The 179,276-nt window shown below is 69.1% G+C and carries 181 protein-coding genes and 2 pseudogenes (1 of these 183 running past the window's edge); 109 read left to right on the top strand and 74 right to left on the bottom strand.

The annotated features are described in order from the left end of the window. Nucleotides 1-455, top strand: a pseudogene (locus BLW75_RS05340) (glycine dehydrogenase (aminomethyl-transferring)); the annotation flags it as partial. Between the two features lie 3 nt (nt 456-458). Here BLW75_RS05340 and BLW75_RS05335 read toward each other — a convergent pair. After that, nucleotides 459-821: a nuclear transport factor 2 family protein gene (locus BLW75_RS05335; RefSeq protein WP_034306467.1), complete on the bottom strand. Its 363-nt coding sequence runs from the start codon at nt 819-821 to the stop codon at nt 459-461. 114 nt (nt 822-935) lie between these two features. Between BLW75_RS05335 and BLW75_RS05330 the strand changes: the two genes are divergently transcribed. After that, complete coding sequence (locus BLW75_RS05330) at nt 936-1,754, top strand: helix-turn-helix domain-containing protein (protein ID WP_034306470.1); 819 nt, start codon at nt 936-938, stop codon at nt 1,752-1,754. Between the two features lie 48 nt (nt 1,755-1,802). Further along, complete coding sequence (locus tag BLW75_RS05325) at nt 1,803-2,627, top strand: aldo/keto reductase (protein ID WP_034306473.1); 825 nt, start codon at nt 1,803-1,805, stop codon at nt 2,625-2,627. A 324-nt stretch (nt 2,628-2,951) separates the two neighbouring features. On the opposite strand, the gene BLW75_RS05320 is transcribed toward BLW75_RS05325, so the two are convergent. The 5 genes from BLW75_RS05320 to BLW75_RS05300 form a co-directional block, all read right to left on the bottom strand. After that, nucleotides 2,952-3,638 (bottom strand): hypothetical protein, encoded by a 687-nt coding sequence (locus tag BLW75_RS05320; RefSeq protein WP_241783302.1) that lies wholly within the window; start codon nt 3,636-3,638, stop codon nt 2,952-2,954. A gap of 93 nt (nt 3,639-3,731) precedes the next feature. Continuing rightward, the gene (locus tag BLW75_RS05315) at nt 3,732-4,643 is read right to left on the bottom strand and encodes a 3-methyladenine DNA glycosylase (protein WP_034306477.1); all 912 of its coding nucleotides are present in this window, start codon (nt 4,641-4,643) and stop codon (nt 3,732-3,734) included. Continuing rightward, the gene (locus BLW75_RS05310; RefSeq protein ID WP_034306479.1) at nt 4,640-5,683 is read right to left on the bottom strand and encodes a hemolysin family protein; all 1,044 of its coding nucleotides are present in this window, start codon (nt 5,681-5,683) and stop codon (nt 4,640-4,642) included. The genes BLW75_RS05315 and BLW75_RS05310 overlap by 4 nt, the downstream gene beginning before the upstream one ends. Next, nucleotides 5,680-7,026 (bottom strand): hemolysin family protein, encoded by a 1,347-nt coding sequence (locus tag BLW75_RS05305; protein ID WP_034306481.1) that lies wholly within the window; start codon nt 7,024-7,026, stop codon nt 5,680-5,682. The genes BLW75_RS05310 and BLW75_RS05305 overlap by 4 nt, the downstream gene beginning before the upstream one ends. 158 nt (nt 7,027-7,184) lie before the next feature. Further along, nucleotides 7,185-7,781, bottom strand: coding sequence for a TetR/AcrR family transcriptional regulator (locus BLW75_RS05300; RefSeq protein WP_034306484.1), 597 nt, complete (start codon nt 7,779-7,781; stop codon nt 7,185-7,187). Between the two features lie 202 nt (nt 7,782-7,983). Here BLW75_RS05300 and BLW75_RS05295 point away from each other — a divergent pair, with 202 nt between their 5' ends. The 5 genes from BLW75_RS05295 to pip all read left to right on the top strand — a co-directional run bounded on the left by BLW75_RS05295 (nt 7,984) and on the right by pip (nt 12,212). Beyond that, complete coding sequence (locus BLW75_RS05295; protein WP_034306486.1) at nt 7,984-8,382, top strand: hypothetical protein; 399 nt, start codon at nt 7,984-7,986, stop codon at nt 8,380-8,382. A 2-nt stretch (nt 8,383-8,384) separates the two neighbouring features. Beyond that, nucleotides 8,385-9,011, top strand: a complete 627-nt coding sequence (locus BLW75_RS05290) for a DUF3558 domain-containing protein (protein ID WP_034306488.1) — start codon at nt 8,385-8,387, stop codon at nt 9,009-9,011. Continuing rightward, nucleotides 9,008-10,360, top strand: a complete 1,353-nt coding sequence (locus tag BLW75_RS05285) for a hypothetical protein (RefSeq protein ID WP_091596817.1) — start codon at nt 9,008-9,010, stop codon at nt 10,358-10,360. Before BLW75_RS05290 ends, BLW75_RS05285 begins: the two co-directional genes overlap by 4 nt. Before the next feature lie 24 nt (nt 10,361-10,384). Then, nucleotides 10,385-11,116, top strand: a complete 732-nt coding sequence (locus BLW75_RS05280; RefSeq protein WP_091596898.1) for an ESX secretion-associated protein EspG — start codon at nt 10,385-10,387, stop codon at nt 11,114-11,116. A 148-nt stretch (nt 11,117-11,264) separates the two neighbouring features. Then, on the top strand, nt 11,265-12,212 hold the full coding sequence (gene pip, locus BLW75_RS05275) for a prolyl aminopeptidase (RefSeq protein ID WP_198935662.1): 948 nt from the start codon (nt 11,265-11,267) through the stop codon (nt 12,210-12,212). A 68-nt stretch (nt 12,213-12,280) separates the two neighbouring features. Here pip and BLW75_RS05270 read toward each other — a convergent pair whose 3' ends face one another. Then, the gene (locus BLW75_RS05270) at nt 12,281-13,471 is read right to left on the bottom strand and encodes a Glu/Leu/Phe/Val family dehydrogenase (protein WP_034306495.1); all 1,191 of its coding nucleotides are present in this window, start codon (nt 13,469-13,471) and stop codon (nt 12,281-12,283) included. 161 nt (nt 13,472-13,632) lie between these two features. Here BLW75_RS05270 and BLW75_RS05265 point away from each other — a divergent pair, with 161 nt between their 5' ends. From BLW75_RS05265 to BLW75_RS05235, 7 genes are all read left to right on the top strand, one after another. Then, nucleotides 13,633-14,556 carry a LysR family transcriptional regulator gene (locus tag BLW75_RS05265; RefSeq protein WP_034306498.1) on the top strand — a complete coding sequence of 308 codons (924 nt, stop codon included), beginning with the start codon at nt 13,633-13,635 and terminating at the stop codon, nt 14,554-14,556. A 130-nt stretch (nt 14,557-14,686) separates the two neighbouring features. After that, entirely contained in the window at nt 14,687-15,949 is a 1,263-nt protein-coding gene (locus BLW75_RS05260; RefSeq protein ID WP_034306500.1) for a glutamate-cysteine ligase family protein, read from the top strand. Then, the gene (gene egtB / locus BLW75_RS05255; RefSeq protein ID WP_034306502.1) at nt 15,946-17,295 is read left to right on the top strand and encodes an ergothioneine biosynthesis protein EgtB; all 1,350 of its coding nucleotides are present in this window, start codon (nt 15,946-15,948) and stop codon (nt 17,293-17,295) included. Before BLW75_RS05260 ends, egtB begins: the two co-directional genes overlap by 4 nt. A gap of 5 nt (nt 17,296-17,300) precedes the next feature. Beyond that, nucleotides 17,301-18,065: an ergothioneine biosynthesis protein EgtC gene (gene egtC / locus BLW75_RS05250; RefSeq protein WP_034306505.1), complete on the top strand. Its 765-nt coding sequence runs from the start codon at nt 17,301-17,303 to the stop codon at nt 18,063-18,065. Then, nucleotides 18,062-19,039: an L-histidine N(alpha)-methyltransferase gene (gene egtD / locus BLW75_RS05245; protein ID WP_034306507.1), complete on the top strand. Its 978-nt coding sequence runs from the start codon at nt 18,062-18,064 to the stop codon at nt 19,037-19,039. Before egtC ends, egtD begins: the two co-directional genes overlap by 4 nt. 46 nt (nt 19,040-19,085) lie before the next feature. Further along, on the top strand, nt 19,086-19,508 hold the full coding sequence (locus BLW75_RS05240) for a nitroreductase family deazaflavin-dependent oxidoreductase (RefSeq protein ID WP_034306510.1): 423 nt from the start codon (nt 19,086-19,088) through the stop codon (nt 19,506-19,508). 156 nt (nt 19,509-19,664) lie between these two features. Then, nucleotides 19,665-21,272, top strand: coding sequence for an alpha/beta hydrolase (locus BLW75_RS05235; RefSeq protein WP_034306513.1), 1,608 nt, complete (start codon nt 19,665-19,667; stop codon nt 21,270-21,272). A gap of 206 nt (nt 21,273-21,478) precedes the next feature. On the opposite strand, the gene BLW75_RS05230 is transcribed toward BLW75_RS05235, so the two are convergent. From BLW75_RS05230 to BLW75_RS05220, 3 genes are read right to left on the bottom strand one after another with little or no spacing between them, the layout of a single operon-like run. Next, nucleotides 21,479-21,826 carry a darcynin family protein gene (locus BLW75_RS05230; protein WP_034306515.1) on the bottom strand — a complete coding sequence of 116 codons (348 nt, stop codon included), beginning with the start codon at nt 21,824-21,826 and terminating at the stop codon, nt 21,479-21,481. A 15-nt stretch (nt 21,827-21,841) separates the two neighbouring features. Further along, nucleotides 21,842-22,732 carry an SDR family oxidoreductase gene (locus BLW75_RS05225; RefSeq protein WP_034306517.1) on the bottom strand — a complete coding sequence of 297 codons (891 nt, stop codon included), beginning with the start codon at nt 22,730-22,732 and terminating at the stop codon, nt 21,842-21,844. A 13-nt stretch (nt 22,733-22,745) separates the two neighbouring features. Then, the gene (locus tag BLW75_RS05220) at nt 22,746-24,164 is read right to left on the bottom strand and encodes an MFS transporter (RefSeq protein WP_034306873.1); all 1,419 of its coding nucleotides are present in this window, start codon (nt 24,162-24,164) and stop codon (nt 22,746-22,748) included. A gap of 144 nt (nt 24,165-24,308) precedes the next feature. Between BLW75_RS05220 and BLW75_RS05215 the strand changes: the two genes are divergently transcribed. Together BLW75_RS05215 and BLW75_RS05210 are read left to right on the top strand one after the other, a co-directional pair. Next, entirely contained in the window at nt 24,309-25,262 is a 954-nt protein-coding gene (locus BLW75_RS05215) for a LysR family transcriptional regulator (RefSeq protein WP_034306519.1), read from the top strand. Nucleotides 25,263-25,397: 135 nt separating this feature from the next. Beyond that, nucleotides 25,398-25,868 carry an MgtC/SapB family protein gene (locus BLW75_RS05210; protein WP_034306522.1) on the top strand — a complete coding sequence of 157 codons (471 nt, stop codon included), beginning with the start codon at nt 25,398-25,400 and terminating at the stop codon, nt 25,866-25,868. Between the two features lie 15 nt (nt 25,869-25,883). On the opposite strand, the gene BLW75_RS05205 is transcribed toward BLW75_RS05210, so the two are convergent. Next, the gene (locus tag BLW75_RS05205; RefSeq protein WP_034306525.1) at nt 25,884-26,687 is read right to left on the bottom strand and encodes an alpha/beta fold hydrolase; all 804 of its coding nucleotides are present in this window, start codon (nt 26,685-26,687) and stop codon (nt 25,884-25,886) included. Nucleotides 26,688-26,761: 74 nt separating this feature from the next. Then, on the bottom strand, nt 26,762-29,569 hold the full coding sequence (gene acnA, locus BLW75_RS05200) for an aconitate hydratase AcnA (RefSeq protein WP_034306527.1): 2,808 nt from the start codon (nt 29,567-29,569) through the stop codon (nt 26,762-26,764). 341 nt (nt 29,570-29,910) lie between these two features. Between acnA and BLW75_RS05195 the strand changes: the two genes are divergently transcribed. The 5 genes from BLW75_RS05195 to BLW75_RS05175 all read left to right on the top strand — a co-directional run bounded on the left by BLW75_RS05195 (nt 29,911) and on the right by BLW75_RS05175 (nt 34,926). Continuing rightward, entirely contained in the window at nt 29,911-31,266 is a 1,356-nt protein-coding gene (locus tag BLW75_RS05195) for an NlpC/P60 family protein (RefSeq protein ID WP_034306529.1), read from the top strand. A gap of 2 nt (nt 31,267-31,268) precedes the next feature. Next, nucleotides 31,269-31,811, top strand: a complete 543-nt coding sequence (gene mobA, locus BLW75_RS05190) for a molybdenum cofactor guanylyltransferase (RefSeq protein ID WP_034306531.1) — start codon at nt 31,269-31,271, stop codon at nt 31,809-31,811. A 116-nt stretch (nt 31,812-31,927) separates the two neighbouring features. After that, nucleotides 31,928-32,998: an AAA family ATPase gene (locus BLW75_RS05185; RefSeq protein ID WP_034306533.1), complete on the top strand. Its 1,071-nt coding sequence runs from the start codon at nt 31,928-31,930 to the stop codon at nt 32,996-32,998. A gap of 66 nt (nt 32,999-33,064) precedes the next feature. Further along, entirely contained in the window at nt 33,065-33,949 is an 885-nt protein-coding gene (locus BLW75_RS05180; protein WP_225950060.1) for a DUF58 domain-containing protein, read from the top strand. Continuing rightward, nucleotides 33,946-34,926 carry a VWA domain-containing protein gene (locus BLW75_RS05175; RefSeq protein ID WP_034306538.1) on the top strand — a complete coding sequence of 327 codons (981 nt, stop codon included), beginning with the start codon at nt 33,946-33,948 and terminating at the stop codon, nt 34,924-34,926. The genes BLW75_RS05180 and BLW75_RS05175 overlap by 4 nt, the downstream gene beginning before the upstream one ends. Before the next feature lie 122 nt (nt 34,927-35,048). Here the strand turns inward: BLW75_RS05175 and BLW75_RS05170 are convergent, their stop codons facing one another. Further along, entirely contained in the window at nt 35,049-35,510 is a 462-nt protein-coding gene (locus BLW75_RS05170) for a tRNA (cytidine(34)-2'-O)-methyltransferase (protein WP_034306541.1), read from the bottom strand. 71 nt (nt 35,511-35,581) lie between these two features. Between BLW75_RS05170 and BLW75_RS05165 the strand changes: the two genes are divergently transcribed. Beyond that, nucleotides 35,582-37,216, top strand: a complete 1,635-nt coding sequence (locus BLW75_RS05165) for an alkaline phosphatase D family protein (RefSeq protein WP_143055295.1) — start codon at nt 35,582-35,584, stop codon at nt 37,214-37,216. Here the strand turns inward: BLW75_RS05165 and BLW75_RS05160 are convergent. The 6 genes from BLW75_RS05160 to BLW75_RS05135 all read right to left on the bottom strand — a co-directional run bounded on the left by BLW75_RS05160 (nt 37,204) and on the right by BLW75_RS05135 (nt 43,806). Beyond that, nucleotides 37,204-37,635, bottom strand: a complete 432-nt coding sequence (locus BLW75_RS05160; protein WP_034306546.1) for an acyl-CoA thioesterase — start codon at nt 37,633-37,635, stop codon at nt 37,204-37,206. The genes BLW75_RS05165 and BLW75_RS05160 overlap by 13 nt on opposite strands. 356 nt (nt 37,636-37,991) lie before the next feature. Next, on the bottom strand, nt 37,992-39,257 hold the full coding sequence (locus BLW75_RS05155; protein ID WP_034306548.1) for an alpha/beta hydrolase family protein: 1,266 nt from the start codon (nt 39,255-39,257) through the stop codon (nt 37,992-37,994). A 166-nt stretch (nt 39,258-39,423) separates the two neighbouring features. After that, nucleotides 39,424-40,365: a TAXI family TRAP transporter solute-binding subunit gene (locus tag BLW75_RS05150; RefSeq protein ID WP_034306551.1), complete on the bottom strand. Its 942-nt coding sequence runs from the start codon at nt 40,363-40,365 to the stop codon at nt 39,424-39,426. After that, a complete protein-coding gene (locus BLW75_RS05145) occupies nt 40,362-41,765 on the bottom strand; it encodes a sensor histidine kinase (RefSeq protein ID WP_034306553.1) in 1,404 nt (467 codons plus the stop codon). The genes BLW75_RS05150 and BLW75_RS05145 overlap by 4 nt, the downstream gene beginning before the upstream one ends. 3 nt (nt 41,766-41,768) lie before the next feature. Next, a complete protein-coding gene (locus BLW75_RS05140) occupies nt 41,769-42,431 on the bottom strand; it encodes a response regulator transcription factor (protein ID WP_198935663.1) in 663 nt (220 codons plus the stop codon). 16 nt (nt 42,432-42,447) lie between these two features. Next, entirely contained in the window at nt 42,448-43,806 is a 1,359-nt protein-coding gene (locus tag BLW75_RS05135) for an MFS transporter (RefSeq protein ID WP_034306557.1), read from the bottom strand. 190 nt (nt 43,807-43,996) lie between these two features. On the opposite strand from BLW75_RS05135, the gene fabG reads away from it, so the two are divergent. Both fabG and fabI read left to right on the top strand, forming a co-directional pair. Next, nucleotides 43,997-44,701: a beta-ketoacyl-ACP reductase gene (fabG, locus tag BLW75_RS05130; RefSeq protein WP_016334125.1), complete on the top strand. Its 705-nt coding sequence runs from the start codon at nt 43,997-43,999 to the stop codon at nt 44,699-44,701. Nucleotides 44,702-44,751: 50 nt separating this feature from the next. Beyond that, nucleotides 44,752-45,519: an enoyl-ACP reductase FabI gene (gene fabI / locus BLW75_RS05125; protein ID WP_034306560.1), complete on the top strand. Its 768-nt coding sequence runs from the start codon at nt 44,752-44,754 to the stop codon at nt 45,517-45,519. A 65-nt stretch (nt 45,520-45,584) separates the two neighbouring features. On the opposite strand, the gene BLW75_RS05120 is transcribed toward fabI, so the two are convergent. From BLW75_RS05120 to BLW75_RS05110, 3 genes are all read right to left on the bottom strand, one after another. Beyond that, nucleotides 45,585-45,989, bottom strand: a complete 405-nt coding sequence (locus tag BLW75_RS05120) for a nuclear transport factor 2 family protein (protein WP_034306562.1) — start codon at nt 45,987-45,989, stop codon at nt 45,585-45,587. Between the two features lie 7 nt (nt 45,990-45,996). Next, nucleotides 45,997-47,178 (bottom strand): Cmx/CmrA family chloramphenicol efflux MFS transporter, encoded by a 1,182-nt coding sequence (locus BLW75_RS05115; RefSeq protein WP_034306565.1) that lies wholly within the window; start codon nt 47,176-47,178, stop codon nt 45,997-45,999. Between the two features lie 73 nt (nt 47,179-47,251). Beyond that, complete coding sequence (locus BLW75_RS05110) at nt 47,252-47,836, bottom strand: TetR/AcrR family transcriptional regulator (RefSeq protein WP_034306568.1); 585 nt, start codon at nt 47,834-47,836, stop codon at nt 47,252-47,254. Between the two features lie 85 nt (nt 47,837-47,921). Here BLW75_RS05110 and BLW75_RS05105 point away from each other — a divergent pair, with 85 nt between their 5' ends. After that, the gene (locus tag BLW75_RS05105; protein ID WP_034306569.1) at nt 47,922-48,968 is read left to right on the top strand and encodes a ferrochelatase; all 1,047 of its coding nucleotides are present in this window, start codon (nt 47,922-47,924) and stop codon (nt 48,966-48,968) included. Nucleotides 48,969-49,255: 287 nt separating this feature from the next. On the opposite strand, the gene BLW75_RS05100 is transcribed toward BLW75_RS05105, so the two are convergent. Further along, nucleotides 49,256-49,828 (bottom strand): TetR/AcrR family transcriptional regulator, encoded by a 573-nt coding sequence (locus BLW75_RS05100; protein ID WP_034306572.1) that lies wholly within the window; start codon nt 49,826-49,828, stop codon nt 49,256-49,258. A gap of 86 nt (nt 49,829-49,914) precedes the next feature. Between BLW75_RS05100 and BLW75_RS05095 the strand changes: the two genes are divergently transcribed. After that, a complete protein-coding gene (locus tag BLW75_RS05095; RefSeq protein ID WP_034306574.1) occupies nt 49,915-50,799 on the top strand; it encodes an alpha/beta fold hydrolase in 885 nt (294 codons plus the stop codon). Further along, a complete protein-coding gene (locus tag BLW75_RS05090) occupies nt 50,796-51,416 on the top strand; it encodes a VC0807 family protein (RefSeq protein ID WP_034306577.1) in 621 nt (206 codons plus the stop codon). The genes BLW75_RS05095 and BLW75_RS05090 overlap by 4 nt, the downstream gene beginning before the upstream one ends. Nucleotides 51,417-51,420: 4 nt before the next feature. On the opposite strand, the gene BLW75_RS05085 is transcribed toward BLW75_RS05090, so the two are convergent. Further along, a complete protein-coding gene (locus tag BLW75_RS05085) occupies nt 51,421-52,218 on the bottom strand; it encodes a hypothetical protein (protein ID WP_034306580.1) in 798 nt (265 codons plus the stop codon). A gap of 131 nt (nt 52,219-52,349) precedes the next feature. Here BLW75_RS05085 and BLW75_RS05080 point away from each other — a divergent pair, with 131 nt between their 5' ends. The 4 genes from BLW75_RS05080 (at nt 52,350) to mshC (ending at nt 57,799) form a co-directional block, all read left to right on the top strand. After that, a complete protein-coding gene (locus BLW75_RS05080) occupies nt 52,350-53,747 on the top strand; it encodes an ATP-binding protein (protein ID WP_034306583.1) in 1,398 nt (465 codons plus the stop codon). Beyond that, a complete protein-coding gene (locus BLW75_RS05075; protein ID WP_034306585.1) occupies nt 53,744-55,702 on the top strand; it encodes a vWA domain-containing protein in 1,959 nt (652 codons plus the stop codon). Before BLW75_RS05080 ends, BLW75_RS05075 begins: the two co-directional genes overlap by 4 nt. 19 nt (nt 55,703-55,721) lie before the next feature. Further along, nucleotides 55,722-56,486, top strand: coding sequence for a MerR family transcriptional regulator (locus tag BLW75_RS05070; RefSeq protein ID WP_034306587.1), 765 nt, complete (start codon nt 55,722-55,724; stop codon nt 56,484-56,486). Nucleotides 56,487-56,560: 74 nt separating this feature from the next. Further along, a complete protein-coding gene (gene mshC, locus BLW75_RS05065; RefSeq protein ID WP_034306590.1) occupies nt 56,561-57,799 on the top strand; it encodes a cysteine--1-D-myo-inosityl 2-amino-2-deoxy-alpha-D-glucopyranoside ligase in 1,239 nt (412 codons plus the stop codon). 53 nt (nt 57,800-57,852) lie between these two features. Here mshC and BLW75_RS05060 read toward each other — a convergent pair whose 3' ends face one another. Beyond that, complete coding sequence (locus BLW75_RS05060) at nt 57,853-59,460, bottom strand: ABC-F family ATP-binding cassette domain-containing protein (RefSeq protein WP_034306593.1); 1,608 nt, start codon at nt 59,458-59,460, stop codon at nt 57,853-57,855. Nucleotides 59,461-59,606: 146 nt separating this feature from the next. After that, on the bottom strand, nt 59,607-60,077 hold the full coding sequence (locus BLW75_RS05055) for a MarR family winged helix-turn-helix transcriptional regulator (protein ID WP_034306596.1): 471 nt from the start codon (nt 60,075-60,077) through the stop codon (nt 59,607-59,609). Between the two features lie 151 nt (nt 60,078-60,228). Between BLW75_RS05055 and BLW75_RS05050 the strand changes: the two genes are divergently transcribed. The 3 genes from BLW75_RS05050 to BLW75_RS05040 are packed head-to-tail and all read left to right on the top strand — an operon-like array spanning nt 60,229 to nt 62,888. After that, on the top strand, nt 60,229-60,807 hold the full coding sequence (locus BLW75_RS05050) for an ArsR/SmtB family transcription factor (protein WP_034306598.1): 579 nt from the start codon (nt 60,229-60,231) through the stop codon (nt 60,805-60,807). Further along, the gene (locus BLW75_RS05045; RefSeq protein ID WP_034306600.1) at nt 60,804-62,048 is read left to right on the top strand and encodes an MFS transporter; all 1,245 of its coding nucleotides are present in this window, start codon (nt 60,804-60,806) and stop codon (nt 62,046-62,048) included. The genes BLW75_RS05050 and BLW75_RS05045 overlap by 4 nt, the downstream gene beginning before the upstream one ends. 15 nt (nt 62,049-62,063) lie before the next feature. Beyond that, complete coding sequence (locus BLW75_RS05040) at nt 62,064-62,888, top strand: metallophosphoesterase family protein (protein ID WP_034306603.1); 825 nt, start codon at nt 62,064-62,066, stop codon at nt 62,886-62,888. Between the two features lie 58 nt (nt 62,889-62,946). Here BLW75_RS05040 and BLW75_RS05035 read toward each other — a convergent pair whose 3' ends face one another. Next, nucleotides 62,947-63,846 carry a PAC2 family protein gene (locus BLW75_RS05035; protein ID WP_034306604.1) on the bottom strand — a complete coding sequence of 300 codons (900 nt, stop codon included), beginning with the start codon at nt 63,844-63,846 and terminating at the stop codon, nt 62,947-62,949. A 178-nt stretch (nt 63,847-64,024) separates the two neighbouring features. Between BLW75_RS05035 and BLW75_RS05030 the strand changes: the two genes are divergently transcribed. The 5 genes from BLW75_RS05030 (at nt 64,025) to hisG (ending at nt 67,947) form a co-directional block, all read left to right on the top strand. Continuing rightward, nucleotides 64,025-64,705: an HAD family hydrolase gene (locus tag BLW75_RS05030; RefSeq protein ID WP_091596808.1), complete on the top strand. Its 681-nt coding sequence runs from the start codon at nt 64,025-64,027 to the stop codon at nt 64,703-64,705. Nucleotides 64,706-64,761: 56 nt separating this feature from the next. Beyond that, entirely contained in the window at nt 64,762-66,225 is a 1,464-nt protein-coding gene (locus BLW75_RS05025) for an AlkA N-terminal domain-containing protein (RefSeq protein WP_034306607.1), read from the top strand. Between the two features lie 16 nt (nt 66,226-66,241). Continuing rightward, the gene (locus BLW75_RS05020; protein WP_034306609.1) at nt 66,242-66,733 is read left to right on the top strand and encodes a methylated-DNA--[protein]-cysteine S-methyltransferase; all 492 of its coding nucleotides are present in this window, start codon (nt 66,242-66,244) and stop codon (nt 66,731-66,733) included. A gap of 72 nt (nt 66,734-66,805) precedes the next feature. Beyond that, entirely contained in the window at nt 66,806-67,069 is a 264-nt protein-coding gene (locus tag BLW75_RS05015; RefSeq protein WP_034306611.1) for a phosphoribosyl-ATP diphosphatase, read from the top strand. 32 nt (nt 67,070-67,101) lie between these two features. After that, nucleotides 67,102-67,947 carry an ATP phosphoribosyltransferase gene (gene hisG / locus BLW75_RS05010; protein WP_034306613.1) on the top strand — a complete coding sequence of 282 codons (846 nt, stop codon included), beginning with the start codon at nt 67,102-67,104 and terminating at the stop codon, nt 67,945-67,947. 58 nt (nt 67,948-68,005) lie between these two features. On the opposite strand, the gene BLW75_RS05005 is transcribed toward hisG, so the two are convergent. The 3 genes from BLW75_RS05005 to BLW75_RS04995 form a co-directional block, all read right to left on the bottom strand. Next, the gene (locus BLW75_RS05005; RefSeq protein ID WP_034306615.1) at nt 68,006-68,941 is read right to left on the bottom strand and encodes a ParA family protein; all 936 of its coding nucleotides are present in this window, start codon (nt 68,939-68,941) and stop codon (nt 68,006-68,008) included. 67 nt (nt 68,942-69,008) lie between these two features. Further along, nucleotides 69,009-69,794: a thioesterase family protein gene (locus tag BLW75_RS05000; protein ID WP_034306616.1), complete on the bottom strand. Its 786-nt coding sequence runs from the start codon at nt 69,792-69,794 to the stop codon at nt 69,009-69,011. A 27-nt stretch (nt 69,795-69,821) separates the two neighbouring features. Continuing rightward, on the bottom strand, nt 69,822-70,715 hold the full coding sequence (locus BLW75_RS04995) for a RecB family exonuclease (protein ID WP_034306618.1): 894 nt from the start codon (nt 70,713-70,715) through the stop codon (nt 69,822-69,824). A 128-nt stretch (nt 70,716-70,843) separates the two neighbouring features. On the opposite strand from BLW75_RS04995, the gene BLW75_RS04990 reads away from it, so the two are divergent. Further along, nucleotides 70,844-71,995: a M50 family metallopeptidase gene (locus tag BLW75_RS04990; RefSeq protein WP_091596805.1), complete on the top strand. Its 1,152-nt coding sequence runs from the start codon at nt 70,844-70,846 to the stop codon at nt 71,993-71,995. Between the two features lie 96 nt (nt 71,996-72,091). Beyond that, nucleotides 72,092-72,916 carry a tRNA (adenine-N1)-methyltransferase gene (locus BLW75_RS04985; protein ID WP_034306621.1) on the top strand — a complete coding sequence of 275 codons (825 nt, stop codon included), beginning with the start codon at nt 72,092-72,094 and terminating at the stop codon, nt 72,914-72,916. Nucleotides 72,917-73,025: 109 nt separating this feature from the next. On the opposite strand, the gene BLW75_RS04980 is transcribed toward BLW75_RS04985, so the two are convergent. Together BLW75_RS04980 and BLW75_RS04975 are read right to left on the bottom strand one after the other, a co-directional pair. Next, nucleotides 73,026-73,481, bottom strand: a complete 456-nt coding sequence (locus BLW75_RS04980) for a hypothetical protein (protein WP_091596802.1) — start codon at nt 73,479-73,481, stop codon at nt 73,026-73,028. A gap of 7 nt (nt 73,482-73,488) precedes the next feature. Next, nucleotides 73,489-74,310: a hypothetical protein gene (locus BLW75_RS04975; RefSeq protein ID WP_034306622.1), complete on the bottom strand. Its 822-nt coding sequence runs from the start codon at nt 74,308-74,310 to the stop codon at nt 73,489-73,491. Between the two features lie 362 nt (nt 74,311-74,672). Here BLW75_RS04975 and arc point away from each other — a divergent pair, with 362 nt between their 5' ends. Beyond that, nucleotides 74,673-76,475 (top strand): proteasome ATPase, encoded by a 1,803-nt coding sequence (gene arc / locus BLW75_RS04970; RefSeq protein ID WP_034306623.1) that lies wholly within the window; start codon nt 74,673-74,675, stop codon nt 76,473-76,475. A gap of 55 nt (nt 76,476-76,530) precedes the next feature. On the opposite strand, the gene BLW75_RS04965 is transcribed toward arc, so the two are convergent. Next, complete coding sequence (locus BLW75_RS04965; protein WP_034306625.1) at nt 76,531-77,442, bottom strand: DMT family transporter; 912 nt, start codon at nt 77,440-77,442, stop codon at nt 76,531-76,533. Nucleotides 77,443-77,585: 143 nt separating this feature from the next. On the opposite strand from BLW75_RS04965, the gene BLW75_RS04960 reads away from it, so the two are divergent. From BLW75_RS04960 to BLW75_RS04950, 3 genes are read left to right on the top strand one after another with little or no spacing between them, the layout of a single operon-like run. After that, a complete protein-coding gene (locus tag BLW75_RS04960) occupies nt 77,586-77,930 on the top strand; it encodes a hypothetical protein (RefSeq protein WP_034306627.1) in 345 nt (114 codons plus the stop codon). Then, nucleotides 77,927-78,880, top strand: a complete 954-nt coding sequence (locus BLW75_RS04955) for an aldo/keto reductase (RefSeq protein ID WP_034306628.1) — start codon at nt 77,927-77,929, stop codon at nt 78,878-78,880. The genes BLW75_RS04960 and BLW75_RS04955 overlap by 4 nt, the downstream gene beginning before the upstream one ends. Before the next feature lie 54 nt (nt 78,881-78,934). After that, a complete protein-coding gene (locus BLW75_RS04950; RefSeq protein ID WP_034306629.1) occupies nt 78,935-79,540 on the top strand; it encodes a hypothetical protein in 606 nt (201 codons plus the stop codon). Here the strand turns inward: BLW75_RS04950 and BLW75_RS04945 are convergent. After that, nucleotides 79,537-80,055: an NUDIX hydrolase gene (locus tag BLW75_RS04945; protein ID WP_034306630.1), complete on the bottom strand. Its 519-nt coding sequence runs from the start codon at nt 80,053-80,055 to the stop codon at nt 79,537-79,539. The two genes, BLW75_RS04950 and BLW75_RS04945, sit on opposite strands and share 4 nt — an antisense overlap. 43 nt (nt 80,056-80,098) lie before the next feature. Between BLW75_RS04945 and dop the strand changes: the two genes are divergently transcribed. The 4 genes from dop (at nt 80,099) to prcA (ending at nt 83,621) form a co-directional block, all read left to right on the top strand. Further along, complete coding sequence (gene dop / locus BLW75_RS04940; RefSeq protein ID WP_034306632.1) at nt 80,099-81,601, top strand: depupylase/deamidase Dop; 1,503 nt, start codon at nt 80,099-80,101, stop codon at nt 81,599-81,601. Between the two features lie 97 nt (nt 81,602-81,698). Then, nucleotides 81,699-81,893 carry a ubiquitin-like protein Pup gene (locus tag BLW75_RS04935; protein ID WP_034306633.1) on the top strand — a complete coding sequence of 65 codons (195 nt, stop codon included), beginning with the start codon at nt 81,699-81,701 and terminating at the stop codon, nt 81,891-81,893. A gap of 77 nt (nt 81,894-81,970) precedes the next feature. Next, on the top strand, nt 81,971-82,807 hold the full coding sequence (gene prcB / locus BLW75_RS04930; protein WP_034306635.1) for a proteasome subunit beta: 837 nt from the start codon (nt 81,971-81,973) through the stop codon (nt 82,805-82,807). 52 nt (nt 82,808-82,859) lie between these two features. After that, nucleotides 82,860-83,621 (top strand): proteasome subunit alpha, encoded by a 762-nt coding sequence (prcA, locus tag BLW75_RS04925; RefSeq protein ID WP_034306636.1) that lies wholly within the window; start codon nt 82,860-82,862, stop codon nt 83,619-83,621. Nucleotides 83,622-83,890: 269 nt separating this feature from the next. Here prcA and BLW75_RS04920 read toward each other — a convergent pair whose 3' ends face one another. After that, a complete protein-coding gene (locus tag BLW75_RS04920) occupies nt 83,891-85,369 on the bottom strand; it encodes a bifunctional phosphatase PAP2/diacylglycerol kinase family protein (RefSeq protein ID WP_034306638.1) in 1,479 nt (492 codons plus the stop codon). A gap of 147 nt (nt 85,370-85,516) precedes the next feature. On the opposite strand from BLW75_RS04920, the gene pafA reads away from it, so the two are divergent. The 4 genes from pafA to BLW75_RS04900 all read left to right on the top strand — a co-directional run bounded on the left by pafA (nt 85,517) and on the right by BLW75_RS04900 (nt 89,287). Beyond that, nucleotides 85,517-86,875, top strand: coding sequence for a Pup--protein ligase (gene pafA / locus BLW75_RS04915; protein ID WP_007035399.1), 1,359 nt, complete (start codon nt 85,517-85,519; stop codon nt 86,873-86,875). Nucleotides 86,876-86,954: 79 nt separating this feature from the next. Next, nucleotides 86,955-87,998 (top strand): WD40/YVTN/BNR-like repeat-containing protein, encoded by a 1,044-nt coding sequence (locus BLW75_RS04910; protein ID WP_034306641.1) that lies wholly within the window; start codon nt 86,955-86,957, stop codon nt 87,996-87,998. Between the two features lie 12 nt (nt 87,999-88,010). Further along, nucleotides 88,011-88,352, top strand: a complete 342-nt coding sequence (locus BLW75_RS04905; RefSeq protein WP_034306643.1) for an ArsR/SmtB family transcription factor — start codon at nt 88,011-88,013, stop codon at nt 88,350-88,352. Between the two features lie 71 nt (nt 88,353-88,423). Continuing rightward, complete coding sequence (locus tag BLW75_RS04900) at nt 88,424-89,287, top strand: TIGR03620 family F420-dependent LLM class oxidoreductase (protein WP_034306645.1); 864 nt, start codon at nt 88,424-88,426, stop codon at nt 89,285-89,287. A gap of 396 nt (nt 89,288-89,683) precedes the next feature. On the opposite strand, the gene BLW75_RS04895 is transcribed toward BLW75_RS04900, so the two are convergent. The 3 genes from BLW75_RS04895 to BLW75_RS04885 are packed head-to-tail and all read right to left on the bottom strand — an operon-like array spanning nt 89,684 to nt 91,807. Then, nucleotides 89,684-90,382, bottom strand: a complete 699-nt coding sequence (locus tag BLW75_RS04895) for an SDR family oxidoreductase (RefSeq protein ID WP_034306647.1) — start codon at nt 90,380-90,382, stop codon at nt 89,684-89,686. Further along, a complete protein-coding gene (locus tag BLW75_RS04890; protein ID WP_034306648.1) occupies nt 90,379-90,831 on the bottom strand; it encodes an SRPBCC family protein in 453 nt (150 codons plus the stop codon). Before BLW75_RS04890 ends, BLW75_RS04895 begins: the two co-directional genes overlap by 4 nt. Nucleotides 90,832-90,868: 37 nt before the next feature. After that, the gene (locus BLW75_RS04885) at nt 90,869-91,807 is read right to left on the bottom strand and encodes an NADP-dependent oxidoreductase (RefSeq protein ID WP_034306650.1); all 939 of its coding nucleotides are present in this window, start codon (nt 91,805-91,807) and stop codon (nt 90,869-90,871) included. A 105-nt stretch (nt 91,808-91,912) separates the two neighbouring features. On the opposite strand from BLW75_RS04885, the gene BLW75_RS04880 reads away from it, so the two are divergent. The 7 genes from BLW75_RS04880 to BLW75_RS04850 all read left to right on the top strand — a co-directional run bounded on the left by BLW75_RS04880 (nt 91,913) and on the right by BLW75_RS04850 (nt 96,848). Continuing rightward, on the top strand, nt 91,913-92,344 hold the full coding sequence (locus tag BLW75_RS04880) for a winged helix-turn-helix transcriptional regulator (RefSeq protein WP_034306653.1): 432 nt from the start codon (nt 91,913-91,915) through the stop codon (nt 92,342-92,344). Nucleotides 92,345-92,353: 9 nt separating this feature from the next. Continuing rightward, nucleotides 92,354-93,334 carry a helix-turn-helix transcriptional regulator gene (locus tag BLW75_RS04875; protein WP_034306655.1) on the top strand — a complete coding sequence of 327 codons (981 nt, stop codon included), beginning with the start codon at nt 92,354-92,356 and terminating at the stop codon, nt 93,332-93,334. Then, complete coding sequence (locus BLW75_RS04870) at nt 93,331-94,308, top strand: helix-turn-helix transcriptional regulator (RefSeq protein WP_034306658.1); 978 nt, start codon at nt 93,331-93,333, stop codon at nt 94,306-94,308. The genes BLW75_RS04875 and BLW75_RS04870 overlap by 4 nt, the downstream gene beginning before the upstream one ends. A 9-nt stretch (nt 94,309-94,317) precedes the next feature. Then, nucleotides 94,318-94,527 carry a bacteriophage holin gene (locus tag BLW75_RS04865; protein WP_005150907.1) on the top strand — a complete coding sequence of 70 codons (210 nt, stop codon included), beginning with the start codon at nt 94,318-94,320 and terminating at the stop codon, nt 94,525-94,527. A gap of 38 nt (nt 94,528-94,565) precedes the next feature. Beyond that, the gene (gene tatA / locus BLW75_RS04860) at nt 94,566-94,898 is read left to right on the top strand and encodes a Sec-independent protein translocase subunit TatA (protein WP_034306661.1); all 333 of its coding nucleotides are present in this window, start codon (nt 94,566-94,568) and stop codon (nt 94,896-94,898) included. A 95-nt stretch (nt 94,899-94,993) separates the two neighbouring features. Further along, nucleotides 94,994-95,965: a twin-arginine translocase subunit TatC gene (tatC, locus tag BLW75_RS04855; RefSeq protein ID WP_034306663.1), complete on the top strand. Its 972-nt coding sequence runs from the start codon at nt 94,994-94,996 to the stop codon at nt 95,963-95,965. A gap of 7 nt (nt 95,966-95,972) precedes the next feature. Beyond that, nucleotides 95,973-96,848, top strand: a complete 876-nt coding sequence (locus BLW75_RS04850) for a diacylglycerol/lipid kinase family protein (protein ID WP_034306665.1) — start codon at nt 95,973-95,975, stop codon at nt 96,846-96,848. Here BLW75_RS04850 and BLW75_RS04845 read toward each other — a convergent pair. Further along, complete coding sequence (locus tag BLW75_RS04845) at nt 96,832-97,419, bottom strand: hypothetical protein (protein ID WP_034306668.1); 588 nt, start codon at nt 97,417-97,419, stop codon at nt 96,832-96,834. The two genes, BLW75_RS04850 and BLW75_RS04845, sit on opposite strands and share 17 nt — an antisense overlap. A gap of 112 nt (nt 97,420-97,531) precedes the next feature. On the opposite strand from BLW75_RS04845, the gene BLW75_RS04840 reads away from it, so the two are divergent. The 5 genes from BLW75_RS04840 (at nt 97,532) to BLW75_RS04820 (ending at nt 104,577) form a co-directional block, all read left to right on the top strand. Beyond that, entirely contained in the window at nt 97,532-100,309 is a 2,778-nt protein-coding gene (locus tag BLW75_RS04840) for a DEAD/DEAH box helicase (RefSeq protein WP_034306670.1), read from the top strand. Between the two features lie 553 nt (nt 100,310-100,862). Beyond that, nucleotides 100,863-101,639 carry a DUF4333 domain-containing protein gene (locus BLW75_RS04835; protein WP_034306672.1) on the top strand — a complete coding sequence of 259 codons (777 nt, stop codon included), beginning with the start codon at nt 100,863-100,865 and terminating at the stop codon, nt 101,637-101,639. A 41-nt stretch (nt 101,640-101,680) separates the two neighbouring features. After that, on the top strand, nt 101,681-102,880 hold the full coding sequence (locus BLW75_RS04830; RefSeq protein WP_034306675.1) for a GNAT family N-acetyltransferase: 1,200 nt from the start codon (nt 101,681-101,683) through the stop codon (nt 102,878-102,880). A gap of 34 nt (nt 102,881-102,914) precedes the next feature. Next, entirely contained in the window at nt 102,915-103,313 is a 399-nt protein-coding gene (locus BLW75_RS04825) for a DUF4333 domain-containing protein (protein ID WP_091596799.1), read from the top strand. Between the two features lie 43 nt (nt 103,314-103,356). Continuing rightward, complete coding sequence (locus BLW75_RS04820; protein WP_034306677.1) at nt 103,357-104,577, top strand: GNAT family N-acetyltransferase; 1,221 nt, start codon at nt 103,357-103,359, stop codon at nt 104,575-104,577. A 49-nt stretch (nt 104,578-104,626) separates the two neighbouring features. Here the strand turns inward: BLW75_RS04820 and BLW75_RS04815 are convergent, their stop codons facing one another. The 3 genes from BLW75_RS04815 to BLW75_RS04805 all read right to left on the bottom strand — a co-directional run bounded on the left by BLW75_RS04815 (nt 104,627) and on the right by BLW75_RS04805 (nt 107,147). Then, nucleotides 104,627-105,595, bottom strand: a complete 969-nt coding sequence (locus BLW75_RS04815; RefSeq protein WP_034306680.1) for a pirin family protein — start codon at nt 105,593-105,595, stop codon at nt 104,627-104,629. After that, nucleotides 105,592-106,536: a 5'-3' exonuclease gene (locus BLW75_RS04810; RefSeq protein WP_034306683.1), complete on the bottom strand. Its 945-nt coding sequence runs from the start codon at nt 106,534-106,536 to the stop codon at nt 105,592-105,594. Before BLW75_RS04810 ends, BLW75_RS04815 begins: the two co-directional genes overlap by 4 nt. A gap of 74 nt (nt 106,537-106,610) precedes the next feature. Then, nucleotides 106,611-107,147 carry an NADPH-dependent FMN reductase gene (locus BLW75_RS04805; protein WP_034306685.1) on the bottom strand — a complete coding sequence of 179 codons (537 nt, stop codon included), beginning with the start codon at nt 107,145-107,147 and terminating at the stop codon, nt 106,611-106,613. 118 nt (nt 107,148-107,265) lie between these two features. On the opposite strand from BLW75_RS04805, the gene BLW75_RS04800 reads away from it, so the two are divergent. From BLW75_RS04800 to BLW75_RS04775, 6 genes are read left to right on the top strand one after another with little or no spacing between them, the layout of a single operon-like run. Then, the gene (locus BLW75_RS04800) at nt 107,266-107,844 is read left to right on the top strand and encodes an ArsR/SmtB family transcription factor (protein WP_034306687.1); all 579 of its coding nucleotides are present in this window, start codon (nt 107,266-107,268) and stop codon (nt 107,842-107,844) included. Further along, nucleotides 107,841-109,091: an MFS transporter gene (locus BLW75_RS04795; RefSeq protein WP_034306688.1), complete on the top strand. Its 1,251-nt coding sequence runs from the start codon at nt 107,841-107,843 to the stop codon at nt 109,089-109,091. The genes BLW75_RS04800 and BLW75_RS04795 overlap by 4 nt, the downstream gene beginning before the upstream one ends. Before the next feature lie 10 nt (nt 109,092-109,101). Next, on the top strand, nt 109,102-110,244 hold the full coding sequence (locus tag BLW75_RS04790) for a M24 family metallopeptidase (protein WP_034306691.1): 1,143 nt from the start codon (nt 109,102-109,104) through the stop codon (nt 110,242-110,244). After that, nucleotides 110,241-110,693: an Lrp/AsnC family transcriptional regulator gene (locus BLW75_RS04785; protein WP_016334198.1), complete on the top strand. Its 453-nt coding sequence runs from the start codon at nt 110,241-110,243 to the stop codon at nt 110,691-110,693. Before BLW75_RS04790 ends, BLW75_RS04785 begins: the two co-directional genes overlap by 4 nt. A gap of 45 nt (nt 110,694-110,738) precedes the next feature. Beyond that, nucleotides 110,739-110,966, top strand: coding sequence for a hypothetical protein (locus BLW75_RS04780; protein WP_034306693.1), 228 nt, complete (start codon nt 110,739-110,741; stop codon nt 110,964-110,966). Beyond that, nucleotides 110,953-111,252: a hypothetical protein gene (locus tag BLW75_RS04775; RefSeq protein WP_005150941.1), complete on the top strand. Its 300-nt coding sequence runs from the start codon at nt 110,953-110,955 to the stop codon at nt 111,250-111,252. The genes BLW75_RS04780 and BLW75_RS04775 overlap by 14 nt, the downstream gene beginning before the upstream one ends. On the opposite strand, the gene BLW75_RS04770 is transcribed toward BLW75_RS04775, so the two are convergent. Beyond that, the gene (locus BLW75_RS04770) at nt 111,249-112,322 is read right to left on the bottom strand and encodes a GDSL-type esterase/lipase family protein (RefSeq protein WP_091596893.1); all 1,074 of its coding nucleotides are present in this window, start codon (nt 112,320-112,322) and stop codon (nt 111,249-111,251) included. The two genes, BLW75_RS04775 and BLW75_RS04770, sit on opposite strands and share 4 nt — an antisense overlap. A 121-nt stretch (nt 112,323-112,443) precedes the next feature. Further along, nucleotides 112,444-114,000 (bottom strand): FAD-dependent oxidoreductase, encoded by a 1,557-nt coding sequence (locus BLW75_RS04765; protein ID WP_034306887.1) that lies wholly within the window; start codon nt 113,998-114,000, stop codon nt 112,444-112,446. Nucleotides 114,001-114,075: 75 nt separating this feature from the next. Here BLW75_RS04765 and BLW75_RS04760 point away from each other — a divergent pair, with 75 nt between their 5' ends. Further along, nucleotides 114,076-114,684 (top strand): TetR/AcrR family transcriptional regulator, encoded by a 609-nt coding sequence (locus BLW75_RS04760; RefSeq protein ID WP_034306695.1) that lies wholly within the window; start codon nt 114,076-114,078, stop codon nt 114,682-114,684. Between the two features lie 7 nt (nt 114,685-114,691). On the opposite strand, the gene BLW75_RS04755 is transcribed toward BLW75_RS04760, so the two are convergent. The 5 genes from BLW75_RS04755 to BLW75_RS04735 form a co-directional block, all read right to left on the bottom strand. Next, on the bottom strand, nt 114,692-115,333 hold the full coding sequence (locus tag BLW75_RS04755) for a maleylpyruvate isomerase family mycothiol-dependent enzyme (RefSeq protein ID WP_034306698.1): 642 nt from the start codon (nt 115,331-115,333) through the stop codon (nt 114,692-114,694). Between the two features lie 16 nt (nt 115,334-115,349). Continuing rightward, nucleotides 115,350-115,874, bottom strand: coding sequence for a hypothetical protein (locus tag BLW75_RS04750; protein WP_241783307.1), 525 nt, complete (start codon nt 115,872-115,874; stop codon nt 115,350-115,352). Nucleotides 115,875-115,993: 119 nt separating this feature from the next. Then, complete coding sequence (locus BLW75_RS04745; protein ID WP_241783309.1) at nt 115,994-117,391, bottom strand: M20/M25/M40 family metallo-hydrolase; 1,398 nt, start codon at nt 117,389-117,391, stop codon at nt 115,994-115,996. Further along, nucleotides 117,384-118,211, bottom strand: a complete 828-nt coding sequence (locus tag BLW75_RS04740; protein WP_034306700.1) for a M55 family metallopeptidase — start codon at nt 118,209-118,211, stop codon at nt 117,384-117,386. Before BLW75_RS04740 ends, BLW75_RS04745 begins: the two co-directional genes overlap by 8 nt. A 42-nt stretch (nt 118,212-118,253) precedes the next feature. Continuing rightward, on the bottom strand, nt 118,254-118,862 hold the full coding sequence (locus BLW75_RS04735; protein WP_034306702.1) for an Rv1733c family protein: 609 nt from the start codon (nt 118,860-118,862) through the stop codon (nt 118,254-118,256). 274 nt (nt 118,863-119,136) lie between these two features. On the opposite strand from BLW75_RS04735, the gene abc-f reads away from it, so the two are divergent. Next, the gene (gene abc-f, locus BLW75_RS04730; protein ID WP_034306704.1) at nt 119,137-120,759 is read left to right on the top strand and encodes a ribosomal protection-like ABC-F family protein; all 1,623 of its coding nucleotides are present in this window, start codon (nt 119,137-119,139) and stop codon (nt 120,757-120,759) included. Here abc-f and BLW75_RS04725 read toward each other — a convergent pair. Further along, entirely contained in the window at nt 120,743-122,008 is a 1,266-nt protein-coding gene (locus BLW75_RS04725) for a glycoside hydrolase family 1 protein (RefSeq protein ID WP_091596882.1), read from the bottom strand. The genes abc-f and BLW75_RS04725 overlap by 17 nt on opposite strands. Nucleotides 122,009-122,189: 181 nt before the next feature. On the opposite strand from BLW75_RS04725, the gene BLW75_RS04720 reads away from it, so the two are divergent. Together BLW75_RS04720 and BLW75_RS04715 are read left to right on the top strand one after the other, a co-directional pair. After that, the gene (locus BLW75_RS04720; protein ID WP_034306707.1) at nt 122,190-123,035 is read left to right on the top strand and encodes an LLM class flavin-dependent oxidoreductase; all 846 of its coding nucleotides are present in this window, start codon (nt 122,190-122,192) and stop codon (nt 123,033-123,035) included. A gap of 191 nt (nt 123,036-123,226) precedes the next feature. Then, nucleotides 123,227-123,769 carry a CGNR zinc finger domain-containing protein gene (locus BLW75_RS04715; RefSeq protein ID WP_241783311.1) on the top strand — a complete coding sequence of 181 codons (543 nt, stop codon included), beginning with the start codon at nt 123,227-123,229 and terminating at the stop codon, nt 123,767-123,769. Here BLW75_RS04715 and BLW75_RS04710 read toward each other — a convergent pair. Beyond that, nucleotides 123,758-124,510, bottom strand: coding sequence for a PIG-L deacetylase family protein (locus BLW75_RS04710; protein ID WP_034306712.1), 753 nt, complete (start codon nt 124,508-124,510; stop codon nt 123,758-123,760). The genes BLW75_RS04715 and BLW75_RS04710 overlap by 12 nt on opposite strands. Before the next feature lie 177 nt (nt 124,511-124,687). On the opposite strand from BLW75_RS04710, the gene BLW75_RS04705 reads away from it, so the two are divergent. Then, a complete protein-coding gene (locus tag BLW75_RS04705) occupies nt 124,688-125,767 on the top strand; it encodes a glycoside hydrolase family 5 protein (protein WP_034306714.1) in 1,080 nt (359 codons plus the stop codon). A 72-nt stretch (nt 125,768-125,839) separates the two neighbouring features. Here the strand turns inward: BLW75_RS04705 and sigJ are convergent, their stop codons facing one another. Genes sigJ through BLW75_RS04685 form a run of 4 tightly spaced genes read right to left on the bottom strand, consistent with a single transcriptional unit; the run spans nt 125,840 to nt 129,847 of the window. Then, nucleotides 125,840-126,727, bottom strand: coding sequence for an RNA polymerase sigma factor SigJ (gene sigJ / locus BLW75_RS04700; RefSeq protein ID WP_034306898.1), 888 nt, complete (start codon nt 126,725-126,727; stop codon nt 125,840-125,842). A gap of 19 nt (nt 126,728-126,746) precedes the next feature. Further along, on the bottom strand, nt 126,747-127,559 hold the full coding sequence (locus BLW75_RS04695; protein ID WP_034306716.1) for a tyrosine-protein phosphatase: 813 nt from the start codon (nt 127,557-127,559) through the stop codon (nt 126,747-126,749). A 30-nt stretch (nt 127,560-127,589) separates the two neighbouring features. Then, complete coding sequence (locus BLW75_RS04690) at nt 127,590-128,669, bottom strand: (4Fe-4S)-binding protein (protein WP_034306718.1); 1,080 nt, start codon at nt 128,667-128,669, stop codon at nt 127,590-127,592. Further along, nucleotides 128,666-129,847 carry a thiolase family protein gene (locus tag BLW75_RS04685; protein WP_034306900.1) on the bottom strand — a complete coding sequence of 394 codons (1,182 nt, stop codon included), beginning with the start codon at nt 129,845-129,847 and terminating at the stop codon, nt 128,666-128,668. The genes BLW75_RS04690 and BLW75_RS04685 overlap by 4 nt, the downstream gene beginning before the upstream one ends. An 89-nt stretch (nt 129,848-129,936) precedes the next feature. Between BLW75_RS04685 and BLW75_RS04680 the strand changes: the two genes are divergently transcribed. Next, nucleotides 129,937-130,383, top strand: a complete 447-nt coding sequence (locus BLW75_RS04680; RefSeq protein WP_034306720.1) for a winged helix-turn-helix transcriptional regulator — start codon at nt 129,937-129,939, stop codon at nt 130,381-130,383. Between the two features lie 46 nt (nt 130,384-130,429). Here the strand turns inward: BLW75_RS04680 and BLW75_RS04675 are convergent, their stop codons facing one another. Beyond that, a complete protein-coding gene (locus BLW75_RS04675; RefSeq protein ID WP_034306722.1) occupies nt 130,430-131,008 on the bottom strand; it encodes a DUF2867 domain-containing protein in 579 nt (192 codons plus the stop codon). Beyond that, a complete protein-coding gene (locus BLW75_RS04670) occupies nt 131,005-131,289 on the bottom strand; it encodes an antibiotic biosynthesis monooxygenase (protein WP_034306725.1) in 285 nt (94 codons plus the stop codon). Before BLW75_RS04670 ends, BLW75_RS04675 begins: the two co-directional genes overlap by 4 nt. Nucleotides 131,290-131,382: 93 nt before the next feature. Between BLW75_RS04670 and BLW75_RS04665 the strand changes: the two genes are divergently transcribed. Next, nucleotides 131,383-131,949, top strand: a complete 567-nt coding sequence (locus BLW75_RS04665) for a TetR/AcrR family transcriptional regulator (protein WP_034306728.1) — start codon at nt 131,383-131,385, stop codon at nt 131,947-131,949. Beyond that, entirely contained in the window at nt 131,939-132,388 is a 450-nt protein-coding gene (locus BLW75_RS43135; RefSeq protein ID WP_241783313.1) for a hypothetical protein, read from the top strand. Before BLW75_RS04665 ends, BLW75_RS43135 begins: the two co-directional genes overlap by 11 nt. Here the strand turns inward: BLW75_RS43135 and BLW75_RS42710 are convergent, their stop codons facing one another. The 3 genes from BLW75_RS42710 to BLW75_RS04650 are packed head-to-tail and all read right to left on the bottom strand — an operon-like array spanning nt 132,389 to nt 134,102. Continuing rightward, nucleotides 132,389-132,535: a hypothetical protein gene (locus BLW75_RS42710; protein WP_167373469.1), complete on the bottom strand. Its 147-nt coding sequence runs from the start codon at nt 132,533-132,535 to the stop codon at nt 132,389-132,391. It abuts the gene before it with no gap. Next, entirely contained in the window at nt 132,532-133,755 is a 1,224-nt protein-coding gene (locus BLW75_RS04655) for a hypothetical protein (RefSeq protein ID WP_034306730.1), read from the bottom strand. The genes BLW75_RS42710 and BLW75_RS04655 overlap by 4 nt, the downstream gene beginning before the upstream one ends. Then, nucleotides 133,752-134,102, bottom strand: a complete 351-nt coding sequence (locus tag BLW75_RS04650; protein ID WP_034306733.1) for a cupredoxin domain-containing protein — start codon at nt 134,100-134,102, stop codon at nt 133,752-133,754. The genes BLW75_RS04655 and BLW75_RS04650 overlap by 4 nt, the downstream gene beginning before the upstream one ends. Nucleotides 134,103-134,213: 111 nt before the next feature. On the opposite strand from BLW75_RS04650, the gene BLW75_RS04645 reads away from it, so the two are divergent. The 6 genes and pseudogenes from BLW75_RS04645 (at nt 134,214) to mptB (ending at nt 143,326) form a co-directional block, all read left to right on the top strand. Further along, nucleotides 134,214-136,004 (top strand): hypothetical protein, encoded by a 1,791-nt coding sequence (locus BLW75_RS04645; RefSeq protein ID WP_241783315.1) that lies wholly within the window; start codon nt 134,214-134,216, stop codon nt 136,002-136,004. Nucleotides 136,005-136,252: 248 nt separating this feature from the next. Further along, nucleotides 136,253-137,680: pseudogene (locus tag BLW75_RS04640) on the top strand (ABC transporter substrate-binding protein); the annotation flags it as partial. Nucleotides 137,681-138,148: 468 nt separating this feature from the next. Continuing rightward, complete coding sequence (locus BLW75_RS04635; RefSeq protein WP_034306741.1) at nt 138,149-139,180, top strand: ABC transporter permease; 1,032 nt, start codon at nt 138,149-138,151, stop codon at nt 139,178-139,180. Continuing rightward, nucleotides 139,177-140,082 (top strand): ABC transporter permease, encoded by a 906-nt coding sequence (locus BLW75_RS04630; RefSeq protein WP_034306744.1) that lies wholly within the window; start codon nt 139,177-139,179, stop codon nt 140,080-140,082. Before BLW75_RS04635 ends, BLW75_RS04630 begins: the two co-directional genes overlap by 4 nt. Then, nucleotides 140,079-141,749, top strand: a complete 1,671-nt coding sequence (gene nikE, locus BLW75_RS04625) for a nickel ABC transporter ATP-binding protein NikE (protein ID WP_034306747.1) — start codon at nt 140,079-140,081, stop codon at nt 141,747-141,749. The genes BLW75_RS04630 and nikE overlap by 4 nt, the downstream gene beginning before the upstream one ends. Before the next feature lie 14 nt (nt 141,750-141,763). Then, nucleotides 141,764-143,326, top strand: a complete 1,563-nt coding sequence (gene mptB, locus BLW75_RS04620; RefSeq protein ID WP_034306749.1) for a polyprenol phosphomannose-dependent alpha 1,6 mannosyltransferase MptB — start codon at nt 141,764-141,766, stop codon at nt 143,324-143,326. Nucleotides 143,327-143,504: 178 nt separating this feature from the next. Here mptB and BLW75_RS04615 read toward each other — a convergent pair whose 3' ends face one another. The 4 genes from BLW75_RS04615 to BLW75_RS04600 all read right to left on the bottom strand — a co-directional run bounded on the left by BLW75_RS04615 (nt 143,505) and on the right by BLW75_RS04600 (nt 147,544). Then, a complete protein-coding gene (locus BLW75_RS04615; protein WP_034306751.1) occupies nt 143,505-143,921 on the bottom strand; it encodes a TIGR03668 family PPOX class F420-dependent oxidoreductase in 417 nt (138 codons plus the stop codon). Between the two features lie 123 nt (nt 143,922-144,044). Beyond that, a complete protein-coding gene (locus BLW75_RS04610) occupies nt 144,045-144,671 on the bottom strand; it encodes a class I SAM-dependent methyltransferase (protein WP_034306754.1) in 627 nt (208 codons plus the stop codon). A 48-nt stretch (nt 144,672-144,719) separates the two neighbouring features. Next, complete coding sequence (locus tag BLW75_RS04605) at nt 144,720-145,607, bottom strand: S66 peptidase family protein (protein ID WP_034306756.1); 888 nt, start codon at nt 145,605-145,607, stop codon at nt 144,720-144,722. Next, nucleotides 145,604-147,544, bottom strand: coding sequence for a S9 family peptidase (locus tag BLW75_RS04600; RefSeq protein WP_034306759.1), 1,941 nt, complete (start codon nt 147,542-147,544; stop codon nt 145,604-145,606). Before BLW75_RS04600 ends, BLW75_RS04605 begins: the two co-directional genes overlap by 4 nt. Before the next feature lie 121 nt (nt 147,545-147,665). Between BLW75_RS04600 and BLW75_RS04595 the strand changes: the two genes are divergently transcribed. The 7 genes from BLW75_RS04595 to BLW75_RS04565 all read left to right on the top strand — a co-directional run bounded on the left by BLW75_RS04595 (nt 147,666) and on the right by BLW75_RS04565 (nt 153,494). Next, nucleotides 147,666-148,241 carry a DUF3090 domain-containing protein gene (locus BLW75_RS04595; protein ID WP_034306761.1) on the top strand — a complete coding sequence of 192 codons (576 nt, stop codon included), beginning with the start codon at nt 147,666-147,668 and terminating at the stop codon, nt 148,239-148,241. Between the two features lie 4 nt (nt 148,242-148,245). Continuing rightward, entirely contained in the window at nt 148,246-149,028 is a 783-nt protein-coding gene (locus BLW75_RS04590; protein WP_034306762.1) for an SCO1664 family protein, read from the top strand. Continuing rightward, on the top strand, nt 149,013-149,906 hold the full coding sequence (locus BLW75_RS04585) for an aminoglycoside phosphotransferase family protein (protein ID WP_034306765.1): 894 nt from the start codon (nt 149,013-149,015) through the stop codon (nt 149,904-149,906). The genes BLW75_RS04590 and BLW75_RS04585 overlap by 16 nt, the downstream gene beginning before the upstream one ends. A gap of 97 nt (nt 149,907-150,003) precedes the next feature. After that, on the top strand, nt 150,004-150,819 hold the full coding sequence (locus BLW75_RS04580) for a DUF3097 domain-containing protein (protein ID WP_034306768.1): 816 nt from the start codon (nt 150,004-150,006) through the stop codon (nt 150,817-150,819). A 95-nt stretch (nt 150,820-150,914) separates the two neighbouring features. Then, nucleotides 150,915-151,346 carry an NfeD family protein gene (locus tag BLW75_RS04575; protein ID WP_034306770.1) on the top strand — a complete coding sequence of 144 codons (432 nt, stop codon included), beginning with the start codon at nt 150,915-150,917 and terminating at the stop codon, nt 151,344-151,346. A gap of 59 nt (nt 151,347-151,405) precedes the next feature. Then, nucleotides 151,406-152,749 (top strand): SPFH domain-containing protein, encoded by a 1,344-nt coding sequence (locus BLW75_RS04570; protein WP_198935668.1) that lies wholly within the window; start codon nt 151,406-151,408, stop codon nt 152,747-152,749. 262 nt (nt 152,750-153,011) lie between these two features. After that, complete coding sequence (locus tag BLW75_RS04565) at nt 153,012-153,494, top strand: pyridoxamine 5'-phosphate oxidase family protein (protein WP_034306775.1); 483 nt, start codon at nt 153,012-153,014, stop codon at nt 153,492-153,494. Here the strand turns inward: BLW75_RS04565 and BLW75_RS04560 are convergent. From BLW75_RS04560 to BLW75_RS04550, 3 genes are read right to left on the bottom strand one after another with little or no spacing between them, the layout of a single operon-like run. Next, nucleotides 153,484-153,858, bottom strand: a complete 375-nt coding sequence (locus BLW75_RS04560; protein ID WP_034306777.1) for a MerR family transcriptional regulator — start codon at nt 153,856-153,858, stop codon at nt 153,484-153,486. The two genes, BLW75_RS04565 and BLW75_RS04560, sit on opposite strands and share 11 nt — an antisense overlap. Continuing rightward, entirely contained in the window at nt 153,855-155,303 is a 1,449-nt protein-coding gene (locus BLW75_RS04555) for a DHA2 family efflux MFS transporter permease subunit (protein WP_034306779.1), read from the bottom strand. The genes BLW75_RS04560 and BLW75_RS04555 overlap by 4 nt, the downstream gene beginning before the upstream one ends. After that, entirely contained in the window at nt 155,300-155,884 is a 585-nt protein-coding gene (locus BLW75_RS04550; RefSeq protein WP_034306781.1) for an NADPH-dependent FMN reductase, read from the bottom strand. Before BLW75_RS04550 ends, BLW75_RS04555 begins: the two co-directional genes overlap by 4 nt. Before the next feature lie 293 nt (nt 155,885-156,177). Between BLW75_RS04550 and BLW75_RS04545 the strand changes: the two genes are divergently transcribed. The 4 genes from BLW75_RS04545 to BLW75_RS04530 are packed head-to-tail and all read left to right on the top strand — an operon-like array spanning nt 156,178 to nt 157,943. Further along, on the top strand, nt 156,178-156,564 hold the full coding sequence (locus tag BLW75_RS04545) for a VOC family protein (RefSeq protein WP_034306783.1): 387 nt from the start codon (nt 156,178-156,180) through the stop codon (nt 156,562-156,564). Beyond that, entirely contained in the window at nt 156,564-156,881 is a 318-nt protein-coding gene (locus tag BLW75_RS04540; RefSeq protein ID WP_034306786.1) for a metalloregulator ArsR/SmtB family transcription factor, read from the top strand. The genes BLW75_RS04545 and BLW75_RS04540 overlap by 1 nt, the downstream gene beginning before the upstream one ends. Beyond that, complete coding sequence (locus tag BLW75_RS04535; RefSeq protein WP_034306788.1) at nt 156,878-157,324, top strand: SRPBCC family protein; 447 nt, start codon at nt 156,878-156,880, stop codon at nt 157,322-157,324. Before BLW75_RS04540 ends, BLW75_RS04535 begins: the two co-directional genes overlap by 4 nt. A 46-nt stretch (nt 157,325-157,370) precedes the next feature. Beyond that, complete coding sequence (locus tag BLW75_RS04530; protein ID WP_034306790.1) at nt 157,371-157,943, top strand: TetR/AcrR family transcriptional regulator; 573 nt, start codon at nt 157,371-157,373, stop codon at nt 157,941-157,943. Here BLW75_RS04530 and BLW75_RS04525 read toward each other — a convergent pair. After that, a complete protein-coding gene (locus BLW75_RS04525; RefSeq protein WP_034306792.1) occupies nt 157,934-158,704 on the bottom strand; it encodes an SGNH/GDSL hydrolase family protein in 771 nt (256 codons plus the stop codon). The genes BLW75_RS04530 and BLW75_RS04525 overlap by 10 nt on opposite strands. A gap of 39 nt (nt 158,705-158,743) precedes the next feature. Further along, on the bottom strand, nt 158,744-159,511 hold the full coding sequence (aztA, locus tag BLW75_RS04520; protein WP_091596794.1) for a zinc ABC transporter ATP-binding protein AztA: 768 nt from the start codon (nt 159,509-159,511) through the stop codon (nt 158,744-158,746). 47 nt (nt 159,512-159,558) lie between these two features. Here aztA and aztB point away from each other — a divergent pair, with 47 nt between their 5' ends. From aztB to aztD, 4 genes are read left to right on the top strand one after another with little or no spacing between them, the layout of a single operon-like run. Beyond that, nucleotides 159,559-160,410, top strand: coding sequence for a zinc ABC transporter permease AztB (gene aztB, locus BLW75_RS04515; protein ID WP_034306795.1), 852 nt, complete (start codon nt 159,559-159,561; stop codon nt 160,408-160,410). Next, nucleotides 160,407-161,603: a WD40 repeat domain-containing protein gene (locus BLW75_RS04510; RefSeq protein ID WP_034306797.1), complete on the top strand. Its 1,197-nt coding sequence runs from the start codon at nt 160,407-160,409 to the stop codon at nt 161,601-161,603. Before aztB ends, BLW75_RS04510 begins: the two co-directional genes overlap by 4 nt. After that, nucleotides 161,600-162,499, top strand: coding sequence for a zinc ABC transporter substrate-binding protein AztC (gene aztC / locus BLW75_RS04505; protein ID WP_034306799.1), 900 nt, complete (start codon nt 161,600-161,602; stop codon nt 162,497-162,499). The genes BLW75_RS04510 and aztC overlap by 4 nt, the downstream gene beginning before the upstream one ends. A gap of 26 nt (nt 162,500-162,525) precedes the next feature. After that, complete coding sequence (gene aztD, locus BLW75_RS04500) at nt 162,526-163,698, top strand: zinc metallochaperone AztD (protein ID WP_034306803.1); 1,173 nt, start codon at nt 162,526-162,528, stop codon at nt 163,696-163,698. Between the two features lie 194 nt (nt 163,699-163,892). On the opposite strand, the gene BLW75_RS04495 is transcribed toward aztD, so the two are convergent. The 3 genes from BLW75_RS04495 to BLW75_RS04485 all read right to left on the bottom strand — a co-directional run bounded on the left by BLW75_RS04495 (nt 163,893) and on the right by BLW75_RS04485 (nt 166,894). Then, on the bottom strand, nt 163,893-164,921 hold the full coding sequence (locus BLW75_RS04495; protein WP_091596790.1) for an IS30 family transposase: 1,029 nt from the start codon (nt 164,919-164,921) through the stop codon (nt 163,893-163,895). Between the two features lie 174 nt (nt 164,922-165,095). Further along, nucleotides 165,096-165,731 carry a response regulator gene (locus tag BLW75_RS04490; protein ID WP_091596785.1) on the bottom strand — a complete coding sequence of 212 codons (636 nt, stop codon included), beginning with the start codon at nt 165,729-165,731 and terminating at the stop codon, nt 165,096-165,098. After that, a complete protein-coding gene (locus BLW75_RS04485) occupies nt 165,728-166,894 on the bottom strand; it encodes a sensor histidine kinase (RefSeq protein WP_034317368.1) in 1,167 nt (388 codons plus the stop codon). Before BLW75_RS04485 ends, BLW75_RS04490 begins: the two co-directional genes overlap by 4 nt. A 167-nt stretch (nt 166,895-167,061) precedes the next feature. On the opposite strand from BLW75_RS04485, the gene BLW75_RS04480 reads away from it, so the two are divergent. The 7 genes from BLW75_RS04480 to BLW75_RS42705 all read left to right on the top strand — a co-directional run bounded on the left by BLW75_RS04480 (nt 167,062) and on the right by BLW75_RS42705 (nt 177,109). Beyond that, the gene (locus BLW75_RS04480) at nt 167,062-168,144 is read left to right on the top strand and encodes an ABC transporter permease (protein ID WP_034317369.1); all 1,083 of its coding nucleotides are present in this window, start codon (nt 167,062-167,064) and stop codon (nt 168,142-168,144) included. Next, the gene (locus BLW75_RS04475) at nt 168,141-168,824 is read left to right on the top strand and encodes an ABC transporter ATP-binding protein (RefSeq protein ID WP_034317370.1); all 684 of its coding nucleotides are present in this window, start codon (nt 168,141-168,143) and stop codon (nt 168,822-168,824) included. The genes BLW75_RS04480 and BLW75_RS04475 overlap by 4 nt, the downstream gene beginning before the upstream one ends. Nucleotides 168,825-169,284: 460 nt before the next feature. Then, nucleotides 169,285-170,553, top strand: a complete 1,269-nt coding sequence (locus BLW75_RS04470) for an aspartate kinase (protein ID WP_091596782.1) — start codon at nt 169,285-169,287, stop codon at nt 170,551-170,553. Further along, on the top strand, nt 170,550-174,584 hold the full coding sequence (locus BLW75_RS04465; RefSeq protein WP_034317372.1) for a Pls/PosA family non-ribosomal peptide synthetase: 4,035 nt from the start codon (nt 170,550-170,552) through the stop codon (nt 174,582-174,584). The genes BLW75_RS04470 and BLW75_RS04465 overlap by 4 nt, the downstream gene beginning before the upstream one ends. Next, on the top strand, nt 174,581-175,951 hold the full coding sequence (locus BLW75_RS04460; RefSeq protein WP_034317374.1) for an aspartate aminotransferase family protein: 1,371 nt from the start codon (nt 174,581-174,583) through the stop codon (nt 175,949-175,951). The genes BLW75_RS04465 and BLW75_RS04460 overlap by 4 nt, the downstream gene beginning before the upstream one ends. A 75-nt stretch (nt 175,952-176,026) precedes the next feature. Then, nucleotides 176,027-176,833, top strand: a complete 807-nt coding sequence (map, locus tag BLW75_RS04455; RefSeq protein ID WP_034317376.1) for a type I methionyl aminopeptidase — start codon at nt 176,027-176,029, stop codon at nt 176,831-176,833. A gap of 126 nt (nt 176,834-176,959) precedes the next feature. Further along, nucleotides 176,960-177,109 carry a hypothetical protein gene (locus BLW75_RS42705; protein WP_167373467.1) on the top strand — a complete coding sequence of 50 codons (150 nt, stop codon included), beginning with the start codon at nt 176,960-176,962 and terminating at the stop codon, nt 177,107-177,109. Nucleotides 177,110-177,123: 14 nt separating this feature from the next. On the opposite strand, the gene BLW75_RS04450 is transcribed toward BLW75_RS42705, so the two are convergent. Next, a complete protein-coding gene (locus tag BLW75_RS04450) occupies nt 177,124-177,798 on the bottom strand; it encodes a hypothetical protein (protein WP_034317382.1) in 675 nt (224 codons plus the stop codon). A 265-nt stretch (nt 177,799-178,063) separates the two neighbouring features. On the opposite strand from BLW75_RS04450, the gene BLW75_RS04445 reads away from it, so the two are divergent. Continuing rightward, nucleotides 178,064-178,429 carry an ArsR/SmtB family transcription factor gene (locus BLW75_RS04445; RefSeq protein ID WP_034317612.1) on the top strand — a complete coding sequence of 122 codons (366 nt, stop codon included), beginning with the start codon at nt 178,064-178,066 and terminating at the stop codon, nt 178,427-178,429. A gap of 393 nt (nt 178,430-178,822) precedes the next feature. Here the strand turns inward: BLW75_RS04445 and BLW75_RS04440 are convergent, their stop codons facing one another. After that, nucleotides 178,823-179,276: the 3' portion of a helix-turn-helix domain-containing protein gene (locus BLW75_RS04440; protein WP_034317615.1), read on the bottom strand. The gene runs 518 nt beyond the window's last position; only the last 454 of its 972 coding nucleotides appear in the window; the start codon falls outside the window, past its right edge — the gene reads right to left on this strand; its stop codon occupies nt 178,823-178,825.

Raw genomic sequence — 179,276 nt, 5'->3', positions numbered from 1 at the left:
AGGGACTCGTGGCGCACGAGTGCATCCTCGATCTCCGCGCGATCACCAAGCGGACCGGCGTCACGGTCGACGACGTGGCCAAGCGGCTGGCCGACTACGGGCTGCACGCGCCGACGATGTCCTTCCCGGTCGCGGGGACGCTCATGGTCGAGCCCACCGAGAGCGAGGATCTCGGCGAACTCGACCGATTCTGCGACGCCATGATCGCGATCCGCGCCGAGATCGAGAAGGTCGCGGCGGGGGAGTGGCCGGTGGCCGAGAGCCCGCTGCGCAACGCCCCGCACACCGCGCGCTGTCTCGCGGGCGAGTGGGATCGGCCGTACAGCAGGGAGATCGCGGTCTTCCCGGCCGGGTTCACCGCGTCGAAGATCTGGCCCCCGGTGCGGCGGATCGACGGGGCCGCGGGCGACCGTAACCTCGTCTGCTCCTGCCCGCCACCGGAGGCCTTCGCCTGAGGATCAGCCGGGCATCTTGTCGAGAAAGCCCAGCACCTGCTTGATCCGCCCGTCCTCGACGGTGATGACGTCGAAGCCGATCGCCAGCGGCTCTTCCGCGCCCTCCGGGCCGAGGTACCACTGGAACCGCGCGATGTCGTGGTGCGCGTCAGGGGCGGACGGCAGGCTGAACTTCAGACCGGCGAACTGCGCCTGCGCGCCGGCGATGAAGCCGTCGACACCGTCGTGGCCGGTGACCGCGCCGAGCGGGTCGGTGTAAGCGGCGTCCTCGGTGAACACTTCGGCGATGAGCGCGCGGCGCTTGTCCGCGTCGGTCTCGTTCCACACGGCGATGTACTGCTCGGCGACGCGCTGGATGTCCGACATGGTGTCTCCTCGTTTTCCTGTGGGGTAACCGATGCCGCGACTCTGTCGGCTGAAGCGGGGCCCGTCGATTACGCGGGAGGTAATGGCGGCGCGACATCCGCGGTGCGTAGGTTCGTGATCGTGACGACCACAGTGACCGCGGGCCGCCCCGTCGGCGAGCTCCTCCGCGAATGGCGCGACCGCCGCCGGATCAGCCAGCTGGACCTCGCCATCTCGGCGGACATCTCCACCCGGCATCTGAGCTTCGTGGAGACCGGCCGGTCCAAGCCCAGCCGCGACATGGTGCTGCGGCTCGGCGAGCACCTGGAGGTGCCCTTGAGGGAACGAAATCAGCTGCTACTGGCGGCGGGTTACGCGCCCGCGTACGCCGAAAGCGGCCTCGGTGCCCCGGAAATGGCGGCGGTCCGCAAGGCGGTCCGGCAGCTGATGACCAGCCACGAGCCGTACCCGGCCGCCGTCGCCGACCGCTGGTGGAACCTGGTCGACGCCAACGCGAGCATCTCGATCATGACCGGCCTGGTCTCGCCCGCCTTGATGACGCCACCGGTCAACGTCCTGCGGGTGACACTGCATCCGGAGGGGATGGCGCCGCACGTGGTGAACCTGGGGGAGTGGCGCGCCCATCTGCTCGGCAGGCTGCGGCGGCAGGTGACCCAGACAGCCGACCCGGCGCTGACCGAACTCCTGGAGGAACTGGTCTCCTATCCGTGTGCGGACCCCGTCCCCGAGGTGGAGGTCCCCGGACCAGGTGACATCTTCGTCCCGCTGAAGCTGCGGCACGAGGACGCCGAACTCACGTTCTTCAGCACGGTCTCCACCTTCGGGACGCCCCTGGACGTCACGGTCGCCGAGCTGGTGATCGAGTCCTTCTTCCCGGCGGACGCGGACACGGCGGAATATCTGCGCGCGTACGCGGCGCGCGGGGTGGAATGATGCCGGGCAAGAAGTCCCGCCACAGACTCCAGTGAGGATTCCGCTTCCATGGCCGTGCCTTCCGTCGTCCTGAACAACGAGGTAGCCATCCCCCAACTCGGTTTCGGCGTCTGGCAGGTCCCCGCGGGCGACACGGCCAAGGTCGTCCGGACCGCCATCGAGGCCGGATACCGCAGCATCGACACCGCCGCGTCGTACGGGAACGAAGCCGGTGTCGGCGAGGCGATCCGGTCGGCGGGAGTACCCCGCGACGAACTGTTCCTCACCACGAAGCTGCCGAATCCGGGCCACGGTTACGACGAGGCGCTCCGCGCGTTCGACGCGAGCATCGCGGAACTGGGCCTGGACCGCGTGGACCTGTACCTGATCCACTGGCCGATGCCTGCCCGCGGGAAGTACGTCGAAACCTGGCGGGCCCTGGAAAAGCTCTACGCGGACGGCCGGGCGCGCGCCATCGGGGTGTCGAACTTCCACGTCCCGCATCTGCGGCGGCTGTTCGACGAGACCGGGATCGTGCCCGCGGTCAACCAGGTCGAACTGCACCCGCGGCTGCAGCAGAAGGCGCTGCGGGAGTTCCACGCGGAGCACGGCATCGTCACCGAGGCGTGGAGCCCGCTCGCGCAGGGATCGCTGCTCTCGGACCCGACGCTGAGTGCCCTCGCCGCCAAATACGGCAAGAGCCCCGCGCAGCTGGTGCTGCGCTGGCATCTGCAGCTCGGCACGGTCGCCATCCCGAAATCCGTGACCCCGTCCCGGATTCGCGAGAATTTCGACGTATTCGACTTCGAACTGGCCGAAGACGATCTCGCGGCCCTCGCCGAGTTCGACGACGGCACCCGCACCGGCCCGGACCCGGACACCTTCGGCTCGTGAGTGGTGAGGACGGTTCTAACCGTCCTCACCACTCACGAGACACGGGGATGAGCGGGCGGCTCCTTCACGTCATTCCCACGACCGCGAAACTCCAGTGCGCGGCTGGCTGGAGTCCTTCTTGCGGCTGGCGGGGTCGCCGCGTCCCGGGCGGATGAGCGGAACATTGGGGGACCCTGGGTCCCTTAGGGAGTCCTTCACGAATAGGCCGCGGCCAAGTCCTGAGCGCGGTTGGCCCTAACCGTCCTTATCGCTCACGAGAGTCGCGAGGTACGGGAAAGGCCCCTTCCCGAGCGGTGAAGGGGCCTTTCCCGTAGATCCGAGGCCTCAGGTGGCCTTGATGCCCGCGGCCGCGAAGTCGGCCTGCTGGGCGGGCTGCTGAAGGTACTGACGGAAGGTCTGCGAGGCGCGCATCTGGACCTCGTCGATGGTCTTGCCGGCCAGCCCGACGAGCGGGTAGTCGGCCGAACGTGCCGTCGCGACCGACTGGGCGGGGGAACCGACCAACTCGGGCTTGGCGGTGTTCAGCTCGGTCACCCAGTAGGTGGACTCGGGGATCCAGGCGGCGGGGAGGCCGCCGATGGAGTCCAGGTTGGTCCGGCCGACGAGGCCGTCGAGCACGGAAGCGGAGGACAGCGCGTCGACCTGGATGACCACGCAGTGGTCGCGGACCACGGTCGCGGCGTTGTTCCACCGCTCGGCCGCCGCTCGCACGGGCTTTTCGATGCTGGGAGTGACGATGATCCGCATCGGGGTGTCGCCGGCGCTGCACGCCTTGGCCTGGGCTTCGGCACGGGTGTTGAGCTCACCGTCGGCCCAGTTCCAGCCGAAGACACCGATCGCGACCAGGACCACGAGGACCAGGCAGGCGATCGGCCACTTGGCGATCCGGCGCCGCGGGGCCTTCTTCCCGACGATCCGGTGTGAACCGGTCGCCTCACCGCGACCCTGAGGCCGCTTCGGCGGATCGAGGGGATGCGGCACCGGCTCCTCGGCCACGCTGTGTCGCCCCATCGTTGTCCTTTCGAAACGTGCGCGCTCGCGCTGCGTATGCAATCAAACCGTTATCACTCTAACAGGGGAGGATGTTACGGGGAATGCGACGACTCACAGTTGTTTTCCGCGTGTCGCGGGCACTCTCTTTAACTCGGCGAGGAGCCGTTGGCAATGCGCTATCAGGTGCTCACGCAGCGGCGCCGCCCGGCGGGCGAAAGCGGCCTGCGCCCGGGCGTACTCGGCCCGGCCTTCCGGGCTCTCGATCCGGACGGGCGAGTATCCGAACTCCGCCAGATCGTACGGGCTCGCCCGCATGTCCAGTTCCCGGATGTCCGCCGCCAGCTCGAAGCAGTCCCCGACCAGCTCGGAGGGCACGAACGGGTCGAGTTTGTACGCCCACTTGAAGAGATCCATGTTGGCGTGCAGGCAGCCCGGCTGCTCGAACTCGGTCTGGTTCTCTCGCGCCGGCCGCAGCGTGTTGCGAGGCCGGGCGGGCTCGGTGAAGAACCGGAACGCGTCGTAGTGCCCGCACCGGATCTCCAGCGACTCGACCACGCCGTCGGTGCCGGCCGAACCGAGCCGGAGCGGAAGTTGTGAGTGACGAACGTCATCCGCCGATTCCCGGTAAACCATTGCCCATTCATGCAATCCGAAACAACTGAGTCTCGGAGAGCGGGACGCGGTCGCGGAAAGCAGCCCGAGAACGAATTCCGCGGTCTTGGCCCGGCACTCGGAGAAGCCCGCCGGATCGAGCATGACGCCGTCCGGCGTCGCCAGGTAACCCTTCCGCTCCAGGAACCGCCGGGCGGACGCACCTTCGAGCACCACCCCTGGGCCCGGCTGCCAGCGTTCGAGATGCCCGGGCCGGTGCGAGTAATAGGTGAAGAGGAAATCGAGCACCGGATGCTTCTCGCCCCGCGAGCGGCGGCGCTGGTGCGGTGTCGTCCAGCGCCGCATCCGCGTGACGTGCTCGTCCTCCCGGGCCCGCCAGACGGGCTCGGGGAGGACGATCGGGCCGGTCATGACATGACGTGGGTACCGTCGCGGACGGTACCCACGTATTCCTCGACGAGGTCCTCCAGCGCGACGACGCCGACCGCGGTCCCCGCCGGACTCAACGCCCGCGCCAGGTGGCTGCCTTCCTTACGCATCGCCGACAACGCCTCGTCGAGCCGGGCGTCGGCGTGCAGTTCGGTGAGCGTCCGCGTCTTGTCCGCCGGCACCACGGTGGTCGGGTCCTCGCCCACGAGGTCGAGGATGTCCTTGACGTGGATGTAGCCGGTCAGTGTCCCGTCGTCGGTGCACACCGGGAAGCGGGAGAACCCGGTCGAGGACACCGCCCGCTCGACGTCGCCCAGCGTGGGCGAGCAGGGCAGCGTGGTCAGCTGAGCGGTCGGGACCAGGACGTCGGCCACCGTCTTCTCCACCGAGGACAGGGTCTTACTCAGCCGCTGGTGCTCGGAGTGCTCCAGCAGCCCTTCGCGCCGCGACTCACTGAGCAGTTCCGCGAGTTCGTCGGAGGTGTAAGCGGTTTCGAGTTCGTCCTTCGGCTCCACCTTGAACACCCGCAGCAGGGAGTTCGCCACGAAGTTCAGCAGCCAGATGAACGGGTTGGCGAGCTTCACCCACGCCACGTGCACCGGGACCAGCCACAGCGCCAGCCGCTCCGGTTCGGCGATCGCGAGGTTCTTCGGCACCATCTCGCCGATGAGGACGTGCAGGATGGTGATGAACGCCAGCGCGATCGCGAACGAGATCGGGTGCAGGAGGACCTGGGGAATCCCGAACAGCTCGAAGAACCCGGCCAGCTGGTGCGCCACGGCGGGCTCACCGAGCCGTCCCAGCAGCAACGAGCAGATCGTGATGCCGAGCTGTGCGCCCGCCAACATGAGCGAGACGTTCTTGCTCGCGTTGATGACGATCCTGGCGCGGGTCTTTCCCTGCTCCAGCAAGGCTTCCAGCCGGTCGCGCCGCGACGAGATGAGCGCGAACTCGGCGCCGACGAAGAACGCGTTGGCCAGCAGCAGGACCACGACGAGGAAGATGTTGAACCAGTCGTTCATCGTGCGGGCTCCTGCTCGGCGGCCGTGGCGGTCTCGCTGACCCGGCGGACTTCGACCTCGGCGATGCGGAGGCGGTCCATTTTGGTCACCGTGAGCCGCCAGGCGTCGAGATCGGTGGCGTCGCCGGGGGAGGGGATCCGGCCGAGCCGCTCGAGGATCAGCCCGGCGATGGTCTCGTAGTCGCCGTCGGGCATCCGGAACCCGGTCTCGTCGGTGACCTCGTCGGCGCGAAGCTGCCCGGACACGAGCCAGTTGTCGGCACCGACCTGCTGAGAGGACGGCGCTTCCCGCTCGTCGTGCTCGTCGCGGACGTCGCCGATGATCTCCTCGACCACGTCCTCCAGGGTCACCAGCCCCGCGGTGCCGCCGTACTCGTCGACGACGATCGCGAGCTGGAACCGGGAATCACGCAGCCGGTTGAGCAGCGAGTCACCCGGCAGGGATTCGGGCACCGTCGGGATCGGCCGCATGACCGAACCGATCCGGACCGTGGCGCGCTGCGCGGCCGGAACGGTGAACGCCTGCTTGATGTGCACCGCGCCCTGTACGTCATCGAGATCCTCGGTGTAGACGGGAAAGCGCGAAAAGCCGGTGCGGCGGGAGATCTCGATGAGGTCGGCGATGGTGTCGTCCACGGTCAGCGATTCGAGCTGGACGCGGGGCGTCATCAGCTCGTCGGCCGTCCGCTCGCCGAAACGCAGCGACTTGTCCAGCAGCTCGGCTGTCGATGTGTCGAGCGTGCCACTTTCCGCGCTGGACCGCACGATCGAGCCGAGTTCCTGCGGCGACCGGGCCGACCGCAGTTCCTCCTGCGGCTCGACGCCGAACTTGCGGACGAGGAAGTTGGCGCTGTTGTTCATCAAGGTGATGAGCCAGCGGAACAGCGACGAGAACCGCGAGTGGTACCCGGCGACGGCGCGCGCGGTCTGCAGCGGCCGGGCGATCGCGAGGTTCTTCGGCATCATTTCGCCGAGGATCATCGACAGCGACGTGGCCACGATCAGCGCGACCGCGAGCGACACGCCGTCCGCCACGCCTTCGGAGAACCCGGCGGCGGTGAACAGCGGGTGGAGCAGGTCACCGATCACCGGCTCCGCGAGATAACCGGTGATCAGGGTGGTGATGGTGATCGCCACCTGTGCGCCGGAAAGCTGGAACGAGAGCGTGCGGTGCGCCTTCTGCACGGTGTGCGCCCGCTTGTCGCCGACCTGGCGGACGTTCGCGTCGACCGTGCTGCGCTCGAGCGCGGTGAGCGAGAACTCGGCGGCGACGGCGAGGCCGGTGCCGACGGTCAGCAGGAGGAACAGGAGAATGCCGAGAACGGCGAGCAGGATTTCCATCATTTCCTGCCGGCGGGGTCGGCGGGAAGAGCCGCGGAACAGCCGGGTGTGCCACCCGGCTCGATACTGTCACCAGGTGACTGCGCGTCGCGCACGAAAAGAGTCACTCCTCGATCGGAAACCAACAGATACCGCCGCTGTACTGCGACGATAGGACAATCTTAACGCGTTCCCCCGGTCGCGTGGGCCCGGTGCCGCCGCACGCTCTCCTCGACCAGGTCGAGGACGGGGCCGAGATCGTCACCCGGCTGGCCCATCGCGAGGTGCGAGACGAGACCTTCGAGAACGAGCTCGAGGTACGCGGTCAGAACGTCGACGTCGACGTCGTCACGCAGGATCCCGGCGTCGCGCTGACGCAGCAGACGGCGGCGGGTCGCGGCGGTCAGCTGATGGGACCGCTCGGCCCAGCGGGCGCGGAACTCGGGGTCGGTGCGCAGCCGCCGGGAGACCTCCAGCCGCGTGCCGAGCCAGTCGGCGGGGTGCTCGCTGCGGTTCGTCAGCAGCTCACGCATCACCTGGACGAGACCCTGCTCGGCGACGACGTCGGCCATGCGCACCGCGTCGTCCTCGGCCAAGGCCAGGAAGAGTGACTCCTTGTCCCGGAAATGGTGGAAGATCGCACCACGGGAAAGACCGGTGGCTTCCTCCAGCCGCCGGACGGTGGCACCCTCGTAGCCATAGCGTGCGAAGCACACGCGAGAGCCGTCGAGGATCTGGCGCCGGCGTGCGTCGAGGTGATCCTGGCTGACCCGTGGCATCCTGGAATCCTGTCACCGAGGACCCGCTCAATGCAATCCGTACGTACGTACTGTGACCGGTTCGCGGGATGATCGGCCGGCGCGGGAACCGAACGGCCTCGCGACACGTCGGACTTCTCGGCCGGATCGGCTGACACGCCGTCCGCCGCTTGGCTACGCTTTGTCCGTCACGGTGCGTGAATGCTGAGGGGAAGGTGCGGGCGTGAACATCATCGGCGACGCCGCGAGCGCGATCAAGGCCGTCTGGGGTGACCTGACCACGCCGAAGGAGCCGACCGTTTACGGCGGTGGCGGCGGTGGCGGCGGCGGGTTCGAGATGAGCCCCGAGGAGTTGAAGACCGTCATCGGGCTGTGGGAAGACGAGCTGGAGAAGGTCGTCAAAGACGGCGACAAGATCGACGAGATTCTCGCCGATCTGATGCCCCCGGGCCAAGACGAGGCCAGCACCAGCTATGTGAACTCCGGTGTCGACTCCTTGTTGTCCCTGCAGAAGCAGAACGACTCCATGAAGGTGTACATCGAGGGCTACATCGAGAAGCTGGAGATCGCCCGCACGAAGACCATGGCGACCGACCAGGCCAACACCCTGCGCGCGACCTGAGGATGCCGAACGTGTTGAGGAATCGCGTCGCCGCAGCGACGCTCGTGCTCGTTTCCGTCGCGGTCGCGGGTTGCTCGGGGGAGAACCCTGGGACACCGTCGCCCAGCACCGGATCGGCTTCGCCGCCGGCCTCGTCGGCCGCGCCGGAGGATCCGAACGTCCCGAAGGTGGCCGATCCGCTGGATGCCTCGGCGTACGTCGGTGACGCGTGCAAGCTGCTTCCGGCCGCCGCGGCCGCGGAACTGGGGTTCACGGAGCCCGGCGAACCGGGGAGCGAGACCGGTAACCCCAGTTGCAGCTGGGGGATCCGCGGTAAGGCCGACAGTCTGCAGATCATCCTCGGTAGCGGAAACCGCGAAAAAGGCATGGGTGGTCTGGCCGGTCTGCACAAGGCCAAGGAAGCCGGGCAACTGAGGTTCCTGGAGCCCGGCCCCGAGGTCGACGGCTATCCGACCGTCTACTACGGAATCCAGGACAGGCGTGCCGGCGGCACTTGTGACCTCGCGGTCGGCGTCGCCGACGATCTGGCGATCAGCACCCTCGCCAAGGGTTACGACAACGAACAGGATTCGTGTGGGACCGCGCAGAAATTCGCGTCGGCCGTGATCAAGACACTCAAGGGGGCATGAGGGTGGACGGCAAACAGATCTACGAGAACTTCACCAAGGGCGACACCCGTAACCTGCGTTCGGCGGCCGATCGCATCGCCGAACTCTCGGACGCCTATGTCGAGCGCGGCATGGGCATCAAGTCCCTGCAGTCGCGGATGGCGTCCTCTTGGACCGGGTCCGCCGCGGACGCGGCCAACGCCGGCGCGGGCCCGCTCGAGCAGGCCTTCAAAGAGACCGCGGAACCGCTGTTCACCACGAAGGCCTCGGTCACCATGCAGGCTGACAGCTTCGATGATTCCGGGCAGACCGTCGTCCCCGTGCCGCCGAAGCCGGACAAGCCCAACCCCTGGACCACCGGCTTGAAGGGCGCGATCCCGATCGCCGGGCCGTTCATGGTCAACAACGACATCAAGAACTACCAAGAAGGCGTCGCGAAGCACGAGGCGGCGAACCAGAACAACGTCCGCGTGATGGACCAGTACGACTCGGTCACCAGCAGCACCAGCTCCAGCCTGCCGACCGATTACGGCGTGCTGAAGAACGACGGTGCGAACGTCAGCGTCAAGACCCCCGGCGTCACGCCCCCGGTCGTGATCCCGCCGTACATCCCGGTGAAGCCCGGCAAGAACGGCGGCGGTGACGACAACGACGGCACCGACACCAGCGGCACGGACGACAACGGCACCAACCAGAACCAGAACAGGCCGGGCGGCGACCAGAACCAGAACCAGAACAGGCCGGGTACCAACGAGGACCGTCCGGTGCCCCCGAGGGACAAGCCCGACGGCAACATCACGACGCCGACGCGGAAGCCGCCGGGCACCGGGGACGACGACACCACGCGCCCGACCGGCGGCGGCAAGGGCAAGCCGGGCCCGACGACCGAGATCCCGGGCAGGACCCCCGGACGCGGGCCTGGTGACTCGGACAACGTCATCGGCCTCCCGAACGGGCCGGGCCAGAACTACAACCCCGGCGGAGGCACCGGCCAGAACCCGCCCGGGGGCACCAGCGGACGCAACGTTCCCGGCCCCAACAGCGCGGCGGGAAGGCTTCTCGGCGGCGAGGGCGGCACCGGTGGCCGCGCCGGCGGTCCCGGTGGACCCGGTTCCGGCGGTCTGGGCGCGGGCCGGGGTTCCGGCATGGGCGGGCTCGGCGGCCTGGGCGGCGGAGACCTGGCCGGTGGACGTGGTGGCGGCGGCCGCGGCGGTGCCGGCGCGATGGGCGGCCCGATGGGGGCAGGCGGCAGGCGTGCCGATGGTGACGAGGACGACGAGCACCAGCGTCCCGACTACCTGATCGAGGCCGACCCCGACGCGATCTTCGGCACCGACCAGCGGACCAGTCCGCCGGTCATCGGCGAGTAGCGGATGACCGTGAGAACGGGCCGGGTGGACGTCCCGGTCGAAGCACTGGCGGTACTCGCCGAACGCGAACGCGTCGGCGACCTGCACATCACGTTGCGTCCCGAACCGCGCTGGCTGTCCAGGACGGCCCGCGCGGAGGCGGACAAGCGAGTGGAAGCGGCGTTGGCGCAAGCCGGGCTGCTGGACTCGAGCGGCCGCGCGTCGGTCGACTTCTTGGACTGGCTTCCGGTGCTCACCAAACCGGCCATCGAGTACTACGGCTGGGTGAACGCCGGAGGCGAGACCTACGGCGTCCTCGCCGCGTCGCTGGGACTGCAGGCGGTGCTGGCCGTGGCGTCCGGCGACTGGGTCGGGCTCCAGGAGATCGATCGGCGGCGGCTGCCGGAAACGCTGATCGAACAGTTGCCGCCCGTCCCGGCGGGCGGCGGCAGGCTTCGGACGGTCCGCGCGTACGAGCTCGAAGAGGCGGCCCGGCGCGGCCCGGACACGCATTCGCTGCCGCCGGTGATCGCCGACATCGTCAGCCTCGTGCAGCGGCCGGTCGAGGGGAGCGGTGAGCTCTACGTCGGCAAGCGGGACGAAATCGGCAGGCACGTGGCCGTCGAGGATCCGCTCCACTTCGCCGACACGGACTGGGGCCGGTACCTCAGCTACACGACCGGGCACGGCAACGACGCGGTGGTCCACATCGGACCCGCCGGTCCGACGGAGCTTGCCGACGCGCTCCGGCATGTCGCCGGGACCCTGCCAGGCTAGCCACAGACAAGTACGTGAAGGCCCCCTTCACTGCGCTAGACGCAGTGAAGGGGGCCTTCACGTACTTAAAAGCACGCGCGCCCCGGAACCCCTCCCGGCTATTGTGACAGTGCTGTTGTATTTCTGGCGGGGTCTGGAGGACGAGAACGTGACACGGCTGTATCCGGAAATCGAACCGTACGACCACGGGATGCTCGACGTCGGCGACGGGCACCTCGTGTACTGGGAGGTCTGCGGGAACCCCGACGGCAAACCAGCCGTCACGCTGCACGGCGGCCCGGGGACCGGGTGCAGTACCGGGCTGCGCCGGTACTTCGACCCGGCCAAGTACCAGGTCGTGCTGTTCGACCAGCGCGGCTGCGGCCGGAGCACCCCGCACGCGGGCGAACCCGAGGCCGACCTCTCCGCCAACACCACCGACCATCTGCTCGCCGACATGGAACTGCTTCGCGAGCATCTGGGCATCGAGAAATGGCTGCTCTTCGGCGGCTCCTGGGGTTCGGTGCTCGCGCTGGTGTACGCCGAGCGGCATCCGGACCGGGTCTCGGAGATGGTCCTGATGGGCTTGGCCACCGGCCGCCGGAGCGAGACCGATCTGCTCACCCGCGGCCTCGGCGGTGTCTTCCCCGAGGCGTGGGCGAAGTTCCGTGACGGTGTTCCCGAAGAGGATCGCGATGGCGACCTGGCGGCGGCCTATCTGAAGTTGCTGATGGACCCGGATCCGGCGGTGCACGAGAAGGCCGCGGCGGATTGGTGCGCCTGGGAGGACGCGATCGTCCCGACTTCCCCGCCCTACAAGAGCTTCGAGGCGCCGGAGTTCCGGCTCGCCTTCGCCAGGCTGGTGACGCATTACTGGAGCCAGGGGTCCTTTTTGGACGAAGGCGTGGTCCTTCGGGAGGCCGGAAAGCTGGCCCACATCCCGGCCGTGCTCGCGGAAGGAAGCCTCGACCTGGGCAACCTCATCGGCACCCCGTGGGAACTGGCCCACGCGTGGCCCGGCAGCGAGCTGGTGATCATCGACGAGGTCGGCCACAGCACCCAGGACGAGCCGATGCGCGAAGTCCTCATCGGCGCGACGGACCGCTTCGCGTCCTGAGCGAAGGATCGCGCGTGAGGCCCCCTTCCCTCGGCTCAGCCGAGGGAAGGGGGCCTTCACGCGCAATCTCAGGGGATGACCAGGGCGGGGGCGGGTTCAGGTGCAGTGGCGGCGTCCGAATGGGTGGTTTCGGCGAGTCGCAGGCCGGTGGTGCGCGGGGCGATCCGGTCGAGGTTCCACGAACTCAGCAGCAGCGCCACCTTCGCCCGCATCTCGGTCCGCAGGCGCAGGAACGAATCGGCCGGATCGGCGCCGACCTCGCCGAGCAGGAGCCACCAGGCCCAGGCGGCCGCGCCCGCGTTCGCGACGAAGTCCGGGATCACCGGAATGCCACGGGCCGCCAATCCGGCTTCGGCGTCGGGGGTGGTCGCCGCGTTGGCGGCTTCGATGACGACCTTCGCCTTGACCGCGCCCTGGTTCCCGGCGCGCAGCGCGTAGGAGATCGCCGCCGGGACGAGGATGTCGGCGTCCGTCGCCACGATCTCGTCGCGCGGGAGCAGCCGGACGTCGGCGGGGAGCCGGCCACGGTCGATTTCACCGTAGGAGTCCCGCAGCTCCAGCAGCGCCGGGATGTCGAGACCTTCGGGCCGGTACAGCGTCCCGGCCGCGTCGGCGACCGCGACGACCTTCATGCCGGCTTCGTGCAGGTACCAGGCTGCGCCGCCGCCCATGGTGCCGATGCCCTGGATGGCGACCGTGGTCTTCTCGGCCGCCCATTCCCAGGCGTCGGCGACACCGAGGCAGGCCTGCGCGACTCCGTAGCCGCCGATCACGTCGCCGAGCAGGAGCCCGCCGGGGACGGGGGTGCTCAATCCGGCCTGCACGCGGCGAAGGGTGCGCGCCGGGTCGGCCGAACGGCGGATCGCCGCGTGATACGACTGCTCCAGCCCGAGCTTCGCGAACACCTCGTCGATCAGGTGCTGGGGGACGCCGAGGTCTTCGGCGGTCACCCAGTGGTTGTCGATCCACGGCCGCAAGAACGCGCAGAACCGTTCCAGCACACCGAAAGCGCGCTCGTCCTTCGGGTCGAAGTCGATGCCGCCCTTGGCCCCGCCGACCGGCAGGCCGAAGGTCGCGGTCTTGTTCGCCATCCCCCTCGCCAGGTCCTCGACCTCCGACATCGTGCAGCCCGCGCGCATCCGGGTCCCGCCGGTCGCGATGCCGGAGACCAGGCTGTGCACTACGAGGTAGCCGGTGGCACCGGTGACGGGGTCGGTCCAGATCAGCCTCATCAGCGGTTCGGCGTTCCTCGCGGCCATGCGGCCACCTCCTTCGGGATTCGGGGTCGTCCTGCGCCGCTTCCGAGGGTGCGCCCTGCCGGGCACGGGCGTCCATTTACCGAATCTGAACGATGTCGTGCAGAGAAACTGGTGTAACGCGCCATCCGGCGTCCACGACCGCACCCGATTACGTTGGGGTCATGGAGCTTTCGTTGCACCGCCTGAGGATGCTCCGCGAGTTGAGCCGGCGCGGCACGGTCACAGCGGCCGCCGCTTCGCTGCATTACACCGCTTCGGCGGTATCGCAGCAGCTGGCGCAACTGGAGCGAGACGTGGGCGCGAAGCTGTTCGAACGCTTCGGCAGACGGGTGCAGCTGACCGAACTGGGGCTGTTGCTGACCGAGCACGCCGAGGAGATCCTGGGGTCCGTCGAGCGGGCGACGCTGGCCTTGGAGGAGGCGCAGGAGACCGTTTCGGTACGGCTCATGGCCGGGGTCTGGGCGTCGGTCGCTTCGGGGCTGCTTCCGCACGCGCTGGCCGCACTGGCGGGTGAACATCCGGGGATCCAGGTCCGGACCCGGGAGCTCGCCCCCGAGGACACGGCCGACGCCGTCCGGGACGGCGAACTGGATCTGTCGTTCGTGATCGACTACTCCGACGCGCCGATGCCGTGGGACGCCGGTCTGGAACGCGCGGTGATCGCGGTCGAACGGCTGCACGCCGCGGTGCCGGCCGGCGCCGTCCCCGCGGGGAGCGCGTCGCTGCTCGAACTGGCCGAGCACCCATGGATCCTCGCCAGCCCGAAGAGTCACTTCGGCCGCGCGGTGCGCACGGCATGTCATCGTCACGGGTTCGAGCCGAAGATCAACCACGAGGTGGAGGAGCAATCGACGGCGATGGCGATGGTCCGGGCGGGGCTCGGGGTGACCCTCGTTTCGGATCTCGGGCTCGGCCTCCGGCCACCGGGGATCGACGTCGTCGCGTTGACCACACCGTTGCTCCGGACGGTTTCGATCGCCTATCGGACGACCTCGTCACGACGGTCGGCCCTGCAGCTGGTGATCGAGGCGGTCCGCAATGCGGCCGCCGCGCTGGGGCTGGGGACGGAGCCCGCTTTGCCCTGAATCGTCCGGTCCTAAGAGGTGGTCGGGTGATCCTGCCCCGCAAGAACCGGCCTGAATTTGTCGGACCCCGCGTGTAGCGTCCGAAGTCAAGGTATCTCAGTTATCGGACAACCGACTGGACGGCGGAAAGATGACTACTGTTCATGATTTCCCCGAGAAGTCCGGGAGCGCGTCGAACGCGACGGCGAAGGTCCTCTCGGACCGCGCCGAGGGCGAGGCGTATGTGGCTTCCGTGTGCTTCAAGCACGGGCCACCGAGACTCCTCGGCGTAGAGCTGGAATTCACCGTGCACTACGCCGACGAGCCCGCCCGGCCTCTCGATCCCGACGATCTCGCCACCGCGCTCGGCCCGCACACGCCGCGGACCCTGCGCCCCGACAGCCCCGCCCTCCCGCTTCCGGCAGGTTCACCGCTGAGCCTCGAGCCCGGATGCCAGGTGGAGATCTCCGCTCAACCACAGACCACGCTGCGCCATCTGGACGCCGTCGTCTCGGCCGATCTGGCCCACCTCGAAAATCTTCTCGCCGCACAAGGCCTGTACCTGGGGGACTCCGGGATAGACCGGTATCGCGCCCCCGCCCGCAAACTGGGCACACCGCGCTACGCCGCGATGGAACGCCGCTTCGCGCCGATGGGCTCCGGGGGCGCGACCATGATGTGCAGCACCGCCGGCCTGCAGGTCTGTGTGGACACCGGTGAGGCGGGCGACCTGGCCGACCGCTGGGCCGCGGTCCACGCGCTCGGTCCGCCCCTGCTGGCCACTTTCGCCAACTCCCGGGTCCACGCCGGACGTGACACCGGCCACGCGTCCGCGCGCTGGCTGGCCGTGATGGAGACGGAACGGGTCCGCACCCGGTCGGCGGAACCGGGCAAGGATCCGGCGGGGGAGTGGGCACGCAGGATCCTGGACACGCCGTTGATGGTCCTTCCCGGCCGTGACGACCGCTGGGACGCGCCCGATTCCCTGACCTTCGCCGACTGGATCGACGGGCGGGGCGAGGCCGCCGGGCTCGACAGGCCGACCGAAGAAGACCTGGCCTATCACCTGACGACGTTCTTCACCCCGGTCCGTCCACAGGGCTATCTGGAGATCCGGTACCTGGACGCCCAGCCCGCCGCCAAGTGGCGGCACCCGGTCGCCCTGCTGGCCGCACTGCTCGCCCGGCGGTCCACAGTGGACAAGGTGCTCGAACTGTGCGAACCGGTCACGGGCGGCTGGGAGCGCGCGGCCCGGTACGGCCTGGCCGATCCGGCGATCGCCACCGTCGCGAGCAAGGTGGTGGACCTCGGCTGTGCCGAACTCGGCACCACCGGTCTGCCGCCGGAGACCATCACGGAGATCAGCGAGGGCGTGCAGTCCCTCGTGCACGGTTCGAGGAGCCACCAGTCATGAGCGTGGAAAGTACCGAGACCAACCCGCTTCGCGCGCTGAGCCCGCAAGACCTGCGGGCGCACGCGGCCGAGGCGCTCACCAGGGCCCGCGAGCGCAGTGTCGCGCTGACGGACGTGGACGACGAAGACCTGGTCCGCCAGCATTCGAAACTGATGTCGCCACTGGTCTGGGACCTGGCGCACATCGGCAGCCAGGAAGAGCTCTGGCTGGTGCGCGACGTGGGCGGCCGGGAGGCACTCCGGCCCGACATCGACGACATCTACGACGCGTTCCAGCACGCCCGCGCGGATCGTCCGGCGCTGCCGCTGCTGGGCCCGGAGGAGGCGCGCAGATACGTCCGCGAGGTCAGGGAGAAATCCTTCGACATCCTGGAAACCGTTCCGCTGCAAGGCAGGCGGCTCACCGAAGACGCCTTCGCCTTCGGCATGATCACCCAGCACGAGCAGCAGCACGACGAGACGATGCTGGCCACTCATCAGCTCCGCAAGGGTGATCCGGTGCTGCACGCGCCCGCGCCGCCGCCGTCGCGGTCCGGGCCACTGCCCGCGGAGGTGTTCGTACCCGGCGGCGTCTTCACCATGGGCACCTCCGCCGAGCCGTGGGCGCTGGACAACGAGCGTCCGGCACACGAGGTCGCGGTGGAGGCGTTCTTCATCGACACCGCACCGGTCACCTGCGGGGCGTACGCGCAGTTCCTCGACTCCGGGGGTTACCAAGACCCGCGGTGGTGGAGCGAGCGTGGCTGGGCGTACCGGAGCGAGCACGGCATCCAGGCGCCGCGCTTCTGGAAACGAGAGCAGGACGGCTGGTGGCGGACGCGGTTCGGCGTCTACGAGAAGGTGCCCGCCGCGGAACCCGTCGTCCACGTCTCTTTCCACGAGGCCGAGGCGTACGCCGCCTGGGCAGGCCGCCGCCTGCCGACGGAACCGGAGTGGGAGAAGGCCGCCCGCTTCGACCCGGCCACCGGCCGGTCGCGCCGGTTCCCCTGGGGCGACGAGGAACCCACTCCCGACCACGCGAACCTCGGGCAGCGGCATCTGCGGCCCGCGGAGGTCGGCGCGTACCCGGCGGGTGCCTCGCCACTGGGCGTGCACCAGTTGATCGGCGACGTGTGGGAGTGGACCAGCAGCGGCTTCGAAGCGTATCCGGGATTCGCCGCGTTCCCCTACAAGGAGTATTCGGAGGTGTTCTTCGGCGGGGACTACCGGATCCTGCGTGGTGGCTCGTTCGGGACGGACGCGGCGGCGATCCGCGGCACGTTCCGCAACTGGGATCACCCGATCCGGCGGCAGATCTTCTCCGGGTTCCGCTGCGCCCGGGACGCCCGTCCGAGCGAGGTGGCCTGAGGGGCATGTGCCGTCACCTCGCGTATCTCGGCGAGCCGCGTTCGCCCGCCGAGATGCTCTTTCACGCCCCTCATTCGCTGCTCGTGCAGTCCTACGCCCCCCGTGACATGCGGGGCGGCGGTTCGGTCAACGCCGACGGGTATGGCCTCGGCTGGTACGCCGACGGCGCCGGACCGCTGCGGCTGCGCAGGTCCGCTCCTTTGTGGACGGACGGGGATCTGCCCGCACTGGCCGGATCGGTCCGGTCGCACGCCTTCCTGGCGGCGGTCCGGAACGGCACGACGGGGATGCCCGTGGTCGAGGCGGCGAACGCGCCGTTCACCGGCGGTGGTTATCTCTTCAGCCACAACGGGCTGGTGCGGGGCTGGCCGGACTCGATGTCCGAGCTCGCCGCGAAACTGCCGATCACCCGGCTGCTGACGTTGGAAGCGACCACGGATTCGGTACTGCTGTGGGCGTTGCTGAGTGAGCGGCTGGAGGCGGGCGAAGACCCGCTCGCGGCCGTCACGTGGCTCACCGGAGTGGTCGAGGAGGCGGGGCCGGGTTCGCGGCTCAATCTCCTGCTGACCGACGGCCGGACGCTCATCGGTACCGCGTGGACGCATTCCCTGTCCTATCGGGACATCGGAGACGGTGTGCTCGTCGCGTCGGAACCGTGCGACGACGATCCCGGCTGGACTCCCGTTCCCGACCGCCACGCCGTCCGGGTCACCGGCGCGGGCGTGGAAATCCTTCCCCTCGAAGCCGATCGGAGCCCTGAGGCACGATGACCGAAGTCGACCTCGACGTACACCACAGCGAATCGGATATCACCGAACAGCTGCGCGCGGATGTCCGCGCCGGCCTGGAGGCGGACCAGAAGTGGTTGTCGCCCAAATGGTTCTACGACGCACGCGGCAGCGAACTGTTCGAGAAGATCACCGCCCTCCCTGAGTACTATCCGACCCGGAGCGAGCGGGAAGTCCTCGCCGCGCGCGGTGGCGAGATAGCCGAAAGTTCGGGCGCGCACACCCTCGTCGAACTCGGTTCCGGATCGAGTGAAAAGACGAGGCTCCTCCTCGACGCGCTCACGAGCCATGGCACGTTGAAGGAGTTCGTCCCGCTCGACGTCTCCGAGACCGCGCTCGCCGAAGCCGCGGAAGCCATCACGGCCGACTACCCGTCCCTCGAGGTCCGGGGTGTGGTCGGCGACTTCACCCGGCATCTCGATCTGCTGCCGGGCGACCGGCCACGGCTCGTGGTCTTCCTCGGCGGCACGATCGGCAATTTCCTCCCCGCCGACCGCGCCACCTTTCTGCGTTCGGTCCGCGAAGTGCTCGACGAGGGGGAGTGGTTCCTTCTCGGGACAGATCTGGTGAAGGACCGGGAAACCCTGGAACGCGCGTATGACGACGCGGCGGGGGTCACCGCCGAGTTCAACCGCAACATGCTCCGCGTGATCAACAACGGTCTCGGCGCGAACTTCGACCCGGCCGCGTTCGACCACGTCTCGTATTGGGACGAGGAGAACGAATGGATCGAAATGCGCCTGCGCGCCCGCGAGCCGCAGACCGTCGACATCCCGGGCGCCGGCCTGCAGGTGAAGTTCGCCGAGGGAGAATACGTGCGCACCGAGATCTCCGCGAAGTTCCGGCGGGAGGGGATCGCCGCGGAACTGGCCGACGCCGGTTTCTCGGTGGAGAAATGGTGGACGGACTCGGAATCGCGGTTCGGGGTGAGCCTGGCAAGATCTGTCCGTGACTAACCCTCTGACGTCGCTCGCCCGCGCGCTCGGCACGAAACCGTGGCTGATGGGGCTCGCCGGCGGGATCATCTGGGTGGACAAGAGACTCCACCGGCTCTTCAAGGGGAAGGTGAGCCTGGTCGCGCTGGCCGGGCTCCCTTCCCTGCGCCTGACCACGACCGGCCGCAAGAGCGGGCTGCCCCGCAGCACCAATCTCCTCTACTTCCCGCACGGTGGAGACTTCGTGCTCGTCGGCTCCAATTGGGGGAGGCCGAACGATCCCGCGTGGACGCACAACCTGCGGTCGAATCCCGGCGCGGTCGTCGCGCTGGCGGGCAAGGAGATCCCGGTCAGGGCCAGGGAACTGCGCGGAGACGAGTACAAAGCGATGTGGAAACTGCTGCTGGAGTTCTGGCCCGGTTACTCCATGGAGGAGCAAGCCGCTTGCCGTGTGTTACCGATTTTCGAGTTGAAGACAACCACTCGATAGGTCCGTACCATCCTTTCGGCCGGTGACTGGGTTACCGGCTTGTGCGAGGCTCGCTTGGTGTTACGCGCCGTGACGTCGACGGCGCGCCGAGCGACGTGGCCCGCCACGTCGCCAGCTGAGGGAGGAGTCGTTTTGCCGAGATCCACAAGGAGGCCGGTGCGCGGTTTCGCACTGGTAGGGGCACTCGTGGCCGGCGCCGCGCTGACCGGGGCCTCCGGGACGGCGGTCGCCGCCCAGGAGGCCGGGACGCTCGCCGCCCAAGTCGGCGCGACGGCGCCGGTGAACTGGGGTGCCTGCACCGCGGACCAGATCCGCGGTGTTCCCGCCGACCAGGCCAAGTTCTACAGCTGTGCACGGTATCGCGTGCCGATCGACCACGACAACGCGGCGCTCGGCACCATCGACATCGCGATGCTGAAGCGGGCGGCGAAAACGCCCGACAAGAAGGTCGGCTCGCTGTTCCTCAACCCGGGCGGTCCCGGTGGTTCCGGGTTCCGGATGCCGATCGGCGCGGCGAACTACTTCCAGCCTCAGGTGCTGGACCGGTTCGACCTGATCGGGTTCGATCCGCGCGGGGTCGGGGCCAGCAATCCGCTCAAATGCTTCACCACGCAGGAAGACGCGGACGACGTCTTCTCCGGGCAGATCCCCGTGCCGCTGACCCGGCAGGAGATATCCGGGACGCTGGCGTCGTACCGGGACTATGGCCAGTTCTGCAAGAACAACGCGGGCGCGCTGCTGAACCACATGTCCACCAAGGACGTCGTGCGTGACCTCGACAAGATGCGGGCGGCCGTCGGCGACCAGAAGCTGACCTTCGTCGGCTTCTCGTACGGGACCCTGATCGGGTCGACGTACACGTCGATGTTCCCGAAGCAGAGCCGGGCGATCGTCATCGACGGCAACGTCGACCCGGCGCTGCGCACCAGCGACGGTGTGCAGTACGACCGCGAGCGCGCTCGCGGGTTCGAGATCGCGCTGGACGCCTTCCTGCGCAAGTGCGCGCAGGTCGGGCCGAAGTGCTCCTTCAGCGCCGGTACGCCGCGGGCGAAGTTCGACGAGATCCGCGGCTACCTGCGTCAGCAGCCGATCAAGCTGCCGGACGGGAGCAGCTACGACATCAACGCGTTCACCAGCACGGTGGCCGGGGTGCTGTACTCGCCGACGTCGTTCCCGCCGCTGGCCGACGATCTGCAGGCGCTGTACAACATCGTCCGCCCGTCCGCCGCGCAGACGCAGACGGCGCGGGCCATCGAGCTGAAGGTGCTGCGCTCGGGGGCGAACGGGCGCGCGGACGCGAACCCGGACAGCCCCTACACCGGCGACGACTCCTACTTCGCCGTGAACTGCTCGGACAAGAAGATCACGATCAAGCAGGAGAAGGTCCCGGAGATCGCCGCGAAGTGGGAGAAGGAATCGCCCACTTTCGGTCGCTACCAGGCGTTCTCGGACATCGCGGGCTGCCCGGTGTGGCCGGCCAAGAAGCCGGACGTCTACCGCGGCCCGTGGCGGGCCAAGACCGACACCCCGGTCCTGGTCATCGGCAACTACTACGACCCGGCGACCCAGTACCTGTTCTCGAAGCGGATGGCCGACCAGCTGGGCAACGCCCGGTTGCTCTCGGTCGACGCGTTCGGGCACTGCATCCTCGGCGACTCGCTCGGGGTGGACAAGGTGACGGCCGACTACCTGATCGATTTGAAGGTCCCGGCCAACGGCCAGGTGTTCCAGCCGAACGTCCAGCCGTTCGAAACCACTGCCTGATCAAGGCGAATGACCATGAAGGCCACCGTCCCGGCGGTGGCCTTCATGGCGTCCGGGGACCGGTCCCCAACACCCGGCCCTAGGGTTCCGGACGGGGAGGGCCGGACAGGCCGGACGACTGCTCGTCCAGGCCGTCCGGGTGGGTAACCAGGGCACCGGCTTCGGCGTGGTCGCGGCCGCCGGTGCGCCTGGCTCACCCACCGGCTTCAGACGTTGACGCTCGCGTAGGCGTCCAGACCGTAATTCGCCGCGTACGCGTTCTCGACTCCGACCAGGAGGTCGACGATCTCGAAGTACCGGTCCCAGAAGGGCGTCTCACGCAGCGCCTCGATGAGCAACTGGTACGAGTGATGGTCTTCCGCTTCCCATACCCACACGTCGGTCACTCGCGTGGAGTAGAACTCGGTGTCGAAGAACCGGGACCGGACGCCTTTCACCTTGCTCTCGATCACCGGGAGGATCTCGGTTTTGAAGGCCTCCACACGTTGCTCGACGGTGAGGCCGAGCCACTCCGGTGTGGTCTTGACGAGCATGAACGCGGCCACTTCGGACATGGTGTTCCCTTTCGTTCAGGCGTAGGCGCCGGCTTCGATGTCCTCGGCCAGGCTCGGTCCATACGGGGACCACTCGAGGAGTTCTCGGGTGCGCGCGCTGGACGCGGACATGTCGAGCGCGAAGAACCGGCCGACGAAGCCGAAGTGCTCAGTGGCGTTCTCCGGTGCCACGGACGCCACCGGAAGGCCGAGCGTGCGCCCGACGGCTTCGGCGATCTCCCGGCTCGTGACGGCTTCTTCCGCGACCGCGTGGAGCAGCGAGCCGGTGGGTGCGCCTTCCAGCCCCAGCCGGACGAGCCGGGCGGCGTCGGTGCGGTGCACGGCGGCCCAGGCCGTGGTGCCGTCGCCGAGGTAGCCGGAGACGCCGTGCTTGCGAGCGGCCGCGACGATGGCGGCGAGGAATCCGTGGTCGCCCACGCCGTGCACCGATGGCGCGAACCGGGCACTGATCACCCGCATGCCCTTTTCGGCGTATTCGAGGGCGAGGTTCTCGGCGCCGCCGCGATGGGAATCGGGGCCGACGGCGGGGGAGAGGTCGGTCTCGGTGGCGGGACGCCCCTTGGCCAGGGAGGAGAGGCCCGCGGCGAGAACGAAGGCCCGTCCGGTTCCGGTCAAAGTGTCGGCGAAGGTCTCGACGGCCGCCCGTTCGGCCCGGTTGGATGCGGCGGGGTCGCCCCAGTCGTGTTTGTTCGCCAGGTGGATGACGGCATCGGCCTCTTCGGCGCCCGCGCGGAGGCCGTCGAGATCGTCCAGGTCGCCGCGACGGACCCGGGAGCCCTTCCGGTCGAGTGCGGTGGCGGAGGCGTCCGACCGGGCGAGGCCGGTGACCTCGTGACCGGCATCGAGCAACTCGTCCACGACGGCCGAGCCGATCCAGCCGGTCGCCCCGGTGATGAACACCCGCATGGGAAAGCTCCTTCTACTTGGGGTTACGGGAAAGCCTTGATTGCAGGACGACGAGGGCCCCGAGGACGAGCACGCCGACGCCGATCACCCGGAGGGCCGTGCCCGCGCCGGTGACGAACGCGGAGATCACTTCGGGAGAGCGGCCGGGGACCGCTGCGAGCGCCTGCGCCACGGTGTGCGGATCGTGGTCCGCTCGGACATCGGATGGCAACGCGGCGACGAATTGTCCCGTGAGGACGGTGCCGATGACCGCGACACCGAGCGCGCTGCCGAATTCCCGGGTGGTGGCCTGCAGCCCGGCACCGACCCCGGCCTGTGCGGGAGGCAGCGAACCGGAGATCGCGGCGGACAGTGCCGGAAGGGCCAGCGTGACACCGATGCCGGTCACCACCAGCCAGGCCGCGTAGACCGGATACGGCGTCGAAGCGTCGCTTGTGGACAATCCGACCAGGCCGCCGCCGCAGAAGACGAACGCCATGGCGATGACAGCGTCGACTCCGAGGCGCTGGACGAGTTTGCCGACGTGCCGTGCGCCGAGGATGACCGGGACGGTCAGCGGGATGATCCCGAGCCCGGTCAGCAGCACACCGAACCCTTTGCCGTACTGGAGAAAGGACGCGTTGACGTAGAACAGCGCGAACATCCCGAAGAAGATCGCGGTCATACCGAGACAGGCACTGCGCAGCGCGGGCACACGGAACAACCGGGGATCGAGCAAGGGGTGCTCGGCCTTCAGTTCCACGAACGTCCACAGGGCGAAAAGCACGACCGCACCGGCGAATCCGCACAGGACGAGTGGGCTGCCCCAGCCCGCTTCGGGGCCCTCGACGATACCGAGCAGCAACGCGACCGACGCGCCGACGAGCAGGACGGCGCCGAGCGGACTGAGCGGGCGGTCGTGCCTGGGAGACACCGGCGCGATCCGGGCGACGAGCGCGACGAGCGTCAGCGAGACCGGGACGGCGGCCGCGAACAGCCAGCGCCACGATCCGCCCGCCAGTACCGCGCCGCCACCGGCGTTGCCCACCACGCCACCGATGCCCGTCATCGACGCCCAGGTCGCGATGGTGACGCCCTTGCGTTCGGCGGGGACGGCGTGCAGCAGGACGGCGAGCGTGTTGGGCAGCACCGCGGCGGCCCCGATCCCCGTGATCGCCCGGCCCGCCAGCAGGAAGGGCACGGTGGGGGCGAGCGCCGACAGCAGCGCGCCGAGCGCGAACAGTGCCAGACCGGCGAGCAGGACACCTTTGCGGCCGAAGCGGTCGCCCGCCGCTCCGCCGGGGATCACGAGACAGGCGAAGAAGACGACGTAGGTGTCGACGATCCAGATCAGCGCCGACGCGGACGGGCGGAGGTCGCTCGCGGCCAGCATCGGGACGGCGAGGTTGATCGCGGCGACCATGCCGACCATGAGCACGACACAGGCGCACATGACGGCCAGCAGGCCGCGCCGGTCCGTTGCGGCTTCGGGGACGTCGCGGACTTGAAGTCGGAGTGGCATGTCCACGACGCTAGGGGCCAGCCGGTTCTTCGCGCGACGCAACTTCGACAACTCAAAGTTGCGTACGATGCAACTATGGCCGACCAGCTGGACCTCAATCTTCTGCGAGTGTTCGACGCGTTGCTGCGGGAGGGCAGCGTGACCGCGGCGGCCGAACGGCTGCATCTGTCGATCCCGGCGGCCAGCCGGGCGCTGGGCCGGTTGCGGCGGGCGATGGGCGACCCGATCCTGGTGCGCGCCGGCCGCGGGATGGTGCCGACGCCGTTCGCGCTCCGGACGGCCCCGCGGGTCCGGTCCCTGCTCGACGAGGCGTCGGCCCTGATCAGCGCCGACCGCGAGCTGGCGATCGGCGACCTCGAACGCACCTTCACCATCCGCATCAACGACGGCGTCGCCGCGACCTTGGTGACGGCCGCCGCCGAAGCGACCGCCGCGGTCGCGCCGGGCGTCGTCTTGCGCTTCGTCGCCGAGGGCAGCGAAAGCGCCGAGGCGTTGCGAGACGGTTCCGTGGACCTGGACATCGGCGCGGGCGACATCGCCACGCCCGACATCCGATCGACGCTGCTGTACCGCGAACGCGTGGTCGCGATCGTCAGGGCGGACGGGCCGCTCGGCGGCGTGCGCCGCCCGACACTGCGGCAGCTTTGCCGGTATCCGCACGTTTCCGCTTCACGGCGCGGCCGGGGCAGGGGACCGCTCGACGACGCGCTCGAGACGGCCGGTCTCCAGCGCCGGGTCGCGGCGGTCGTCCCCACCTCCGCCGTCGCCGCGTTCCTGGTCGCGTCGAGCGACTACATCGGCCTCGCGCCTCAGCGGCTCGCCGAACAGTACGGCCAGTCGCTCGGCATCCGCTGGTTCCCGATCCCCGCGGATCTCCCGCCGATCGAGGTCTGCCAGCTCTGGCACGCGCGGCTCGACGCCGACCCGGCCCAGCGCTGGCTACGTGACACGATCCACGCCGCGCTCGGCTCGTCCGGTGGTAAAGTCTCGAAGGTTGATCAACACCGATCGAGTACGAAAGCGAGGTGAGCGGCACATGCCGGAAGACAGTCCTGGACCGGCCGGACGTGGTCGCCGTTCACCCGTGTGCGCGGTGCGCTGACCTGCTCCGGCCTCCTTTCCCTGTCTGGCTTTGTGTACGCACGCCAGAAAAGAGCCGGAATCATGAACACCTTCGAAATGCTGCTCAGGGTCGGCACCGGCGTCGGCCTCGGCGCCGTCATCGGCATCGAGCGCCAGTACCGCGCCCGGATGGCCGGACTCCGCACCAACGCCCTCGTCGCCGTCGGCGCGACCCTCTTCGTCCTGTTGTCCGCCCACGGTTTCGGCGGGCTGAACACCAGCGGTGACGCCGACCCGACGCGCGTCGCGGCCCAGATCGTCTCCGGTATCGGTTTCCTCGGCGCCGGGGTGATCCTGCGGGACGGGCTGAACGTGCGCGGACTCAACACCGCGGCCACCCTGTGGTGCTCGGCTGCCGTCGGATCCCTTGCGGGAGCGGGGCTTTACGGCGTCGCGCTCGCCGGGACCGTGGTGATCGTCGGGGTCAACGTGCTGTTGCGCCCGCTCGGCCGCGTCGTCGACCGCCGCCCGGAACACCGGGAAGACGACCTCGTGAGTGGTAAGGACGGTTAGAACCGTCCTTACCACTCACGAGCAGGCCAGGAAATCCAGTACCGTCCGGGAGAATTCGGCGGGTTTCTCCAGATTGATCATGTGCGCGACCCCGGGGACGACCAGTTTCCGGGCGTCGCGTGCTTCGCTTTCGATCTGGCAGGCGAGGGCCAGGATGTCCGAGGAATCCAGATCTCCCACCAGGGTCAGAGTGCGTGGGGTCAGCTCGCCAAGACGTTCGACGGCCCGTAGTTCGTCCATCAGCGTGAAACCCGAGAGGCCGTGCCGTACGACCGTCTGCGTGTACATCTCCTGGCACAGCCGCCGGACTCGCTGATCGACGTCCGCGGGTGCGCGCCGCGGCCCGTCCACCCACATGCGCAGGATGCATTCGATGGCACCGGGGAGATCGCCCCTGGAGCCGGCCTCTTCGAGCTTCTTGTTCTGTTCCAAGACAAAAGGATCCTTCGTCACCATCGCGCTGAGGCCGGTGGCGACGAGCACGAGGTTCTCGACCAGATCCGGGTAGGTCAGCGCGAAATCGACCGCGATCCGGCCGCCACCGGACAAGCCGACCAGAGACGCGCGGGGGAGTCCCAGCGCGGTCATCAGTTCGCGGAGATCCTCGTAGTGCTTGAACCGCTGCGTCGGTGTCGAGGAATCGCCGTGCCCGCGCGCGTCGTACCGGATGGCGGTGTGGTGTGGTGCGAGCGCCGTCATCTCGGCGTCCCACATCCGGGAGTCGAGGATCCCGCCGTGCAGCAGGATCACCGGATCGCCGTCACCCCGGGCCTCGTACGCCAATTCGCCGTTTTCGACCTGAACTCTCCCCATGGTCATGCCCGCACGGTACCGAAGAACGACGAAGGCCCCTTTCCCCAAAGTGCGGGGAAAGGGGCCTTCGTTTGCCGTGCTTACGCCTGGGTCATCTTCCGCAGGACGTACTGCAGGATGCCGCCGTTGCGGTAGTAGTCCGCCTCACCCGGGGTGTCGATGCGGACGTCCGCGTCGAACTCCACCTTGGTGCCGTCGGTCTTCGTCGCGGTGACGTGGACCGTGCGCGGGGTCTCGCCGTCGTTCAGCTTCGTGATGCCCGAGATGTCGAACGTCTCGGTGCCGTCGAGGCCGAGCGACGAGGCCGACTCGCCCGCCGGGAACTGCAGCGGGATGACACCCATGCCGATCAGGTTCGACCGGTGGATGCGCTCGAACGACTCGGTGATCACCGCGCGCACGCCCAGCAGGCGCGTGCCCTTGGCCGCCCAGTCGCGGGACGAACCGGAGCCGTACTCCTTGCCGCCCAGGACGACCAGCGGGATGTCCTGCGCCGCGTAGTTCTGCGCCGCGTCGTAGATGAACGCCTGCGGGGCGTCGTCCTGGGTGAAGTCGCGGGTGTAGCCGCCCTGCACGTCGTCCAGCAGCTGGTTGCGCAGCCGGATGTTCGCGAAGGTGCCGCGGATCATGACCTCGTGGTTACCGCGACGCGAGCCGTAGGAGTTGAAGTCCCTCTTCTCCACGCCGTGCTCGGTCAGGTACTGCGCGGCCGGGGTGCCCGGCTTGATCGCGCCGGCGGGGGAGATGTGGTCGGTGGTGACCGAGTCGCCCAGCTTCGCCAGCACGCGCGCGCCGGAGATGTCGGTGACCGGGGCGGGCTCCGCCTGCATGCCCTCGAAGTACGGGGGCTTCCGGACGTAGGTGGACTCCGCGTCCCAGTCGAAGGTCTTGCCCTCGGGGGTCGGCAGCGACTTCCACCGCTCGCCACCGTCGAAGACGTCGGCGTAGTCCTTGGTGAACATCTCCTGCGTGATCGCGTAGTCGATGGTCTCCTGGATCTCCTTGGCCGACGGCCAGATGTCCTTCAGGAAGACGTCGTTGCCGTCGGTGTCCTGGCCGAGCGGCTGGTTCTCGAAGTCGAAGTCCATCGTGCCGGCGAGCGCGTACGCGATGACCAGCGGCGGCGACGCGAGGTAGTTCATCTTCACGTCGGGGTTGATGCGGCCTTCGAAGTTCCGGTTGCCCGAGAGCACCGAAACCGCGGTGAGGTCGTTCTCCTGGATCGCCGCGGAGATCTCGTCCGAGAGCGGGCCGGAGTTGCCGATACACGTCGTGCAGCCGTAGCCGACCAGGTGGTAGCCCAGCTTCTCCAGGTACGGCCAGAGGCCGGCCTTGTCGTAGTAGTCGGTGACGACCTGCGAACCCGGCGCCATCGAGGTCTTGACCCACGGCTTGACCGCGAGGCCCTTGTCGACCGCGTTCCTGGCGAGCAGCGCCGCGCCGAGCATGACCGACGGGTTGGAGGTGTTGGTGCAGGAGGTGATCGAGGCGATCACCACGGCGCCGTGGTCGAGGATGAACTCGCCGCGGTCGGAGGTGCTGACCTTGACCGGGTTGGTCGGGCGGCCGCTGTGGCCGTTCGCCGCCGACTGGATGTCGACCGAGCCCTCGTCCTTGAACGACAGGGCGGCCGGGTCGCTGGCCGGGAAGGACTCCTCGACGGCCTCGTCCACGTTGGTGTGCGGGACCTCTTCGCCGCCGACGTAGTCGTGGATCGACTTGCGGAACGAGTTCTTCGCGTCGGTGAGCTCGATGCGGTCCTGCGGGCGCTTCGGGCCGGCGATCGACGGGACGACCGTCGACAGGTCCAGCTCGATGTACTCGGAGTACTCCGGCTCGTGCGACGGGTCGTGCCAGAGGCCCTGCTCCTTGGCGTAGGCCTCGACGAGCGCGACCTGCTCCTCGGAGCGGCCGGTGAGCTTGAGGTACCGGACGGTCTCCTCGTCGATCGGGAAGATCGCCGCGGTGGAGCCGAACTCCGGGCTCATGTTGCCGATGGTGGCGCGGTTGGCCAGCGGCACCGCGCCGACGCTCTCGCCGTAGAACTCGACGAACTTGCTGACCACACCGTGCTTGCGCAGCATCTCGGTGATGGTGAGCACGACGTCGGTGGCGGTCACGCCGGTCGGGATCTCGCCGGTGAGCTTGAAGCCCACGACACGCGGGATGAGCATGGAGACCGGCTGGCCCAGCATGGCGGCCTCGGCCTCGATGCCGCCGACGCCCCAGCCCAGCACGCCGAGGCCGTTGACCATGGTGGTGTGCGAGTCGGTGCCGACGCAGGAGTCGGGGTACGCCTGGCCGTTGCGGGCCATCACCGTGCGCGCCAGGTGCTCGATGTTGACCTGGTGCACGATGCCGGTGCCCGGCGGGACGACCTTGAACTCGTCGAAGGCGCCCTGGCCCCAGCGAAGGAACTGGTAGCGCTCGCGGTTGCGCTCGTACTCGATCTCGACGTTGCGCTCGAAGGCGTCGGCGCGGCCGAAGACGTCGATGATCACCGAGTGGTCGATGACCAGCTCGGCGGGAGCGAGCGGGTTGACCTTGTCCGGGTCGCCGCCGAGGTCGGTGACGGCCTCGCGCATGGTGGCGAGGTCGACGACACACGGGACACCGGTGAAGTCCTGCATGATCACGCGGGCGGGCGTGAACTGGATCTCGATCGACGGGTCGGCCTTGGCGTCCCAGTTGCCGAGCGCGCGGATGTGGTCGGCGGTGATGTTCGCGCCGTCCTCGGTCCGCAGCAGGTTCTCGAGCAGGATCTTCAGGCTGTAGGGAAGGCGCTGGGAGCCCTCGACCTTGTTCAGGCGGAACACCTCGTACGAGGCGTCGCCCACCTTCAGCGTGTCTTTGGCGCCGAAGCTGTCCTTGCTGGCGGGTGCGGTCACTTCTAACTCCAGTGGCGGGTCAGTTCGGTGAGTTCTCCAGGCCGTTCGGGTCGGCCGGGAGCGAGTCTTGCGCACCCCCACCGTAGGTCCGGACGCGGGATGGCACACCTCGTTCGTCTCCTCAAACAGTACGCCCGTCCTTTTTACCTGGCAAGCCGACACGCGCGTCACGAAGGTCTCATCCACCTGCGGCCGTTCGAGTGACGAAGCGTTCGTCTGTTCGTCCCCCGTTGAGGGGAAATGGTGCCTACGGTGTGTAAGTTCCTGGTGGTGCTTCTGGTAATGCTGTGACGGCAGTGGCACAGTGAGTTCATTGTTCAAGATCAGGAGGTGGGTGGATCGTGCGTGGTGAAGCCGGGTCTGGGGCCGGTGCCCGCCGTGGCGCGACCATCGGCGCGCTGGGGATCGCCCTGTTGCTCGGGGTGACGGGTACCGCCATCGCGGTACCGCCGCCCCCGCCGAATCCCAGCGACTCCGAGATCAACTCCAGCAAGGCCGAGGCCAACGCCAAGGCGGGTGACGTCGGCAGGCTCACGAACCAGCTGGCCCAGGCCGAGTCGAAGCTCGCGCAGCTCAACGACGACGTCCAGCTGAAGATGGAAGAGGCCAACAAGGCGAGGGTCGACGCGGAGACCGCGCAGGACGAAGCCGCGCAGGCCGATCGCGACGCGAAGGCCGCGCGCACCGAATCCGACGCGGCGCAGGCAGCCATCGACAAGGCCCGCGCGGACCTCGACCGGTTCGCCGCCGCCAGCTTCCAGCAGGGCAGCACGGTCGGCTCGGTTTCGGCGTACCTGACGGCCAACAGCCCGAAGGAACTGCTGGGCCGCGCCCAGATGCTCGACGCGGTCGGCGGCAGCAGGCTCAACGCGCTCGACACGATGAAGCGCGCACAGACGGACAAGTCCAACAAGGACGCGACCGCGCGCAAGAAGCTGGAGATCGCGCAGGAGCGCAAGCGCGCGGCCGAGGCGGCCAAGCACGAGGCCGACAACGCCCAGAGCGCCGCGCAGCACGCGCAGGACACCCAGGCCGCGCAGAACGACAAGCTCGAAGCCGACAAGGCGAGCGTCGAGAAGCAGCTCTTCGAAGCTCAGCAGAAGGTCAGCGGCCTGCAGGGGCAGCGGCAGCGCTACGAGGATTGGAAGGCGCAGAAGGCCCGCGAGGACGAAGAGCGTGCCCGGCAGGCCGCTCTCGCCGCGTCGAGGCCCAGCCCCAGCCAAGGTGGCGGTGGCCGTCCGACGGGCAGGCCCGTCCAGTCGGCCCCCGCCGGGGCGAGCGTCGAAGCCGTGGTCCAGCGGGCTCTGTCCCAGCTCGGAGTGGTGTACGCCTGGGGCGGTGGCAACACGTCCGGTCCGACGCGCGGTATCCGCGACGGGGGCACGGCGGACCGTTACGGCGACTACAACAAGATCGGTTTCGACTGCTCGGGCCTGATGATCTACGCGTTCGCCGGGGTGAGGTCGCTCCCGCACTACAGCGGCTACCAGTACAACGCCGGGCGGAAGGTGCCGCTCTCGCAGATGCGCCGCGGCGACATGCTCTTCTGGGGCGGCAGCGCGCGGGGCATCCACCACGTCGCCATGTACCTCGGGAACGGGCAGATGGTCGAGGCGCCGCAGTCCGGTCTGCGGGTCCGCATCGCGCCGGTGCGCTACGGCGGCATCATGCCGTACGCGACCCGCTTGATCGGCTGAGCGTGCCCTACGCGGGGATCGTGCTGGCGGGCGGTGCCGCGCGCCGCCTGTCCGGTGTGGACAAACCCGCGCTCCCCGTCGGCGGGAAACCGTTGCTGGCCAGGGCTTTGGCCGCGCTCGCGGGCGCGCATCCGGTGATCGTCGTCGGCCCGGAACGGCCGGGATTCGGCGACGTCGTCTGGACCAGGGAGTCCTCGCCCGGAACGGGACCGGTGGCCGCGCTGGCCGCCGGGCTCGCGTTGGTGCGCACCGAGTTCGTCGTGGTGCTGGCCGGTGATCTCGCGGGCGTCCGGAAGTCCACTGTGGACCGGCTGCTTGCCGGGATCGGCACGGCTTCGGGTGCGGTGCTGGTCGACGCCTCGGGGGAGCGGCAGTGGCTGCTCGGCGCCTGGCGCGCGGAGGCACTGCGCTCGGCGTTGCCGGAGACGGTGGAGAACGCGTCGCTGCGGCGGACGCTGGGCGGGCTGGAGATCGTCGAGGTGCCCGAGGAGCCGGGCGAAAGCGACGACATCGACACGCCGGAAGATCTGGACCGGCTCTCCTAGAGCTTCACAGCCGTCATACCGCTGATCGGGTTGGCTACCGTCACGAACGGCTGTGTCACCGACCACTACGGTCACATCCGGACGCATGTACGCAAGCGGGGAACACAGGAGGCACAGTGACCGAGCCCGGCTACGCCGACGGCGCGCAGCAGCAGCCCGGAACGCCGGCGCGGGACGCCCAGTTGCTTGAGCGGACCGTGTTCGAGGTCAAGCGGATCATCGTCGGCCAGGACAGGCTGGTCGAGCGGATGCTGGTCGGCCTGCTGGCCAGGGGGCACCTCCTGCTCGAAGGCGTGCCCGGTGTCGCGAAGACCCTCGCCGTCGAGACCTTCGCGCGCGTGGTCGGCGGTTCGTTCTCGCGGGTGCAGTTCACCCCGGACCTCGTCCCCGCCGACATCCTCGGCACCCGGATCTACCGCCAGGGCGCCGAGCGGTTCGACGTCGAACTCGGCCCGGTGGTGGCGAACTTCGTGCTCGCCGACGAGATCAACCGCGCGCCGGCGAAGGTGCAGTCGGCGATGCTCGAGGTGATGGCCGAGCGGCACGTGTCGATCGGCGGCCAGACCTTCCCGATGCCCGACCCGTTCCTCGTGCTCGCCACGCAGAACCCGATCGAGAACGAGGGTGTGTACCCGCTGCCCGAGGCGCAGCGTGACCGGTTCCTGTTCAAGATCGTCGTCGAGTACCCGACGGCGGAGGAGGAGCGGGAGATCATCTACCGGATGGGCGTCACCCCGCCCACCCCGCAAGAGGTGCTGACCCCGGCGGAACTGGTGCGGCTGCAGAACGTCGCTTCGCAGGTCTTCGTGCACCACGCGCTGGTCGACTACGTCGTCCGGCTCGTGCTCACCACCCGTACGCCGAACGACCACGGCCTCGCCGACGTCGCGGGCTGGGTGTCCTACGGCGCCTCGCCGCGCGCCAGCCTCGGCATCATCGCCGCGGCCCGCGCGCTGGCACTGGTCCGCGGCCGGGACTACGTGCTGCCGCAAGACGTCGTCGACGTCGTTCCCGACGTGCTGCGTCACCGGCTGGTGCTGTCCTACGACGCGCTGGCCGACGGCGTGCCCATCGACCACATCATCACGCGGGTGCTGCAGACCGTGCCGCTGCCGCAGGTCTCGGCCCGTCCGCAGGGCGGCGCCGGGCAGGGCGGCCCGGTCCCGGCCGGCGCACCGGTCAGGTAGGGAAGCGTGAAGAACGAGAAGGGCGAACGTCCTTCCTGGGCTCCGCCGGTACTCCGCGGGGAGCGGATGGAGGCGGGCCTGCGCACGCTCGAACTCGACGTGCGCCGCCGTCTCGACGGCCTGCTGCAGGGAAACCATCTCGGCCTGGTGCCGGGGCCCGGTTCGGAACCGGGGGAGGCCCGGCCGTACCAGCCCGGTGACGACGTCCGTCGCATGGACTGGGCGGTCACCGCGCGGACGACGAGCCCGCACATCCGGGAGACCGTCGCCGACCGTGAGCTGGAGACGTGGCTGGTGGCGGACGTGTCCGCGAGCCTCGACTTCGGCACCGCGCTGTGCGAGAAGCGCGACCTGGTCGTCTGCGCGACGGCCGCGGTCGCGCATCTCACCGGCGGTGGCGGCAACCGGATCGGCGCGCTCGTCTCCAACGGGGCCGGCAGCATCACGCGGATCCCGGCGCGCGGCGGGCTCCCGCACGCGCGAGGGCTGGTCCGCAAGATCGCCGAGACCCCGCGTGCCGAAGAAGGTGTCCGCGGGGATCTCGCCGCGGCGCTGGAGAAGCTGCGGCGCCCGCCCCGTCGCCGCGGGCTGGCCGTCGTGATCTCCGACTTCCTCGGCGACACCGAATGGCAGCGGCCGTTGCGCGCGCTCGGCGGGCATCACGATCTCATCGCCATCGAAGTCCTCGACCCGCGCGACATCGACCTGCCCGACGTGGGCACCGTCGTGCTGGCCGACCCGGAGACAGGGAAACAGCGCGAAGTGCACGCTTCGGCCTTGCTGCGCAAGGAATTCGGCGCCGCGGCGCACGCTCACCGGCAGGAGGTCGCGGCCGCGCTGCGCCGCGCCGGTGCCGCGCATCTGGTGCTGCGCACCGATTCGGACTGGATCGCGGACATGGTCCGGTTCGTGGTGGCCCGCAAGCGCCGCTGGTCCGGAGGTGTCGCGTGAGCCTCACCGGATTCGCCTCGCCGTGGTGGTTCCTGCTGCTGCTGGTGGTCGCCGCGGTGGCCGTGGGCTACGTGCTTTCCCAGCGCGCGCGGCGCAAGCGCACCATGCGGTTCGCCAACCTGGAACTGCTGGAGAAGGTCGCGCCGAAGAGCCAGGGATGGGTGCGGCACGTTCCCGCCATCCTGATCGTGCTTTCGCTGCTGGTGCTCACCGTCGCGCTCGCCGGGCCGACGGCCGAGCAGAAGGTGCCCCGCAACCGGGCCACCGTGATGCTGGTGATCGACACCTCGCTGTCGATGGAGGCGACCGACGTCGCCCCGACCCGGCTGAAGGCGGCCCAGGAGTCGGCGCGTTCGTTCGCGCAGAACATGACCCCCGGCGTGAACCTCGGGCTGATCTCCTTCGCGGGGACGGCGACCGTTCTGGTCGCGCCGACCACCGACCGCGGCGGCGTGGTGAAGGCGATCGACAACCTCAAGCTGGCGCAGTCGACGGCCACCGGTGAAGGGATTTTCGCCGCGTTGCAGTCGATCGAAAGCTTCTCGGCGATCGTGGGCGGTGCGGAGGGCCCGCCTCCCGCCCGGATCGTCCTGATGAGTGACGGAAAGCAGACCGTTCCGGACGACCTGTACGCCCCGCGCGGCGGTTACACGGCGGCGCAGGCGGCGAAGCAGGCCCAGGTGCCGATCTCGTCGATCGCGTTCGGGACCACGCACGGTTCGGTCGACATCGACGGCAAACCGCAGGAAGTCAAGGTCGACGTCGAGTCGCTGGAGGAGATCGCGCGGCTTTCGGGCGGCGACTTCTACAAGGCGGCCAGCGCCGAAGAGCTGAAACGCGTGTACGACGACCTCGGTGAGCAGATCGGGTACGAGCTCAAGGACGCGGACGCGAGCCGGCCTTGGGTGATCCTGGGGACGCTGGTGCTGATGATCGGTGCCGCGGCTTCGCTGTTCTTGGGGCAGAGACTGCCGTAGCGCGCTTTCGGTCGAGAGCGCGGGAGCCGCGTTGCGAAAGCCACTTTCGCAACGTTGAAGGTTGCGGAAGTGGCTTTCGCAACGCTGGCTCGGATCACCCTTCATTGCAGTGGGGCTGCGTCTCAGGGGGTCGCGAAGCCGTTCTGCCGCCAAGCCTCGTAGACACTGATCGCCGCGGTGTTCGACAGGTTCAGCGACCGGCTCGACGGCAGCATCGGCAGCCGCACCCGGTCGGTCACCTGCGGAGACTCCTGGATTTCGGCGGGCAGCCCGGCCGACTCCGGCCCGAACATCAGCACGTCCCCGGGCTGGTACGCGACGTCGGTGTGCAGCCGCGTCGCCGAAGCGCTGAACGCGTAGACCCGGGCGGGCAGCAGGGCCGCCCAGGCCGCGTCGAGATCCGCGTGCACATGGACGCGCGCGAGGTCGTGGTAGTCGAGCCCGGCTCGCCGCAGCTGCTTGTCCTCCAGCGTGAAACCGAGCGGCTCCACCAGGTGGAGTTCGCAGCCGGTGTTCGCGGTCAAGCGGATCGCGTTACCCGTGTTGGGCGGGATTTCGGGGCGGTAGAACAGGATGCGGAACACGAGGGTTGATCGTCTTTCGTTCACGGGCGCTTCGCCTGAGCGCGGCCGGGTGGCCATCAAGCCGGACGAGCATGAGGCCCGCCCGTGACCATCCCACCACAGGAGGGCTTCATGCCTTCGCTCCCTCACCCCTGTCGCGGCGTCGCTTCCTCGGATATGGCTCCGCCGGCGCGGCCGCAGTCCTGCTGGGGACCGGTGCCTGGAACGCCGCCGGCGCGATGCCGCTCGCCAGCGGTGCCGGTAACCCGTTCACCCTCGGTGTCGCGTCGGGCGACCCGTTGCCCGGCGGTGTCGTGCTCTGGACCAGGCTCGCGCCGAAGCCGTACGAGGCCGACGGCTTCGGCGGTATGCCGCGGACGCCGGTCCGCGTCGAGTACGAGGTGTCGCTCGACGAGCGTTTCCGCGCCGTCGTCCGCCGCGGATCCGTGGTCGCCACGCCCGAACTCGGTCACTCCGTGCACCCCGAGGTCCACGGCCTCGCACCGGACCACGAGTACTTCTACCGTTTCCGCACGGGTGGCGAGATCTCGCCGGTCGGCCGCACCCGGACGGCTCCGGTCGCGTGGTCGTCGCCGCGCGAGCTGAACTTCGCGTTCGCGTCCTGCCAGAACTGGGAGGCCGGGCACTTCACCGCGTACGACCACATGGCGGCGGAGGATCTCGACCTGGTCGTGCACCTTGGCGACTACCTCTACGAAAGCGGTGTCACGGGGGTCGGCCGCGGGACGCCGGTGGGGCCGCAGTTCAAGGGCGAGACCTTCGACCTGGCCCGCTACCGGCTCCAGTACGCGCTCTACAAATCCGAAGCGCCGCTGATGGCCGCGCACGCCGCCTTCCCGTGGATCCACGTCAACGACGACCACGAGGTGGAGAACAACTGGGCGGGCGACATCTCGCAGATCGACAAGGAACCGGACCAGGACCGCGCGGTGTTCCGGCAGCGGCGGGCCGAGGCGTTCCAGGCGATGTACGAGCACCTGCCGTACCGCATCGCCCAGCTGCCGAAGGGGCCGGACGCGCGTCTCCACCGGCGGCTGAGCTACGGCACGCTGGCCGACTTCACCATGCTCGACACCCGGCAGTACCGCGACGACCAGCCGTGCGGTGACGGCCAGTCGGCGAACTGCACGGAACGGTTCGACGAGAACCGCACCCTGCTCGGCTCGGAGCAGCGGAACTGGTTGCTCGACGGCTTCTCCCGGTCCCGCGCGCGGTGGCAGATCCTCGGCAACCAGGCGCCCATGGGTCAGACCGACACCGACGCGGGCGAGGCGACGAACGTCCACCTCGACCCGTGGGACGGCTACGTCGCCGACCGCGACCGTGTGCTCGCCGCAGCGCAGGACCGCGGGGTGCGGAACCTGGTGGTCATCACCGGCGACCGGCACCAGAACTACGCCTGGGACCTCAAGCGCGACTTCACCGACCCCGACTCGCCCACCGTGGCGAGCGAGTTCGTCGGGACGTCGATCACCAGCGGCGGCAACGGCGCCGACATGACGCCGGCCGGTGAGAACCTGCTGAAGGCCAACCCCCACATGAAGTTCTTCAACAGCCAGCGCGGGTACGTCCGGGTCAACGTCAACCGGCAGCGCTGGCGGAGCGACTTCCGGGTGGTTCCGTTCGTCAACACCCCTGGCGCACCGATCAGCACGCGCGCCAGCTACGTCGTCGAAGACCGGCGGCCCGGCGTTCAGTCCGCCTGAGCGGGCAGGAGGGCGGCGTACACCTCGCGCACCGACGCGGGTGGCGCCGCCTTCTTGAGCGTCTTCGGATCGACGAAGACGTACCGGGTCTTCACCTCGGTGCACAGGTCACCGTCGCGGGTGATCTCGAAGTCGATGACCAGCGAGGTCGTGCCGAGGTGGTCCAGATACACGGCGACGACCAGTTCGTCGTCGTAGCGGCAGGGCGCGCGGTAGCGGAGGTTGGATTCGGCGACGACGACGTCGACACCGCGGGCCAGCGCCTCCTGGTGGGAGCCGAAGAGGGTCTTCTCCACTTCGAACATGGCCATGTCCACGTAGGCGAGGTAGTTGGCGTTGAACACGATGCCCTGCCCGTCGCATTCGTGGTAGCGCACGCGCAGCGGCATTTCGACGATCGGTTTCCGTGGCTCGGTCACGGTTCCAACCTACGTGAAGACATGAACGCCCGAGGCCGGGTTCTCTTGAGGGGTGAGGCAATCGCGGCGTAGGGGTCAGGGTGCGCATCGCTCCGTGAAGGCCTCCTTGCCTACCTTGAGGGTAGTGAAGGGGCCCTTCGCTACCTGCCGGCCCGGTGATGCCGGGGCCGCGGTCCCGTGTCGCGAAAGCCACTTTCGGGACACCAGACCTCCCGAAAGTGGCTTCCGCGACACGCCAGACTTGACTTACCCCTCCATATCCCTCTTCGTGAAACGCCCGCATCGGCACGCTCGTCCCGAAAACGTCCCCTGTGGACGGTGCAGGCCACTGTGACGAGCCCTTGGTGTTCTGCGGCTCAGTCGATGAAGTCGATATTCGGGTGGCGCGGCGACTCGCCGTCGAACAGGTGCCGGTCACGGCCCTTCAGGTGCAGATCGAAGAACGCGCCGATGTAGTCTCGTTGCGCGGCCAGCGATCGGCGCGGATCGATCGTGCCGATGACCGCCTCTCGCTTTTCCGGTGCCACCCGCGAGCCGAGCTGCGGCACCATGATCTGCAGATCGCTGTACGCCATGTGCGTGCTTCCGCCGCGCAGCAGCAGGTCCCGCTTCCAGCCCCGCTGGTTGGCCCAGAAGTCCGCCCAGCTGCGGTCGAACTCGGGCTGCCGGTGCGTGTGCTCCAGCGGCTTCCCGTTCTGGTCGACGCCCTCGGCGCCCATCAGCAGGAAAGGCCGGTCGAGTCCGCGTTTCGTGACTTCACCGGGCACGTAGGCACTGCCCGGCGGGTAGCCGAACGCGGTCGCCATCGCGCCGTCCAAGTTGATCCCGGCGTCGATCCTGCGGTCGTGCACCATCGTTTCGCCAGAGGTGAATCCGCCGTAGGAGTGCCCGTAGGCGCCGACCCGGGACAGGTCGAGCGACCAGCCGAGGCCGCGGGGGAGCTGCCGCTTCTCCGCATCGGGATTCTCGCCACGGGCGATCTTCGCGAGCTGGTCCAGAACGAATCGGAAGTCACCGACGCGTGCGTCGAGCGCCTTCTTCATGAACTCGGGTCCCTCGCCCGGCGGGAGAGCCGTTTCGAGCCGACCGCCGGGGAATTCGACAGCGCCGCTCTCGTAGGTGTGCGACAGCGAGACGACGACGTAGCCGCGACTGGCCAGATCGTCGACGATCGCCGAGTACGTCTCCCGCGGCCCGCCGAAACCGGGGGAGAAGAGCGCGACCGGCTTGGGCGCGCCGTGCGCCGCGGGGACGCCGATCTCGGCCCGCCGCTTCGCCGATGCCCAGTCGATGGAGCCGACCGGGAGACCGAGGTAGTCCTCGCCGGACAGTGCCTGGTCGATGACAGCGCTCATCCCTGGCGTGAGCCACGGAGCGCGCGGTCCGTCGGCGAACCGGTCCGCCGGATAGGTGACGGTGACCATGAGTTCCCGGCGCCGTTCCGGTTTCCACGGATCGGGCCGGGACTGGTCGACGAGGTGGAGGTCGGTCGTGCCGACCTCGTGGTGGCCGGTGAGGGCCGGCGCGGTGAGCTTGGCCTGGTCGGCCGCGACGGCGGGGGCCGCCGTGGCGAGCCCGCCCGCGAGCGCGAGGCCCGCGATCAGCGCCGAACCCCGCGCCACCCTGGTGTGTCTCGATGACACTGTCCCAACTGGCCCCTGTTGCGACGACCGCATGAATGCGCCCACTGCTGGAGTCCTTCCGGATCGGGGCGGCCCGATGGCCGCCTGGTTCCGACCATGGCAGCGCCCCGGTGCGACGCGCATCCCTCTCAAGATGGAGCCCGGATCACCCGTGCAGGGCACGGTAGGCCGAGGCGGCTCCGGGGTGCAGCGGGACCTTGCCGGTGCCGATCAACGTCCGGACGTCGAGGAATTGCGTTCCCACCGCGGCCGCCGGGACGAGATCGGCGGCATGCCCGGCCAGCACCCGCGCCACCGCGGCCGCGACGTCGTCGGGCAGTGAAGGAGCCGCCAGCAGCAGGTTCGCGACGCCGATCGTCCGCAGCTCGCCGACCCCCTGATAGGCCTGTGCCGGTACGTGGACCTGGTCGTACACCGGGCCGTAGCCCGCGCGGAGGGCGGGGAGATGAGCGTCCAGCGGAAGGAGGGTGATCGGAGTGGTCCGGTTGAGCTCGGTGAGCGCGGGGGTCGGGATCCCGCCGGACCAGAGCAGCGCGTCGACCTCGTGCGCCGCCAGCGCGTTGATCGCTTCACCCAAGAGCAGGTTCTTCGCCTTCACCGGGACTTCGGCGCGGGCGAACAGACGGGTGCTGAACACCGCGACGCCGGATCCGCTCGCGCCCATCGCCACCGGCCGCCCGGTCAGATCGGCGACCGAGCGCACTCCGCCGTCCGCCCGGACCACGAGCTGGTGGTAGTTCTCGTAGACGCGGCCGATGGCCGAGAACGCGATCGGGACGGAGAACGGATCCGCGCCGGCGAACGCGGACTCGGCGACGTCACCGAGGACGAGCCCTAGATCGGCCCGGCCGTCCCGCAAGCGCCGAAGGTTCTCGACGCTGGCCTCGGTGGCGACGGCCGTCGCGCGGAGCCGCGGTTCCGCCAGGCGCAGCTGGTGGGCCAGGAGTTCCGCGAAGGCGAGATAGAACCCGCCGCTCTCGCCCGCCGCGATGACGACCTCGCGGTCCGGGCCCCGGTAGCCCGCGGTCGAACAACCCGCGAGCGTCGCCAGCCCGGCGAGAAGAGCGGTGCGCCTGGTGACGGTCACGGCTTTTCCCCTGTCGCGAGAGGCAGTTCGACGCGGACTTCGAGCCCCTGTGGTTTCGCTTCGCGCAATTCGAGGGTCCCGCCCCGGGCGAGCACGTGCTGACTCGCGATCGCGAGCCCGAGGCCCGTTCCGCGCGGCGCTCCGTCACCGCCGGCGCGCCAGAACCGTTCGGTCGCGCGTTCACGGTCCTCTGTGGACAGCCCAGGACCGTTGTCGGAGACGAAGAAGGTCACCGTCGTGTCTCCGGTTTCGTAGCCGGTGGTGATCGTCGCGCCGCGTCCCGCGTAGTGCACCGCGTTGTCCAGCAGGACGTCCAGGACTTGGGCCAGCTCGCTTTCCGCGCACCGCACTGGCACCGGCTCGTCGTGGCCTTCCGCCGCCGCGAGGTGCACTCCCGCGTCTTCAGCCGAAGGACGCCACGCGTCGACCCGTTCGGCCAGTACGGCCGGGAGGTCGCAGGGTTCGTCGCCGGACTCGCCCGCGGCGAGCCGGGTCGCTGCGCTTTCGGCGAGCGCCAGCGCGAGAAGACCGTCGAGCAGGGACTCCAGCCGCTCGACCTCCGCGACGGTCGCGCGGTAGGCCCGCTGGCCGTCCCCGCCGACCTGCGCGGCCAGTGAGTCCACGCGCAACCGCAGGGCGGCCATGGGATTGCGCAGCTGGTGCGACGCGTCCGCGACGAGCCGACGCTGCTGTTCGGATGCTTCGACGACGGCATCGGACATCCGGTTGAACGACGTCGCGAGGGAACGCAGCTCGCGGGGCCCGGCCCGGTCGGGGACCTGGGCGCGATGCCCCTCCGTCACCGCTTGCACGCCGGTCTCCAGTTCGTGCAGCGGACGCACCATCCAGCGGGCCAGCAGGACCGCGAGCAGCACGAACACCGCCGCGACCAGCACCGCGCCGGCGACGATCGCGGCCCAACCAGCGGCGACGTCGGCCGCCGCCGTGGTCACCGAAGCGCGAAGCACGACCACGCCCGCCACCCGGGTCCCGGTGCCCACCGGACGGGCGAAATGGACCGGATCCGCCGACCACGGGCTCAGCTGTTCCGGCCCCTTCGCGGGCTGATTGCGCAGTGCCGCCTCGACGAGCGAGCGGACCACTGGTTCCGCGGCCGTCATCCCGCCGGTCTCCACCAGCGGCACTCCGCGTGCGTCGACCACCACGACGGCCTCGCCGTATAACGACGAATACCGCTCGGCATCGACCGCCAGCGGGGTCGGGTCGGCGGCGTCGACGGCTTGCTGTGCCAGGACGACGAACCGGTCGACGTCGGCGTTGCGGGCGATCACCAGCTGCTGGGTCCGCTGCGCGGCGGTCGACCCGAACAGCGGGATCGCGAACGCGGCGACCACGGTCAGCGCGAGCGCGACGAGGACGACCAGCAGCCGGGTGCGCACCGGTCAGTCCCGGCCGAGCCGGTAGCCGAATCCCCGGATCGTGGTCAGCAGTCCCGGCCTGTCGAGCTTCGCGCGCAGCTGGGTCAGATGCACGTCGAGCGAACGGGAGACGGCCAGGTACGCGTCGCCCCAGACCTCGTCCATCAGCTGCTGACGGCTCACCGCCGTGCCCGGCCGGGCGGCGAGCACGGCCAGTACGGCGAACTCCTTGGCGGTGAGCCCGATGTCGTTCCCGTCGACCAGCACGCGCCGCGCGCCGAGGTCGATCTCGACGTCCTCGACACGGACGACGCCGTCCCGCGGTGCGGCGGAGACGGCCGCGCGGCGCACGACCGCGTCCATCCTCGCCAGCAGCTCGGCCAGCCGGACGGGTTTGGTCAGGTAGTCGTCGGCGCCCAGCCGCAGCCCGCGCACCACGGACCGTTCGTCCCCGCTCGCGGTGAGCACGAGCACCGGCACCGGCGAGACCTGCCGGACCTTCCTGAGCACGTCCAGTCCGTGCATGTCGGGCAGGTTGAGATCCAGCAGGATCACGTCGGCCGCACGATGCCGGTGCAGCGCGTCGCTTCCGCGGATCGCGTGGGAGACGGTGTGGCCGCGCGTTTGCAGCGCTTCGGCGATCGCGTCGGCGACACCGGTGTCGTCCTCGACGAGCAGCACCCGCACGGCCACACCTTCCCGCCTAGCCTTCGCGGCCGGACACGAGCTCGGGCTCGGGCTGCTTCTTCTTGTCCAGCTCCGAGGTCTTCGAGGTTTCCCGCATTGTGCCGTACACGATGAGCGACACGAGGACACAGCCCGCGACGTAGTAGAAGAACACCGATTCGTGACCGGCCCCCTTGAGCGCCTGCGCGATGAGCTCGGCGGTGCCGCCGAAGATCGCCACGGTGAGCGCGTAGGGGAGGCCGACGCCGATCGCGCGGATCTTCGTCGGGAACAGCTCGGCCTTCACGATCGCGTTGATCGAGGTGTACCCGGTGACGATCACCAGGCCGGCCAGCATCAACAGGAAGGCGAGCACCGGCTCCTTCGTCCCGCCCATCAGCGTCATGATCGGGACGGTCAGCAGGGTGCCCGCGATCCCGAAGAACATCAGCAGCGGGCGACGGCCGATCCGGTCGGACAGCTTGCCCGCGAACGGCTGCAGGATCGCGGCGACGAGGATCGCGCAGAACAGGATCAGCGTCACCGTCCGGCGCGGGATACCTGCGGTGTTCTCCATGAACTTCTGGCTGTAGGTGGCGAAGGTGTAGAACGACACCGTGCCGCCGAGGGTGAGGCCGACGACGAGCGCGATCTCCTTGGGGTACTTGATCAAGGCCCGCAGCGTGCCCTTGTCGCCCGCGTCCTTGCCGGTGCCGGAGGCCTTGGTCTCCTCGAAGCTGGCCGACTCGTCCATTCCGCGGCGCAGGACCATCACCACGACGGCGGCGAGCGCGCCGACGACGAAGGCGATCCGCCAGCCCCACGAGGTCAGCTGCTGTTCGGTCAGAATGGCCTGCAGCAGCAGCTGGAGGCCGAGCGCCAGCAACTGGCCGCCGTACAGCGTCACGTACTGGAAGCTGGAGTAGAAACCGCGCTTGCCCGGAGTGGCCACTTCGGACAGATAGGTCGCGGAGGTCGAATACTCGCCGCCGACCGAGAGCCCCTGGATGAGCCGGGCCACCAGCAGCAGGATCGGCGCGGCGATCCCGATCGTGGCGTAGGTCGGCGTCAGCGCGATCATCAGCGACCCCGCCGCCATCAACGTGACGGAAAGCACGAGTGCGCTTCGTCGCCCGAACCGGTCGGCGAACCGGCCCAGCATCCAGCCGCCGAGCGGCCGCATGAGGAAGCCGACGGCGAACACCGCCGCGGTGCCGAGGAAGGCCGCCGTCGTGTCCTTGGTGGGGAAGAAGGACTTGGCGAAATACGTGGTGAAAGCGGCGTAGGCGTACCAGTCGTACCACTCGACCAGGTTGCCGATCGAGCCGCGCAGCACGTTGCCGACGACTCGACGTTCGCTCACGGGCGGCGTGGATTCGCCGATCCGGGTTGTCATCTTTGACCTCCTGTGTTCCGGCTCACGGTGAACAATCCGTGACGACCGGGCAAGGTTTCGGCGCGGTTCCTAACATCCGCTTAGGACGGTCGCGGTTACCCGGAGGTAGGGGTGGCGCGGCTCCGGCGCGAACCTGGCGAGCCGATAACCTCATGCCGTCAGCGCGACAGGACGAGGCGAGGAGAGCTCTGTGGGACGGTCGGTACTGGTCACCGGCGGCAACCGCGGCATCGGTTTGGCGATCGCGAAGGACCTCGCGGCGCAGGGGCACAAGGTCGCGATCACGCACCGCGGTTCCGGCGCGCCCGAAGGCCTCTTCGGGGTGCAGGCCGACGTCACCGACGCCGAGCAGATCGACGCCGCCTTCAAGCTCGTCGAGGAGCACCAGGGCCCGGTCGAGGTCCTCGTCGCGAACGCCGGCATGACCGACGACACCCTCCTCATGCGCATGAGCGAGGAGCAGTTCACCCGCGTGGTCGACGCCAACCTCACCGGCGCGTACCGGGTCGCCAAACGCGCTTCCCGCGGCATGCTGCGCGGCAAGTGGGGGCGCTACATCTTCATCTCGTCCGTCGTCGGGCTCACCGGGTCCGCCGGTCAGGTCAACTACGCGGCGAGCAAGGCCGGTCTCGTCGGTCTCGCCCGTTCGCTCGCGCGTGAGCTGGGCTCGCGCAACATCACGTCGAACGTCATCGCGCCGGGCTTCGTCGCCACGGACATGACCGACGAGCTCGGCGAGGACCGCAAGAAGGAGATCCTGGCCCAGGTTCCCTCCGGCCGGTACGCCGAGCCGTCGGAGATCGCCGCCGCCGTCCGCTACCTCGCCTCCGAAGAGGCCGGTTACGTCAACGGCGCGGTGCTGCCGGTCGACGGCGGCCTCGGCATGGGCCACTGACGTCCCCGTTTTCCCGTACCGATCGCAAACCACTCCGGACTGGAGGTCCCGTGCCAGGACTGCTCGAAGGCAAGCGCCTGCTGATCACCGGCGTCATCACCGACGCCTCGCTCGCGTTCCACGCGGCCAAGATCGCGCAGCAGGAGGGCGCGAAGGTCGTGCTCACCGGCTTCGGCAGGCTGTCGCTCGTCGAGCGCATCGCCAAGCGGCTCCCCGAGGAGGCGCCGGTGCTGGAGCTGGACGTCACCAACCAGGAGCACCTCGATTCGCTCGCCGACCGCGTGCGTGAGCACGTCGACGGCCTCGACGGCGTGCTGCACTCGATCGGGTTCGCCCCGCAGTCCTGCCTCGGCGCGCCGTTCCTGGACGCCCCGAGCGAGGACGTGAAGGTGGCCGTCGACGTCTCGGCGTACTCCTTCAAGGCGCTTGCCGTGGCGACGCTGCCGCTGCTCTCACGCGGTTCGTCGATCGTCGGCATGGACTTCGACGCGCGCGTCGCGTGGCCCGTCTACAACTGGATGGGCGTCGCGAAGGCCGCGCTGGAATCGGTGAACCGGTACCTGGCGCGCGACCTCGGCCCGAAGGGCATCCGGGTCAACCTGGTCAGCGCCGGTCCGATGAAGACCATGGCGGCGAAGTCGATCCCCGGTTTCTCCGAGCTGGAAGAGGGCTGGGGCGACCGCGCGCCGCTCGGCTGGGACAGCTCCGATCCGGACCCGACGGCGAAGTCCGTCTGCGCCGTGCTGTCGGACTGGCTGCCCGCCACGACCGGCTCGATGATCATGGTCGACGGCGGAGTGCACGCCCTCGGCATCTAGGTCTCTCGACGCGCGTGAAGGCCCCCTTTCTCGGCTCAGCCGAGGGAAGGGGGCCTTCACGCGTATCAGGGCAGGACGGCGTTGGCGACGTGCCACGAGTCCTCGAGCATCAGGTACTTGGTGATCAGGCCGTCGTCGTCCACTTCGAACTCGATCGTGAAGGCCGTCTGGATCACCTTGCCGGTGCTGCGGATCGTCGAGCGCAGGCGGCCGATCGCGACCGCGTGCGGCCCGTCGACGAGGACGCGCTCGACGTCGAACCGGTCCTTGACGAGCCCCTTGTCGAGCAGCTCGTAGAACTCGCGGATCTCCGCCCGGTTCCGGCGCGGGCCGATCCACGGGACCAGCTCGGTCGCGCCGGGGATGTCCCACGCGACGCTGTCGGCGAACAGTTCCGTGGCTCCGTCGGTGTCCCCTGTGGACATTCGGCGGAAGAACTCGTCAAGAGTGGTTCGGGTTCGTTCGGACATGATTCTCCTACTGGGTAACGGGTTCGCGGAGGAGGCGGGTGTCGTCGGTGCGCTGGACACCGGCGGCGAAGGTGAGTGCGACGACGGTGGCGGCCCCGAGGCCGACGCTCACCCACGCGACGCTGGGGTAGCCGAGACCGGCGTCGATCGACTCGCCGCCGAGCCACGGGCCGAGGGTGTTGCCGACGTTGAACGCGGCGGTCGTGCTCGCGCCGACGAGCGTGGGCGCGTTGCCCGCCACGGCGAAGGCCCGGACGTTCAAAGCGGGATTGACCCCGAATCCGGCGACGCCGAACAGGAACACGGCGAGGATCGCGACCGGGGTCGCCGGGCCGGAGAGGGCGAGCAGGACCAGGGCGAGCAGGGCGACGGCGAGGCCGCCGTAGAGAGTCGCGAAAGGCCTCGCGTCGGCGAGCCTGCCGCCCGCGGTGATGCCGATCAGCGCGCCGAGCCCGAAGAGCGACAGGACTCCCGGTACCCAGCTTTCCGGCAACCCGGCGACTTCGGTCAGCAGGGGCGCGAGGTAGCTGAAGGTCGCGAAGATCATCGCCTGCGCCAGGGCGATCACACCGAGTGCCAGCCAGAACCGGCCGCCTCGGTAGAGCCGCAGTTCGGTCGCGACGTCGGTCTTGTCCGCACCGTTCTGCGTCTCCGGGACCAGGGCGAAGACGCCGATCAGCGCGATGACGGTCAGTGCCGTGACCGCCCAGAACGCCGCCCGCCAACCCGCGTGCTGGCCGAGGAAGGTCCCGGCGGGGACGCCGGCGATGTTCGCGACGGTGAGTCCGCCGACCAGGATGGCCAGCGCGCGGCCACGGCGCTCGACCGGCACCAGCGCGACGGCGGTGGCCGCCGCGACCGCCCAGAATCCGGCGCAGGCGACCGCGCTGACGACGCGGGTCGCGAAGAGCAGGGCGTAGCCCGAGCCCAGCGCGCCGACGACATGCGAGATCCCGAAGACGACCAGCAGGGCCATCAGGGTGGCGCGCCTCGGCACCCGCAGGGTCGCGATCGCGAGCAGGGGAGCGCCGACGACCATGCCGATCGCGAAGGCCGAGATGAGTAGCCCGGCCTCCGGGATGCCGACGTTCAGATCGGCCGCCATCCCCGGCAGCAGGCCGGTGATCATGAACTCGGACGTGCCGAGCGCGAACACGCTCAGTCCGAGTACGCAGACTGCCAAAGGCACGGGACGTTCCTCCAGTTTTGTATTGATCAGTCCAAAATGTGGGCAGTGTCGCGCACGGGGATCGTTCCGGGTGCTACTTCGCGGCGATCGCGTCCAGCGCGATGGCGGCGACGGACTCCATGGCCGCCCGGCCGGCGCCTCGGCGGGACATCAGCCGGAGACCGGCGACGGTGCTGTGCGCGAACTCGGCGAGCGCGCCGGGGTCGCGATCGCCGTCGATCGTCCCGTCGAGTTGTCCTTCCTTGGCGCAGGTCGAAAGAAGGGCGAGATGACGCCGGGTGTCGGCCTCGATCCGAGCCTTGATCTCGGGGTCGCGATCGCCGAACTCGGCCACCGTGTTGACCACGAGGCAGCCCCGGCCGTGGTGCGCGACCTCCTCGTCGATCGTGTACGAGAACAGCGCGCGGAACCGCTCGATGCCGGTCCCGGATTTCTCCAGCAAGGCCGTCCTTGCTGCGATCCCGCGTTCGGCGTAGTGATCGAGCGCGCGCACGAACAGTTCGTGCTTGCTGGTGAAGGTGTTGTAAATGCTGCTGCGGCCCAGGCCGGTGGCTTCGCAGAGGGCCTGTGTCGACGTGCCCTCGTAGCCGCGTGCCCAGAACGCGTCCATGGCGCGCCCGACCGCGGCGCGCTCGTCGAATTCCTTCGGCCTGGCCATGGGCATGACCGTACCAGGTTTTGGATCGATCGGTTCAAAATGGGCCGGGTCAGCGTGCGGGGCGCCACAGCGGCAAGATGGCAGGGTGGGTTACGACGCGCTGCTTTGGCTTTCGTTCGGTGGTCCCGAGGGGCTCGACGAGGTGATGCCGTTCCTGGAGAACGTCACGCGGGGCCGTGGGGTCCCCCGGGAACGGCTGCTCGAGGTCTCTGAGCACTACCAGCACTTCGGCGGGGTCTCGCCGATCAACCGGCTCAACCGGGACGCGATCTCCGCGGTGGAGAAGCAACTCGCGGCCGCCGGGATCGACCTGCCCGTCCACTTCGGCAACCGCAACTGGCGGCCGATGGTCGAGGACACCCTCGCCGAGATCACCGAGGCGGGTGCCCGGCGTGTGCTGGTCTTCCCGACGAGCGCGTACGGCGGCTATTCCGCCTGTCGCCAGTACGACGAGGACATCGAGCGTGCCCGCGCGGCGGTCGGCGACGGTGCGCCGGAACTGGTGAAGCTGCGGCAGTTCTTCGACCACCCGCTGTTCGTCGCCGCCTTCGCCGACGCCGTCCGTGCCGCGCACGCGAAACTGGGGAACCGGCCCGGAACCCGCACGGTGTTCTGCGCCCACTCGGTTCCCGAGTCCGCCGACACCGCGTCCGGCCCGCCGTCGGAAGGCGGACGGCGCTACTCGCGCCAGATCGCCGAGGCCGCGCGGCTCGTCGCGGCCGAAGCGGGGATCGAGAGCTACGACGTCGTCTGGCAGTCGCGCTCCGGCCCGCCGCAGGTGCCGTGGCTGGAGCCGGACATCGTCGACCACATCGACGCGCTGCACGCGGAAGGCGTCACCTCGGTGGTCGTCTGCCCGGTCGGCTTCGTCTCCGATCACCTCGAGGTGATTTGGGATCTCGACAACGAGGCCGCGGAGCGGGCCGCCGAGCACGGCATGGGCTTCGCGCGTGCCGCGACGCCGGACACCGACCCGCGCTTCGCCGAACTCGTCGTCGAGCTGATCCGGGAGCACACCGAGGGACTGCCGGCGCGGAAGCTGTCGCCGTTCCCGTCGGCGGGATGCACGGTCAACGGGGCGCCTTGCGCGATCGGATGCTGCGAGCCCGCGAAAAGGCCCGCGCGCCCGTAAGTACCGGTCTCGTGAGTGGTAATGACGGTTCTAACCGTCATTACCACTCACGAGACGCGCCCCACCGCTGCCCCTCCTCCGGCAGTACGTGAAGGACCCCTTCACTGCGCTAGACGCAATGAAGGGGTCCTTCATGTACTTGGCGAGGTGTGAAGGGGACCTTCAGCTGTGCCTGCTGGGACAGGTGGTGTTCGGATGGCGATCACGGACCTTCGACCAACGGCCACGACCAGTAGCTGCGAAGACCCCTTGGTTCTAACCGGCCTTACCACTTACGAGGCCGATCGTCATCGGGCCGCGATCCGAGACAGGTGCAGGTCGATGAGGGCGATGGCCTCGTCGCCGGACTTGTAGCCGAGCAGTACCGCGTCGCCGAGGCCGGCCACCAGGGCGAGCAGGAGATCGGCCTCGGTGGCCGGGTCGGTGGTAAGCAGGAGGTCGCCGGTGTCCTGGCCGGTGACGAGCAGGGCCGCCACCGCGTCGCGGAGCTGACCGTGTCCGGTCCGGAAGTGTCCGGCGATCTCCGGATCCTTGAGCGCGCGCACCACGAAGGCGTTCGCGACGAGCGCGTGGTCCCGGCCCGCCTCATCGAGAGGCAGTAGAGCGACGAGCAGATCCCGGACGCGCGGCTCAGACGGGGAGGCGATGCGCTCCTCGATGCCGCCTCGCAGGGTGGTCGTCGCGTAGCGCAGCATCTCGTCCCTCGACGCGAAGTAGTGCTGGACGGACCCCTTCGAGATGCCGGCTTCGGCCGCGACCTCGTTCAGGCTGACCCCTTCGAGTCCTCGGTCGGCCGCGATGCGCCGAACGGCCGCGGCGATCTGCCGCCGCCGGTCCTCGTGATCGACTCGTTTGGGCACCGCACTCCTTTTGGCAGTCCGATCGGATTGCAAACCTCTCACCAACTGTTTACAATCCGATCGTACCGTAAAAAGGAGGGGTGAGAATGAAGGTGGGCGGATTCGCCTCGCCGGAGGCACGCGCCGAGTACGAGGCCGTCTACGAACGAGGTATGGCGGCTTTGCCCGCACCGACCGGGATCCACGACGTCCGGACGGCGTTCGGGGTGGCGCGCGTGTACCGGTTCGGGCGGCCGGGTGCGACGCCGATCGTGCTGCTGCCCGGCCGCGCGGGGACCGCGGTGATGTGGGAACCCAACCTCGCCGCGCTGCTCGCGCACGGCGAAGTGTTCGCGGTGGACCTCATCGGCGAAGCGGGCCGCAGTGAACAGACCGCCCCGATCCGCGACGGCGCGGACCAGGCCGCGTGGCTGAGCACGGCGCTCGCCGAACTCGCCCTGCCGTCCGTGCATCTGATCGGGTACTCGTTCGGTGGCTGGCTCGCGACCAACCTCGCGGTGCGGGCACCGGAACGGCTGAAATCGCTCACCGTGATCGACCCCGTGCTGACGTTCGGCGGGCTGACCGTGGGACTGGTCGTCCGCGCGACGCTCGCCGCGATCCCCGGGATCAGCCGATGGGCCCGGCCGTCGTTCCTCGACTGGATCTCCGGCGGCGCGGAAGTCGATGCCACGGATCCGGTCGCGCGGGTGATCGACGAGGGGATGCGGACCTACCGCATCGCCCTGCCGTCGCCCAGGTTGTTCACCGACGAGCAGCTGCGCTCCCTGCGCCTGCCTGTGCTGGCCCTCATCGCCGGCCGCAGCGTCATCCATCGCCCGGAACGCGCGGCGGCCCGCGCCCGTGAGTTCCTGTCGCGGGGACAGGTCGAGCTGTGGCCCTCGGCGACCCACGCCATCGCCGGGGAATCCGCGGCCGAGGTCAACGCGCGCGTCCTGAAGTTCCTGGCCGAATACGAGACGGACTCGTGAGCGCGCGCGGCAAGAACCCCACGTTGTCCTTGCTGCTCTGGGACGTCGCGCTCCCGCTGGCCGCCTACTACGGGCTCCGGCTCGCCGGGCAGAGCGAGCAGGTCTCGCTGCTGGCCGGGGCGGGGGTGGCGGCGGCCCGGATCACGTGGGTCGCCGTCCGGGACCGGGCCTTCGACGGGTTCGCCGCGTTGCTGGCCGGTGTGCTCGGCGTCGGCCTGGTGCTATCGCTGGTCACCGGGGACGCGAAATTCCTGTTGTTGAAGGAATCCTTCGCCACCGCGACCGCCGCGATCGTTCTGCTGCTCAGCTGCTTCAGCCGTACACCCATGGTGCTCGTCGCCGTTCGGGCCGGCTCCAACGCGGCGAAACGCGCGGAGATCGACCGGTTGAGCGACGAGGTCCCCGGTTTCCGGCGGGCGTTCACCCTGATGTCGGCGGTGTGGGGCGTGGCGCTGCTGCTGGAGGCCGCGATCCGGGTGCCGCTGGTCTACACCCTGTCGGCCGACGTGATGAACGCGCTCAGCGTGGTGCTGCTCCTCGCCGTCATCGGCGGGCTTTCGCTGTGGTCCGTCCGTTATGCCGAGAAAGTCCTGAAAAAGCACACGGTGGCCACGTAGCGACCTACGGGTGCCTGTCCGCCTGCTCGGCGAACACTCGCACCGCTTCGTTGATCGCCGCGTACCGGGCGTTGCGGACCGCTTCGGTCAGCGGCCGCAACGCGTCCGCCCGCCGGAGCGCCGCCGACGAAGAGAGCGCGCCGCCCGGATCGTCGGATTCGGCGATAGCGAGGATCGCCGCGATCTCCTGGGAACGCTGGAGCACTCGCAGCGCTCGGCTGGGCATCCCGGCGGGCCACGGCGCGTCGGTGGCGGCCCGGAGCCGCGCCGAGAGTTCCGCCCGCACCCCTGGCCGCTCGCTGGCGACGTCCAGCGCCTGCAACGCGCCCGCGCTCGCGCGGATCGCGTCGGTCAGGCCGTGTTCGGCCTCGCCCAGCGGGCGGTACTCGAGGACACCCGGCATGGGCACCGAGTACACCGTCCACCGCATGAGCCCTTCGGCGATCGCCTCGGGGACCACGCCGTAACCGAGGTCCGGCAGCAGGACGGCCTCGCCGATCCGCAGCGCGGCCTCGGTGAACGGCCCGCCGCCGCCCAGGCCGCGGACGTCGCCGGGTACCGGAAGCAGCAGCTGCATGCTCTTGGCGCCCTGCCCGCGCAGAGCGAGCAGCAGCTGGACCGGGGTCGCCGCCCGGTTGAACGCGAGCGGCAGGTCGAACGCTTCGGCGGCCGCCGCGTCCGCGGCGACGAAGTCGTGGGCTTCGCCCCAGACCTGCAGGGCGTCAAGGACGTCGTCGGAGGCGGCGGCTCCGTTCAGCCACGCCGAAGACCAGACCGCGAGGGTCGCACTAGGACGGCACACTGGATTGATTTTAGTCGTGTTCCGGCGAAACCCGGCTATGGGAGGGTTAACCCCGGCTTGCCGTTCGCGATCACCGGAGCTGGAGTTGCTTCACGTCGACAGGGCCAGACTCGCGACGTAGCGTCGAACGGGTGAACGATGTTCCCGCAAACCTGCCCCGGACCGCCGGGGACCTTCGCGCGGCGGGTCACCTGCCGCGGTCGATCAGTCAAGAACTGCACGACAACCTGCTTGCCAAGCTCCGTGCGGGGGAAGACGCCTGGCCCGGGATCGTCGGGTTCTCGCGCACCGTGCTGCCGCAACTCGAACGCGCGCTGCTGGCCGGGCACGACGTCGTCCTCCTCGGCGAACGAGGCCAGGGCAAGACCCGGCTGCTGCGCACCCTCGCGGGGCTTCTCGACGAATGGACGCCCGTCATCGAGGGTGCCGAGCTGGCCGAGCATCCGCTCGACCCGATCACCCCGGAATCGCGCCGCCGCGCCGCCGAGCTCGGCGCCGCGCTGCCGGTGACCTGGCGTCACCGCGACGAGCGGTACACGGAAAAACTGGCCACACCGGACACTTCGGTCGGCGACCTGATCGGCGACGTCGATCCGGTGAAGGTCGCGGAAGGCCGCAGCCTCGGCGATCCCGAGACCATCCACTTCGGACTCGTCCCGCGCGCCCACCGCGGCATCGTGGCGATCAACGAGCTGCCGGACCTCGCCGAGCGCATCCAGGTCGCACTGCTCAACGTCATGGAGGAACGCGACATCCAGGTGCGCGGCTACACGCTTCGCCTCCCGCTGGACGTACTGCTGGTGGCGACGGCCAACCCGGAGGACTACACCAACCGCGGCCGCATCATCACCCCGCTCAAGGACCGGTTCGGCGCCGAGATCCGCACGCACTACCCGCTCGACGTCGAGTCGGAGATCGCCGTCGTCCGGCAGGAGGCGCATCTGGTCGCCGAGGTCGGCGAGCCGCTGCTGGAGGTGCTGGCCCGGTTCGTGCGGAACCTCCGCGAATCGCCGGTGATCGACCAGCGGTCGGGCGTCTCGGCCCGGTTCGCCGTCGCCGCGGCGGAGACGGTCGGTGCGGCCGCACTGCGCCGGTCCGCGCTGACCGGGGAGGAACCCGCCGTGGCCCGCCCGGTCGACCTCGACGCGGTCCCCGGCGTCCTGCGCGGCAAGCTCGAATTCGAGCCGGGGGAGGAGGGGCGCGAGACCGAGCATCTCGTGCACCTGCTGCGCCGGGCGGTCGCGGAGACGGCCCGCTCGCGGTTCGCCGGACTGGACCTGCTGCCACTGGCCGACGCCGTCGAATCCGGGCATCTGGTGTCCACGGGAGAACGCGTACCCGGCAAGGACGTCCTCGCCGCATTGCCCGAATTGCCCGTACTTCACGACGTCGCCGCGCGGGCGGGCGTCGGCCCGGACGAACCGGCGGGGCGGATCGCGGCCGCGGTCGAACTGGCGCTGGAATCCCTGTTCCTGTCGAGGAAACTCGCCAAGGACTCCGACGACTCGACGACCGTCTACGGCCGATGAGTTTTCTCCCGGAAGGTTATTCGTACGGGCCCTGGGACAACGGCCCGGATCCGCTGGCACCGCCGGCGGACCTGCGTGACGCGCTCGACGAGATCGGCCGCGACGTCATGGCGGGTGCCTCGCCCCGGTCCGCGCTGGAAGAACTGCTGCGGCGCGGCACCCCGCGCACCGCCGGGCTCGACGAATTGACCCGGCGGCTCTGGCAGCGCCGGTCGGAGATCCAGCGGCGGCACCGGCTCGACGGCACGCTCCAGGAGGTCCAGCGGCTGCTCGACCAGGCGCTGGAGGCCGAACGGCGCGAGCTGTTCCCTGATCCGGACGACGACGCCCGCTTCCGTGAGGCACAACTGGACGCGTTGCCGCCGGGGACGGCGGCGGCCGTGCGCGAGCTCGCCGAGTACGACTGGCGCTCGCGGGAAGGCCGGGAGAACTACGAGAAGATCCGTGATCTGCTCGGCCGTGAGCTGCTGGATTCCCGTTTCGAGGGAATGAAGGAGGCGCTGCGGAACGCCGGGCCGGAAGAGGCCGAGCGGGCGAACCGGATGCTCGCCGACCTCAACGAGCTCCTGGCCGCGCACGCGCAAGGCCGCGAGGACGTCCCGGAGCGGTTCGCGGAGTTCATGCGTGAGCACGGCGAGTTCTTCCCGGAGAATCCGAAGAACGTCGAGGAGCTGATCGACGTTCTCGCCGCCCGCGCCGCGGCCGCGCAGCGGATGCTCAACTCGATGACGCCGGAACAGCGGGCCGAGCTGGCCGAACTTTCGCAGCAGGCGTTCGGCGACCCCCGGCTCGCGCAGCAGCTGTCCACTTTGGACGCCCAGTTGCGAGCACTGCGGCCGGGCGAGGACTGGACGTCGTCGGAACGGTTCCGGGGCAACGACCCACTGGGCCTCGGCGAGGGCGCCCGGGCGATGTCCGATCTCGCCGAACTGGACGCGCTGGCCGAACAGCTCGGCCAGTCCTATCCCGGCGCTAGGCTGGAGGACATCGACGTCGAGGCGCTCGAACGGCAGCTGGGCCCGGACGCCGGTGTGGACGCGCGACGGTTGTCCGAACTGGAACGCGAACTCCGGCGCCAGGGTCTCTTCGAACGTGCTCCCGATGGCACGCTCCGGTTGTCGCCCAAGGCATTGCGGCGGCTGGGGGAGACGGCGCTCGCCGACGTCGTGAACGCGTTGCGCGGCAAGACCGGCCAACGGGAGACGGAGTCCGCCGGAGCCGCGGGCGAGCCGACCGGCGCCACCAGGCCGTGGCGGTTCGGGGACATGCAGCCGTGGGACGTCTCCAGGACGGTCCGCAACTCGGTCCTGCGTTCGGTTTCGGTGGGCGAGCGGCGGGTCCGGATGGACGTCTCCGACGTCGAGGTGGTCGAGACCGAACATCGGTCGCGCGCGGCGGTGGCGCTGCTCGTGGACACGTCGTGGTCGATGGTGCAGGAGGGCCGCTGGCTGCCGATGAAGCGGACGGCACTCGCGTTGCACCAGCTGATCAGCACCCGGTTCCGCAACGACGCGCTCCAGCTGATCACCTTCGGCCGGTACGCGACGTCGGTCGAGTTGGCGGAGCTGGTCGGCCTGGAGGGCGCTTGGGAACAGGGCACCAACGCCCACCACGCGCTGCTCCTGGCCGGACGGCATCTGCGGCGGCACCCCGACGCGCAGCCGGTGGTCCTGATGGTCACCGACGGCGAACCGACGGCGCATCTGGAACCCGACGGCACGGCCGAGTTCGACTATCCGCCGCGGCCGAGGACCCTGCTCAAAACCCTGTCCGAAGTGGACAGGATGGCGAAGCTGGGCGCCTCGGTGACGGTGTTCCGGCTCGGGGACGATCCGCGCCTGACGGAGTTCGTCGACGTCATCGCGCGCCGCTCTGGCGGCCGGGTCGTCGCTCCGGATCTGGACGGGCTCGGCGCCGCCGTGGTCGGCGACTACCTACGGACCAGGAAACGCTGAACTCGCTTAGGCTGGCCCGATGGGGTACTCGGTCGGAAAGGTCGCGGCGCTGTCGGGGGTCACCGTGCGCACGCTGCATCACTACGACGAGATCGGGCTGTTGAGCCCGAGCGGGCGGACGGCGGCGGGCTACCGGAGCTACAGCGACGACGACCTCGACCGCCTGCAGCGTGTCCTGTTCTATCGCGAACTCGGGTTCGGCCTCGAGACGATCGCGAAGGTGATCGACGACCCGGCGGTCGACGCGATGGAGCATCTTCGGCGCCAGCGGGCGCTGCTCGCCGACCGGATCGGCGAGCTGACCCGGATGGCCGAAACCGTCGAGCGGGTGATCGCGGCGAAGGAGGCCGGCGCCGCGCTGACCGCGGAGGAGCGGTTCGAGGTCTTCGGCGAGTTCCGTGAGCCGGAGGGCTACGCGGAGGAGGCCGTCCGCCGGTGGGGTGACACCCCGCACTGGCGGGCGGCGGCCGTCCCGCGGTCCAAGCAGGAATGGATCGAGGCGGAGAAGCTCCGGGAGGACTGGGTACGGCGGCTTCTCGCCCTCTTCGACTCCGGCGCGCCCGCCGTCGGCCGTGAGGCGATGGAACTCGCCGAGGAGCATCGCCGGATGCTCGCGGCGTTCATGGGGGACTGCGACCTCGCGACGCACCGCGAGCTCGCCAAGCTGTACGCGACCGAGCCGGTCCAGCTCGGCTTCCTGGTGCGTGAGCCGGACCAGCGACCGGGCCTCGGCGAGTACATCCGCGACGCCGTCCACGCCAACGCCGAACGGGTCACGGGATAGCGAATCGGTTACTCCGGCCGTGTCCGGCTCCCACCGGACGGGAACGGCGTGGCGGCTCCGCTTACAGTCGGAGTATGCAGACTTGGTCATCGGTCGACGTGCCCCGTATCCCCGGCACCCCCCGTCCGCTGCGGCTCCACGACACGGCGACGGGGCAGATCCGCCCCACGGCGCCCGGGTCGACCGCCCGGATGTACGTCTGCGGCATCACGCCGTACGACGCCACCCATTTGGGGCATGCCGCCACGTACCTGACATTCGACCTGGTGAACCGCTTGTGGCGGGACGCCGGGCACGACGTCCACTACGTGCAGAACGTGACGGACATCGACGAGCCCTTGTTGGAGCGCGCCGAACGGGACAAGGACGACTGGATCGTCCTCGGCATGCGCGAGACCGCGCTGTTCCGCGAGGACATGACCGCGTTGCGGGTGCTGCCGCCGCGGCAGTTCGTCGGCGCGGTCGAGAGCATCCCGGAGATCGTCGAGGTCATCGCCAAGCTGGTGGCCAACGGCAGCGCCTACCGCGCGGACGACGCGGAGTACCCGGACATCTACTTCGAGCACAACGCGACCGGGCATTTCGGTTCGGAGTCGAACTACGACGCCGAGACCATGGCGAAGTTCTTCGCCGAACGCGGCGGCGACCCGGACCGTCCCGGCAAGCGGCACCCGCTGGACGCGTTGCTGTGGCGGATGGCGCGGCCGGGTGAGCCGTCGTGGGAGTCCGAACTCGGCGCGGGGCGGCCGGGCTGGCACATCGAGTGCAGCGCGATCGCGGTCAACCGGCTCGGCCTCGGCTTCGACGTCCAGGGCGGCGGCTCCGACCTGATCTTCCCCCACCACGAGTACAGCGCCGCGCACGCGGAGGCGGTCGCGGGGGACAGGCCGTTCGCGCGGCACTACGTGCACGCCGGGATGATCGGCCTCGACGGCGAGAAGATGTCGAAGTCGCGCGGGAACCTGGTGTTCGTTTCGCGGCTGCGTGCCGACAAGGTCGACCCGGGCGTGATCCGGCTCGCGCTGTTCGCCGGCCGCTACCGCGAGGACCGTCCGTGGACCGCGCAACTGCAAGCGGACGCCGAGACACGCCTCGCGCGCTGGCGCGAAGCCGTCTCCCTCGGCGACGGCCCGGCGGCGGAGGACACGGTCGCGCGTTTGCGTGATCACCTCACCGACGACCTCGACACGCCCAAGGCGCTCGCGGCCGTCGACGCCTGGGCCGAGCAGGCGCTGACCCGCTCCGGCACCGACCCGGCGGCTCCCGGCCTGATCCGCAACGCCGTCGACGCGCTGCTCGGCATCGAGCTCTGACGAACAGTGTCCGGGGCGGGAACTTCCCCGTCCCGGACACTGTGTATAACGCCCTACACGGCGACGCGTCCGGCCTCCAAGCGGAGGTGCTCGCCCGCCCAATCACGCCGCAGCCACCGATCATGCGATGCGATGACGACGGCACCCGGCGCCGAATCGAGCGCGGTGAACAACTCCTCGGCCAAGGTGAGCGAGATGTGGTTCGTCGGCTCGTCCAGCAGGAGTACCTCTGGCGGGTCGGCGATCAGCAACGCCAGCGCGAGCCGGCGCCGCTGCCCGACCGACAAGGCGCCCACGCGGGTTCCGAGATCGCGAGGGGCCAGCAAACCCAGGCTGCGCAACGGGGGAGCGTCCTCGCCGAGGGCTTCGGCGTAGGTCCGCTGCGCGGTCTTCTCCGGCTCGGCGAACGCGACGTCCTGGGTCAGCATGCCGATCCGCACGCCGCGTCCGGAAAGGACGGTGCCGGAGTCTGGCGTCAGCGAGCCGGCGAGGACGGACAGCAGCGTCGACTTCCCGGCGCCGTTCCCGCCGGTGATCAGGAGCCTCGACGTCGTGGTGACGTCCAAGGTCGACAACCGCAGCCGTCCGGCGATCTCGATGTCCCGCACGGAGATCGCCGTCTTGCCCTCTCCGGGCTCGCCGGTCAGCTCGCCCTGGAAGCGCAGCGGCGCGGGCGGTTTCCGCACCTGGTCGCGTTCCAGTTCGGCCAGCCGCAGCTGGGCGTTGCGGACCCGGCGTGAGATCTGTTTCTGCACCCTCCCGGTCTTGAAGTCGTAGAGCATTTTGGCGTTGTCGCGCTGCGGGCGGTTGTGGGCGACGTTGCGCGCGGTGACGGCCACCGATTCGCGCAGTTCTTTGAGCTCGTCCTGTTCCTCGGCGTAGCGCTGCTCCCAGCGCGCCCGTTCCGCCCGTTTCTGGTCCAGATAGTCGGAATACGTGCCGCCGTACCGGGTCGGGCCACCCAGTGCCGGGTCGAGGTCGACGATGTCGGTGCACACCGCGTCGAGGAACACGCGATCGTGCGACGACAGCACGAGGACGCCGGTCAGCGAGGCGAGATGCTGTTCCAGGAACTCCATCGCCGCGTCGTCGAGGTGGTTCGTCGGTTCGTCCAGGACGAGCGTGCCCGGCCGCCGGATCAGCAGCGCCGCGAGGCCGAGCCTCGACCGTTGCCCGCCGGACAGTGTGCCCAGTTCGCGCGCCGGGTCGATCCCGGCGAGCCCGAGACCCGCGCACACGACCTCGGCCCGCCGGTCGGCGTCCCACAGGTCGTGCGCCTGGGCCCATTCGAGGACGGTGCCGTACTCGTCGAGCACGGCGGCATCGTCCGGGCGATCGGTGAGCGCCGCGGTCAGTGCGTCGAGTCTCGCCGACGCCTGCCGGATCTCGGCGAGCGCGTCGTCGATGACGTCGGAGAACCGTGCGGTGAGCGGGAAAGGCAGCTCCTGCAAGAGGAATCCGAGGTCGTCGCCTCGCAGCACCTCACCGCTCTGCGGCTCTTCGACCCCGGCCAGCAAGCGCAGGAGCGTGGACTTGCCGACGCCGTTCTCGCCGACCAGGCCGAGCCGCTGTCCTGCCGAAGCGGTCAGGTTGACGCCGTCGAGGACGACGCGGGCACCGTAGGAGTGGACGAGGTCCTTGGCGATCAGGGAAAGAGACATACGACATCACCGTGTTTCTCGGACATGAGGATCCCCGCCGGGCCTCGTGGCATACGGGAGCGATGCTCGACCGGAGCCGCCTCGGAGCGGGAAGGTGCGATGTCAGTTGTCCATGATGGGAGCAGTCTAACGCAACCTATGTAGCGTTAGTCAACCCCTTTTTCGGATCGCAGGCGAGCGGCCTCCTGCTCGGCGAACGCGCGCCCGTCGGTCATGACGCCGAGAAGCGCCGTCAGCTGCCGGCGGTCGAGCCTGCCGAGGCGGTCACCGAAGAAGCGGGCCATGGGGGAGTAGAGGTCGGCGACCTCGGCCAGCCGGTCGGGTAGCGGGCGGATCACGAGACGGCGCCGGTCGGCGGGATCGGGGACGCGTTCGACCAGACGCCGTTCCTCCATGCGGTCGAGCATCCGGGTCACCGCCCCCGTGGTCATGCCGAGCGCTCGCGCCAGGCCGGTCGGCGAAGTCGTGGCGCCGCTGATGACCAGCTGGAGCCCGTGCAGTTCGGTCGCGCTGATCCCGAGCCGTTCCGCCATGGCCGTCTGGAACAGGACGGTGGCGCTGACGAACCGGGGGATCTCTAAGGCGGCCGAGGTGGCGAGTTCTCGCTGGTCAGGCATGTGCTTCCTTGCTCAGTAGTTGAACGGTGCAGTTACTGCGCTAGGCAGCAACTGCTTCAGCAAGGGTATAGAGGCTTACTTGACATCCCATCGGCCACCTGTAAATCTGAAAGAGAACTTTCGAAAGACTACTTTCAGATTGGATCGGTCGATGACCGGGTTGCCGCCGCGCAAGCGGATCGAAGACGTCGAGCTGATGCGGGCGCTGGCGCATCCGCTGCGGTCGGCGCTGGTGGACCACCTCATGGCGGTCGGTCCTCGGACCGCCAGCGAATGCGCGGCGGCCGTCGGCTCGACGGCCTCGAACTGCAGCTGGCATCTCCGCCAGCTGGCGCAGCACGGTCTCGTGGAGCGGGTCGAGGGGGAGGACGGGCGGGAGCGCCCGTGGCGGGCGTGCCAGGTCGGCATCGAGTTCGGCGACGACCCGGAGCTGCACGGGGCGCAACTGGCGGTCGTGGGCACCACCCTCGCGCGGGAAAAGGAGCTGACCGAGCGTTATCTCGACGCCGCCGACCGGCTCGACAAGGAATGGCGGGACGCGTCGGGGATCAGCAACTACTCGCTGCGGGTGACCGCGGCGGAGCTGGACGAGCTGGTGCGGGGGATCGACGCGCTCGTGCGGCCCTATGTCGGCGCGATCCGTGAAGACGCTCCCGCCGAGGCCCTCCCGGTCCACTTGGGACTGCGGGCGTTCCTCCGCATCGACGCCGAGGGGAAGCCGAGCAGATGAAACCGTTGAGAGAACCCGCCTTCGCGCGGTTGTGGATCGCCGCCTTCTTCTCCGAGACCGCCGAGTGGATGCTGCAGATCGCGTTGCCGGTGTTCGTCTTCCAGGCCACCGGTTCGGCGGCCACGACGGCGTTGAGCATCGTCCTCGGCCTGGTGCCCGCGGTGCTGCTGAGCCCGGTCGCCGGCGTGATCGCGGATCGGTGGAACCGGCGGCTGGTGCTGTGCGTGGTGTGCGCGGGGCAGGCGTTCGTGGCGCTGCCGCTGCTGTTCGTCGCGTCCGGCGGTCCGGTGTTCGTGATCTACGGGGTGATGGCCGCGCAGGCGGGTCTGGCCTCGTTGTTCGAACCCGCCCGCAACGCGCTGGTGCCCGAACTGGTCGCGCCCGGCGAGCTGATCGGCGCCAACGGCCTGATGAGCATCAACGGCAGCGTCGCGCGCCTCGCCGGCGGCTGGGCGGGCGGCCTCCTGCTCGGGTTCGGCGGCCTGGGCTGGGTCGTGGTGGCCTATCTCGGCGTGCTGGTGATCGGCTCGGCCCTGCTGGCGCGCCCGTTCCCGCGCGTCGCCGCGCCGAAAGCGGCCGGACCGCATGAGCCGGTGCTGCGAGCCTGGATCGACGGGCTTCGCGAGATCGGCCGCGAAGGGCGCCTTCGCCTCGCCGGTGTCGTCGTGGTGCTGACGTCCCTGGCGCAGGGGATGTTCCTGGTGCTGTTCGTGGTGTTCGTACTCGACATCCTCGACGGCACCGAAGGCGACGTCGGCCTGTTGCGCGGCGTGCAGGCCCTCGGCGGGCTGGCCGCGGGATTCGCCGTCGCCACCATCGCCCGCAAGGTCGCGCCCGCCGCTCTGCTCGGCTGGGGCGGTCTGGCGCTCGGCCTGCTGTCGGCCGTGATCTGGAACCTGCCCGCGCTCACAGTGTCGCTGCCGCTGGGTGTCTTCATCGGACTCTTCGGTGTGGTCGGCGCTCCCGGAGTGCTCGCGGGCTCCGGTCTGCTCTCGCTGGTCCAGACCGCCGCGTCGCCTGAGCGGTCCGGCCGGGTGCTGAGCACCGTCTTCGCCGGGACGGCGGGGTTCACGGCACTGGGCGCGTTGCTGACAGGAGCCCTGCTCGACGTGCTGGGCACCGGCGTCCTGCTGAACGTCCAAGCGGGTCTGCACACCGTCTCGGCACTGGTCGTGCTGGGCGTGTCGGCGTCGGGCAGGTTACGCCGTGACGCGATTCCGGCGGTTCCCCGGTCCGGGTGAAGCTACGGTGGTGGAGTGCCGCATCTCTTCGCCACCAGCGACCTCCACGTCACCCATGAGGGCAACGCCCCGCTCGTCGACGAGGTCGTCCCCCGTACCCCCGACGACTGGCTGCTCGTGGCCGGTGACGTCGCCGAACGCGCCGAATCCGTGATCGGGGTGCTCAAGACCTTGCGTGAACGCTTCGCGAAGGTCGTCTGGGTGCCCGGAAACCACGAGCTGTGGACCACCCAGAAGGATGAATGTCAGCTGCGGGGACAGGCACGCTACGAGCACCTGGTCGAGCGCTGCCGCGAGATCGACGTCCTCACCCCGGAGGACCCGTATCCGGTGTGGGAACACCAGGAGAAGCCGCTGACGATCGCCCCGCTGTTCGTGCTGTACGACTACAGCTGGCGCACCCCCGCCGCCGACGGCCTGCCGATGCTGGCGGCCATCGAGCAGGCGCGTGAGGCCGGCGTGCTGTGCACGGACGAGTTCTTCCTGCACCCGGACCCCTATCCCAGCAGGCAGGCGTGGTGCGCCGACCGGGTGAAGATCAGCACGGAACGGCTGGAGGCGATCCCCGAGGACCACGGGACGATCCTCATGTCGCACTGGCCGCTGCACCGTCACCCGACCGAGCCGCTGTACTTCCCGGAATTCGCGCTCTGGTGTGGGACGACGGAGACCGAGGACTGGCACCGGCGTTTCCGGGCGGAGGTCGCCGTCTACGGGCACCTGCACATCCCGCGCTCCACGGAGGCGGATGGAGTGCGCTTCGAAGAGGTTTCGCTCGGTTACCCGCGTGAGTGGCGGAAGCGGTCGCGCGGGCCGATCCCGCTGCGGCGCATCTTCTGACGCCTCGTGAGTGGCTAGGACGGTTCTAACCGTCCTAGCCACTCACGAGACCGGTGGTTCAGCCGCGTCCGGGACCGTCCTGGCCGGGACGCCGCCGCCGCAGGTACCGCTCGAACTCGGCCGCGATCTTGTCCCCGCTCACGTCGTCCAGCGTGAACTCGGTCTCCGCGTCGCCGCGCTCCTCGAGCCCCCGGACGTACTCGCTGATCTCCTCGTCCTCCTCGGCCATCTCGGTGACCGTCCGCTGCCACTCCTCGGCCTGCTCGGGCAGGGCGCCGAGCGGGATCTCGACGTCGAGGACGTCTTCGAGCTTGTGCAGCAGCGCCAGCGTGGCCTTGGGCGACGGCGGGTGCGAGACGTAGTGCGGCACGGCCGCCCAGATCGACACGGCCGGGACGCCCGCCTGCACGCAGTAGTCCTGCAGGACTCCCACGATGCCGGTCGGTCCCTGGTAGTTGTTCAGCTCCAGGCCGAACTGCGAAGCGGTGTCCTTGTCGTACGCCGTCCCGGTGACCGGGACAGGACGAGTGTGCGCGGTGTCGGCTAGGAGCGCGCCGAGGGTGACGACCGTGGCGACTTCGAGTTGCTGGATGTGCTCCAGCAGTTCGCCGCAGAAGGCGCGCCACCGCATGTTCGGTTCCGGCCCCTGGACCAGCACGATGTCGCGGCTGAAGCCTTCCGGGCGGCACACCGAGAGCCGCGTGGTCGGCCAGTCGACCCTTCGGGTGACGCCGTCCACCATGCGTACGGTCGGTCTGCTGACCTGGAAGTCGTAGTACTCGTCAGGACTCAGCTCGCTCAGCGGTGTCGCATCCCAGTTGAGCTGGAGATGCTCGACCGCCCGGCTGGCCGCGTCACCTGCGTCGTTCCATCCTTCGAAGGCGACGATCATGATCGGCTTGGTGTCATCCGGGTGGTCGCGGCCGGGCCGCTGGGTCTCGTCGACGGGCTCACTCACCGGACCAGCCTACGACCAGGCGACCGTGTGGCGTTGGGCATGTCCGGTGGCGTTTCGCTGGGAGGAACCGTACCCAACCGTCGTACAGGACATTTCGGGCAGCCACCTCGCCGCCGACGTGAATCCGTCTCGGCTACCGTGGGCCCGGAGAAGGTCCATCCGATCGTGAGGGGGAACCGTGACCGAACCGTCCACACTGGACGGACTCGCCGCCGTGCTGTGGGATATGGACGGCACGCTGGTCGACTCGGAGAAGCTGTGGGACGTCGCGCTCTACGAGGCCGTCGAAAGCCTCGGCGGCACCCTGACCGAGGAACAGCGCCTGAGTCTCGTCGGGTCCAATATGGACGACACGGCCGCGTTCCTCCTCGAGGTCTGCGGCAGGCCTGTCACACCCGAGTCGATCACGGAGATGGGGGAGTGGATCCGCCGCCGCACGGCGAATCTGTTCGACGGCCCGCTCCCGTGGCGCCCCGGCGCACAGGAACTGCTCGAACTGTTGCGCGACAACGGTGTCCCGATGGCCCTGGTCACTTCCACCGAACGGTCGCTGACCGAACTCGCGCTCAACACCATCGGCCGCGAGCACTTCGCCGCCACGGTCTGCGGCGACGAAGTCGATGGTCTGAACAAGCCGAACGCCAGGCCGTATCAGCTGGCCGCGGAGTTGCTGGGAGTCCCGGCATCCCGGTGTGTCGCGATCGAGGATTCACCGCCGGGCGCGGCTTCCGCGGCCGCGGCGGGCTGCACGGTGGTGGTGATCCCGAACGACGTCGACGTCGAACCGGGTGAACGGCGCGTGTTCCGCTCGTCGCTGGTGGGTCTCGACGTGCCGTCGCTGACCGCGCTCCTGCCCTGACCGCCATGTCGCATTTCCGCTAGACCCCGCCCCGTGCGGTCGGTGATGCTTGCCGGGTGCATGAGAATTTCGAACGCTGCGTCTGGGCGGTCCAGTCGAAGGACGCCCGGTTCGACGGCTGGTTCTTCACCGCGGTCCTGACGACGCGGATCTACTGCCGGGCCAGTTGCCCGGTGGTCCCGCCCAAACCGGAGAACATGACGTTCTATCCGAGCGCGGCGGCCGCGCAGGAGGCCGGGTTCCGCGCCTGCAAGCGCTGCCGTCCGGACGCGAGCCCGGGCTCGCCGCAGTGGAACGAGCGCGCGGACCTGGTGGCCAGGGCGATGCGGCTGATCGCCGACGGCGTCGTCGACACCGACGGCGTGAGCGGGCTGGCCGCCCGGCTGGGCTACAGCGTCCGGCAGGTGGAGCGCCATGTGCGCGCCGAACTCGGCGCCGGTCCGCTCAGCCTCGCCCGCGCCCAGCGGGCGCAGACCGCGCGGCTGCTCATCGAGACGACCGGTCTGTCGATGATCGACGTCGCCCTCGCCGCGGGCTTCGGCAGCGTCCGCACCTTCAACGACACGGTGCGAGAGGTCTTCGCCCTGTCGCCGACGGAGTTGCGGGCCCGGGTCCGCACGGCGCCTGCCATCGCGCCCGGAACGCTGAGCCTGCGCTTGCCGTACCGGAAGCCGTTGTTCCCGGACAACCTGTTCGGGCATCTGGTCGCGACAGGCGTCCCCGGCGTCGAAGAATGGCGCGACGGCGCGTACCGCCGGACGCTGCGGCTCCCGCACGGCCCCGCCGTCGTCGCGCTCAAGCCGGGGGACGGCTACATCGGCTGCCGGCTCACGCTCTCGGACCTGCGGGATCTCTCGACCGCGATCAGCCGTTGCCGTCGCCTGCTCGACCTCGACGCGGACCCGGTCGCGGTCGACGAGGCTTTGGCGACGGACCCGTTGCTCGAGCCGCTTGTGGCCGCCGCGCCGGGCAGACGGGTGCCGAGGACGGTCGATGGTGACGAGTTCGCCGTCCGCGCCGTACTGGGCCAACAGGTGTCCACCGCCGCGGCCCGCACCCACGCCGCCCGCCTGGTCCTCGCGCACGGCGCCCCCGTCGACGACCCGGACGGCGGCCTCACGCACCTCTTCCCGGACGCCGCCGCGCTCGCGGACATCGATCCGGAAAGCCTCGCGATGCCGCAGAGCCGCAAGCGGACTCTGCTCGGTCTCGTGGCCGAGCTGAACGAAGGCGACCTCGACCTCGGCGCGGGAAGTGACTGGCAGCGAGCCCGCGAGCGGTTGCACGCGCTGCCCGGTTTCGGCCCGTGGACCGTCGAGAGCATCGCGATGCGCTCGCTCGGTGATCCGGACGCCTTCCTGCCGACCGACCTCGGCGTCAAGGTCGCCGCGAAGGGGCTCGGGCTGGGCCCGGCCGCGTTCGCCACGCACGCCGAACGCTGGCGTCCGTGGCGCGCCTACGCCGTCCAACACCTCTGGGCGACCGGAGATCACCCGATCAACCGGCTGCCCGCCGCCTGAATTTCCGAGGAACGCCATGCGCACGCACACCGTCATCGACAGCCCGTACGACAAGCTGACCCTGGTCGCGGAAGGCGAAAGCCTCTGCGGGGTGTACATGGTCCAGCAGCGGCATCGCCCGGCCGAGGAGACGTTCGGCCATCCGGACCCGGGTTCACGGATCTTCGTGGACACCGAGAAACAACTGAAGGAGTACTTCGCCGGTCAGCGGACGAATTTCGATCTTCCGCTGAGCTTCGGCGGCACCGCGTTCCAGCAGATGGTCTGGGAAGGACTGCTCGGGATCCCGTATGGCGAGACGGTCTCCTACGGCCAGCTCGCCGACCGGCTCGGCAGGCCCAGCGCGTCGCGCGCGGTCGGGCTCGCGAACGGGAAGAACCCGATCAGCATCATCGTGCCGTGCCATCGGGTGATCGGTTCCAACGGCGATCTCACCGGTTACGGCGGCGGCGTCCAACGGAAGCGGCAGCTGCTCGACTTCGAGCGAGGTGGCGCGGCGCTGTTCTGAAGTGTGACGCGACCGGCACCACACCGGCCCGGGGCAGCGCGGCGCGGGCGCGGATGGAAGGATCTCCAGACTGTGAAGACCTTCGATGAGCTGTTCGCCGAGCTTGCCGACCGCGCCCGCACGCGGCCCGACGGTTCCGGCACCGTCGCCGCGCTCGACGCGGGAGTGCACGCGCAGGGCAAGAAGGTGCTCGAAGAGGCGGGCGAGGTGTGGATCGCCGCCGAGCACGAATCCGACGACAGGCTCGCCGAGGAGATCTCACAGCTGCTGTACCGCGTACAGGTGCTCATGCTCGGCCGAGGACTGTCGACAGAGGACGTGTACCGGTACCTGTGACGCCTTCGCGTCCGGAGAACCAAGGAGAAGCAATGCTGCGTGTCGCCGTGCCGAACAAGGGAGCCCTCGCCGCCGCCGCGTCGGAGATGCTCGGAGAGGCCGGCTACCGCAGGCGACATGAGGCTCGCGACTTGACCGTGCTCGACACGGTCAACGAGGTCGAGTTCTTCTTCTTGCGCCCCAAGGACATCGCGATCTACGTCGGGTCCGGCGAGCTGGATCTCGGCATCACCGGCCGCGACCTCGCACTCGACTCCGGCGCCCCGGTCGAAGAGATCCTCGGCCTCGGCTTCGGCGGTTCCACCTTCCGGTACGCCGCGCCCGCGGGCCGGGAGTGGAAGGCCGAAGACCTGCACGGCAAGCGGCTCGCGACGTCGTACCCGCGCCTCGTGCGCGAGAACCTGAAGCAGCACGGGGTGGAGGCGGAGGTCATCCGCCTCGACGGCGCCGTCGAGATCTCGATCCAGCTCGGCGTCGCCGACGCCATCGCGGACGTCGTCGAGTCCGGCCGTTCGTTGCGCCAGCACAACCTCGTGGCCTTCGGGGATCCGATCTGCGTGTCGGAGGCGGTACTGCTGCAGCGGGCCGGCACCGAGCACACCCGGCCGAAGGACCAGCTGAAGGCACGGCTCCAGGGTGTCGTCTTCGCCCAGCACTACATGATGCTGGACTACGACTGCCCGCGGTCCCTGCTGGACGCGGCCATCGCGATCACGCCGGGGCTCGAGTCGCCGACCGTCGCGCCGCTGGCGGACGAAGACTGGGTGGCCGTGCGGGCGATGGTGCCGCGCAAGGAGGTCAACCGGATCATGGACGAACTCGCGGAGACCGGCGCCAAGGCCGTCCTGGCTTCGGACATCCGGGCCTGCCGCCTCTGAGGCGTCGTGAGTGGTAAGGACGGTTCTAACCGTCCTTACCACTCACGAGCTCAAGGTGTCAGCGGGGACGGTTGGGCTTCTTGGGCATCAGGTCGTAGAGCTTCTTGCGAGCCCCGTTGTCCTTCGCGCTGCGCGTCACCGACACCTCGGTGATGAAGTCCTCGAAGACGAACTCCTCGTCCGCGGGCACGATCGCCGCGGCCGGATGGTTCTGCAGGTAGCCGTCCAGTGTCGCCGCGATCTCCCGGAACGACAGCGCCTGCAAGGTTTCCGGCGCGTACGTCGTCACCGGGACGCCGTGCGCGGCGGCCTCGTTCATCACGACGCCGAGCGGGACGTGCGACAGCATCGGGATCCCGAACGCGTACAGCTCCTGCAACGCCGCCGCCGCGTAGTGCGAGATCGGGCGGCGGTACAGACCGGGTACGAGGCCGTAGTAGGCGATCGGCGGACGGCCGACGGTCTGTTCGACGTAACGCACCTGGTCCGCGAGCAGGCGCAGCGCGCGGATACTCGTCCGGTCCGGCTGCACCGGCACGAGGATGCCGTGTGAAGCGGCGAGCGCGTTGTTGGTCAGGACGTCGAGCGCGGGCGGGCAGTCGATGATGATGTGGTCGTAGTTCGCGAACTGGATGACCCTGGCCAGCTGCCAGCCGGGTACGCGGAACTGGTCCAGCCGCCGGATCAGGTCGAACATGCCCGGTGAGGTCGGGATGACGTCGAACGCGCCGCCTCTGCCGAGGTTGCTGCGCGGATGCCGCACGGCGAGTTCCTCGATGGGCCCCTTCCACACCTTGGTCAGGGCTTTGGCCAGGCTGGGCATGTCGTGCGCCACCTCGTCCAGCCCGAGGAGTTCGGTGGTCGCGTGGCCCTGTGGGTCGAGGTCGATCAGCAGCACCCGGCGACCGCGTTCGGCCAGTGCGGCCGCCGCGCCCACGCTGAGTGAGGTCTTGCCGACCCCGCCTTTCTGGTTGACCACCGAGGTGATCTGCATGCCGAAGCGCTCCCTGTGTCTGTTGTTCCGGGAAGGCTATTGGAAACCCGCCGAGAAAGCGCGTCTATCAGCCCGCCTGTCGCGGTCGCACCAGGAGAGCCTGAGCGCCGGAGGCGAGCGGGCCCGAGGCGTCGTGCAGCGTGGTGGTCGCCGTCCCGATGCCGTTCGGGCCGACCAGGGTGGCCGCGTCGACGCCGATCCAGTCGCCCAGCGGCGGGCGGCGGAGGTGCACCGTCAGCTCGGAGTTGATGAACCACCACTCACGCGGATCCAGGAAGTTCGAGATCCCGTTGCCCGAGTCCGCCAGGACGAACAGCCGCTGCAGCGGGCTCGGCTTCTCCCCGTCGACGAGCGCCACGCGCTGACGGCCCCAGACGGTCGCCGGCCCCGCCGCGTCGAGCGCGCCCTTGACCCGCCGCCACTCGACGGCGTCGAGGTACCCGCCGTGCCAGCCCTCCGGCCAGGAGGACGCCGGCAGCCCCTCCGGCGAGGGCAGCGCCGGGCCTTCCGCGGTGGCCACCGCCGTGGTGTCCGAAGTCGCGATCCGCCACGCCGACGCACGGGCGACGACCCGCTCCCCATGGGCGAGCTCGGCGACCAGCCATTCGACCGACCGGCCCGGCCGCTCCACCCACGCCCGCACCGAAAGCTCCTTCAGCGGCGCGGGCCCGAGGATCTCGACCGTCACCCGTGCCAGCTGGCTCGCGTGCGGCGCTTCGACCTCTTCGAGCGCGCGGACCAGCAACGCCGAGGGCGGCCCGAAGTGCTGTGCGTCCGGGGTCCAAGGGCCTGCGGTATGCGGGGTCGGGAGAAAGACGCCGTCACCCGACGGCATGTAGAAGGCTTCTGTCACAAGGGCACTCTAAGGGCAAAGAGCACTCTAATCCGCACGGTCCAATACGGACTCTTCGCCGGGATCCGGCTCCGGCCAGCCGGGATACGGCGGGGGAGTGCCGCCGTACTGCGGGCAGAGCGCCTGGTGATCACACCACGCGCAGAGTTTGCTCGGATTCGGGCGGAAATCACCGGTCTTGCCCGCTTTGAGGATCGCCTGCCAGATCGCCTCCAGCGTGCGCTCGAAGCGGATCAGCTCACCCTCGTCGGGCGTGTAGGCCAGGGACTGCCCGTCGGTGAGGTACATCAGTTTCAGCTGGCGTGGCACGACGCCGCGAAGCCGCCAGAGGACCACGGCGTAGAACTTCATCTGGAACATCGCCTTGGCCTCGCCGATCTCGCGGGGCGCGGCGCCGGTCTTGTAGTCGACGACCCGGATCTCGCCGGTAGGCGCGACGTCCAGCCTGTCGACGTAGCCTCGAAGCAGAACTCCTGAGCCCAGCTCGATCTCGACGTGCAGCTCGCACGCCTCGGGCTCCAGCCGGCGCGGATCTTCGAGGCCGAAGTAGGTGTCGACGAGCTGCTCGGCCGACGAGAGCCACGACGTGACGGCGTCGGGATCGTCCTGGTCGAACAGCTCGATCCATTCCGGACGTTCCGCGGACAGGTCCTCCCAAGCCGGCGCGAGCAGCTCTTTGGCCTGCGGAGGAGTGCGATCGGCTTGGGGAAGGGAGAACAGGCGCTCCAGCACGGAATGCACCAGCGTGCCGCGCAGCTGGGCCTTCGTCGGGATCTCGGGCAGTCTGTCGACCGCGCGGAAGCGGTAGAGCAGCGGGCACTGTTTGAAGTCGCTGGCACGCGACGGGGACAGGGCCGGCCGACGGCGCGGGACTTCGGCGCCGGGCGGCGGATCGGCGGTGACCGTGTCGGTGTCGGGCATGGGAGGAGCGTATCGCCGGGCACCGACGGTTTCGGGACCGCAACGCACCGGAGCGGCATGACCGACACCACCCGGACGGGAAGGGCGGGTTACCGGCACCCCACACCTGGGCATCTACGCTCTGACACATGGCGGTGACGGGTGAGCAGGGCCCGCCTCGACGAGGCGTGGCACCAGAGGGCGGGCTCCTGCTGTTCCGCGTCTCCGGGATCCCCGTGCTGCTGGCCCCTTCGTGGTGGGTCGGCTCCCTGATCATCGTGGTGCTCTACACACCGTTGGTCGAGCGGTTCCTGCCCGGCGCGACGACGCTGACCTCGTGGCTGCTGGCGGCCGCGTTCGCGGTCCTTCTCGGACTTTCGGTGCTCGCCCACGAACTCGGGCACTGCCTGGTCGCGCTGCGGCTCGGCATCCCGGTCCGGCGCCTGCGGCTGTTCCTGCTCGGCGGCCTTTCCGAGGTCGCCAGGACACCCCGCGAGCCGAGGCAGGAAGGGCTCGTCGCCGCCGCGGGACCGATCGTTTCGCTGCTGCTGGGCGGTTTCTGCGGTCTGCTCATGTTCGCCGTCCCGCCGGAAAGCGCGGCTTGGCTGCTCATCGCCGAATGCGCGGTCGCGAACTTCGCCGTCGGGATCTTCAATCTCCTGCCGGGGCTTCCGCTCGACGGCGGCAGGCTGGTCCGCGCCGGGGTCTGGGCGGCGACCGGCCGCCGTGAGCGGGGCACGCGGGCGGCGGTCGTCGGTGGCGGTGTCGTCGCCGCGGGACTGGTCGTCTGGGCGCTGTGGGGGCTGGCCGCGGGCAGTGAGGACCGCTGGCTCCGGCTCGGTGTCTGCGTGGTGACGGCGTGGTTCGTGATCCTCGGCGCCCGAAGCGAACTCGCCGCCGAAACACGCCGCGGCTGGCCCGAAGGTGTGCGGCTGAGCGAACTCGTCCGCCCTGTTCTCCAACTTCCGGCGGAAAGCCCCGTCTCGGACGCGCTGGCCGCTTCGGCGGGCCGCGGGGTGGTCCTGGTTCGTGCCGACGGCGTCGCGGCGGGCCTGCTCGACGAGACGGCCGCGGCACAGCTCGCCGGAACGTCGCCGCACGCGCCCGCGGAGATGGCCGCGGAGCCGATCCGCGCCGACACCGTGCTGCTTTCGTCGGAGTCGGGGGAGGAGATCGCCGAGCGGGTCCGGGAAACGGCCGCGTGGCAGTTCCTCGTGGTGGACGACGAAGGCAGGCCCGCGGGGGTGCTCAGGCGCGAAGACCTGCGCGCCGCGCTGACCCGGAGCCGACCCCCGGCGTAGCGCGGTGCGGCCACCTGCGAGGATCGGTCGTCCCGTCCGAGGTACTCCTTCCCGCCGAGGACGGCATGGCTCAGCATTCGCGCGTATGGAGGTTCAGTGTCGGTCCGAGGGCCGTTTCGTGTTGGTGACCGGGTTCAGCTGACCGACTCCAAGGGGCGGCACTACACCATGGTCCTCGCCGAGGGACAGCAGTATCACACCCATCGCGGTGCGCTGGCGCACGACGACGTGATCGGTGCGCAGGAGGGTTCGGTCGTCACTTCGGCCGGCGGCAGCCACTATCTGGCGCTTCGCCCGCTGCTGCCGGACTACGTGTTGTCGATGCCGCGAGGCGCGCAGGTGATCTACCCGAAGGACGCCGCGCAGATCGTGATGTGGGGCGACATCTTTCCGGGCGCCCGAGTGCTCGAGGCGGGTGCCGGCTCCGGCGCGCTGACCTGTTCGCTGCTGCGGGCGGTCGGTGCGGAAGGGACCGTGCAGTCCTACGAGATCCGGGACGACCACGCCGAACACGCCGAGCGGAACGTCGAGAAGTTCTTCGGCCACAAGCCGGACAACTGGTCGCTGACGGTCGCGGACCTGTCGACGCACACCGGCGAGGTCGACCGCGTCGTCCTCGACATGCTGGCGCCCTGGGACCAGTTGGAGACGGTCGCCGCGCATCTGGTGCCGGGCGGCGTGCTCACGGTCTATGTGGCGACGGTCACACAACTTTCGCGGATCACGGAAGCCTTGCGGGACCAGCAGTGCTGGACCGAGCCGGAATCGTGGGAGACCCTCATGCGGCCCTGGCACGTCGTGAGCCTCGCGGTGCGGCCGGACCATCGGATGGTCGCGCACACCGCGTTCCTGCTGACGGCGCGCCGCCTGGCGGACGGCACCGTTTCGCCGCGGGTGCACCGCCGCTCCGGCAAGGGCTGATCGGACGGCTCCCGGCAGACCTGGCAGTACGTGAAGGCCCCCTTCACTGCGCCAGGCGCAGTGAAGGGGGCCTTCACGTACTGCGGACCCGAAACGCCACCCCGGAATGTCAGGGCACGCACCATTTCCCGCCCTGCTTCTTGAGCGGAAACGGCGTGTCCTTCTGCCCGCCGACGCCTTCGACGTGGACGGTCACGGTGGCGGAGTCGCCGCTGACCACCGGCGGATCAGGGACGGTCGCGGTCACCTTGCCCGCCGCCGACCATTTCCGGCCGAGTTCGGCCAGATCGGCCGACGACTGCTGGACGCAGGTGAGTTTCCCGAACGCGGTCGCGTCGTGGTTGACGATGGCCGCGGCGATCGCCTTGCCGACCACCTCGACCGCCGCCACGTCCGGATCCACCGGAACCGGACGGGACGAAGCGGGCGGTGGTGCAGGCGTGCCGGTGTTCGACGCGGCCGGGTCGGAGCCGGAGGGGGCCACCAGGAGCAGCCCCACCACGACCCCGGCCGCGACCGCGCCACAAACCACCGCCACGGCGGTCAGCTTGTGGCTCACCGTCACGGACAGGTCACTTCTTGTCGGCCTTGATGTCCTTGAGGCACCACAGGTTCGATTCCTTGGCCGCCGTGATCGTGCCCTCCGCCATCTTGGTGCCCTGGGTGGCGCGGTAACGGCCGGTCGCCCGGTCGCCGCTTTCCTTGGCGGGCTCGGTGATCTCGAGCTTGATGGGGTCGAGCGGCTTGCCCTCGTCCTTGGTGTTCTCGCTACGGCAGATCAGGTCGAGGAACGTCTTCTTGTCACCCGCGCTGTAGGAGGTCGCGGCGCTTTCGAAGACTTCCTGCGGCGTGGCCTTGCCGCCGGGCGCCGGACCTGAGCTCTTGGTCGACGACGTGCTGGGCGAGCTGGACCTCGTCCGGGTCGAGCTCGGCTTCTGCGACGACGAGGACGGCGCTGCCGACGGGGCGGCGCTGCTGGTGGGCGGCGCGGCGGTCGGGTTGTCGTCACCCGAGTTCAGCGCGATGACCAGTGCGGTGACACCACCACCGACGAGAACGACCGCGCCGATCGCGATGCCGACGATCAGGCCGGTCTTCTTTTTCTTGGGTGGCTCTCCGCCGCCGAACCCGCCTTCCTGCGGGTAGGCGTTGTAGCCGCCCTGCTGCCCGTACGGATCCGGCTGGCCGAACTGCTGCGTGCCGCCGGGGTATCCCTGCTGGGGCTGAGGACCGCTCTGCGGATAGCCGCCTTGCTGCTGGCCGTACGGGTCCTGTCCGTACTGGCCGCCACCGGGGTATCCCTGTTGCGGCTGGGGGCCGCTCTGCGGGTACCCGCCCTGTTGGCCGTACGGATCTTGTCCGTAGCCGCCGGGCTGCTGCGGCGGGTAAGTCATGGCTGGTGCCCCCTAGCTGTTCTGCGAAAATGCTCAACATGACCTGCGGGTCCGCCTCCCCGGCGAACGTCGCCCGATGCTAGCCATCGAGCCGGATCGCCGCTCGATTAGGGCCGAACTGATACCGGAATCCCGTTTGCACCCGGACGGAGCCGGGTATTCCGCCGCAGGTCAGGCCAGGTGGACGGATTGTGACCATGAGTGCGCCGGACCCGGCACCGGGATGGCCTCTTGCGCGGCGCGAAGGTACGTGCTGGCGGGCCGTCCGGAACGCGACGCGCCGATCTTGTGATGCGGAAAGGCCTTTTATTGTCGGTGATCGCCGGTACCGTGGAATGAAAAGCACTCCGAGGAGGTGCCCGATGCATCATGACCTTCCCGGAGGTCGGCGCGAGGAGGCCGACCCTTCAGAAACGACCGGAGCTGGAATCACGTCCGACGAGCAGGCACGTCAAGTCCGCTTCCTCGAGGAGGAAGTCGCCCTGCTGCGCCGGAAGCTCACCGATTCGCCACGTCAGAACCGAGTGCTGGAGCAGCGACTCGCCGAGGCGTCGGAACGAGTGAGCCAACTCACGGAACGCAACACGAAACTGGTCGAGACGCTCCGCGAGGCGCGTGGCCAGTTGCTCGCGTTGCGAGAGGAGGTCGACAGGCTGGCCCAGCCTCCGAGCGGTTACGGCGTGTTCGTCACCGCGTACGAGGACAACACGGTGGACGTGTTCACCGCGGGCCGCAAAATGCGGGTTTCGGTCTCACCCGCGGTCGAGGTCTCGTCGCTTCAGCGCGGACAGGCGTTGCGGCTCAACGAGGCACTGACCGTCGTCGAGGGCGGTGACTTCGAGCGGATCGGCGAGGTCTGCGCGCTGCGCGAGGTGCTGGCCCCGGACGTCGAGGGCGGCAGCCCCCGTGCGCTCGTGGTCGGGCACGCGGACGAGGAGCGGGTCGTCCTGCTCTCCGATCCGCTGGCCGAACAGCCCCTCAAGCCGGGCGATTCCCTGCTGGTGGACTCGAAAGCCGGTTACGCCTACGAACGCGTGCCGAAGGCGGAGGTCGAGGATCTCGTGCTGGAGGAGGTGCCCGACGTCCGGTACGAGGACATCGGTGGCCTGACCCGGCAGATCGAGCAGATCCGCGACGCCGTCGAGCTTCCGTTCCTGCACGCTGATCTCTACCAGGAGTACCAGTTGCGTCCGCCGAAGGGCGTCCTGCTCTACGGGCCTCCTGGCTGCGGTAAGACCCTCATCGCCAAGGCGGTGGCCAACTCGCTCGCCAAGAAGGTCGCGGAAGCCCGCGGCGACGCGGCGGACGGGAAGTCCTACTTCCTGAACATCAAGGGTCCGGAACTGCTGAACAAGTTCGTCGGGGAGACCGAGCGGCATATCCGCCTGATCTTCCAGCGGGCTCGGGAAAAGGCCTCCGAAGGCACCCCGGTGATCGTGTTCTTCGACGAGATGGACTCGATCTTCCGCACCCGCGGTTCGGGCGTGTCCTCCGACGTGGAGACCACGATCGTCCCGCAGCTGCTTTCGGAGATCGACGGTGTGGAAGGCCTGGAGAACGTCATCGTCATCGGCGCCTCCAACCGCGAGGACATGATCGACCCGGCGATCCTGCGGCCGGGCCGGCTCGACGTCAAGATCAAGATCGAGCGTCCGGACGCCGAAGGCGCGAAGGACATCTTCTCCAAGTACCTGTCCGATGGCCTGCCCATCCACGCGGACGACCTCGCCGAGTTCGGCGGGGACCGCAGGGCGACGTTCGACGCGATGATCCAGCACACGGTCGAGCGGATGTACGAGGAGACGGACGAAAACCGGTTCCTCGAGGTCACCTACGCCAACGGTGACAAGGAAGTCCTGTACTTCCGCGACTTCAACTCGGGCGCGATGATCCAGAACATCGTGGACCGGGCGAAGAAGTCGGCGATCAAGTCGGTGCTGGAGACCCAGCAGCCCGGCCTGCGCGTGCAGCACCTGCTGGACGCGATCGTCGACGAGTTCGCGGAGAACGAGGACCTGCCCAACACCACCAACCCGGACGACTGGGCCCGGATCTCCGGCAAGAAGGGCGAGCGGATCGTGTACATCCGCACGCTCGTCACCGGCAAGAACCAGGATTCGGGGCGGGCGATCGACACCGCCACGAACACCGGTCAGTACCTGTAGGGCAAGCCGAAAGGGCCCTTCGCCGCAGCCTTCTGCGGCGAAGGGCCCTTTCGCGTCACGCGGGTACGGGTTCCCGGACTTTCTTGCGCACGCTCAGCCGCCCGTGAGCGGCCAGGATGCCGAGGACGACGAGCAGCGCGCCGACAGGCTGGTTCCACGCCAAGGGTTCGTCGAGGACCAGTACACCGAGCAGCACGCCGACGACCGGTGTGAGGTAGGTCACCGCCGACGCGTTCGACGCGCCCCACGCCGCGATGATCGAAGCGTTCCAGGCGTAGGCGAGGCCGGTGCCCAGTGCGCCGAGCGCGATCATGCTGAGCACGATCGGCGTGTCCAGGCGGACCGGGGTCGTCGCGATGAACGGCGCGAGCACCAGCATCACGACGGCGCCACAGCAGACCTGTCCGAGTGCGACAGTGGGCGCGTCGAGGTTCCGCCAGGAGATGAACCGTCGCACGTAGACGAACGAGATGCCGTAGCAGGTCGTCGCGCCGAGGCAGGCCAGCTGCGCGGTCAGTTCGTGGGACACGTCGATCCCTCGCCAGACCCCGACGATGGTGAGCACGCCGAGGAAACCGAGGATCAGGCCCGTCGTGCGGGCCTTGGTGAACCGTTCCGACGGCAGGGCCGCGGCGGCGATGAGCATCGTGATCAGCGGGGTCGTCGCGTTGAAGATGCTGGCGAGCCCGGACGAGATGTACTGCTCGGCCCACGAGAAGAGCAGGAACGGGATGACGCACAGCAGTACGGAGACCACCGCGAGATGGCCCCAGAGCGCCGGGTCGCGGGGGAGCGGCTTACGGCGCCACGCGGCGATGGCGATCAGCGCCACGGCACCGAGGCAGATGCGCGAGAGCGCCACCTGAGCGGGCGACAGGCCGGTGAGACCGACCTTGATGAACAGAAAACTCGCACCCCAGACGACCGCGAGCGCCGCGAACCGGATCGCGATACCGAAACGTCCCAATTGTCCTTCTCCTGAATCCTCAAGCAAGGGTTCAGTGAAACCCGGAAGCCCGTTGCGCTCCAGCGGTTTTCGGACGATGTGTCCCAAGACTTGCGCGCGGCGGTCACTCGAACTGTCTGTATAACGGCCTATACTCTCGGGCTGTGAACGAATCTTCCGGGCGCCCGCGCGCGCCGATCACCGAAGCCGATGTCCTGGCCTGGCTGGAAACAACGGCCGCCGCCGTCCGGGCGGGAGAGGTGAGCGCCCCCGAGCTGATCGAGATCCTGGGGGAGTTGCGCCGTGCGTCCGCGGCCTGCGCCGACGCGTCGGACTGGGCGCTGCTCGCCGCCAGGGAGGAGGGCGCCAGCCTTCGCCAGATCGCGCCGGTCTTCGGCAAGGGTTACGTTCGGGCTCCGGCGGCGCGTCTCGAAAAACTCCATCGGCAGGCGCAGAACTCGAGTCAGTGGCTCGCGATCCTCCGCCACAAGAACGAAGGAGCCCGGTGACAGACTCGGAAACCCCCGTCGGCGACCGGATCGCCGTCGGGCTGGCGGCGCTCGGCCGGCCCGCGTACATCAACCTCGGCCGGGTCGACGCGCTGCCGCCCGGACGCGGGTTCGAGGCGATGCGCGCGGCGACCTACGACGTCATGGACGACGCGTACCGCGCGGGCGTCCGCTGGATCGACGTCGCCCGTTCGTATGGTTCGTCAGAGGAGTTCCTCGCCGGCTGGCTCGCCGGCCGCGGCCACCCGGACGTCACCGTGTCGAGCAAATGGGGCTACCGCTACGTGGGCGAGTGGAAGCTCGACGCGGAGGTGCACGAGGTCAAGGAGCACACCGCGGCGCGGTTCGCCGAACAGTGGTCCGAATCCGTCGGCCTGCTGGGGAAGGCGATCTCGCTCTACCAAGTCCACTCGCTCACTGTGGACAGTCCACTGTTCACCGACGACCGCCTGATCGGCGCGCTGGCGGAACTCGCCGCGGACGGGGTGCCGGTGGGGTTCTCGACGTCCGGACCGTCGCAGGCGGACACGGTCCGCCGGGCGTTCGAGCTGGAAGTGGCCGGAACGCCGGTCTTCAGCACCGTGCAGTCGACCTGGAACCTGCTCGAACCGTCCGCCGGCCCGGCGCTCGCCGAAGCGCACGCCGCCGGAAAACGGGTACTGGTCAAGGAAACCGTCGCGAACGGACGCCTGGTGGTCGAGCCGCCGTCGCCGCTCGCGCGGATCGCGCGGGAGCACGGCGCGGGTCCGGACGCGGTGGCCATCGCGGCGGTGCTGGCGCAGGACTGGCGTCCGATCGCGGTCATCGGCCCGTCGAGCACCGCTCAGCTCGCGGAGAATCTCGTTGCCGCGAAGGTGAAACTCATCGAAGACGAACTCGCGGAGCTGGCCGCGCTCGCGGAGGAACCGGTCGCCTACTGGCGGCACCGATCCTGCCTCGGCTGGCATTGAGGGGCTGGACTAGTCTCGCGGCAAACGTCAGGCGGAAGCCGGGAGGGCTCGAGGGTGCGTCATCGGCAGGTGCTCGCGGTGGCGACGGTCGCGCTGTTCGGTCTGTCGGGGTGCGCCGACCGTCCCAACGACCTCGACACCTACTACGACGATCCGACGCCGACACCCACGGTCGAGCCGTCGCAGCCTTCGGTGAAGCCGCAGGCCAACCCGGTGCCGCCGTCGTCGACCCGGGCTCCCGTCCCCGCGGCCGTTTCCGCCGCGTTGCTGACCGACGAGGACGTCGCCGAGGAAGAGGTCGTTCCCGGCGAGAGCAGGATGTCCGGCTGTCTGACCGGTCTCACCCGGGACACGAGCCGCTCGATCGCGTGGTCGTATCCCAGCGGATCGACGCTGGAACATCAGGTCACCGAGTACACCGGTCGCGCCGCTTCGGACGTCGTCCTCCGGGCGGACTGTGACGGCAAGAAGGTCACTCTCGCGAAGCAAACCGGCATAGAGGTCCAGCGTGCGTGGTGCGACGGCACGACCTGCACGGTGTTGCTCGCCAAGGGGAAGCTCGTCTCAGCCCTCAGTGTCACGGCCGGAACCGAGGCGAGGGCGACGGAGGCGGCGAAGCGGCTGCTGCCGATCGTCGCACAGCGCCTCCGTTCGGCCTAGCGGGCGTTCTCGCGCCGGAACCACTCCAGCGCGCCGAGACGGCCGTCCGGGATGAACCGGCTCTCCGGATCGTCGAGCCACGAACGCAATTCGGCCAGCGTCAGCCAACGTCCTTCGACGACTTCGGACGGCTGATGGACGAAGGGGCCGTCCCAACGTGTCTCGAACGCGAAGTTGTGGCAGCGGATCGTGTCGTCGTCGGTGACGTGGACGAAAAGCGGCCGTAGTTCCGCTCCGTGAACACCCAGTTCTTCAGCGAGTTCCCGGCGCGCGCACTCCTCCGGTGTCTCACCCGCGGCGACGATGCCGCCCGCCCAGCAGTCCCAAGTGGAGGGATAGACGTCCTTCGTGGGAGTGCGCAGGTGCACGTAAACCGAGCCTCCGTCACTCGAACGGACCAACACCACACCCGCCGCGTGCCAGAGTCCTTCGGCGCGGACCCGGGAGCGAGTGGCCGCTCCCACCACGGTTCCGCCGAGGTCATAGAGCGCAACGAGTTCGTCACTGCCTGACATGGGGGGCATCGTCGCACGGCCCGGACCCCGTAGGGTGGTGGGTATGCGGCGGATCATGGGAACCGAAGTCGAGTACGGCATCGCGGTGCCGGGCGACGCGACGGCGAACCCGGTACTCACCTCGACCCAGGTCGTGCTGGCCTACGCGGCAGCGGCGGATGTCCCGCGGGCAAGGCGGGCACGGTGGGACTACGAGGTCGAATCGCCCCTGCGCGACGCGCGCGGGTTCGATCTGACCGGCCCGAGCGGCCCGGGACACGACCCGGACGTCGAGGACCTCGGCGCGGCGAACGTGATCCTGACCAACGGAGCGCGGCTGTACGTCGACCACGCGCACCCCGAGTATTCGGCGCCCGAGGTGACGAACGCGCGCGACGCGGTCATCTGGGACAAGGCGGGCGAACGGGTCATGGAGGAGGCGGCGCGCAAGGCCGCCACGGTGCCGGGACAGCCGCCGTTGCAGCTGTACAAGAACAACGTCGACGGCAAGGGCGCGAGCTACGGCACGCACGAGAACTACCTGATGCAGCGGTCGACCCCGTTCACCGCGGTGATCGCGGGGCTGACGCCGTTCTTCGCGTCCCGTCAGGTGATCACGGGTTCGGGCCGTGTCGGTGTCGGGCAGCAGAGCGAAGAAGCGGGTTTCCAGCTCTCGCAGCGCTCGGACTACATCGAGGTCGAGGTCGGCCTGGAGACCACCCTCAAACGCGGGATCATCAACACCCGCGACGAGCCGCACGCCGACGCGGACAAGTACCGCCGTCTGCACGTCATCATCGGCGACGCGAACCTGGCCGAGTACTCGACGTACCTCAAGGTCGGCACGACGGCGCTGGTGCTGGACCTGATCGAAGCGGGCATCCGGTTCGACGACCTGAAACTGGACGAACCGGTGCGGGCCGTCCACCAGATCAGCCACGACCCGACGCTGAAGGCGAAGGTGTCGCTGGCCAACGGGCGCAAGTACACCGGGCTGGACCTCCAGTTCGCCTACCACGAGATCGCGGCGGCGAACCTGGAGCGCACCGGCGCGGACGAGGCCTCCAAGGAGGTCCTGCGGGTCTGGGGCGAGATCCTGGACGCCCTGGCGCGGGACCCCCAGGAATGCGCGGACAGGCTGGACTGGCCGGCGAAGCTGCGGTTGCTCGAGGGTTACCGCGCGCGGGACCAGCTGGCCTGGGGTGCGCCGCGGCTGCGGCTGGTCGACCTGCAGTACTCGGATGTCCGGCTGGACAAGGGCCTGTACAACAGGCTCGTCACCAGGGGTTCGATGAAGCGCCTGGTGACCGAGGAGGAGGTGCTGGAGGCGGTCACGACCCCGCCTTCGGACACCAGGGCCTACTTCCGGGGCCGCACGCTGGAGAAGTACGCCAACTCCATCGCCGCGGCGTCGTGGGATTCGGTCATCTTCGACGTCGGCAGGGAATCGCTGGTGCGGATCCCGACGTTGGAGCCGTTGCGGGGCACGAAGGCCCACGTGGGGAAGTTGCTGGACGACTCCGCGACCGCCGAGGAGCTGGTGGAGGCGCTCACCGGTTCGGACTAGCGGGATTTCCTTTCATCGGGGTTAAGCGATCACGGATCCCGCGGATTGTCGGGACCGCTGGGTAGGCTAGGAAACATCGGCCACACCGGGAGGCGAGATGGCTCAGGAAAAGATCGAAAAGCACGGCGGCGGCGACTCGGACGAAGAGTTCGAGGAAGGCGGTCCGGCGGGTCAGGAACGGCGCGAGAAGCTCGGCGAGGACGTCGACACGATCCTCGACGAGATCGACGACGTGCTCGAGGAGAACGCCGAGGACTTCGTCCGCGCCTACGTGCAAAAGGGCGGCGAGTAACTCGTCTTCCGGCGGCCCCGGGCCGGGGCCGCCTGTGCGGACCCGGCGGATCACACAGATTGGAACTTTGAGCACGTATGGAACACACCTCGGGTAAGTCGGCGCTGCCCGCCGCGTACTTCTCGTCGGCGACCTCGTCGTTCTCGGACTTCCTTCGGGCGCAGGCGCCCGAGCTGCTCCCGGAGCGGCGGGTCTCGACCGGGGCGGGCGGGCTGGACGCCCCGCACGGGACGACGATCGTCGCGGTCAAGTTCGCGGGCGGGGTGCTGATCGCCGGTGACCGGCGGGCGACGTCGGGCAACCTGATCGCTTCGCGCGACATGGAGAAGGTCCACGTCACCGACGAGTATTCGGCAGTGGGCATCGCGGGCTCGGCCGGGCTGGCGATCGAGATGGTGCGGCTGTACGCGGTCGAACTGGCGCACTACGAGAAGATCGAGGGTGTTTCGCTCTCGCTCGACGGTAAGACGAACAAGCTCGCGGGGCTGGTGAAGTCCAACCTCGAGATGGCGATGGCGGGGCTGGCCGTGCTGCCGCTGTTCGTCGGGTACGACCTCGACGCCGAGGACGCGAAGCACGCGGGCCGGATCGTCTCGTACGACGCGACGGGCGGCCGCTACGAGGAGAACGCGGGCTACCACGCCATCGGCTCGGGATCGCTGTTCGCGAAGGGCTCGCTGAAGAAGCTGTACGACCCGGACGCGGACGCCGAAGCCGCGATCCGGACGGCGGTGGAGGCGTTGTACGACGCGGCGGACGACGACACCGCGACCGGCGGGCCGGATCTGGTGCGCCGGATCTTCCCGACGATCGTGACGGTCACCGCGGAGCAGGGTGCGGTGGCGCTGCCCCTCGAGCAGACGACAGCGGTGGCCGAGGCCGTCGTGGCCGTACGAGCCGAGCGCGGGCGCTAGCCGTCCTTCCCTGTCCCTTCCCGATGAGAGCCCGAAAGAGCGGAGCACCACAGTGACGATGCCGTTGTACGCCTCTCCCGAGCAGCTGATGCGGGAGCGTTCCGAGATCGCGCGCAAGGGCATCGCGCGTGGCCGGAGCGTGGTCGTGCTCAAGTACCGCGGTGGCGTGCTGTTCGTGGCCGAGAATCCCTCGGCGACGTTGCACAAGGTGTCGGAGATCTACGACCGGATCGGTTTCGCGGCCGTCGGCCGCTACAGCGAGTTCGAAAACCTCCGCGTCGCCGGTATCCGGCACGCGGACCTGAAGGGCTACCAGTACGACCGGCGCGACGTCAGCGCGCGTGCGCTGGCGAACGCGTACGCCGCGACGCTGGGCAGCATCTTCACCGAGCAGCTGAAGCCGTTCGAGGTGGAGGTCTGCGTCGCCGAGGTCGGCGCGACCGCCGCCGAGGACCAGCTGTACCGGCTGACCTACGACGGCTCGATCTTCGACGAGCCGAAGTTCGTCGTGATGGGCGGTCAGGCCGACACGCTCACCACGAAGCTCAAGGAGAGCTTCGAGTCGGACATGGAGCTGGAAGCGGCGCTCGGTGTCGCGGTGAAGGCGTTGCGCGCCAACACCCCCACGCCCGCGAACGGCGACTCGGACCCGGTGAAGCTCGAGGTCGCCGTACTGGAGCGCGAGCGGCGCGGCCGCAAGTTCCGCCGGGTCGCCGGTGCCGCGCTGGACGCGCTGCTGCCCGCCGAGCCGGAGGAGCCGAAGACGGACGACGCCGAGGGCGACAAGCCTGACGGTGAGTCCAAGAAGGACTGAGCCTCTCGAAGTACGTGAAGGCCCCCTTCATTGCGTCTAGCGCAATGAAGGGGGCCTTCACGTACTTGCGGGCCGCGTTGTATTGAGGGGTAAGGCAAAGGTGTCGGGTGCGGTGGGCGGCCAGCTCGCGGCCTTTCGCGGCGCCCATCCCGGCTGACGTTGCGAAAGCCACTTTCGCAACCTTCAACGTTGCGAAAGTGGCTTTCGCAACTCGCCACTTTTGCCCTGCCGTCAAGACACAATGGACGCGCCCCGCCAAGGACAAGCGCCTACAGGCGGTAGATGGTGAGCGCGCTGGGCCGCGACCGGAAGCGGAAGTCGTTGCCGAGCGGGCCGACCTCACCGTCGGTGGCGACGCGGCGGTTGCCGTTCAGCAGCCGGACGTGCAATTCCTGAACGTCGAGTTCCTGGTAGACGTGGCTGGCGTTGAGGCTGTTCGTGATCGTGGCGAGGATGAACCGTGCTCGCGAGTACGGCACGTCGGCGCGCAGGTACCGGACGTCGAGAAGACCGGTGTCGAGCGCTGGGCGGCGTGAGGGCGCGAATCCCTTCGGCGAGTAGGTGCCGTTGCCGACGAACAGCAGCCAGATGCTGGTGTGCTTGCCGTTGAGGGTCACTTCCAGCGGCTTGGCGCGCCGGAGGGTGCGGGCGAGCGCGATCGCCGCCGACGGCCACTTCGGGTGCCGCTTCTGCAGCCTTTCCCGGATCCGGACCATTTCCGGGTAGCCGCCGAGGCTGGCGGTGTTGACGAAGTAGCGGTGGTCGTCGTCGTGGTTGATCTCGACCTCGCCGAGGTCCACGCCGACGGCGTTGCCCGCTTCGGTGGCGGCGTCCGCGTCGGGCATCGAGCGCATGCCCACATCCCGGGCGAAGTGGTTGAGGGTGCCGGCCGGGATGAGCGCGAGCGGCAGGTCGTGGTCGGCCGCGACGGCGGCCACGGCGGCGACGGTCCCGTCACCGCCTGCGACACCGAGCGCGCGCACGGTGTTGTCGCGGGAGGCGATCTCGTCGCAGAGCTGATCGCGCAGGTCGCGCTTCGCGTCCGGATACAGGATGGTGGCCTTGGGCCAGGCGAACCGGGCTTCCTCGGTCGGATCCTGGCCGTCGATCCCCGAATGCGGGTTGACCAGGACGAGCATGTCCTCGCCGTCGCGCATCTCGGGCGCCTCGGCGGTGTGCGCGGTGCGGCCGGGGACGTCGTCGTTCAGCGGCCACCAGTGCCGCGTCAGCAGGCCGGCGCCGACACCGATCCCGATCCCCACGCCGACGTCACTGGGCCAGTGGACGCCGGTGTGGACCCGGGAATAGGCCACGGCGGCGGCCAGCGGCACGAGGGCGGCGCCCGCCTTGGGTGACTCCATCGCGACGGCCGTGACGAAGGCGGCCGCGGACGCCGAGTGCCCGGACGGGAACGACGACGAGGTCGGGCGCCGGACGAGCCGCCGGTGCATCGGCACCTCTTCGGCCGCGGGGCGGCGGCGGGGGAACAGCGGCTTGCCGATCAGGTTCGCCGCCGCGCTGGCCCCGGCGATGGCGGCCACACCGCGGAGCGCCCCTCGGCGCGTCGGCCCCTTCTTCGCCGCGAGCAGGACCGCGACACACCACCAAAGCTTGGATTTGTCCGCACTTTTGGAGAGCGACGTGATCACGTCGTCGGCCCTGGTCCTCGGCAGGGCCGCACTCCGTGCCATCAGCCGCCGATCGGTCCGCCCGACCTTGCGGAAAGGGCGCTTGAGCTGCTTTAACACGGGTTCTCCACTTCCGGCCCGGAACGTCATGCGCGTGAGACCCGATCGGGACGTCACGCACACCTTTCACCGAATGCAACGTACCTACCGCGTGTCGCCGCCCGAACGGCGCACCTTCAGTGGGTCTTCACCGCCTACTCTGGTGGGATGCAGCGGCGGATCTTTGGCATCGAGACCGAGTTCGGGGTCACGTGCACCTTTCACGGGCAACGCAGGCTCTCCCCGGACGAAGTGGCGCGTTACCTGTTTCGGCGTGTCGTGTCCTGGGGGCGTTCGTCGAACGTCTTCCTGTCGAACGGCTCGCGACTCTACCTCGACGTGGGTTCCCACCCTGAGTACGCGACGGCCGAATGCGACGACCTCGTCCAGCTCGTCACGCACGACAAGGCGGGGGAGCGGATCCTCGAGGACCTCCTGGTCGACGCCGAGCGGCGGCTGGCGGACGAGGGCATCGGCGGCGACATCTTCCTGTTCAAGAACAACACCGACTCGGCGGGCAACTCCTACGGCTGTCACGAGAACTACCTGGTGACCCGGGCGGGTGAGTTCTCCCGGATCGCCGACGTGCTGCTGCCGTTCCTGGTGACCCGGCAGCTCATCTGCGGCGCCGGCAAGGTGCTGCAGACGCCCCGCGGCGCCGTGTACTGCCTGTCCCAGCGAGCGGAACACATCTGGGAAGGCGTCTCCAGCGCCACCACGCGCTCGCGGCCGATCATCAACACCCGCGACGAGCCGCACGCCGACGCCGAACGCTACCGGCGCCTGCACGTGATCGTCGGCGACTCGAACATGGCCGAACCGACCACGATGCTCAAGGTCGGATCGGCGAACCTGGTGCTGGAGATGATCGAAGCGGGCGTCCAGTTCCGCGACTTCACCCTGGACAACCCGATAAGGGCCATCCGGGAGATCAGCCACGACCTCACCGGCCGCCGCCAGGTGCGGCTCGCCGGCGGCCGCGAGGCGTCCGCGCTGGACATCCAGCGCGAGTACCACGCCCGCGCCGTCCAGCACGTCAAGGAGACCGGTTCGTCGCCACAGTCCGAGCGCGTCGTCGAACTGTGGGGCCGGGCGCTGGAGGCGGTCGAGCAGCAGGACTTCAGCAAGATCGACACCGAGATCGACTGGGCGATCAAGCACCGCCTCGTCGAGCGGTACCGCAACAAGCACGACCTCGACCTGTCGAGCCCGCGGATCGCGCAGCTCGACCTGGCCTACCACGACATCCGGCGCGGGCGGGGCATCTTCGACCTGCTGCAGCGGAAGGGACTCGTGCGGCGGGTCACCGACGACGGCGAGATCGAGCTGGCCAAGGACACCCCGCCGCAGACCACGCGGGCGAAGCTGCGCGGTGACTTCATCGCCGCCGCGCAGGCCGCCGGGCGTGACTTCACCGTGGACTGGGTGCACCTCAAGCTGAACGACCAGGCGCAGCGGACCGTGCTGTGCAAGGACCCGTTCCGCTCGGTGGACGAACGTGTCGAGCGGCTGATCAGCTCACTCTGATTGGTCCGTGAAGGCCACCTTGAGGGAACCAGAGTCCCTTAAGGTGGCCTTCACGGATCTTCGAGGGAGAGGTGCGCCGATGCGCCGTGCGCTGCTGGTCCTGCTGGGTGCGGTCGTCCCGTTGGCGTTCACCGGCGTCGCGCACGCCGCACCGGACTGTCCAGAACCCGCGTGGACGGAGACTCCGACGGGCACGGAGGCCCAGCTGCGCGGCCTGTCCGCGGTGGATTCCCGGACGGCGTGGGTCAGCGGCAGCAGGGGCACCATCCTGCGCACCACGGACCGCGGCCGCACCTGGAAGTCGAGCGCCCCGGCGGGCACCGAGGCGCTCGACTTCCGGGACATCGAAGCTTTCGACGCCGATCACGCGGTCGCGCTGTCGATCGGACCCGGGGACGCGTCCCGGATCTACCGCACCGACGACGGCGGCCGGAGCTGGCGACTGTCCTTCCAGAACAGCGATCCTGCCGCCTTCTACGACTGTGTCGCGTTCTTCGACCACCGGCGCGGTCTCGCGATGAGCGACCCGGTCGGCGGCAAGTTCCGGTTGCAGTCCACTTCGGACGGCGGCCGCACGTGGAAGCCCGTTCCCGCCGAGGGCATGGTTCCCGCGCTCGACGGCGAGTTCGCGTTCGCCGCCAGCGGGCAGTGCCTCACCACGGCGGGCCCGCGTGACGCCTGGATCGCCACCGGGGGCGGCGCCCGCGCGCGGGTCCTGCACTCCGGCGACGGCGGGATGACCTGGGAAGCCGCCGACACCCCGTTGCCCAGTGGCGCCTCCGCCGGGGTCTTTTCGGTGACGTTCCGGGATCCGCGGCACGGCGTGGCCATCGGTGGCGACTACGCGGCGCCGAACGCCCCTGGCCCCGCGGTGGCGCTCAGCGTGGATCGGGGGCGTACCTGGCGGACCCCGGCCGAGGCCCCGGTCGGCTACCGCTCCGGCCTGGCGTGGCTGGGGAACACCGTGATCGCCGTCGGCCCCGGCGGAAGCGATCTGAGCCCGGACGGCGGACGGCACTGGAAGTCCTTCGACACCGGATCGCTCGACTCGGTCGACTGCGCCCGCGGCGCGTGCTGGGCGAGCGGGGCCGACGGCAGGGCCGCACGGCTCGGCACCGCCTAAGCTCGAAGGACCATGACCGCACAAGCCGAACCAGTCCCCGAGACCACCGACCATCTGGTCGAGGTGCTGAAGGCGCTCGCCAACCCGATCCGCCTCCAGGTGCTCGGGTGGCTGCGCGAACCGGACCGGCACTTCCCGCCGGAGAACGCGATCGCCGACCAGAACGAGGTCGGGGTCTGCGTCAGCCATCTCCAGGCTAAGCTGGGGCTCGCGCAGTCCACGGTGTCGGCATACATGGCGCTGCTGCAGCGCGCCGGGCTCGTCCGGTCCACCCGGGTGGGCAAGTGGACGCACTACCGCCGTGACGAGCAGCGGATCGCGCAGCTCGTCGACCTGCTGGGACGTTCCATCTGAACCCGGCCGGGAATAACGTATCGGAAATCTGCGATACTTCGATACGTTGGACTCGACCTGAGGAGAGACAGATGGAACTGGGGCGTTTCGGGATCTGGACGTTCGACTTCGAGGATCAGCCCGCGAGCATGCTCCGGGATTCGGTGCGGGAACTGGACGAACTCGGCTGGCCCGCTATCTGGATCCCGGAACGGGACGGCCGCGAAGCGCTGACCCACGCCGGATTCCTGCTCGCGTCCAGCGAACGCATGGCCGTGGTCAACGGGATCGCGCGGATCGGCTCCCGTGGCGCGTGGTCGGTCCACGGCGCCGCGCTCCTGCTCGCCGACGCGTACCCGGGCAGGCATGTCCTCGGGCTCGGCTTCGGCGGCGCGCAGCCCGGTGTCAAGCCGTTGGAGGCGATGAACGACTACCTCGACGAACTCGACACGGTCACCAACGCGAATCCGTCGCCCGCCGAGCCGATCCGGCGGCTGCTGGCGGCGTACGGGCCGAAGATGCTCGGTCTCGCCCGTGACCGGTCCGAGGGCGCGCACACCTACCACGTGCCGGTGTCGCACACTGCCCAGGCGAGGGAAGTGCTGGGGGAGAAGGCCTTCCTCGGCGTCGAGCACGCCGTGCTGTTCGAAACCGACCCGGGCAAGGCGCGGGAGATCGCCCGCGAGCATCTGCACGGCTACCTGACGTCGGAGTACAACGTCGCCAAGTACCTCCGCCTCGGCTACACCGAAGCCGACCTCGACGGCGGCCGAGGCAGCGACCGGCTCGTCGACGATCTCGTATTCTGGGGCGACCTCGACACCGTGACCGCGAAACTGCACGGCCACCTCGACGCGGGTGCCGACCACGTCGGCGTCCAGGTCATCGGCGTCGAACCCGGCGAGTCGGCCATGCCGCACTGGCGGCGGCTGGCCGAGTCGCTGCTGCCGAGCTAGGTGCGAGGTCGGTGGTGAGGTGAAGGCTCCCTTCGTCGCGTCTGATGCGGTGAAAGAAGCCTTCACCTCCGTTCGCCGTGGTCGTGCCCGCACCACGCGCCAAGGGCCGGACGGCGGCTACCAGCTCGTCAGGGCCCGTGGAGTTCGGTCTCCCAGGCCTCGGATGGCGGCTCGGCTCGGTAGCTCTGGTCGCAGTGGGCACGGATCCACTGCCTTTCGCATCGACTTGAAGCACATTGCACTAGATCGCGAAAACCTGCTCCAGAGATGAGCGAACTGGAAGAGGGCCGGCCGGTAGCGTCAACGGTGCCGTTCGCCGAGTAGAACGCGAAGAGCCGGAATGAAGCACGCACGTCAACAGGAAGTCGTCCCACCGGCACATCATGCACGGTGGCGCTAGCGGACCTGGCCGGTCGGGCGGACCACGATCTCGTTGACGTCGACCGAGGGCGGCTGCTCCAATGTGAAGAGCACCGCCCTCGCGACGTCGTCGGGGTCCAGTTTCGGCTTGGATTTCGAGTCCTCGGGGATCATCGAGGTGTCGACCAGGCCAGGCTGCACGACGGTGACCCGCACGCCGGTCCCGACGGCCTCCTCGCGGATGGATCCGGCGAGCCCGGTCACCGCCCATTTCGTCGCCGAATAGAGGTTCCCCGGGCGGTGATAGCGCCCGGCGACCGAGCCGGTGAGCACGAGGTGCCCCTTCGATTCCGCCAGTGACGGAAGGGTCGCCCGCGCGGTGAGGGCGGTGCCGTAGACGTTCGTCAGCACCATGTCCCGCCACTGTTCGGGGTCCGCGCCGCCTTCGCCGAAGAACGAGACGACGACGCTTTGCCCGGCGTTGGCGAACACCGCGTCCAGGCGGCCGAAGGTGTCCTTCACCGTCTCGACGGCCGCGGACAGCGATTCCCACTCGGTGACGTCCGCCGCGACCGCGAGGGTGCGATCCTCGCCCAGTTCGGCGACGAGTGGGAGCAGTGCCTCGCGGTCGCGGGAGAGCAGTGCCAGCCGGAATCCGGCCGCCGCGGCCCGGCGAGCGGTGGCCGCGCCGAGGCCGCGGGAAGCGCCGGTGATCAGCAGTACTCGATCGTTCATGCCTCCAAACTAGGCGGCGTGTAGCCGTCCCATTCGGGCACCGGTTCGCCGGCGAGGGAAGCGCCGAGCCGGTCGAGGTAGAAGTGCCAGCCCTTGGCGATGTCCGAGGTGTCCCACTCGGGTTTGGGCATTCGGTGCACGAAGTCGAGCACTGTTCCGTCGGCGCGCGGCGTCAGGGTCAGCTCCACTCGCCAGGTCGGCTCGCCGGTGTTGTGCAGATCCATGACGAGCCGTTTCGGCGGATCGCATTCGCGGATGACGGCGGGACCCGGCTCGGAGCCTTCTTCGGCGGTCATCGACAGCATGATCGTGTTGCCGACCCCGCCTTCTCCCGTCCAGGTGCCGATCCAGCGGGCCGTCCGCTCGGACTCGGTGAGCGCCGACCAGACGTCCTCGATCGGGTCCGGGTACTCACGCCGGAGTTCGAGCCGGGTCTCTTCGTTGTCCATGATGCGAAGATAACCGTAGGCTTAATTAAGCGTCAACTTATTCGATGGTCAGGACCAGTCTGCCGCGGTGTCCACCCTCCGCCAGCCGTTCGTGTGCCTTCGCCGCCTCGGCCAAGGGCAAGGTGTCCGCGACCCGGAGGGGCAGCGTGCCGTCGTCGACCAAGGTCACCAGCCTGGCGAGCGCCGCTCCGTCGGCGGCTATCCAGACGTGCTCGACCTTGATGCCTCGCAACGGAATCGGAGCGGCTCCGGCGGCGAACACGACGAACCGGCCACGATTCGCCACCGCGTCCAACGCGTCGAGCCCGAGCAGTGCCGTGTCGAGGGCCGCATCGACGCCGCCGGGGATCACCGCCCGCACGCGATCGGCGAGGAAATCGCCCCGGGGCACGAAAATCTCCGCGCCGAACCCGCGAACCAGTGCCTCGTCGGCCGCGCCGGCGACCGCCACCACGCGGAAACCCCTCGCCTTGGCCAAGGCGACCGCGTAGCCGCCGACGGCTCCCGCCGCGCCCGTCACCAGAACCGTCGCACCCGGTGGCAGGTCGAGCAGATCGAGGGCCTGGACCGCGGTGAGACCGTTCAGTGGCAAGGTCGCGGCCTCCACGAGAGACACCGTCCGCGGGGCGGCGGCGACCACGTCGGCGTCGAGGACGACGAAATCGGCGTACGTGCCGAGCGCCGCCGACGGCCGGTCCAGCAGACCGATCACGCTGTCACCCGCGGCGAACCCGGTCACGCCGTCGCCCACGGCATCGACCGTCCCGGCGACATCCCAGCCGATGCCGAGCACGTCACGTGGCGGGACGATCCCCGCTTCGGTCAGGAAACCCGACCGGGTCCCGGCGTCGACCGGGTTGACCCCGGCCGCGGCCACCTTCACTCGCACCTGACCCGGCCCCGGCGCGGGTACCGGGACGTCGGCGAATTCCAGGACTTCCGGGCCGCCGAACCGGCGGACCACCACTGCGCGCATCGTTTCTCCTTGGAGGGGATCGTTCCCCGCGAACGTATGGGGAGTTACTCTCCTTCGGGAAGTACGCACCTCGAGGTGCCCAGCCCACGCGGAGGTACGCGCACCGTGGTCACGCGCACGGCACAGGAACGCCGGGACGAACAGAAGCGGGCCTACGACGCCTACCTCGCGGCCTGTCCCGCCCGGAAGCTGCTCGACGAGGTCTCGGGAAAATGGGTCAGCCTCGTCCTCGTCGCCCTCGGCGACGGGCCCCGGCGCTACAGCGACCTCTCGCGCCGGATTGCGGGCGTCAGCCAGAAAATGCTCACGCAGACCCTGCGGACCCTTGAGCGGGATGGACTCCTGACCCGCACGGTCACCGCTTGCGTGCCGGTCCGGGTGGACTACGAACTGACCGAACTCGGCCGGAGCCTCCGGCAGTTGCTGGCCGGGATCAAGGACTGGGCCGAGACCAGGTTCGACGAGGTCGAGACCGCCAGGGATCGTTACGACGCGCGATCGGCGGCTCTCACCATCGGGTCCGACGGCGCGGGCTAGGGTAGCCGGGTGTCCACCGCACGCGCCGAACGTCTGGTCAACCTGGTTCTGGCCCTCCTGTCCACCCGGCAGTACCTCACCGCCGAGCGGATCCGGGGCATCGTGCCCGGGTACGCCGACGCGGCCAGCGACGAGGCGTACTTCCGCATGTTCGAGCGCGACAAGACCGAACTGCGCGAACTCGGCATCCCGCTGGAGACCGGCCGCAACTCTGCGTTCGACGCGATCGACGGCTACCGCATCGCGCGCCGCGACTACGAACTCGGCGAGATCGACCTGGCGCCCGACGAGGCGACCGCGGTCGGCCTCGCCGTCCGGCTCTGGGATTCCCCGGAACTGACCGGTGAGGCGCAAGGCGCACTGGTGAAACTCCGCGCCGCCGGGGTCGAGGTCGACGACCACGCCCCGACCGTCGTCGAGCCCCGCGTCCGCGCCGAACCGGCGTTCGGCCCGTTGCTCGCCGCCGTCCAAGCCGGGCAGGCGGTGCGTTTCGAGTACCGCCGCAGCGGTTCGGCCGAACGCAAGATCCGCACCCTCGAACCGTGGGGCGTGGTGTCGTGGCGGGGCCGCTGGTACGTCGTCGGGCACGACAGGGACCGTGGCGCGCCCCGGTGCTTCCGCCTCTCGCGCGTGACCGGGAAGGTCGCCGCCTTCGGGGAGACCGGCGTCGTCGAACGTCCGGAAGGCGTCAACCTGTTGCGGATGGTCTCCGCCAGCAGTGGCGAGGACCCGTCCGCGCCGACCACCGCCAGTGTCTGGGTCGCCGACGGCCGGGCCGCCGGGGTCCGTCGCCGCGGCCGGGTGGTCGGCCGAAGCGACGCCGGGGGAGAAGAAGGCGATCTCGTGGAGATCGAGCTGTACTACCCCGAATCCGCCGCCGACTGGCTCACCGCGCACGGGCCTGACGTCCTCGTCCTCGAACCCGAGGTACTCGCGAAGTCGGTCTTCAGCCGCCTCGAAGCCATCGCGCACGCCGGTGGTGCCCGATGAGCACCACCGGACGGATGCCGCGGCTGCTCGCGCTCGTGCCGTATCTCCTCGCGCGGCCCGGGATCAAGATCGACGACGCCGCCCACGACTTCGACGTCACGCCCAAGCAGCTGCGCAAGGACCTCGAACTGCTGTGGATGTGCGGGCTGCCCGGCTACGGCCCCGGAGACCTGATCGACCTCTCCTTCGAAGGCGACACGATCGTCGTCACGCACGACGCCGGGATGAACCGTCCGCTGCGGCTCACCGGCGGCGAGGCGACGGCCATGCTCGTCGCGCTGCGCGCGTTGGCCGAGACGCCCGGAGTCGTCGACGCCGACGCGGTCCGCCGCGCCATCGCGAAGATCGAGGTCGCCGCGGGGCAGGCCCAGCCGTCGGGGATCGTCGTCGGCGGGGGAGTGCGGGAAGGCAAGAAGACCGCAGGCACTCGCGAAGCCGTCCGGGCCGCTCTCACCGCGAAGCGCGCGTTGCGGATCCGGTACTACACCGCGTCGAAGGACGAGATCACCGAACGCACCGTCGATCCGATGCGGCTGCTCATCGTGCAGGCGGTCGGCTACCTCGAAGCGTGGTGCCGCCGCGCCGAGGACGTCCGGCTGTTCCGGCTCGACCGGATCGACGAGCTCACCGTGCTCGACGAACCCGCCGTCCCGCCGGCGCACGCGCGGCCCACTGACATTTCCGATGGTGTTTTCCGCCCGCGTCCCGATCAGCAGGAAGCCGTTCTCGTCCTCGACCCCGACGCACGCTGGGTAGCCGAGTACTACCCCTGCGAGGAGCTCGACGAGCTCGACGGCGGACGGCTGCGCATCCGGATGCGGTACGCCGACGAGTCGTGGATGGTCCGCCTCATCCTGGGACTGGGCGGAGACGCGCAGGTCGAAAGCCCGCTCGCGCTCGGAGAGGCTGTTCGTCGCCGGGCGGCCGACGCGCTGGCCCGGGCTCGTCACCTAACGTCAACCTACGAGCAGTAGGGTGACGCCGTGTCGTACCTGCCGAGCATCGCGCTCGCCGTCGCCGGGCTGATCCTGCTCTTTGTTCTGCTCATCAAATTACGCAGAGTCTTGCGCGTACTCACCCATACGATGAGCATGGTGGCTACGAACACCCGAAAACGGACAGGGCTCCTTCGCGCCCGGTCGGCCGCGCTGCGCGTGGCGATCGCGCAACGACGTGGGCTCGAAGACCGGTAACATCACATCTGAGAGACTCGAGAAGGAGGCCGCAAACGATGAACGCGCTGCAGCCGTGGCACATCATCATCCTGGTGCTCGTCGTTGTTCTGCTGTTCGGCGCCAAGAGGCTTCCGGACGCCGCGCGGTCCATCGGCAAGTCCATGAAGATCTTCAAGGCCGAGACCAAGGACATGGCCGGAGACAAGGACAAGGCCGCCGAGGCCGAAGAGGTCGAGACCAAGCAGCTGCCGCAGGCCACCACGCCCGCGCCCGCCGCGACCGCGCAGGACAAGCAGGTCGCCGACCTCCAGCGTCAGCTCGACGAGCTCAAGAAGCAGCAGGCCGCCGCGCCCGCTCCGGCCGAGCAGGCGCAGAAGAACGCCAGCTGAGCGGTCTTTAGTTAGCCAAGCGGAGCCTGTTCGCGGATGAGCGCGCCGAAGTACCGGCGCGCTCATGGTGGACCCTGACGAGAACGGACTGTCCAGTGGCGGATTCCGCCTCCGGTGAGGAGCGCCGCGGTTCGAAGCGGCGCAAGCGCAGCCGTCGGGCCAACCCCGACGGCACGATGACGCTCATCGAGCACATCTACGAGTTCCGGCGCCGTCTGGGCTTCGCGCTGCTCGCCATCCTGGCGGGCGGGATCATCGGCTTCATCTGGTTCCAGACCAAGGTGGGCCCGATCCCGTCGCTCGGCCAGATCATGACCGGCCCGTACTGCGGCATCCCGTACCAGCGCAGGCTCGGCGGCACGCCCGATGGTCCTTGCCAGCTGCTTCAGACGGTTCCGTTCGAAGCCTTCATGATCCAGCTGAAGGTGGGTCTCGCCGCGGGCGCGGTGCTGCTCGCCCCGTTGTGGCTCTACCAGATCTGGGCGTTCATCGCGCCCGGTCTCTACTCGAAGGAGCGCAAGTACGCGCTCACCTTCGTCTTCTTCGCGTCGATCCTCTTCGCCGCCGGCGCCGTCCTGGCGTACCTGCTCATCCCGCACGCTCTCGAGCTGCTGATGAACTTCGGTGGCGACCAGTTCATCACCGCCCTCACCGGTGACAAGTACATCTCGTTCATCCTGTCGCTGCTGCTGATCTTCGGCGTCAGTTTCGAACTCCCGCTGTTCGTGGTGATGCTGAACCGCGTCGGCGTCCTCAAGTACCAGACGCTGAAGAAGTGGCGCCGCGGCCTGATCATGGTCGTGTTCGTGTTCGCCGCGTTCGCGACGCCGGGTTCGGACCCGTTCTCGATGCTCGCCCTGGCCGGCGCGCTGGTGGTGCTCCTGGAGCTCTCCATCCAGATCGCGCGCTTCCACGACCGCAAGCTCGACAAGGAACGCGGCACCGAGGGCTGGGACCAGCTCGACGACGACGAGGCCGCGCCGTTCGACTACACGCCGAGCACCATCGACGAGGAACCGTCGGCCGCCACGAACGGCAAGCGCACCAGCACCGACGACGTCACCTGAGCCGGGGATGCACGCGGCGCTGGCCGTCCACCCCGCCTCCGGTGACGGGGCCGCGGGACGGCTGATGGAGTCGGTCGCGGCGCGGCTGCGGCCCGTCGTGGACCGGCTCGACGTCCTCGTCGCCCATACGGTCGAGGAATCCCGCGCGCTGATGACCGACTCGCGTGCGGCCGGGCTGGACGTCCTCGTCGTCCTCGGCGGTGACGGGGCGGCGCACCAAGGCGTGCAGTTCTGCGCGGAATCCGGTGTCGCACTCGGGCTCGTCCCCGCGGGCACCGGCAACGACTTCGCCAGGGCGCTCGGCATCCCCGACCGGCCGCACGCCGCCGCCGATCTCGTCGCGAGGCGGATCGCGGAGGGAAAACGACGGCGGATCGACCTCGGCCGGGCGGGTGGCGAATGGTTCGCCACGGTGCTGTGCTCGGGCTTCGACGCCCTGGTCACCGAACGAGCCAACCGGCTGACCTGGCCTCGCGGCCCGCGCCGCTACGACGTCGCGATCCTGGCCGAACTCGCCGCGTTCCGGCCCCGGCCGGTCGTGCTCCGCACCGACGTCGAGACGATCGAACTCGACGCCACCATGATCGCCGTCGGCAACACCCCGTTCTACGGTGGTGGCATGCCGATCTGCCCCGGCGCGGACCCCGCAGACGGCCTGTTCGACGTCACCGTCGTCGGCGACGCGACCCGGCGCGACCTGCTCCGCATGCTGCCCGGTGTGCGGTCGGGAGACCACATCGGCCACCCGGCGGTGCGGGTCCTCAAAGCCAGTCAGATCCATCTGGCGGGCGGCGACCTGCCCGTTTACGCCGACGGCGAGCCGCTGGGCAGGCTGCCGCTCGACGTCACCTGCATCCCCGGCGCGCTCACCGTCGTCGGGTGAGCCCGGCGTAGCCACCCGCGCGCCACACCTGCCCGCGGAACGTCGCGGCCGACATGAGTTCGCCGCCCGGGAAGAACACCCCGCCGCAGCGGTGGCAGAACCACGCCCGCCGCCAGTGGTCCAGCGCGTCGGGGATGCCCCGCCGGATCCGCGCGTTGCGCCGCATCCGGAGCACGAACAGGACGGCGAACAAGGCGACCAGCGCGAAGGCGCCGACCGGGAAGATCGACGCCCCGATGTACTGCGCTGCCCTGCCGTCGGCGGTCGGCGCGATGTTCTCGTCCAGCACGTCGTTGGCGAAGGCGAGGAACACGAACGCGGGGATCAGCAGCACCAGCGCGAGCGCCAGGAAGCAGCCGCCGCCGCGGGGCACCGGATACGGGTTGAGCGACGCCGCCGTCGCGGTCACCGACACGCCGGTGTGCGTCGTCGCGGTGTAGACCACGCCGTCGCCGGCCGGGATGGCCGTCATGCCCCCTCGCACCCGGTAGGTCGTCTGCCCGCTCTGGAACACCGCCGGCACACTCTGCACCTGGTCGACCTGCGCGCATCGCGGGCAAGCGATCTCCATGGGGTCCCCTCTCCATCGCGGATCCGTCCCTTGGATGACACAGGAGTGGCGGACGTTCCCGAGATCGTCACACCGAGTGCGAACTGTCGGTGGGGTATGGAACCCTGACGAAGTGGTCAATAGCCCTTCTCAGACCCCGGCCGAGGCCTACGCGGCCTCCCAGCGCCGTGCTCGATACCCCCAGCTGACCCGCTTCGCGGCGGAATCGTCGTTCGAGTTCGACGACTTCCAGGTCCGCGGCTGCGAGGCGCTCGAAGACGGTCACGGGGTGCTCGTCTGCGCGCCGACCGGCGCCGGGAAGACCGTGGTCGGCGAGTTCGCGGTGCATCTCGCTCTCGCCGAGGGCCGCAAATGCTTCTACACGACACCCATCAAGGCGTTGTCGAACCAGAAGTACGCCGATCTCGTCGGCCGCTACGGCGCCGACGTCGTCGGCCTGCTGACCGGCGACACTTCGATCAATGGCAACGCGCAGGTCGTGGTCATGACCACCGAGGTCCTCCGCAACATGCTCTACGCCGGATCCTCGACCATCGGCGAACTCGCGTACGTGGTGATGGACGAGGTCCACTACCTCGCCGACCGGTTCCGCGGCGCGGTCTGGGAAGAGGTCATCCTCCACCTGCCCGAACACGTCCGGGTCGTCGGCCTCTCGGCCACGGTGAGCAACGCCGAGGAGTTCGGCGAATGGCTCGTCGAGGTCCGCGGCGACACCACCGTCGTCGTCGACGAACACCGTCCGGTGCCGCTGTGGCAGCACATGCTGGTCGGCAACCGCCTGATGGACCTGTTCGCCGGCCAGGAGGAACACGCTCCGGGTGCCGAACTGCGGATCAACCCCAGCCTGCTTCGCCGTACCGAGGAGATCGGCGGGCGTTTCGCCCCGGCCGGGCTGCGCGGGCCGAGAGGACGGCGAGGGGCGCCGTCACGGATGCCGCGATACCGGCCGCCGTCCCGCACCGAGACGGTCGAGCGGCTGGACAACGCGGGTCTGCTTCCCGCCATCGTGTTCATCTTCTCCCGCGCCGGTTGTGACGCCGCCGTCGGTCAGTGCGTCCGGTCGGGCTTGCGGCTCAACGGCCCCGAGGAGGTCGAGAAGGTCCGTCGCATCGTCGCCGAGCGGACCAAGGACCTCCCCGAGGGCGACCTCGGTGTCCTAGGGTTCTGGGAGTGGCGGGAGGCGCTCGAGCGCGGTATCGCCGGGCACCACGCCGGGCTGCTCCCGGCGTTCAAGGAGACCGTCGAGGAGCTGTTCGTCCAGGGCCTCGTGAAGGTCGTCTTCGCCACCGAGACGCTCGCGCTCGGCATCAACATGCCCGCGCGGACCGTCGTGCTGGAACGGCTCGTGAAGTACAACGGCGAGGCGCACGTCGACCTGACGCCGGGGGAGTACACGCAGCTCACCGGGCGGGCCGGACGGCGTGGGATCGACGTCGAAGGTCACGCCGTCGTCGCCTGGCAGCCGGGGATCGACCCGAAGCAGGTCGGCGGGCTGGCCTCGACCAGGACGTATCCGCTGCGGTCGTCCTTCCGGCCCGGCTACAACATGGCGGTGAACCTGGTCGCCCAGGTCGGCGCCGAAGAGGCCCGTGGCCTGCTGGAACAGTCGTTCGCGCAGTTTCAGGCCGACCGGTCGGTGGTCGGGACGGCGCGGCGGATCGAGCGGAACAAGGAAGCCCTGCGTGGCTACACCTCGGCCATCACCGGCGATTTCGACCAGATGCTGGAGTACGTCGAACTGCGGGCGAAGATCTCCGCCCGGGAGAAGGCGCTCTCTCGTCAGAACACCTCCGCCCGCCGTGCGGGAACCGCCGAATCGCTGGAGAAGCTCCGCAAGGGCGACGTCATCGCCGTGCCCGCCGGACGGCGCGCGGGGCTGGCGGTCGTCGTCGACCCGGGGCTCGACCCGATCCGCGAACCGCGGCCCGTGGTGGTCACCGAGGACCGCTGGTCCGGGCCGCTCTCGGTCTCCGACTTCCCGTCGCCGGTCGAGGCGCTGGGGAACATCAAGCTGCCGAAGCACATCGAGCTGCGCTCGCCCAAGACCCGGCGGGATATCGCTTCGAGCCTGCGCAACGCGGGGATCTCCTTGCCTGGCAGGCAAAAGCGTCGCGCGGGGGCCAATGAGGACGGTGAGCTGGCGGCGCTGCGCCGGGCACTGCGCGCACATCCGTGCCACGGCCTCGCCGAACGCGAGGCGAACCTGCGCTGGGTCGAGCGGTACCAGCGGCTCACGGCCGAGACCGAGCAACTGGAACGCAAGGTCGCGGCGACCACGCACTCGCTCGCGCGGGCCTTCGACCGCATCCTGCGGCTGCTCGGCGAACGCGGATACCTCGGCCCCGAGTCGAAGGGCGACGGCGAAGACCGCGTCACCGAACACGGCAAGCGGCTCACCCGGCTTTACAGCGAGTCCGATCTGCTCGCCGCCGAGTGCATCCGGCACGGCGTCTGGAAGGGACTGGCGCCCGCCGAACTCGCCGCCGTCGTCTCGACACTGGTCTTCGAGGCACGCCGGGACACCGCGGGGGAGCCTCGCCTGCCCGCGGGCAAGGTGCTCGACGCCTGGCAGGCGACCACGCGGCTGTGGATCGAGCTCACCGACGACGAACGGCGCCACAAGCTGGACCGCACCCGTGAACCAGACGCCGGCTTCGCCTGGCCCATCTACCGGTGGGCGCGCGGCGAATCGCTGGAGAAGGTCCTCACCGCCGCCGAAGCGAACGGGCAGGAACTGTCGGCCGGTGACTTCGTGCGCTGGTCGCGGCAGGTCATCGACCTGCTGGACCAGATCCGAGACGTCCTCGGGAAGGCGGATCCGGTCGGAGCGGCGGCCTCGGACGCGGTGAAGGCCTTGCGGCGCGGTGTGGTGGCGGCCGGCGGCGCGTGACCGGCTTCGTATGACTTGCGGCGGGCCCCGGCCGCGCGTGTGTCGTCCATCCAGACACGCGTGTCGTCCGTCCGGTCACGCGTGTCGTCCGTCGGATCACGCGAACCCGCCGGTTCGGCCAAGCCCTCGTCGGCGGCAAGGACAGTTCTAGCCGTCCATACCACTCGCGAGACCCGGCTGCCGCCCTTCAGGCCGTGCCGCTGTGTCTTCTGGGGCTGGTGGTGTTGCCGGGGCCGCGGGTAGGCCGGTCGGGTAAGTCCGTGACAGCCTCCTTGCCTGCCTTCAGGGTAGGCAAGGAGGCCTTCACGGACCTGCGACCCACGCCTCCACCTCCCGTAGGTACCCAAGACACGGTCGGCTCTGACCGTCCTTGCCACACACGAGACGTTGGGCTGACCGGCCGAGTGCCACGCCGCCGGTGTGAGCACGGTCGCGGCGAGTTACCCCGACACCGGCCTGGAACAGTGGGCAGGGGCGCCGACCTGTGGTTGGATCGCCCACGACGGCCATGCAGGTCGGCCGGTGACGATGGCGGAACAGGCGGAGGCGAACGATGAGCACGCCGTATGGCGGCAACGACCCGCAGCAGCAGCCCCAATGGGGGCAGCAGCCGGGCTACGGGCAACAGCCGGGCGGCACTCAACCGCCGAGCGGCCCGCAGCAGCAACCGCAGTGGGGCCAGCAGCCGCAGTACGACCCATCGCAGACCCAGCAGCAACAGCCTCAGTGGGGTCAGCAGCCCGCCCCCTACGACCCGTCCCAGCAGCAGCCTGGCTACCCGCAGCAGCAGGACCCGTCGCAGACCCAGCAACAGCAGCCGCAGTGGGGCCAGCAACCGCAGTACGGCCAGCAGCCGGGATATCCGCAGAGCGGGCCCCAGCAGCAGCCCGGCTACCCGCAGAGCGGCCCGCAGCAGCAGTCGCAGTACGGGCAGCAGCAGCCCGGCCAGTACGACTACGGCCAGAGCCAGTTCCCGGGCAACCAGGGCGAGGCACAGGACAAGCCGAAGTCCAAGAAGGGCCTGTTCATCGGGATCGGCGCGCTCGTGGTGATCATCGCCGCGGTCGGCATCCTCGGTTTCGTCACGCCGGGCTGGTTCAACACCCAGGTGTTCAACAACACGCAGATGCAGACCGACGTGCAGAAGCTGCTCACCGAGACCTACGGGATCAAGGAGATCAGCGCGGTCACTTGCCCCTCCGGCCAGGAGGTCAAGGACGGCGTGAAGTTCACCTGCACCGCCACGATCGAGGGCAAGCCGCAGGAGGTGCCGATCACCGTGAAGGGTGACACCGGCAACTACGAGGTCTCGCCGCCCGCCACCAAATAAACGGCGGGCGCCTGGCGCGGTCGATCCTGCATGATCGGGTCATGAGCGACTTCTCAGTGCGGCGGCTGCGGTCCGACGAGGAACGGGCCGCGACCGATTTGTTCAGGCGCGCGTTGCACGCCAAGGAGATGACCGACGAGGAATGGTCGGCCATCGCCCCGTCGATGCAGCCGGATCGCGGATTCGGCGCGTTCGACCAGGAGCTGATCGGCACCCTCCGGTCCTTCGATTCGGAGGTGACGCTGCCCGGCGGCGGCACCACGCCGCTCGCCGCGGTCAGCCTGGTCGGCGTCCGCGCCGACCGGATCCGCCGCGGCGTACTGACCGGCTTGATGCGCGCTCAGTTCGAGGATTTCGCCGCCCGGGGCGTTCCCGCGGCGATGCTGCACGCGTCCGAAGGCGCCATCTACGGCAGGTTCGGCTACGGCGTCGCCGTGCGGGCGAAATCGATCGAGGTCGACAGGCACCGTGCCCGCTTCCGGCCCGAGGCACCCACCGGCGGCGAGATCTCCTTGCTGGATCTGGAAAGCACCGTCGAGCAGTGGCCGTCGCTCTTCGACGCGCTCCCGCGCACCCGGCCGGGGATGATCGCGCGGAGCCCACATCTGTGGCCGGGCTACGAACGGGAGCTGCGCCGGGCGACCACACCGGTCACGACCGCCGTGCATCGCGGTCAGGACGGGGTCGACGGCTATGTCACCTACACCGTCGAGAGGGCTCATTTCGGTGCTCCGACGTTCCTGAAGATCCAGTCGTTCCACTACGCGAGTCCCGACGCGTTCGCGGGGTTGTGGCGCTACCTGATCTCCGTGGACCTGGTCGACCTCATCACCGCCGAGAAGCGGCCGCTCGACGAGCCGGTCGAGTTGCTGTTCACCGACCCGCGGCACGTGACCGTGCAGAAGATCCAGGACGAAGGCTGGCTCCGGCTGGTCGACGTCGCGAGGATGCTCGACGCGCGCACGTACCGGGGTGAGCCGGTCGTCGTCGAGGTCACGGATCCCTTCCTGGAGCACAACTCCGGTCGCTACCGCCTGTCCGAGGACGGCGCCGTCCGCACCACCGATCCGGCGGATCTCGAACTGCGTGCCGATACCTTGTCGATGGTGTACCTCGGCGGCTGGCGCCCCTCGGATCTCGCGGCCGTCGGACGGGTCCGTGCCACCGGCGCGGCCGCACTGGAACGTGCGGACCTGCTGTTCGGCACGCGGGTCAACCCCTGGTGCGGTACCTTCTTCTGACGTTGGATGATCACACCGGTGGGGGTGCAGAAGCTTGAGCAGGCGAGCCGTCGCGACGGTCGGTCTGTGTTGTGCCGCTTTCGCGACGCTGGCGGCGTGTTCGGACACCCCGGCGCCCGCGCCGGCGACGAAGACCGTCACGGTCCCGCCGACGACGAGCGCTTCGGCGAGCACGCCCGCCACGTCGGGCGGTTCGTCCTCCTCCGCTCCGGGCAGAGTCTTCGACCCGCGGACCATGCAGGCGGACGTGCGGAAGATCCTCACCGAGACCTACCAGGTGCGAGAAGTCGGGGACGTCCTCTGTCCGGCGAACCAGACCGTCAAGGACGGCAGCACGTTCACCTGCACCGTCCAGGTCGGCGGGGAGGGCAAGACCGTCACGATCACGGTCACCGGGGACGACGGCCGCTACGAGGTCGGCGCGCCCGCCTGAAAACGGGTTGGGTTCGCCAGGCCTGAGCGGCAGGATCGGCGGTATGAGCGAATTCTCTGTGCGTGCCGTGGCCGAAGGCGAACAGAGGGCGTGTCTCGACGTCCTGTCCGAGTCCTTGCACGGCAAGCCCGCCACGGACGAGGTCTGGGCGAAGATGGCCCCGTCCTGGCTCGCCGCCGGGAAGTTCGCCGCGTTCGACGACCACGGCACCCCGGTGGGCATCACCAGTTCGTTCGAGGTGGAGCTGACCGTCCCGGGTGGACAGAAGCTCGTCACGGCCGCCGTCGACGGTGTCGGCGTCCGCGCCGACTGGACCCGCCGCGGGATCCTCACCTCGATGATGGCCGTGCAGCTGGAAGACCTCGCGGCGCGTGGCGTCCCGCTGGCCGCACTGCATGCTTCGGAGGCGGTGATCTACGGCCGCTTCGGTTACGGCGCGGCCACTTTTTGCCGAGGCGTGTCCGTCGAACGCCCACGCGCCCAGCTGCGCGACGGCGTGGGGCGGGACGGCGTGGTCAGGTTCGTCACCCCGGCCGAAGCCGTGGAGCGCGTTCCCGCGTTGTACAACCGCTTCGGGGGAACACGGCCGGGTTTCGTCTCGAGGCCCGCCGGCTGGTGGCCGGGCTTCTTCGACCGAGTGGTCACCGGAAACGACGGCTATCGCGTGGCCGTCCACAGTGGACCGGATGGGGACGACGGTTTCGTCGTCTACCAGACCATCGACACTCGGGATCGGCAAGCGCCGGAGCGGGGCGCGCTCCTGGACATCCGGGAACTCCATGCCGCCACGCCGCAGGCCTGGGCGGGACTGTGGCGCTTTCTGCTCTCGATCGACCTGGTGTCGGCCGTCGCCGGCCGCGGCCGCCCGCTGGACGAGCCGCTCGCCGAACTGGTCACCGATCCGCGTGCGGTGAACACCACCGAGGTCATCGACGATCTGTGGCTGCGCCTCGTCGACGTCCTCGCGGCGCTGCGGGCACGGTCCTATGGCACCGCCGAGCCCGTAGTGCTCGAAGTGCACGACAAGCAGCTTCCGGACAACGACGGCCGTTACCTCGTCGGCCCGGACGGCGTGGAACGAACGACCGCCGAGGCCGATCTCCGGCTGGACGTCGCCACCCTGTCGTCGTTGTACCTCGGCCACGGTCTGTTCGGCGATCTGGCCCTGTCCGGCCGGGTCGAGGTGCTGAACGAGACAGCGGTCGCCCGTGCCGACGCCCTGTTCCACACCGCGCGCACGCCGTGGTGCGGGACGTTCTTCTAGCGCACCCCGGCTCGTGAGTGGTAAGGACGGTTAGAACCGTCCTTACCACTCACGAGGGATTGCGGCGAGGTTTGATCCGCACCTGCGGCAGCGTGGGTGCGGGCAGCCACGCGGTGGTGCCCTGATAGCCCTCCACCTGACCGAACCGGTCCGCCTGTGCCTGCCAAGCCTCGCGGTATTCGGCGATCTCCTCGTGGCTGCGGCCCACGAAGTTCCACCACATGACGAGTTCCTCGGTGAACGGGGTCCCGCCGAGCAGGAGCACTCGAGCGGGTTCGGCGCCGGAGTTCGCCAGTTCGAGCCGTCCGGCGCCGGGCGCGAGGTAGGCGAGTTCGCCGGTGGCCAACGTGGCTCCGGCGACGGTGACGGAGCCGATGTCCTGCAGAACACCGTGCTCGAAGGCCGGGTCGACGTCGAGGGCCAAGGTCGCCCCGGGCGCCACGGTGAGTTCGGCGCCGAGCAGGGGAGTGAACGCCGGGACCGGTGACGTGGTCCCGGCGAGACTGCCGAGAAAGACCCGGGCGGTCGCGCCGGACAGTTCGAGCAGCGGTGGCGCGTAATGCCGGAAGTCCCGTGCCGTGTCGCGATATGCGTCCGGCAGCGCGATCCAGAGCTGGACACCGTGCAGGACCGCGGCGTCCGGTGTGGACACTTCTGAATGCGCGATGCCGTGCCCGGCGGTCATCAGGTTCAGCTCACCGGGCCGCACCATGGCCCGGGTGCCGATGCTGTCGCGGTGCTCGATCTCGCCGCTGAACAGCCAGCTCGCGGTCTGCAGTCCGGTGTGCGGATGCGGCGCGACGTCCATCCCGCCGGACTGCGAAACGTCCTGCGGGCCGTAATGGTCGGCGAAACACCAGGCCCCGATCAGGGACCGTCGGCGCTGGGGGAGTGTCCGCCGGACTCGGATGGCGCGCGGGCCTCCGAGCGGGACGTCGCGCGGGGTCAGCACGGTGACGCCTTCACCCGGCTGTTCGGAGCACAGCAGCTCGGCCGGGTCGGCCTCGGTGTTGCTCATGACTTCGGGAGCGCGGCCAGCAGGCGCTCCACCGAACGGCCGAGATTCCAGCGCTCCGCGAGTTCCGCGACCTTGTCCGGATCGGCGGGCTCGGACGGGACGAGGTCAGGACGGGACTGTTCGACCGGCGCGTCGGCGGCGACGCGGACGACGGTCGGGGCGACCGCCAGGTAGTCGGCGGCGTCGGTCAGCCGGAGTCGCGTCTTGAGCGGCACCCGCGAGTCGCCGGCGTTGGAGGCCTCGATCAGCTCCTGGAGCGAACCGAACTGGGTGATCAGCTTCGCCGCCGTCTTCTCACCGATCCCGGCGACGCCGGGCAATCCGTCCGACGGGTCTCCGCGCAGCGCCGCCATGTCGGCGTAGCCGGGGCCGGCGTTCCCGGCCGGGATGCCGTACTTTTCCGCGATCTCCTCCGGGCCGAGGATTTCGGCCTTGTTCCAGCCCTTGCCGACGTAGATGACCACCGTGGACGTCGGTTCATGGCGGACCAGCTGGAAAAGGTCGCGGTCGCCGGTGATGACCTCGACGGGGGACTCCTGCTCGCGGATCGCGAGCGCGCCGATGACGTCGTCGGCCTCGTACCCGGCCGCCTCGGCCGTCGCGATCCCGAAGGCCTCCAGCAGTTCCAGGATGATCGGCACTTGCGGCGTCAGTGTCTCCGGCACCTCTTCGACGTCGCTGCCTTCCGGGACCTCTTCGGCCACCCGGTGCGCCTTGTAGCTGGGCAGCAGATCGGTGCGGAACTTCGGCCGCCAGTCCGCGTCGAGGCAAGCCACGAGCCGGGAAGGCCGCCGGTCGACGAGGATCCGCGCGACGGTGTCGGTGAACCCGCGCACCGCGTTGACCGGTGTCCCGTCGGGGGCGGTCATCGAATCGGGCAGTGCGTAGAACGAGCGGAAGTAGAGGCTCGCGGAATCGAGGAGAGCGAGTGGTCCGGTCACGCGGACAGCCTGCCATGTCGCGCCCCGGATGTCCGTGAAGGACCCGACCCCCAGCCGGGTCCTCCACGGACAGGTCAGGCCGCGTAGGGCCGCACCCGGCGTGCGTCACGGAGGGCGTTGGCCCACCAGTTCAGTTGATTCAGCAGCGTGGTCGCCGCGGCGGAGGCGCCTTCGAAGTCGTCGTGTTCGCCGTCCGGGTCGAAGTGGTTCCAGGCGTAGGGGAAGCTCACGGTCTCGCGGATCGTCGCCGCGTGAAGTTCGGCGAAGACCGGGCGCAGATGCTCGACCGCGCGCAGACCGCCCGAGATCCCGCCATAGGACACGAAGGCGACCGGTTTCCCGTGCCATTCGGGGCCGGTGGCGTCGAGCGCGGTCTTGAGCGGGCCGGGGTAGCTGTGGTTGTACTCGGGGACGATCACGACGACGGCGTCCGCGGCGGCGACGCCGGGGGAGAGATCGCCGGGGGCTTCGGCCAGGTCGATGACGGACAGGGTGACGTCGTCGCGCTGTTTGGCGCGGTCGAGGAACCAGTTCGCGACGACGGGAGCGAAACGGCCTTCGCGGACGCTGCTGATCACGACGGCGAGGTGGTAAGGCGAGTTCGTTGTCATGCCCAAGACCGTAAAACCTGTACTTAACTTGAAGTCAAACTCCAGAATCGCCGAATATCAGGGCCTAACCGCAGAGAACTCTTTGCAAAGAACTCTCTGCGGTCTTAGGGTGATGTGCATGGGGAAGAGCGAGAGATATCTCGCGCGGGTCGACGGCCGCATTTTGCGGGCGCTGTCGCATCCACTGCGCGTCAAGATCCTGGAGTTGCTGCGAGAGGACGGTCCGGCGACGGCGTCCGGACTGGCGAAACGGGTGGGGGAGAGTTCCGGGACCACGAGCTGGCATCTTCGCCAGCTGGCCGAATCCGGGCTGATCGCCGAGGACACCGAACGCGGCAGCCGACGCGACAGGTGGTGGAAGGCCGTGCACGAGGGGGATCAAATGCAGGCCAGGGACTTCATCGACGATCCCGATCTCGCCGGTCCGTTCAACGCCTACGCGCACACGATGATCGAGCGGCGCTACGCCGCCGAAGCACAGTTCGTCGCCGAAGTGCGGGACTGGGCCGACGAGTGGATCGACAAGGTGAGCTTCCACGATTCGCCGCTCTCGCTGACCCCGGACGAGGCCGCCGCGTTGAGCGACGAAATCCTCGACGTGATCGGGCGCTACCGGCGTCCGGAGAAGGACGGCGACACCCAGGTCCGCGTGCACTGGGCGGCCTTCCCGAGGAAATCCCGGCCGGAGACGCTATGAGCCGGACGCCGCTGGGGGCCTTGGTCGTGGCTTCGGGGATCTCCTCGGCCGGGGTGATGATGACGTTGCTCGCGATTCCCTGGTTCGTGCTGCAGAGCACGGGCAGCGGCACCAAGACCGGCCTGGTCACCGCGGCCGAAGTGCTGGGCCTGATGGTCGCCGCGTTGCTGGGCGGGCCGATCGTGGACCGCGACGGCACGCGCCGGGCCAGCGTCGGCGCGGACCTCCTGACCACCGTCACGGTGCTCCTGATCCCGCTCGCGATGGGCACGACAGGGCTCAGCCTGCCCGGCCTGATCGCGCTGTCGTTCGTGATGGGCGTGTCCCGCGGTCCCGCCGACACGGCGAAGCAGGTGCTGCTCCCCGGCGTCGCCGAACTTGGCGGTATCGGCGTGAGCCGGGCGGCGAGTGCCGTCGAAGCGGCGATGAGGACCGGCCGGATGGCGGGTGGCCCCGCCGCCGGCGCGCTGATCGCGCTGATCGGTCCGGTGCCGGTGCTGTTCGTCGACGCGGGCGCGCTCCTGCTGTCCTCGGCACTGGTGTTCGCGCTGATCCCGGCCGCGGCCGGGCCGCCGCGTCCGCCGACGGGCGGATACCTCAAGCAACTGCGCGAAGGGCTCGGGTACGTCAAACGCGACGCGGTACTGCGCGCGGTCGTCGGCATGCTGATGCTCACCAACAGTCTCGACTTCGGGCTGCTCGGCGTCCTGTATCCGGCGTACGGCGATCAGGTCCTGCACAGCACCGCGCTCATCGGCGCGATGATCACCGCGGTCGCCGCGGGCGCTCTGCTCGGTTCGGCGATCTACGGCTGGATCGGCCACCGGTTCTCCCGGCGGACGGCGATCCTCGTCGCCGTCGCGATCGAAGGCGCGCCGCGTTTCGCCTTGCTCGCGCTGGAACCCGCGCCGCCGGTCCTGCTCGCCGGGCTCGTGGTCGCCGGGATCGGGGCGGGCGCGCTGAATCCGATCGTGCTCCCGGCGATCTACGAACGGGTCCCGGAAGCCGTCCGCGGCCGGGTGCTCAGCCTTCTCGTCGGCGGGGTACTCGCCGCGATGCCGCTCGGTTCGATGGCGGCCGGGTTGCTGCTGGACGGGATCGGCCTCGTCGGCGCGCTCGCCGTCTTCGGCGGTCTGTACCTGATCGCCGGCACCTTCCCGGCGATCTTCCGGGTCTGGCGCGGGCTCGACGATCCCTCCCCGATCGGGGGTGACCGGCCGGTGAGCCAAGGGGCGCGGACCGACTAGGCTCGCCATCATGTCGCGCCGTTCCCTTCACAACCCAGCCCCCGACGCCGCCAGCCTCCGCGCCCGCCTCGACCGGGCCCGCGCCGCCGCGGCCGCCGCCGACACCGACGCCCTGCTGATCGCACCCGGCTCGGACCTGCGCTACCTCATCGGCCAGGCCGGGGGCTCCTTCGAACGGCTGACCACGCTGGTGATCCCGGCCGACGGCGTCCCAGCGCTGGTGCTGCCGAAACTGGAGGCCCCCGGCTACGCCGACGTCCCCGCCGACGAACTCGGTATCGAGATCGTCACCTGGGTCGACGGGGACAACGCGTACGAACTGGTCGCCGACAGGCTGGGCAAGCCAGGCCGCGTGGCGGTCAGCGACTTCACCCCGGCGCTGCACGTGCTCTCCTTCCGGGGCGCGCTCGGCGACGCGGAGCAGACACTGGCCGGACCGATCGTGCGCGAACTGCGGATGCGCAAGGACGCCGCCGAGATCCAGGCGCTGCGCGACGCGGGTGCCGCCATCGACCGCGTACACGCCCGCGTGCACGAATGGCTGCGTCCCGGCCGCACCGAGGCCGAGGTCGGCGCGGACATCACCGCCGCGATCGTCGAAGAGGGCCACACCCACGCCGACTTCGTGATCGTCGGCTCGGGCCCCAACGGCGCCAGCCCGCACCACGACGTCTCCGAGCGGGTCATCGAGCGCGGCGACGTCGTCGTGGTCGACATCGGCGGCCCGATCGCCGAGGGCTACAACTCCGACTCCACTCGCACGTACGCGGTGGGTGAGCCGCGCGACGCCGACGTCGCCGAGACCTACGCCGTCCTGCAGCGGGCGCAAAAGGCCGCCGTCGACGCCGTCCGTCCTGGCGTCACCGCCGAGTCGATCGACGCCGCCGCGCGCGACATCATCGCCGAGGCGGGGTACGGCGAGTACTTCATCCACCGCACTGGTCACGGCATCGGCCTCGACGTGCACGAAGAGCCCTACATCATCAAGGGCAACGCGCTGCCGCTCGAACCGGGCATGGCCTTCAGCGTCGAACCCGGCATCTACCAGCCCGGCCGCTGGGGTGCCCGCATCGAGGACATCGTCGTGGTCACCGAGAACGGCGTCGAGTCGGTCAACCGGCGCCCGCACGACCTGATCGTGCTCGACGCATGACCGGTTCCCTGGAGCCGCTGGATCAGGCCATCGTGCAGGAGCTGGCCGCGGACGGACGGCGCAGTTTCACCGATCTGGCGGAGCGGGTCGGGCTTTCGGTGTCGGCGGTGCACCAGCGGGTGCGCCGCCTGGAGCAGCGCGGGGTCATCCTCGGGTACACCGCGCGGCTCGACGGCGAGCAGATCGGCCTGCCGCTCACGGCGCTGATCTCGCTGACGCCGAACGATCCGGCCGCCCCGGACGACTACCCGCAGCGTCTGGAGCACATCAAGGAGATCGAGTCCTGCTACTCGGTCGCCGGGGACGAGTCGTACATCCTCCTGGTCCGGGTGGCTTCGCCGCTCGGACTGGAGGATCTGCTTCGCCGTATCCGGGAGTCCGCCAAGGTCTCGACCCGGACCACGGTGGTGCTGTCGACGCCGTTCGAGGGCCGCTCGCCCACCCTGTGAGATGAGAAAAGGGTGGGCTTGCGCGGCGCTGGTACGATAAAAGGTATGGCAACACGTAAGGTCACTCTTTCACTCGACAGTGGTGCGCTCGAGTTCGCCGAGCGGGCCGCGAAGGCACACGGGATCTCGGTCTCGTCGTGGTTGTCCAAAGCGGCCCGCAGGGAGGCCGTCCGCACCGGATACACCCCGCAGCGCGCCCCGGTCGAACCGTCCGCCGTATCGGACGAGGCCGAGCTGACCGCCGCGGAGAAGGATCTGCGTGCACAGGGGTGAAGTCTGGACGTACCACCCCCCGACCGAACCGGCACGGCAGCGCACCGTCGTCCTGCTGTCCTCGGACGGGGTGAACGAATCCGAGCGGCCGTGGCTGCTCGGCACCGAACTGCTGGACCGTGATCCGCAGGACATCCTCGGCGTCGCCGTCGACGCGCGGTACTGGGTTTCCACGTTGAACCTCACGCGCCTGTACCGGCCGTGGTTCGACGAGAAGATCGCGGAGATCGACCAAGAGGTCCAGGAGCGCATCGACATCGCGTTGCGCGCCGCACTCGACCTCTAGCGTGCGATCACCTCGGGCGCGGCGTGCAGTTTGCCGTCGGGGCCGGAGAGGCACGACGCGTTGCCGCCGCGGGCGGCGAGGAACTCGTTGAGGCAGTTCGCGATCTGCGCGTGGCCGTTCGCGTTGGGGTGGAACGACTCCTGCAACGCGTGGCTCGCGCGGTCCGCCTGGCCGAGGTCACGCAGCTGCAGCGTCAGCCTGCTGAACCACTCGTTCGCCGGGTCGCTGCTGCACGCCTCGTGCCCGGCGCCCGCCCGCGAAAGGTCCAGGAACCGCGCGCTGGTCGCCCTCGACGCCTGCTTGAGCCCGTCCGACAGGACGGAGACGCCGTCGCGGCGCATCCACTCCAGGTCCTCGGTGCGGAACGGGCAGCCGTTGAGGCTGCGCAGGGCCTCCGGGATCTGGGGGCCGACAGGCGAGGCGTACGACATCAGCACGAGCTGGTAGTCCGCCGGGACGTAACCGGCCTGCGCCAGCACCTTCTTCACGTCGGCGACGGCGTTGGTCACCTTCGGCACCATGGCGTCCACTTGGGACTTCCACGTGGTGCGAAGAGCCGCGCTGCACGGCGGGTTCTGCGGGGAGAACCAGGCCTTGAAGCATTCGTTGACCTGCGCCGAGAACTTGGGCTCGTCGTTCGCGCCGATCGCGATCACCACCGCCGCGACCCGATGGTCCTTGATCAGGTTCGCGAGCTGCTGGGCCTGAGAGGGCTCGGTCCACTGCTTGGCTTCGCCGAGGGCGATCTGCTCCGACGGCGCCCCCGAACACGCGAGGTTCACCCGCGCGGTGACATCGGGGATCTTGATCTGCTCGACGAAGGCGTTGGGGGAACGGTGGCACCAGTTGCCGCCCTGCCCGTTGGTCGCAGGCGTGTAGTCGCCCGCGCCCTCGCCGGAAACGGTGCTGTCGCCGATGGAGACGACCGTCAGCGGCCCCGTCCCCGGTGGGCCTTGGCGCGGGGACGGCTGCCCTGGGCGGCTTTCCGACCCGGTAAAGGCAATGAACCCGACGAGAACCACCACGAACGTGAGCGCCAGAGCACCCCACCACCACCGGAAACGTCGCATCGTCACCGGATTCTACGGACACGTGGCCCGACAGGGTGATCATGGCGGTGTGACGGTCGCGATGCCCACCAGCGGAGCCGGCCGCTGGGGAGCCCTTGAGCCGTTCCGCCGCGCTATCGAGTCAGCCGACCCAGCGCTGGATCGCGATGTCGAGCAGCTTGCGTGCCTGGTCGGCGGAGGCATCGGCCCAGGCGATGATCCCGTCCGGGCGCACGAAGAGGCTCGGCTGCGAAGCATCGGGATCCGACACGTGGACGATCCGTTCCTCCCGGCCTCCTACAGCGTCGGCGTACCGGCCATCGGCTGAGCGGTCCACGAGCACGAAGAGCCCGTCGTGAGCGTGGTCGGCGAGCCGGGTCCCGGACTTCAGATCGACATCCCCGGCGATCGAGCCGACCGGGGCGGTGGTGTCGTCGGCGACGTCGTACCGCTGAAGGATCCCCGAGGAGAGCGCGACCATCCGGTCGGTCGCGCCGGGAACGGCGAACAGTTCGTCGCCGACGACCTTCCGCAGCTGAGCGGTCCGTTCGTCACCGCGCATCAGCGCGACCTGAGCCCGTGTCCAGTCCAGGACCCACGCGCCGATCGGATGCCGTTCGGAGTGATAGGTGTCGAGCAGTCCCGCCGGCGCGTGGCCCTGGATGGTCGCGGCGAGTTTCCAGCCCAGGTTGACCGCGTCGCCGAGGCCGAGGTTGAGGCCTTGTGCGCTGAACGGTGAGTGCACGTGCGCGGCGTCGCCGGCGAGGAACACCCTGCCGCGACGGTAGGTGCTCGCCTGGCGCGCGTTGTCGGACCATCGGGTCGCCCGTCCCCGCAGTCGGGTGATCGTGACCGGGATGCCGGTGACGTCGCGCACCGCGCTCTGCAGTTCTTCGAGGGTGACCGGCGCGTCCTTGTCTTCGGGCCGGGGCGCGAACCTGGCGACGAGAACGCGTCCCGGCACCGGTCCGTAGGTGTAGATGCCGCGAGGCGTCCAGTTCCAGCCGCGGCGCAGTTCGCTCGCGTCTTCGAAATCCGCGATGGCCTGATACCCCACCATTTCCGGGCCGGTGCCCGCGAAATCGACCCCGAGCCGCTTGCGGATGACGCTTCGCCCGCCGTCGGCGGCCACGACCCACCCGGCGGCGAAATCACCCGCGTCGGTCTCGACGACCACATCGGCATCGTCGTCGAGACCGGACCCGGTGCTCCGCAGACCCCGTACCTCGACACCGCGGCGGATCTCGACGCCCAGCTTGGCGCAGTGCTCGCCGAGCAGGAGTTCGAGATCGTGCTGGGGAACCAGGATGCCGTTGGCCACAGCGGTATGCGCCGCCAGCACCGGATCGTCCTGGTCGACGAGGTCGTGCCGGAACATGATCCCGGCGAAATGCCCCAGGACCGGGAATCGCCGGGACGCCCTGCCCGCGGCGTCGGTCAGTTCGCGCACGGTCCGGTTCGAACGTCCGCCGGTGAAGGTGCCGGCTTCGGCCAGGCGACGGCGTTGTACTTCCTCCGCGGCGGGCAACAGCCCGCGCCGATCCAGGATCTCGGCGCTGGCGACGTTGATCGAACCGGACTTGATCGTCGGATCCGGTTCCTCGAGCCGCTCCAGCACGGTCACCGGCACTCCTCGCAAGGCCAGCTCGCTCGCGAGGAACAGGCCGGTGGGCCCCGCGCCGACCACGATCACGTCCATCTTGTTCACGACCACTCCAAGCTTTACTCGGTAAGGTTACTCGGTAAGCTTAATGAGTAAAGGTAGAGTTGTCACATGGCGAAGCGAGGAGACCGGGGCGGCTCGAAGACACGGGCGCATATCGCCGCTGTCGCGACGGAGCTTTTCGTGGAGCGCGGTTTCGAAGACGTCACGGTCGCCGAGATCGGCGCCGCCGCAGGCGTCTCGAAGGTGACCGTGTTCTCGCACTTCGAGCGCAAGGAGGACCTCGCGCTCGACCGGCTGCCCGACGCCGTCGGCATCGCCCGGGCCGTGGTCCGCGAGCGGCCGAATGGCGTGGGGGTCGTCGAAGCGTTTCGCCGGGCGGGCATCGCGCTCGCGGAGGAACAGCACCCGCTGTCGGGGCTCAGTCAGGCTGGTGAGCCGCTCGCGCGCACCGTCGCCGGGTCTCGCGCGCTCATTTCACGGCTGCGCGAGTTCGAGCACGAGATCGAGGCGGAACTGACCGATGAGCTCGAGAGCGATCCCCGGTTCTCGGGTGACAGTGAACTGGTCGCCGCGCTGATCGTCGCAGCCTACCGCGTCGTCGCCGTGGCGACGACGCGGCGACGGCTTGCCGGCGACGACCTCACCGCCGTCGTCGCCGCGCACCGCGACCGGCTGGACCGCGCTTTCACCGCGCTGTCCGAGGTTTTCCCGAGCTGACGCCGCCTCATCCGGTGGCGGGACGACCGTCCACCCTGGACGCGAGGACCGCCGCGCCGGGCCCGGACAGCTCGTCAAATGCCGCTGCCCGACCGGCGATCGACAGCAGGAGTGCCTCCCCGGCGCCGCGGACTTCCGGCCCGGATCCGGCCGACCAGCCGACGTCCGTGGCGACGAGCCGGAGCCCGCGCGCCCGCTTGCGCGCCTTGATCGGCGGGGCGTAGCGCGCGAAAGCCAGGGCGTGACGCAACCGTTCCGGCGGCACCTCGCGGGGAAACCCCAGTGGACGCCGGATGTCCTGGTGATGGAGGATCCCGTCGAGCAGCGCCACCCGTCCACCGAACGCCGAGGTCAGGCCGCGCGGTTCGAGGTGGTCCTCGAACCGCGCGATCAGCTCTTCCGGTGTCCGGCCGGGATTCCGTGCGACACCGAGCGCGTTCATCCGGTTCAGCCGCAGCCCGCCGCGGACGGCCTGGCCTGCCAGATCAAGGAACCGCTGGGCGTCGTAGTCGACGACGTGGGCGACCACCTGCCGGACCGTCCACTCCGAACACAACGTCGGCGCGTCCCAGTGCTCGGGGGACAGCGTTCGCAGGAACGCGGCGAAGTCGGCACGTTCGTCCCGGGCGAGTCGCGCTACAGAGTCCACCAGCGGCCTCCTAGGGTCATTCGTAGTCGAGCCACCCGCAAACGTAGTAGTTCGTGTCCTCGTTCCGCTCGACATACCAGGAATAGACGACGTCGCCCGCGAGTTCGCCGTTGCGCGCGTTCCGCTGCGTGACCTTGGCCTGGACCGTCACGAACTCCTGTCCCGGCGGGACGGAGTACGGCAGCATCTCCCAGCGCTCGACGTAGTGCCCGTGGAGTTCGAACCCCAGGAGCGTCGCCCGCAGCCTCGGGCAGGTTCCGCTGCGCAACGCGGTCATGTCGTGATTGGCGAGTCCGTTCATGTAGACCTGGAACACCCGGTCGATCGCGGCGGGTTCGAGACCCGGTGCGGATGACGTCGAGGGTGCCGTGGGCGTCACGGTCAGGGTCTGTGTCTCGGTCGGGGGAGCGGAGTCCGAGGTGGACGTCGCGGATGCGGCGTCGGGACGCGGGATCGTGAACCCGCTTCGGCACGCCGGGAGAGCCGTGCCGAGGCCGATCAGGAGGACGCCCGCCAGGACGCGCGAAGTCAGAGGTCTCACGCCGCTGACGTTATGGAGCCTTCATGAAATTCGCATGAAAGGCGCCGGACGGCCGGTTTGGTGTGACTGGATGGACGACACGCGTGACTGGATGGACGACACGCGGCTCGGCGGGTTCCTCAGCAGTTCTCCAGGAAGTGCCGCAGCACTCGCGTGCCGAATCGCAGGCCCTCGACCGGGACGCGCTCGTCCACACCGTGCGCCATCGCGCGGTACGGGAAGCCTTCCGGCAGCCACAACGGCGCGAAGCCGTAGCAGTCGATCCCCAGCGGGCTGAACGCCTTCGCGTCCGTACCGCCGCCCATGCAGTAGGGAACGACGACGGCTTCGGGGTCTTGCGAGCGCAGCGCGTCCGCCATCGCGTCGAACCACGGCGAATCCACCGGAGCCTGGACCGGCGGCTGGTGCGCGACGAACTCGCGGGTGACGCCCTCGCCGAGCATCGCGTCGAGCTCGGCGAACAGGTCCGGTTCGGTGCCGGGGAGGACGCGGACGTCGACCTGGGCCTCGGCCGAGGTCGGGATGACGTTCACCTTGTAGCCGGCGTCGAGCATGGTCGGCGTCGTGCTGTTGCGGACGGTCGGCACCACCAGCGCCCCGGCGGGCCCGAGCCGCGCGATCGTTCCGTCCACATCGGACAGATCGATCGGGACGCCGAGCGCTTCCCCGGTGCGTTCCAGGAACGCTTGCACCGTCGGAGTCAGCTGGACCGGCCAGCGGTGCGCGGCGATCTTGCCGAGCGCGGTGACCAGCCGGGTGACCGCGTTCTCGTCGTTGGGGCGTGATCCGTGGCCCGCGCGGCCCTTGGCGGTCAGGCGCAGATGGGCCGTTCCGCGTTCGGCCGTCGCGACCGGGTAGAGCCGCACGGTCCGGCCGTCGGCGGCGGGGACGTGGTAGGTGTACGCGCCCGACTCGCTGATCGCGGCCGCGCAGCCGTCGAACAGGTCCCGGTGCGTCGCGGCGAGCCAGTGCGCCCCGTACTCGCCCTTGTCCTCCTCGTCGGCCACGAACGCCAGGACGATGTCCCGACGTGGCCGGACACCCGTGGCGAGGGCGGCGAGCACCATCGCGCAGAAGTCCTTCATGTCGACCGCGCCGCGGCCCCAGAGGAAACCGTCGCGGATCTCGCCCGAGAACGGATCCACCGACCAGTCGGCGGCGTCGGCCGGGACGACGTCGAGGTGTCCCTGTACGAGTAGCGCGGGCAAGCTCGGGTCGGTGCCGGGCACGCGGGCGATCACGTTGGCGCGGCGGGGCGCGGACTCGATGATCTTCGAGCCGATCCCGAGTCCCGAAAGCAGCGACGCGACGTACTCGGCCGCCTCACGCTCGCCCTCGGCGTCCCCGTCGCCGCGGTTCGTGGTGTCGAACCGGATCAGCCGCGAACAGACTTCGACGACATCGAGCTCAGCGTCGATTCGGGAACCCGCGTCCGCGATCGCGTCGCCAGGGCGCACCTTTTCACTGCTCGGCACGTTACGGTCGGGAAGTTCGCCCCGCGTTTCGAGCTCAGCCATAGATACCCTGCACCGCCCCGGCCGCGATCGCCGTGACGATCTTGAACGCCTTCATCGCTTCGGTCATGTCCGGCGCGTCGAAGCCGACCCGCCGCACGCCGATCTGTTCCACCGTCGGGATCACCGCCGCGGCCTGCGCGAGGTGGCTCGCGTCGAACTCGACCTCGATCCGGTGCGGCGTGGTGAACCGCTCGACCCGGCCCGCCCGGTTCATCGAGTCCGCCGCGGCCGAGCTCAGCAGTTCGGCGGTCCTCGCGGGCGGCAGGCAGATCGCGGCGTAGCGGCTGACGCATTCCTTCACCGTGACCAGTTCGGCTTCCGGCGCGTAGTCCTGGGCGTCGTCGCAGGCCTTGTCGTCACCGGAGACGACGAGCACCGGGACGCCGTATTCGGCGGCCATCGCGGCGTTCAGCCTGCCTTCGCTGGCGGGGACGTCGTCGAGCCACACGCCGGTGATCTGGTTCTCCAGGTACGTGTGGGACAGGACGCCGTCGAATCCCGCGCCGGCGTGGTAGCCGAGGAAGACGACGCCGTCCACGCCGGTGTCGATCCCCTGCATCATCGAGAGCGGCTTGTGCCTGCCGGTGAGCATGCGCGCCCGGCCGTCGAGGTCTTCGAGCAGGAGGTTCCGCTGGGACGAATGCGCCTCGTTGACCAGCACGTCGGTGGCGCCGGAGTCGAACAGACCCGCGATGGTGGCGTTGACGTCACCGGTGAACAGGCGGCGGAATCGTTGCCACTGCTCGGTACCGGGGATGACGTCCTCGGTCCAGGTGACGCCGGTGGCGCCCTCCATGTCCGCCGAGATCATGATGCGCATGCGGGGCACCCTAGCCGAGGCTCTTTGCCCTCGCCGCCGGGATCAGGGCCAGGAACCGGAACGCGGATACACCGCCCAGGCGCGCTCCCAGGCCGCGGCACGCTGCCGGTCGAGCACCAGCCGGACGACCCGGTGGACCAGGACGAGCGCGGCGACCACGGCGAACCAGAGCCAGAGGCCGACGAGTACGGAATCGAACACCGCCGTCGACGCGTTCCTCGGGGCCGCGGTGAGCTCGCCGCGGGCGTCGATCCAGATCGGCACGGCCGATCCGGCTGGGCTGCCCGGCGTCGCGAGGACACCACCGGTGTGCCGCGCCCCGCGCGAGTCGGTCCAGGTCGCCTGAGTGGTGGAGTTGTCGGTCCCGACGCTCTCGCTGTCGACGATGCGGACGGGCGCGGCCGTCAGCAGATACGCGGTGGCGGGTGTGCGTCCGGTCGCGTCGGCGGCGGCCGCGGCGACCTGCCTGCCGTGGTTGGCCGAGCCGGCGGCGGCCGCGACCGGGATGGCGAGCACCGCCGCGAAGATGACGAGCTTGAGTACCAGGGCTTCGAACCGGTCGGAGCCGCGGGCCAGCGAATTGCGACCAGGAAAGAGCCGCCGCGCGAACCGGGCGATCGGACCGCTGGACCCGTGCACGAGGAACCCCATTCCCTCAGACCGCGAAAACCTCCGGCTTCGATTCTCGGTCACCGGGGCGCCGCTGTCGCGGTATGGGGACACAGACCACTCTGTGAACCCGTACACAACCTTTAATTCGTTTTACCCGTCCGCGTTCCCCCGCTACCGTCTTCGGCATGGGGATTTTCTTCACTCTGTGATTCTCGCCTTCGACGCGGCCCTGGCGTAGAGCCTTCGCTCCGCCGGGCCGCGTCCTTCCGCATGGTCTCTTCTTCCCCCTTGCGAGAATCAGGAGGACGCCCCTGTGCGTACCCCGCATCGAAATCCCGGAACACAACTCGTGCTCTCCGGTGTCACCAAGCGTTTCGACGACCACGTCGTACTGGACCAGGTCTCCTTCACCGTCAAACCGGGGGAGAAGGCGGGCGTCATCGGAGACAACGGCTCTGGCAAGTCCACGTTGCTGAGGCTGATCGCCGGCCGGGACCGGGCGGACAACGGCACGGTGACCGTCACCGCGCCCGGCGGCGTCGGCTATCTCCCGCAGACGTTGGAACTGCCCGGCACCGCCACGGTCGGCGACGCGATCGACCTCGCGCTGGCCGACATCAGGGAACTGGAATCCCGGATGCGGGCGGCCGAGACGTCGCTCGAGACCGCCGAAGACCTGGCCGCGTACGGCGACCTCATGACCGCTTACGAAGCCCGTGGCGGTTACGAGGCCGACGCCAGGGTGGAGGTCGCCCTGCACGGGCTCGGGCAGCCGGGCCTCGATCGCGGCCGCGCGCTGGGCAGCCTGTCCGGCGGCCAGCGGTCGCGGCTGGCGCTCGCGGCCACCCTGGCAGCGTCACCCGAACTGCTGTTGCTGGACGAGCCGACCAACGATCTCGACGACGAAGCCGTCACCTGGCTGGAGAACCACCTTCGCGGGCACCGCGGCAGGATCGTCGCGATCACCCACGACCGGCTGTTCCTCAACCGGGTCACCGGCACGATCCTCGAGGTCGACGCCGATCGCCGGACCGTTCAGCGGCACGGCAACGGCTACGCGGGCTACCTCGCGGCGAAGGAGGCCGCGCGGGCCCGATGGGTCCGCGAGTATGAGGAGTGGAGGTTGGAGAAGGCCCGCTACGAACGGATGGCGGACGTCAACATCGACCGGTTCTCCGCGATACCGCGCAAGGCTCCGGCAGCCTTCAGCGGGGCCGGCGCGTTCCGGGCCCGATCCCGGGCGCACGGGGCGATGAGCCGGATCCGGTCGGCCCGCGAGCGGATCCAACGGCTCGAGGCGGACCGCGTTCCGCCGCCGCCCGAGCCGCTCCGGTTCACCGCACGGATCGCCACGGGAGAGATCGAGGCCGATCAGTACGTGGTGAAGGTGGACGACGTGTCGGTCGATGGTCGTCTGCCGCGGACGTCGCTCAGCGTGCTGCCCGGCGAACGTGTTCTCGTGACCGGGCCCAACGGGGCGGGCAAGACGACGCTGATGCGGGTGCTCGCCGGCGAGCTGACGCCGTCGACGGGGTCGGCGGAGCGGACGGGCCGGATCGGGTTCCTGCACCAGAACGGCGGACTCACCGCCGATTCCCGAACCGTTCTGGCGGTCTTCGCCGGGGACGGCGACGAGGACGAGGCGGCTGAGAGATTGCTGTCGCTGGGCCTGTTCCGCGCGCCGGATCTGCGCAAGCCGGTCCGGGACCTGTCCATCGGGCAGCGCCGCAGGCTCGAACTGGCCAGGCTCGTGACGGCCAAGACCGATCTGCTGCTGCTCGACGAGCCGACCAACCATCTCGCCCCGGATCTGGTGGAGGAGATGGAGCAGGCGCTCGCGGAGTACTCCGGTGCGCTCGTGGTCGTCACCCACGACCGGCGGATGCGGCGGACGTTCGAGGGCAGGCGACTGGAACTCGTCACTTCAGTGGCCTGAGCGGTCCGTCCACTTTGGCCGGGTTGAGGCAACTGTTCAGCCCGTCCACGAGGGAACAGGTCCCCGGACCGCGCTTGAGCCGGAAGCCCTGCGGCACGCCACCCGCCGCCACCAGAGCCTGGTACGCGGGAACGGCGTCCGTGGGGCGCCGGGTCAGCGCGGGATCGGTGAGAGCGTCCACTGTGTACAGTCCGAACCGGGCGCGATAGCTGCCCCATTCGTAGTTGTCGGTGAGGCTCCAGTAGTTGTAGCCGATGAGGTTCATCCCGTCGGCCTTGGCTCGCTGGAGCCAGTACACGGTGTCGCGGACGTGATCGCCGCGGGTGTAGTCCGCGTCGCGGAGTTTCCCGTTGTCGGTCGCCATGCCGTTTTCGACGATGTAGAGCGGCAGGCGCGGGAACCGGTCGTGGTAGCCGCGCAGCGCGTAGTAGATGCCTTCGGGCTGGAGCTTCACGTCCCAGAACTTGTCGGTCGCCGCGGCGAACACCGTCCAGTTGTCGATGCTCAGGCCGTAGTAGTAGTCGATCCCGATGAAGTCGAGCTTGTCCTTGACCTGGTCGAGGAAGAACCAGTCGGCCATCCCGTTGACGCCGGTGATGTAGGCCTGGTTGCTCGTGACCTTCGAGGTCGGGTCGAGTTCGTGGATCAGGTCGTAGGCCCGCCGGTGCGCCTGGACGATGTTGGACTGCGCCGCGAAGTACCGCGTCGCGTTCAGCGCGCCGACCTTCTGTTCGTTCTTGAGGAAGATGAGCGGCTCGTTGAACGTCACCCAGAGGGCGTCTTGTCCGGCATAGCGCCGGACGATCTTCCGGCTGAACTCCAGCCACGCGTCGGCCGTCCGCGTCTCCGCCCAGCCGCCCTGATCGAGCGCCCAGCCCGGGTAGACCCAATGGTTGAGCGTGATCATCGGGGTCATGCCCGCGGCCCGGACCTGCCGAAACACGTCGTCGTAGAAGGCCAGCTCGGTTTCGTCCCACCGTCCGGGTGAGGGTTCGACGCGAGCCCACTCGATGCCGAACCGGTAGGTGTTGACGCCGAGCCCGGCCGCGAGGCGGATGTCGTCGGCGTAGCGGTGCCGGAAGTCCACGGATTCGCGGTATTCGTCGACGCCGTCCCTGCCGGCCGAACGATCCACGAATCGCTTCCAGTTGCTGTCCGGAGCGCTGCCCTCGGACTGATAGCCCGACGACGCGACGCCCCAGTAGAAGTCCCGCGACCAGCCGTCGTCCTGCGATGCGGACACGTCCACCGCGGAAAGTGTCGCGCATAGTGAGACGGCGACCACCGAGGACAGCACCCGGCGTAACCTTCCCCGATGCTCCGGCCACTTCGTCGATCGTTCACCAGCGTCCGCCATCCACGGGACGCTAACGTGGGTGAACGGCGTAAACAAGCGGCCGTCCGGGGACTTCGACGATGACGTTGGGGAGATGATCGACTTGACCGGCAGCACGGTCCGCCATGCCGTCTATCTGCCGCCTTTCGGCCCGTTCGGTGAGCCGGGGGTGCTCGTCGACCTCGCCGTGCGCGCCGAGGCGGCGGGCTGGGACGGGTTCTTCCTGTGGGACCACGTGGTCGCGGACACCATGCCCATCGCGGATCCGTGGACGACGCTCGGCGCCATCGCGCACGCCACCGACCGGCTGCTGTTCGGCCCGATGATCACACCGCCCGCCCGGCGCCGCCCGTGGGTGGTCGCCCGGCACGCGTCGACGGTCAGCAGGCTTTCCGGCGGGCGGCTGATCCTCGGCACCGGGCTCGGTTCCGACGAATCCGGTGACTTCAGCCGGTTCGGTGAGCAGACCGACCTGCTGACCCGCTCGGCGATGTTCGACGAGGGTCTCGACGTCATCCGCGCGATCTGGTCCGGCAGGCGTTTCGACCACGACGGCGCGCACTATCAGGTCGCGCTCGCCGAGGCCCCGCCCGAGCCGTTCCCGATCCCGATCTGGGTGGCGAGTTCCACCGACAATCCGCGCGTCGTCCGGCGGGCGGCGTTGTGCGACGGGATCTTCCCGAATCCGGAGGACCACACGCCGACAGCCGAGGAGATCGCCGAGACCCACCGGGCGCTCGGTCTCGCCGGGCTGGAGCCGGGCCGTCCCTTCGACGTGGCGGTCGCCGGGAACGCGAGCCCGGCGTGGGAGGAGCCGATCAAGGTCGACCTACCCGCGCTGGGGCAGGCCGGGATGACGTGGTGGATGGAGTCCCTGATGCATCTCGACCCGCTGGAGCTTTCGCAGAAGATCGTGGACGCGGGTCCGCCTCGGTGGTGACGCGTCCGTGAAGGTGCCGGCCGCAGCTCTCTGTCCATAGTGGACTCCGGCTGCGCCGTTCGCCGAATACCGTTGCTCCAAAAGCCTTCACCGTCCTTGCGGCGCCGCTCGCCTTTGATAACGTCACCGCGGGCGTCCTGCGAACCAGTGACGCTCGGGGGAGGGGCGGGATGGCTGAGGAGCGCCATGCGATGCGACTGGAAACCGGGGTCACGCTGGTCAACGCGTTGACCGGGGAGCATGTCCAAGGCAGGCCGAAACCCGCGCTCCGAGGCCAAGATCTGATCCGAGCCGCCACTGAAGCGCTCGGAACCGGGAACAGCCAGGTCGATCTCCTGACCGCGGAGCGGCTGCGGAATCTGGCCTCGCGCCTGCGGGAAATCATCGAGTCGCTGTCGCGGCGGGAACCGGACCGGGCGGCGGGGCTGCTCAACCGGATGCTCGTCGACAGCAAGGCCCGGCCGTCCCTGCATCGCCACGGTGAACAGTCGTGGCATCTGCGGTTCCATGGTCCTGAGGCCGACCTCGTCCAGCAGTGGGCGGCGGGCCTCGCGGTGTCCGTGGCCGCGGCGCTCGGCGACGACATCCCGCATCGCGTCGGGTTGTGCGCGGCGCCGCGATGCGATCAGGTGTACATCGACGCGAGCCAGGCGCAGATCAAGCGGTTCTGCGGGCTGGCCTGCCAGAACCGGGTGAAGGCCGCCGCGTACCGCGCCCGCCGGTCAGGAGCGTGAGCCCGGCGGTGTCGCGTCGACGTACCACTCACGGCCGAACGCGAGGCCGAAGAGCGGCGCCGGAAGCCGGGTCACGACGCGCATCAGTGGCGCGAGCCTGCCGTTCCCCTTCACCTGCGAGGAATGGGCGGCGATCGCTGCCTGCTTCTGGCGTGCGAAGCGCCGGATGTCGAAGGTGTGCGTGATCTCGGACTTGGCGCTGTAGGCGCGGAGAAGCACGTCGACGTCATAGCGGAACGGGATCCGTGCCAGGCGCACCAATCTCACCAGGCGCGCGACGACGTCGCGGGGGATCGTGGCCTCCAGCAGCCGGACGTCGCCGGCGAGTTCCGCCGCCCGCTTGCCGACCTCGTGCACCTTGACGTGGTCGCGGTGACCGTAACCGCCGTTGCGGTCGTAGCTCAGCAGAACCGAAGCACCCTCTTCGCGCAGGATCGCCACGAGCCGGGCCGCCGCTTCGTCGGTGCCCGCGCGGACGAAACGGACCCAGCCCGGCGGGTCCGGATAGAGCATCGCGCCGTGACCGCTGCCTGCGTAGCCGAGATGGACGACGCGCGCGACGCCGAGCACCTTCGCGCTCGCCTCGAGTTCGGCCTGGCGCGGCGCGTCCGTGCCCCGCATGCCGATGGTGGCGACGACGAGGACGACACGGTGGCCGTTCGCGGCGGCGCGGGCGAGGGTGCCGCCGGTCAGCAGGGCTTCGTCGTCCGGATGGGCGTGGAAGGCCACGATGGTCGTCACGCTCCGAGCATGCCCGAGATCCTCGGAACGGTCGGTGGTCGACTCTTGACCGTCCGTCGATCCTGTGGGTAATCTTCCCTTTACTTTCCAATAGTAAGGAAAGTTTCCTATTTAACTCCGCCGCCCTGACCGTCGGCGCGCCAACGTCGGTGCCGTCGACGCGAGAGGAGAAGCCGAATGCGTTGGGACAAGATCCGTCTCCGGGTGACGGCCGCACTGGCCGCCGGACTGCTGGCCCCGGTCGCGGCCGCGAGCACGTCGATGGCGACCGAGACCGCGACAGAGCCCGCAACGCAGGCAGCCGCCGCGCTGCCGCCGGGGAGTCCGGCGGCGGTCAACGGACAGCTGAAGGTCTGCGGCCTCCAGCTCTGCAACTCCGCCGGCAAGCCGATCCAGCTCCGGGGCATGAGCACCCACGGGATCCAGTGGTACAGCCAGTGCGTGAAGACCGCTTCGCTCGACGCGCTGGCCAACGACTGGAAGGCCGATGTCCTCCGGATCTCGATGTACATCCAGGAAGGCGGCTACGAGACCGACCCGCGCAAGTTCACCGACATGGTGCACGGGTACATCGAAGAGGCCACCAAACGCGGGATGTACGCCCTGGTCGACTGGCACCAGCTCACCCCCGGCGACCCGAACGCGAACCTCAGCCGCGCCAAGACGTTCTTCACCGAGATCGCCCAGCGGCACAAGGACAAGACCAACATCATCTATGACATCGCCAACGAGCCCAACAACGTCAGCTGGGACCGGGTGCGCAGCTACGCGGAACAGATGATCCCGGTCATCCGCGCTCAGGACTCCGACGGTGTCGTGCTGGTGGGCACGCACGGCTGGGGCTCGCTCGGCATCTCCGACGGCCGCAACGAGACCGACATCATCAACAACCCGGTGCGCGCCAGCAACTTCATGTACACGTTCCACTTCTACGCGGCGTCGCACAAAACCGAGTACTTCAACGCGCTGACCCGGGCCGCGAGCAAGATCCCCCTGTTCGTGACCGAGTTCGGCACCCAGACCGCCAGCGGTGACGGCGGGAACGACTTCACCAACTCGCAGAAGTACCTCGACTTCCTCGCGTCGAAGAAGATCAGCTGGACCAACTGGAACTTCTCCGACGACAGCCGTTCGGGCGCGGTGTTCAAGCCGGGCACCTGCTCGGGCAGCTCGTTCACCGGCACGGCTCCGCTGAAGCCCGCCGGTGTCTGGATCCGGGACCGCATCCGCACCGCGGACAACTTCCCGACCTCCTGATCCCGGCAGCGCGCATGGCGGGAAGGGGTCGTTCAGGACGTCTTTCGTCCTGAACGACCCCTTCCTGGCATTTCAGCCGAGGGGTTCGAAGTCCAGTGCGGCGAGCCGGTCCGGATCGGCGAGGATGTCGATCGCCGCGATCTTCCCGCCCACGACGGTGAACGCGAAGACCGTCGTCGGCACGCTGTCCTTGGTGACCACCATCCCGGCCGCGCCGTTGACCAGTGCGGGCCGCAGCTCCCCGCCCTCGCCCGCCGACCGGAACATGAGCGCCTGGCTCGCGATCGTGGCCGCCCCGCGCACGAACCGCGACGTCCCCGCCGGAGCCGCGCCACCCTCGGCACGCAGGATGACGTCGGGGTCGAGCACCGAAACCAGCGCGTCGAAGTCGCCGCCCCGGGCGGCGGCGAAGAACGCGTCGACGACTGCCCGCTGACGGCTCAGATCCGCGTCGGGGACCGTCGGCGACCCCTGCAGACGGCGGCGCGCGCGGCTGGCCAGCTGCCGGGTCGCCGCGGAAGACCGGCCCACGATCGGGGCGATCTCGTCGAACGGCAAGGCGAACATGTCGTGCAGGACGAACGCCAGCCGCTCGGCGGGGTCCAGGGTGTCGAGCACGACCAGGAGCGCCAGCCCGACCGAATCCGCCAGCAGAGCTTGGTGTTCCGGGTCGATCCCGCCCTCGCGGCCGATGATCGGGTCGGGGAGCTGCGCGCCGACCGGCTCTTCGGGGCGAGACTTGCGTGAGCGCAGCATGTCGAGACAGATCCGGCCGACGACGGTGGTCAGCCAGCCACCGAGGTTGTCCACGACGCCGGAGTCCGACCGGCTCAGCCGCAGCCAGGCCTCCTGCACGGCGTCGTCCGCTTCGCTCAGCGAACCGAGCATCCGGTACGCCACCGCCCGCAGATGCGTCCGGTGCCCTTCGAAACGCCGCGCCAGCCAGTCGTGTTCGTCCACGGTCCCCATCCTTCATCGATCAGTCGTAACCCTGACGCGTGGGGGATCGAAGATGTGACAGGCCCAGGAGCCTGCCGCGAACGCTGTGGAGTTCGCTGCCGGTGACACCGGCGTCGAGCAAGTGTTGTTCGACATCGAAGCCGTTGAGGGTCGCGATGACGGCTTTTTCGGTCGTGGTGCCGCGATCGGCGAGAGCGGCCTGGATGAACGGTTGTTGGTCGGCGGTTCCCATTGCGGCGTACAGAGCCTTGAGGGCTTCGGCGGACATGGCGTAGTCCGCGGCGATCGCCCGGGGTTCGACGTCGGCCAGCGCGAGCAGCAGAAGCGCGATCAGCCCGGTTCGGTCCCGGCCGCCGCCACAGTGGAACAGGACTCCGCCGGGATCGGTGTGGGCGATCGCCTTGATGACGGCGGCGCAACGCCGGGCCTTCCGCTGGAGGAAGACGGGATAGTAGAGCGGGGTGCCGTTGAGTCCCTCGCGATTGACGTGCTGCCAGAACTCGATGTCCTCGATGTCGTCGAGCGGGACTTCGAGCCGGTTGACGCCGGTCGGTGTGGTGGCACCTTCCGGGGCGGCGGCGAATTGTGCCGAGCCCGCCTGTGCCGTGAACGGAGTTTCGGCAGGCCGGATCTCGTCCGCGTTACGGAGGTCGACAACCGTGCGGACGCCGGACTCACGCGCTTGTGCCCAACCCGCTTCGGTGACGAAACGAAGGTCCGCTGCCCTGAAGAAGGCTCCATAGCCGGTCGTGGCGCCGGACCTGGTCGGCAGTCCGCCGAGGTCTCTGGTATTGAAGAAACCTTCCCAGGACACTGCTCTGCTCGTGTTCATCGTCCGGGTCCCCTGTCCTCGATGACATCGTCAGTCAGCCGGGTCTGCGTGTATCGACGCGCGACGCGCGGGTTGGTTCATTCGCGAGTAGCCGCCGTCGACCTCCTTCACCGGTTTGTGGGGAAAACGGCGTTCGGCGTAGGCCTTCGCCGCCGATCCTTCACGCACGTACAGTGTCTCCACCTTGTCCTGCAGCGGTTTCACGATGGTTCCAAGGAAGCCACGACGGTCTTCGAGGTACGGGCCGAGCACGTCTTCGCCCGCCGGGCAGACCGCCATGCAGTACGCGGCCTTGTAGTTCGGCTTGAACGCGAGGCTCTGCCACATCGACACGTTCTCCGAGTCGGTCACCCTGGACCGGAAGTCGGCGGCGTCCTCGCTGTCGGCCACGGTCTGGGCCCAGTCGGTGAAACCGCTCATGAACTCGCGGTAGTTGTGCGTCGAACAGGCGAGGAAGTCGAATTCGCCGGTCTTCGAGATCGCCCCGATCGGACAGGCGGCGACGCACAGCTTGCACTCCAGGCAAGGGTTGTAGTCGAGGGCTTCGCCGTAGGCGGACACCTCGGCGTCGACGAGCAACGTCGCGAGGAGCACGAAGTTGCCGAACTTCGGGTGGATGACGTTGCGATGCAGTCCCATGGCGCCGAGACCGGCCGCGACGGCGACCGTCTTGTGCGCGACGACCCAGATCCGGCCGGGATAGTGCTCCATCTCCATCGGGAACGTCGCGGACGGGTTGATCGCGCGGTATCCGGCGTCCTGCAGCGTCCGGACGATCGTGTGCCCGGCCTCGTTGATGATCTCGCCGGTGCGGTGGAACTCCTGGTTGGCGACGCTGCGGGCGGGGGAGCGGACGTCGTCACGGTTCATCCGCACCACCAGCGAGACGAGGGTCTTGGTACCGGGAAGGGCGCGCTCGACGTGCTCGCGTTCGCCCGCCAGATCGGGATGGTCGAGCGAGACGGCGGCCGCGTCGTCGGCGCCGGCGGCGAGGCAGATCTCCTTGAGCCAGGCGGCGTCGATCACCGGGGACGGCTTGTCGCGCGGTTCGGCGAGCACCGCCCGTACCGACGGATGGTCCGCGAGCTTCTTGGGAAGCCTGCCGGTCACAACGCCTCCAAGATGGTCGCGTTGGCCTGGCCGCCGCCTTCGCACATCGCCTGCAGGCCATAGCGGGCGCCGTGATGGTGCAGCGCGTTGACCAGCGTGCCCATCAGGCGCGTCCCGCTCGCGCCGAGCGGATGGCCCAGCGCGATCGCGCCGCCGTGGACGTTGACCTTGGCCGGGTCGGCCCCGGTTTCCTGCTGCCATGCCAGTACGACACTGGCGAACGCCTCGTTGATCTCGAAGAGGTCGATGTCCGCCAGGCGCAGACCCGCGCGCCGCAGCACCTTCTCCGTCGCCGGGATGACGCCGGTGAGCATGAGCAGCGGGTCGGATCCGGTGACGGCGAAACTGTGCAGACGGGCGCGCGGGCGGAGGCCCAGCCGGGCGGCGGTTTCGCTGGAAGTGATGAGCAGGGCGGACGCGCCGTCGTTGATCGGGCTGCTGTTGCCCGCGGTCACCGACCAGTCGATCTGCGGGAATCGCGCGGCGACAGCGGAATCCTGGAAGGCCGGGCGCAGCTTGGCGAGCGTTTCGAGATCGGTCCCCGGCCGGACGGACTCGTCGGTCGACACCTGGCCCGACGATGTCTCGATCGGCACGATCTGGCTCGCGAACCGGCCGAGTTCGTGCGCCCGTGCCGCCTTCCGGTGCGAGGACATCGCGAACTCGTCCATCGCGTGGCGGCTGAGCGACCATTTCGCGGCGATGAGTTCGGCACTGATCCCTTGGGGCACCAGGCCTTCCGGGTAGCGGGCGGCGACGCCGGGGCCGAGCGGATCGGTGCCCGGCAGCACGTTCGACCACATCGGGACGCGGCTCATGGACTCGACGCCGCAGGCGATGACGACGTCGTACGCCCCGGCCATCACGCCTTGCGCGGCGAAGTGCACGGCCTGCTGACTGCTTCCGCACTGCCTGTCGACGGTGGTCGCGGGCACGGTTTCCGGCAGCCCGGCCGCGAGGGCCGCCCACCGCGTGACGTTCTGGGCCTGTTCGCCGACCTGGTCGACCGCGCCGCCGATGACGTCGTCGATCAGCTCCGGATCGAGGCCGTTGCGTTGGACGAGGGCTTGCAGCGTATGGGCGAGCAACTGGACCGGATGGACCCCGTGCAGGGCACCACCGGGTTTGCCCTTGCCGATCGGGGTACGGACGGCGTCGACGATGACCGCGTCGTGCACGGTTGCCTCCACTGGTGAGTTGGTATTTCCAACTCACTCTGACATCGAGTGGGTTGGAAATCAAGACTCACTGGGTTTACGCTGGTCGCATGACCGAAGGACCGAGGGATTGCTCGATCGCCAACGCGATGGAGGTGATCGGGGAGCGCTGGAGCCTGCTCGCGCTGCGCGAAGTGTTCTTCGGTGCGCGGCGGTTCGATCAGATCGTCCGCAACACGGGGGCGAGCCGGGACATCCTGACCGCGCGGCTGCGGAAACTCGTCGAGACGGGAATCCTCGAAAAACGGCTCTACGAGGAGCATCCGCCGCGCTACGAGTACGTGCTCACCGAGGCCGGGCACGCGCTCAACCATGTGCTTTTGAACCTCATGGCCTGGGGCGACGCGTATGTCACGGAGGGCCCGCCGCCGACGGTGTGGCGGCATTCGTGCGGCGAGGTCCTCGCGCCGGAGACCGTCTGCGCGCACTGCCGCGAACCGGTGCGGGAAAAGGACATGACGCTGGTGCGGAGCAGCCGGCGCACCCGTTCCTCGTGAGTGGTAAAGACGGTTCTAGCCGTCCTTACCACTCACGAGGTCGGTTTCAGGAGCGTGCCGCCCATTCCCGCGCGATCATCCGCATGAGCGCCGGATAGACGATCAGGTACCGGAACGGCTTGATGAAGGTCATGTACACCCGGCCGAACATCCCGTTGGGTTTGACCAGCACCGCCATCTGACCGCGATACCCGCCCTGCCCGTCCTCGACCCAGGCGATGTGCAGGACGCCGTGCATGGTCCGGTTCGCCATTTCGGCGGCGAATTCGTCGTCGAGCCGGTACAGCGGGGTGAACGGCAGCCAGTCCTCATCCGGGCCGATGGGTGTGTCGCGGAGGTCTTCCGGCAGCCTGCCGCGGAGCGAGCCCACCCTGGTGTCGAGGCCGGAATCCCGTTCGTCCAGCCCGAGGAGGCCGCCGAGCTTCCAGCGCAACGCCCACAGTGCCCGAACGGGGAGCGGCGCCCCATCCGGGAAATTCCCCGACGAGAACTGCTTGACCAGCTTGCCGAAATCGTCCGGCCCGCCGGGTGTATCGAGTGCCCAGACGTCTTCGAGGTCGAAGTCCCCGGCGATTTCGTGGATCCGCCACGTGTGGACGGTGTGGGCCGTGCTCGCGAGTTTCATGCCGACACCAGCTGGACGATCTCGCGCGGACGGACTTCACGGTCGTCGAAGGCGACGTCCACGTCCGCCGATCCCAGGGCCTGCATCGATGCCGCCTGTGCCGCCTCGGATTCCCAGCGCACGATCGACACCACGGCGTCGCTCGCGGCGGTGATCCAGCATTCGGCGGCGAGGCAGCCCGGAGTGGAGCGCAAGACGTCGGCGACTCGCCGGACGCGCGACACGAAGTCGTCGTGATGATCGGGGTGCGGGTAATGCGTGGCCACGAATCCGACAGTCATCGTCGTTGTTCCTCCCAGTGAACTTCCGCCATCTATACGGTAGCGTATATATCGTCCTCGTGGTGGCGGAGTGACGGGAGATACGGTGATCCCATGGCCGCCGAAACCCGGACCCCGCCGAGCGCCTGGATCGACGCGGGGTTGCATGCCCTCGCCGCCGGAGGTCCCGACGCCGTGCGCGTCGAGGCACTCGCGAAAGCCTTGGGTGTCACCAAAGGCGGGTTCTACGGTCATTTCGCCGATCGGGGCGCCCTGCTGGAGGAAATGCTCGCCACCTGGGAGCGGATGAGCACGGACCTCCTCTTCGAGAGCGTCGAGAGTGAAGGCGGTGACGCCAGGGCGAAGATCCGCCGCGCGGGTCTGCTCGCCGGTGATCGTCTCCTGCCGATCGACCTCGCCATCCGGGATTGGGCCCGGCGCGACGCGGTGGTGGCCGAACGGCTCCGGCGGGTCGACAACCAGCGAATGGACTACCTGCGTTCCCTCATGCGCGAGATCTTCGCCGACGAGGACGAGGTCGAAGCCCGCTGCCTGCTCGCGTTCTCGCTCCTGATCGGCAAGCACTTCATGGCCGCAGATCACGGCGGCCGTACTCGGGAAGAGGTCACCGAACTGGCCGGGGCACTGCTCCTCGGCGGCAGGCCCGGTCATGCGAGCTGAAGCGGGTCACCGGCTCCTGGCCTTCCTGCGCGAGCTTCAGGCGGTGAAGGTCGCGGAATTCAGGTGGCAGCTCGACGGATCGATCTGGCAGGCCGTCGTGGACGTCGAGCCGCGACGATGGCTCGGGCTCGCCTTCGAAGCGGTCGACCCCGTGACCGGCAAACGCGCCACCTACGACATCGACACCGATCTGTACGACCTGTCGCAGGAAAAGCAGCGCGAGTTCGCGGAGGAGATCGAAAGCGACATCATCGAATTCCTCGACACCCTGAGGAAGGGAGCCGTCCTGCGCGGCAACGACGGAGCGAAGTTCGTGCTCGTCTTCCCCTTGGACGGTTCCTATGTCCGCGTCGTGCGGGGCCGCTTCATATGTGGCGCGTCCACATGCCCTGATCTCGCGGCGGCGAAGGCCGGTGGCGACTACGTCCCGCTCGAATGACTACTCGTCCTCTTCCTCGGGTGTCGTCGGGACCTGCTTGCGCGCGACGTAGACGAGCAGCCCGATGATCACCACGGGGCCGACGAAGATGAGGATCTCGTCCCAGCCGCCCTGGTGCATCATCACCACCCGCGCCGCGATGGTCATGAGCCGGAGACCAGCGCGATCCCGAGCGCGGTGTAGCCGATCATCAGCGCCAGCATGGGGTACTGGCCCACCTTGACGTAGTTCGCGCGCAGCACGCCGACGGAACGATCATGCGCCGAGGTTACGGCCAGCACATGCCCGGCGACGATCCCGGCGATCTGCACCAGCGCGATCACGCCTGCCGAGACGACCGTGTAGTCGATCGCGCGGCCGAACCCCTGCTGACCGGAGAACACGGCGAACGAGAAGTAATGCGCGACCGTGTAGCCGACCATGATCGGGATCAACGACGGCGCGAACGCCGGATAGGGATCGAACCCGCGGCGCAGATACGGCCTGGTCAGGCTGATGGCGCCCGCATAGGCGCCGTAGGTGAGCGCGATACAGGCCGCGAGCCCGGCGGTGCCGCCGAGGACACCGGCCTCCAGCGACGTCCAGAACGGAAGCCGGGTGAGGCCGTCGAACGCCGTCGAGCCGAGAACCACCAGCACCAGCGCGGTCAGCCACGGCGCGGGGGAGATGGTGAGCAGGCCGTCCAGCGGGTTCCGGATCACCAGGCGCCCATCTGCCCGCCTACCGAAAGGGGAGAGGGCCGCGATCAGGCGCGCATAGACCTCGAAGGCGTCACCGTGGTCGAACCACCGCGGACCGTAAACCCCACCCAGAGCGATGTGTATAACGGCATATACGGCGGCGAAAAAGGCGATTGCTCGCGGTGAGTCCGAATGCGGGAACACAAGTTCCAGCCAAAGAAATGCCAGGAGACCGACGATCGCGGGCAGGTACCCCAGCCGACCCGGGAGTTCGCGTCGCCGGGCAGGGATCAGTGCCGCGATCGTCCTCAGTGGATTCAGTCGCCGCCAGACCGGGCCGAACAGGAGTGAGAGCGGGACCAGGCCGACCCAGAACCAGACGTAGAACCATGCCGGTGCCGGGTTGCCGGCCGAGTTGTCCGGACCCGCCCACGCCATGGCGAGAAAACCCGCGAACAGAATCACGCCGAGCACGCGCCCCGCGATTCGCGAAAACCGGCCGTCGACGAACCGTTGCAGGACGAGGGGGAGGGGGCGGCCGGCGTCGGCGCCGCGGAGTTTCGGCTCCTTCCAGAGCACGGTGAGCGCGAAGAAGGAGACCACGACGGCCGCCGCTCCCGCGTAGAGCGCGAGCCACAGCGGGACCGGCAGATCGGACCGGCCGCCGAGACCGTGCGCCAGGATCATCCGCTCACCCGGAGCTTGGTCACCGCCGCGCCGCTCTTGTGCAGTTCCACCTCGAAGATCCCGTCGATGTTCGCGGTGAAGGCGACCGTCCCCGGGACGCCGGGTGACAGCTGGGCGGCCTTGTCGTAGCCGTGGACGTGCAGTTCGTCCGGCTGGTCCGAAGTGACTTCGAGCGCGACGTTCTCGCCGGTGCGTACCGCGACCTCCTCGGGTCCCGCCGTGCGCTTGCCCTCGGTGATCGAGAACTTGACGGTCCGGATGCCGGTGCCCGGCGCCTGCTCGGAACCGGCCGAACAGCCGGTCACGGCCAGCAGTGCGGCCACGGTGATCGCGCCGATCCTCCGCATCGAGGTGCCTCCAAGTCGTACGCCCCGGCTTGCCCGGCCGGGACCTTGCGCCTATCGTGTTACCCCAAGGTAACAGTTACTTAGGTTAGCAGGAAGGCGAGAACGGTGTTCATGGCTCAGGAGAGCCCGCCTGCCGGCGGCGCGCAAATCGGGCAGATCTTCATCGCGGGCCTGATGTTCACCGCGGTCTTCCTGCCGTTGGCCCTTTTCGTGCTCCGCGAGCGCGCGGGGAAGCGGACGGTATTCGGCCGGGTCGCCGACTGGATGGGTGGATTCAGCGGTCTGCCGCGTTGGGCGGCGCTGCCGATGTTCGTCGCCTTCCTCTCCGGGATGTCGGCGCTGATCGGTGTCTACTGGGACGTGCCGATCCACATGGAGCTCGGCCGCGACGAAGGGCCGCTCGCGAACCCGTCGCACTACCCGATCTACTTCGGACTGATGGGCATCTTCGCCAGCGGCGTGCTCAGCGCGACCCTCGCGACGAAGGATCTGCCCAAGCGCACGTTCAAGATCGGCCCGCACTGGCGGGCGCCGATGGGATCCATCCAGATGATGGCGACCGGCCTGGTCGGCATCGCCGGGTTCCCGCTCGACGACGTGTGGCACCGCCTGTTCGGCCAGGACGTCACCGAATGGGGACCGACGCACGTCCTGATGATCGGCGGCGGCGTCTGTGTCGTGCTGGGACTGCAACTGCTGCTCGGCGAGGCCCGGCAGGTCGGCGCGACCGGGCCGGTCGTGCGTCTGCTCGGCCCGGTGCTCGCCGGTGCCTGGATGATGGGTGCTTCGGCGTTCCTGATGGAGTTCGACCTCGGCGTCCCGCAGTTCCCGATGCTGTCGCAGGTCGTGCTCGTCGGTCTGATCGGCGCTTGGACGCTGACCTACGGGCGGCTGTCCTGGGGGCCGGGCGGCGCGCTGATCGTGCTCGCGGTCTTCCTCGCCTCCCGCGCTTCGTTCGCCGTCATCCCGCTGTTCGCCGACCTGCACGTGGCCTCGCTGCTGCCATACGTTGCCGAAGCGCTGATCATCGAGGTCGTCGCCCTCGCGATGCGCAACCGGCAGGGTTACGCGTTCGCCGCTGTCGCCGGTCTGCTCGTGGGAACGGCCGGAATGCTCGCCGAGGCGGCGTTCACGCAATGGCTGATGCCGAACCCCTGGCCTGCCGCTCATTTGCCGCTGTTCGTCCTGTTCGGGACCGGCGCGGCGCTGGCGGGTGCGTTCATCGGTGTCTGGCAGTACCAGCGAGTGGAGGAGACGGCGACGCGGGTGCCCGCAGCGGGGCCTCGTCACGCGGTCGGGCTCGTCGGCGCGCTGGGCGCGGTCGCCTTGATGTCGGCGGTCGCCGTTCCGCAGGATCCGGAACCGGGGTTCACCGCCGACATCCGGCTGACCGAGTCCGCGACCGGGCTGCCGATCTCGAATCCGCACGGCGGCGGCACGCCCCGCTGGGTCGACGCGACCGTGACGATCTCGCGGCCGGACCTGGCCGACGACGCTGTGTGGCTCAACGGTTTCGCGTGGCAGGGCGGCGACTTCTTCACCGCGCCGCTGGAGAAGATCGGCGATGGGGTGTACCGCACCGTCCAGCCGTTGCCGGTGTTCGGCCAGTGGAAGACCGGGATCCGCGTGCACGTCCCGAACCGGGTGATGGGGCTCGCCCCGATCTACGCCCCCGCCGACCCGGCCGCGAACGCGCCGTCGATCGACGCGACGTCCGGCACCCGCCCGTTCATGTCGGAGATCGAGTTCCTGCAACGCGAACGGAAGTCGGACACGCCCGCCGTGCTGTGGACGATCGCTTACGTGACCGTCGGGCTCATCTTCGCCGGTATGTGGGCATTGTTCGCCTGGCTCTACGCGGCCGCGGCCACCGCGCGCCGGCGTGAGGTCTCGGTCGGCTGACGCCTCGCATTCAGAGGACGAAACGCTTTGCTCTCACTTCGTCGCACGTATCGATTGGGCATCATCGCGCGCAAGGCTTTTGCAAGCCCGCTTCCCTTGAATACCCAGGACACTGCACGTGGTACCGGTTCGCGCGCCGAAACGGTGACACAGTGCAATGTCAGCGAGACGTAAAGTAGCTGTCGACCACGCGACGGCATCCGCTGTGCACGATCGGTATTGGCGAGTCATTGCGCGGTTACCGCGACATGTGGTTACTTTTCCGCCTCGGGGGTTGGGTCACAGCGAGTTTCGATGGGGTGGTCTTCGTGCGCACAGAGCGTTTTCCCAGGCGACGGCGCGGTCTTCGCGTGGTCGCGGTCCTTGCCGCTTCGGCGGTCGCGACGGTGCCTTTCGTGCCCGCCGCGGCGGCGCAGCAGCAGGGCAAGGTCCTCCGGGTGGCGCTCACGACCGGCATCGACCACCTGAACCCCTTCACCGCCCAGCTGGCGGCGTCGACGCAGGTGGGCCGGTTCAACTACGAGTTCCTGACCCTCCCCTCGGCCGAGGACACCCAGCCCACGGGCGGGATCGCGGAGTCGTGGAAGACTTCGGACGACAAGCTCACCTGGACGTTCACGATCCGCCAGGGGATGAAGTGGTCCGACGGCAAACCGATCACCGCGCAGGACCCCGCGTTCACCTTCCAGCGGATGCTCGACGACGAGAACGCCCGCACCGCGAACGGCAGCTACGTCACCAACTTCGCCTCGGTTGCGGCGCCGGACGACAAGACGCTCGTCATCAAGACCAAGGCCCCGCAGGCGACCATGACCGCGCTCGACGTCCCGATCGTGCCCAAGCACATCTGGGAGCCGATCAAGGATCTCAACGCCCCCTCGACCGACGACCTGGCCGTGGTCGGCGTCGGCAGCGGACCGTATCTGCTGACCGAGTACAAGAAGAACGAGTTCGTGAAGTTCAAGGCGAACAAGGACTACTGGCGCGGGGCGCCCAAGGTCGACGAGCTGCAGCTGCTGCAGTTCAAGGACGCCGAGGCCGCGGTCAACGCGCTGAAGCAGGGCGAGGTCGACGTCATCAACCGGCTCACGCCGACGCAGTTCGACGCGCTCAAGAGCGAGAAGAACATCACCACGAACAAGGCGCCGGGCCGCCGGTACAACGAGCTCATCATCAACTTCGGCGTCAAGAACGTCCTCGACCAGCCGATCGGTGACGGCAACCCGATCCTGAAGGACGTCCGCGTCCGTAAGGCGATCGCGCAGGCCATCGACACCGAGACCATCGTCCAGAAGGTGATGAGCGGGTACGGCCAGCCCGGGACCGGTGTCGTTCCGGCGATCTACAAGGCCTACACGTGGACCCCGTCGGACGCCGAGAAGACCAAGTTCGACATCGCGGCCGCGAACGCCGCCCTCGACCAGGCCGGCTACGCCAAGGGCGCGGACGGCATCCGCGTCGCGCCCGGCGGCGCGAAGCTGGAGTTCCGGCTCGCCGGTCACGCGAACCGGCCGTTCGACCAGCGTGTCGCGCAATTCGTCAGCGGCTGGCTCAAGGACGTCGGCATCGGCGTCAAGCAGGAGCTCGTCTCCGACGACGAACTGGACGACCGCACCACCGCGGGCAACTACGACCTCGCGATCTCCGGCTACGGCACCTCGCCCGACCCGGACTACGCCCTCAGCCTGAACACCTGCGCCGGCCGCCCGAACGCCGAGGGCAACGGTGGCAGCTCGGCGACGTTCTTCTGCGACCCGCGCTACGAAGACCTGTACAAGAAGCAGCTGACCGAGTTCGACCCGGTGAAGCGCGCCGAGTTCGTCAAGCAGGCGCAGGCGGTGCTGGCGGGGGAGTACGTCGACGTCGTCCTCGACTACGACAACGTGCTCGAGGCCTACCGGTCGGACAAGTTCTCCTCGTTCACCAAGCAGCCGCAGCCCGACGGCGCGATCCTCGAGCAGTCCGGCTACTGGGGTGTCTACGGCGCCACCCCGGCCGACGCGGCCGCGGCGAACAGCGAGGAAAGCGGCAACACCGGATTGTGGATCGGCATCGGCGCGGTCGTGCTCGTGGTGCTCGTCGGTGGCGGCGTGCTGCTCGGGCGGCGCGGCAAGTCGGCCGACGACCGGGAGTAAAGGACCGCGTTGACCGAAGCACTCAGTTCCCTCGACAAGACCTCGGCGCTCGTCGATCCCGACGAGCGCCGGGGTGGGACCGGCACCGCCCGGTTCGTGCTCTCCAAGATCGGCGGCGCGCTGGCGAGCCTGGCGCTCGTCGTCGTGCTGGGGTTCTTCCTGTTCCGGACGCTGCCCGGCGACCCCGTGCGGTTCATGGTCCGCGACCGGCCGACCGATCCGAAGATGATGGCCGAACTGCGCGCGCAGATGGGCGTGGACAAACCTCTGCTGCAGCAGTTCTGGGACTACGTCGTCGGCCTGCTTCAAGGCACCATGGGCGATTCGTACCTGCAACGGCGTCCGGTCGTCGACATGATCGGCGAACGGTTGTGGCCGACGATCCTGCTGGTCGGCAGCGCGACCGTGCTCGCGGTCGCGCTCGGTCTGTGGCTCGGCGTCCGCGCGGGCTGGCGCCGGGGCAGCCGATTCGACAAGGTCCAGACCGGGATCGCCTTGACGCTGTGGTCGGTACCGCAGTTCTGGCTGGGGCTCATGCTGCTGGTGGCCACCAACGGCCTCTTTCCCAGCCGTGGCATGCACTCTCCGGACGTCGAGCCGGGCTTCTTCAGTGAAGGGCTCGACGTTCTTCACCATCTGGTACTGCCGTGCGTGACCCTTCTGGTGGTGTTCTACGCCCAGTACATGCTGGTCATGCGGTCGTCGCTGATCAGCGAGATGAACTCGGATTACCTCACCACGGCTCGGGCCAAGGGACTGCGGGACGACCTCGTCCGCAAGCGGCACGCCGTGCCCAACGCCCTGCTCCCGACGGTGACGCTGGTCTTCATGCAGTTCGGCATGGTCGTCTCGGGCGCGGTCTCGGTCGAGGCCGTGTTCAGCTGGCCGGGGCTCGGGCAGCTGCTCTACGAAGCGCTCCGCGGACCTGATCTGCCTGTGCTGCAAGGAGTCTTCGTCACCCTCGCCGGCGCGGTGGTGCTGATGAACCTGCTCGCGGAGTTGCTCTACCGCGTGCTCGACCCCAGGGTGCGGACGGCATGACCACAGCGGAGAAACCCGGTTCGATCGTCTGGCGCCGCCGCCGTGAGGCCGTGGCGAAGCGCTGGCACGAGTTCACGACGAACAAGGCGGGCGTGTTCGGGCTCGTCTTCCTGGGCGTCATCACGCTGTTGGCCATCCTCGCACCGGTGATCTCGGACGAGTCCGGTCTCGACGTCACCAAGGCCGAAGGCACCTCCCTGGATCCACCCAGCGGGGAGTTCTGGCTGGGCACCGACATCGACGGCCGTTCGGTTCTGCTGATGACGTTCTGGGGAGCGCGGATCTCGCTGCTCACCGGCTTCTCGGCGGCACTCCTCTCCGTGCTCATCGGCACGATCGTCGGGATCGCGGCCGCGCACCTCCGAGGCTGGGTGTCCGGGCTGCTGCTGCGGTTCACGGACTTCTTCCTGGTGCTGCCGTCGCTCGTGCTCGCCGTGGCGCTGGCCTCGGTGCTGGAGCAGGGCGCGATGACGGTGATCATCGCCATCGGCGTCACCGCCTGGCCGAGTACCGCGCGCCTGGTCCGTGCGCAGACGCTGACGATCGAAGGCCGTCCGTACATCGAGCGCGCGAAGGCGCTCGGTGGCGGCCACCTGCACATCGTCGGCAAACACGTCCTGCCCGGTGTCATGCCGCTCGTGCTGGCCAACACCACGCTCGTCGTGGGCAACGCGGTCATCGCGGACGCGACACTGGCCTTCCTCGGCGTCGGCAACCCGAACACCATTTCGTGGGGCACCATGCTGCAGACCGCCTTGAACAACGGCGCGATCAGCAAGGGTGCCTGGTGGAACCTGCTGCCGCCGGGTGTCGCGATCGTCGTGGTCGTTCTCGCTTTCACCCTCGTCGGACGCGCGCTGGAGACCGTGCTGAACCCGCGCCTGAAGGGACAGCACTCATGAGCCCCTTGCTGGAATTGAAGAACCTCGGCGTCACGTACGCCACCGGTGGCGGCGAGGTCGCCGCCGTCCGCGGGGTCGACCTCGTGCTCGAACCCGGCGACACCCTCGGCGTCGCGGGGGAGTCGGGGTCGGGGAAGTCGACGGTCGCGATGAGCGTGCTGCGGCTGCTTCCGCGTTCGGCGAAGGTCAGCGGGGAGATCCTGCTGGACGGCGAAGACGTCACGGCCATGAAATGGGGCAGGCTGCGCGCGGTGCGCTGGGCCGAGGCTTCGGTCGTGTTCCAGGGCGCGATGCACGCGCTCAATCCGGTGCGGAAGATCGGTGAGCAGATAGCGGAGCCGATCCGCTTGCACCCGCCCGGTGGCAAGGCACTTTCGGACAGCGAAGTCCAGGCGAAGGTTTCGGAGCTGCTCGAACAGGTCGACCTGCCGCCCGGCCGTGCGGGGGCGTACCCGCACGAGCTGTCCGGCGGCCAGAAGCAACGCGTCATGATCGCGATGGCGCTGGCCTGTTCGCCGCGGCTGATCATCGCGGACGAGCCGACGACCGCGCTCGACGTCGTCGTCCAGGCCCAGGTGCTGGACCTGCTGGGCAGGCTGGTCGCCGAACAGGGGATCGGGCTGATCATGATCAGTCATGACCTGTCGGTGCTCGCCGCCACCTGCCGACGGATCGCGGTGATGTACGACGGCGAGATCGTCGAGGAGCGGCCGAGCGCCGAGCTGATGAGCGCGCCGCGGCACGAGCACAGCAAGGCCCTGGCGGCCGCGTTCCCGACCGTCGGCGACCCGGCGTCTCGTTTCGCGCCCGCGACCAGCACGCCGCTGCCACCGGAGCCCGAACGGAGTGGCGACCGGCCGGCGTTGCTGGAAGCCGAGGATCTGCGCGTCAGCTTCCGCGACCGCACCGGCAAGCGGATCAACGCCGTCGCCGGGGTGAGCCTGCAGGTGCGGAAGGACGAGATCGTCGCGCTCGTCGGCCAGTCCGGTTCCGGCAAGACGACGCTGGCCCGGACGCTGCTCGGACTGCAGAAACCCGATTCGGGAGCGGTGCGGTACGACGGCAAGCCGGTCCCGCTCGGCGGCGCCGGGCTCAAGGCGTACCGGCGGCAGGTCCAGCTGGTGCTGCAGGACCCGACGAGCGCCCTGAACCCGAACCACACGGTGTACGAGGCCGTCGCGGAAGGCCCCCGTATCCACGGAATGGGCGCGAACGAGCACGAGATCGTCACGAAGGCACTGGAAGCGGCCGAACTCCGGCCCGCGGAGAAGTTCCTCGACCGGCTCCCGCACGAGCTGTCCGGCGGGCAGCGGCAGCGGGTCGTCATCGCGGGCGCGCTCGCGCTGGATCCCGGCGTGATCGTCGCCGACGAACCGGTGGCGTCGCTGGACGCGTCAGTGCGAGGGGAGATCCTCGCGCTGCTGCTGCGCCTGCGGCGTGAACTGGGTCTCGCCGGGCTGGTGATCACCCACGACCTCGGGCTGGCCTGGAACATCGCCGACCGGGTGGCCGTGATGTATCGCGGGGAGCTGGTGGAAGTAGGTACCGTGGAGGAGGTCCTGCTGGACCCGAAACACGACTACACGAAGTCGCTGCTCGCCGCGTTGCCCGGTGGCACCGCGCGGGAAACACCCATTGCCGCGCACTCGCACAGGCGCGGTGTGTAACCTCCAATCTCGAAATGGCGACCACTACAGACCCCCAGCAGACGCCCTCGGCCGGTTCCCTCGGCGAGCGGCTCCGGGTGCCTTCCCGGTTCCCGTACCGCACCATCGCGATGGGAACCATAGGAAGCACGCTGCTGATGCTGGCGGCGCTCGGTGCCGGTGGCACCCTCGTCCGTGACCCGATCCTGGGGCACGGACCGCTGTCGTGGATCCGCTACGGCCATGGCCGCATCCTGGCCAACGTGATGCTCTACACGGGCTTCGCGCTGATCATCTGGGCGTGGGTCCGTTTGGGCCGCTACGCGCTCGCGGGCCGGATCGGCAGCCGTCCGATCGTCATCGCCGCCGCCTGCTGGATGGCGCCGCTGCTGGTCTCGCCGCCGCTGTTCACCCGCGACGTCTTCTCCTACCTCGCGCAGGGTGCGCAGCTGTTGCACGGTCTCGACCCGTACGCCAACGGCCCGGCCGAACTGACCGTGCTGCCGGACGTCGTGCAGAACGTCCATCCGCTGTGGCAGACCACGCCCGCGCCGTACGGCCCGCTGTTCCTGCTGGTCGCCAAGGGGATCGTCTCGGTCACCGGCAACGACATGATCGCCGGTGTCATCGCGACCCGGCTGGTGCTGATGATCGGCCTGATCGGGATGCTGTGGTCGCTGCCGCGGCTGGTCAAGCACCTCGGCGGCAAGCTGCCGATCACGTTGTGGCTCGCCATCGCCAGCCCGATGACGGTGATCCACCTCGTCGGCGGACCGCACAACGACCTGCTGATGCTGGGCTTCCTCACCGTCGGCGTGCTGGCCGCGCTGGAGCGCAAGCACGTCGTCGCGATCGTCCTGGTCACCATCGGCATGCTGATCAAACCCACCGCGGCGTGGGCGCTGCCGTTCCTGGTCTGGGTGTGGGCGAACCACCTGCCCGGCGACCGGAAGGTGGTCAACTTCTTCCGCGCGGGCGCCGCGTCGGTCGGGATCTTCCTGCCGGTGTTCGTCGCGGGGACCTGGCTGTCGCTCGGTTCGGTCAATCTCGGCTGGCTGACCGGCCTCAAGGCGCCGACGCTGATCGCGAACTGGATGAACTTCCCGACCGGGATCGGCGAGATCTTCTACTCGCTGGTGAACCTGGTGATCGACGTCGAGGTCTCGCCGTTCGTCACCGTGTTCCGGGCGATCGCGATGGTCGGCCTGTTCGTCTTCGCCGGCTGGCAGTGGTGGCTCGCCCGCGACGGCGGCTACCCGGCGATCCACCGGATGGCGATCGTGCTGCTGGCCGGCGCGATCGTCCCGCCGCCCTCGCTGCCGTGGTACCTGACCTGGGGTTTCGTTGTTCTTTCCGCGTTCGAATGGCGACGCCGGAACCTCGCGGTCGTCGTCGCGGTGTCGGTGTTCGTGACACTGGTCTACTACCCGACGGGGGAGCAGGCGCTGTACGACTGGTGGTTCATGGCCGGCGTCGTCGCGGCGAGCGTCTACGCGGCCGCGTCGCTGCTGAGGCCGGATCCGCTCGGGATCGTCGCCGCTTGGCGGGGGAAGCCGGTGGAGCAGTTCCTGCCTGCCGAGGCTCCTCGCTCGTCCTGATTTGAGTACGCGAAGGCCTCCTGAGGCGTCTTAAGCGGTTCCGTGAAGGCCTCCTTGAGGGACCCAGCGTCCCTCAAGGAGGCCTTCACGGACTTCACTCGATCACCTAAGTGTATAACGACCTATACGGCATGGCTTTGGCTTTGTTGCCGTGAACGACAACAAAGCCAAAAAAAGCTCATGAAGCGCGCCACCCGCTCCATGCGTGAACGAGCGTGGTCACCACGGCATGCGGGGGAGGCTGCGCCTCGTACTGCGGATACTTCTCCCGCAGTAGCCGCACCGGCAGCGCCTGCTCGTCGGGATCGGTCAGCACCCGGGCGACACCGTCCGCCCGAGCCCACCACAGTTCGGCCCAGTCCTCGGCGTAGTGGTCAGTCAGAAAACTGACCAGCGGGTTCTCCGCGATGTTCTTCAGCCGCCGCAACGCCGTCGTGCTCTTGGGTTTGTGGTCGATCGCGAACGCCACCGAATCGCCTTCGAGAACGAACGTCACCGGCACCACGTGGGGCACGCCGTCCGAACCCGTCGTAGCCAGCCTTGCAACCCGCTCGCCTTCGAATCGTGACCGGGCTTCGGCAGGCGTCATCCGCATGCCGATGACGGTACCCAGGCAGCGTCCTGGAAGTCATGTTCACGGTCTCCGCGCCCAGGCCGCCCGGACCGCCAGGAACCACCTGGATCACGAAGCCCATCGAACAGACTCACAGGACACCGCCTAGCCCGAGTGTCGCACGCGGAGCACGTTGTCCGAACGCGTTCCCTGCTGCCCCTCCGGTCCAGGGAAGTCATGGGCGATCAGGTCCTGTCGCTCCACTGTCCATTCACCGTCGGCCAGTGCCAGCGTTTCGAGGACCTCGGCCGTCGTCGGGAAGTGGACGTCCTTGTGCGGCGGCTCTTCCATCCACGTCGGCCAGCCCGCGTGGCCGGCCACCACCAGGGTGCCGCCCGGGGCGACGGCTTCGGCGGCGCGGCGGAGTGCCTTGTCCCGCTCGCCGTCCTCGGCGACGGGGGAGTGGAAGAACTGTGCGGAGACAAGGTTGAAGCGTCCTTCCGGGAACGATTTCGCCAGGTCGTGGCGTTCCCAGACGATGCCCTCTGCGCCGGCCTGGGCCGCGTGCTCGGCGGCGCGCTTGAGCGCGACCTCCGAGATGTCGACGGCGGTGACGCGCCAACCCTGTTGGGTGAGCCAGATGGCGTCGCCGCCCTCGCCGCAGCCGAGATCGAGTGCCGTCCCCGGCGTGAGCGCGGCGACCTCGTTCACCAGGATCGGGTTCGCCTTCCCGCTCCAGACCTGATCCTTGTCCCGGTAGAAGTCTTCCCAGAACTGCCGTGTGGAATCCATGACCGCAAGATGCCTCCGCCTCGGCCGGTTTCGCAAGTCCTGTTGCTGTTACGGCAAAATCAGGAGGGTGCCCGCGTCGGCGTCGAGAGTGGCCCGCGCGCCGAGGGGGATGGTCGGCGACGCCGGGACATGCCCGACGCCGAAGTCCCAGGCGATCGGCACGCCGAGCGAGCCGAGGCGGTCGAGCATCAGGGCTCGGATCGCGTCCGGGTCGCCGCAGGACTTCCACGAGCCCAGCACGAAGCCGCGAACGCCGTCGAGCCAGCCGGAACGCAGTAGCTGGGTCAGCATCCGGTCGATCCGGTAGAGGCTCTCGGTGACGTCCTCCAGCAGCACGAGCGCGTCACGCCCTGAGCCTTGCTCGGCGCCGCCGAGGCCCGTGGTCAGCAGGGCGAGGTTGCCGCCGATGAGTGTCCCGGTCGCGGTGCCCGGCACCAGTGGCGACGCCGTCGGTGAGGCGATCAGCCGCACGCTGTCCGGTTCGAACAACGACAGCCGCAGGTGTTCGGCGGCCACCGCGTCGAACAGGGTGGTCGCGGGCATGGGGGAGAACAGCGTCTCCAGTCCCAAGTGGACGTTCACCGCCCGGTGCAGTGCCGTGATGTCGCTCGATCCGGCGAACGTCTTGGGCCCGGCCGCCTTCAGTGCCGTCCAGTCGAGCAGGTCGAGCATCCGCTGCGAACCGTAACCGCCGCGGGCGGCGAGGACGCACGTGACTCGCGGGTCCAGCCAGGCGCGGGTGAACTCGGCGGCCCGCGCCTCGTCGGAGGCGGACAGATAACCGGTAGCGGTGGCGTGGACGCAGTCGCCGACGTGGACTTCGACGCCCCAGCCGCGGAGTACCGGCAGGGCCTTCTCGACGAGGTCCGGCGGGACCGGTCCCGCCGGGGCGACCAAGGCGAGCGTGTCACCCGGGCGCGTCTTCGGTGGCCTCACCGGCTCAACCGGAGCTTCGGCACGCCGGGTGTCTCGAAGCCGAAGACCTGGCCGTAGAACGACAACTCCGCTTCGAGCGCGGCCACGATCGTCTCCGCCTTCCGGAATCCGTGCTGCTCGCCTTCGAACCTCAGGTAGGCGTGCTCGATGCCGCGCCCTTCCAGCCCGGCGACGAACCGGTCCGCCTGCTCGGGCGGGCAGATCTCGTCTTCGAGGCCTTGCAGGAACAGTAGTGGGCCGGCGAGGGTGCCGGCGTTGTTGATCGGTGATCGGTCCCGGTAGCGCTGCTCGGCGTCGGGCAGCGGTCCGATCAGCCCGTCGAGGTAGCGGGACTCGAAGTCGTGCGTCTCGCCGCCGTCGCCGGTCCACTGGGTGAGGTCGAGGATCGGGTACATCACGGTGCCCGCGCGGTAGGTCGTGGTGGTGGTCAGCGAGGCGGCGGAGGTGTACCCGCCCGCGCTGCCGCCGCGGATGGCGAGTCTGTCGGCGTCGACGGTGCCTTCGGCGGCGAGGGCTTCGGCGACGGTGACACAGTCGGCCACGTCGACGATGCCCCACTGTTCCCGCAGCCGTTCCCGATAGGCGCGTCCGTAGCCGGTCGAGCCGCCGTAGTTGACCGTGACGACCGCGATGCCGCGGCTGGTGAAGTAGGCGATCTCGTAGTCGAGCACCGCGCTGTCCCGGCCGGTCGGCCCGCCGTGCGGGTACACGAGCAGTGGAGGCAGTTCGCCGTCCGGCGCGGCGAAGTCGGCGTTCGCGGGGAGATGGACGAAGGCGGGGATCCGTTCGCCGTCTTCGGTTTTGAAGGTCCGTTCCACGGGGGGCGACAGGTAGGCGGGCGACGGCGGTTCGGGTGCCGCGGCGAGTTCGGTCACCGTCCCGTCGTCGAGGCCGACTTTCACGACGGTCCCTTCACGCTTCGGGCCCGCCGCGACGCCGGCGATGCCGCCTTCGTGGGCGGCGAAACCGTTGGTGGACCACGCGGTCAGGTCGGCGGCCGCCGTCACCGGGGTCACTTCCCGCGTCGCTTCGTCGAGGATGGCGAGCTTGCCCGACGCGATGACGGCGAACCTGCCGTCGCCAAGCGGGGTGAACCAGCGCGTGCCGAGTTTCCACTGTGCGCCGCCGATCTCCTGCTCGACCGGGGCGAGGTTCGTGATGTCGCCGTCGAGCCCGACGCGGTGCAGATTCCACCAGCCGTCCGGGTCGAGCAACGCCAGCAGGCTGTCGGCCGACTCCCATTCGACCTGGCAGACGGAGATGTCGGCCGCGCCGGCGAGCACTCGGTGTGGCCCGAACGTCCCGTCCTCGTCGAGTTCGGCGATGCACAGTTCGGTGCCGTCCCAAGGCATCGCGGGGTGGTTCCAGCCGATCCACGCCGCGCGCGTGCCGTCGGGCGAGAGTTGCGGCGAGGTGAGGAAGTGATGGCTCGCCGTCAGGACTCGTTCCGGGCCGCCGTCGAGGGGAACCGCGAGGAGATCGCGGGCGATGTCGACGCGCCGGGGGCCGATGCTGCGCTCGCGGACCAGCCACACTTCGCCGGTGCGGCCGGGTCGTAGGTCGCTGTAGCGGATCTGGTGCCGGGTCGCCGGTTCCGGGGTCAGCGGGGTCGTCTCTCCGGTGGTCAGGTCGCGGCGGTAGACGCGCTGGTCCGCCCAGTGGGTGAAGACCAGGACGTCGTCGAGGACGAGCCAGGGGCGGCCGCCGTATTCGTGGACGCGGTTCCGGGCGCTCCATGGAGCGGGAAGGACGTCTTCAACCGTGCCGTCGGCGCGAGACCGCACGAGCGTCACGCGGCCGCCTTCGCCGGTTCTCGCTTCGGCCCACCAGACCTCGTTTCCGACGGTGTCGAGCCATTGCGCGCTGACTCCCGAGGCCGCGACGGCGGCGGCCGACAGGGGAGACGTCCAGGTGCCGTAAGGGGCGATCTCAACCACGGTTGAAGACTAGGTTCGGCCCTTTGCCCATGACGGCCCGGGGCGCGGCGGTTTCGCCCTGGGCTGAACCTTGGGGCGGCGGATGCCGATCATGGGGCCGTGGCCTAGTGTCAAAGGTGCCATGTCTCGCGTAATCCACGTCTTCCGCCAGCCCGACCGGTTCGTCGCAGGAACCGTCGGTGAGCCCGGCGACCGCACGTTCTATCTCCAGGCGTCCGAGGACGTCCGCACGATCAGTGTGACGATCGAAAAACAGCAGGTGGTGGTCTTGGCCGAGAGGCTCGGCTCGCTGCTGGAAGAGGTCGCCAGCAGGTTCGGCGCGGACGTACCCGACGACGCGCCCGAAGAGCTCCTCGACGTCGACCCCCTGACCGTTCCGGTCGAGGAGGAGTTCCGCGTCGGCACGATGGGACTCGGCTGGGACGCCGAGAGCAAGGCCGTCGTCATCGAGCTGCTCGCGATGACGGAGGGTGAGGTGGACGAAACGGTCGTTCTGGACGACACCGAAGAAGGGCCGGACGCCGTTCGCGTCTTCCTGAGTCCTGGCGCGGCGCGCGCGTTCGCCGAACGAGCGGACCGGGTGGTCAACGCCGGCCGCAAGCCGTGCCCGCTGTGCGCGGAACCGCTCGACCCGGCGGGTCACATCTGCCCGCGCCAGAACGGGTACCGGCGCGACGTCGACGTCCTCGAGGACTGACGACGTGGAGGAGTCTTCGCGGGAGCTGGTGACGCGCGGCAAGATCGACGTCGAAGGCAGGCTCGTCGACGCCTCCAACGTCACGCTTTTTTGCTCGATCGAGCTCGACGGTGTCACCGGGAACGTCGTGTACAAGCCGGTTTCCGGTGAGCGGCCGCTGTGGGACTTCCCGGACGGGACGCTCGCGGGCCGCGAGGTCGCGACGGCCATGGTCGCCGAAGCCTCGGGATTGGGCGCGATCCCGCCCACGGTGCTGCGTGACGGGCCGTTCGGGCCCGGCATGGTGCAGCTGTGGATCGAGACCACCGACGAGGAGCTCGTCGACGTCCGGTCGCCGGAGAGCCTGCCGGAAGGCTGGCGTGTGGTGCTGCACGCGCACGATCGCGACGGCGAACCCGCGGTGCTCGCGCACGCGGACCGTCAGGGCATGCGGGAGCTTGCCGTGCTCGACATCGTGGTCAACAACACCGACCGCAAGGGCGGTCATGTGCTCGCCGGTGCCGACGGCCGGATCTACGGCGTGGATCACGGGATCTGCCTGCACACCGACCCGAAGTTGCGGACGGTGCTCTGGGGCTGGATCGGTGAGCGGCTGACCGATGCCGAGGTCGGCAAGCTGCGCGGCCTCCGCGAGCGGCTGGACGGCGAACTCGGGGACGCGCTCGGCGAGCACCTCACCGGTTTCGAGATCCGCGCCCTGGCCGAACGGACCGATCTGCTTTTGGCGGAAGGGGTCTTTCCCGAGCCCGGCGACGACTGGCGGGCCATCCCGTGGCCGCTGTTCTGATCGATGACGAGGCGCGTGCGCGTCTGGTCCAGCGATTCGGCGAGGACGTCGCGGCGTGGTGTGACGAGCTGCCCGCTCTTGTGGAGCGGCTGGCCGCTCGGTGGGGTCTCACCGTCGTCGACGCGAAGCCGGGCAACACCGGCCGGACCCTGATCTGCGAAGGGGACGACGGCCTGACGAAGGTCCTCAAGCTGACCCCGGATCACACGATCGCCGCGTCGGAAGCCGCCGCGTTGCGGGCATGGGACGGCTGCTCGCGGGTCGTGCAGGTGCTCGATACGGAACTCGCCGCCGGGGTGATCCTGCTGGAGGGCATCGATCCCGGCACGCAGCTGCTGGAGGCGGGGGCGAACGTCCCGTGGGCCGAGGTCGGCGACCTGCTGGCCCAGATCCACTCGGTGCCCCCGCCGTCGGATTTCCCGCCGCTGGAAGACCGTGTCACCTTCATGTACGACCTCGCCGAGCGCGGGCTGCGCGGCTCGGTGGCCGAGGCCACGCTCTCGCTGGAGACCCTCGATCGCGCGCGGCTGCGGGCACTCGGACTCGCGACCGGCGGGGGAGGGAACGCGATCGTGCACGGGGACCTGCATCCGGGCAATGTCCTCGACGGCGGGCCCGGACGGGGAGCGGTCGCGATCGACCCGCGTCCGAGCGTCGGCGACCCGTCCTTCGATCTGGCCGACTGGGTCACGTTGCCGATGCGCGACGGCGGAACGCTCGAAGACGGCTTCGACGCGATCGCGCCGCATCTGCCGGATTTCGACGCCGGACGAGTGCGCGCGTGGTGTGTCGCGCTCGCGCCGCTGTTCGTGATGCGCCCGCTCGAGCGGGGTGAGCGGACTCCGTTCGTCGACGCGATGCTGTCGTTCTGCCGGTGAACCCGAGTCCGCGATCGACGTCGGCGGGGCGGCGGATGGCCGCTTGACCGGCGTGGCGGGGAGACGACGGCCCCGGGCAGCGATAGCGTCGTCCGCCGTGCGCTCCCATTCGTACGACGACGTGCTGTCCGGTCCGCGCAAGCGGAAGATCCCCGAGGTGCCCGCGGAGCCGGGGCTCGTGGTCGAAGACCCGGCCAGCGGCTACTGCGGTGCCGTGGTGAAGATCGAGTACGGCAACGTCGTCCTCGAGGACCGGCACGGCAAGCACCGTGTCTTCCCGCTGAATCCCGCGGGTTTCCTGCTCGAGGGCAAGCCGGTGACGCTGGTGCCGTCGAAGGCCGCCCCGAAAAACCCGGCACGGCGGATCTCGGCGTCCGGGTCGGTCCAGGTCCAGGGGCTCAAGGCGCGGGTCGCCCGCGATTCGCGCATCTGGGTGGAGGGCAAGCACGACGCCGAACTCGTCGAGCGGGTCTGGGGCCATGACCTGCGGGTCGAAGGTGTGGTGGTGGAACCACTCGATGGGGTGGATGTGCTGTCCGACCGCATCGACGAGTTCGGCACCGGGCCCGGCCGCCGCCTCGGGGTGCTGGTCGACCACCTGGTCGCGGGCAGCAAGGAATCACGGATCGTCGACGCGATCCGCGACGAGAACGTGCTGATCACCGGGCATCCGTACATCGATATCTGGGAGGCGGTGAAGCCGTCGGTCGTCGGCATTCGTGCCTGGCCGAAGATCCCGCGTGGCACGGAGTGGAAACAGGGCGTCTGCGACGCGCTCGGCTGGGGCGAGCCGTGGGAGGGCTGGCAGCGGATCCTGGCGGCGGTCGGCAGCTACCGGGATCTGGAAACACCGCTGATCGGAGCGGTGGAACGGCTCATCGACTTCGTGTCGGACCCAGGTGAAGAGTCCTGAATGCCCGGTTTGCGTGAGATCACACAAGGTCACGCGTCGGTCACGTCGGTTTCGCTTCTTCGGTATGAATCGGCGCGATCTGGGAGCATGAACGCATGACAGGCGCTCTCATCTGGCTGATCGCCGGCATCCTCTTGATCATCGCCGAGCTGCTCTCGGGTGATCTGTTCTTGCTCATGGTCGGTGTCGGAGCCCTGTTCGGGGCGGGCTCGGCCGCCTTGACCGGGAACCCGTTCATCGACGTCGCGGTGTTCGCCGTCGCCTCGGTCGGGATGCTCGTCCTCGTCCGGCCGACCCTCAAACGCCGGTTCCTCGCGGGGCCGGACATCAAGACCAACACCGAAGCGCTGATCGGCGCGCGGGCGGTAGTAGTGTCCACAGTGGACGGCGATGCGGGCCAGGTGAAACTGGCAGGCGACGTCTGGTCGGCACGAAGCATGACCGGCGGGGAACCGATCGCCCCGGGGACATCGGTGACGGTCGTCGAGATCTCGGGCGCCACGGCGGTCGTCTCGGCCGAGCTGTGAGCCGGTCGGCCGCACCGCAACAGGGTTTCTACGTAAGGGGAAGGTAGTTGTCAGAGACAGTGGTGTTCATCGTCGTCGGACTGCTCGCGTTGTTCGTGGTCGTCGTCGTGGTCAAGGCGATCATGGTGGTGCCGCAGGCACAGTCCGCTGTGATCGAACGGCTGGGCCGGTTCCGGACGGTGGCTTCTCCCGGCCTGACGTTTCTGGTGCCCTTCCTGGACAAGGTCCGGGCGCGGATCGACCTCCGCGAGCAGGTCGTGTCGTTCCCGCCCCAGCCCGTGATCACCGAGGACAACCTGACGGTGTCCATCGACACGGTCGTGTACTTCCAGGTCACCGACTCGCGGGCCGCGGTCTACGAGATCTCGAACTACATCGTCGGTGTCGAGCAGCTGACCACCACGACCCTGCGTAACGTCGTCGGTGGCATGAGCCTCGAGCAGACGCTGACCTCGCGCGACTCGATCAACAGTCAGCTGCGGGGTGTGCTCGACGAGGCCACCGGCCGTTGGGGCATCCGCGTCGCCCGGGTCGAGCTGAAGGCGATCGACCCGCCGCCCTCCATCCAGGACTCGATGGAGAAGCAGATGCGCGCCGACCGTGAGAAGCGCGCGATGATCCTGACCGCCGAAGGTCAGCGTGAATCGGCGATCAAGACCGCGGAAGGTCAGAAGCAGAGTCAGATCCTCGCGGCCGAAGGTGCCAAGCAGGCCGCGATCCTGGGCGCGGAGGCCGAGCGGCAGTCGCGGATCCTGCGCGCGCAGGGTGAACGTGCCGCCCGGTACCTGCAGGCGCAGGGGCAGGCGAAGGCCATCGAGAAGGTCTTCGCGGCGATCAAGGCCGGGCGTCCCACGCCCGAGGTCCTGGCGTACCAGTACCTGCAGACCCTGCCGCAGCTGGCGCAGGGCGACGCGAACAAGGTCTGGATGATCCCGAGCGACTACGGCAAGGCCCTGGAGGGCTTCGCCCGCGCGCTCGGTGCGCCCGGCGACGACGGCGTGTTCCGCTACGAGCCACCGAAGGAAGACCCGGTCGAGAAGCCGGACCTGGAGGACGAAGAGGTTCAGGGCTGGTTCGACACCTCCAGCGACCCGAAGGTCGCCGAGGCCGTCGCGGCAGCGGAAGCCGTGGCGCGCAAGGAGGTTCCGGCGCTGGGTGTCGCGACGCCGCGGCAGGAGCCGCCCGCTCCGCGTCAGGTCCCCAAGGCCGCGCCCGCTCCCGAACCGGAGGCCGCCCCGGAGCCGCCGCAGGCGCCGCCGGCCTCCCGGTTGCCGCAGCCGCAGCCGCCCGCAGGTCCGCAGGGTGGCCCGTACCAGGGGCCGCCGTCGCAGGGGCCGGGCGGTGGCCCGTTCCCGCAGCAGGGGCCGTTCGGCGGTCCGCAGGGTGGTCCGCCGCAGCGCTGACCGTGGAAGTGAGAGAGGGCCGTCCCGTTCGGGCGGCCCTCTTCTTTTGCTTCGGTGGGGGCGGGGGTCGTGAGTGATAACTGTCGTTCTAACGCGCCTTATCACTCACGACCTGCCTTCCGGGTGTCCTTTGTGGATCCGGTTGGCCTCTATGCGACTTTGCCGAGCCCTTGACCCTGCGGGCTGGGGAAGGAGGCCTTCACGGACGCGTTCCCCAGGTGTCACTGGACCTCGATCGCGGTCGAGGTTGCAGGGTGTCGCCATGGACGGATCGATTCTTGCGATACGGGACTTCCTCGACGAGCCCCGCCTGCCTGCCTGCGTCGCCACCACCACCGGCCGCGGGACTCCTGCCTTGGCGATGATGTGGTTCGTGGCTGAGGAGAGCCGGTTGTGGTTCCACACCCCGGTGTCCGACGGACGGCCGTCGCCGTTCTTGGCCGCCGCGCGCGAGAATCGCGAGGTCGCGGTCATGGTCGCTACCTTCGACCCGCCTGACGACGTCCGCCAGGTCCGGATGACCGGCCCGGCGAGACTGGAAGTCAAGGATGTGTCCCGGATTCGCCGCATCTACGAGCGCTACGTCCCCGCCTGGTCGGCGGAATGGGCGGAGCACGCCGCGTCGCCAGACGCGCGGCTGTGGTCGATGTCCCCTGACCGGGGTATGGCCGTGGCCTACCCCGGTCTCGAGAACCGTCCCGTGTTCCGCTGGTCGAACGCGGCGGACGGGCCGTTCAGCCCCTGATGAAAGCGAGCGTCCGGTACTCGTCGACCACGGCGGCGAGTTCGGCGATGCGGGCCTGTCCGGCGTCGACGAGGCGTTGCCCGGCCCGTGACCACTGCTCGAGGTCGGACGACATCGGCGGGATCTCGGCCAGGATCTCCGCGCTCTCGGCGAGGCTGAGCCCGACCCGCTGGGCGGCGACCGCGAGCCGGATCCGGCAGACGGCGTCGATGGTGAACCGGCGCGCGTTGCCGGCGGTGCGTTCGGCGGTGATGATGCGGTAGCGCTCGTAGTACCGGACGGCGTTCGCCGAGACCCCGGCCTTGCTCGCGACCTGGCCGACGGTCAGCCCGGCGTCGAGCGGGGATCGTGTCGACGTCGTCATGCCGCACTCCGCACCGTGGTGGGTTCAGGCGTCGGGGCCGGGCTGGTCCGCAGCCTGACCACCAGGGCGATAACCATGACCGCGAGGACTCCGACGAGAGTCAGGCGATACGCGTCGACGATCTGCCCGGTGAGCACCGAGTCCGCCGCCGGACCGCTCAGCGCGGCGAGGCCCTGCCCGGCGGTGGCGGCCGCGATGAGCCCGGTGAACACTCCGCTCACCACCGCCGTGCCGACGGCGCTCGCGATGGTGCTGGACAAGGGAAGGATCGCCGAACCGGACGCGAGGTCCGGGCCGTTCAGGTGCCGGCCCGCGCTCACGATGGTGGGCAGCATGATCGCCCCCGTGCCCGCCCCTTGGAGCACGCCCAAGATCGCCAGCACCGCGTAAGGCGTGTCCGGTGTGAGGACGAGGATGGTCAGTGCGGTCGAGATGATCGCGAGGCTCAACCCGGTCCCGACGACGATCCGCGGGCCGAAGCGTTCCAGTACGCGGGCGGCGAACTGGATGGTGAGGCCCATCCCGATCGTGCTCGGCACCATCATCAGTGCGCTGATCATGGCCGAATCGCCGCGCATCACCTGAATGTAGGCGGGCATCAGCAGCATCGAGCCGAAGTACGGCCCGGCGTACAGGACGAGGATCGCGGCGTTGCGCCCGAACGTCCGGTCGCGCAGGAGCCGCACGTTCAGCAGTGGCGCGTGATGATGCCACGACCTTCGGAGGAACACTGCCATGAGCGCGAGTCCGGCTGCGACGATCACCGCCCGGACGTCCATACCGACCGTCTCTTCGCTGAATCCGTACGCCACCGCGACCACGCCAGGGACGAGCAGCAGTCCACCGGCGAAATCGATCGGAGCGCGTTCCGCCGACGGGGTGTCGACGGGCACCCAGCGCAGCACACCGGCGACGCCGAGCAGGGCGGGCGGGACGGTGATGAAGAACAGTGCCCGCCATGACAGGTTCTCCAGCAGGAGTCCGCCGAGCATCGGGCCGAGGATCGGCCCGATCAGCAAGGGCAGACCGGTGATCGTGGTCATCCGGCTCCGGCGTTCCGGGGCCACCGCGCCGAAACCGATGGTCATCCCCAGTGGATTGATGAGTCCGCCGGCGAGGCCCTGCACCGCCCGTGCGGCGATCAGCCAGCCCAGATCACCGGCGGCGCCGGCGGCCGCGGACGTCACCGCGAACACGAGCAGCGCGGCCAGATACACCCGGCGCGCTCCCCAGCGTTGCGCGAAAGTCGCCGCGAGGGGCATCGCCGCGACCATGCCGAGCGCGTAGGCGGTCGCGATCCACTGGATCGTGGTGAGCGACGCGGAGAACGTCGTCATGAACCGCGGTAGCGCGACGGCGACGATCGTGGTGTCGAGAACGGCCATCAACCCGCCGAGCGCGATCACCGAGGCGATGCGCAGTTCTTGTCCTGTCAGGCGGTTCATGCCGCACTCTCCTGAGTCGCGACGCGCCCGGCACGCAGGGTGCGGGCCCACCAGTCCAGTTCGGTCATCGTCGCGGCCAGCGCACCACGCTCGGCGTCGGTGCCCTCGTACCCGTTCGGGCCCAGACGGGTCCACGGAGCGTTCAGCAGTACCGCATCGCGGGTCGTGGTGGCCCGCAGCTCGGGGAAGATCAGCCGCAACTGTTCGATCGCGCGGATACCGCCCGAACCGGCGCCGTAGCCGACGAACGCTACGGGTTTGTACGCCCACTCGGTGAAATGCCAGTCGATCGCGTTCTTCAGCGCCGCCGGGAAACTGTGGTTGTACTCCGGGGTGACGACGAGGTAGGCGTCGGCCGCACGCAGCCTGTCGCTGATCACCGTCTCGGTGCCGCCGGGCTGTGTTCCCTGCAAGGGCAGATCGATGTCGGCGAGGTCGATGGGATCCACCTCCAGCCCGTCGAGCGCGGCGAGTTCGGTCAGCAGCCAGTCCGTGATGGCGTCGGCGAAGCGTTCGTGCCGGACACTGCCGATGATCACGGCGAGGCGAACGGGGGACTGGGTGGTGTTCTCTGTGGTCATGGCGAAGACGCTAAAAGCTCGTCCATAGGTGAACTCAAGCTCTTGCGTCCCTGGTCACGAAACCTGGACCTCTATTTAAGTAGAGGTTGTAAGGGGTGGGTGTCGTGGCGAGTCTTCGGCCATGGACGACTTCGGCGACGACTCGGCTGACCTGCTGAAATGGGGACGCGGGGCTCCTGTCTCGGTGTGTGATCGGAGCCGGGTGCGTTCGACGACCCCTGGCTCTCTCGGGCGTGGATGTCCCCTTCCGCCGACGATTGACATGTAGGAAAAAGCCTACGTATGGTGGCGGCATGAACATCGACCGCATCCAGTTCCTCACCGTTCCGGTCGCCGATCAGGCCAAGGCGCGGGACTTCTACGTCGGCAAGCTCGGCTTCGACCTGCTCGTCGACGTCAGCGGCCCGCACGGCCCGTTCGTCATGGTCGGCCCCAAGGGGGCGGAGACCGGCATCGTCCTGGTCGACCGCGCCGTCGGCGGGCTCGACCTCGAGACGCGTGTGCATTTCCAGCTGAGCACCGCCGACGTCGATGCCGACATCGCGGAGCTTCGCGCCCAGGGCATCGAGGTCGACGACGCGGACGAGATGCCGTGGGGTCGCGTGACCTCGTTCAAGGATCCCGACGGCAACGCGATGGGATTGCTCGAACCGTCCGGTTACGGCGACTGGCCGCGCTGATGCCGGTCAACGACGACGTCTTCGCCGCGCTCGCCAACCCGGCCCGCCGCGAAGTGCTGGGCATCCTTCTCGAAGGCCCGCGGGCGGCAGGGGAGATCGCCGAACGCTTCGACATGCGGCGGCCCAGCCTGTCGGAACACCTTCGGGTGCTGCGCGAGGCCGGACTCGTCCGGGAAGAGCGGCAGGGCCGCAATCGCGTCTACTTCCTCGAGGCCGCGCCGCTGCAGGAGGTCTCGGACTGGCTTTCGCCCTACGAGCGCTACTGGCGCGGCAAGCTGGGCAACCTGCGTGACCTGCTGGACGAGGAGGAGTTCTGAACGACGAGGACCCGACGGCGATTCACGTCGACCAGTTCCTGGCGCATCCGCCGCGCAAGGTGTGGCGCGCGCTGACCGAACCACAGCTGCTGGAACGCTGGCTCCGGATGCCGAACGACATCAAACCCATTGTGGGGCACCGGTTCGAGCTGTTCGCGGATCCCGTTCCCGCCGCCGGATTCGAGGGCGGGCCGGTCGCCTGCGAGGTGCTGGCCGTCGAGCTGGAACGGTTGCTGAGCATCAGCTGGGGTCCGGAGTGGACGGTCACCTGGCGGCTCGTGCCGGAGGGCCGGGGGACCAGGCTGTTCCTCAGTCACGAGGGCTTCGATCCCGACGACGAATTCCAGCGGATGTCGCGGCGGATCATGGGCGGCGGCTGGCGCACCGGGGTCCCGAAGGCACTGGCGCGCGTGCTGGACGAGATGCCGGACCAGAAGCCGTAGGCGATCCGCGGGACAAGCTCTCGACAGCGGGTCTAGGATCCCCGCTGTGACGGACGAGAAACCGCTCCGAGCCGATGCCCGCCGTAACCGCACACGGGTGTTGGAGGCCGCGGAGCGCGTCTTCACGGCCAAAGGCACCAGCGCGCCGACCGAAGAAGTCGCCCGCGAAGCAGGCGTCGGAGTCGGCACCGTTTTCCGGCACTTTCCCACGAAAGAGGCGCTTCTGGAGGCGGTGCTCTTCGCGCGCCTTCACCGCTTCGCCGACGAAGCGGAGGCCACGGTGGCCGCCGACTCACCCGACCCGGGCGCCGCGTTCTTCGGGTTCCTCACCGGCTGGATCGAGATGTCGGGTGCCAAGAACGCCTACTTCGAAGCCCTGTCGGCGGCAGGCGTCAGCGTTCCCTCGGCCGGGTCGGTCATCGGTGTCCGCCTGAAGGACGCGCTCGGCGTTCTGCTCAGCCGGGCGCAGGACACCGGCGACGTCCGCAAGGATCTCGGCGTCGACGAACTGATCCCGGTGATCATCGGAACGGCGAAGGCGGCGGAGCATGCCGGACCCGAGTTCCGGGCCCGGACGATCTGCATCCTCTTCGACGGGCTTCGGCCGCGTCAGGCGTAAGGGTCCATCGTCGGCCGCTTCGGCGCGAGCTCGTCGCCCGACGATTCACCACGCAACCTGCGCTTGATCCACGGCACGGCGTGCTCCTTGCCCCACTGGAGGTTCTCGGTGCGCCGCGCCCGCGGGCTCAGCAGCGGTCGCGGTCCGAGTTCGGCCCGAGTCAGCTTGTGCGGTTCGCCGAGCGCGTCGAGCACGGCAATGGCGATCTCATTGTGTCCCAGCGAGTTCAGGTGCAGCCGGTCCGGCGACCACAGCCGCCTGTCCCGCAGTTGCCGCATCGCCCACATGTCCACCAGCAGCGTCCCGTGCCGCGCGGCGATACCGCGGACATGCTCGTTGTAGATCGCCACACGGCCGCGGATCCTGCGGAACAGCGCGTCTTCGACCCCGTCGACACCGGTGAAGAGGACGACCCGAGCGCCCGTGGCCACGACCTTGCCGACAGCGGCGTCGTAGTCGTCGACGAGAGCGTCGATATCGACCTTCGGCCGCATCAGATCGTTGCCGCCGGCGTACAGCGTCACGAGGTCCGGATTCAGGGCGAGCGCCGGGTCGAGCTGCTCGGCGAGGACCTGCCCCAGGAGTTTGCCGCGGATCGCGAGATTGGCGTAGCGGAAGTCCTGGTGGTTGGCCGCGAGTGTGGCCGCGACGCGGTCGGCCCAGCCGCGGACGCCGTTGGGCGACGACGGGTCGTCGTCGCCGACACCCTCGGTGAAGGAATCACCAAGGGTGACTAAGCGCTTGCTTATCGCGGAAGGCATGAGGCAGCCCCCTCGAATGGTGATGGCATACCGGCGATGTTACTGAACTGGCCGGATCAGGTGCGCGCCGGGCGTACCGTGCACGTCACGGGCGGTGCCGTCGATCACCGGCAAGCCCCAGGCCTTTGCCACGCGCGCAGGGGTCAGCACCGACGCCGGCGCGCCTTCGCCGACCAGCCTGCCGTCCTGGAGCAGCAGGCAGTGATCGGCCCGGCCAGCCACCTCGAGGTCGTGTGTGACGCGCAGGACCGTCGTGCCCTCGGCGAGTGCGGCCCGCAGGGCTTCGTCGATCAGTCCGCGGGCGTGTAGATCGAGGCCGGCCGACGGCTCGTCCAGCAGTAGCAGTCCGGCTCGCTGAGCCAACCCCTGCGCCACCAGTGCCCGCTGGCGTTGCCCACCGGACAGCGTGCCGATCAATCGGTCGGCGATCGACGTGATCTCCAGTAGTTCCAGGCATTCCCCGACGATCTTCCGGTCCATCTTGGACAGTCGGCGCCAGTGTCCGCGGTGCGCCCAGCGTCCCATCGTCACGGTGGCCCGGACGGTGATCGGCAGCGACCGTGACACCTCGCTCTGCTGGGTCACGTAGGCGACACGGCCCTGGTCTCGGCGGGTCACCGAACCGGTGCTCGGCGGGAGCACGCCCGCGACGAGGTTCAGCAGTGACGACTTCCCCGCGCCGTTGGCGCCGGCGATCGCGGTGAGCCGTGCGGACGGTACCTGGGCGGTGATCCCGCGCAGCACCTCGCGGGAGCCGTAGTGGGCGTGCGCGCGGTCGATCGTGAGCGCCGTTGTGTCGGGGGTCATCACACCTCTTTCAGATAATGACAATCATTACCACTATAGTGTGACGCGTGGAATGGTTGCTGATCCCCTTCGAGGTGTCGTTCGTGCAGCGTGCGCTGGTGGCGGGAGTGCTCGTCTCGGCGGTGTGCGCCGTCGTGGGCACCTGGGTGGTGTTGCGCGGCATGGCCTTCATCGGCGACGCGATGTCGCACGGCATGTTGCCCGGCGTGGCGATCGCCTCGCTGACCGGCGTGAACCTGCTGATCGGCGCGGCGATCAGTGCCGGGGTGATGGCGCTCGGCGTGACGGCGCTCGGCCGTTCGCGGCGGCTGTCCGAGGACACCACGATCGGGCTGCTCTTCGTCGGCATGCTCGCGAGCGGTGTGATCATCGTGTCCCACTCGCGGTCGTTCGCGGTCGATCTCACCGGGTTCCTGTTCGGTGACGTGCTCGCCGTCGGATCGGGGGACCTGGTGGGCCTCGCGATCACCCTGCTCGTCGTGGGAGCGGTGGCACTGGCGGGACATCGTTCGTTCACCGCGCTCACCTTCGACGTCCGCAAAGCGCACACCCTGGGGCTTCGTCCACGTCTGGCGAACGCGGTGCTGCTCGGGCTGGTCACGCTGACGATCGTCGCGTCGTTCCGCGTCGTGGGGACGTTGCTGGTGTTCGGCCTGCTCATCGCCCCCGCCGCGGCCGCACTCTTCTGGTCGAGGCGGATCACCACGATCATGCTCGTCGCCGCGTTGCTCGGCATCACCGCCACGCTCGGCGGCCTGCTCGTGTCCTGGCATTGGGGCACCGCGGCGGGCGCGACCATCGCCGCCGGCGCGGTCCTCCTGTTCTTCCTTTCCGCGTTCCTGTCCTTCGTACGACAGCGATTCCGTTCCCTGACACCGGAGATCGAGAGCTCACGATGAAACTGAAAGCAGTGACGGCGGTCGCCGCGGCGCTGACCCTGGCGGCGTGCGGCTCGGAGCAGCCGGGGGAGGTGACCGCGGAAGTCCCGCACGGCTATGTCGAAGGTGCCGAGGAGGCCGCCGAGGCTCAGTCGCGGCTGATCGTCGCCGACACGGACACCGGCGCCGTACGCGTCGTCGACCTGATCACCGAGGAGGTGCACGAGGCCGGGCGAGCCGACGGAGTACGAGCCGTGACGGGTGACGGCCGTTTCGGCTACCTGACCGCCGGCGACGGCACGATCCGGGTGATCGACAGCGGTTCCTGGATGGTCGACCACGGTGACCACGTCCACTACTACCGGACGAAGGTCCGGGATGTCGGCGTGGCACCCGGTAACCAGCCCTTGGCGGTCTACAGCGATCCCGCGGTCACCGCACTGTCCTATTCGGACGGTACGACGACGTTGCTGGATCGAACCGCGCTCGACAAGGGCACCGTGACCGAACTGGGGAAGATCACCCGCGAGCCGCACGCGGGTGTCGCGATCCCTTACCGCGAGCACATCATCGCCACGGTGGCGGACGCCGGAAAGCCGCTCGCCCGCGGCGTGCGCGTCCACGACCGTCAGGGCAAAGTCGTCGCGGAGATCGACCAGCCGTGCCCGGACGTCCAGGGCCAGGCTGTAACCAGGCGCGGAGCCGTCTTCGGCTGCGCGGACGGCGCCCTGCTGGTGACCGAGAAGGACGGCGCGTTCGCCGGGGTCAAGATCCCGTACCCGCGCGATGTCAGCACGCAGGAACGCGCCACCGCCTTCTCCCACCGGCCCGGTGGTTCCACGCTCGCGGCGCGGGCTGGGGAGTCCGCGGTGTGGTCGCTGGACGTCGGGCGCCGCAGCTGGCAGCACGTCGAGACCGGCCCGGTCGCCGCGGTGAACGCCGTCGGCGAGGGTGGCCCGCTGCTGGTCCTCACCCGGGACGGAAAGCTGCGCTCCTTCGACGGCACCGGAAAGGAACAGACGGCCGTCCCGCTCCTGACGCCGGAAGCGACCGCCGCCGGCGTTCCGTCGATCCAGGTCGATTCGACCCGCGCCTACCTCAACAACCCGCTCGCCGCCGAGGTGTACGAAATCGACTACAACGACAACCTTCGCCGCGCCAGGACGCTGAAGGTCGGCGGCAAGGCGGGCCACATCGTGGAGACCGGCAGATGAGGCGCCGCGTACTCGCCCTGGCCGTGGTGGCGGTGCTGGCGGCGGCCGGCTGCTCCGGGACCGGTGGAGGCGGCAAATCGGTCGTGGTCACGACGAACATCCTCGGCGACATCACCCGCGCCGTCGTCGGCGATCAGGCCGAGGTGACGGTGTTGATGAAGCCCAACGCCGACCCGCATTCCTTCGGGATCTCCGCACAGCAGGCGGCTCAGGTCGAGCGCGCCGGTCTGATCGTCTACAACGGACTCGGGCTCGAAGAGGGGATCCTGCGCACCGTCCGCACGGCCGAGCAAAGCGGAGTACCGGCGCTGCCCGCCGGGGAACGGGTGAACCCGATCAGTTACGCCGACAACAAGCCCGACCCCCACTTCTGGACGGATCCGGCACGGGTGCGCGACGCGGTGAAGACGATCGCCGACGAAGTCGTCGCCCATGTCGACGGGGTCGACGAAGCGGTGATCCGCGCCAACGCCGAACGCTATCGCGGGGAGATCGAGGCGCTCGACAAGACGATGACCGAGAAGTTCGGCGGGATTCCGCCCGAGCGCCGGAAACTGGTCACGAATCACCACGTGTTCGGCTACCTGGCACAGCGGTTCGGATTCCAGGTCGTCGGCGCGGTGATCCCCGGCGGAACCACGCTCGCTTCACCCAGCTCCTCGGATCTGAAGGCACTCGCCGACACCGTTCGCGCGGCCGGAGTGCCGGTGATCTTCGCCGATTCCTCGCAACCGGACCGGCTCGCGCGGGTCTTGGCCGAGCAGGCCGGACTGCACGTCCAGGTGGCCCCGTTGTTCTCGGAATCGCTCAGTGAACCAGGCCAGGGCGCGGCCACCTATCTGGAAATGATGCGCGCCAACACCGAATCGATCACCACCGGTTTGACCCGTTCCTGACCGGAACAGACGAAAGGCACAGGAAAATGGCACGGAAAGCCCGATATCTCGCGCTGATGGCGACGACGGCGAGCACGCTCGCGCTCGCCGCCTGCGGGACCGAACAGCCGTCGGCGGAGCCCGGCAAGGGCGCGGCTCCGGCACCGGTCGTCGCCGATCCGGTGGCCGTCACCTATGACGGCGGAATCGTCCTGCTCGACGGCAAGACTTTGAAGGAGGCCAAGAACCTTCCGCTGGAAGGCTTCAACCGGCTCAACCCCGCCGGGAACGACCGGCACCTCCTGGTCTCGACCTCCACCGGATTCCGGGTCCTCGACGCCGTCGGTGCCGTGCTCACGGACAACGAGGTGAAGGCGGCCAAGCCGGGACACGTCGTCCGGCACGCAGGCAAGACGGTGCTGTTCGCCGACGGGACCGGTGAAGTGACCGTCTTCGACCCGAAGACGATCGGCACCGCGGCGATCCCCGCGCCAAAGCACAAGACGCCTGAGGCGCATCACGGCGTGGCCGTCGAACTCGCGAACGGCGAGCTGCTCACCACCGTCGGCAACGAGGACAAGCGGTCCGGGATCGTGGTGCTGGACAAGGACAAGAAGGAGATCGCGCGTAACGAGCAGTGCCCCGGCGTGCACGGTGAAGCCGCCGCGCGCGGCGAAGCGGTCGTGGTCGGCTGCCAGACCGGTGTGCTGATCTACCGCAACGGCGTCATCACCAAGGTGACCAGCCCGGACCCCTACGGACGCATCGGCAACCAGGCGGGCTCGGACGTCTCCCCGATCACCTTGGGCGACTACAAGGTCGACGAAGCGGCCGAACTCGAACGCCCGACCCGGATCTCCCTGATCGACACCGAGAAGGCCACCCTCAAACACGTCGACATCGGGACCAGCTACACCTTCCGGTCGCTGGCCCGTGGGCCTCAGGGTGAGGCCCTGGTCCTGGGTACGGACGGGCAGATCCACGTGATCGACCCGGTGAGCGGTGCGGTGACGCGGAAGATCGCCGTCCTCGGCACCTGGCAGGAACCGATCGAGTGGCAGCAGCCACGCCCGGCGATCTTCGTGCGGGGCGGAACCGCCTACGTCACCGATCCCGGCAAGAAGGAGATCCACTCGGTGGACCTCGCGTCCGGCACGAAGACCGCGACCGGCACGATTCCGGGAACGCCGAACGAGGTCAGCGGCGTGCTCGGGCACTGATTCACTCGGCGCGTGACACCGGGGTTCGGTAGCGATGCTGCGAAGGCCACTTTCGCAACCTTCAAGGTTGCGAAAGTGGCTTTCGCAACACACTCACCTGACCACTCACGACCACGCGCCGACCACCTTGCCGCCGCCGCCCACGTCGCGAAAGCCACTTACGCGACGCCTGATGTCCCGAAAGTGGGGCGGTTTCAACTGGTTGTTGCAAGTAGTGCTTTGTCGAGTGCTTGTGCTGGTGTGAGGAGGCCGAGTGTAGGGCGTGGTCGGGTGTTGAGGCGTAGGGCGATCGCGTCGCAGTGGGTTTGGGTGAGGTGGCGCAGGTCTGAGCTTTTGGGCCAGTACTGGCGTAGCAGGCCGTTGGTGTTCTCGTTGCTGCCGCGTTCCCAGGGGCTGTGTGGGTTGCAGAAGTAGACCTGCAGGCCGGTGTCCAGGGTGAACTGGGCGTGCTGGGCCATTTCGTTGCCCTGGTCCCAGGTCAGCGACCGTTTCAGTTCGGTGGGCAGGGTAGTGATCATGCTGGTGAGCAGTTCCCGGACTTCGACGGCCTTGTGTGTGTCGGGCAGGGGGGCCAGCAACACGAATCGGGAGTGGCGTTCGACCAGGGTGATGACCGCGCCCTGGCCGACTGCCCCGAGGATCAGATCGCCTTCCCAGTGCCCGGGCACTGCCCGGTCGGCGGCCTCGGCGGGGCGTTCACTGATCGGGGTCATCCCGGTTATCCGGCCCTGGCGGCGGCTGGAGGTGCTGGTGCGTGACCGGCGCTGGTCACGGCCTGACCGCAGGTGCTCGGTGAGTTCGTTGCGCAGTTCACCACGAGTCTGGATGAACAGTGACAGGTAGATCGTCTCGTGACTCACCCGCATAGCCTGATCGTCGGGGAACAGCGTCGGCAACATCAGGGAGATCAGCCGGGGTGACCAGTCTGCTTCCAGCAGACCGGTCACCACCGCCGCCAACTCACCGGCCAGCAGATGGGCTTTCGGGCGCCGGCCGCGTTCGACGGCCAGGCGCTGGGCTCGGTCGGCCCGATAACGGCGAGGCCGGCCAGTGACCTTGCTTCCGGGCCTGGAACACCGCGGCCCACCACCGCGGCGTACTTCTCGTGAAATCGTCGAGGGTGACTTACCCAGAACCTTCGCCACCGCGTCCTGGGTAAGACCTTGATCCAGACCATTCTGGATCTTCTCCCGCTCCTCGCGCGTCAACCGGGCTCCTGGCATGACGACCTCCCTATCAGCCGCCACTACTTGCAACAACCGATTGAGACCGCCTGGCTTTCGCGACACGTTCGACTGGCGGAAGCCCGTGAAGTGCGCGGCGCCCCTCCGCCTCTGAGGTCCCTTGTGGACAGTCGTAGTCGGATCCTTACGAGACCCTCGCGGAGTCCAGGCCGGTCAGCGCCGGATCAGGCCGAGCTCGGTCGCGGTGGCGACGGCGGCGGTGCGCGAATCGACGCCGAGTTTGGTGTAGCTGCGGGCCAGATGGGATTTCACCGTGCCCTCGGTCAGGTGGAGCCGGTCGGCGATGGCCCGGTTGGACAGGCCGTCGGCGACCAGGACCAGGACTTCGATCTCGCGCAGCGTCAGTGCGGTGGCGGGCATCCGCATCCGGTTCATCAGCCGGTCGGCGACGGTCGGCGCGAGCGTGGTGCGTCCGGCCGCGGCGGTGCGCACGGCGGCGGCCAGATCCTCGGGAGGGGCGTCCTTCAGGAGATAGCCGGTGGCGCCCGCTTCGATGGCGGGCAGGGTGTCGGCGTCGGTGTCGTAGGTGGTGACGATCAGTACGCGCGGAGCGTCCGGCCGCGCGGTGATCGCCGCGGTGGCCTCGGCACCGGTCATGCCTGAGCCGAAACGCAGGTCCATCAGCACGACGTCGATATCGCCTTCGGCGGCCCGGGCCACCGCTTCTTCCGCGGTCGCGGCTTCGGCCGAGACGACGAGACCGGGCTCGGTTTCCAGCACGGCGCGCAGTCCCGCCCGGACGATAGGGTGGTCGTCGGCCAGCAGGAGCCGGATCGGGGGTTCGGTCACGGGCATTCCTTGGGCAGTCGCGTGGACACGGTGGTGCCGTGGCCGGGGGAGGACTCGACGGTGAAGATCCCGTCCAGCGCTTCGGCCCGGGCGCGCATCGCGGTGAGCCCGAAGCCGCTGTGGTCCGGGTCGAAGCCGACGCCGTCGTCGTCGACGACGAGGGTGACCTGGTCTCCGCGGTAGCTCAGCGTGACGTCGGCGGTGGACGCGTCGGCATGCCGGACGGTGTTCGCCAGGGCCGCCTGACCGATGCGCAGCAACGCGACTTCGACCGCGGTCGGCAGCGGAACGGGGTAGCCGTCGAGATGGAAGCGCGCGGTGATCCGGTGCCGCGAGCTGGTGGTGGCGCACAGCCGTGCCAGCGCGTCGGCCAGTGTGGTGTCGTCGAGCGCGGGAGGCGACAGGGCGACGACGAACCGGCGGGCTTCGGCGAGGTTGTCCGCGGCGGCTTGACGAGCCTGTTCGACGTAGCGGGAGGCGTTCCCCGCGGTATCGGGCAGTGTCCTTTCCGCGGCACGCAACAGGAGTTGAATACTCGACAGGCCCTGGGCGAGGGTGTCGTGGATCTCGCGGGCCAGGCGCTCCCGTTCGGCGAGCACTCCCGCCTCGTGCTGGGCCTCGGCGAGGTCGGCGCGGGTGGCGGTGAGCTCCTCGATCAGGTTCCGCCGCCGTTCGCTTTCGCGGTACAGCGCCTGATAGCCCCAGACCACGGCGACCGCGACGGCGGCGCCGAGTGCCGGGCCGATCGCCGCCGCCGGGGCGAAGGAGCCCTGGTGGGCGGCGAACGCGGTGATCGCCGCCAGCGCGGTCGCGATCACCGCGACGAGGCCCTGACGGCGCGGCAGCAGATGCAATTGCAGGAAGTACAGCGGGAAGGCGACCCAGACGCCGTCGGCGGTCAGCACCAGCAAGACCAGCCACACGAGGCCCACCGCGACCAGCCACCACAGGGCGGCCCGCCGGGACGTCCTGACCCGCGGCAGAAGCGGGCCGGCCGCGTACACCACGGCGCACGTCACCGCCACCGCGACGACCGCTCCCGCTTCGGGTGAACCGTCCGCCAGCGCCCGCGCGGCCGCCAGCGTGAGCAGGGCGATGAGCAGCAGGTGCAGACACCAGGTCAGCACCCGGCTGGTCGGGGTCAAAGCGGGCGCGGCGGTCACAGTCCGTCCAGATTACGGAGCGGGATCGGCGGGCGCCTCTATCCAAAGGTAGAGGCGGCGTGCCGTCTTCCGGCCGGCGAAGTGCCATCTCCGGCCGGATGCCGGCGCGGTCACCGGCGGCGATCGTGGAGAGGTACCCAGCCCACCCCGAGAGGACAGACCCGACCGTGTTCGTCGCCTGGAGAGATCTGAGATTCGCCAAAGGACGGTTCGCCCTGATGGGTGCCGTCGTCGTCCTGATCACCCTGCTGGTAGGCCTGTTGTCCGGGCTCACCGCGGGCCTGGGTGAACAGAACATCTCCGCGATCACCGGCCTGCCCGCGGACAAGATCGTCTTCGCCGCACCCGGCGCCGGGCAGAGCCTCTCCTACGCGAATTCCGCGATCACCGACACACAGCTGCGCCAGTGGGCCGGGACCCCGGGCGTCACCGCGGCCGAACCGCTGGGCATCGCCACCACCAAGGCCACCGCGGGGGACCGCAGCGCCGGGGTCTCCGTTTTCGGTGTCCGGACCGGGTCGGCGCTCGCCCCGGATGCCGAAAAGATCAGCGGCGACTCGGTGGTGCTGTCGACGTCCGCCGCCGAGGATCTGGGCGTCCGGAGCGGGGACACCGTCGCCGTGGCCGGGCGTCCGCTGACGGTCGCCGCGGTGGAGGGAGACGCCTGGTTCAGCCACACGCCCGTGATCTGGGCAGGCCTCGACGCCTGGGCGAAGACGGCGCCACCAGCCGACGGCGAGCCGAGCGCGACGGTGCTCGCGCTGACCACGACGGCCGACGCCGACCTCGCTGCCACCGACCTCGCCGCCGGCACCACGACGGTCTCGAAGGGCGACTCGCTGTCCGCGATCGGCTCCTACACCTCGGAAAACGGTTCGCTGCAGCTGATGCGTGGCTTCCTGTTCGCGATCTCCGCCCTCGTGATCGGTGCTTTCTTCACCGTGTGGACCATCCAGCGCAGCGGTGACATCGCCGTCCTCAAGGCGTTGGGGGCGAGCACCGCCTTCCTGCTGAAGGACGCGCTCGGCCAGGCCGTCGTCCTTCTCGTCGGCGGCACCGCCATCGGAACGGGGTTGGCCGTCGGGCTCGGCACGGTGGCCGCCGGCTCCGCCGTGCCCTTCCTGCTCACTCCCGCCACCGTGCTCGTGCCGTCCGCCGTGATGATCCTGCTCGGCGCGCTGGGCGCGGCGCTCTCCGTCCGCCGCATCACTTCCGTCGACCCGCTGACCGCACTGGGGAGTGCCCGATGAGCCTGAACCTGACCGGCGTCACCTTGACCTATCCCGACGGCGACGCCCGCCTCACCGCGCTCGACGACGTCACGGTGGACGTCCCGGCGGGCACGCTCACCGCGGTCGCCGGCCCCTCCGGCTCCGGCAAGTCCAGCCTGCTCGCCGTCGCGGCCACCCTCATCACCCCGGACCAGGGGACCGTCACCGTCGACGGCACCACGACCACCGGCCTGACCCGCGGGGAGCTCGCCGAACTTCGCCGCCGCAAGATCGGGATCGTATTCCAGCAGCCGAATCTGCTGCCCGCCCTCACCGCCGCCGAGCAGCTTCAGGTCATGGCCCGGATCGACGGCCGCTCCCCGGCCGGGGCACGGGGTGTGGCCATGGACCTGCTGGACGCCGTCGGGCTCGCCGCGCAGGCGGGACGTCGCCCGCACCAGCTCTCCGGTGGCCAGCGGCAGCGGGTGAACATCGCGCGCGCGTTGATGAACGAGCCCACCGTGCTGCTGATCGACGAGCCGACGAGCGCCCTCGATCACGAGCGCGGCGCGGCGGTCGTCGACCTGATCGCCGACCTGACGCGCGAGCGGGCCACCGCCACCGTCCTGGTCACGCACGACCGCGTCCATCTCGCCGCGGTGGACCGGATCGTCGAGGTTCACGACGGACGGCTGGGCAGCCCCTCGCCCGCCGGCTGACGATTCTCCACAAAGGACGGACGTTCGTGTCCGCTTTCCGAGCAACGGGAAGAATGCCCGGATTTCGTCCTGGGCACGCCACGGCCATTTTGACAGGTTTCTCCCGGCGCTGGACGGGTAAAAGGATCTCGTAATGCCCGGCGAGTGGGGAAATTCGTTCCGTTTTGTCATGACGAGGTTTTCCCGAATTTCGAAGACTCTGCGAATTTGTCATTCGTCTGCCCTAATTCCATCGAACTCGGCTGTTTGCCGTCATAACATTGCGCACTGTCGCCGGGTTATGACCTGCGAGAAACGGGTGGTCGAGGTTTCGTACTTATGGAGGTACCCGTGGAATGCGTCCCGCACTACTTTCCAAACCTGTCATCCCTGCCAAGTCGGCCTGTCCGGCAGGGAGTCTCGGACCCTGTCGTATGCCATGCCGCGAATGCGGCCATTCGCGGCGACCTCATGAAGGAAAATGGTGAATTTCTCCCCCGAACTCGATGTCAGCCCGGACTCGGCTTTACGTAATTCACGAAGCGAAGCGCTGGTCATACGAAAATACGGTGGCTCGTCCCTGGCCACCCCGGAAATGGTGAATCAGGTGGCCGCCGAGGTGGCGGCGATCGCCGCCACGGGGGAGCGGGTGGTCCTCGTCGTGTCGGCGATGGGGGACAGCACCGACCGGCTGATCGCGCTGGCGGGCGAGTTCGCCGAACCACCCGCTCCCCGGGAACTCGACCAGTTGATGGCGACCGGCGAACAGGCGTCCGCGGCGGTGCTCGCCATGGCGCTGACCGAGCGCGGGGTCGAAGCCGTCTCGCTGTCGGGTGACCAGGCGGGAATCGAAGTCGCGGGTGAACCGGGAGCGGGCACCATCGTGAGCGTCGATCCCGGCAGGATCGTCGCGCGCCTGCGGGACGCGCAGGTCGTCGTGGTCGCCGGATTTCAGGGACGGAACGCCGACGGCGAACTGCTGACGCTGGGCAGAGGTGGCTCCGACACCACCGCGGTGGCACTGGCCGCCGCGCTCGGTGGCTCCGAATGCGAGATCCGCACCGACGTCCACGGCGTGCGCACGGCCGACCCCCGGATCGTGCGGGACACCCGGCCCGTCCGGACGATCTCCTATGACGCCATGGCCGAGCTCGCCGGGCTCGGCGCCCGCGTCCTGCATCCCAGATCCGTCGATCTCGCGCGCCGCCACGGGGTGGCGGTGCGGGTGAAGCACTCGTCGGATCCCGGTCCTTCCACCGTCGTCGAGGCGGGAGAAGAGCCGCTGGAAGACACACCCCGCGTCATCGGAATCGCCCACGAACGCGACGTGCGACTGGTCCGGGTCGAGGTTTCGGCCTCGGACCCCGATCGATACGCACGCGTACTCGCGATGCTGGCGGACTGCGGAGTGAGACCGGACAACCTGAGCTGGCCCGATCCCGGCGAACTGAGGTTCACCGTCCGCGGGACGGAGCCGCTCGGTCCGCCGATCACCCGGCTCGCGATGGAGCTGGAGGCCCGCTCCACGGTCTTCGAAGAACTCGGCTCCGTATCGGTGGTCGGCACCGCGCTGCTCGATCCCCCGGGATTTCTGCCCGAGTTGCTGCGGATCCTCGCAAGCCACCGGGTCACGGTGCCTGCCATGACGACGTCGCGATCGCGCCTCACCGCGGTGATCCCCGCCGACGTCGTCGATACGACCGTCCGAGCCCTGCACGATTCCTTCGGCTTGGCGGAGGACAGGGCATGAGCCCGTACGGACAGTTCACCACCGACGGCTTGGTACTGACCTGCGACGGCAACGAACAGCAGGTGCGATGGCGGACCGGTGACCGGCTGGAGCTGCTGTACGAGCGACTCTGCGACCGCTTGCGCGCCAACGGGCTCGGAGACCGCCTGGCAGTGGACGCGGGAGGCGTGAAGGTCACGTTCGACGGGCTTGACGAGCGGGCCAATCGGCTCGCCAGGCACCTGCTGGCGCAAGGCGTGCGGCCGGGTGACCGGATCGGGCTGCTGTTCACCGAACCGGTGCATCCCTACGTCGCGATGCTCGCCGTGCTCAAGGTCAATGCGGCGTACGTGCCGCTGGACGCGGGCTTTCCGGACGACCGCCTGGCCTACATCGTCCAGGACGCCGGTGTACGGCTCGTGATCTCGACCTCCGGACTGCGCGAACGGTTCGAGCCGGACAGTGTCGACCTGGTCTGCCTCGACGACGACTCGGGCCGGATCGCCGCACTGCCGGGAACCCGGCTCAACCCGGCCGAGAAGGGCACTCCGGCCGACGAACTCTGTTACGTCGTCTACACCTCCGGGTCGACCGGGCGGCCGAAAGGCGTGACGATCGACCACGCCTCGATCTGCAACTTCGTCCTGGTCGCCGCCGACGTGTACGGCATCCAGGACACCGACCGGATCTACCAGGGCATGACGATCGCGTTCGACTTTTCGGTCGAGGAGATCTGGGTGCCGTTGCTGAGCGGCGCGACCCTCGTGCCGAAACCCGGCGGTACCGCCCTCGTCGGGCACGATCTCCTCGAATTCCTGCGGGACAACCGGGTCACCGCGTTGTGCTGTGTCCCGACCCTGCTGGCCAGCCTCGACGAAGACCTGCCGCTGCTGCGGTTCCTCCTGGTGTCCGGCGAAGCGTGTCCCGAAGACCTCGTGCGCCGCTGGTATCGCGCGGACCGGCGATTCCTCAACGTCTACGGCCCGACCGAGGCCACGGTCACCGCGACCTGGTCGGTGCTGCGACCCGATCGGCCGGTGACCATCGGGGTGCCCCTGCCCACCTATTCGGTCGTCATCCTCGATCCGGACGAGCCGAGAGCGCTGGCCGCGGGCGAACCGGGGGAGATCGGCATCGCGGGGATCGGACTCGCCGGCGGCTACCTGAACCGGCCCGATCTGACCGAACGCGCGTTCATCCCGGACTTCCTCGGCATCGGGCACAATCCGTCCCGCCGGATCTACCGCACCGGCGATCTGGGCCGGATCACCCCGGACGGGGAGATCGAATACCACGGCCGCGCCGATACCCAGGTGAAGATCCGCGGCTACCGCGTGGAGCTCACCGAGATCGAGTCCGTCCTCCTGCGGATCCCCGGAATCGCCCAGGCGGTGGTCGAAACCCACCATCCGGAAGCGGGCACCACCGAACTGGTCGCCTACTACAGCCTGCGGCGCGACAACGACGACGTCGATCCCGGAGAACTACGCCGCCGGCTGGCCGAACTTCTGCCGGGCTACATGGTGCCCGCCTACCTCGAACAACTCGACCACATCCCGCTGACACCGGCGGGGAAGGCCGACCGCAAGCATCTCCCGGCACCCAGCAGCCCGAGAAGGGCCGCGAGCGACGTCGACTACGTGGCGCCCGCGACGAAGACCGAACTCCGCTTGGCGGAGGCCCTGAGCGGTGTCCTCGGGATCGAGCCGATCTCGGTGACGGGGCACTTCTTCGACGACTATGGTGCCGACTCCCTGCTGCTGGCCAAGTTCTGTGCAGTGGTCCGGGAACGTGGCGAGGTCGCGCCGCTGTCGGCCAGGGATGTATACCTCAATCCCACCGTTCGCGGCCTCGCCGAGTCGACCGCCTCCGCGGCCGAGGCGACGGTCGCTCGCGCCGAGGAGCCCCGCCGGGCGTCCACTACGTCGTATGTCCTTTGTGGAATTTTCCAGCTCCTGGCCTTCCTCGCCTACGCCGCCGGTTCGGGTTGGCTCCTGGACACGGGATTCCGCTGGATCGACGCCGCGACAGGGTTCGCCGAGAGCTACGCGCGCGCCGCCGGGCTCGGGTTCGTCGTGTTCGTCGCTCTCTCCGTGGTGCCGGTCTTGGCGAAGTGGATGCTCGTCGGCCGGTGGAAGCCGGGGGAGATCCCGCTGTGGAGCGTCGGCTACCTGCGCTTCTGGACGGTCAAGACCCTGGTCAGGTTCAGCCCGCTGATGCTGTTCGTCGGCACTCCGCTCTACTCGTGGTATCTGCGGGCACTCGGCGCGGACATCGGCAAGGGCGCCCTGATCCTGTCCAGGAACCCGCCGGTCTGCACCGATCTGCTCAGCGTCGGTGCCGGGGCGGTCATCCGGAAGGACGCCTATTTCTCGTGCTACCGCGCCAGGGCGGGCCGGATCCAGACCGGCACGGTCACGCTCGGCGCCAACGCCTTCGTCGGTGAAATGACCGTGCTCGACATCGGCACGGCGCTCGGCGACGACGCGCAGCTCGGCCACTCGTCGTCCTTGAACTCCGGACAGTCCGTCCCCGACTGCGAGAGCTGGCACGGGTCTCCCGCTCGCCTGTCCACCGTGGACTACCGAGCGCTGGGCACGGTCGCGCGCGGCAGGCTCAGGCCCATCGTCTTCTGCGCGTCCAGCCTGCTGCTTCTGCTGCTCGGCACACTTCCCCTGAGCCTGGGCGGTGCCGGTGTGCTCGTCGAACAGTGGTTCACGACGACGGTGGACTTCACGAGCTGGGCCTTCTACCTCGGCCGGATCGCCGACTCGGCACTGCTGTACTTCGGTGCGCTGCTCGCCGGACTCGCGGTCGTCCTCGTGCTCCCGCGCCTGCTCGGCCCGTTCCTCCGGCCGGACCGCGTCTACCCGCTCTACGGCAGCCATTTCGCGATCCAGCGGCTGATCGCACGGCTGACCAACCTGCGCGCGTACACGTATCTGTTCGGCGACAGCAGCTACATCGTGTACTACCTGCGCGCGCTGGGATACGACCTGTCGAAGGTCCACCAGACCGGATCGAACTTCGGGGTCGAGGTCAAACACGAGACACCGTTCCTCAGCACCGTCGGCACCGGGACGATGGTCTCGGACGGCCTTTCGCTGCTCAACGCCGACTTCTCCGCATCGTCGTTCCGGCTGCGCAAGACGTCCGTCGCGCCGCAGGCGTTCCTCGGCAACGAGATCGCCTTCCCACCGGGCGCGAGGATCGGCCGGAACTGCCTGCTGGCCACCAAGGTCCTCGTTCCCCTCGACGGACCGGTCCGGGAGAACGTCGGCCTGCTGGGGTCGCCCGCGTTCGAGATCCCCCGCACAGTCCGCCGCGACACCGGGTTCGAGTACCTCGACACGGGGCACGCGCTGCACCGCGGCTTGCGGGCGAAGAACCGGCACAACACCGGCACCATCGGCGTCTACCTGCTCGTGCACTGGCTGCACCTGTTCGGGGTCCTGCTGATCGGCGCGGCGGCAGGCGCCCTGCACGGGAGGTTCGGCCCACTGGCCGTCGGCGGCGGCATCGTGGCAACGCTGGTGTTCTCGGTCGCGTTCCTCATGCTGGCGGAACTGGCCGTACAGGGCTTCCGGCCGATGCGGCCGCTGTTCTGCTCGATCTACGACCCGGCCTTCTGGCGGCACGAACGGTTCTGGAAGCTCAGTCCCGCCCGCTACCTCGCGTTGTTCGACGGGACACCGTACAAGCCGTTCCTCTTACGCCGTCTCGGCGTCCGGATCGGCCGCCGCGTCTTCGACGACGGGTGCGCGATCCCGGAACGGTCCCTGGTGAGCATCGGCGACGACTGCGTGCTCAACCTGCACACCGTCGTGCAAGGACATTCGCTCGAGGACGGCACCTTCAAATCCGACCACATCGCCATCGGCGCGGGATGCACGCTCGGCGTCGGCGCCTTCGTCCACTATGGAGTGACGATGGCGGAAGGAGCGATCGCCGAGGCCGACGCGTTCCTGATGAAGGGCACCGTCGTCCCGGCGCGAACCCGCTGGCACGCCAACCCGGCGGTCGAACTCGACACGGCAAGGAGGCTGCCATGACCCCGACCCCGACGGCGAGGCCGGCCCTTGCCCCTCGCGTCGAGGGCGCACTGCCGGGGCCGCGCTCGGCGGAGTACCTCGAACACCAGCGCCAGTGGGAGTCCAGTGCGCGGGCCTACCCGCGCCACCTCCCGATAGCGATCGCGGGCGCGGCGGGAAGCTACCTGTGGGACGTGGACGGGAACGTCTTCCTCGACTTCCTGGCGGGCGCGGGTGTGCTCTCCCTCGGCCACAACCATCCCGAACTGGTCCGGGCGGCCACCGAACAACTCCACGTGCTCACGCATGGCCTGGACTTCCCGACGCCGTCGAAACGCGAATTCGTCGACGCTCAGCTGTCCATGCTGCCTCCCGGCCTGCGTTCGCGGACGCGGATGCACTTCTGCGGTCCCGGCGGGGCCAACGCGGTGGACGCGGCGATCAAACTCTGCAAGACCGCGACCGGCCGTGGTGACCTGGTGTCCTTCCAGGGCGGGTTCCACGGCTCGAGCCACGCCGCGATGGCGTTGACCGGTCTCGTCGCCCAGAAACGGCCGATCGCCAACGGTGTGCCCGGCGTGCACTTCTTCCCGTACTCCTACTGCGCTCGGTGCCCGGTGGGGCTTTCGCCGGACACCTGCGAGACCAACTGCGTGGGCCTGCTGGAACGATCGCTGCGAGACCCCAACGGCGGCATCCCCCTTCCCGCCGCGGTGATCCTGGAAATGGTGCAAGGCGAAGGCGGGATCATCCCGGCGGACCGCGATTTCGTGCGGCGCGTCCGCGAGCTGACCGCGGAACTGGACATCCCGCTCGTCGTCGACGAGGTGCAGACGGGGTGCGGCCGCACCGGAACCTGGTTCGCGTTCGAGCACTACGACATCGAGCCCGACGTGATCATCGCTTCGAAGGCCTTGAGCGGGATGGGGCTTCCGGTGGCGATGATCTTCTACGACCGGCGGCTCGACGGCTGGGCGCCCGGTGCGCACAGCGGCACGTTCCGGGGGAACCAGGCCGCGTTCGCCGCCGGTGCGGCGGCGGTCCAGGTCGTCCGGCGGGACGACGTGCTGGGCAACGTCCGGCAGCGCGGGAGGCAGCTCGCGAGACGACTCGACGTCCTGCACGATCACGTCTGGGTCCATGAGGTTCGTGGACTTGGCCTGATGTGGGGGATCGAGCTGGCGGATCCGCGCGATGGCCGCCCGGCGGGCGGATACGCCCGGGCCGTGCAGGCTCACGCGCTGCGGCATGGCCTGATCGTCGAACTCGGCGGCCGCGACGACAGCGTGATCCGCCTCATGCCACCGCTCACCGTGACCGCCGAGGAGATCGAGCTCGCGTGCGGGATCCTGCTCGACGCGATCGAGCACTGCGGCCCGGCACAGTAGCGCTGGTTGGTATTATTATACCGCTCCCTGCTAGGGTGCCGGTATAATAATACCAACCAGTGACACGAGGATCCGATGATCGAACTGAAGACGCCCGCCGAGATCGAGCGCATGCACGTGACCGGGCGTTTCGTCGCCGAAGTGCTCACCGAGGTCGGCGACCTCGCGGACGTGGGCGTCAACCTGATGGACCTCGAACACCATGCACGGGGCATGATCGAACGTCGCGGCGCGGAGTCGTGCTACTGGGACTATGCGCCGTCCTTCGGCAAGGGCCCGTTCCGCAACGTGATCTGCCTGGCGGTCAATGACGCCGTCCTGCACGGCCTGCCTCACGACTACACGCTGCGCGACGGAGACGTGCTCACCGCGGACCTCGCGGTGAAGATCGACGGCTGGGCGGCCGACTCGGCACGCACGGTCATCGTCGGGACGCCCGCCGAGGAGGACCTGCGGATCGTCCGCGCCACCGAGGAGGCGCTGGAGGCCGCGATCGAGGCCGCGCGTCCGGGCAACCGCCTCGGTGACATCTCCGCGGCCATCTGGGCGGTGGCCCGTGCTCACGGCTATCCGGTGAACACCGAGTTCGGCGGCCACGGCATCGGCCGCACCATGCACGAGGAACTCCACATTCCCAACAAGGGCAAGGCGGGCCGCGGCCTGAAGCTCCAGCCTGGACTCACCGTCGCGCTCGAACCCTGGTTCGCCCGTACGACCGACCGGATCGTCTTCGACGACGACGGCTGGACCATCCGCTCGGCCGACGGCTCGCGCGCGGCCCATTCCGAGCACACGGTGGCCATTACCGAAGGCGCTCCGCTGGTGCTCACCAGGCGCGAGCACGAGGTGGCCGCCGATCGTATGTCCGCAAAGGGTTCCTGAGCCCGTATGCGCACCGGTCGCTCGTGGTGAGGTTCGACCGAAAACTCCGAATACGTCCCGTCACCGCCGACAGGACCGTTAGAGTGAACGGTCGCTGTAGTCATCACCCTTGAGGAGTAGCGGTTCATGATCGCCGAGAGCGCGAACCAGCAGAGCGTGACCTTCCCGCAGGAAGCCACGCCGATCTTCGACCTGGTCGCGAAGATGGTGGCGCGGACGAAGACCGAGGACGAGCACGACTTCGACCGCGAGGCCGGTCTCGCGACCCCGGTGTAGCTTCCCGCCGAGAGTCATTCGGGCGGCGTGCCCGCGTGGGCACGGAGTGCCGCGGCCGTGTGACGGGCGTGGGCCAGACCGTCGAGGATCCATTGTGGGGGCCGGCGGTCGTTGGTCGCGATCCGCTCGTAGGCCGCGACCAGCCGTTCCGCGATCTTCAGCCGGGCGTCCGCGGCCGCCGGTTCACGCACCGCTTCGCCGTCGCCCTGTTCGGCCGGGATGGTGACCAACGCGAGGTGTCCGGTCGGCGAACGGGTCGGCCCCGTCGTGGACTCGGCGTCGGGTCGCCGGTCCGGGGGCGGCAGGCGGCGCAAACGGAAGGCCGTCTGCTCGGTGTGCTCCGGCATGCCCTCGTGGCGCGCGTCCTGCGACGGGAAGGGATCCGCCCGGAATCGCGCGACCGAGGGCCAGTACCTGGCCTGGACGGAGCGCGGTGTCGCTCCGTCGAGTCCGCACGCGATCTCCTGCCACGTCTTCCCGTCGAGCCGCGCGGCCACCACCGCCGCTTCGAGGATCTGCTGCGCCATCCCGATCAGGCCGCAACGATCCCGCGTCGAGCACGCGTCCTGTTCCTCTGTGGCGTCCACTCGGGCGGCGTTCGCGGCGAGATCGGCCAATTCCGCCGCGTGGGCGGCGAGGACCAGGTGAGCCCGGGTGGCGGCGGTGGGGAGGGAGTGGTGTGTGGTCACCGTCCACTCCTCGTGGCGGGCCGGAGGATCGACAAGAGGCTCGCGGAATCCCGCATGCCGTGACTCACAGGTGTTCGCACCTTTCTCTGATATGCAGACTTGCATAAATATGCAATTCGCGGGCGTGTGCCGCTGAATCAACGGGATTTTGTGCCCTGATCGAGTGTGGTCGCGCCCGATCAGGGCGAGGTGAGCTTCGGAGGTTCCGCGAATCGGGCACGATCAGGCTCGTGTGGACGGCTGGACCTGCGGGGAAGGGATGCCGATGAACAGCCCCCTGTATCAGGCGACGGCGGAGTTCTTCAAGACGCTGGGGCATCCCGTCCGGATCCGTGTGCTCGAACTGCTCAGCGAACGGGAACACCATGTCTCGGAGCTGCTCGCCGACCTCGGTATCGAGCCCGCCAACCTGTCTCAGCAGCTCGCCGTCCTGCGTCGTGCCAATCTGGTGGTGCCGCGCAAGGAGGGCACGACCGTCTCCTATTCGCTGACCAGTCCGTCGGTCGCCGAACTGCTCGCCGTCGCTCGCGGGATCCTGACCGGGCTCATCACCGGCCAGCTGGGTTTGCTCGACGATCTGCAGAATTCCGCCGGTGTTTCCGGTGACGCGCATTCATCGGAAACAGAGTGAAAGTCGACAACGGGCCTTTTCCCTCGGCCATCGCGTCCGTGATCGTCATTTGTTTTCCTTGCCGTCATCCGTACGCGGCTCGCTCGATTCGGAATCGTTCTCGCGGGGGAGTGTGTCATTTCCGGCGGCCGCCTTCCTTGTCTCCTCGACCAGAGAGTCGAAGATGGGGGTTCCGCACTGCTCCACATGGTCCTCCGTCGCGCCGGGCTTCGTGCCCGGTCATCTTGCCTCGGGACGGCTTCTTCGATCCAGTTCCGCCGGGCAAAGCACTCGATAGAGCTCACCCTCCGGGGTGAGCCATTCGCCGAGCGGAAAGACGAGTCCAGGACCGGGCTAATTCCGTGCTCGCACTGAGACCCGCCGGTTCGCGGAATTAACGATTCCACTTTCCCGTCAGCTGGGGGAAAAGGATTTCCCTGCCGAGAATTCGACCCGGTAGCGTGTCGGCGTCGTGCCCAGCGCGGTGGCGAAGTGCTCGCGAAGACGGGCAGCCGTGCCGAACCCCGACTGTGCGGCGACCGCGTCGATGCCGAGCGCGGTCGTCTCGAGAAGGTGGCGTGCCCGCGCGAGGCGTTGTGCGACAAGCCAGCTGTGGACGGTGGTCCCGGTGCGGGCGCGGAACGAGCGGGTGAAGGTGCTTCGGCTCATATGTGCCCGGGCGGCGAGGTCGTCGATGCCGTGCGGCACGTCCGGATGGGACCGCGCCCAGCTCATCACGGTGGTGAGCGGGTCTTCGTCCTCCGCCGGTACGGGAAGTTCGATGAACTGGGCCTGGCCGCCGGGACGGTGCGGCGCGGCGACGATCCGGCGCGCAACGCGGTTGGCGACGACCTGCCCGGCCGTGCGG

The sequence above is a fragment of the Amycolatopsis lurida genome (assembly GCF_900105055.1).
Lineage (GTDB): Bacteria > Actinomycetota > Actinomycetes > Mycobacteriales > Pseudonocardiaceae > Amycolatopsis > Amycolatopsis lurida.
This window is presented reverse-complemented; position numbering and strand designations above follow the sequence as displayed.

Bases quoted from the DNA above. Each gene is read 5' to 3' on its own strand.
- BLW75_RS05335 (WP_034306467.1), bottom strand. From the start codon at position 821: ATGTCGGACATCCAGCGCGTCGCCGAGCAGTACATCGCCGTGTGGAAC.
- BLW75_RS05325 (WP_034306473.1), top strand. From the start codon at position 1,803: ATGGCCGTGCCTTCCGTCGTCCTGAACAACGAGGTAGCCATCCCCCAA.
- BLW75_RS05320 (WP_241783302.1), bottom strand. From the start codon at position 3,638: ATGGGGCGACACAGCGTGGCCGAGGAGCCGGTGCCGCATCCCCTCGAT.
- BLW75_RS05315 (WP_034306477.1), bottom strand. From the start codon at position 4,643: ATGACCGGCCCGATCGTCCTCCCCGAGCCCGTCTGGCGGGCCCGGGAG.
- BLW75_RS05310 (WP_034306479.1), bottom strand. From the start codon at position 5,683: ATGAACGACTGGTTCAACATCTTCCTCGTCGTGGTCCTGCTGCTGGCC.
- BLW75_RS05305 (WP_034306481.1), bottom strand. From the start codon at position 7,026: ATGATGGAAATCCTGCTCGCCGTTCTCGGCATTCTCCTGTTCCTCCTG.
- BLW75_RS05300 (WP_034306484.1), bottom strand. From the start codon at position 7,781: ATGCCACGGGTCAGCCAGGATCACCTCGACGCACGCCGGCGCCAGATC.
- BLW75_RS05290 (WP_034306488.1), top strand. From the start codon at position 8,385: ATGCCGAACGTGTTGAGGAATCGCGTCGCCGCAGCGACGCTCGTGCTC.
- BLW75_RS05285 (WP_091596817.1), top strand. From the start codon at position 9,008: ATGAGGGTGGACGGCAAACAGATCTACGAGAACTTCACCAAGGGCGAC.
- BLW75_RS05270 (WP_034306495.1), bottom strand. From the start codon at position 13,471: ATGGCCGCGAGGAACGCCGAACCGCTGATGAGGCTGATCTGGACCGAC.
- BLW75_RS05265 (WP_034306498.1), top strand. From the start codon at position 13,633: ATGGAGCTTTCGTTGCACCGCCTGAGGATGCTCCGCGAGTTGAGCCGG.
- BLW75_RS05260 (WP_034306500.1), top strand. From the start codon at position 14,687: ATGACTACTGTTCATGATTTCCCCGAGAAGTCCGGGAGCGCGTCGAAC.
- egtB (WP_034306502.1), top strand. From the start codon at position 15,946: ATGAGCGTGGAAAGTACCGAGACCAACCCGCTTCGCGCGCTGAGCCCG.
- egtC (WP_034306505.1), top strand. From the start codon at position 17,301: ATGTGCCGTCACCTCGCGTATCTCGGCGAGCCGCGTTCGCCCGCCGAG.
- egtD (WP_034306507.1), top strand. From the start codon at position 18,062: ATGACCGAAGTCGACCTCGACGTACACCACAGCGAATCGGATATCACC.
- BLW75_RS05240 (WP_034306510.1), top strand. From the start codon at position 19,086: ATGGGGCTCGCCGGCGGGATCATCTGGGTGGACAAGAGACTCCACCGG.
- BLW75_RS05230 (WP_034306515.1), bottom strand. From the start codon at position 21,826: ATGTCCGAAGTGGCCGCGTTCATGCTCGTCAAGACCACACCGGAGTGG.
- BLW75_RS05225 (WP_034306517.1), bottom strand. From the start codon at position 22,732: ATGCGGGTGTTCATCACCGGGGCGACCGGCTGGATCGGCTCGGCCGTC.
- BLW75_RS05220 (WP_034306873.1), bottom strand. From the start codon at position 24,164: ATGTGCGCCTGTGTCGTGCTCATGGTCGGCATGGTCGCCGCGATCAAC.
- BLW75_RS05215 (WP_034306519.1), top strand. From the start codon at position 24,309: ATGGCCGACCAGCTGGACCTCAATCTTCTGCGAGTGTTCGACGCGTTG.
- BLW75_RS05210 (WP_034306522.1), top strand. From the start codon at position 25,398: ATGAACACCTTCGAAATGCTGCTCAGGGTCGGCACCGGCGTCGGCCTC.
- BLW75_RS05205 (WP_034306525.1), bottom strand. From the start codon at position 26,687: ATGACCATGGGGAGAGTTCAGGTCGAAAACGGCGAATTGGCGTACGAG.
- BLW75_RS05180 (WP_225950060.1), top strand. From the start codon at position 33,065: ATGGAGGCGGGCCTGCGCACGCTCGAACTCGACGTGCGCCGCCGTCTC.
- BLW75_RS05165 (WP_143055295.1), top strand. From the start codon at position 35,582: ATGAGGCCCGCCCGTGACCATCCCACCACAGGAGGGCTTCATGCCTTC.
- BLW75_RS05135 (WP_034306557.1), bottom strand. From the start codon at position 43,806: ATGACAACCCGGATCGGCGAATCCACGCCGCCCGTGAGCGAACGTCGA.
- BLW75_RS05120 (WP_034306562.1), bottom strand. From the start codon at position 45,989: ATGTCCGAACGAACCCGAACCACTCTTGACGAGTTCTTCCGCCGAATG.
- BLW75_RS05110 (WP_034306568.1), bottom strand. From the start codon at position 47,836: ATGGCCAGGCCGAAGGAATTCGACGAGCGCGCCGCGGTCGGGCGCGCC.
- BLW75_RS05095 (WP_034306574.1), top strand. From the start codon at position 49,915: ATGAAGGTGGGCGGATTCGCCTCGCCGGAGGCACGCGCCGAGTACGAG.
- BLW75_RS05075 (WP_034306585.1), top strand. From the start codon at position 53,744: ATGAGTTTTCTCCCGGAAGGTTATTCGTACGGGCCCTGGGACAACGGC.
- BLW75_RS05070 (WP_034306587.1), top strand. From the start codon at position 55,722: ATGGGGTACTCGGTCGGAAAGGTCGCGGCGCTGTCGGGGGTCACCGTG.
- mshC (WP_034306590.1), top strand. From the start codon at position 56,561: ATGCAGACTTGGTCATCGGTCGACGTGCCCCGTATCCCCGGCACCCCC.
- BLW75_RS05060 (WP_034306593.1), bottom strand. From the start codon at position 59,460: ATGTCTCTTTCCCTGATCGCCAAGGACCTCGTCCACTCCTACGGTGCC.
- BLW75_RS05055 (WP_034306596.1), bottom strand. From the start codon at position 60,077: ATGCCTGACCAGCGAGAACTCGCCACCTCGGCCGCCTTAGAGATCCCC.
- BLW75_RS05050 (WP_034306598.1), top strand. From the start codon at position 60,229: ATGACCGGGTTGCCGCCGCGCAAGCGGATCGAAGACGTCGAGCTGATG.
- BLW75_RS05045 (WP_034306600.1), top strand. From the start codon at position 60,804: ATGAAACCGTTGAGAGAACCCGCCTTCGCGCGGTTGTGGATCGCCGCC.
- BLW75_RS05020 (WP_034306609.1), top strand. From the start codon at position 66,242: ATGCGCACGCACACCGTCATCGACAGCCCGTACGACAAGCTGACCCTG.
- hisG (WP_034306613.1), top strand. From the start codon at position 67,102: ATGCTGCGTGTCGCCGTGCCGAACAAGGGAGCCCTCGCCGCCGCCGCG.
- BLW75_RS05005 (WP_034306615.1), bottom strand. From the start codon at position 68,941: ATGCAGATCACCTCGGTGGTCAACCAGAAAGGCGGGGTCGGCAAGACC.
- BLW75_RS04995 (WP_034306618.1), bottom strand. From the start codon at position 70,715: ATGCCCGACACCGACACGGTCACCGCCGATCCGCCGCCCGGCGCCGAA.
- BLW75_RS04990 (WP_091596805.1), top strand. From the start codon at position 70,844: ATGGCGGTGACGGGTGAGCAGGGCCCGCCTCGACGAGGCGTGGCACCA.
- BLW75_RS04975 (WP_034306622.1), bottom strand. From the start codon at position 74,310: ATGACTTACCCGCCGCAGCAGCCCGGCGGCTACGGACAAGATCCGTAC.
- arc (WP_034306623.1), top strand. From the start codon at position 74,673: ATGCATCATGACCTTCCCGGAGGTCGGCGCGAGGAGGCCGACCCTTCA.
- BLW75_RS04945 (WP_034306630.1), bottom strand. From the start codon at position 80,055: ATGTCAGGCAGTGACGAACTCGTTGCGCTCTATGACCTCGGCGGAACC.
- dop (WP_034306632.1), top strand. From the start codon at position 80,099: ATGCGGCGGATCATGGGAACCGAAGTCGAGTACGGCATCGCGGTGCCG.
- BLW75_RS04935 (WP_034306633.1), top strand. From the start codon at position 81,699: ATGGCTCAGGAAAAGATCGAAAAGCACGGCGGCGGCGACTCGGACGAA.
- prcB (WP_034306635.1), top strand. From the start codon at position 81,971: ATGGAACACACCTCGGGTAAGTCGGCGCTGCCCGCCGCGTACTTCTCG.
- pafA (WP_007035399.1), top strand. From the start codon at position 85,517: ATGCAGCGGCGGATCTTTGGCATCGAGACCGAGTTCGGGGTCACGTGC.
- BLW75_RS04910 (WP_034306641.1), top strand. From the start codon at position 86,955: ATGCGCCGTGCGCTGCTGGTCCTGCTGGGTGCGGTCGTCCCGTTGGCG.
- BLW75_RS04905 (WP_034306643.1), top strand. From the start codon at position 88,011: ATGACCGCACAAGCCGAACCAGTCCCCGAGACCACCGACCATCTGGTC.
- BLW75_RS04900 (WP_034306645.1), top strand. From the start codon at position 88,424: ATGGAACTGGGGCGTTTCGGGATCTGGACGTTCGACTTCGAGGATCAG.
- BLW75_RS04895 (WP_034306647.1), bottom strand. From the start codon at position 90,382: ATGAACGATCGAGTACTGCTGATCACCGGCGCTTCCCGCGGCCTCGGC.
- BLW75_RS04890 (WP_034306648.1), bottom strand. From the start codon at position 90,831: ATGGACAACGAAGAGACCCGGCTCGAACTCCGGCGTGAGTACCCGGAC.
- BLW75_RS04885 (WP_034306650.1), bottom strand. From the start codon at position 91,807: ATGCGCGCAGTGGTGGTCCGCCGGTTCGGCGGCCCGGAAGTCCTGGAA.
- BLW75_RS04870 (WP_034306658.1), top strand. From the start codon at position 93,331: ATGAGCACCACCGGACGGATGCCGCGGCTGCTCGCGCTCGTGCCGTAT.
- tatA (WP_034306661.1), top strand. From the start codon at position 94,566: ATGAACGCGCTGCAGCCGTGGCACATCATCATCCTGGTGCTCGTCGTT.
- BLW75_RS04850 (WP_034306665.1), top strand. From the start codon at position 95,973: ATGCACGCGGCGCTGGCCGTCCACCCCGCCTCCGGTGACGGGGCCGCG.
- BLW75_RS04845 (WP_034306668.1), bottom strand. From the start codon at position 97,419: ATGGAGATCGCTTGCCCGCGATGCGCGCAGGTCGACCAGGTGCAGAGT.
- BLW75_RS04835 (WP_034306672.1), top strand. From the start codon at position 100,863: ATGAGCACGCCGTATGGCGGCAACGACCCGCAGCAGCAGCCCCAATGG.
- BLW75_RS04830 (WP_034306675.1), top strand. From the start codon at position 101,681: ATGAGCGACTTCTCAGTGCGGCGGCTGCGGTCCGACGAGGAACGGGCC.
- BLW75_RS04820 (WP_034306677.1), top strand. From the start codon at position 103,357: ATGAGCGAATTCTCTGTGCGTGCCGTGGCCGAAGGCGAACAGAGGGCG.
- BLW75_RS04815 (WP_034306680.1), bottom strand. From the start codon at position 105,595: ATGAGCAACACCGAGGCCGACCCGGCCGAGCTGCTGTGCTCCGAACAG.
- BLW75_RS04805 (WP_034306685.1), bottom strand. From the start codon at position 107,147: ATGACAACGAACTCGCCTTACCACCTCGCCGTCGTGATCAGCAGCGTC.
- BLW75_RS04800 (WP_034306687.1), top strand. From the start codon at position 107,266: ATGGGGAAGAGCGAGAGATATCTCGCGCGGGTCGACGGCCGCATTTTG.
- BLW75_RS04795 (WP_034306688.1), top strand. From the start codon at position 107,841: ATGAGCCGGACGCCGCTGGGGGCCTTGGTCGTGGCTTCGGGGATCTCC.
- BLW75_RS04790 (WP_034306691.1), top strand. From the start codon at position 109,102: ATGTCGCGCCGTTCCCTTCACAACCCAGCCCCCGACGCCGCCAGCCTC.
- BLW75_RS04785 (WP_016334198.1), top strand. From the start codon at position 110,241: ATGACCGGTTCCCTGGAGCCGCTGGATCAGGCCATCGTGCAGGAGCTG.
- BLW75_RS04780 (WP_034306693.1), top strand. From the start codon at position 110,739: ATGGCAACACGTAAGGTCACTCTTTCACTCGACAGTGGTGCGCTCGAG.
- BLW75_RS04770 (WP_091596893.1), bottom strand. From the start codon at position 112,322: ATGCGACGTTTCCGGTGGTGGTGGGGTGCTCTGGCGCTCACGTTCGTG.
- BLW75_RS04765 (WP_034306887.1), bottom strand. From the start codon at position 114,000: ATGGACGTGATCGTGGTCGGCGCGGGGCCCACCGGCCTGTTCCTCGCG.
- BLW75_RS04760 (WP_034306695.1), top strand. From the start codon at position 114,076: ATGGCGAAGCGAGGAGACCGGGGCGGCTCGAAGACACGGGCGCATATC.
- BLW75_RS04745 (WP_241783309.1), bottom strand. From the start codon at position 117,391: ATGGCTGAGCTCGAAACGCGGGGCGAACTTCCCGACCGTAACGTGCCG.
- BLW75_RS04740 (WP_034306700.1), bottom strand. From the start codon at position 118,211: ATGCGCATCATGATCTCGGCGGACATGGAGGGCGCCACCGGCGTCACC.
- BLW75_RS04735 (WP_034306702.1), bottom strand. From the start codon at position 118,862: ATGGGGTTCCTCGTGCACGGGTCCAGCGGTCCGATCGCCCGGTTCGCG.
- BLW75_RS04720 (WP_034306707.1), top strand. From the start codon at position 122,190: ATGATCGACTTGACCGGCAGCACGGTCCGCCATGCCGTCTATCTGCCG.
- BLW75_RS04715 (WP_241783311.1), top strand. From the start codon at position 123,227: ATGCGACTGGAAACCGGGGTCACGCTGGTCAACGCGTTGACCGGGGAG.
- BLW75_RS04705 (WP_034306714.1), top strand. From the start codon at position 124,688: ATGCGTTGGGACAAGATCCGTCTCCGGGTGACGGCCGCACTGGCCGCC.
- BLW75_RS04695 (WP_034306716.1), bottom strand. From the start codon at position 127,559: ATGAACACGAGCAGAGCAGTGTCCTGGGAAGGTTTCTTCAATACCAGA.
- BLW75_RS04680 (WP_034306720.1), top strand. From the start codon at position 129,937: ATGACCGAAGGACCGAGGGATTGCTCGATCGCCAACGCGATGGAGGTG.
- BLW75_RS04675 (WP_034306722.1), bottom strand. From the start codon at position 131,008: ATGAAACTCGCGAGCACGGCCCACACCGTCCACACGTGGCGGATCCAC.
- BLW75_RS04670 (WP_034306725.1), bottom strand. From the start codon at position 131,289: ATGACTGTCGGATTCGTGGCCACGCATTACCCGCACCCCGATCATCAC.
- BLW75_RS04665 (WP_034306728.1), top strand. From the start codon at position 131,383: ATGGCCGCCGAAACCCGGACCCCGCCGAGCGCCTGGATCGACGCGGGG.
- BLW75_RS43135 (WP_241783313.1), top strand. From the start codon at position 131,939: ATGCGAGCTGAAGCGGGTCACCGGCTCCTGGCCTTCCTGCGCGAGCTT.
- BLW75_RS42710 (WP_167373469.1), bottom strand. From the start codon at position 132,535: ATGACCATCGCGGCGCGGGTGGTGATGATGCACCAGGGCGGCTGGGAC.
- BLW75_RS04655 (WP_034306730.1), bottom strand. From the start codon at position 133,755: ATGATCCTGGCGCACGGTCTCGGCGGCCGGTCCGATCTGCCGGTCCCG.
- BLW75_RS04650 (WP_034306733.1), bottom strand. From the start codon at position 134,102: ATGCGGAGGATCGGCGCGATCACCGTGGCCGCACTGCTGGCCGTGACC.
- BLW75_RS04645 (WP_241783315.1), top strand. From the start codon at position 134,214: ATGGCTCAGGAGAGCCCGCCTGCCGGCGGCGCGCAAATCGGGCAGATC.
- BLW75_RS04630 (WP_034306744.1), top strand. From the start codon at position 139,177: ATGACCACAGCGGAGAAACCCGGTTCGATCGTCTGGCGCCGCCGCCGT.
- nikE (WP_034306747.1), top strand. From the start codon at position 140,079: ATGAGCCCCTTGCTGGAATTGAAGAACCTCGGCGTCACGTACGCCACC.
- mptB (WP_034306749.1), top strand. From the start codon at position 141,764: ATGGCGACCACTACAGACCCCCAGCAGACGCCCTCGGCCGGTTCCCTC.
- BLW75_RS04615 (WP_034306751.1), bottom strand. From the start codon at position 143,921: ATGCGGATGACGCCTGCCGAAGCCCGGTCACGATTCGAAGGCGAGCGG.
- BLW75_RS04610 (WP_034306754.1), bottom strand. From the start codon at position 144,671: ATGGATTCCACACGGCAGTTCTGGGAAGACTTCTACCGGGACAAGGAT.
- BLW75_RS04595 (WP_034306761.1), top strand. From the start codon at position 147,666: ATGTCTCGCGTAATCCACGTCTTCCGCCAGCCCGACCGGTTCGTCGCA.
- BLW75_RS04575 (WP_034306770.1), top strand. From the start codon at position 150,915: ATGACAGGCGCTCTCATCTGGCTGATCGCCGGCATCCTCTTGATCATC.
- BLW75_RS04565 (WP_034306775.1), top strand. From the start codon at position 153,012: ATGGACGGATCGATTCTTGCGATACGGGACTTCCTCGACGAGCCCCGC.
- BLW75_RS04560 (WP_034306777.1), bottom strand. From the start codon at position 153,858: ATGACGACGTCGACACGATCCCCGCTCGACGCCGGGCTGACCGTCGGC.
- BLW75_RS04555 (WP_034306779.1), bottom strand. From the start codon at position 155,303: ATGAACCGCCTGACAGGACAAGAACTGCGCATCGCCTCGGTGATCGCG.
- BLW75_RS04550 (WP_034306781.1), bottom strand. From the start codon at position 155,884: ATGACCACAGAGAACACCACCCAGTCCCCCGTTCGCCTCGCCGTGATC.
- BLW75_RS04545 (WP_034306783.1), top strand. From the start codon at position 156,178: ATGAACATCGACCGCATCCAGTTCCTCACCGTTCCGGTCGCCGATCAG.
- BLW75_RS04540 (WP_034306786.1), top strand. From the start codon at position 156,564: ATGCCGGTCAACGACGACGTCTTCGCCGCGCTCGCCAACCCGGCCCGC.
- BLW75_RS04525 (WP_034306792.1), bottom strand. From the start codon at position 158,704: ATGCCTTCCGCGATAAGCAAGCGCTTAGTCACCCTTGGTGATTCCTTC.
- aztA (WP_091596794.1), bottom strand. From the start codon at position 159,511: ATGACCCCCGACACAACGGCGCTCACGATCGACCGCGCGCACGCCCAC.
- BLW75_RS04510 (WP_034306797.1), top strand. From the start codon at position 160,407: ATGAAACTGAAAGCAGTGACGGCGGTCGCCGCGGCGCTGACCCTGGCG.
- aztC (WP_034306799.1), top strand. From the start codon at position 161,600: ATGAGGCGCCGCGTACTCGCCCTGGCCGTGGTGGCGGTGCTGGCGGCG.
- aztD (WP_034306803.1), top strand. From the start codon at position 162,526: ATGGCACGGAAAGCCCGATATCTCGCGCTGATGGCGACGACGGCGAGC.
- BLW75_RS04495 (WP_091596790.1), bottom strand. From the start codon at position 164,921: ATGCCAGGAGCCCGGTTGACGCGCGAGGAGCGGGAGAAGATCCAGAAT.
- BLW75_RS04475 (WP_034317370.1), top strand. From the start codon at position 168,141: ATGAGCCTGAACCTGACCGGCGTCACCTTGACCTATCCCGACGGCGAC.
- BLW75_RS04470 (WP_091596782.1), top strand. From the start codon at position 169,285: ATGGTGAATTTCTCCCCCGAACTCGATGTCAGCCCGGACTCGGCTTTA.
- BLW75_RS04465 (WP_034317372.1), top strand. From the start codon at position 170,550: ATGAGCCCGTACGGACAGTTCACCACCGACGGCTTGGTACTGACCTGC.
- BLW75_RS04460 (WP_034317374.1), top strand. From the start codon at position 174,581: ATGACCCCGACCCCGACGGCGAGGCCGGCCCTTGCCCCTCGCGTCGAG.
- map (WP_034317376.1), top strand. From the start codon at position 176,027: ATGATCGAACTGAAGACGCCCGCCGAGATCGAGCGCATGCACGTGACC.
- BLW75_RS42705 (WP_167373467.1), top strand. From the start codon at position 176,960: ATGATCGCCGAGAGCGCGAACCAGCAGAGCGTGACCTTCCCGCAGGAA.
- BLW75_RS04445 (WP_034317612.1), top strand. From the start codon at position 178,064: ATGAACAGCCCCCTGTATCAGGCGACGGCGGAGTTCTTCAAGACGCTG.